Here is a 230,686-nt window from a genome sequence, read left to right as displayed (position 1 = left end):
TACCTACACACGCTTCTCCTCGGCCGCCGAGGTGTCCTTGTGTCAGGCCGGGATCAACGAGAACAAGGCCGTCACCCTTGGCACCCTCCACCTGTCCTTGGTTACGAAGGGACCGATCAGGCAGATCCTCACCGATCAGCTCAACTGGACCGGGAGCAAGCTGTATCAGACCCACACGCAATCCACTTTGGACTGGGAGTCCTACCAGCAGAAGAAGAGCTGGATTCAGAATGCCGTTGCCAAGTATCGGCACTGGGTGACTCCGCTGGAGACACGGGCCTGACACGTGGGTGCGCGGTTGGAGCGTCCAGCGGTACCAGGGATCGAACGCAGCCTTGGTGGGCGGCGAGCAAACGCAGTGCCACGGTGTCCACAGCCCGGTCCCGGGCAGCCTGTCCGTGGCGGGCGCCGGCCACGGACAGGGCTTCGTGGCGCCCACCCCGGTAATCCCACCTGGAACGCAGAAAGAGGCCCACCGGACGGTGGACCTCTCCATAACCTGCTTTTCCTCTGTCGGGACGGCGGGATTTGAACCCACGACCCCTTGACCCCCAGTCAAGTGCGCTACCAAACTGCGCTACGTCCCGGCCGCTGGGCGGTGCCGTCTCCGGCCCCGCCAACAGGTGAAACCCTACCGTATTCGCGGGGGCGCTCGAACCAGGCCGGCTCTCACCGGCCGGTCCCGCACGACCGCCTCCCACAGCGCTCCGCCAGGTCGCGGCGTCCCGCTGCCGGGCCTGGGCCGGCCTCCTCACCGTGTGAGGTCAGGGGCGCAGACCGCGCAGCAGCGGGGACCGCTCGTCCTCCGTGACGAGGACGACCGCCCCCGGAACCGCCACCACATCGGCGGCGCCGGGGTACTCGGCCCGGAGCACGATCCCGTCCTCCCACCGGGTGGTCTCCCCGAAGGGGGCGACCACCACCGCCGTGGCCACGCCTGCCACGTCCGTCTTCCGCGCGATGACCAGGGAGTCGTCGAGCACGGCGATCCGGGAGGACCCGACGGTGTGGACGAGGAAGGCCTCCTCGACCACGGCCGTCCCGGTGATCCGCCCGGAGGTGTCCACCCGGTGGAACGTCGTCTCCAGGTCACCACTGTCCACGGCGAGGACCGTCCCGTCCGCGTCGGCGTACGCAACCCCGATGAGGTCGTCGCCGGCGGCCAGGTCCTCGGGGAGTGCGGCGAGCTCCTCGCCTGCGCCCGGGTCCAGGACCACGGTCCGCTCCTCGGGCCCGTGCCGCACGACCACCGGTGCCCCGGCAGCTCCCGTCGGGGCTTCCTCCAGCCGGGGCTCCGGAACCTGAGGCAGCACTTCCCACAGCTCCGTGCGCCACAGTTCGACCTCCATCAGCGGGTCGACGGCCGCGACGGCGGCCCGCGTCCGAACACCCTCCCAGCGGAAGGGGTTCCCGGTCTCGACGGACCGCCGGACCGTCTCGGCGTCCGCGTCCTCCAGACAGCCGAACACACCCACCAGCCGGTGGCCGTAGTTCCCGGTGTGCGAGACCACGCAGTCCTCGGGCAGGTCCAGAGCCTCAGCCACCAGCTCACGGCCGTGCTCGTTCATCCAGCCGGTCGAGGGCACCTCGGCGTCCGCCCCCTCCTCGAGGATCCCGCCCGTCCCGGCGTCCAGCACCACCGTCTCGAAACGGTCCCCGCCGCCCCCGGTGTCCTCACCGACCCGGTGGCGCACGTGTACGCGCCCGTCCTGGACCCACACGTCCCGGACCTGGTCGTGGGGGCGCCGGTAGGACCAGAGCTCGGATCCGGTCGTACCGTCAAGGGCCACGGCACCGTCTCCGAGGAGGACCAGCGGCCCGTGGCTCCCCGCGTGCACCTCCTCGATCCCGGTATCCATCGGCGGCCGCCACTCCCAGCCCGCCTCCGAGACCTCCGCCGGGACCGGGGCGGGCTCGGCGAGTTCGTCGGCGACGTGGTGCGGCACCCAGGGGACGAGGAACCGGGCGGTCAGACCCGCGACCAGGGCCACGGCCAACACGCCCGCGCAGACGAGGGGAACGGTCCGGCGGAGCTGCCCCGGTCCGGGCCTTCGCCGGGCCATGAGCACGAGCCCGCAGCCCAGCGCGACGGCACAGGCCGCCAGCCACAGGTGCACGGCGGCCGGTGCGGGCTCGAAGGCCCGGGGGTCGCTGGTGGTGGCCTCGAAGGCGTGCTCCGGGAAGGCGAGCCAGGCCGCCGACAGCCCGAGCCCGGCCGCCACGCACAGCCAGAGCAGGTATCGCTCCGCAGCGCCGCTCCGCCGGCCCAGCACGAGCGTGAGGGCGAGGAGCCCGGCCAGGGCGGAGACGATCCACCACCCGCCCCTCCCGGACAGGCCACCGTCGTCCGCCAAGGCGACGGCGCCGATCCACAGCAAAGCGCCGACCAGCAGCCCCGCACCGGTCCAGGCCAGGGTGTCCCCCACCCGTCCGGGCTTCTTCTCCTCCGTCACGGGACCGCTCCCCACCGCGCGCTGTCCGACCTGCCGCCGGAGAACCTAGCAGGGCGTCCCGGGCCGGCTGTCGGTAGGGCCCGGGCGGCCCTGGCCCCGGCTCGGGGCGCCCGGGACGGGGCCAGGGCCGCCCGTTTGGCCGCATCCGGCCAAACATGAGAACCCCTCACCTTTATGACGGTTCATCGAGGCCGCGGCGAACTCCCCGGGACCCGAAGCCGACCCGCAGGTGGACGCCGGAACAGCGCCGCGGAACGTCCGGACCACGGGCCCGCGATCCCGGAAACAGGCGAACCGGTGATCGTACCCACCCCGTGCCCGGGCCCGCCCGATCCGGGTCCGGCCCGGGCGACGCACCCCCGTTGCCCCGCACCCTCCTCCCGGCCTTTAATGACGGCGCCCCCACCCCGCAGGCCGCCCCCGGCCGGGCCGAAAGGACTCCCCCCATGCCACCCCTCAACCGGCGCGGATTCATCACCGCCACCGCAGGCCTGGGCTTCGCCCTCGGCCTCCCCGCCCTCCCCGTCTCCGCCGCGACCCACGACAGACTCATCCGCCAGACCCTGGACCGGGTCGCCAACCCCGAAGGCACCACCTTCGCCGAGGTCGCCTCCCCCGTCGGCGACGGCTACCGGCTCCTCACCGCCGGGCCGGGCTGGCCGCTGGAAGTGCGTGAGGACCTGGTGTCCGCACAGGCGGGCCGCGACGAACGGCGCACCCCGCTCGCAGCGTTCGTCCAGTTCACCGACCTGCACATCCTGGACGTACAGAGCCCGGTGCGCTTCGAGTACACCCACCCGATCCTCGGTTCCAGCGCCCATCGGCCCCAGGAACCACTCGCCGCGATCGGCGCGTCCGCGCTGGTCCGCAGAGTCAACTCGCTCCGTGCGGGGCCGGTCACCGGACGCCCCTTCGACTTCATGATGACCACCGGCGACAACACCGACAACCACGAGCGGATCGAACTCGACTGGCTCATGGCGGTCCTCAACGGCGGCCCCCTCACCCCGGACACCGGCGATCCCTCCCGGTTCGAGGGGGTGCAGAACTGCGGGTCGGAGCTGTACTGGCAGCCCGAGAGCGAACTGCGGGACCGGTACAAGGCCCAGGGCGGGTTCCCCCACCTACCCGGGTTCCTGGACGCCGCCAGGGCCGAGTTCCACAGCCCCGGACTGGACGTTCCCTGGTACTGCACCGTGGGCAACCACGACAACACACCTGCGGGCACCCTGCCCGCGGGCACCATGGACGAGCTCTACGTCGGCGACCGCAAGCTCATGTTCGCCGACGAGGAGGTCACCGAGCGGACTGCCGAGGCCATGACCGAGGAGGACCGGCTCGGCGAGGTACCCGACGAGGTCGAGAGCCCCGCCGCGCCCGGCACCATGTCGACCTCCGCACTGACCTCCACCGTCACCCCCGACGAGCGACGCACCCCCTTCGACACCGCCGGCTTCGTCGCCGCCCACCTCGCGGAGGCCAACACCGGCCCCGGTCCGGTCGGCCACGGCTTCACCGAGGAGAACGCGGACGGGGTGGACTGCTTCTACACTTTCCCGATCGCCGAGGGCGTCACGGGGGTCAGCATGGACACGACCACCCTGGCGGGGCTGGCCAACGGTTCCATCGGCAGGACCCAGTACCGGTGGCTGGAGCGCACCCTGCGCGCGTCGAGCTCGGTCTACTACGACCTGTTCGGGCGGCGGCGCACCCAACAGGTGACCGACGAGCTGTTCGTACTGTTCAGCCACCACACCAGCGACACCATGAACAACCCGCTACCGGACCGGCGCCGCCCGGCGGAGATCCGCTACGTCGGCGAGATCCTGGTGGCCATGCTCAAGCGCTACCCCAACGTGCTGGCCTGGGTGAACGGCCACACCCACCACAACAAGGTGCGGGCACACACCTCCAACGTCCCGGAACGGGGTTTCTGGGAGATCAACACCGCCTCGCACATCGACCACCCGCAGATGGCCCGCAGCATCGAGATCGTGGACAATGCGGACGGCACCGTGTCGCTGTTCACCACCCTGTTGGAGGCCGACAGCCCTTACCAGGTCGACCACGGCGACTACTCCGCCGAGGGCCTGGCCTCGCTCTACCGGGAGCTGTCCGTCAACGACCTGTACGCCGACCCCGCCAACTACGGTCAGCCGGAGGACCGCAACGTGGAACTCCTCGTCGCCGCGCAGCACCCGGCACGGTAGGCGCGGACAGCAGGTCCGGCGCGGCCCCTGCGGGTGGCCCGGGGACGCGCCGGCCTCCCCGGGTCACCCGCAGGACTACCGGGAGGAGTGTCCGCCGGCCGGGACCGCCCCGTCCCCGGCGGCGGTTCCCTCCCCCACCGGTTTCCCGGCCCGACCGCCCAGGGCGGTCAGTGCCACACCGCCCACGAGGAGCACCGCCGCCGCCAGGCTCAGCACACTGATCCGCTCACCGAGGAACAGGAACGCCGAGGCCATGCCGAAGACCGGTACCAGCAGCGAGTAGGGCGCCACGGCGGAGGCCTCGTACCGGCGGAGCAGGTGGCCCCAGGCCCCGAAGCCGAACACCGTGGCGGCCCAGGCGACGAAGGCGATCGCACCCGCCCCGGCCAGGTCCAGCCCCCGTATCGCGGCCAGGCCCGCCTCGGGGCCCTCGACCAGCAGGGACAGGGCGAACAGCGGCAGCGGCGGCACCACACTGACCCAGACCATCCAGCTCAGGGCGTCCGGCGGGGCGGCTCTGCGGGTGAACACGTTGGACAGCCCCCAGAACGCGGCGGCCGCCACGACCAGCACGAACGCGGTCAACGGTCCCGATCCGCCGTGGTCGTGGGCGGCGACCGCGATCCCGCACAGGGCGACGGCCATCCCCAGGTAGCGGACCGGGCGCAGCCTCTCCCGCAGGAAGAGCACCGCGAAGAAGGCGGTGAACACCGCCTGCACCTGCAGGACCAGCGAAGTCAGCCCGGCCGGCATGCCCAGGTGCATGCCGGTGAAGACCAGGCCGAACTTGGCCACGCCCAGCACCAGCCCCACCAGGAGGATCCAACCGAACGCGACGCCGGGGCGGCGCACGAAGAAGACCGCGGGCAGGGCGGCCACCAGGAACCGCAGAGCGGAGAACAGCAGCGGTGGGAAGTGGTCGAGGCCGACCTCGATGACGACGAAGTTGACCCCCACACGGCCGCGACCAACACGGCGAGAAGGGAATGGGAGGGACGCATGGAACCGATCATGGCTCCACCCTGGATTTAGCACCAGCGAAACCTTCTACTAGGTTGGTTTCAGACCTGCTTAAAGATGGGCGGGCCTCCTCGGAAGGAGCCCCCGTGCTCGACCTCTCCCGGCTGCGGGCCCTGCACGCGGTACACGTCCACGGTTCGGTCAGTTCCGCGGCCAAGGCGCTCGGCTACACCCCCTCGGCCGTCTCCCAACAGGTCACCAAACTCGAACGCGAGACCGGGACCGCCCTCCTGGAGCGCCAGGGGCGCGGGGTCGTACTCACCGACGCAGCCGAGATGCTCGTGGGCACAGCGGCCCGGATGCTCACCATCATGGAGACGGCCGAGGTGGCGCTGGAGGAACGGCGCGGCAGACCCTCGGGGCGCCTGACCGTGGCCGCCTTCTCCACCGCGGCCCGCGGTCTGCTCCCCCTTCCCCTCGCCGAACTCACCCGGGAACATCCCGACCTGGACCTGCGGGTGGTCGAGGAGGACCCACACGCCACCCCGCACATGGTCGCCCAGGGAACGGTGGACCTCGCCGTCGTCCACGACTGGGACATCGCACCGATGACCGTCCCCGACGGGGTGGTGCGCACCGTGCTCGGCGAGGACCGCTGCGACGTCCTCCTCCCCCGAGCACACCCCCTCTCCGAACTCGCGGTGCTCAGCCGCCGGGACGTGGCCGCGGCCCGCTGGATCTGCCAACCGCCCGGCACGGTCTGCCACGACTGGCTGATGCGGACCCTGCGCCCGGTCCTGCCCGAACCGGACATCGCCCACTTCGTGGCCGAGTACCAGACCCAGATCGCCATGGTCGAGGTCGGCCTGGGCATCGCCCTGGTCCCCCGCCTGGGCCGGGGAAGCGTCCCCGACTCGGTGGTGGTCAAGCCCCTGGACCCCACCCCGGTACGCGGTGTTTCCGCGCTCTGGCGTGAGGGGACCTCACGCCGCCCCGCCGTCACCGAAGCGGTGCGCCTGCTACGCGAGCACGCCGCCCACCTCTGCCCTCCAACACCTGTGCCGGACCTGCCCGGTCACCGGTGAACCACCACCCGCTCCGACGGTCAGCCCTGCTCCGCCAGGGGCGGGACGCGCTCGCCCTCCGGGGCGGGCCCGGGCGGGCTGCCCTCCCCGAAGGGGCTGCCGCCGAGCGACTCGCGGCCGTGCTCGGTGAGCCAGCCGCGGGGGTCGGGGCCGACCGCGACCACCCCGGTCGGGTTGATCGCCGTATGCACCCGGTAGTAGTGCACTCTGATGTGCTCGAACTCGGTGGTGTCGCCGAAACCGGGTGTCTGGAAGAGGTCTCTCGCGTAGGCCCACAGCGCCGGGTACTCGACGAGCTTGCGGCGGTTGCACTTGAAGTGGCCGTGGTAGACCGCGTCGAACCGGACCAGGGTGGCCCAGAGCCGCAGGTCGGCCAGGGTGATGTGTTCCCCCACCAGGTAGCGGCGGTCGGTGAGGCGCTCCTCCAGTGCGTCCAGCCGGGCGAAGACGGCGGCGACCGCCCTGTCGTAGCGGTCCTGGTCGGGGGCGAAACCGGAACGGTAGACACCGTTGTTGAGGTCCTGGTACACCCGCGCGCTCACGGTGTCGATCTCCTCGCGCAGAGCCACCGGATACAGGTCCGGGGCGCCCTCCCGGACCAGCGGCCCCCACTCGGTGGCCATGTCCACGCTGAGCTGGTCGTAGTCGTTGGACACCAGGTGTCCGCTGGGGACGTCGACCAGGCCGGGCACGCTCACGCCGCCGTCGTACTCCGGATCGCGGGCCAGGTAGGCCTCGCGCAGGGCGTGGATGCCCAGTACCGGGTCCCTGCCGTCCGGGCTGCCGGTCCGCTCGGTGAACACCCAGTGCGGGTCATCCTCGATGATCTCCTGGACCGGGTCGGTGACGGCCAGCGAGACGGCCCCCTCCAGGCCCATGAGCCGCCGGGTCATCACCACCCGGTGCGCCCAGGGGCAGGCCCGGCTGATGACCAGCCGGTAGCGGCCCGGTTCGGCGGCGCGCCCGAACCGGCCGTCGGCGGTGATCCGGTCGGCGAAGGCCGCCGGCTCCCGCCTGATCTCCTCGGTGGGAAGCTTGTTGGCCCGCATACCGGCTACCTCCGACACTCTGGGAACTGGTTCCGCCCTCGATCCTAGGTCCCGGGAAAGCAGGGCAGCCGGTTGTCCACAGGCCTGTCCCGCACGGTTCTCCCGCCCGCTCGGGGACGGCCGCCGCTCGGCCCGGCGCGGGAACCGTACCCGCGCCCGGCCGGGTCAGGTCCTGGTACAGACGTAGTAGCTGTTGAACGGATCGGTGTCGATCTCCTTGACCTCCACCTCACCGAAACCGGCCTCGGCCAGCATGGCGCGGGCCTTCTGCTCACCCCACGCCGTTCCCAGACCGTCGCCGTCCAGAGCCAGGGAGACCGTCATGCAGTGCATCAGGGAGACCGTGTAGACGAAGGTCGCCCAGGGGAGGTCCAGGTTCTCCTGTAGACGGCTGGAGGCCTTGATGTCCACCATCAGGAACTTCCCGCCGGGCCGCAGGGCCCGGTGGATCCCGGCGAGCACCCGGGCGGGGCGGGCCTGGTCGTGGATGGAGTCGAAGGCCGTCATCAGGTCGAACTCCCCCTCGGCGGTCATCTCGGCGACGTCGCGCAGCTCGAACCGGACGTTGGAGAGCCCCATGGCTTCGGCCTCTCCCCGGGCGAACGCGAGGGCCTCCTCGGAGAAGTCGTAACCGACGAACCGGCTCCGCGGGTAGGTGCGCCCCATCACGTTGACGGCGTGGCCGCGCCCGCAGCCGACGTCTGCCACGTCGATGCCCAGGGCGAGCCGTTCGGGCACGCCCTCCACCAGGGGCAGGGTCGTGTCGATGAGGGAGGCGTCCACCACCTCGCCGCTCTCCTCGGCCATGACCTGGTGGAACCGCTCGTAGGCGCTGTAGGGCACCCCACCGCCGTGGCGGAAGGCGTCCTCCACCCGCTCGTCGACCTGGGCCAGCATGGGCAGCATCGCCGTCAGGCGAGCCATGTTGTCGGGCCCGGCCGCGCGGGTCAGGCAGGCCGCGTGCTCCGCGGGCAGGAAGTAGGTGTCGGCGTGCGGGTCGTACTCGACGAGTCGGGAGGTCGTCGCCCCGCCCAGCCACTCGCGCACGTAGCGCTCGTTCAGGCGGGCGGCGTCGCTGATCTCCCGGCTGGTCATCGGGCCGCGGCCGGCCATCGTGTCGAACAGGCCCAGCCGGTGGCCCAGACTGCAGATGAGGGCGGTGCTTCCGGATTCCAGGACACCGACCATCCGACCGGTGAACTCCTCCACCCTGCCCCGGTCCAGATCCTGTGTGGTGGTCCGGGTACTCATCACGGGCTCCTTCCCCGAAGGGTGCTTCTCCCGCACGACGGCGGGCCGTCGGACCGGCCGTGGCACCGGGGGTTCAGGGGGGTCCGTGTCCGGGCCCCGATGTTTTCGGGGCCGTTCCCGGCCAACGTGACTGAGCGGACATTCTACTCCTGGGCCCTCCGGGTCCCCAAGGGTCGGTCGGCCCCGGTCTGCGGAGCGGAACGCAGTTCGGCGACGGCCTGGCGGGCCACGGTACGGCCGGCCCGGTTGGCGCCGATGGTGCTGGCCTGCGGACCGAACCCGGCGAGGAACAGGCGCGGCTCGCGGGCCGAGCGTCCGTCCTCGACGCGGACGCCGCCGCCCGGTTCGCGCAGCCGCAGCGGCGCCAGGTGGGTGAGTTCGGCACGGAACCCGGTGGCCCAGATGATGGCGTCGACCGGCTCGAAGGAACCGTCGGCCCAGCGCACGCCGTCGGGTTCGATCGCGCTGAACACGGGTCGGGCCACCAGGAGCCCCCGGTCCCGTGCGGCGAGGTTCTCCGGTGTGGCGGGCAGCCCGGTGCCGCTGATGATGCTGGGCAGGGGACGCCCCGCCCTGGCCGCCTCGTCCGCCGCGCGTACCGCTCTGACTCCGCCCCGGGGATCGTCGACGAACTCGACCGGTCGGCGGGTGACCCAGACCGTACCCGCGGCCACACCCTCCAGTTCGCGCAGGAACCCGACCGCGGAGGTGCCTCCGCCCACCACCAGCACCCGCTTTCCGGCGAAGTCCTGGGCCGAACGGTACTCCGGGGTGGAGATCTGCACACCGCGAAAGTCCGCGGCCCCGGCGAAGTAGGGGCGGAAGGGCCGCGTCCAGGTGCCACTGGCGTTGACCACGACCCGCGCCGCGACGTCCCCCTTGTCGGTGGTGACGAGGAAACCGTCGTGCTCCCGGCGTACGGCGGTGACCTCTACCGGCCGCACCACGTTCAGCCCGAACCACCGCTCGTAGCGGTCGTAGTAGTCACGCACCACGTCCCGGGCGGCCCGCTCCGGGTCGGCGGTGGCGAAGCTCAACCCCAGCTCGCGCATCCCGGGCAGGTCGTGGACCCGGTGCGCGTCGTCCAAGCGCAGTGACTCCCAGCGGAACTGCCAGGCCCCACCGGTGTCGGGCCCCCGGTCCAGGACGAGGAAACCGGTACCGGGCCGGAGCCCCAGCCGCCGCAGGTGCCAGGCGACCGAGAGCCCGGCCTGCCCCGCGCCGACGACGACCACGCCGGTCTCTTCGACAAACCTCACGGTGTCCGACATCGCCTCTCCCGCCGTCGCCTTCCCCTGGTCGGAACACCGTCGCGGGACGGACGTCTTCCCAACGGCCGCACCCGATCCGGCAAGGCAGGTATTCGGTCAAGGACGGATCTGCTGACGCGCAGGTCACCGCCTCCTTCGTTAACATTCCCGCATGGCCGAGGGACACATGCTCGTCGACAACCTGCTCTCGATGTGGTGGATCGCCCTGGCCGCGGTTCTCGCTCCGGTACTGGCGCTGGTCACGCGCCGCAAGGTACCGGACGTGGTCTGGCTGCTGGTGTTCGGCACGATCATCGGCCCGCACGCCCTGGGCCTGGCCGACGAAACAGAATCGGTCCAGTTCCTGCGTGAACTCGGTCTGGGGTTCCTGTTCCTGTTGGCCGGTTTCGAGGTCAACACCACCGACATGCGCGGCAGGCAGGGCAGGCACGCCGCCCTGACCTGGGGATTGTGCGCCCTGCTCGGCTTCGGGGCCGGGATGCTCCTGCTGCAGGGGGACACGCACGTCGCGGTCGTGCTGGCGATCGCCTCGACGTCGACGGCTCTGGGCACCCTGTTGCCCATCCTCAAGGACTCCGGTGCGATGGAAACGCCACTGGGGCGGGCCGCCATGGTCCACGGCGCCTACGGCGAACTCCTGCCGATCGTGGCGATGTCGCTGCTGCTGTCCACCCGGGGCACCTGGCAGTCCGCGGCGATCCTGCTCCTGTTCTCCGCGGCCGCGGTGGCCGTCGTCGCGGTCCCGGGACGCTTCTTCAGCCGTCTCCCCCTGCTGAGGCGGGCCTTCGCGGACGCGTCCAACACGACCATGCAGACCACCCTGCGCGTCACCGTGCTGGTCCTGGTCACGCTGATGCTACTGACCGCCGCGCTCGAACTGGACGTCGCCCTGGGCGCTTTCGCGGCGGGCCTGTTGCTGAACGCCGCTCTCGGCGCCACGGCGCCCGAGCACGCGGCCGAGGTCATGCACAAGGTCGAGATCGTCGGGTTCAGCCTGCTGATCCCGGTGTTCTTCGTGACCAGCGGCATGGGCATCGACCTTTCCGCCGTCGCCGCCCGGTGGCCCCTGCTGTTCGGTTTCGTGGCCGTGGTCCTGCTGGTGCGCGGGCTGCCGGTGTTCGTCCGTGAACGCTGGACCGCGACGCATTCCGGGCTGACGAGGACGGGCGACCAGGTGGCACTCGGCCTGTACGCCGCGACGGGCCTGCCCATCATCGTGGCCGTGACCCAGGTCGCGGTGTCCTCGGGGGTCATCGAGGACACGATCGCCTCCGTCATGGTCACCGCCGGCGCCCTCACGGTCCTGCTCTTCCCGTTCGTGGCCTCCCGCGTCGTGCGCGGGGGACCGGACCGGAAACGGGCTCACCGGTAGGTGAGGGCCGACTCTGCGCGCGTGCTCAGGCCGCGCGAGGCCTGAGCACGCGCCCCTCGATGTGCCTGCGGCTGACTTGTCGGCCGCACCGTCCCACGCACAAGGTCGGGGCGAGACCACCGCGGCCCTCACCCGCCACACCGTCACCGGAGAGAGCCGGTCTCCTCCCGAGGCGGTGCGGCAAGGGATCCGGGCGAAGGCCTGCTGTACCCGAGGGCGTCAGACCATCCGACACAGCACCGCTCCCGGGGGTCGGAGAAGACACGTGACGGGAGTCGGTAGGCGGTTCCGGCGCCCGCCCCTCACCCATCCGGTCCTTCGGCCGGAGCAAACGCGCAGTGGTCGAGAGCTTTACCGTTGGCAGAGGCGACCCAGCGGATGGACGGTACCGATGCCCCGAGTCGACACATGCCTCCTACCCGTCCCCGCACACACCCTTCTATCCGGCCCGGGAAGAACCGGCCTCACACACCAGGTCCCGGTACGTCCGGGCCATGGTCTGAGCGGCACCGGCCACAGTCGCGAACGGTCGCGCCAGGGAGATTCGGATGAACCTCAGACCCTCCACCGGGTCGGCCCAGTGGAAGGGCGCGCACGGCAGAACGTGGACGCCGCGGACCAACATCTCCTTGTAAAGGACTTCCGAGTCGGGGCCGTCCTCGGGGAGTTCGATCCGGGCCACGCTGATCTGCGAGTCCGGGTCGGCGAGCCTGAGACCGACCTGGCCGATGGTCTCCTCGACCACGGCCCGGTTGCGCTCGACGAGCTCACCGGCACGCTCGTAGCCGCCGTCGGCCCAGTCCTCGGCCAACTCGGTGACCAGTTGGAGGACCACCGGGGAGGCGGCGAGCAACGACTCGGAGAAGGCACGCTCGATGGGCAGCTCGGTACGCGCGCTGTAGGCGAGCAGACCGATCTTGAGTTCGTGGGTCGGCCACAGCTTGCCGGTGTCCTCGATGGTGATCCAGTCGGCGCCCGCATCGTCGAGCACGGCGTAGGTGTCGTACTGGGCGTCCCGGGTCTGGCCCCGGAAACTGGCATCGATGATGACGGTCTGGCCGTGCCGCGCGGCGTGCTCGGCCAGCGACCTCAGGTGGCTCTCAGGGGTGATGAGTCCGGTCGGGTTGTTGGGGAGGGTCACCACGATCGCGCTGACCGGCGCGCCCGGCCACTCCTGGGCGAGGAGCTGTTCCTCCGACAGCGGCACGAGCTTCAGACCACGGGTCGTGAACAGGTCGGCGATGTTGTCGAACGTCGGGTGCAAAACGGCGACGTTCGCTCCTGCCGGCAACGCCCGGGCGACGATATCCGTCGCGAGAGTGGACGAATAGCAGCTAAGGATACGGCCGGAACCGACCGGAGCCCTGTGCTGTCCGATGACCCTGAAGAACGCCTTGTGCGCCTCGAGTTCGATTTCCGGGAAGGGCCGCCGTGTGGCCCGAAGGAACATCTCCGGGATACGGGCGACGATATTCGACTGCTGGGGTGTGAGGTCGAGGCGAGCGTGGCCGTCGGTGAGGTTGAGCCCTCCCTCGTCATCCGACAGTGCGTCGACTTCCATGGTCGTCAGGTTGACAACTCCGGTCATCCTCAGTCCTCCGATAGGTCCCCGGACACTCAGTGGCCACCGCGTCTGTGCGGATGACTGGGTCACCGGAAAAGCGCGGTCCGGCTTCGTGGAATCTGGCGCGTCGCAGAAAATATAGATAGCGGTGCGGGCCGTGCGCCTGTCCCCTCTAACGGGGACCACTTCACTTTTCCATCCGTGCCTAGACTCCGATCCGTGCTGGAACGGACCGGGAGCAAGGTCGCTGCCGGCAGAATCGGGGAGGAACGACACAATGCACCACCTGGTACTCACACCCGGAGAGAACGAGGCGCTCTCCCCGGTGCTGGCCGAACTCACCCGGTCCTACGACACGATCGAGGACCCTGAGCTGATCCGCCAGGCTTCCGTGCTCGCGAAGGCCCTGCCGGACCGTCTCCTGTCGTTCCTGGAGCAGTACCGCCTCGAGGAGCCTTCCGCGCTGTGCCTGGTCTCGGGCTTGGAGATCGACGAGGCGGCGCTCGGGCGGACGCCGCCGCACTGGCGCGACAGCCAATACGAATCCCCGTCCTACCGGCAGGAGATCTTCTTCCTGTTGTGTGCCGCAGCCCTCGGTGACGTCTTCGGCTGGGCGACGCAGCAGGACGGGCGGATCATGCACGACGTGCTGCCGATCAAGGGGCACGAGAACTACGAGATCGGTTCCAACAGTCTCCAGCACCTGTCATGGCACACCGAGGACGCGTTCCACCCGTGCCGGGGCGACTACGTGGCGCTGATGTGCCTGAAGAACCCCGACTCGGTGGAGACGGTCGTATCCACCGTGCCGGACATGGACTGGTCGGACATCGACGTGGAGACCCTGTTCGAGCCGGAATTCACCGTCATGCCCGACAACTCGCACCAGCCGCAGCAGGGCGTGCTCTCCGGTGACCCGAGCATCGACAAGCTGCGTGAGCGGAGCTTCAACCTCATCCAGGAGTGGAACGAGAGACCGCAGAAACGACCACTGCTTTACGGCGACCGCAGCGACCCGTACATGGCACTCGACCCCTACCACATGGACTCCTCCGAGTGGTCGGAACGCGCCCAGAATGCTTTCAAGCAGCTCTGTGACGAGATCGAGAAGAGGATGCGCGACGTGGTTCTGCGCCCCGGAGACCTCGTCTTCATCGACAACTTCCGCGCGGTGCACGGTCGCAAGTCGTTCAGGGCCCGCTATGACGGGACGGACCGCTGGTTGAAGCGGCTCAACATCACCCGCAACCTGCGGGGTTCCCGGGCATGGCGGCCCACGGCCGAGGACCGTGTCATCTACTGACTCCGGCCGCGCCGGCCGCCGCGAGGCGGTCGGCGAAGTCGGCCAGGGCGGACAGGTCAGCGTTGGCGACGCTGACCCGCAGCGTGCCGCGGTCCTCCGGGTGAAACGCCGTGCCCGGGATGACCAGGGTGTCGTGTCCCAGGACGAGTTCCCGCACCACGGCCTCAGTGGGCTCCTCAGGGAACGGATGGCGCAGCCAGCCGAAGAACCCGCCCGCGGAGAGCAGTTCGAACCCTCCGGGCCGTCCCGCCATCACCTGCGCGAACCGCTCCTGTTTCGCCTCGATCTCGGCCGCGCGTTCCCGACGCCACCGCCCTGCCCCCGTGAGTCCGGCCCAGGCGGCTTCCTGGCCGATGCGCGGCGGGCAGATCGCAACGCAGTCGAGCAGCTTCATGATTTCCCGGTTCAGCGCGGGTGAGGCCAGGACCGCGCCGACCCTGTATCCGGGGATCGCGAGGTCCTTGGAGAAGCTGTGCAGGCTCACCACGGTCTCCGTCCAGCCCGGGTCGGCGAACAGCGGGTGCGCTGGTTCCGACGTGCCACGGAACGAGCGATAGGTCTCGTCCAGGACGAGCGCGATCCCGTGCCGTTCGGCCACCCGCGCGAACCGGACGATCTCCTCCGGGGGAATAGTCACCCCGCTGGGGTTCCCGGGTGTGACCAGGACGATCGCCCGTGTGCGCGGGGTGATCAGCGCCTCGGCGGCGGAGGCTGTCGGTACCTGGTCGGTGTCGGGCTCCAGGTAGACGGGGGTGACGCCGTCGAGCCGGAGCCACATGTCGTGGTTGAAGTAGTAAGGCAGCGGCAGGACGACCTCGTCGCCCGGCTCGGTCAGGGCGGAGGCTACCAGGCAGAACGCCTGGTTGCAGCCTGCGGTGACAACGACGTTCTCCTCCCCCACGCGGCCCCGGTAGTCCTTCGACAACTCCTCGGCGAAGGCGGATCGCAGCTTCGGCAGCCCCGCCAGGTCGACGTAGTCCGCGCCGTGCGCGTCGCGGGCGACGGAGACCACGTGCTCCACCACCGAGGGAGCGGGCGGGTACGTCGGCGCTGCCTGGGCGAGGTCGAGTAGATCGCCGGATCGCCCCTCCCCTCGTTCGTCGAGAAGTGCGTACGTCGCACCGATCGGCGAGGCGGTCCCCCGCAGGGTTCTGTGGGTCAGTCGCACGCCGGCCTTCCTTCTGTCAGCTGGACGGGGCTCCCGGCCGCCGGACGCGGCCGACCTCCTCCGGGCGGCGGCACCCGGCGGCCGGGAAGGGGGTAGGGCAGTCGGTTCCCTCGGATCAGGACCCCAGCAGGCGCGAACGCCAGCTCTCAGGGAGCTTCTCCCCGTACTCGATACCGGTCGCCTCCCCGAAGGCGGCGATCTCCTCCAACTGCTCGACGACCGCTCGGCGCAGGCTCTCCGTCGGCTCGACGTCGGCCTCCAGGAAGATGCCCTCCACGACCAGTGTGCCGCGCTTGCGCTCGACGCGCGGGGAGATACGGCCCACGAGCCGGTCCTCGTGCAGGATCGGCAGGAGGTAGTAGCCGAAGTCCCGCTTGGCCCTGGGGATGTACATCTCGTTTCGGAAGTCGAATCCCCACAGGCGCTGGGTCAGCCGACGGTCACTGACCAGGTTGTCGAACGGGGAGAGCAGCGCCGTGCGCCCGTGCCACTCACCGGCGCGGATCGCCTCCAGATCCTCCCAGGCGTCCGCATGCACGTACCAGGTCTCGGCCCGGGCGGCGCCGTCGACTCGGACGGGGACCACCCGCCCCTGGTCGGCCAGGGAGCGGAGGACCTTCGGCAGTCCGGTGTACTGCCCGCGCAGGAAGTACTGCCTGATGTCCACCGGGCGGGCGATCCCCAGCGCGCGCAGGGTGTGTTCGGTGGCGAGCGAGACCATGTCCTCGGCCGGCATCGCGAGCCGTTCGGTGTCCGACGGCAGGCAGGCGTCCGGCAGGCCCCACAGGCGCTGGCCCGCTTTGCGGTCCTGCACCATGATTCTGCCCTGCCGCCACAGGAAGGTCAGCATCCGCTCGACGTTGCGGCCCGCGGTCCAGCCGGAGGACGGCCAGTCCATCTCGGCCCGGTCCTCGAAGGCCTCGGTAGGCAGCGGGGCGCCCTCGGCCAGGCGGGACATCACGTGTTCGAGGAGCGCCTGGTTGGCGTCCATCCAGACCTGGGTGAACGACCGGTTCGGTGGCGGATAGCCGTCCATCGCCACCCGGTGCAGCGGATAGTCCTCCGTCAGCACGATGGCCGCAGCGTGCGCCCAGTACTCGAAGAGCCATCTTTCCTGCCACCACAGCTCGTTCAGGTGGGGGCGCGCCGAGGCGCCGAGGCGGCTCCAGAGAACGAGTTCGTGGCTGGGTGCCACGACGCTCACCGGGTCGAGCTGCAGATAGCGCAGTGAGCGCAGGACGGTGCGCACACCGTCGACGGTCGCCGCCGGACGGGAGCCGGACAGGTGCTGTCGGGTGAGGGCCAAGCGACGCGCATGGGTCCGGCTGAGCGTCAGGGAGGGTTGGGCTGGAGACATCGTGCTGCTCCTTGCTGGATTCAACCTACGGCGGGCGTGAGCAGTTCGAGGACACGCTCGTCCTCGTGCGGCGGCCTGGAGTCCGTGAAGGACTCGGTACGGGTGCTCTGCCAGCCGAGCAGGGCCACGCGGGTGAGTTCGGCCTTGTTCCCCACACCGAGCTTGGTCCTGAGGCGCTTGACGTAGGTGTCGACCGTGTGCGGGCTTATGCCCAGCCGGGTGGCGATCTGCCCGTGGGTGAGGCCGCGGGAGATCAGCCGCAGGACCTGGGTCTCACGGTCGGAGAGGTTGTGGTCGATGGCGGCCGTCCGCTCGCCCGGTGACGTGCTCATGCACTCGCACGGTCTCGCCTCCACCCCGGCGGCGACCGCGCGGACGGCCCGCACGATGCATTCGGCGGAGTCGCTCCTGCCGATGACGGCCGAGGCACCCGCCAGGAGGTAGGCATCGGCGCCGTTCCCACGGTCGTGGTTGACGATGAGGATGGGTACGTAGGTGGCGAGTGAGGTGAGACGGCGTACCCTGTCCGCGGAGAGCGCTTCGGCGTCGGCCAGGAGGACGTCGGCACGCCCGACCGGGTCCTCCTCGGTGGAGCCGTTCACCACGACGGGGGATATTCTGGCGTTGTTCAGTATGTGCACGAGGCCAATTAAATATACCGGGGAATTCACCAAAACTTCAACGCGGATCACAACACCCTCGCTTCTCTGCTAATCTTCAACCAGTACCGCAAACCAGTGGTGCGACCTCCGCGAGATTGGCATAAAATACCCGAAAATCCACGATAGCCTCAACCCTGGATTGTGAGAAAGCCACCCTTCCCTCGCGCCTTGACCAGCACTGAAAACCGGCGATGTAACATCATGCAGGACACGTGGATCCATGCCACAACCGCAAATCCAAACACACCGCCGGCCAAGGCGACACAATCCATTGTGCGTCGATTACGAACATCCCCCAATCCGCTGATAATTGCGAATCAGGTCAGATGCTACCAGCGCACCGGAGTGCCCTATGTACCTATTTTGGGGGACATGTGAGCACAGGCCACGAGTGTGATGATTAAGCTCCAATTGTGAAGAATGAGCAGTCAGCTGCACATCTGTGCGATGACTCGGGATCGGGCCACCTCGTAAGCGGACTCGTCGAAGCCGGGCGCACCACGCTCGGCGAACCAGTGGCCCGAGCCCTCGTACTCGAAAGTCCGCAGCTCAACCCCGGCCGCCCGAAAACCCTCGTCCGTCTCCGTCAGCTCCTCTTCGGTGAAGAACTCGTCGTCCGGCACGATGTGCAGTTCCACTCGGAGCGTGCGCTTCACCTCCCCCTCCGGCGGCTGCCCACCATAGAAGAGGGTGAGTTCGTCCGGACCCGCCTGGCCAAGACCCACCAGGTGGGAAGCGTGGAAAGCACCCATCGAGAAGCCCATGGCCGCCCATGGCCGCCCCTGCGCCGAAAGCTCCTCGGCGATACCGCAGAGCCTCGCGAGAGCGGCCTTCTCATCCAGCTCCGCATGCAGGGCCTCCGCCTCCTCGACGGTCGCGGCGTTCCTCCCCCCGAAAAGGTCGGGGACGAGCACCCTGCGTCCAGCCCCCGCCAGAACCTCGGCCCACTCGTGGACGGCCGGCGTGACGCCCCACCACGGGTGCAACAGCAGCACGGCCCCACCGTCCTCCGGGCCGACACACGTCACTCCATAGTTCTCGTTCGCACCAGTCATACCCACCCCAAACCGAAACCTCGAGTAATCAGACGCCCACTTTACCCTCGGAGGTCAGTCGAGCGCGAACCATGGAACACGTTCGGGAAAGCGATCCAAGCCATCGGAATCGACCAAAATTCCTCAGCCCGTTCGACCCGGTTCACTGGAAAGACGTTCGCACCCCCAGAGGTCTCCGCCCAACAGATCCGCGGTACCTCATCGGCGGGGCGGTGCGTTTCCCGCACACCGGAGACGTGACCAAAAAGCGCCTCCGAGTTCTCGCAGACAGAATTCCCCCGTTCTTCCGCATCCGGATCCACCTCTGCGACCGGTGCCCGCCGTGCCCCGCGGCCCCCGGTTCGGGTGACACGACATCCCCGCGCACAGGCCGTACCTTCCTGGAGTCAGGGCACAGGGGCCCACTCGTTCCGGCACTGGAGTTGTATTGATGCACACCGACAGCCAGGCCCGACAGGGCGACGGGACGGACACGGCGACGCCCGTGTACGACCCCTTCTCCTACGAGCTCCATGAGAACCCGTACCCGGTGTACGCCTGGATGAGGGAGAACGCCCCGGTCTACCGCAACGAGGAGCGCGATTTCTGGGCGCTGTCCCGGCACGCCGACGTGCTCTACGCACTGCGCAGCCCGAAGCTGTTCTCCAACAAGAACGGCATCTCGCTGGAGACGGAGCTGTGGGGCCCCGAAGCCTACAAGACCAGTTTCTTCCTCGCCATGGATCCCCCGGAACACGGTCGGCTGCGTACTCTGGTGTCGAGCGGCTTCACAGCCCGGAACGTCGCCAGTCAGGAAGCACGAATCCGCCAGATGGCCCGGGACCGGCTGCTCCCCCTCCTGGAGCAGGGCGAGTTCGACTTCGCCGGGGACTACGCCGCCGCCCTGCCCAACGACATCGTGTGCGACATGGTGGGCATACCCGCCGCTGACTGGGACCTGATCCGCATCGACACCGACCAGCTGAACATGCGGGCCGACGGCGAGGAGGACCGCTCCCAGGAGAACGTGGCTGCCGCCCTCCGCCTGGCCTCCTACTTCGTCGCCCACGTGACCGAGCGGCGGCGGAGTCCCGGCGACGACCTCGTCTCGCACCTGCTGGACGTCCGGGTGAAGGGCGAACCGCTCAATGACTCGGAGATCGTCGCCTTCCTGTTCCTACTGATCACCGCCGGAAACGAGTCCACGGGCAAGCTCATCGGCAACGCCTGGTACCACGGTTGGCTGCATCCCGACGTCAAACGGGCCGGCCTCGACCACCGGCCCGACGACTGGGCCTCGGAGACCCTGCGCTACGACTCCTCCAGTCAGATGGTCGCCCGCACCCTCACCGAGGACGTCGTCCTCCATGACGTCCGGCTCCCCGCGGACTCCCGGATCGCTGTGCTACCCGCCTCGGCCAACCGCGACCACCGGGTCTTCCCCGACCCCGACCGCTACGACCTGGACCGTGACACCAGCCAGCTCATCAGCTTCGGGCGCGGCCCGCACTACTGCCTGGGAGCCGCCCTCGCCAAGCTGGAGATCAGGATCGCTCTGGAGGAGATCGGCGCCCTGGTCTGCGACTACGACATCGACATGACCTACGCGCGCCGGGTGCACTCCCCACACCAGCGCGGCTTCGCCGTCCTACCGACCGCCGTGACGATGCGTTCCATGCCCCGCGACCTGCCCGGGTAACCTGCGGTGCCCGGGATCAGCCTGGTCAGGCGCGTCCGTCGTAGACGGCACTCACCACCAACCCGCGACGCACCAGGAACCCGCCGTTGAGCGTGGACCAGCGGACACCGTCGACCACCGGTCCAGGAACCAGCAGCCGAGCGCTGAAGCTCGCGGTGTCCGGTTCGATCGTGATGTCGGCCTCCAGAAAGTCCAACCACTTCCCGGTGAGCGGGAACCACGCCTTGTAGACCGACTCCTTGGCGCTGAACAGCAGCCGGTCCCAGGCGACGCCGGGCCGGGTGGGCAACCTGTCGCGTTCCCAGGGCAGCGAAACCACGCGGAGGACGCCCTCGGGCAGCGGCTCGTTGGGTTCGCCGTCCACCCCGAGAGCGGCGACGTCGGCGCGGTGGGCGACGGCAGCGGCGCGAAAGCCCTCGCAGTGGGTAATACTGCCCACCACACCCGGCGGCCAGACCGGCTCACCGGACCCGCCTCGCCGGATCGGCACCGGTTCGACCCCGAGCTCGACCAGGGCGGCTCTGGCGCAGTGCCGACCAGTGGCGAACACGCGCCTGCGGGCCTCCACCGAACGGGCGACGCACGCGCTCTCCCCCGGGTGGAGCCGAACCCCCGGCGGGTCGTCGTAGACCTCCGCCGTCGCCACCGCACGCGGCAGGATGTCCGCCAGCACCCTCACTCCTCCCGCAGCGGCAGCACCTGGCACAGACCCGTGTCGTCCGCACGGTCGGCCCACTCGTGCGGGTAGCCCATCGAGACCTCCCTGAACGGCACCCTGTCGTGCCAGGTGGTCCGGCGAACGTGCAGGTGTCCGTAGACGACAGCGGCGGTGTTGAAGCGCACGTGCCAGTCCCGGGTCCGCTCCGTCCCACACCACAGGGCGAACTGCTGGTGGCGCAGGATCCGGGTCGGGTACCGGATCAGCGGGAAGTGGTTGACCAGCACCACCGGGCGGTCCGGATCGAGCGCGGCCAAGCGACGCTCGGTGAGTTCCAGACGGGAATGGCACCAGGCATCGGGGCCCGGGTGCGGGTCCGGGTGCAGGAGCGCCTCGTCGGCGCAGACCACGCCGGACTCCCACGCCGCCTCCAAGGCCTCGTCCTTGGTGGTCCCCTCCGGGCGGAAGCTGTAGTCGTACAACAGGAACAGCGGGGCGACGGTCACCGGGCCGCCCGCCCCCTCCCACACGGGGTACGGGTCCTCGGGGGTGTCCGCGCCCAGTTCCCGCACGACCCTGACCAGTTCCTTGTACCGGGTCTCGCCGCGAAGGGCGCCTCCGTCCGCTCCGACGGACCACAGCTCGTGGTTCCCCGGCGTCCAGATGACCCGCGCGAAACGGTCCCGGAGCAGGGCGATCGCCCAGGCCAGGTCATCGATCCGCTCGGCGACATCACCGGCGACGATCAGCCAGTCGTCAGAGCTTCCGGGCCGGAGGCCGACGACCAGGTCACGGTTTCTCCGGTGGGTGACGTGGAGATCACTGATAGCGAGGAGTCTGCCGTCCACTGCCCTCTCCCAGAAGTGCCGCCTCGATGATCCCGGTGAGTGCCTCCGGCTGCCGTTGGAGAAAGTAGTGTCCCCCGCCGGGCACCGTCGCCAGCTCAACCGAGGAGCCGAAGCGCTTCCACAGACGGTGCCTGTGCTGGTAGCGCGGTGTCTCCGGGTCGTCCGTACCGACAACCACGGTGATCGGCGCCGCGAGCGGCTCGGTGTTCCCCCGGCGCGGCCAGCTCTCGGTGAAGTAGCGCCGGGCGGCGGACGCGTCATGGCGGAACGCACGCATGACGAAGGCGAGCTCCTCCTCGTCGACCACCCCGTCGAACCCGCCGAGCGACTGGAGGTAACGCATCTCCGCCCGGTCCGCCTCGGGCCCCTCGCGTTGCCGCCGCGGGAACAGCCGACTCTCGTAGAAGGGGTACGAGGCACCGAGGAACAGCCGCTCGACGGGCCGCCCGGCTGCCTCCACGCGGCGTACCACCTCGACCGCCAAAGCGACCCCGACGCAGTGGCCGTAGACGGACACCGGACCGTCAACGGCCTTCAGCACCTCATCGGCGACGTCCCGCGCGACATCCTCGAACGGGGCCAGTTCCGGGTCTCCCCCGAGCTCGTGGCCCGGCAGCGACACCGCGAGCAGGGACAGATCGGGGGCGAGCTCAGCGGCGAGCGGCTGATAGCTGATCGCTCCGCCGCCCCCGAAGGGGACGCACACCAGGGTGTGCGCACCACCGCTGCCCGGGTTCAACCGGAGCAGCGGGCCGGCCCCCTCCTCCGCGTCCAGTACCGACGCCAGTTCACGCACGCTCGGCCGAGCCGCGAGCAGCCCGACCGTGGCCCCCTCGATCCGGCGTACGGCCCGCACGGCCGCGAAGGAATCGCCGCCCAAGTCGAAGAAGCTGGCACTGACGTCGACGGCGGGCACCCCCAGGACGTCCCGGAAGACCTCGGCGACGGCCTCCTCACGCGCGGAGGCCGGAACCGTGTCGGCCGTCGTCGCCGTCGGCAGGGGGTCGGGCAGGGCTCGCCGGTCCACCTTGCCGTTACGGTTCAGCGGCAACGCCGGCAGAACGGTGACCGTGGCGGGGACCATGTAACGGGGCAGCTCCGCCCGCAGGGTCTCGTGCAGGGTGTCCGTGTCAGGCGCATCACCGGTGATGTAGGCGGCCAAACGCGTCTCCGCACGGACGACCACCGCCGCCTCCCGAACCGAGGGCTGTCGGAGCAGGACCTGTTCCACCTCGCCCGGTTCGATCCGGTAGCCGTGGATCTTCACCTGGTGGTCGACCCGGCCGAGGAACTCCAGCGCACCGTCCCGCAGCCTGCGTACCCTGTCACCCGTCCGGTAGAGCCGCTGGCCGGGCCCGGCGAGCGGGTGGGCGACGAAGCGTTCAGCGGTCAGCGCGGGACGGTTCACGTATCCGCGCGCCAGTTGGACCCCGCCGAGGAAGAGTTCGCCCGGTACGCCGACGGGCGCGGGCGTCAGCCGGTCGTCGAGGACGTACGCCCCGGTGTTGGCGATCGCGTCACCGATCGGAACCACTCCGGGCGGTCCCGGTCGCGAGCAGTCCCACCAGGTGACGTCGACGGCGGCTTCGGTCGGCCCGTACAGGTTGTGTAGCTCGACCCGGGGCAGCGCGGACCGAAAGCGTTCGACCAGCCCGTGCGGGAGCACCTCGCCGCTGCAGATCACCCGGCGCAGGGAGCGAGGTTCGAACGTCTCGTCCAAGAAGAGCTGGAGCATCGACGGTACGAAGTGCGCGACGGTGACGTCCTGTTCGGCAAGTGTGCGGGCCAGATAGGCGCTGTCCTGGTGTCCACCGGGGCGGGCCAGCACCATGACGGCCCCGGTCATCAGCGGCCAGAACAACTCCCACACCGACACGTCGAAACCCAGCGGGGTCTTCTGCATCACCCGGTCCCCGGGGCCGAGCGGGAAGGTCTCCTGTGCCCACAGCAACCGGTTGACGATCGACCGGTGGGTGACGGTCACCCCCTTGGGCCGACCCGTGGAGCCGGAGGTGAAGAGCACGTACGCGGTGTCGGAAGGGTCGCCGGCGTACGCGTGCACGGGCACGGGCGCGAGGTCCGTGGGCATCAGGACGTGTCCCGCCCCGGCACGCACGGCCCGCTCCGCCTGGTCCTCCTGAGCGTAGACCACCTCGGCTCCGGCCTCGCCGATCATGAACTCCAGCCGCGCGTCCGGGAGGGAGGGCTCCAACGGCAGGTAGGCGGCACCCGCGAACAGCGCGCCCAGGACGCCGACGACCATGTCCGGGGAGCGTTCGGAGCAAATGCCCACGACCCGGCCAGGACCCGCTCCGGCAGCGGTCATCGCTGCGGCCGCCCGTCGGGAGCGAGTGATCAGCTCCGCATAGGTGAGGGTGTCCTCGTCGGTGCGGATCGCGACCGCGTCGGGGCTCGCGGCGGCCTGCCGCTCGATCAGCGCGGTCAGGGTCCGCTCGGAGTCCGGATAAGCCGCGCTCCGGACCGGAGGTACCGGAGAGCTGTCCGTGGCCGCAGTGGCCGCAGCGATCGCGTCGACGACGGTGTCGGTCTCGGCCAGTGCTGCCAGCGCGGCATGGAAGTAGTCCATCAGGTCCTCGACGGCGCCCGGTTCGAACCGATCGCGGTGGAAGACCAGCCGCACGACCGAGACCGGCGCGGGCGTGACGATCAGGGTCAACGGCTCGCTCGTCTTCTCGAAGTCGTTCAGCGACCGGATCGAGAGCTGTCCGGAGAGCTCGTCACCGCCGATGCCGAGGGGGTAGTTGTCCAGTACGACGATGCTCTCGAAGAGCGGTTGTCCACTGGGCAGCCCCGCCCACGAACGGATCTGCGCGAGCGGCGCGAACTCGTACCGTCGAGCCCTGGAGTGCGCGGACTGGATCTGCCGCAGCCAGGGCGCCGTCTCGCCGCCGTCGGGCACGGTGACCCGGATGGGCAAGGTGTTGATGAACGAGCCGACCATCTCCTCGACACCCGGCAGTTCGGCGGGGCGGCCCGAGCTCGTACAGCCGTAAGTGACGTCCGCGCTCCCGCTGAAGCGGGACAGTACCAGCGACCACGCCGCCTGGAGCATCGTGCCGAAGGTGACCCGATGGGCGGCCGCCGCCGCTCGCAGCCGGTCGGCGAGGTCCTGCGGCAGATCCCTTCGGCACTCCCGGACCTCTCCGGCTCCGCGTTGCGGGTCGGGCCGCCGCAGGGTGCCGAGGCGTCCGCTGTCGGCGGCACCGGACAGGAAACCCGTCCACCAGTCCTTCGCCGCCTCCATGTCCTGGCGCTGCAGCCAGGCGACGTAGTCGCGGTACGGGGCGGGCTGGGGCGGAGCCTCCTGGCCCCCGATGACGCGGAGATAGCGCCGCACGACGTCCGCCATCACGATCGGCACGGACCAACCGTCGATCGGAAGCATGTGGTGCGTCCAGACGAACCCGTGGCTCCGGTCTCCGAGACGGATCAGGTGCAGCCGCTGCAGCGGTGGCAGCTCCGGGTCGAAGCCCTTCTTCCGTTCCTCGGCCAGCAGCCGTTCGAACCTGTCCCCGCGCTCCGCCTCGTCCGCGTCGGACCAGTCGTGTCTGCGCATCGCCCCCGGCAGTTCCCGGTGGACCACCTGGAGGGGCTTGTCGAGCCCCTCCCAATGGAACGAGGTCCGCAGGGCGGGATGCGCGTCGACGACCTGGTGCCAGGCGCGCTCCAACGCGTCGGCGTCCAGCGGGCCCTCGATCTCGAAGCTGCGCTGGGCGACGTAGGTGTCGGCGTCGCCGCCGTACAGCGTGTGCAGCAGCATGCCCTGCTGGAGCGGTGACAGTTCGTAGACGTCTTCGACGTTGCGCCGGTTCACCGTCCGTCCCCGTCCGACGCGATCCGGTCGAGCAGTCCGTCGATCTGTGCCTGGTCGGCCCTGGCGAGCGGGAAGTCCGACGGGGTGTGCGCGGCGCGGCCACCGGCCACCAGAACGGACAGCTCCTCCAGGAGTTGTCCGGCCAGCCGCTCCACGGTTTCCTGAGAGTGCAGCAGGTTACTGTACTCCCAGGTGAAGGTGAGCACGCCGCGGGCGGCTGAGACGCGCACCTCGATCGCGTAGGGGCGCCGGGCCAGGGGGCTCGCCGCCGGACCGGCCGCACCAGCCATGGTGAACCCGTCCGTGGCGGGTGCGGGCTCGTCGAGTCCGCCGGTGTAGTCGAGAACCAGGTCGGCCGGGGAACTCGGCACCGGATCGTTGGACTGGCGCAGCAGCTGCCAGCCGAGCCCGTTCCCGGGGACGCCCCGCAGCGCTTCCTTCACCGACTTCAGGGTGGTCTCGGGCGTGCTTCCGGGTTCACTGGTGAGCGAGACCGGGTGGAGGGTGTCGAGCCAGCCGACGGTGCGGGTCAGGTTCATGTCGTCGAAGACCTGGTCCCGGCCGTGCCGCCACAGGTCGACGACGTGCCTCGGGCCACCGGTCCAGCCGCCGAGGGTCCGGGCCAGAGCAGCCAACAGGAGCTCCTCGACGCGGCAGTTGAGCGCGGCCGGTACACCGCGGAGCACCGCTTCGGTGGTCTCGGAGGAGGCTTCCCGCACGACCCGGCGGAGACTCCCGACCGTGTTGGCCTCCGGTCCCGCGGCGGTGTCGACGGGCAGGGCTCCGGGCGCGCCTCCGACGACGTCCTCCCAGTACCGCCGCTGCGACTGCACCGGCTGGGTTCCGGCGTGCGAAGCGAGGCGGCGGGTCCAGGACTGCCAGGACGTCGTTTTGGCCGACAGGGTGACCGGCTGGCCCGCTCCCAGTGAGAGCAGTGCGGTTCGCAGGTCCTCGACGAGGATCCGGATCGAGGTGGGGTCGGCGACCAGGTGGTGCGCGATCATCGCGAGCAGGTCCGGGCGCTCGGCGCCCAACTGGAAGAACGCGAACCGCGCCATCGGCCCGACCGCGGGTTTGAGCCCCGCTGCGGCCTCGGCGGTGAGCTCCGCGATGCGGCGGTCCTGCTCGTCGGAGCCCAGGGCGGACAGGTCGTGCGCCTCGAAGGGGGTACGGGAGTCGGGCAGGGCGATCCTGACACGTGTCCGGTCGCCGTTGAGCTGGAACCGTTGGCGGAGGCCGTCGTGGTGGAACAGCAGCTGCGCAACAGCGTCGCCCAGCGTGTCGGCTGTGTAGGTCTCACGGAGCTCGAGCAGCGTGGAGACGTTCCAGTGGTGCGGGTCGGTGAGCTCCTCCGCACAGAACCAGCGCTGCGGAGCCGCCAGCGCGACGGGCCCGCTGACCACGCCCTGCTCGGCGTCGATGACCGGAGCAGCGGCGGTCACCTCGGCGAGGAGCGCGACCGTGGGGTGTTCGAAGAGGTCGAGCGGGGAGAGGCGGATACCGAGGTCCTGTGCCTGGGCGACGACCTGGATGACCAGGATCGAGTCGCCGCCCAGCTCGAAGAAGTTGTCGTGGACACCGACGCTCTCGACCCCGATCACCCGGGAGATGATCTGCGCGAGCTGCTGCTCCATAGGCGTCAGCGGAGCGACGAACTCCTTTCCGCCGACCGGTCGGTCCCCACTGGGCGCCGGCAGCGCCGCGTGGTCGATCTTGCCGTTCGGATTGAGCGGCAGCGCGTCAAGCCCGACGAACACGGCGGGCACCATGTGGGACGGCAGCTCCCTCTCCAGGAACCGCCGCAGGTCACCGGTTTCGGGAACCCGATCGGCACGCGGGACGACATAGGCCACCAGCCGCTTGTCGCCGGGGGCGGGTTCGTGCACGACGACCACGGACTCGGTCAGCTCCGGGTGGCGGCTGAGTCTGGCCTCGATCTCCGCGGGCTCCACCCGGAACCCGCGGATCTTGATCTGGGCGTCCACCCGGGAGACGAACTCCAGGTTCCCATCGGGCCGTTGGCGTACGAGGTCACCCGTCCGGTAGAGGCGCTGGCCGGGGCGCGCGGGGTCGGGGTCAGCGACGAACCGGTCCGCGGTCAGCCCCGGGCGACGGTGGTAGCCGCGGGCCAGGCTGACACCGCCGATGTACAGGTCACCGAGGGCGCCCACCGGGACCGGCCGCAGCCAGTGGTCCAAGACGCGCAGGTCGGCCGAGGGCAGTGGCCTGCCGATGGGCAGGTTGGGCCAGTCCCGGCCCTGCTCGACGGGGTCCAGGCGGAAGAAGGTCGAGCTGACCGTGGTCTCCGTCAGACCGTAAACGTGCATCAGCGGTACGCCGAGTCGCCGCCACGCGGTGATCCGGTCGGGGAGAACCCGTTCCCCGCCGATGATCACCAGTCGGAGCGATTCCGGCAGCTCGCGTCCCTGTTGCTCCAACTCGCGCGCCCACTCGTGCCAGTACGCGGTCGGCAGCTCCATCACCGTCAGCCGCTCCCGCTCGACAAGGTCGGCGAGGTCGGCCCCGCCGCCGAGCAGCCGCTGGGTGGGGATCACCACCGCGCCACCGGCCAGCCAGGTCGGGAACAGCTCCTCCGCCAGTACGTCGAATCCGGGCGAGGCGAACTGGAGGAACCGGTCACCGCCGCCGAGCCCGAAGCGCTCCACCACGTCGCGGGCGAACACGACCAGCGAGTGGTGCTCGATCATGGCTCCCTTGGGGCGGCCGGTCGAACCCGAGGTGTACACGATGTACGCCAGGGAGTTCGGATCGGGCGGTTCGGGAAGGTCGTGGTCCGGCCCCTCGAACGGTTGGTCAGCGAAGACCGTCTCGTCCGGCAGTTCGATCCCCGCCCCGGCAAGGGCGTCGGCGGGTCCCTCCTCCGTGACGAGCACCCGGACGCCCGCGTCGGCGATCGTGGCCGCAAGATGGGCCGGCGGATAGGAGGGGTCCAGCGGGACGTAGGCGCCGCCCGCCTTGAGCACGGCGAGGATCGCGACGGCCATCCGCGGCGACCGGTCGACCAGGACACCGACCGGGACATCCCGGCCGACACCTCGTTCCCGCAGCCGGTGCGCGAGCGCGTTGGCTTCTTGGTTGAGGTCGCCGTAGCTGACACCGACCCCGTCGTGGACCACGGCGGTGGTGTGCGGGTCGAGAGCCGCCCGCCGCTGAAAGAGTTCGACGAATCCGGGGGCGTGAGCGCCCGACGGCGTGGGGGCGGGAAGGGATGCGGACGGCGTCTCGGTGACGATGAACTCCACGTCGCCGACCGCCGTGTCCGGCGCTGTCACCACCTGACGCAGGACGTTGACGAACTGCGAGGCCAGCATGACCACCGTCTCGGTGTCGAACAGCTCGGTACGGTACTGCCACTGGAGCGACACTGTGTCCCCGCGCGGAATCGCGAACAGTGTCAGGTCGATGGAGACCGGTCCGAGGTCCATCGGCTCCGGGGTGATCGTCAGCCCCTCCAGTTCCAAGGTGCTCTCAGGCGCGGTCAGGACGTTGACCATGACCTGGACCAGCGGGGTCTGGGAGGCCTCCCGCCCGATGCCCAACTCCTCCAGGAGCCTCTCGAAGGGCAGTTCCTGGTGGTCATAACCGGCGGCCGTCGTGTCCTTCGCCGCGTGCACGAGCTCGCGCAGGGTCTGGTCCTCGGCCAGCCGCATCCGCAGCGGCAGCAGATTGGCGAAACAGCCGATGACCCCCTCGCTCTCCACCCGGTTGCGGCCGGACACGGCCGATCCGATGACCATGTCGTCCTGTCCGGCGTACCGGTGGAGGAGCACGGAGAACGCGGCGAGCAGCACCATGAACAGCGACGCGTTCTCACGTTGGCTGAACGCCTTGAGTTCCGTGCTCAGCTCTGGTGAGAGGTCGATGTGGTGCTGCGCGCCGGCGAAGGTCGGCCGGGACGGGTAGGGCCGGTCGGCGGGCAGCGCCAGCCCGGTGGGCACGCCTTCCAGCGCCTGACGCCAGTAGGCGAGTTCGGTGGCGATCCGCTCCTCGCCGAACTCCCGCGCCTGCCACGCCGAGAAGTCGCCGAACTGGATCTCGGGCAGCGGCAGGCCGCCCTCTCCTCCCTCCCGGTAGATGCCGTACAGGGCCACGAACTCCCGGACGAGGATCGACATCGACCAGGCGTCCGACGCAGCGTGGTCGGTGGTGAACAATGCCACGTGGACGTCCGGTGCCAAGCGGAGCAACCGGATCCGCAACCGCTGCGGGTCCTCCGGTGCGAAGGGGCGCACCATCTCCGCGTCGGCCCGCAGGCGCACCTGCGCGAGCTGTTCGTCAGAGGGCAGGTGCGACAGGTCGACCACGGGGGTCGGGACCGGTGTGACCGGCCGGACCACCTGCACGGGAACGCGGTCGCGCAGTTCGACGACGGACCGCAGCGCCTCGTGCCTCTCGATGACCTCCGTCAGCACCCGACCGATCAGGCGCAGGTCGAGATCACCGACGATCCGCAGGGCACCGCTGATGTTGTTGGACTCCCTGATCCGGCTGGTGGCCCACTCGCGCTGCTGGGCGAACGACAACGGGACGGGCCCGTCCTGGTCGCGCGCCCGGATACGGTCGTGCTGAGTCGGCCCCCGCTCGGCCGCCATCTCGGCGAGCCGGGTCTCCAGGAGTTCACGCTTCCGCGGCGAGAGGCCCGCGATTCGGCTCCTCAGGTTGTCAGTCATCGGACCGTCACCGTTCCCGAGTCTTGGCGCAGTACTTCTGCGAGATGAGAGAGCCCAGCTGTGAGCTCGGCGGTGGTACCGCCGAAACCGAGCCGGGCGAACGAGCGGTAGTCGTCGCCGAAGCACTCACCGGGGACCAGCAGGACGCGGTGCTGCTCGGCAAGTCGGCGGCAGGAGCGCACCGGATCCGGCAGGCGTGGGAACTCGACGAAGGCCGTCACCCCGCCCGACGGCGGGGTGAGACGGACCAGGTCGGGCAAGCCTTCCGCCCACCGCCGCAGGAGTTCGAGGTTGGCACCCGCGTGCTCGCGTTGAAGCGCCACGATCCTGTCCGCGTTGCGGACGGCCTTCTCGGCGAAGAACTCCAGCACCGGGGACACGTACAGCGCGATGTAGTCGCGCAACACGGCCATCTCCTCCAGGAGTTCCCTCGGCGCCAGGCACCAGCCGACCCGCATGCCCGCCAGACCATAACTCTTGGAGAGGGTGCCGAAAGAGACGACCTTGTCGTAGCGGTCGTGCGGCAGCCTCAGCGGGGGCGCCGTGTACGTCATCTCACCGAACGCGTTGTCCCACACGAGCCAGGACCCCGCCTCGGCCGCGATAGCGATGAGTTCGTCCTGCTCCTCAGCGGTGATCGAGGCGCCGGTGGGGTTGTGCGGGAAATTCACGACGATCATCCGGGGACGGGACGCGGCGAGCTTGCGCAGCAGGTCGATGTCGGCGGAGAAACCCTGGTCGGCGCGGAGTGGCCACCGGGTGATCCGACAACCCCGGGACCGGGCTATGTCGTACAGCTGTTGGTAGGCCGGGTCGACGGCGATCACCTCGTCACCGGGGTCCAGCAGCGTCTGCATGACGATGTAGATCGCCTCACTGGAACCGTGGGTGACCATCACCTGGTCGACGTCACCGTCGGTCCAGCGGTCCGCGAGCGCGGCACGCAGCCCGGGCCCGCCGAAGGCCTCGCTGTCGTGCAGGACCATCGCGTCCAGTTCGGACAGCTCGAAACCGCAGACCTTACGCAGCTCGGCCACTGACAGGTCCCGTACACCACTGCTGCCGATGTCGTGGTCGACCGCGTGATAGTAGTCGCGCATCCAGGCTTCGAGCTTGGCAATGGCAAGTCCCATACGTAAATCCATCCCGTCCGCGACAACTCAGGTGGAGACGCTGAAGCCGAATTCTGAGAGCTCCGGGCGAATTCCCCACACGTTCGATCACTGTCACCCTGAGAGGCGACAACGGCCTTGAGGCGTGGGGCAACGGCCCGTTTCCGGGCTACCCCACCTTCCTTCAGAACCGGCCGCGTACGCATGTCGTCCTTTCAGGTGACACCGCGTTCCGGCACCCCGCAGGTAGCTTCGGTGCGACAACAGACCTTTCACTCGTTCTCGGTCTCGCGAGGAATGCAGAAGAGGAGCCCATCCGGTGGTTGACTTCGAGATCCGGACCTGTCGTCGGCCGGTACCGGAGGCGGAGCGCGAGGCGGTTCTGGCCGCCCCCGGGTTCGGCCGCGTCTTCACCGACCACATGGTCACCGTGCGCTGGAACGAGGGGAGGGGGTGGGAGGACGGACGGCTGGAGCCGTACGGGCCGATCAGCCTGGACCCCTCCGCCTCCGTGTTCCACTACGGCCAGGAGTGCTTTGAGGGCATGAAGGCCTACCGGCAGGAGAGCGGCGCCATCACCCTGTTCCGGCCCCGCGTCAACGCGGCCCGGTTCAACCTCTCCGCCCGGCGGCTGGCGATGCCGGACCTGCCGGAGGAGACCTTCCTGCGTTCCCTGGAACTCCTGGTCTCCCAGGACCGCGCCTGGGTGCCGGCGGGCCCGGGCAACAGCCTCTACCTGCGGCCCATGATGATCGCAACTCAGCAGGAACTCGGATTCACGCTCCCCTCGCACAGCTACCTGTTCGTGGTCTTCGCCTCCCCTGCCGCCGCTTACTTCGGCGCCGGGACCCGTCCCCGCCCCCTGACGGTGTGGCTGGCCGAGGAGCACACCCGTGCCGCGCCCGGCGGTACCGGCTCCGCCAAGGTCGGCGGCAACTACGCCGCGGCCTTCACCGCCCAGCGCCGGGGCGCGGCCGAGGGATGTGACCAGGTGGTGTGGCTGGACGCCGCCGAGCACGCCTGGGTGGAGGAGATGGGCGGGATGAACATCTTCTTCGTGCTCCGCCCCCGAGACGGCGGACGGCCGCAACTGGTCACTCCTCCGCTGTCGGACACCCTGCTACCCGGCGTCACCCGCGACTCCCTGCTGAGACTGGCGCCGGACCTCGGCCTGGATGCCGAGGAGCGGCCCGTGTCGGTGCGGCAGTGGCGGGGGCTCTGCGCGTCGGGAACGATGACGGAGGCCTTCGCCTGCGGCACCGCCGCCGTCATCGCCCCGATCGGCAGGGTCAGGGGGGCGGGCGGCAAGGACTGGACGGTCGGAGACGGCCAACCGGGCCCGGTCGCCCTGGGACTGCGCGAGAAACTGCTCGGTATCCAACAAGGGCGACTGCCCGACCCAGACGCGTGGATACACAAAGTCTGCTGAGGCCCGGCGGGACGTGGCGGAGCGGCGTCCGCACCGGCCCCGGAACGCCCGCACGCGGATGTCGTCCTTTCAGGTGACACCACGCCCCGGTACCGCGCCGGTAAATTCAGGCAGAAGTACTGCGGTACCGGGGAACAGATTTCGGAATCGCCGAAGTACGCGTTGGAAGCGGCTGAGGTGAACGCTCCACCAGAACTCGTGACCGGATTATCCGGCCTCTCCCACTCCATCCCCGACGGATTAGTCAAGGAGCCGACACAATGAATCCGTTCGACGATCCCAACGGAACCTTTCTCGTCCTCGTCAACGCTGAGGAACAGCACTCGCTCTGGCCGGCCAGGCTGGAGCCCCCGGCCGGTTGGACCGTAGTCCAGGAGGGCGCCAAACAGTCCTGCCTGGACTACATCGACGAGCACTGGACCGACCTGCGTCCGCTGAGCACGCGCCGGGACCCCGTAGCAGTCCCGGGCCCCGACGGTCCCGGGCACTGATGAAGCCGAGCAGAGAAGGTCCAGACGGGGAAGAGGTGGGGAACCGGTGACGGATGCTATTCAGCCGTCTCACGCACCGAGGTGCGTGCACGACATGGTCGCGGAACAGGCCGCGAGAACCCCTGAGGCGATCGCGGTCAGCCACGGCGAACGCAGCCTCAGCTACCGGCGGCTCGACGCCTCCGCAGACCTCCTGGCCCGACGGCTACGCGCGGCCGGGGTCGGCGGCGGCAGCGTCGTCGCGGTGGTGCTGGACCGTTCAATCGAACTCATGGTGGCGCTGACCGCGATCCTCAAAGCGGGCGGCGCCTACCTGTACCTGGATCCGGCCGAACCGGCCGAGCAGCGCACCCGTATCCTCGACGACGCGCGGGCGCGTTTCGCCGTGGTCGACGCCGGTACCGCGCCGCTGGTGCCGCAGGTGGGGCACCAGCTCCCGATCGACGCCCCCGACGAGCCCGCCGCCGGCCCGGGGCCCCTGCCTCCGGCCGAGGTCGGCCCGGACACTCCCGCCTACGTCTGCTACACCTCGGGTTCCACCGGCGTTCCCAAGGGCGTGGTGGTCTCCCACCGCGCGATCTTCCGGCTCATCGACACCCCGTCGTGGATCGACGTCCGTCCGGACGACGTCTTCCTCCAGATGACGCGGGTCGGCTTCGACGTTTCCACCTTCGAGATCTGGACACCCCTGGTCCGCGGCTGCCGTCTGGCCCTCGCCCCCTCGGGCCTGGCCGACCTGGATGAGATCGTCAGGACGATCCACGAGGAGGGCGTGAGCATCCTGTGGCTCACCTCGGGCCTGTTCCACAAACTGGTCGCCCGCCGTCCGGAGAGTCTGGGCACGATCCGTCACCTGCTGGCGGGCGGGGACGTGCTCTCCCCGGACAAAGTCCGCGCCGTCCTGAAGGAGCACCCGCACCTGACGTTCACCAACGGCTACGGTCCGACCGAGAACACCACCTTCACCACCTGCTGGACCACACGCACCAGCAGTGACAACGAGCGCGTCCCCATCGGCACGGCCATCGACGGCACCACCACCGCGATCCTGGACGAGGCTATGAGCCCCGTACAGCGAGGTGAGTGGGGGGAGCTGTGGGTGGGCGGGGAGGGGCTCGCCACCGGCTACCTGAACAAACCCGGCGCCACCGCGGAGAAGTTCGTCGCCAACATCTACGGCGGCGCGGCGGGCAGCCGCATGTACCGAACCGGCGACATAGTGCGCGAACTGCCCGACGGCACCCTGGACTTCCTCTGCCGCGCCGACCGCCAGGTCAAGATCCGCGGCTACCGGGTGGAGCCCGGCACCGTCGAAACCGAACTGCTCAAACACCCCCGGGTGGAGGAGGCCGCCGCGCTCACCCACACCGACGGAGCCGGTGACACCCGCCTGATCGCCTACGTCGCGGTGGGCCCCGTCCCGGAGGGCGAGGCGGCCGAACTCGGTGCGGCCCTGCGCGCGATGCTCACGGAGTCCCTGCCCGCGCACCTGGTGCCCTGGGCGATCCTCGCCATGCCGGAGATCCCCCTCAACGCCAACGGCAAGGTCGACCGCTCGTCCCTGCCCTCCGCCAAGATCCCCCGAAACGTGTGGAACGAGTACGTCGAGCCGGCAGACGACCTGGAACGCCGCCTCGCCGATATCTGGAGCGACGCCCTCGACGTCGAGCCGGTCGGGACGGGCGACAACTTCTTCGAGCTCGGCGGGCACTCGCTGATGGCCGCCGAACTGCTCGCCGTCCTCCAGCAGGAGTTCGACGTCAACATGTCGGCCCGAACGCTGTACCTGTACCCGACGATCGCGGACCTCGCCGAGGACCTGCGGCGGAGCACGGGCGGCGGTCAGCCGCAGCCAACCCAGGAGGCCGAGGATGCGACCGTTCGATGATCTCACCGGAGGCGGTGCCGCGGGTGCGCCCAAGGCGGTGGCCGACGAGTGCCCCATGCCGCCTGCCGAGGCCGCGCCCGGCTGTCCGGTCGGCAAGGCCGCCATGGGCCTGGACGACCCTCTGCTCTACGGCTACGGGGACTTCCACCCGCTCTGGGCTGACCTGCGCCGACGTGACCGCCTCGTCTGGCAGGAGGTCGAAGGGCGCAACGGCTTCTGGTCGGTGGCCAACTACCACGAGGCCGACCACGTGCTCCGCGATGCCCACACCTTCACCTCCGAGCGGGGCACCCTGCTGAACATCCTCGGTGTCGAGGACCCGGCGGGCGGTCGGCAGATCGCGGCCACCGACCCCCCGCGCCACACCGTGATGCGCGCCCGTCTGCAGAAGGCCATGGCCATCAAGGCCATCGAGCGCCAGCACGAGATGATCCGCGAGCTCGTCCTGGAGGTCCTGGAGCCTCTCGGGGACGGCGGCCCGTTCGACTTCGCCGAGGCCATGCTGGCCCTTCCCGTGGCCGTGGGCGGGGTCTCCATGGGCCTGCCGCGCGAGGACTGGCCGTGGCTGGCGGGTCTGCTCAACTCTTCCATCGCCGCAGAGGATCCCGAGTACCAGTTGCCCGGAGGCACCCAGCAGACCCTGGACCATGCGCACCGCCAGCTCTTCGCCTACTTCCAGGACATCTACCGTGAGCGCCGCCACAACCTGGGCGACGATCTCATCAGCGTTCTGATCACCACCGAGGTGGACGGCCGAACCATGACACCGGGCGAGGTCATGTCCAACTGCTACAGCGTGCTCCTCGGAGCCGTGGTCACCACACCGCACTCCCCGAACTACCTGATCGCCGAACACCTGGAGGACGGTCTCCTCGATGCCTGGGCCGCGGACCCCGGTGTCACGCCCACGGCCGTCGAGGAGGCCCTCCGGATGGCGTCCCCGGTCAGCCACTTCATGCGGTACGCCGTCAAGGACACCGTGGTCCGTGGCACCCGGATCAGAGCAGGGGACGCAGTGGTGGTCTGGCTGGGCTCCGCCAACCGGGACGAGGCGGTGTTCCCGGACGCGGACACGTTCGACCTGCGCCGCAAACCCAATAAGCACATCGCGTTCGGGATCGGGCCGCACTACTGCGTCGGCCACAGCGTCGCCCGCGTCACCCTCAGGATCCTCTTCACCGAACTCCTGAACCGCTTCACGGGCTTCGCCCACGCCGGTGAGAGCTCCCGGCTCCAGTCGAACTTCATCTCCGGATACAAACACCTACCGATCACCGCCCGGAACCGCTGAGCCTCCCCCGCCCCAGGCCCCGTCCCCGCGACCACTTGGAGCCCGCTGATGAACCACCGACCCTCCGACCGGAACCCGTGGCTGCCTCACAAGCCGTCGGCCACGGCACGAGCGCGCGTGTTCCTCATCCCCTACTCGGGGTGCGGCGTCAGCATGTACCGGCGCTGGCCCCGTCACCGTGACGGGGTGGATTTCGTCCCGGTGGAGCTCCCGGGCCACGAAACCCGCTTCGCCGAGCCCAACTTCACCACCTACCAGGAGCTCGCCGAGGCCATGGGCCCCGGCCTGGAGGACTACCTGGACGTACCGTTCGCCTTCTTCGGCCACTGCGGTTCAGCGCTGGCGGCCTACGAGGTGTCCGCCGAGCTGGTTCGCACCGGACGTCCCGCTCCGGCCCAGCTGTACGTTTCCTCCCAGGTCGCGCCCCAGGACGGGCCCGCCGGGCGGTTTCTGTCCATGGACGACACCGAACTGGGCGCCGAGCTGGAGAAGCTGATGCGGCGGCTCGGCGGTTCCCCCAACCCCGAACTGCTCTCCTTCTACCTGGAGATCCTGCGGGCCGATGTCGAGACCAACAAGCGGTACACCATGCCGGTCCCCTACCGGCTGCCCGGCGCGATCACCGCCATCGGCTGGACCGAGGACGACGAGATCCCCTACGCGGACATGGGCGGCTGGACGGAGTGCGGCGAGACCACGTCCGTACTACTCGAAGGCCACCACCACAGGTTCATGGAGGCTCCCGACAGCCTCCTGGAACTGATGACCGACACACTGTCGAAGGCGGAGACGCGATGAGCGCACCGGACAGACTCGCCCCGGACGCGGACCGCCGCTGGTTCAAGCGGTTCGGCCGCACCGGTCCCGCCGAGACACGGTTGCTGTGTTTCCACTACGCGGGCGGCAACGCCTCCATGTTCCGGCAGTGGCCGCAGCAGCTGCCCTGGTACGTCGAAGCAGTGGCGGTACAGCTCCCGGGCCGCACCGACCGGTTCCGCGAACCCCCGTACGAGCGGATGGGCCCGCTGGTGGACGACCTCGTCAAGGTGGTCCGGCCGCTGTTGGACACACCCTTCTCCTTCTACGGTGTGAGTATGGGGGCCAGGGTCGCCTGGGCCCTGGCCCACACCCTGCGCGACCGCGGTCTGCCGACCCCTCGTCGGCTGTTCACCGCCGCCAGCGTGGCACCCGTGCTGGACGACGGCAGGTGGGAGTGGGAGGGCGGCGAGGGAGGGCTGGAAGGGTACGTGCGCGACATGGGCGGGACCCCCGTCGAGGTCCTGGAACAGCCCGAGCTCCTGGCCGGACTGCTGCCGACCCTACGCGCGGACCTGACCGTGCTCAGCACGCACGGGTTCCGGCCAAAGACCCCGCTGAACGTCCCGATCCACGCCTTCGCGGGTACTGAGGACCCAGAGGCGCCTCCGAAACGGATGGCGGACTGGGCAGAGGAGACCCGTGCCGGGTTCAGCCTGACCGCGGTCCCCGGGGGGCACTTCTTCGATGCTGCGGGCCGGCGTCAGGTGATCCGGGCCATCGTCGACGACCTCGTCTGACCCGGGGCCCGGGACGGACCGGCAAGGGGTCCCGGGCCCCGGGTGGGCGGATCCCCCAACCGTCAGATCCTGAAGGTCCGCACGACGAAGGTCTGGCCGGCGACCGACGGCCAGCTCGCCCAGGTCTGGTCCGCCTCCAGGGCGGGCGCGCCGATCCCGTCCGGCAGTCCGGTCGCGGTGGAGACCACCCGCAGCGGCAGTGGCCCCTCGCCGCGGGCCCGGATGACGACGTCGAGCCCGCCGGCGGGCGGACCGGCGTAGTAGAAGCTCCACCCCCAGTGGTCTGCGGACCGCGCGGAACCACCGGTGATCTCCTCGCCCCCGACGGTGGCGCCGAGAATCCGGTGGTTTCCGGTGTCCGCGTAGACGGCGACGCTGTGAGCGTCGGCAGGGCCGTGAAGACGGACCCGAACCGTCCGTACGCCGTCGGCCTCGTCGAAATGCTCCTCCTCGATGTTCGGGAGGTCCAACGGAACGACCTGGGCCGTTCCGTTGGCGAGCGCAACCCCTCCCAACGGGGGGACGCGCTCGTCGTAGCGGTCGGGCTCGCCGGTGAGCAGCCGGCCGACCACGGGGTCGGAGCTGTCACCCAGGCTCACCCAGCTCGCCTTGTCCGTGTCTGCTTCCAGGACGTACCCGAGGCTGACCGGTCGGGGCTGGTCGGCGCTGTAGCCGTCGAGAGCCGTGCCCGCTCCCAGGGTGGTCATACCGGCCACCGCCGCCACGAGTGTCGCCGCCGTGAGGACCCGGGGCCGGGGAAGGGGCTCCAGTACACCCGTCAGCGCGACTCCCAGCAGCGCCGCCAACACCAGGGGGGCGGTGATGGCTGCCAGCCCCAGGTCGAACAACAGGAGCACGATCGGCAGGATGAGCGCGACGGCCGGTACGGCGACGACCGCTCCGGCCGCCGGTCGCCACGGTGAGTCCTCTGGTGTGAACCGCAGCGCCGCGGCGACGGCGACCAGCCCGACCAGCGCGGGCCAGGTGAAGAGGTAGGCACCGCCGGGCAACAGCACAGCGCAGAGCACGGCGAACAGCGCGGACCAGCCGAGGACGGCGACCGCTGTGTCCAGCGGTGAGGCCCTGCGGCGCGTCCACCGGTACCAGACGAGGACCGGAACTGTAAGAAGCAGCAGCGCACCGACCACATAACGGCCGGGGTTGTGCACGTGCCCCGCGTTGAGGGCGAACTCCGGGCGGACCAGCGCCAGCAGCCACCACCCGGCCAGGCCCGCTGCGGCCACGCCGACCAGCGTGAGCGGAAGGGTCGCGGCGGCCAGACCGACCCCAGCCGGGGACACCCCCCGGCGTCGTCCGGTCCAGAGAAGGAGCGGCACTCCCAGGACGGCCGCCGCGGCGAGCGGGAGGACCGCCCAGGACGGGTACGACACCACCGTGCCGAAGAGCGAGAAGTACGTGGTGTCCGAGCCGTCAACGGCGAGGTCCGCCCCGCCGAGGTGGCGGACCGTGCTGAGCGCCGCCTCCCCCATGTCCTGCACGCTGGAGCGGTCCAGCCGGGCGAGATCGTCGTACTCGGTGTGGTAGTGCGCGGAGTCACCCATGAAGGCGAAGTTGAGTCCCCGCATCCCCGCCTCGTCGAAGACCGTCAGGTCGGTCTCGTGGGGCAACAGCCCGAAAACCTCGTCCGCGACCGAGGTGGTAGCCGCACCGGAGGCCCGCAAGGCGGGGGTGAGACCGGTACCCGCCGTCTGGAACATCACCGCGGGACCGGAGGAACCCCGGCTCTCCAGGTTCACCACCACGGTCCGGGAGGCGGCCGGACCCTTCACGCCGTCCTCCGCGTTGACGAAGGCGCGCGCCCCGATCATGCCCGGCTCCTCCCCGTCCGTGAAGAGGACCTCGACGTCGTTGCGGAGCCGCGGTCCGGCTTCCAGGACGCGCACGATCTCGAGGATAGCGGCGACGTTGGAGCCGTTGTCGGCAGCTCCCGGACCGATCGGCACGGAGTCGTAGTGGGCGACGAGAAGGACACGGCCGGTGGGCTCCGTGCCGGGGATCATGGTGCGGATGTTGCTGACGGACCCGGCGACGGCGCGGCCCTCGCTGACCTCGCGAACGGCGGCTGACTCCTGAACCTGTGGCCGCAGCCCCAGTTCCCGAAGCTCCCTGACGAGGTACTCGCGTACGTCCCGCTGAGCGGCCGAACCTGTGGGGTGCGGCACCGCGGCGATCGAGTCGAGCCGGTCACCAGCACGGGCCGCCGAGAACTCGGTGGCAGGGACGGCGGCCGTACCGGGATCGGGGGTGCGCAACGGCAGCGCGGCTGCCACGCCGGTGAGGATCAGCAGCAGGAGGACGGTCAGGGCCGGCCCCCGTCTGCGCATGGTGGTCTGAGCCTGCACTGCTCTACCTCACAGTGGAATGGGGGTCGGGGGCTGCTGCCCGTCCGGCCGCCGCGTCGACTGCGATGAGTCGGAACTCGGCCGTGTAGCGTTCACCGGCATGGTCGCTCAGCCAGAGCCGGTCCGTGTCCGGAAGGATCTCCGAGAACGTGAAGCTGTCCTCGTCGGACTCGGCGGTCCTGCGAATCGACTTGGCCAGCAGGTTCACCAGGGGCAGACTACGAAAGTCCACCGCCAACGGCTTGCGTTCGACCGGCACCCGGTAGAAGCCCCGCTCAGGCAGACCGTGGCTGCTCCTCCAGTGGCGCGCGGCCGCGTACCGCCGTTTCTCGTCCTTGACGAATGCCCAGGAGGCCTCCTCGGTACGAAAGGTCCAGCTCTCCCGGGCGATGACGAGCCGGTCGATACTGACCCGGGGGCGGTGGTCCGCCCCTGCGACCGGGCTGAACGCGTTGGCCACCAACAGCGACAGCGGTTCACCGACGGCCTCCAGGAACCGGTACTCACGGCCGTCGGTCCTGTGGCGCACGACGACCCCCTCGTTGCCCTGCCGCTCCACCACCAGGTCCATGACCGAAAGCGTGGTCGCCCCCTGGGGCGCATCGAAGGAGTCGGCTCCGATGGACATGTACGTGTACGTCGGCAGCATCAACTCGAGTGCCCGGGCCATCCGGGAGATGGCGAGTCCGCTGTCCATTCGTGGGATGACCGAGATCCGCCGGTCCAGACGGGTCGCTTTCGCGGCGTCGCGCAGACGGTCGGGGTCGGGGTGCTGGGAGACGAAGAGCTGGCTCTCCAGGGTGTTGATACAGCAGTGCATCTCACCGAGGACGAAGTCCAGCTCACCCCGCTCGGCAGCCGAGGCGCTCTCGGCTGCGAGCATGACGTCCGGGGAGTACCAGCGGGCTCCGCTCCACAGCGGCGCTCCGGTGGCGAACTCTCGCCCGGCCCGGGCGGCTACGGCGTCGGCGGTGACATGGTGGCGGGCGGCAGCGAGGGCGTCGGGCGGCAGGTCGAGAACGCGACGCCACCGCTCCCGGAACTCGACGGCCACCTCCTTGATGAGGGCGGAGGCGGGGCTACCCGGCTGGGCGACCTCCGGCATGATGCCGGTGAGCATGCGCAGCAGCGGCATCGCTGTGCCACCGGTCCGCGCGAGCTCCTGGTCCAGGACGTTTCGGGCCTGCGCCAGGTAGCGCTCACCAACAGTGTTGGCCAGCCAGAGCGCGCTGTCGAGAACCAGGCCGAGGGGAGCGGCGAGTGAGTCGGTCACCATGCGGCCGAGGCGGACATCGGCGTCGCGGACCGTGTCCTCGTAGACCAGGGTGCGTCCGGCGTAGGTGCGGCCCGCGTGGCGGGTGGCCGCGTCGCCCGTGAGGCGTTCGAACCTGGCAGAGAGGTTCTGGGTGGCCCGCAGCAGCCGGTCCGGGTCCCCGGCCGAAGCCGCCACCTCGTCCCGAGCGACCATCAGTTCGGTGAGCGGTTCGAGGGCCCGTTCGCGTACGGCCGGATCACCGATCTCCGAGATGCGCTCCGCAAGGTCCCGTTCCGGGTGGGCGACCAGGGGCACAGCGAGGTCGAGGCGTACGATCCCCAGCTCGCGCAGGCGCATCAGAACGACCGTGGTCTCCAGATCGGCCGGGGTGCCCGCGATGTCACCAACCGTGTGGTGGCCGTCGCACTGGCCCAGGACCCTCACCTGGTGGGCGGTCAGGGTCAGGGGCTTGCGGAAGGGCAGGCGGACCGTCCACCCGGTGAGGGAGGCGGAGGGAACCACACGCGGGACCAACCACGGCAACACCTCACGGCGGGCGGCGATGCCCCGAGCCACCGCATCGATGGCCCAGCCCTCGAAATAGGTCGTGCGGCGGCGCAGGAGCCCGGCGCCGTGGGTCAGGGACAGGCCGGTGGAACCGGAGTCGAACCTGGCCCAGCCGACCGGGCCGAAGAAGCCGACCGTGTCGTTCTTCAGGCAGTACCGCTGGAGGTAGTTGACGATCGTGAGCTCGTGGTTGCGGCCGCGGACGTTGCGGGGCTCCCCGGCGGCAGCCTTGTCCACGCAGTTGGGGATCAGCGCAGGGTTCTGCCAGGTGACCGCCTCACGGAACCGGGGGTCGGCGGCGGTATGGCGAATGGTCGCGCTGAGCCGGTCGGCCGCCTCGTCGAACACCTTCGCGTAGTGCTCGCGGGAGGACTGGCGCGTGTCGTCCAGCTGGTCGGCCGCCGCTGCGAGTTCGTCGTCGCAGACCGTGTGGATCCGCTCGGCCGGGAAACCCGCGCTGCGCAGCGCGGTCTCACGCCACAGGCTCCAGCCCGAGCTGCCCAGGGGCGTCAGATGGGTGTTGTCGATGCCGTACCGGTCCGCGGGGGTCTCCCTGCGCATTCGCGACGTCCCTCTGTTCTCGTTGGTACCGGTCGTCTCCCGTTGGTGACGGTCATCGTTCGGCGACCTGCTGAGTCCCGGGGTCCGTCACGGCCTGCGGCTCCGCGTCCTGTTCCGCGTCCTGTTCCTCGGCCTCCACCGGATCCCGGCCGTTCTTCTCGGCGGCGGCCCTGGACGCCCTGTCCGAGAGACGGCGCAGACTCGGGTTGAAGTAGCCGACGATCGCCGTAGCCACCACGAGCATCCCCAGTAGCAGCAGAAGCAAGGCCATCCCACGACCGGCTCCGACTCCGAGGACCAGTCCCGCGCTCCCGGCGAGCGCGCCGTCCTCGGCGAGAAGCGGCTCGAAGAGGTTGTCGGCGACGGGGCCTGCCATCAGGTAACTCGTGCAGAGCACCGTGTTGGTGATCATGTTGAACATCGCGAACGCCCGCCCCTGGACGTCCGGTTCGACCTCCAGGGCGAGGATGCTGCGTGTCGTGCCATCGATGATCACGGAACAGAACATGAAGCCGAACGCGGCGACCGCGACCAGGGGGATGCTGGGTTGCAGTGCTCCGAGGCAGAGGAACAGCCCGAGTGGAAGTGCGAAGCCCGCGAGCCCGTGGATGCGGCGCCGGGGACCGCCCCAGGACGCCATCGTGACGCTGCCGAGGACCAGACCGATGCCCCCGATCGTCAGGACGACACCCAGTGCGGAGACCGACGCGAAGCTGACCACCAGCGGGGTGAACAGGACGTCCACGAAGCCGACGCTGAGGTCGAGCGCCGCGTAGAAGAGTGCGAGGGCGATCAGTCCGCGCCCGCCCGCGAGAACCCGCCAGCCCTGCCGGATCTCACGGAGCAGGGAGCCCCCGCCCTCGGTGCCGACATCCGAGCGCGAAGGAGTGGGGATGCGCACGATGAGGAGCACGACCAGGTTGACGAAGAAAGTCGCGCAGTCGAGGAACAACACTCCGTTGACGCCGATACCGAGCATCAGGGCGCCGCCGAGTATGGGGGCCACGGTCTGGCTGATCGCCAGGGAGACCCCCATCATCCCGGAGGCCCGACCGACCTGCTCCTTGGGTACGAGCAGGATGACGCTCGAGTTGAGTGCGGGGACCTGGACGGCCCGCAGCGCCGAGCGGATCGCGGTGGTGACGAAGACGTGCCACGGTTCGAGGAGCCCGGCTGTGAAGAGCAGCCCGAGAGTCAGGGTGGTAAAGATACCCGCTACGTCACTGAGGAGCAGGATGCTCCGGCGGTCCCAGCGGTCCACCAGCGCGCCGGCCAGTGGCGAGAGCAGAATGCTCGGCAGGAACGCGAGGACGAACGTCAACGCGAACTGGGTCGTCGACCCGGTCTCCAGGTAGATCCAGACCCCCAACGCGAAGCTGGTGAGCGCTGTCCCCGTCATGGTCACCAGGCTGCCCGCCCAGATCGCTGTGAACTTCCACATGAGTTCCCGCCTCATTCGCGTTGGATATCGGGCCGGGACCGCAAACAGCGTCGTCCCGAACGCGGTGCTCCCGATTTCTCCCGTCAGAGGAATACGGCGTCCAACGGGTCGTGCGCACCCCATGTTCACGGATCAGAGCCTGAGAGGCGCATCCCTCCTTTAGGGGACGCCCGGATCACCCCCGCGCCGATTAACTTCCTAGGCATGGTGTGGCCCGCCTTCCACAGACCCCTTCGGAACCGACCCGTGTATTCCGCACCGCTCCGACGCAGATGTTCACCAGGAATTCCCTGGCTCCGGGCATGAGGAAAGCGACGGCTCCGAAAGCCGTGTTACCGCACCGAATTTGCGCAGGGCCCACCCGGAGCCGTCGGCTGGGCCGCCAAAACCGAAAGCTCGGAAGGGCGCACTGATGATCGATCGCGCAGATCTCCTGGTCGACGTGCTCAGGTCCCGGGCCGACCGGGATCCGGACACGGTGGCCTACGAATTCGTCGGCGGGCAGGGGCGTGTCGCCCCGGTGAGCCACGCCCGGCTCGCGGGCCGGGCGTCAGCCCTCGCCCGGCAGTTGGCCCACTGCCCCGAGGGGCCGGTGCTGCTGCTCTACCCCAGCGGTGTGGAGTACGTGGTTGCCGTCTTCGCCGCGTTCCTGGCGGGGCGCCCGGTGGTGCCCGCCTACCCGCCGAGCGCGTCCTCGGTCCCGGATCGTGCGCGGCTGTCCGGCATCGTGGAGGACTCCCGGCCGACGGTCGTCGTCAGCCCGGAACGCCACCCCGCCATCCCGGTGGAGAACTCCCTGGCCGTTCCCGGCCCGGAGGCCGACGACACCGCCTGGTTCGCCCCGGAGACGGTGACCGGCCAGGACGTGGCGATCATCCAGTACACCTCGGGAAGCACGGGACGTCCACGCGGTGTCCTGGTCCGCCACGACAGCCTCGCCGCGAACACGGCAGCCATTGCGGAGGCGTTCGGTCTGGACGCGGACTCGCGCGGGCTGACCTGGCTCCCCCCTTACCACGACATGGGTCTGATCGGCGGACTGCTCGCTCCGCTGTCGGCGGGCATCCCGGTGCGGGTCATGCCGCCGGGGGACTTCGTCAAGGCACCGCTGTCGTGGCTGCACCAGATCAGCGAGAACGGGATCACCGTCAGCGGCGGCCCCAACTTCGCTTACGACCTATGTATGCGCCGTGCGCACAGCGACGCGGCCCTGGAGGGACTGGACCTGTCCGGGTGGAGCGTGGCTTTCAGCGGCGGGGAGACCGTCAAACAGCGCACCCTGGCCGCCTTCGCCGAGCGTTTCGCGCCCGTGGGCTTCGACCCGAAGGCGTTCCTCCCCTGTTACGGGCTAGCGGAGGCGACGCTGATCGTCAGCGCCGGCCACTGGTCCGGGCCCACCGGGAACGGAACGGTCAGCTGTGGGAGGCCCGTGACAGGCCAGAGGGTGGCCGTCGTGGACCCGGCAGACGGCGGCACGCGGGTCCCGGACGGCCAGGAGGGCGAGATCTGGGTCTCCGGGCCACACGTCACCCCCGGCTACTGGTCCGCCGAGGACCCCGAGCTGTTCGGTGAACTGGACGGCGAGAGATTCCTCCGGACCGGCGACCTCGGTCGGCTGAGCGGGGGTGAGCTGACCGTGACGGGACGGGCCAAGGACGTCATCGTGTTCCGCGGCGCCAACCACCACGCTTCGGATGTCGAGGCACCCGCACTCCAGCTCCTGGGCAAGAAGGGCGGCACCGCGGCCGCCTTCCTGGTCGACGACGACTCCGAGCCGTACACCGTGCTGGTCCTGGAGGTGCGCGGAACCCCGGACCCACAACTCGCTTCGAAGGTGCGCGCGACCGTGCTGGCCGAGACCCGGCTGCCCTTGGGGCTCGTCGTCCTGGTGCCGGTACGTGCGGTGCCGCGCACCTCCAGCGGGAAGGTCCGGCGCTCAGCCTGCCGGGAGGAGTTTCTGTCAGGTGCCTACGACGACGCCGTCACCGACGACCCGGCCCGGCTCGCGGGGCTCACTGCCGCGCGGCGCCCGTCGGCCGGCGTGGACGATCTGACCGCACTGGTCTGCGGTGTCGTCGCCGGGGTCCGGGAGATCCCGGCCTGCCTTCCGACGGACAGCCTGATGGACCTGGGCCTGGATTCGGTTCTGGCCGCCGAGGCGGCTGCGGTCCTGGAGGACGCGCTGGGACTGCCCGTGGAGCTGGAGACGGTCCTCACGGCGGTGACCCCGCAGGAGGTGGCGGACGGCCTGCTGAAGGGATGGCTGGGCGAGGGACGGCCAGCGGACGCGGTACTGGACCGTGTCCGTTCGACGATCGAGGGCGAGGCGGCGTGACGGATCTGACAGTTGGACGGAACCTGGTGAAGCGCTGGCGGACCGCGCGACGCCCAAGCACAACCGCGTCGCTCACCACCGCTCAACAGGGCCTCTGGGCTTTCGAGGAGCTCCACCCCAACACCCCGGTCTTCAACCTGGGGTTCGCGGCCCGCCACACCGGCCCGCTCGACCACGACCGGTTCGAGGCGGCGGTCGCTGCCCTGGTCAGCCGCCATCCTGCTCTGCGCAGCACCTTCCGGGAGGGCCCCGACGGCGACCCCCTCCGCGAGGTCAGCGTCGACGCCGTGCCCGTCACGCAGTGGACCGACCTGAGCGACACCCCCGACGCCGCACCCAAACTCGCGGAGGAGGCCGTCGCAGCACCCTTCGATCTCGGCCGCGCGCCACTCGTCCGGGTACACGGTTACCGCCTCAGCAACGAGGAGCACCTGCTGGTCTTCGTCACCCACCACCTGGTGTGTGACGGCGGCTCGCTGCGGGTCCTACTCGCAGAACTGGACACCGCCTACGCGGACGGCGGGCTGCCTGGCCCGGCCCCGGACGTGGCAGCCACCAGGACCAGCGACGACGACCTCGCGTACTGGAAGAAACAGCTCGCCGGGATACCCGTCCTGGACCTGCCGACGGACCGTCCGCGCACCGCCGTCCCCGGTTTCGGTGCCGGATCGGTCCCGGTGACCCTGCCCGCCGAGCTGGTCACCGCCGCCGAACGGCTCGCGAAGGAGGAGGGCACCACCCTCTTCACGGTGCTTCTCAGCGCCTACCAGCTGCTCCTCAGCCGCCACACCGGACAGAGCGACTTCGGGGTGGGCATACCCGAGGCGGGTCGTGCGCGACCGGGCGCCCACGGAGTGGTCGGGCTGCTCACCAACCCGCTCGTCCTACGCGCCGACCTGTCCGGACGTCCCAGTTTCCGCGAACTCGTACGCCGTACCAGGCAGACCGCCCTGGCCGCCCTGGCCCACCGCGATGCCCCCTTCGAGGAGGTCGTGGCCGCGCTGGCACCGAACCGCGGCGGAGACCGCTCCCCGCTCTTTCGCACGCACTTCGTCTTCCACGGGGACATCGGCGCCCCGCGCCTGGGCGGTGCACCGCTGAAGCCGGAGCACCTGCCGCGCCCGGCCGTCCAGCACGACGTCGAGCTCCACCTGTGGCGAGACGGCGACGGCCTGTGGGGCACCTGGGACTTCAACGCCGAGATCTTCGACGCGTCCACCGCCGAACGCACCGCTGAACGGCTGCGGGTGCTGCTCACCGACGCCCTCGCCGACCCGGACCGGCCCGGAGCCCGACTCAACGTACACACCGCCAGGGACCGCGCGTTCCTGGACCGCTGGGGCAACGGACCGCAACTGGACCCCGGATCGGTACGCCTCACCGACCTGTTCGCCGAACAGGTCGAACGGGTACCGGACCAGACCGCCGTCATCGGCGCCGGGCACCAGCTCACCTACCGCCAGCTCGACGAGCGCTCCAACCAGCTCGCCCACCTCCTGCGCGCCGAGGGCGCCGGCGAGGGCGACGTCGTCGGCGTCCAGATGCGGCGCACCGCCGACCTGGCCGTGGCCATGATCGGCATCCTCAAGGCCGGTGCGGCGTACCTTCCGCTCGACCCGGACTACCCGGCCGAGCGCCTCGCGTTCATGCGAGGGGACAGCGGCGCCCGCACCGTCCTCACCGGCTTCGACCACAGCGCGCTCGACCGGCTACCGACGACGCCCGTCGGCGAGGTCGGCGTGCGGCCGGACTCGCTCACCCACGTCCTCTACACCTCGGGCTCCACCGGTACCCCGAAGGCCGTCATGATCACTCATTCGGGCACCGTGGCGATGGTGCGCTGGGGCGCGAGCGAGTTCACCGCCCATCAGTTGTCCCGGGTCCTGGCGTCCACCTCGATCTGCTTCGACGTGTCGGTCTTCGAGTTCTTCGGCCCGCTCTGCTCGGGCGGCACGGTCATCGTCGTCGAGGACCCCCTCGCCCTGCTCGAACCCGACGCCCCCGAGGTCACCCTGGTCTGCACTGTGCCGTCCGCGGCCCGTGAGCTGGTCGCCGGAGGCGGTCTGCGCAGCGGCCCCATGGTGTTCGGCCTGGGCGGCGAGGCGCTTCCGGGAGCCCTGGCCGAGGACCTGTACGCGAGCGGGCACGTCGAGGCCGTCTACAACCTCTACGGCCCGAGCGAGGACACCACCTACTCCACGTACTCCCGGGTGGCCCCCGGTGACAAGAACCCACCGATCGGACTTCCGCTCCCGCATGAGCGCGCCTACGTCCTGGACGAGGAGCTGTGCCCGCTGCCGGTGGGAGCCGTCGGCGAACTGTACCTCGGCGGCGTGGGCCTGGCCCGCGGCTACCTCAACCTCCCCTCCCTCACTGCCTCCCATTTCGTCGCCGATCCCTTCGTTCCAGGTGAGCGGATGTATCGGACCGGCGACCTGGTCCGCTACCGGTCCGACGGCGAGCTGTCCTACCTCGGCCGCCGGGACTTTCAGGTCAAGGTGCGCGGACAGCGTGTCGAACTGGGCGAAATCGAAGCCGCTCTGCGCCGCTGCCACGGGGTGCGCGACGCGGTCGTCACGATGTCCGAAGGACGCCTCGTCGGCTACCTGACCGCAGAGCCGCCCGAGAACCCCGACCATGGTGACCTCCGTGAGCAGCTGCGGCGGACGCTGACCGACGCGATGGTGCCCTCCGCCTTCATGGTGCTCGACGCCCTCCCGCGCACACCCAACGGCAAGGTCGACACACGGGCCCTGCCGAGACCCGTCCGGAGGGCCGAACCTGCCGGTGGGGCACCGCGGGGAGAGGTCGAGGAGCTGGTCGCCGATGTCTGGCTGGAGGTGCTCGGTGTCGAGGGCGTGGGGCGCCAGGACGACTTCTTCGATCTGGGCGGGCACTCCCTGCTCGCCGGACGGGTCCGCAACCAGATACGCGAGCGCTCCGGAGCGGACGTGCCCGTGCGGCTGTTCTTCGAGCATCCGGTGCTGTCCGAGCTGGCGGCCGCGCTGCCGGCCCCCGGAGCCGGTCCCGCGCCAACCGCCGTTCCTCTCCACCCGCGCACCGCTGGAGACTGCACGGCCGTGGCGAGCACCATGCAACGGCAGCTCTGGCACCTCTGCCGGATGGAACCAGCCGCCCACCGCGCGTGGACGATGCAGGGGTCCCTGCGCCTGACCGGCGAGGTGCGCCCGGACCTGCTGGAGCAGGCGTTGAGGACCGTCGCGCTGCGGCACGAGGCCATGCGTACGACCTTCCGGGAGACGGAAGGGCTGCTGGAGCAGATCATCCACCCCGAACCGCTCGTCGGACTCGAACGGGTACGGCTGAGCGGGGAGTCGGAGCTGCGGGCCCTGGCGGAGGAGGCCGTCGGCCGCCTCGACATGGGGTCGGGACCGTTGATGGTGGTCCATCTCGCGGATCTGGGCGAGCGGGACCACGTGCTGCTGCTCACCGTGCACCACATCATCGCCGACGGATGGTCGCTGGCCGTCCTGGGAGAGGAACTCGGCCTGGCGTACACCGCGCTGTGCGAGGGCCGCGCCCCCGATCTACCCGAGCTGCCCGTCCAGTACGCCGACTACGCTGCCTGGCAGCGAGAGGCCCTGGACAGCGGCGCGCTGGAGCCCCACATCGCCTACTGGCGGCGGCAACTGGACGGCGTCGCCCCCCTGGAACTGCGCAAGGACCGGTTGCGCCCCGCCCAGCCCAGCTACGACGGTGCCCTGGTCCGCCGCCGGGTGCCCGCGGGCCTCGCGGAACGGGTGCGCGCACACGGAGCGCAGCAGGGGGCCAGCCCCTACATGGTGATGCTCTCGGTGTTCCTGGTGCTGCTGCACCGACACAGCGAGCAGGAGGACATCACGGTCGGCTCACCCGTGGCGGGCCGCGACCGCAGCGAGCTGGAACGGCTCATCGGGTACTTCCTGCAGACCCTCGTTCTCCGTGTCGGTGTCCATGACGACGATCCCTTCACCTCACTGCTCGATCAGGTCCGCCAGACCGTTCTCGACGCTCTGGACCACCAGGACGCGCCGTTCGAGGCGATCCTGGCCGCGGTGGACCTGCCCGCACACGGTCCGAGCCACACACCGCTGTTCGACGTGATGTTCAACTACCTCAACCAGCCCGGCGTCGAGTTCAGCGCCCCGGGTGTGCGGAACGAACAGGCACCGGTCGAGGAACTGCCTGCCAAGTACGACCTGGAGCTCTACGTCGAGGATCAGTACGACGGTGCCGTCGATCTGCTGCTCAGTTACAGCCAGGACCTCTTCGAGCCCGACACCGCGGAAGCAGTACTCGACGGCTACGTCACCCTGCTCGGACAGATCGCGGCCGATCCAGGGGTCCGTGTGGGCGACCTGCGCCTCACCGAGGGCGCGGGCATCCCGCTGACCCCCTCCCTCGGCCCGGAGGACGGCACCGTGGCCGCCGCCTTCCTGGAGCGCGTCGCGCTCCATCCGGACCGGCCCGCCGTGTGGACCCCGGACACCACTCTCAGCTACGCCGAACTCGACCGCCGCGCCCGGCTGCTGGGCGGCGCCCTCAGAGAACGGGTACCGGTGGCGAACGGGCGCGTGGGCGTGCTCTGCGGGCAGGGAGTCGAGGTGCCCGTCGCTCTGCTCGGGATCACGGCGGGCGGCCACGCCTACATGCCGCTCGACACCAGCGCGCCCACGGCCCGTCTCTCCCAACTCGTCGAACTCACCGGCGCCGACGCCATCGTCACCGACCGCACCAACCGGGCACTGGCCGAACAGGTAGCCGACGGCCGACCCGTAATCGACGTCGACGGCACAGACTCACCACCGCTGGACGCCTGGACGGCGCCCGACCCGGACGCCGTCGCGTACGTCCTCTTCACCTCGGGCTCTACCGGCGACCCCAAGGCCGTCGTGCAGTCCCACCGAAACGTGGCCCGCCACGTGTACGCCTACGCCTCCGTCCTCGGCGTACGCGAGACCGACCGGCTGAGCATGCTCTGCGCGTACACCGCCGACGGCGCCGGTCAGGACCTCTACTCGGCGCTCGTCCACGGGGCCACCGCATGCCCCATGGACCTGCGGCGGGACGGAGCGGATGCGGTCCGCGAGACCCTGTCCCGCGCCGGTGTGAGCGTCTATCACTCCACTCCGAGCGCCTTCCGGGCACTCGCGACCGCCCCTGGGGCCGTCGACTGGCCCGCCACACTGCGCACAGCCGCGTACGGCGGCGAGAAGCTCACCCGCGACGACGTCGCCTTCATCCAGCGCAAGCTGCCCGGTCGCTCGATCGTCAACGTCTACGGGCTCACCGAGTGCAGCGTCGCCCTCATGCACGTCATCGAGCCAGGTGAGGCTCCGCTCCGGAGCTCGGTTCCCGTCGGCCGCCCGGTCCCCGGTGTCGGCATCCACCTGAGGGACACGGCCGGGCGCCCCGCCGAACTCTTCGGGGAGATCGTCTGCTCCGGACCCTCCTTGGCCCTGGGCTACCTCGACCCCGACCAGACGGCCGACTCCTTCCACGAGGGGCCCGAAGGCCGCAGTTACCGCACCGGCGATCTCGCCTGGCTGCTCCCCGACGGCACCCTGGAGCTGGTCGGCCGCCGCGACGACCAGGTGAAGCTGTGGGGCCACCGAGTCGAGACCGGCGAGGTCGAGGCAAGGCTGCGCGCCCTGCCCAGTGTCACCGACGCCGCGATCGTCCCCGTCACCGACCCCGCCGGGCAAACGCAACTCGCCGGATACTTCACCGGCCCGGCCGAGCCCTCCGAGCTGCGCGCCCGGTTGTACGGAATCCTGCCGCACTACATGGTGCCCAGGGTTCTCGTGCCGTTGGCGGAACTCCCCTACACCCGAACCGCGAAGATCAGCCGCACCGAACTCCCAGCTCCCGACTGGCACGCGGCCACCACCGGCTCCGCTCCGCCCCGCACCGCTACCGAGCGGACCATCGCCGACGTCTTCGGCGAGGTCCTGGAGGTCGCTTCGGTCGGGCGGCAGGACAACTTCTTCGACCTGGGCGGTCAGTCGCTCCAGGCCGCGAGGGTGGTGAGCGGACTACGCGAGTCGCTCGGCGTGGAGGTCTCCGTCCGGCAGGTCTTCGAACTGGGCACGGTCGAGCGGATCGCCGCCGCGCTGGTGCCCAGCCGACCGGTTGTCCAGCCGGGCACGGGCGGCCCCGTTCTCTCCTACGACCAACAGCGGTTGTGGCTGGAGGATCAGCTCCGCTCCTCCGTCGCCTACAACGTCCACGGGCGCCAGCTCCTGCTCGGCAGTCTCGACGTGGGAGCCCTGGAACGCAGTATCCGGACGATCATCGCCCGCCACGAGACCCTGCGCACCACCTTCCCCGTGGTGGACGGCCAAACGGTCCAGGCGGTGGCGGACGCCAGCGACGCGTGGTGCCTCACCACAGAGGACCTGAGCGGTATGGACGGCGACCGTGAGGGCGCTGCCCGCGAGCTCGCGAACGCACAGGCAGGCACCGTCTTCGACCTGGCGAACGGCCCCCTCTTCCGTTGCCTGCTCATCAGGCTCGGTGAGGACGAGCACCTGATCAGCATCACGATCCACCACATCATCTCCGACGCCTGGTCCATCCGGCTCTTCTTCCGGGAACTGTCGCTGCTGTACGAGGCGGGCGGCGACCCGGACGCGGCGGACCTGGCCCCGCTTCCGGTCCAGTACCGCGACTACGCAGCGTGGCAGCGTGAGTGGTTGACCCCGGAGAACCTCGAGGCGCAGGTCGGCTACTGGCGGCAGCACCTCGAAGGCGCCCCGCCGGCTCTGCACCTGCCGGCAGCCCGACGGCGGACCCCGGCCCAAGGCACGGTCGGTGGAAGGGTGTGGGCCGAACTCTCCGCCGAGGAGACTGCGGCGCTCCGCGAGCGGTGCCGTGTCTCCGGAGTCACGCCGTACATGCTGTTGCTTGCCGCGCTGGCCACCGTGCTGCGCCGCTGGTCCGGCCAGGACGACCTCGTTGTCGGCGCACCCGTCACCACCCGGAACGACACCGGCACCACGGACCTCATCGGATTCTTCGTCAACACGCTGCCACTGCGCGTCGACCTCTCGGGAGACCCGGCCTTCGACACCCTGCTCGGCCGGGTGCGCAAGGTTGCGCTGGAAGGGTACACACACAACGAGGACGCGCCGTTCGACGTGCTGGTGAGCGAACTCCAGGTGCTGCGGGACCCCACGCGCACGCCCCTTTTCCAAGTCATCCTGAACATGGTGGAGAGCACCTTGGAGGACTGGGAACTCGCCGGTGTGACGGTACGGAACCTGGAGGCGCCCGCGCTGCCGAGCAAGTTCGACCTCACTCTGACGGCGCACGTGTCCGACACCACCTTCCGGCTCGAGCTCGTTTTCCACCATGACCGTTACGACGACGCCATGATGCGCGCCCTGCTCGAACAACTGAAAGTCCTGCTGACAGCTGTTTCGGCGGATCCGACCCGAGGAGTCCTCGACTACCCGCTCGGGGTCTGCCCGGAGACCGATCGGAGGGCTCGGACGGAGCCACCGCGCCCGGTGGCGGTACCCGCGTCCGAGGGGATCGCGGTGACCGACAACATCGGTTCATGGACCTACGGACAGCTGCACGAGGCAGCCGACCGGGTCGCACGGGCACTGGAGAAGCGCGGAGACGGGGACGTGGCTGTCATCAAGCGACGGGCAGCGGGCCACATCGTGGCGGTCCTCGGCTGTGCCAGGGCCGGGGTTCCCTTCACCGTCGCGAAGGCGGAGCCGGGCCTCGCCCAGCACCCCTTCATCAGCACGGTACTGGACCCCGCCCCGGCGGAGGACACCCCGGACGGGGCGATCGATGTACAGGAGCTGATCCGGGAGACCGCCGCGGACGTGTCCGTGACCCGGGACGCACCGCCGGAGAACTGGACCGCCGGACGCTATGACCTGGGCCCGGACGACCGATTCGCCGTGCTCTCCAACAGCTCCGGTCATCTCCTGTGTGCCTTCAACACCTCGCTCGGTGTCGGCGGCACACTGGCCCTGCCGGAAACGGAGACGGTCGCGTCCCCCGACGCCCTGCACGAGTGGCTGCTGAGCACGTCCGTGACCGTTCTCTATCTGACTCCGCCCCAGCTGCGCTCACTGGCAGCGCGCGATCAGCGGCTGCCCTCGCTCCGACACGTCTTCCTCACCAACGACGGGGACCTGCTCTCTCACGACGTCGACCTCGCACTCCGCATGGCACCCTCCTGCCGCGTCACCGGCCTCTACCGGGTCACCGCGACCGGTCACCCGTTGGCCGCGTACGACGTACCGCTCACCTGGTCGCCGGATGCCGCCCTACTGCGCGTTCCGGTGGGCACTGAGGCGGGCGGTCAACGAGCCGAACTCGTGAACTCCGCAGGACACCCCCTCACGGTGGGCGAGGTCGGTGAGATCCGTTTCGGCACACGACGAACCGGTGACCTGGGACGCCTACTGGCCGACGGAACACTGGAGTTCGTCGGTCCGGCGGGCGTCCGCGATGATTCGGTGGAGACGGTCGCGGCCCTGCGCGATCTTCCCGCAGTCCGGGACGCGCTGGTGACCGAGTACGCCGACCTCGACGGCAGGGCGGTCCTGGTCGCCTTCGTCGCGGCTGAGAGGCAGACGGTGAGCCTGCCCGAGCTCCGGCAGCACCTCACCCTCCAACTACCGGAGTACCTGCTCCCGCAACAACTCCTGATCCTCGACCGGCTCCCACTCACCTCCGACGGCGACTACGATCTCAACGCCCTGCCCGACCCGCTCAGGGACGAGGCACAGGACACCTATGTCGCGCCCCGAACACCGGTGGAACGCCAACTGGTCGAGATCTTCGAGGAGCTCCTCGGTGTCGAGAGGGTGAGTATCCACGACACCTTCTTCGAATTGAACGGATTCTCCCTGCTCGCGACCCAGTTGGTCTCCAGAATCAGGGAGGCGTTCCAGTTGGAATTGGCTCTGCGGGAGGTTTTCGAATCGCCGACGGTCGAAAGTCTGGCCCAGCTGATCGTGCGCACCCAGGCCGAGCAAGCCGACCAGGACACGCTGGCGGTGCTGCTCAACGAACTGGAGTGACCCGGGCAGCCCGAACGGCTCCGCTCCGTAGCAGGCCCTCAGGGATATCAAAGGTGCCCGGGGGCGACTGACGAAGTGAATGCCCGATGACCCGGCTGCGACCATCCAGGTCATCAAGGATGTCGTCGAAGTTCCGGGACGTTCCTCGGGAGAGTCCCCGTGAGCAGACCCATGCCCGCCCGCACAGCAACCGAAGATGCAGTCGTGCGCCCTGCTCGGCTTCGGGGCGGGGATGCTCCTGCTACGGGGACACACGTCGCGGTCGTGCCGGCGATCGCCTCGACGTCGACGGCTCTGGGCACCCTGCTGCCCATCCTCAAGGACTCCGGTGCGGAGGGGCACAACCTGGCCTGTCCACGGCCTTCCTTGGACACCGCGCGTCAGTGGATGTGCTCCCCCGGGCCGGGGTGGGCGACGTTGTGCTGGATCGGACGTACGGACATCCCCCCGTCCACCGGCAGCGTGACCCCGGTGATCCAGGACGCCTGGGGCGACAGGAGGAACGCCACCGCCTCGGCCACGTCCCGCGGTTCCCCCATCCTCTGCATGGGGTAGCTCTTCTCCACCTGCTCGACGGGGATGCGGATGATCGAGTCCGCGAACTCCGTCCTGATGAACCCCGGTGCGACCGTGTTCACGCGTATCCGGGGAGCGAGCTGCTCGGCCAGGTCCCCCGTCAACCGGTTGAGCGCGGCCTTGGTCGCGGAGTAGGCGGGGAGCCGGACTCCCCCGGACGCCGCCACACTGGAGACGACCACGGCGGATCCGCCGTTCTCCCCCATCCAGCGCTGCCGCGCCAGCTTCAGGTAGCCCAGGGCACCGAGGACGTTGGTCTCGAACATGTGGCCGACCACGTCCGGGTCCAGTTCCATCGCCGGGGTCTGGCCGGCCGGGTTGATGCCGGTGTTGTAGACCAGCATGTCCAGACGGGAGAAACGGTCCAGCGTCTCCTCCACCGCCGCCTCCCGGTCCTGCTCCTTGCGGCTGTGGGCCTGCAGCCCCACCACCCTGCCGCCCGTTTTCTCCCGGATCCGCTCGCACGCCTCCCGAAGAGAGTCCTCGTTCCTGCCGGTGATGGCCACGTCGGCTCCCCGAGCAGAGAGCGCGTGCGCCACCGAAAAGCCGATACCCCGACTGCCCGAGACCACCAGTGCGGCCCTGCCGGCCAGGCTCCCCCTCTCGTGCCGGAGAGCGTCCATGCTCGACTCATCCATTCCCGTCCACTCCTTTCCTCTGCTCACTGTTCACCGTGGGAGGACGGAATCCCTTCACGTACCCGACTCCCCCACAGGCACCGGAACAGCCACCGGTGAAATACAACGCCTTTTCACCCTTTTCTTGGTACACACACCGCATGACACAGGCGTCACCCCAGGCTGATATGGGGCTGATACACGCTCCGACCGATGCCTTCCACCACCTTTTCGGCAGAGGAAAACGATCATGGTGAAATTCCTGAGGGCCAGTTCCCCAGGTGACCGAATAAGGGATTCGGAGGTCCTGGCCTCGATGCTGGAGGGCACGTCGGTCGGATAGCCGTCCCCAGAGACCTGTTGCCGATCACCGACAGGGGTTCCGCTTACCAACCCTTCGCGCACTCACCGGCTTCGTCCCTCTGCCCGACTCTCTCCCACCAGGTCGACCGCGGCGTCAGTGAACCGTGGGTGTGATGAGAGGAGACCCTCGATCTCGTCCAGCTCCACGCGGTATCCACGGATCTTGACCCACCGGTCCCCGCCCCCCGGGAACTCCAGTACATCCTCTTCGGTCCGACGGGCCCGATCACCGGTGCGACGGATCCGCACACTCGATCGCGCAACGAAGGGGGCGGGCAGGAACCACGCTCGTGTGCGGTCCTCGTCGTGCCTGCCGCGCTTGCCCGGCCAGAAGATCGTCCTGGCCCTTCAGACGCCCTCTACTCGGTGCGTTCCAGGATCCTGCGCATCTCGCGTTCGAGCACTGGAGACGGGTCCATGCCCAATTCCGCGGCCATACGCTCCCGTATCCGCTGATAGGCGTCCAGGGCGTCCTGCGCTCTCCCCAATCGGTCCAGCGCGATCATGAGTTGCGTACAGAGCCGCTCGTCCAAGGGGCGTTCCTCGACGAGTTGCTCCAGCAGGGGGATGAGGTCCGCGTACCGTCCGCGTTCGAGGTCGATCTCGACCAGACGGGTCAACGCCAGCGTTCGCTCGTGCTCGAGGCGACGGGCTTCTGCGTCGCGGATCACCCCTGGGGGAACGTCCTGCAAGGCGCGCCCCCGCCAACACCGCAAGGCTTCCTGATAGCAGGTCGCGGCCTTGTCCAGATCTCGGTTCCGAGCCCGTTGGGCCTGGTTGCACAAAGAGCGGAAGCGGTCCGTGTCGACGGCCCCCTGCGGTGCTTCCAGCCGATATCCAGGATAGTGCGAGTCAACGCGCACCGATGGCCTACTGCCCGCGGAGAACAATCCTATGGTTCTCCTGAGGCGTGACACTTGCGCGTGCAGGGCATTCGGTCCGCTGGCTGGCGGTACATCCTGCCAGAGTTCCTGGAAGAGCACACTGCTGGGAACCGTCTGTCCTCGATTGACGAGGAGAGCGCAAAGAAGGCTCCGTTGGAGCGGACCGGCAAGCAGGGAGCTACGGTTCGGACCTTGTATAAGCATGTCACCGAGCACGGAAAACGTGACCAAAATTACTCCATCGAAGCAGGACCCCCAGCTAGAGGCTTGTTGGTCCTCCAGCTCCTTGCTCGGTCGCATGGGCGCAATCGGACATTCACGGTGCCTGTTACCGGCAGATGAGCCATACCCGTCAAAACGCGGGGTAATCACGCATGAACAATCTGCGCCGAGCTTTACACCGACGGATGCGTCGAGAAAGAGATGTACGTACACCGGCCTCCTCACGAACACCCATGTGTCCCACGAGGAGGAGGTGACGGAGCCGCACTACACAGGGCGCCGTCTTCACGCAGGTGATTACGCGCCTCCGCCACGGTGACACGAGACCGCGAGGCGGGTCCGGGGTTCCAACGAGAAATACTTTCCGCTCGTCCCTCCGCTCCGAGCAGGCCCGCCTCTCCCAGCACCCCTGCCTACCGGGCCCCTGCTCTCCGGCTTCAGGATCATCTCCCCGTCGGCACCGCACCATGGGAACAGTGCGGCGAAACCCAGGACCGGTGCACGCGGGGGTCGTCCCGATCAACCTCCTCTCCGAGTCCGCGAACGACGGCACCCCAGTGAGGTCTTCCGGGAATCTGTCCATCCCCACGGAAGTACTCCTTGATCAGGAAAAATTTTCCGGAGCAATCCGACCCTCGAACCAAAAAGCAACAGGCCCCCAGCACCCTCCTGCCGGCGACGCAAGGAATACATCAGGAGGACGTCAGCGCCATATAAGCCGAGTACGCGAAAGTAGCCTGAGAAAGCTCCCGACGAGAGGCATGGAGGTACTGTGTTCACTGATTTCTCACAGACTCCGCTGGTCGGTGAGGCGGTCGCCAAACTCCGGAAGCTTGCCAGGAGCGATCCCGTGGGCAACCGGCTCCTGGATTCGCTGAGGGAGAACCGCGCCACCACGGAGAACTTCCGCAGGCTGGTGGGCGTCACCCACAAGTGCCATCCCGCCGAGATCACCGGTTTCGCCACAGTGATGTCCCGGTTCCCCAGCGAGCAAAACGTCGCCTTCCTCTGTGACATGGTGCGTTTGATCAATCGTGCACGCCCCAAACTCCGCCGTGTGATCGAAGCGTTCGGAATGACTGAGGAGGATGTCCGGAACTGGCCCCCGGACCACCTCGCATACGAGGTTCCGGGGTTCTGGGAAAGAGCCGCACTGTTGGGAAACCAGTCGCAAACGGCACTGGCCCTGTACTGGGGCATGGTGAACTACTTCCCCGACAGCGACGAGATGCTCCGGTTGCTCGGGGAGTCACCCCTGGAGGTGATCGACGAGATCGCCTGGTACTACGGGGGAGGCCAGTCCGACGAGCTCGAACTCCAGGCCCTACTGGCCGCCGAGGAGGGCCTTGCGCGAGGTGAGTCCCTGGACGAGGCCGTGATCGCTGCGCGAAGGATGGAGGAGGCGATCGCCGCCTACTGGCACGCGGCGGCCCGCTCCGCTGATGACGCCGAGAGCGACTCCTGACCGACGAACCCGAGCCTGCAGATCCGGTGGCCGCCGGTTCTCGCCCCTGACGGCCCCGGCTCAGTTGCCCGCCTGGTTCTCCCGGATATCAGGGATCGAGCAGGCAACGCCCGAGAGCAGTGAGCACCGGCCCCTGGTCCCACCCGGACCACTCCAGGCGGAGGCCTACGCAGCTGCTCTCCACAAACAGGAACGGCCCTGGGAGAGCCCCCATGCCGCACAGCGGGCACTCGGATTCCGCAAGGCCCGGTGGGCGCTGCTGAACAGCGCTGACGGCCCGCCGCTCTGCTTCGTGCTGAGCGACCGCATCCTTCACATTCCCATGAGCATCCTCTGTGAAATGCGGTATCGCCACGACGGCATGACACCACACCGACCCACCACGACCAACCCGGTGTGCCACACCTGCCATCCGCCTCTCTGGAATGGGCAGGAAAACCCCGTTCATCAAGTTTCTTTTATGTTTTCTCATTAATAGAAAGGGCTATGTCATGGACATTTCCTCGCGAATCTGCGTCTCCCCTCCGTACCGAGCGCTGGATGGGATCTCCTCCCCGACACCTGGATGCGCCACGGCATCGTTCTCCCCGGAGTTCCCTTCCGCGGCCGAAGAGCCGGTCTCGATCATCGAGGCGGCTCGGCATCTACCCATCATGGGGCTGTGCGCGGCCGCCACGACGGCCGGCCCGGGCCGTCGTTACTACCTGGCGCGCAGGGCCAGGCTGCGTCGCCTGACCCCGCCAGCGCCGGGAGCGCCGCAGCGGGTTCTGCGCACGACGGCTCTGGGGGGTATCAACAGACCGGGTTCGGCCTCGGCCGCCGCCTTCCTCTACGACTCCGACCACACGACCCTGTTCGATCTGCACTGCGACTACGTAGTCCTCGATGAGAAGAGCTTCGCGCGCACCTTCGAGCACCTGGCCGACTCCTCCACCCAACAGATGGCCTCCTCTCCCTACCGTTCGCCTTTGCGGCTGGACGATGTGTCGGTGTCCGGAGCGCAGGCACAGGCGGAAGTGAACCTGCGGGCCGAACAGTGCGCGGGCCATTTCGCCGGGTTTCCCGCTGTTCCGCTCGCTTACCTGCTGACGGCTCTGGTCGATCTGGCCGGGCGCCTGTTGGAGGACCCCGAGAACACAGGCCCACCGTTCCGGGTCGAACTGCTCCAGGCCGACACACTGTTGGCCCCCGGGGTTCCGATCGTGCTGCGGGCCCACCGACAGGAGGACCATCGGGTGCTCCTGAGCGCGGGTCACGGTGGGGACGAAACGGTCATGGTCTCCATAGCCTTCAGCAAGACCAGCACGTGAGTGAGGTGATGGCCCCGCAGGGCTGTTTCATCCCCGATGAGCGGTGATATCCACGTCGGTCAGCGAAGAACGCTCACGTCGACCGGACGAACGAAAGCCTCCTCCGGCACCCGCCGGACGGCGCCGGGAAGCGCGCCGCCCCAGCCGCGCCAGCAGCACGGACGAAATCCTGTACGACGTAGGCTGATGGCCCGCGCGGCCCCGGTTCAACCCCACCTGCACCCCACCGCAGACGCAGAAAGGGGCCCGTCTGACGACGGGCCCCTCACTGAACTGCTATTCCTCTGTCGGGACGGCGGGATTTGAACCCACGACCCCTTGACCCCCAGTCAAGTGCGCTACCAAACTGCGCTACGTCCCGGCCGCTGAGCGGAAGCCGTCTCCGGCCCCGCCAACGGGGACGACTCTATCGCATCTGGCGGGCCCTTCGCACACGGTCCGCGGGCCCCTCGGGAACCGCCTGGCTCCGGCCCCGGCGGTGGTCGCGGAAGGGACTCCGGGGGCTCCCGGACCGACCACAGGGTTTTGTCTTGATCGGTACAGAACGTGCTACCGTCACCCCATGGGAAGACCGCGCCAGTTCGACGAGGAGCGTGTGGTCCGGGCCGCCTACGGCGAGTTCCGGAGCAAGGGCTTCGACGGAACGTCCACCGCCGACCTGTGCCGGGCGACCGGACTGACCCGGAGCAGCCTCTACAACACCTTCCACTCCAAGGAGCACCTGTTCCGACGGGCGCTCTCGTACTACGTCACCACCATGACCGCACGCCAGGCCACCCTCCTGGGCACCGCGGGGGCCACCGCACTGGAACGCGTCCGCGCACTCCTGGCCGCGATCACCGAGGACGAGACCGCCAACCGGGCGGACGGGCACGGAGCGGGCTGCTTCACCGTCAACACCATCACGGCGGTCGCCTCCCGCAACCCGGACATCGCCCGGCTGGTCGAGGCGGACCTGCAACGCCGCCTCTCCGGACTGCGACTGACCCTCATGGACGGCCAACTCGACGGGTCCGTCACCGCCGACCGCGACCCCGAGGACCTGGCCTGGTACGTGACCTCCCTGATCTACGGGATGCGGATCGCGGCCCAGTCCGGCGCCGGACCGAAGACGCTGGCGGGTATCGCCTCGACCGGCCTCGCCGCGCTCGCGCCCTGACCAACTGAGCCACCGCCCCTGCCCCGGGCCGCCCCCGACCGCCCGTGCGTTTTCGCGCCCAAGTTTTGAACTGATCGATTCAAAACCAAGGGGACAGACCCCCATGCCCAGATCCGTCCACCTCCTAGCACTCGGCATCTTCGCCATGGTCACCAGCGAACTACTCGTCAGCGGGCTCATGCCGCAGATGGCCGAGGACCTCAACACCACCATCCCGCGCATCGGCTACCTGATCACCGCGTTCGCCCTGGCCATGGCGCTCGGCGGACCCCTGGCCACCCTGGCGGTGCTACGGCTGGGCACCGACCGCGCGATCCTGGTCCTGTTCGCCGTCTTCCTCGCCGGCAACGCCCTGGCCGCCCTCGCCCCCTCCTACGGGGCGATGGTGCTCGCCCGGGTCGTCACCGGCACCGCCGCCGGAGCCTTCTTCGGCGTCGCCCTGTCCGCCGTCGCCCAGGTGAGCGCCCCGCACCTGCGCGGCCGGGCCACGGGGCTGGCCCTCCAGGGGCTCATGGTGGGCACCTTGCTCGGCCTCCCCCTGTCCGCCCTGGTCGGCAACCAGTTCGGCTGGCGGGCCTCGTTCGTCCTCGTCGGAGTGCTGACCGTGATCGTCGCGGTCGCCACCGTGCCGGCGCTGCCACGCCTGGACAGGACCGAGGACGTCAAGGACCTGCGCACCGAAACCGCGGTGTTCCGCCGACCGCGGCTGTGGCTGGTCATGGGCACCTCGACCCTGGTCATCGGCGCCACCTTCGCGGCCCTCTCCTACTTCACTCCCGTTCTGACCGAGGTCACCGGCTTCTCCCGCGACACCGTTCCGCTCCTGCTGCTCGCCTACGGCGGCGCGACCGTGGTCGGCAACATCGTCGTCGGCCGCCTGGCCATGTCCCACACCATCACCGTCATCATTACGGGCCTGGCCCTCAACACGGCCTTTCTCGCCGCCTTCGCCCTGTTCGCCCACGTCCCGGCGATCGCGCTGCTGTCGATGACGGGCATCGGCCTGGTCGGCATCACCCTGAACCCAGCGATGATCACCCGCGTCCAGCGGGCCGGAAACACGCGTTCCCTGGTCAACACCGTGCACTCCTCGTTCATCACCCTGGGGGTCGTGCTCGGTTCCTGGTTCGGCGGCATGGGGGTGGACGCCCTCGGGCTGCGCGGGCCGCTGTGGGTGGGGACGGCCTTGGCGCTGCTCGCACTGGCGGCGATGGTCCCGCCCGCGCTCAGGGCGGCCCGGGTCGGTCAGGAGGCCGCCGACACTGCGCAAGAACGGTCAAGCGGCGGCGAGGGGCCCGAGAACATACTGGTCCCATGACCGACTCCACCACCGAGCCCTCCTCCGGGCGTGACCGCCTGCGTGAACTGCTCGACGCGGTCCTGGACGAGGACAACGCCCGACTGAGCGAGATGGCGGGGCAGGCCCACGCCTCGCCCTTCCACTTCAGCCGCCTCTTCACCCGGGACACCGGCGAGTCCCCGGTGGCGCTGCGCCGCCGGGTCCTGCTGGAACGCGCGTCCTGGCAGATCGGCCAGGGCACCAGCGTCACCGACGCGGCGTTCGCGGCCGGCTACGGGTCGGTGGAAGGGTTCACGCGGGCCTTCGCGCGCGCCTTCGGTCACCCGCCCAGCGCCACCACGTCGGGCAGCGGCAGATGGCTGCCCGCACCCAACGGCGTCCACTTCCACCCGCCGATCCACCTGTGGGTGGAGGAGAACCCGAGGGGACGACCCGGCATGGACCTGACCGCACTCCAGACCCACCACGACGTCGACGACACGACCCGGCTCATCGCCCTGGCGGCGGACCTGCCGGAACAGGACTACCGGAGGGTCTGGGAGCCCGGCCGGACCGTTCTGGCCTGGGACGGCCCGGAGGGGTCGATCGCGGCCGCCCTGGACCGGCTGGTGCGGTCCAAGGAGGTCTGGCTGGCCTCCATCGGCGGCGAGGACTTCCCCGGGCAGGGGCCCGACGACCCGGCCTCGCTCCGAGCCAGGCACGAGGTGGCGGGGGCGCGCTGGATCGCCGCCGTCGACGACATCGGGCGCCGGAACGCCTGGGGCGACCGGCTCATCGACGCCCTGTGCGACCCACCGGAGAGCTTCCTGCTCGGCGGGGTGGTCGCGCACGTGCTCACCTACTCCGCGCACCGTAGGCAGAGCGTCCGCCACATGCTGCGCGCGGCGGGGGTCGAGGTGGGCCACGGCGACCCACTGGAGTGGTTGCAGGAACGGCACGGGGCACCGAACCGACACCGGACACCGAACGAACGGGGAGACACGACATGAGCAGGACCGTCTACGAGACCGCCACCAGCCTGGACGGCTTCATCGCCGACCAGGACAACTCACTGGAGTGGCTGTTCGCCGTGGAGAGCGGACCGGAGGACGAGGGACACGGCGAGGCGCTCGACAGGACCGAAGAGTTCATCAGGGGCGCGGGAGCGATCGTGATGGGGGCGACCACCTACGAGTGGATCCACAGGCACGAGGGCGGCAAGCCCTGGCCGTACCAGGTCCCCACCTGGGTACTCACCCACCGGGAGCTCCCCCGGGTCGAAGGCGACCTCCGCTTCACCAGCGCCGACACCGACCAGGAGCTGCGGGACCTGCACGCGAAGATGGTCGAGGCCGCCGACGGCCGCGACATCTGGGTGGTCGGCGGCGGACGGATCGCCGCCGAACTGGCCCGGCTGGGGCTGCTGGACGAGGTGTCGGTCTCCGTCGCACCGGTCAGCCTGGGCGGCGGCGCTCCCCTGCTCGACGGGCGGGTCCGGTTGAAGCCGCTGGAGGCCAAGCTCGCGGGTCCCTTCGCCTGCCTGCGCTACGCGGTCGTCAGGGACTGACGCCCCGCACCGCGCCCCGGGACACCGCTGCGGTGTCCCGGGGCGTGTCCTGCGCGCGGTTCAGCCCGCTTCCAGAACCCTCATCCGCTCTGCGGCCTGCGCGACCTCGTTCTCGTTGAACACGGCCACCCCGTGCTCACGGAGCAGGTGCGCGGTCACACCCTCCCCCGGCACCTTGCGCCCCTCGAAGGTCCCGTCGTACACCTCGTGCAGCCCGCAGGAGGGGCTGGACTCCTTGAGCAGCGCCATCACCACCCCCTGGGAGCGGGCGGTGGCCAGCGCCGAACGCGCACCGGACACGAAGGGGCCCGTCACGTCCGCGCCCTCGGGGGTGAGGATGCGAGCCCGCCCGGCGAGCACGTCGGCGGCGTCGGCGCCCGGTTCGATCTCCGCGGGCGGCCGGGGCACCGGCAGACCGCCGGCGATCTCGGGGCAGTGCACGACGAGGCGCCCCTCCTCCCGCCAGCGAGTGACCGTGTCGTCCCCCACAGGTTTCGCCTGGCCGTCGTAACGGACCCTGCGCCCCATCAGGCAGGCACTGACCAGCACTTTTCGCATACCGCCAGGCTACCGCCGGACACTGCGGCCACATCCCACGGATTCAGCACCCGGAGTGCTTACCTATGTGCACCAGGTGAGAGCACCGAGGGAGAGACGTGAGCGACAACCAACCAGAGGGCCGGCGGGTCCTGCGAACCGAGCACCGGGCCACCCGCAAGGCCGTCACGGCCGCCGCGATCGGCAACGCGACCGAGTGGTACGACTTCGGTGTCTACAGCTACCTCGCGGTCACGATCGGGCTGGTCTTCTACCCGTCCCAGACCGCGGGCGTCCAACTCATCGCCACGTTCACCACGTTCGCGGCGGCCTTCCTGGTCCGTCCGCTCGGCGGCATGTTCTTCGGCCCGCTCGGCGACCGGATCGGCCGCAAGCAGGTGCTGGCGTTCACGATGCTGCTCATGGCGGCGAGCACCTTCTCTATCGGGCTCATCCCCTCGGCCGCCACCATCGGCATCGCGGCGCCGGTCCTGCTGCTGGTCGCCCGGATGCTCCAGGGCTTCTCCACCGGCGGCGAGTACGGCGGGGCCACCACCTTCATCGCCGAGTACGCGCCGGACCGGCGCCGTGGTTTCCTCGCCTCCTGGCTGGAGTTCGGCACCGTCAGCGGCTACGTGGGCGGGGCCACCATCGTCACGGTCATGACCCTGCTGCTGGGTGGCGACGCGATGACCGCCTGGGGTTGGCGCGTTCCGTTCCTGCTGGCCCTGCCGCTCGGCGCCGTCGGCCTCTACCTCCGGCTGAAGCTGGAGGACACCCCGGTCTTCAACGAGAACACCGACGGCTTCGCCAAGGACTCCGCGGGGAAACGCCGCAGGGGACAGCTCAGGGAGACCGTCGTGGGCCAGTGGCGCACCCTCCTGCTGTGCATCGGCCTCGTCCTGGTCTTCAACGTCAACAACTACATGGTCACCGCCTACCTGCCCACCTACCTGGAGGCCGAACTGGGGTACTCGACCACCCTGGCCCTGGTGGTGACCCTGGGCGCCATGGCGTTCATGCTGGCGACGGTGACCCTGTTCGGCCGGCTGAGTGACAGGGTCGGCCGCCGACCGGTACTGCTCTCCGGCAGTCTCTGTGCGATCGTGCTGTCGCTGCCCGCCTTCTGGCTGGTCCAACAGGGCAGCCCGTGGGCCGCGTCCCTGGGTGTGGTGGTCCTGGCCCTGACCCTCGTGCACTTCTCCGGTGCCGCGCCCGCCTCGCTCCCGGCGTTCTTCCCCACCAAGGTCCGTTACGGTGCCCTGGCCATCAGCTTCAACATCTCGGTGGCCCTGTTCGGCGGTACCACCCCGCTGGTCGCCGAGTCGCTGGTGCAGTCCACCGGAAACCTGTACTCGCCCGCCTGGCTGGTGATGGCCGCCGGGGCTGTCGGTGTCCTGGTGGTCTGGCGGATGCGGGAGAGTGCCGGGAAACCGCTGCCGGGCGCACCGGCCATCCCGGTCCCCGAACGCGGCCCCGCGACCGTGGGAGGTCTGCCCCGCCCCCGCAGGGGCGACGGCTCGGGCTGGAGTATCCGCGGCAGCAACGTCCGCCGCCTGCCCTCCGACCCCTGACCGGGGCCGGGGCACGGACCGGAATCCGAGCACACGCCGAAGGGGCGCCCCGCCCGGGACGCCCCTTCGGTTCCGGAACCCGTGCCTACTTCCGGCGGCCACCGCCGCCGCGCGGCTTGCGGTCCGGACGCACACTGCCCTTCGAGGCGCGGCCCACGCCGGCGTTCTTCTTCTCCCGGATGCGCATGCTGATGTGCACCGGGGTCCCCTCGAAACCGAAGTCCTCGCGCAGGCGCCGCTCGATGAAGCGGCGGTAGTTCTCCTCGAGGAACCCGGTCGTGAACAGGATGAAGTGCGGCGGACGCGCACCGGCCTGGGTCGCGAACAGGATCTTGGGCTGCTTGCCGCCGCGCACCGGCGGCGGGGTGGCTGCCACCAGCTCCTTGAGCCAGTTGTTGAGCTGACCCGTCGAGATGCGCTGGTTCCAACCCGCCAGGCTGGTCTCGATCGCGGGGACGAGCCGCTCCATGTGGCGGCCGGTGGCCGCGGAGATGTTCACCCGCGGCGCCCAGGAGACCCGCGCCAGCTGGCGGTCGATCTCCTTCTCCAGGTAGATCCGGCGCTCGTCGTCGAGGATGTCCCACTTGTTGAACGCCAGGACCAGACCGCGGCCGGACTCGACGACCTGCTCCACGACCCGGATGTCCTGCTCGGCGAGCGGCTCGCTGACGTCCATCAGCACCACGGCCACCTCGGCCCGCTCCAGGGCGGTGCCGGTACGCATGGTCGCGTAGTAGTCGGCGCCCTGGAGCGCGCGGAACCGGCGGCGGATACCGGCGGTGTCGATGAACTTCCAGGTCTTGCCGCCCAGCTCGATGAGCTCGTCGACGGCGTCCCGGGTGGTGCCCGCGACCGAGTCCACGACCACCCGGTCCTCACCGGCGAGCCGGTTCAGCAGGCTGGACTTGCCCACGTTCGGACGGCCCAGCAGGGCGATCCGGGACGGGCCGTCCTCCTCGTCCTCCTCCGCGTCGCCCACGGGCGTCTCGGGGAAGGAGTCCACGATGGCGTCCAGCATGTCGCCGGTGCCGCGACCGTGCAGGGCGCTGATCGGGTAGGGCTGTCCCATGCCGAGGTTCCACAGGTCGAGCGCGTCGGCCTCCTGGCCCTCGCCGTCGACCTTGTTGGCCGCCAGCACCACGGGACGTTTGGTGGAGCGCAGCACTCGGGTGACGGCGGCGTCGGCGTCGGCGATGCCGACGGTCGCGTCGACCACGAACAGGATGACGTCGGCGGTCTGCGCGGCGTACTCGGCCTGCCGGGCGACCATCGCGGCCAGGCCGCTGACGCTGGTCTCCCAACCGCCGGTGTCCACCAGCGTGAAGCGGTGGTTCTGCCACTCGGCGTCGTAGGCCACCCGGTCACGGGTCACCCCCGGCACGTCCTCGACCACGGCCTCGCGGCGGCCGAGGATCCGGTTGACCAGACTGGACTTACCGACGTTGGGGCGACCGACGACGGCGACGACGGGCAACGCCGTCTCCTCGCCCTCGGGGCCCGTGTCGACCACGTCGAACTCACTCATGTACTCGTACTCCCGGTTCTGGGTCCCCACGCGCCCAGGATGCGTACCGCGGGGATGCGAAAGGATTCGACGCGATCGCCACGTGAATCACCACGGGCGCCGCTGAGGGCGCCCGCGTCCTGCCACGGAGGGCAACCCCCGTGGATGTTTCTGTGTTCCCCCGAAGGGGAAGGTGTGGCCGGTTCCTCCCTGCGGAGGACCTACCCGTTCCCGGCCTCGTCGGCCAGCTTGACGACCAGAGCGACGACCTCGTCCAGGTTCAGGCCCGTGGTGTCGAGCTCGGTGGCGTCGGCGGTCTGCGTCAGCGGCGAGTGGGACCGGCTGGAGTCCAGCATGTCGCGGCGGGCCAGGTCGGCCTGGGTCGCGGCGATGTCCCCGGTCCGGACCTCCTTGCTGCGGCGCTGGGCGCGCGCCTCGGCGCTGGCGGTCAGGAACAGCTTGACCGGTGCCTGGGGGGCGACCACGGTCGTGATGTCACGGCCTTCCACGACGATACCCGCGGACTCGTTCCGGGCGGCCTCGATGATCTCGCGCTGGGTCCGCACCAGCAGAGCGCGCACCTCGGGCACCGCCGAAACGGCGCTCACGTTGGTGGTGACCTCCTTGCCGCGGATCTCGGCGGCCACGTCACGGCCGTCCACCGCCACCGTGGGGGCGGAGGGGTCGGTGCCCATGGTGATCACGGGGCGCTCGACGTTGGCGGCCACCGCGGCGGCGTCGTCGACGTCCACACCGTTGTCCAGCATCCACCAGGTGAGGGCCCGGTACATGGCTCCGGTGTCGAGGTAGCGCAGTTCCCGCGCCTTGGCGACGCCCTTGGCCGTGCTCGACTTGCCCGACCCGGAGGGACCGTCGATGGCGATGACGATTCCCTTGCCCTGCGCGCTCACTACTGCTGACTCCCTCACTACGGACGGATGACACCGTCACTGCCGACGCCTCAGCCTACCTTCGCGCGCGGGGCCGTCGCGCCGCGCGCCCGTCCGCGCGAAGGGCCGCAACACACCAGGGGGCGTGCTCAGGCACCCGGGTGCACCGACCAGCCGTCGGCCGACAGGGCCGCGGCGAGGGTGTCCACGGCCTCCGGGAGCACGTACAGCTCGGCCACGCCCAACGGCAGACCCGGGGAGTGCTCGATCCGCACGTCCTCGATGTTGACGCCGGCCGTGGCGGCCGCGGCGAACAGGCGGCCCAGCGCCCCGGGCTCGTCCGGGATGACGACCGGGATCACCGTGTACACGGGGCGGCGGACCGCACCGTGCTTGCCGGGGATGCGGCCGTGTCCGGAACGCCCCCGGGCCAACAGGTCGCGGACCGGCTCCAGGCCGACGTCGTCCCCGCCCCCGGCTCCGTCCCGGGAGGAGGTTTCGGTCCCGGCCGGAGCCCGGCCGGGCGGATCGGCGGGGGTCCGGGCGGACCAGGTGCGCAGCGCCTCGGCGGTGGCCGCCAGGTCGGCGGCCGTCTCGCGCAACACCTCGGCCACCGGCCCCGCGTTGTGGGTGAGGATCTCCGTCCACATGGCCGGGTCCCCGCCGGCGATACGGGTGACGTCGCGCACCCCCTGACCGGCCAGGGTCAGTGCGGCCTCGTCCCCGGCCAGCAGCCGGGCGGCCACCGCGGAGGAGGCCACGTGCGGGGCGTGCGAGACCAGGGCCACCGCGCGGTCGTGCGCCCCCGCCTCCAGTACCAGCGGATCGGCCCCGCACAGGCGGGCCAGTTCGGTCACCGCGGCCACGGAACCGGCGTCGGCGTCGTCGGTGGGACACAGCGCCCAGGACCGGCCCAGGAACAGGTCCGCGCGGGCGGCACCCGGGCCGTGCTTCTCCCGGCCGCCCATCGGGTGCCCGGCCACGAAGGCCGTCATGTCACAGCCGAGCCGCTCTGCACCCGCCACCACGCTCGCCTTGACACTGGCCGCGTCGGTGTACACCTGGGCCAGCTTCCGGTCCTGGGCGTCGCACAGCACCGCCGGGACGACGGCGGGGGGCGCGGCGATCACCGCGATGTCCGCGGGAGAGCTCTCCGCGGCCCCGTCCAGGGGGCGCCCGGCACCGAGGTCGCAGGCCAACCGCAGGGAGGCCGGATCCGGGTCGGTGAGGGTGACATCGACACCACGGGCGCGCAGGGCCAGAGCGATCGACGTCCCGATCAGACCGCTGCCGAGCACCGTGACCCGACGCAGGTCCGTCCGCCTCGTTCCGGCGCCGTCCGCGCCACCGCTACCACTCACTGCTCCCCCGACCCTGCCGTGTGCCTGTCTTCCAGACTACGGCCCCGGCGGCCCGGACCCGGAGCCGCCACCTGCCGCAACGCCGCACCTACTGGGCGATGTCCAGGCGCAGCGCCTGCGCCCCACGCAGGTAGACGTGCTGGACGTCGGCGCGCGCACGGTCGGTGTCCACGTGCGCCATGAGCCGCACCACACGCGGCAGGGCGTGCGGGACGGCGATCTCGGTCGCGCACATCAGCGGAACGTCGACGAAACCGACCTTGCGCGCGGCCAGCGCGGGGAACTCACTGGTCAGGTCGGGGGTGGCGGTGAACACCACACTGATCACGTCGTCCGTGGTGAGTTCGTTGCGCCGCATCACCTCCCGGACCAGTTCGGCCGTGGCCTCCAGCACCTGCTCGCGTTCGTCCGCGTCGACCTGCACCGCACCGCGGATGGCCCGTACCGCCACGTTCGATCCCGCCTTGTCGTCGTCAACCCTGCCGCACCCGGAGAAGAGGAAACGGCGGCCGCTCCCCCGTTCGGGGTGCGACCGCCGTCAACTGTATCCACAGCCCTGCGTGGTTACAGGCCCGCCACCTTGTACAGCTCACCGATCTCACGCGAGCTGAGCGCGCGCATCGTGCCCAGCCGCAGGGTGTTGAGGTCGATCGGGCCGACCTGGGTGCGCGCCAGGTCCGTGACCGGGTGGCCCACCTCCTCCATGAGGCGGCGCACGATGTGCTTGCGCCCCTCGTGCAGGCGGATCTCCACCATGGCCTGGGCCTCGTCGTTGTCGACCACGCGGAAGGAGTCGACCTTCACCGGGCCGTCCTCCAGCTCCACGCCCTTCTGGATCCGGCGCACCACGCGGTGCGGAACCGGCCCCGGGACCTTCGCGACGTAGGTCTTGACGACCTTGTAGCGCGGGTGCGTGAGCCGGTTGGCGAGGTCCCCGTCGTTGGTCAGCAGGATGAGACCCTCGGTCTCGGTGTCCAGCCGACCCACGTGGAAGATGCGCTCCTCGGTCTGACCGGCGTAGTCGGCCAGGGTCGGACGGCCCTGCGGGTCCCACATGGTGCTGACCACACCGCGCGGCTTGTTCAGCGCGAAGTACAGCTTGTCCGGGGCGGTGACCACGCGCATGTCGTCGACACGGATCTCGGAGACCTCCGGGTCGACGCGGGCGCCGAAGCGCCGCACGACCTGGCCGTCCACGCTCACCCGGCCGGCCGCGATCATCTCCTCGCTGGCCCGGCGGCTGGCGACACCGGCCGCGGCCAGCGCCTTCTGGAGCCGGATGCCTCCCGGAACGTCGGTGTAGGTGTCACGGGGGTCACCGCTGTGGCGGTCCTCGTCGCGCGGGTTGTAGTCCGCCCGCAGGGCGTTGAGGCGCTCACGAGCCGCCTTGGAGAGCTGGCTCTCGCTCTTGGCGTCCCTGACCGGAGCGTGGTCGCGGCGCGCCGGGCGCTGGTCGGGGTCTCGGCCCTGGTCACGGCGCGGCCGGTCGTCCCGACCCTGCGGACGGCCACCGCGGTCGTCACGGCGCTGGTAGCCGCCACCGCGCTTGTCACCGCCCTGCATCCGACGGCCCTGGGCGTCCCGACGGGTACGGCCGTCCCCGCCCTGGTAGCCACCGCCGCGGTTGTCGTCACGGCCCTGCGGGCGGCGGTCGCGGTCGTCACGGCGAGGACGGTCGTCGCGGCGCTCGAAGGAACGGCCGCCACGGTCGTCCCGGCCCTGGGGACGCCGGTCACGGTCGAAACGGCCACCACCACGGCGGTCGTCACGCCCCTGACCCTGGTAACCACCACGGCCCCGGTCATCGCGGCCCTGATAGCCGCCACCACGCCGGTCGCGGTCGTCCCGGCCACCGCCACGGCGGTCGTCCCGGCCCTGGTAACCGCCACGGCCACGGTCGTCCCGGCCCTGGGGACGCCGGTCACGGTCGTCACGGTCGAAACGGCCACCACCACGGCGGTCGTCACGCCCCTGACCCTGGTAACCACCACGGCCCCGGTCATCGCGGCCCTGATAGCCGCCACCACGCCGGTCGCGGTCGTCCCGGCCACCGCCACGGCGGTCGTCCCGGCCCTGGTAACCGCCCCGGCTCCGGTCGTCACGGCGGGGACCGTCACCACGCCCCTGGGGGCGCCGGTCGTCCCTGCCTCGGTCGTCGCGGTGGCCTCGGCCTCCGCGGTTGTTGTAGTCGCCGCGCTCACCGCGCGGTGCGTCGTCCCGCTCACCACGGGAACGTTCGTTGTTAGGTGTGCTCACCGGTGTCGTCAAGACCTTCGATGTCGTCGGGGAGGAACGGCGCCAGATCAGGCAGCTCGTCAAGGCCGCGCAGGCCCAGCCGTTCCAGGAAATAGGAAGTGGTCCGATACAGCAGAGCACCGGACTCGGAGTCGTGTCCGGCCTCTTCGATCAGGCCCCTCAGTACGAGGGTACGCATAACCCCGTCGCAGTTGACCCCGCGTACGGCGGAAACCCTGCCACGTGAGACCGGTTGGCGGTAGGCGACCACGGCCATCGTCTCGAGTGCGGCCTGGGTGAGCCGCACCTCCTGCCCTTCCCGGAGGAAGTGCTCGACGATGTCGGCGCATTCGGGCCGCGTGTACACACGCCACCCGTCGGCCACCGCCCGTAGGTCGAAACCACGGCCCTGCTCGGTGTATTCCCGGGAGAGTTCCTCCAGGGTCCGGGTGACGGTTTCCACCGGTACGTCCATGGCGCGGGCCAGGTCGTACTCGGACACCGGCTGGTCGACCACCATCAGCACGGCCTCCAGGTCACGGCGCAGGGTCGGCGTGGCCTGGGCCCCGCCCGCGTCCGCGGTCTGCTCTGCGGTCATGGCTGCTCCCCCGGCGTCGTGTCGGCGGTCGGTGCCGCCTCGTCGTAGTCGGACTCCAGCTCGACGTCCCCGTCACCACCGGTCCAGGTGACGGTCAGTTCGCCCAGCGGTTCGGGCTGGTCGAAACCCACGTTCGAGGCCCGGTACAGCTCCAGCAGGGCCAGGAACCTGGCGACGACCTCGAAGGTACCGGTGCACTCGACCGTCAGCTGTGCGAACGTCAACCGGCCGTGTTCGCGCAACTCGGCCACCATCAGCTCACCCTGCTCCTTCACGGAGGTCTTGGTGAGGTGGATGTGGGTGACCGAGACGCTCGGCGGCTCCTTCGGGGTGAACACCATGCCGGCCAGGGCCGCGAACTCCTGGGGCCCGAGCTTGAACAGCACGTCCGGGCGCATCCCGGCGAACCGCTCCTCCAACGGCACCGCCCGCGCGTACCGGCGGCCCTGGGTGGCCAACCGCTCCCGCATGAAGGAGGCGACCTCCTTGTAGGCCCGGTACTGGAGCAGGCGGGCGAACAGCAGGTCCCGGGCCTCCAGCAGGGCCAGGTCGCCCTCGTCCTCGATCTCGCCCCGCGGCAGCAGACGGGCGGCCTTGAGGTCGAGCAGGGTGGCCGCGACCAGCAGGAAGTTACTGGCCTGGTCCAGGTCCCAGTCATCGCCGAACGCGCGGATGTGCGCGATGAACTCGTCGGTCACCTTCGACAGCGCCACCTCGGTGATGTCCAGCTTGTGCTTGGAGATCAGCCCGAGCAGCAGGTCGAACGGTCCCTCGAAGTTGTCCAGGTGCACCTGGAAGGCGTTCTCGTCGACCTCGTCGGCGCCCTCCTCCTGCGGGGGCGGCCCCTCCCGGTCAGTCATCATGACCGGCCCGCGTCTTCTTGCTCATGACACAAGGGTGTCACCGGCTCGGACCAGCCGGTGACACCCTCTGTCTCCCGCCCCGGTCCGTGTCCGCTCCCCCAGCGGTCGGACCGGGGTACTCATTCCTCACTCAGCCGACGTACCAGCATGCTGCTCGAACCGTGCTCCTCGAAGTCGGCCAGCAGCACGGCGACGGCCTCGCGTACGAGGCGGCCGCGGTCGGCAGACAGCCCGTGCTCCGCGCGGAGCGAGAGCCTGGTCTGTTCCAGGGCCAGCAGTTCGGGCCCCGAAACGTAGACGGTGATCTTCTCGTCGTGGCGCTGGCGCCCGCTCGGTTTCGGCGCACGGCGCACCTTGGTCCTGCCGCGGCTGTTCGGCTTGCGCGCGGGCCGCTCCGACGGAGTCTCGGCCGTCCCCTGTCGGTCCTGTTCCGGTACCTGGTACTGGCGTTCGGTCTCGCCCAACTCCTCCTCGGAGCCGGAGGGGCGGAAGAACAGTTCGTCCGCCCCGGGTAGCGTCACGCGCCGTGACCGCTGAGAGGCCACCTCGCCAGCACCTCCTTGGCCAGGGACCGGTAGGCGTTGGCCCCGGCCGAGGACGAGTCGAACCTGGTGATCGGTTCCCCCGCCACAGTGGCGTCCGGAAAACGCACGGTGCGGTTGATCACCGTGCCGTAGACCTTGTCCCCGAACCCGTCCACGATCGTGGACAACACCTCGCGGGCGTGCAGGGTGCGCGGGTCGTACATGGTGCCGAGGAAACCGTCGATCACCAGGTCCTCGTTGAGCCGCTCCTGCACCTTCTGGATCGTGTCCATCAGCAGGGCGACACCGCGCAGTGCGAAGAACTCGCACTCCAACGGCACGATGACCCCGTCCGCCGCGGTCAGCGCGTTGACGGTGAGCAGGCCCAGCGACGGCTGGCAGTCGATGAGGATGACGTCGTAGTCGTTGATGACCGGACGCAGCGCGCGCCCCAGCATCTGCTCACGTGCCACCTCCCCGACCAGCTGCACCTCGGCCGCGGACAGGTCGATGTTGCTCGGGATGAGGTCCAGTCCGTCGATGTCCGTCTTGAGCAGGACGTCCTCGACCGTCACGTCGCGCTGCATGAGCAGGTTGTAGACGGTCAGGTCCAACTCGCGCGGGTCCAGCCGCCCCAGACCCACCGACAGCGCGCCCTGCGGGTCGAAGTCGACCAGCAGCACCCGTCTGCCGTACTCGGCGATGGCCGCACCGAGGTTGATGGTGGTGGTGGTCTTACCGACCCCACCCTTCTGATTACAGAGTGCTACAATCCGTGCCGGGCCGTGTTCGTCGAGCGGTGCTGGCTCCGGATATGTCCGCTCGGGTCTCTTGGTGTGCAGATCCGCCCCCGTGTTGCGTGTCGTCCCCCAGGGGTTGCTCACCGGATCGGCGAGGTCCCCCTCACCGACGGGTGCGGTGTTCGCCGCCTCGTCGTACTCCGACCAGTTCACAACCCTTGACCTCCCCCACGGACCGGCCACGGCCCGATGGGACTGCTGACGCCTCCCACGACTGGCCGCCGTCGGAAACTCAATATGTCGACAGCAACGTACCTCTGTGCGGCGACTCTAGAACGACGACACGGCGCACTTCAACATGATCGGACGAGGATTCCCCCGCCTGCACAACCGGGAGGAACCGCTCGCACGTACCCCTCCTTCTCGTAGGAGAAGGGTACACACGGCGCACGTCGGACTCACCCCGAACGCTCCCCCGCTCCCCCTGTCACCAGGGCCCTGCCCTCACCCCGAGCCGCCGTCGGACCACCGTGCCCGGGGGTGGCTGGAGGCGTACACCTCGCGCAACCGCTCCACCGTCACCAGCGTGTAGACCTGGGTGGTGGTGACCGAACTGTGCCCCAGCAGCTCCTGCACGACCCGAATGTCGGCGCCGCCGTCCAACAGGTGGGTGGCGAAGGAGTGCCGCAGGGTGTGCGGGGAGACGCCCTCGACCCCCGCCCGTGCGGCCACCGCCGACAGCAGCGCCCACCCGCCCTGACGGGTCAATCGGCCACCGCGCGCGTTCACGAACAGGGCGGGACCGCCTCGGCCCGACGCGGCCAGGGCCGGGCGTACCAGGGTCAGGTACCCACCCAGAGCCCGCCGCGCGTAGGAGCCCAGCGGGACCAGGCGTTCCTTCCCGCCCTTGCCGCGGAACCGCACCAACCCGACCGCGCCGTCGGCGTCCACCGCCTCCGCGACGTCGTCCACGTCCAGCCCCACCGCCTCCGAGACACGCGCCCCGGTGCCGTAGAGCACCTCCAACAGGGCGCGGTCACGCTGGGCCAACAGATCGGCCCGCGCGGCCGAGGCAGGAGCGTCCGCCGGGCCCGCCGCCTCCAACAACCGCTCCACCGCCTCCAGGGGAGCCGCCTTGGGCAGCCGCATCGGCGGCACCGGGGGTGTCACGTCCACGGCCGGGTCGACGGCCGCCCACCCCTCCCGCACCGCGAACCGGTGCAGCCCGCGCACCGCCGCCAGGGCTCGTCCGGCCGAGGCCGCACCCAACGGGGCGTGCTCCTCGTCGCCCTCGCGCAGCGCACCCAGGTACGCCCCGACGTGCCCCGGACAGACCTGCGCCGGCTCGGTGAGCCCTTGGTCCTCCAGGTAGCCGACGTAACGGCAAAGGTCACGACGGTAGGCCAGCAGGGTGTTGTCGGCCAGAGCCCGCTCGGCACCCAGATGGTCCAGGAACGCGGCCCGTGCACGCCACAGCGGACCCGCCCCGGGTTCGGTCCGCGCCATCGGGTCAGGCATCCGCAGCCACGGGCAGGGAGGTGAACCCGTCCTGGGCCGCCGTGTGCGCGGCCAGGATCCCGATGATCGTCGCCCCGTTGTGCAGGCGTCCCTCCAGGACCGCGCGTACCGCCTCCGGCAGCGGCAGCCACTCGGCGGCGAGGTCGGTCTCCTCGTGTTCGCGCACGAAGCCGACCTCCTCCTCGGGTACCTCGGTCAGGTCCCGGGCGAGGAAGATGTGGATGCGCTCGTCGGAGAAACCGGGGCTGGGGAAGAAGTCGGGCAGTTCGTGCCAGGTCCCGGCGCGCAGCGCGGACTCCTCCAGCAGTTCCCGCCGGGCGGTGGCCAGGGGCCCCTCGCCCGCGCCGTCGATGAGCCCGGCGGGCAGCTCCCACAGGGTGTGCTGGGTGGGGTGCCGGTACTGGCGCTGCAGCAACACGCGTCCGGCCGAATCCAGGGCCACGACCGCCGCCGCCCCGGGATGGTCCATGTAGTCGCGGGCGGCCAGACTCCGGCCCTCACCGTTGGCCCCGGGCATCTGCACCCAGTCCGTGCGCATTCCGCACTTGGCGCCGGTGAACCGCTCCTCGGTGCGCTCCACCGGCCACGACGCGGGGGCGTCCGCGACCTTCGCGTACGCCCCCGTCGTTTCGGCGGTGACCGGGCGGGTGTGGTTGGCCATGCGGCCCCTCTCAGGCTCGGGCCCCGCCCGCCCGGTCCCATCCCCCGTCAGGAGAGCCGGTGCTCCAGCGAAGCGGAGATCAGACCGCGGAAGAGCGGGTTCGCGTTGGTCGGACGGGAGCGCAGCTCCGGGTGCGCCTGCGTCGCAACGAAGAACGGGTGCGTTTCCCGGGGCAGTTCCACGTATTCCACCAGCTTGCCATCCGGGGAGAGGCCGGAGAACACCAGACCCGCCTCCTCCAGCTTGGACCGGTAGGAGTTGTTGACCTCGAACCGGTGCCGGTGGCGCTCGGACACCTGCGCGGCACCGTCGTACAGGTCCCGCACCAGGGTGCCCTCGCCCAGGGACGCCGGGTACATGCCCAGCCGCATGGTGCCGCCCATGTCACGGTCACCGGAGACCACGTCGGCCTGGTCGGCCATGGTCGCGATGACCGGGTCGACGGCCTTGTCGTCGAACTCGGTGCTGTTGGCGCCCTCCAGCCCGAGCACGTTGCGCGCGTACTCGATGACCAGCCCCTGCAGGCCCAGGCAGATGCCCAGCAGCGGCACCCCGTTCTCACGGGCGTAGCGGATCGCGCCGAGCTTGCCCTCGATACCGCGTACGCCGAAGCCGCCCGGGATGAGGATGCCGTCGGCGCCGTCGAGCTCGGAGGCCGCACCCGAAGGGCTGGCGCAGTTGTCACTGGCCACCCAGCGGATGTTCACCCGGGTGTCGGTGGCGAAACCGCCCGCGCGCAGGGCCTCGCTGACCGACAGGTAGGCGTCGGGCAGGTCGATGTACTTACCGACCATGGCGATGGTGACCTCGTGGTCGGGCTGGTGCACGCGACGCAGCAGCTCGTCCCACTCGGTCCAGTCCACGTCCCGGAAGGGCATGCCCAGACGGCGGACGACGTAGGCGTCCAGGCCCTCGCGGTGCAGGACCTTGGGGATGTCGTAGATGGAGGGGGCGTCGGGGGTGGAGACCACGCCCGCCTCGTCGACATCGCACATGAGGCTGATCTTGGCCTTCAGGCTCTGCGTGATGGGGCGGTCCGAACGGCACACGATGGCGTCGGGCTGGATACCGATGCTGCGCAGGGCGGCGACCGAGTGCTGGGTCGGCTTGGTCTTCATCTCCCCGGCCGGGCCGAGGAACGGGATGAGGGAGACGTGCAGGAAGAAGCAGTTCTCCCGGCCGATCTCGTGCCGGATCTGGCGGACCGCCTCGAGGAAGGGCTGCGACTCGATGTCGCCGACCGTGCCGCCGATCTCGGTGATGACGATGTCGACGTCGGGGGAGTCCATCGCGTAGATACGCGACTTGATCTCGTTGGTGATGTGCGGGATGACCTGCACGGTGTCACCGAGGTAGGCGCCCTGGCGCTCCTTGGCGATCACACTGGAGTAGATCTGCCCGGTGGTGACGTTGGCCGAGGCGGACAGCTCGACGTCGAGGAAGCGCTCGTAGTGGCCCACGTCCAGGTCGGTCTCGGCACCGTCGTCGGTCACGAAGACCTCGCCGTGCTGGAAGGGGTTCATCGTCCCCGGGTCCACGTTGAGGTAGGGGTCCAGCTTCTGCATGGTGACCCGAAGGCCCCGCGACTTCAGGAGTCGGCCCAGGCTGGAGGCGGTCAGGCCCTTACCAAGACTGGAGGCGACGCCGCCAGTAACGAAAAGGTGCTTGGTACTCGCGGCGGATGCCAAAGTGTTGCTCCCGTGGTTTGAGTGGCTACGGCGGGCTCGGACGAGCTGAGCGGCCGTGCGGCGGTCCGGTTCCGGCCGGCGGCTGTGCCGTTCCGGTACGTCGGACTCCACGGGGCACCAGGATAACAGGCCCCCCGGTCGCCCACACCCGGGAACGCCTTTTCCCGGTCCGCTGTTCCCGGTCCCCACCTGCACGGTTGCCGCAAAGCCCTGCTACCGGGCCGGTCCGGTCCCCGCGGCACCGGTCCACGTGGCGAAGGCAACAGCACCGGCCGACGCCGCCGGACGCCGGCGACGAGGACGCGGGTGTGATGAACGGCCGCCCCTCCTCCCGCCGGAGACGCGCCCCGTCGTGGCCCGCCCGCGCTCAGGCGGGGAAGGCGCCCGCCCGGCCCAGGTAGGCGGGCGGCTGCTTGCCCAGGCGCTCGCCCATCCAGTCGCCCAGGGCGGCCGCACCGACCAGGCTCACCCCGGTACGCAGCCCACTGCGGTGCAGCATGTACAACAGGTCCTCGGTGGCGATGTTGCCGGTGGCGGCCGGGGCGAAGGGGCAGCCGCCGAAACCGCCCAGGCTGGAGTCCAGCACCCGGACCCCCTCCTCCACCGCGGCGAGCGCGTTCGCGTAACCGGTGTTACGGGTGTTGTGGAAGTGACAGCGCAGGGTCCGCCCGCCCGCCACCTCCGCCGTGCGGCGCAACAGGTCCCGCACCTGGGCGGGCACCCCGACCCCGATCGTGTCGGCCAGCGCGACCTCCACCGCGCCCGTGTCCGCGATCCGGCGCACGACCTCCACGACCCGCTCCGGCGCGACCTCACCGTCGAACGGGCACCCGAAGGCCGTGGAGACGGTGACGCTCAGCGGAACGCCCGTCCCGGCCATTTCCCGGTCCATCTCGGCCACCGAGTCCAGCATCTCGTCGACCGTGCAGCCCTGGTTGCGGGTACAGAACCCGTCGGTGGCCGGCACCGCCACGTTGACCTCGGACACCCCGGCTGCCAGCGCCCGGTCCAGGCCGCGCCGGTTGAGGGCCAACCCGATGAAGGACACCCCGGGCTCGCGCCCGACCTCGGCCATGACCTCCTCGGCCCCCGCCATCTGCGGCACCCGCCTGGGGTTGACGAAACTGACCGCCTCGATCCTGCGCACCCCGGCTGCCACCGCGCGCCCGATCAGCTCGACCCGCTCCCCGACCGACAGCACGGTGGCCTCGTTCTGGAGGCCGTCCCGCGGCCCCACCTCCACGATCTCCACCTGCTCGGCACCCTCGGGCCCACGGTCGTCCGCGGTCATCGGCTCCACCTCTCCACGCCCCGTCGCGTCTGCCCGCCCAGGCTAACGGAGCCCAAGGTGACCCCGGTCACCGGGTGAGCCGCCAGCAGTCGCCGCCGGACCCCGGCGGCCCGCGCACGAGGCCCCTCAGCGGGGCTCAGGCGAACGTCAGCGCAACGCCAGGGCGGGCCGGACCTCCCAGGTCGTCCAGACCGGCCGGTAGCCCATGCGGTGCCAGAACGGCCCGGAGAGCGGGTTCATCGCCGCATAGTTGAGCACGGACACCCCCACCCCGTGGCTGTCCAGGGCCTGGTGCGCCTGGCTGACCAGGGCGGTACCGATTCCGTGGCCGCGCTCGGCCGCCGACACCACGCCGTAACCGATGTGCGCGATCGGGCGCGCTCTGACCAGGGACTTCGCCCAGCGGGAGCGTTCGGGCGGCGACACCCACAGCAGGCCCACGGCCCGGCCCCGGCGCTCGGCCAGCCAGATCCACGAGCGCGAACGGTTGAGCGCCCGAGCGGCGACCTTGCGGGTCTGCTCGGCGGTGTCGGGCTGCAGGAACACACCGCCGAAGTGCTGTTCGTAGCGGTGCTCCTCCATCAGCAGCCCCACCACCTGGGTCAGGTCACCGATGTCGGCCAGCCGGATCGCCACGTCGCGCGGCGGCAGCGACGGCGGCACTCCGCGGCGGCGCTGCCGGGCGGCGAGCACGGTGTAGGGCTGCAGCCCGTGACGCTGCAACGGAATGATGCCCTCGACGTCCCGTGCGGGCCAGCTCACCAGTGCCGCCGACTCCGAACCGGTACCGGTGGGCAGGTCCTCCAGCTGGTCGCGCCAACTGGTCAGCAGTGAGTCCAGGGCGCGGGCGGGCTCGGGGCCGCCGACGATGGGGGTGAGCCAGTGCTGGTCGGGCACGCCCCAGATACGGCCGACCTCGCCCGGCTGGTACCAGGTGTAGTGCATACTGCCCGCCGCGACGGTACGTCCGTCCTCGTCGCTGACGGTCAGGAGCGGGTAGGAGTTGGGGGCGAACCCCACGGGTTCGGGCAGCAGGGGGTCCGACTCCGCCCAACGCTGGGCGGCGGAACGCACCAACGGGTCGAGTCCGACGTCGCCTCCGGGCGACTCGTCGTGTCGCACCCGCGCGACATAACCGCTCATCCACCCCTCCCCTAGCGGGTCCTTCGTCAAGCGCACGCCCTCGGTCCCACCCGGACCGGGCCGAGGGGCGGACGCGGTTGCGTCGCGGTGTGCCCCTCACGGTCTGGTGCCGTCTCCGAACGCACGGTGTGGCGGCGAAATCGACCGTACCGCCTCACAGCGGTACAGGTGAACGGAAGCGGCAAAAGGAGGACCCAGGCAACGTGGCCCGTCCCTTCCGCACAATCCGTGCGGAAGCGGATGGACGCGCACCACGGTAACGGATCGGAGGCCGCTCTCAGGTGGCGGGGCGGCAGATCCGCCGACGCGGACCGCAGCGCGGGCACCCGGCGCGCCGGTTCAGCGCAGGGCGGTGCCGCCCTCGCTGACGGTGGTGTTGCGGCCCTGGTTGACCACCTCGGGGTCGCCGGAGGCGAAGGAGACCTGGTTGTCCACGCCCACGAGGACGATCTTCTCCGCGGCGCCCACCTCGACGACGGAGCCCCGCCCGGTGGCGCGCACCAGCCCGCACTCCCCGTCCAGGACCACCGTGGCGTCGTCGGCGGAGACCACGACCTCCCGGTTCGCGCACTCGTCGTGGACGTCCGCGCCGTCCTCCACTATCACTATGACCTCGTCATTGGTGACGCTGACCTCGGGATCCCGCTCATCCCGCCCCTGATCCGGGCCAGGGGTGTGCACGACCTCCACCGGTTCGTCGCGGTCCGGGCCGAATCCGCACCCGGCCCCCAGGAACCCGACCAGCACCGCTCCCCCGGCAGCACCCAGCAGCCGACCGACCATGGACTCCCCCACACCTCAAAAAAGGCAAAAGCGACATACGTCTTACGCAGAGCACAAGAGTATGTCACGCGAAGGTAACTACGCGACACAAACGTTCTTTGATCGTTCCTGTTCCGATACCGTCCGAGGGTGGGCCACGAGGGCCTCCCACACCCGAAACCCCGCACCGACAGGCCCTGGCGTCACTTCACCCCGGCGGCATCCATCCCCCGCAGCTCCCGCTTCAACTCACCGATCTCGTCCCGCAACCGGGCCGCCAGCTCGAACTGCAGGTCGGTCGCGGCCTGGTGCATCTGCTCACTCAACTGCTCGATGAGTCCGGCCAGCTCCGCCCGCGGCATGCCCGACACGTCCGCGCGATCGCCCAGTGCGGGCACCGGCGCCTTCGCGGACCTACCGCCACCCTGGCGGTACCCCGTCGACATGAGCTCCTCGGTGTCCACGTCCTCCCGGTTCAGGGTGTCCAGGATGTCCGCGATCTGCTTGCGCAGCGGCGTCGGGTCGATCCCGTGCTCGGCGTTGTACGCCAACTGCTTGTCCCGGCGCCGGTTGGTCTCCTCGATCGCCGCGCTCATCGAGTCGGTGACGTTGTCCGCGTACATGTGCACCTGGCCGGCCACGTTGCGCGCCGCCCGGCCGATCGTCTGGATCAGCGAGGTCTCCGAACGCAGGAAACCCTCCTTGTCCGCGTCCAGGATCGCCACCAGCGACACCTCCGGCAGGTCCAGGCCCTCACGCAGCAGGTTGATGCCCACCAGCACGTCGAACTCACCCACGCGCAGCTCACGCAGCAACTCCACCCGGCGCAGGGTGTCCACCTCACTGTGCAGGTACCGCACCCGGATCCCCAGCTCGGCGAAGTAGTCGGTGAGGTCCTCCGCCATCTTCTTCGTCAGCGTGGTGACCAGGACCCGCTCCGAGCGCTCGGCCCGCTCCCGGATCTCGTGCACCAGGTCGTCGATCTGCCCCTCGGTCTGCTTGACCAGGACCTCCGGGTCGACCAGCCCGGTCGGCCGGATGACCTGCTCCACCACGTCCCCACCGCTCTGCCGGAGCTCGTACTTGCCCGGCGTCGCCGACAGGTAGACCGACTGCCCGATCCGCTCCGTGAACTCCTCCCACTTCAGCGGCCGGTTGTCCATCGCCGACGGCAGCCGGAAACCGTGGTCCACCAGGGTTCGCTTGCGCGCCGCGTCGCCCTCGTACATCGCACCGATCTGCGGCACCGTCACGTGCGACTCGTCCAGGACCAGCAGGAAGTCCTCGGGGAAGTAGTCCAGCAGGGTGTTGGGCGCACTGCCCGGGTCACGCCCGTCGAAGTGCCGCGAGTAGTTCTCGATCCCCGAACACGTCCCGAGCTGGCGCATCATCTCCAGGTCGTGGGTGGTGCGCATCCGCAGCCGCTGCGCCTCCAGCAGCTTGCCCTGGCCCTCCAGCTCGGTCAGGCGCTCCCCCAGCTCCGCCTCGATCGTGCCGATCGCCCGCTCGGTCCGCTCCTCGCCGGCCACGTAGTGCGAGGCGGGGAAGATGAACATCTCCTGGCTCTCCCCCAGCACCTCGCCGGTCAGCGGGTGCAGCGTCAACAACCGCTCGATCTCGTCACCGAACATCTCGATGCGGATCGCCAACTCCTCGTACACCGGGATGATCTCGACCGTGTCCCCGCGCACCCGGAACGTCCCCCGGGTGAACGCCATGTCGTTGCGCGTGTACTGCATCTCCACCAGGCGGCGCAGCAACTCGTCCCGGTCCACCTCCATGCCGACGGCCAACTGGGCCATCCGGTCCACGTACTCCTGCGGGGTGCCCAGGCCGTAGATGCACGACACGGACGCCACCACGATCGTGTCCCGCCGGGTCAGCAGCGAGTTGGTCGCCGAGTGCCGCAACCGCTCCACCTCGTCGTTGATCGACGAGTCCTTCTCGATGTAGGTGTCACTCTGCGGGACGTACGCCTCGGGCTGGTAGTAGTCGTAGTAGGAGACGAAGTACTCGACCGCGTTGTTCGGCAGCATCTGCCGCAGCTCGTTGGCGAACTGCGCGGCCAGGGTCTTGTTGGGCTGCATGACCAGGGTGGGCCGCTGCAACTGCTCCACCGTCCAGGCCACCGTCGCCGTCTTACCGGTACCGGTGGCGCCCAGCAGCACGGTGTGCTCGTCGCCCTCCCGCACCCGCCTGGAGATCTCCGCGATCGCCTTCGGCTGGTCCCCCGCCGGCGTCATCTCCGAGATGACCTCGAAGGGTGCCTCACTGCGTTTGATGTCGCTGACCGGTCGCACTTGCCCTCTTCTCCCATCGAACGTCGGGCCCGCCCCCACGTGTGCCCCTCCACCCAACGCTACAGACCGCCTACGACATCCCCGCCGGGGCGAAGTCCGTCGGGCCTCCGTCAGAAGGACCCCCTGCTCCCAACGCCGCGGAGAACGGGGACACGGCTAACCGGCGCGGTCCAGGAGCCGGCGCCACAGCTCGGCGACCCGTTCGGCGAGCTCCTCGCGGGTCCCGGAGTTGTCCACCACGAAGTCGGCGGCGGCCAACCGGGTCTCCCGGTCGGCCTGGGCCGCGATCCGGGACCGCACCTGATCGCGCGGCATCCCCCGGTCCCGGGAGACCCGCTCGATCCGTGTCAGGTCCGGGGTGTCCACCACGACCACCACGTCGTACAACGACTCCAGGCCGTTCTCCACCAACAGGGGCACGTCGTAGACCACGACCCTGGCATCGGAGGCCAACGCCTGCTCCATCAGCTGGCCGCTGCGCTCGGCCACCCGGGGGTGGACGATCTCGTTGAGCCTGGCCAGCCTGTTCTCGTCGGCGAAGACGACCTCACCCAGCTTGGGCCGGTCCAACCGCCCCTCGGGGGTGAGCACCCCCTCACCGAACTCGGCGACCACCTCCGCCAGCCCCGGGGTCCCCGGTTCGACGACCTCCCGAGCGATGGCGTCGGCGTCGATCACCACCGCGCCGTAGTCGGACAGCGCGGACGACACCGCGCTCTTACCCGAACCGATCCCACCGGTGAGTCCCACTTTCAGCATGGCCAAACCCTAGAGGTCGGACGAGCCCAGCGTCACGCCGACCCCACGCTCACCTCGTCCAACTCCTTACGCATGTGCACCAGCACCAGGTGGTCGGCCACCCGTTCCCGATGCGTCTCGGCGTAGCCCAGCGCCCGGTACAGGCGCTGGTTCTGCGCGCTCTGCGCCCCGGTGAACAGGGTCAGCGCCCTCAGGTCCGGCCTGCGCGCCCGCAGGTCCCCCTCCACCCGGTTCAGCAGCGCCCGCGCGATCCCGCGGCCGCGCAGGTCGGGGGCGACCACGAGACGACCCACCACCCCGGTGGTGTCGGTGGTCCCCGCCCGCACCGCCCCGACCAGGCGGTGCCCCGCCAGGGCCTTGAGCACCAGGGTGTCCTCGTCGGCCAGGAGCCTCTCGATCCGGGACAACCCCTCGGTGAGCGGGAGGATGAACGGGTCCCCGTACGCCTGGGCCTCGTCGACGTAGGCGGCGCGCTGCAGGGTGAGGATCTCACCGGCGTCGCCCGGAACAGCCGGGTGGATGTCGAACACTTCGCCTCCTGGACAGGCCCCCGCCCTCAGGGGGCTCAGCAGCACCCTAGGGCATGTCCGGCGGACACCCGGACACGGCGAGGGGCCGCCCCCACCAGTGGTGGGGACGGCCCCTCGAACAACCGTCACCCGGGCCGGAGCCCGGCGAGGAGGCTTTAGGCCTCGCCGCCCGCGAGCTTCTCGCGGAGAGCGGCCAGCGCCTCGTCAGAGGCGAGCGCGCCGCTGGTGGACTCGGAGCTGGCCGACGAACCGCCGGTGCTCTGGCCACCACCGGTGTGGTCGTCCTCTTCCTCCTCCGGAGCAGGCGCGTTGGCGGCGTCGGCCTCGGCCGCCAGCGCCTCCTCGACCTGCTTGCGGTGAGCCTCGAAACGAGCCTGCGCCTCGGCGTAGCTGCGCTCCCACTCGTCCCGCTGAGCCTCGAAGCCCTCGAGCCACTCGCCGCTCTCGGGGTCGAAGCCCTCGGGGTACTTGTAGTTGCCCTGCTCGTCGTAGTCCGCAGCCATGCCGTACAGGGTGGGGTCGAAGTCCACCTGGTCGGGCGAGACGCTCTCGTTGGCCTGCTTCAGCGAGAGGCTGATGCGACGGCGGTCGAGGTCGATGTCGATGATCTTGACGAAGATCTCGGTGCCGACCTGGACGACCTGCTCGGGCACCTCGACGTGGCGCTCGGCCAGCTCGGAGATGTGGACCAGGCCCTCGATGCCCTCCTCGACACGCACGAACGCACCGAACGGAACCAGCTTGGTGACCTTGCCGGGAACGACCTGGCCGATCTGGTGGGTCCGGGCGAACTGCTGCCACGGGTCTTCCTGGGTCGCCTTGAGCGACAGGGAGACGCGCTCGCGCTCCATGTCCACGTCGAGAACCTCGACGGTGACCTCCTGGCCGACCTCGACAACCTCGCTCGGGTGGTCGATGTGCTTCCAGGAGAGCTCGGAGACGTGCACCAGACCGTCGACGCCGCCCAGGTCCACGAAGGCACCGAAGTTGACGATCGAGGAGACGACGCCCTTGCGGATCTGACCCTTCTGGAGGGTGTTGAGGAACGTCTGGCGGACCTCGGACTGGGTCTGCTCCAGCCAGGCGCGACGGGACAGGACCACGTTGTTGCGGTTCTTGTCCAGCTCGATGATCTTCGCTTCGAGCTCGCGGCCGACGTAGGGCTGCAGGTCGCGCACACGGCGCATCTCGACCAGCGATGCGGGCAGGAAGCCACGCAGGCCGATGTCGAGGATGAGGCCGCCCTTGACGACCTCGATGACGGTGCCGGTGACGACGCCGTCCTCTTCCTTGATCTTCTCGATCGTGCCCCAGGCCCGCTCGTACTGAGCGCGCTTCTTGGACAGGATCAGACGGCCTTCCTTGTCCTCCTTCTGGAGAACGAGGGCTTCGACCTGGTCGCCGACAGCAACGACCTCACCGGGGTCGACGTCGTGCTTGATCGACAGTTCCCGGGAGGGGATCACACCCTCGGTCTTGTAGCCGATGTCGAGCAAGACCTCGTCTCGATCGACCTTCACGATGGTGCCCTCGACAATGTCACCGTCGTTGAAGTACTTGATGGTCTCGTCGATCGCCGCGAGGAAGGCTTCCTCGGACCCGATGTCGTTGACCGCTACCTGGGGTGTCGAGGTGGCCTCGGTGCTGCTCGTCATTTGTGGGTGGACTCCGGATACGGACAGGTTCAGGAAATGGGCACGCCGCAGGTTCGAGCCCGTCGATCCGCCGTCCAGAAGTAAGAAGCGAGAGTCACATAACGGAACGAGCCGTCCGTGACCGCCAGCCGCCGGGTCCAGAGTGGAGACCGAAGCGGTGCAACCCTCCTGCCCCCTACGGAGACAGCAGACGCCCGCACGAACCCACAACGCTAACGTCAGAATATGAGACAAGGGCGTCCTGGTCAATCGGAACCCAGGGCCGCCAACCCGACGAAGGCCGTAATGGCCGCAATTTACCCGAGCATGCCAGGGAAGATCAACTAGGTCCCCGCCCATGTCCGACAGGGCCTGACGCCCCGCACGTCCCTCTCCGGCGGGGCCGGCCGGAGAGGTCCGGAAAAAAGTCGGCGGGAGGCTGCCCGACCGTCACCCGACAGCCCCCGCAAGGCCCCGCGTCAGTCCATCGGAGGGCGCGCGCGGGTCTTCTTGACGTCACTCCGACGACGCTTGGCCTCCAACCGGCGCCGCTTCGCCGACCGGCTCGGCCTCGTCCTACGGCGCTCCGGCGGCGGGGGCTCGATCGCCTCCGCCAGCACCCGGGCCAGGCGCTCACGCGCCTCCACCCGGTTGCGGACCTGGGAACGGTGCGTCTGCACCGACACCGTCAACACCCCGTCCACCAGACGGCCCGCCAGGCGCTCCAGGGCGCGCGCACGCCGCGTCGCCCCCAAGGCCCTGCAGGAGGCCACGTCCAACGACAGCGACACCCGGGTGTCCGAGGTGTTGACGTGCTGCCCGCCCGGCCCCGAGGACCGTGAGAACCGCCACGTCAACGCGTCAGCGGGAACGGTCACGGGCCCCACGGCCAAACCACCCGCGGTCTCTTCCTGCCCCGTCACCGTTCCCACCTCCGTTTTCAGCGCCGGCACCTAGTGCGCGGCGTCGTGCCAGTTCTGTCCGCTGCCGACCGAGACGCCCAGCGGAACACGCAGAGCATAGGCCGAGCCCATCTCGTGCGTCACGAGGTTTTCCACCGCCTCGCGCTCACCCGGCGCGACCTCCACCACGAGCTCGTCGTGCACCTGCAGCAGCACCCGGGACCCGTACCCGCCCTCGGTGAGCGCCGCGTCCACCTGGAGCATCGCCACCTTGATGATGTCAGCCGCCGACCCCTGGATCGGAGCGTTGAGCGCCATCCGCTCCGCCATCTCCCGACGCTGCCGGTTGTCACTCGTCAGGTCCGGCAGGTACCGGCGCCGCCCCAGGATCGTCTCCGTGTACCCCACCTTCCGGGCCTCGTCCACGACCGCGTTCAGGTAGTCACGCACCCCGCCGAAACTCGCGAAGTAGTCCTCCATCAGCTTCTTCGCCTCGTCCGGAGCCACCCCCAGCTGCTGGGACAGCCCGTAGGCGCTCAACCCGTACGCCAACCCGTAGCTCATCGCCTTGATCCGGGAACGCGCCTCACCGTCGACCTCGTCCACCGCGACACCGAACACCTGGGCCGCCATCTGCGCGTGGAAGTCATACCCGCTGTTGAACGCGTCGATCAGCGCCTGCTCCCCCGACAGGTGGGCCATGATGCGCAGCTCGATCTGGCTGTAGTCCGCCGTCAACAGCTCCTCGAAGCCCTCGCCCACCACGAACGCCCGCCGGATCCGCCGCCCCACGTCCGTGCGCACCGGGATGTTCTGCAGGTTCGGCTCGGTGGAACTGAGCCGCCCCGTCGCCGCCACCGTCTGGTTGAACGTGGTGTGGATGCGTTCGTCGTCCGCGACCGTCTTGATCAGACCCTCGACCGTGGTGCGCAGCTTCGTCTGGTCCCGGTGGTGCAACAGCACACCCGGCAGCTCGTTGTCGGTCTGCGTCGCCAGCCACGCCAACGCGTCCGCGTCGGTCGTGTACCCCGTCTTGATCTTCTTCGTCCTCGGCAGCTGCAGATCCTCGAACAGCACCTGCTGCAACTGCTTGGGCGAGCCCAGGTTGAACTCCCGCCCCACGACCTCGTGCGCACGCTCCACCGCACCGCGCGCCGCAGCGGCGAACTCCCCCTGCAAACCCTCCAGGTACCCGCGATCCGCGGCGATCCCGGCCCGCTCCATCCTGGCCAGCACGTCCACCAGCGGCAGTTCCACCCCGTGCAGCAGATGGGTACCGCCCCGCTTGTCCAACTCGGCGGACAGCACCCCGGCCAGGTCCCGGGTGGCCGCGGCCCGCACCGCCAGCCCGCGGCCGCGCCCGGCCTCGCCCTCCCCGCCCAGGTCCAGGGCCATCTGGGCGCCGTCGGTGTCCTCCTCCAGCTCCCGCCCCAGGTACTTGCGGCACAGGTCCGCCAGGTCGAACCGGCGCTGCCCCGGCTGCACCAGGTACGCCGCCAGGGCGGTGTCGCTGACCACCCCGCCCAGCGTCCAACCGTGCGCGCCCAGAGCCAACAGCACACCCTTGTACTCGTGCACCGCCTTGGGCCTCTCCGGGTCGGCCAGGAAGGCCGCCAATGCCTCGGTGTCGTCCGCGTCCAACAGGACCGGGTCGACGAACAGGGCGTCCCCGCTCGGCACGGTGACCGCCAGCGCGTCCACCCGCCCGGTGCCCCGACCCCAGGTGCCGTCGACGGCCACCCCGGCCGGGGCCTCCTCCGTGAGCCCCTCGGCGGCGGCGTGTTCGGTGAGCCAGGCGGCCACCTGACCCGTTCGAGCGACCGTCACCTCCACCGCGAAGCCCTCGGCCGCCCCGCCCGCCGACTCGTCCGCCGCACCGCCCTCGCCCGCGCGGATCGCCGCGTACAGGCGCTCGCGCAGGTTGGAGGCGAACTCCAGGTTGTCGAAGAGCGCGTCGATACCCGCCCGGTCCGCCTCGCCCAACCCCAGCTCGGCCACGGCGGCGTCCAGTTCCACGTCGGTGGCCAACCGGTTCAGCCGCTGGTTGCGCAGCACGTCGTCCAGGTGGTCGCGGAAACTCTGCCCGGCTTTGCCCGGAACCTCGTCCGCCCGGGCCACCAGCTCGTCCAACGAACCGAACTTCGTGATCCACTTGGCCGCGGTCTTGGGTCCCACACCCGGCACCCCCGGAAGGTTGTCGGCCTTCTCCCCCACCAACGCCGCCAGATCCCGATACCGCTCCGGGGTGACGCCGTACTTGTCCTGGACCGCGGCCGGGTCCATCCGGCGCAGGTCCGACAGGCTCTTACCGGGGTAGAGCACCGTGCAGTCCTCGGTCACCAACTGGAAGGCGTCCCGGTCACCGGAGGCGATCAACACCTCCATACCCGCCTGACCGCCCTGGTGCGCGAGCGTGGCGATCACGTCGTCGGCCTCGAAACCCGGCGCCGACAGGTTCGTGACCCCGATCAACCGCATCAGGTCCTGGGTCAGCGGCACCTGCGAGGGGAACTCGGGCGGGGTCTCCGAACGGCCCCCCTTGTACTCGTCGTACTCCTCGTGCCGGAACGTGGGGCCCGACAGGTCCCACGCCACCGCCACATGCGTCGGCTCCTCCTCACGCAACAACTTCACCAGCATCGACGCGAAGCCGTAGACGGCGTTGGTGGACTGCCCGGTACTGGTACCGAACTTCTCCACCGGCAGCGCGAAGAACGCGCGGAAGGCCATCGAATGGCCGTCCAGGAGGAGTAGGCGGGGGCGCCCGCCGCCGGCCTGGGATGTCTGTTCGGGGGTCTCTCGCTTGGTCACCACACAACGAATCCTAGGATGCGCTACAGACAGCCCGCGGCCACCACCACGGGAACACCCACCCCGCCCCGGCCGGTTCGACCGGATACGGGCCCACCTGACCGGATCGGAAGGCACACCATGACCACAGACGCCGACACGCTGCGCGAACTCCTCGACTCCGGAGCACTCGTCGGCGGACTGGGCAAGCACATGGGCATCGAGATCACCGAAGCCTCCCCCGAACGCGTCGTGGGCCGCATGCCGGTCGAAGGCAACCGCCAACCCTTCGGGCTCCTCCACGGCGGCGCCTCCTGCGTCCTCGCCGAGTCCCTGGGTTCCATCGGCTCCACCATCCACGCCCAACAGTTCGGCCGCATCGCCGTGGGCATCGAGATCAACGCGACCCACCACCGGTCCGCCACCGAAGGCCACGTCACCGGGGTCGCCACCCCCGTCCACCTGGGCCGCACCCTCGCCACCTGGGACATCACCATCAGCGACGACAACGGCAGGAAGGTGTGCACCTCCAGGCTCACCTGCATGCTGCGCGACGCGCCCCAGGGCTGACCCCGGCCCGCGCCACGAAACACAAGCGCCACTACAACACCAAACACACCACAGCTACGCCCAGCCCGGCCGACCAGCACCGGAGCCCGCCAGCACACCCGGGAGCTCGACGGCCGGGCTCCGCTGTGCCCGACCCCCGCGACAGATTGCTGCCAACCGTGTACTAGCAGCACTCATTCGTCCAAACAACCGGCCAAAAAGCCCCGCCATGACCACAGCTTCATAACAGCACAGAGGCGAGTTGGCACCAACGCCCCTCTCCCACTTCCCGGAACGGAACTTCCGTGATTAAGCTCCGCTAACGCTCCTGATTAAGTCATGCCACACATCACGGGCATCAGGGAAGCACCAGCACCAACGACACGGCTGCACCACACAGCGTGCAACGCCGGTTGAACGGAGTGACCACGATCATGGCAAGCAAGAAGGTCCTAGGACTCACTGCCGCAACCGCGGCCCTCGTAATGGGACTGACCGCGTGTGGCAACGGCGGCGGCGACAACGGAGGCGACGGAAGCGGCGACAACGGAGCAGCCGAGGAGTTCAACTTCGGCATCCTCTACCCGCAGACCGGCGCCCTCGCCTTCCTCGGCCCGCCCCAGATCAGCGCGGCCAAATACGCCATCGACGAGATCAACGCCGCCGGCGGCATCCTCGGCACCGAGGTCCCCGCCATCACCGAAGGCGACGAGGCCGGCGACAGCGCCCAGGCCAACGAAGCCGCCAACAGCCTCGTCTCCTCCGGCGTCAACGCCGTCATCGGCGCCGCCGCCTCCGGCATGACCCAGGCGAGCTACGACACCATCACCTCCGCCGAGACCGTCCAGTGCTCCGGGTCCAACACCGCACCCGACCTGACCAACATCGACGACGGCGGCTACTACTTCCGCACCGCACCCAGCGACCTCCTCTCCGGCCCCGTCCTGGCCCGCCAGATGGTCGAGGAGGACGGCCACGTCGACATCGCCATCATCGCCCGAGCCGACGACTACGGCGACGGCTACCTCGGCGCCGTCGAGGCCGAGGTCGAAGCCCTCGGTGCCAGCGTCACCACCACCGAGACCTACGACCCCGACGCCACCAACTTCGACTCGGTCGTCAACTCCGTCACCAGCGAGGACCCCGACGCGATCGCCCTCATCTCCTTCCAGGAGGGCGCCCAGGTCATCGCCGAACTCATCGAAGCCGGTGTCGAGGGCGACCAGCTCTACATCACCGACGGCCTCAACGACCCCGAACTCGGCAAGACCGTCAACGAGGACGACCCCGACGTCATCAACGGCGTCACCGGAGTCGCCCCCGGCGCGGACAACCCCGAGTTCAACGAGGGCCTGCGCGAGTTCGACCCCGAGCTCGAGGTCTTCCAGTTCTCCCCGCAGGTCTTCGACTGCGTCACCGCCATCGCCCTGGCCGCCGAGTCCGCCGGCTCCGTCGAAGCCTCCGACTACGTCGAGCACCTGCCCGAGATCAGCCGCCCCGACGGCACCGAGTGCTCCAGCTTCGAGGAGTGCCGCGACCTCCTGGAGCAGGACGAGGCCATCGACTTCCAGGGCACCAGCGGCAACATCGACTTCGACGACAACGGCGACCCCACCTCCGCCACCTTCCAGGTCTTCCACTTCGGCGAGGAGGGCCACGAAACCCTCGGCTTCGAGGAGTACTCCGTCAACGAGTAACACCGTCACCACCAGAGAACACCACGTTCCCCGGTAGGAGACACCGTCAGCGGCACACACCGCACACACCGTCCGGGGGTGCGGGGCACACGCCCCGCACCCCCGGCTCTGTGCGCACCACACCACGGCGGACCCACCGCCCCGGCACGGCCGCACCCCGCGCGCCGTGCCTCGTCGTATACACACCGCACAACACACCACGGCCCCGAACCGGCCCCGGCCGCCACCCGCGCGCCCCCTCCCCCGACACCCGTCCACCGCCCCCTGCACCGGGCACCTCCCGAACGGACCCGACACCACCATGCCAACCCACAAGGCCCTGGCCCTGACCGCGGCCGCCCTCACACTCACCCTCGCCCTCACCGCCTGCGGAGAGAACAACGACACCGACCCCGGCGACAGCACCTTCACCTACGGCCTTCTCTACCCCCAGAGCGGCTCCCTCGCCTTCCTCGCCCCACCCCAGATAGCAGCGGTCGAATACGCGATATCCGAGATCAACGCCGCCGGCGGCATCCTCGGCACCGAGGTCCCCCCGCCCCGCGAAGCCGACGAGGCCGGCGACAGCGCCCGGGCCAACGAAGCCGCCAACACCCTCGTCTCCTCCGGCGTCAACGCCGTCATCGGCGCCGCCGCCTCCGCCATGACCCAGGCCAGCTACGACACCATCACCAGCAGCCGAACCGTCCAGTGCTCCGGGACCAACACCTCACCCGAACTGAGCAACATCGACGACGGCGGCTACTACTTCCGCACCGCCCCCAGCGACCTGCTCGCCGGCCCCGTCCTCGCCCAACAGATCATCGACGACGGCCACAACGACATCGCCGTCATCGCCCGCGCCGACGACTACGGAACCGGCTACCTCAACGCCGTCCAGGCCGAACTCGCCGCCATGGGCGCCAACGTCACCATCACCGAGACCTACGACCCCGACGCCACCAACTTCGGCGCCGTCATCAGCTCCGTCGCCGCCGTCAACCCCGACGCCGTCACCCTCATCTCCTTCCAGGAGGGCACCCAGCTCATGGCCGCCCTCCTCGAAAGCGGAATCGAAAGCCAGTTCTACCTCACCGACGGCCTCAACGACCCCGAACTCGGCACCACCCTCGGCGCCGCCTCCTCCGACGCCATCAACGGCACCACCGGAGTCGCCCCCAGCGCCGACAACCCCGGCTTCAACGACGGCCTGCGCCAGTTCGACCCCGAACTCGAGGTCTTCCAGTTCGCCCCGCAGGTCTTCGACTGCGTCACCGCCATCGCCCTCGCCGCGGAATCCGCCGGATCCACCGCCCCCGCCGACTACGTCGAACACCTGCCCGAGATCAGCCGCCCCGACGGCACCGAGTGCTCCGCCTTCGAGGAGTGCCGCGACCTCCTCGACCAGAACCAGAGCATCGACTACCAGGGCAGCAGCGGCAACATCGACTTCGACGACAACGGCGACCCCACCTCCGCCACCTTCGAGATCTTCCACTTCGGCCCCGACGGCTACGAGATCCTCGACTACGTCGAGTACACCACCGGCTAACCCGGCCCGGGACCAGAACACGACGAAGGGGGCGAGGCCCCCACGGGCCCCGCCCCCGACACACACCCGGATCAACCCTTCGCGAGCGTCCCCAGGTACAACTCGATCACGTTCGGATCGTTCAGCAGGTCCGCACCCGTACCCGTGTACGCGTTCCGGCCCTGGTCCAACACGTAACCGCGATCACAGATCTGCAGACAACGACGCGCGTTCTGCTCCACCATGACCACCGAAACACCCGTGGAGTTGACCTCCTTCACCCGCTGGAAGACCTCCTCCTGGTAGATCGGCGACAACCCCGCCGTGGGCTCGTCCAGAAGCAGCACCGACGGATCCATCATCAGAGCCCGGCCCATGGCCACCATCTGACGCTCACCGCCCGACAGCGAACCGGCCTTCGCCCTACGGCGCTTGCCCAACAACGGGAACAGGTCCGAGACCACGGCGAACCGGTCGGCGAACGTCCGCGGCCGCAGGAAAGCCCCCATCTGGAGGTTCTCCTCGATCGTCAACGACGGGAACACGTTCCGCGTCTGCGGAACGTAACCCACGCCCCGCTCCACCAACGAGTGCGCCGCCAAACCCGCGATACTCGAACCCCGCAGCGTCAGACCGCCCCCGCGCACCGGAATCAACCCGAAGATCGTCTTGATCAGAGTCGACTTCCCCGCACCGTTCGGACCGATGATCGCCACGACCTCGCCCTCGGTGAGCGTCAGGGTGCACCCGTTAAGGATGTTCACCCCCGGCACGTAACCGGCCACGATGTCCTTGGCCAACAGCAGGTAGTCCTGAGGACCCCCCACCTCGGCGGTCTCGGCCACCGCGTGCTCCAGGAACTCCTCACGGTGCTCCTGGAAGACCTCGGCCTCCGGCACCTCCTCCGGGCCCGGACGCGGCCCCCCGCTCTCCTCACTCATCGCCACTCCCCCGGACCTCGTCCTCGACCTCCTGGACACCCAGGTAGGCATCGATCACCTGCTGGTTGGACCGGATGTCCGAAGGAGAACCCTCCGCGATCACCTGACCCTGCGCCAACACCACGATCCAGTCGCTGATCCCCATGATCACGTCCATGTCGTGCTCGACGAACAGCACCGTCTTGCCCTCGTCACGCAACGACGTGATGTGGTGCAGCAACGACTGCACCAACGCCGGGTTCACACCCGCCATCGGCTCGTCCAACATGATCATGCTCGGATCGGTCATCAGCGCACGAGCCATCTCCAACAGCTTGCGCTGACCACCCGACAACGAACCCGCCATGTCCTGACGCTTGTCGACCAGCTTGAACCGCTCCAGCAGCTCCATCGCCCGGACCGTGTTCGCCTTCTCCTGACGACCCCACACCGGACGGAGGAACGCCCCGGCCATCCGCTCGCCCACCTGGCCCTGAGCACCCAACAACATGTTGTCGAGCACCGTCATCCGGGTCAGCGCCTTGGTCAACTGGAAGGTCCGCACCATCCCGGCACGAGCCACCCGGTGACCCGGACGGCCGTTGACCGACCGCCCCTCGAACGACCACCGGCCACCGTCCACCCGGTCGAAACCGGTCAACAGGTTGAACAGCGTCGACTTACCCGCACCGTTCGGACCGATCAGCGCCGTGATCGTCCCCCGCTGCACCTCCAGGTGCCCCACGTCCACGGCGGTCAGACCACCGAACGAACGCCGCACACCATCAGCCACCAGGATCGGATCCGACTTCGCCGAACCCGGCTCCGGAACCGCCCCGGCCATCCGATCGACCACGGCACCCGCCCCGGAGGCGTCCATCTCGTCACTTGACATTGACCAACATCTCCTTGCGGTCACCGATCAGACCCTGCGGCCGGAAGACGATCAACAGCACCAGCATCAGACCGACGAACGCCAACTGGATCGCACCGTAGTCCGGACCCGACAGGAACGGCAGATACCCCTCACGGCCCAGCCCCCGCAGGAAACCGTCCGTGAAGCTCATCAGGAACCAGAACGCCATCGAACCCACGATCGGCCCGAGCACGCGCCCGGCCCCGCCCAACAACAGGATCACCCACAGGAAGAACGTCACCTGCGGCTTGAACTGGTCCGGCTGGATCGCACCCTGGTGCACCGCCATCATGGAACCCGCCAGCGCACCGATCAGACCACCCAGGACCAGGGCCTGCATCTTGTAGGCGAACGCGTTCTTACCGAGGCTGCGCACAGCCTCCTCGTCCTCCCGGATACCCCGGACGACACGCCCCCACGGACTGTGGATCAGCAACCAGGTCAGCAACGCCGTCAGCGCCACCAGACCCCACGTCACCGACATCAACCACATGTGGTTGCCGCTGAACGAGAACGCACCGAACCCGTACCGCTCACCCGGATCGAAGAACACGTTCCAGGTACGGAACTCACCGGACAGGTTCTGCAGGCCGTACACACCCTTGGTCAACGGCTCCGCGAACCCCGCCCGGTACACCAGACGCAGCACCTCGGCCGCCGCGATCGTCGTGATCGCCAGATAGTCCGCCCGCAACCGCAGCGTCGGAATACCCAACAGCAGCGCCAACACCACGGCACAGGCCAGACCCACCAGGAACCCGACCAGCAACGGCAACTCGAACACCGCGACGCTGATACCCACGCCGTAGGCGCCCACCAGCATGAACCCGACCTGGCCGAAGTTCAGCAACCCCGTGTAACCGAAGTGCATGTTCAGACCGATCGCGGCCAACGCGTAGATCGCGGCCACCGGACCCACCGCGGATCGGGCGGACTCGGCGAGGATCAAGAAAATATCCATTGTCTACCTCTCCTAGCCGACCCGCTCGCGCCGACCGAGCAGACCCTGGGGCCTGATCAGCAGCATGAGGATCATCAGGGCCAGAGCCCACGCCTGCATGAGCTGTGTGGGGAACCACAGGGTGGACAGCATCGCCACCAGACCGACGGTGATACCGCCGACCATCGCGCCGTAGGCCGTTCCCAGACCGCCCAGGATCACCGCGGCGAACATGAGCAGCAACAGACGGAAGCCCATCTCGTAGTCCACGACCTGGTTCAGACCGAAGAGCACACCGCCCAGCGACGCCAGGCCGCCGCCCAGGAACCACACGTACAGCGTCACCCGGTCCACGTCGATACCCGAGGACTCCGCCAGGTCCCGGTTGTCCGAGACCGCACGCATCGCCTTGCCGATCCGGGTGAACTGCAGCAGACACGCCACCAGCACCAGGACCACGACCGAGATGGCCATGATCACCAGGTCGCGCGGCGGCATCGAGATCGGACCGAAGCTCACCAGCTCCTGCACCTGGTAACCGGCGTAACGCTCCCGGTTCGCCCCGAAGAGCACCAGCAGCACGTGCCGCACCACCAGGGCCAGACCGATCGAGACGATGAACATCTGGATCAGCGCGACGTTGCGCCTGCGAAGCGGACGCCACAGGTAACGCTCCATCGAACCGCCCAGGACGGCACCCATGACCACCGCGATGCCGGCAGCCGCCCACAGCGGCACCTGCCAGCCCAGGTCGTCACCGAGCACGCCCACCAGCGTCGCCAGCGCGATACCGCCGAAGACCGACGACCACTGGAGGACGACCAGCGTGGTCCGGTTGAGCCTGTCCTCGGCGAACGCCCCCAACAGGACCGCGACACCCAGACCGGCGAAGATCGCCAGCAGGGAATTGCCCAGCCCCGCGGCGCCGGTACTGAACAACAGGGCCATCATCGCGCCGAAGGTGACCATGTCACCGTGCGAGAAGTTGATGACCTGCGTCGTACCGAAGATCAGTGAGAGGCCGATCGCGGAGATCGCGATGACCAGGCCGAACAGGAGACCGGCCGCGGTGAGCTGCACGAAGCGCTCCCCGAATCCGCCGCTGACGCCCTCGACCGCGACGGACTCGTCGTCGGCGGGCACCTCCTCGTCCTCGGCCGCGTCCTCTTCCGGTGAGGGGGCCGCCTCGTCCTGCTCGGCGGATTCACCCGGGTGTTCCAGCACGATGAGGACGAGCCGGTCCTTGTTGGCCTCGACCTCGACCTCGGCCTCTCCGTCGACGACAAGCGCCGTCTCACGTACGGCGAACTCGCTGGGGACGGACTCCTGGTCCACCACTAGGCGGTAGTCGCCCGGTCCGGGCAACCCCACTTCCCAATTTCCATCAGGGCCGGTCTCCACCGCATCGATCTCGTCGTCACCCTGGAAGACCGTGATCAGGATGCCTTCGACACCCTGGTCCCGGTCGTCCGGCTGACCGATCTGACCGTGCAGCGACTCACCGCCCTGTTCGTCTGCCGTCGCCACTGCCCCGGGGATCACCAGGAATGCGGTGATCAGGGCGAGCAACACGGTCACGAGGCGTGTGCGCACGCGCGCTCCTTGCGCATCTGAGGTTGGCGGACTCCGAATGCGAGCATTCGGGTACCGCTGTCCTTTAGCTGTTCGGTGCGGTGAGTTTAGCCCGATTTAGGCTGGTCATTCAGCATCACTTAAGCCACGTGATCCAACCGTCACCCCATTGTGTGCAACCGAGATCAAACTGGTACGAGATCCGCGTTGACCCTGGACGTTCGTCTAGCTTTCGCCGCTGCAAGCAGCCAATCTGTAGGTTTGTGCCGAGTCTCGCCCCGAGGCCGCACGAAGGGGCCGCACCCGGTCGGGTACGGCCCCTGTTCAGTACTGCGGGGGTCGGCTGGTTAGGCCTGCTGTCCCCCGAGCGTCTCGACGACTGTCTCGGCGACCTTGCGCATGGTCAGCCGACGGTCCATGGAGTTCTTCTGGATCCACCTGAACGCCTCGGGTTCACTCATCCCGTGGCGGCTCTGCAGCAGCCCCTTGGCCTGCTCGACGAGCTTGCGCGTCTCGAGCCGGTCCTGGAGGCTGCTGACCTCCGCCTCCAGCGCAGCCAGTTCGGCGTAGCGGGAGGTGGCCATCTCGATCGCCGGAACCAGGTCCGACTTACTGAAGGGCTTGACCAGGTAGGCCATCGCCCCCGCCTCGCGAGCCCGTTCGACCAGCTCCCGCTGGGAGAAGGCAGTCAGGATCACGACCGGGGCGATGCGGTCCCCGGCGATGCGTTCGGCGGCGGAAAGGCCGTCGAGCACCGGCATCTTGATGTCGGTGATCACCAGGTCCGGCCTCAGCTCCTGGGCAAGCCGGATAGCGGCCTCCCCGTCGCCGGCCTCCCCGACGACGGCGTAGCCGTCCTCCTCGAGCATCTCCTTGAGATCCAGGCGGATCAGGGCCTCGTCTTCCGCGATCACCACACGGCTCTGCGTCCTCGTCACGTATACGAGGTTACCGAGATCCGCTAGTATGCTGTGCGTCGGCCCCGGCAATGCCGGTCAATCGTGACTGCACTGTTGGCGGACCGCCGCCCACCGGAAGCCGAGCAGGCAAACCGGACAAACCAGCCGGAATGATGGAATGGTAGACATAGGGGACTCAAAATCCCCCGCCCGCAAGGGTGTGTGGGTTCGAATCCCACTTCCGGCACCCACAACAGAGCCGCCTCCGGGTGGCTTTTTTGCTGTTCAGTGGCATCCCGCCAGAGAATGTCCGAAGCGTGAGCAACCATGCACTGTATGTACTCACGCAAGATCGTTGACGAGACCTTTCGCCTCAAAACCCAAGGGCTGACCGATAAGGCCATAGCAGCTCAGTGCGGTGTATCCATCCAAGCAATCCGGCACTGGCGCTACGGGAACCGACGAAGCCCTGGTACCGAAGCACGCCGTGCGGAGCGCACCCTGTACTGCCCCAGGTGTGCGAACGGAGAAATCAACCAAGAAGCCTACGCCTACGTGCTAGGCGCCTACCTCGGCGACGGCCACATCACGCAGGGCAGGCGTGGAGTGTACGCGTTGTCAATTTTCTACGACAACAGCTATCCCCAACTCATCAGTTACTGCAAGGTTGCGATCGAGGCCGTCTTCCCCGTCGGGGTGTTCATGGTCAAACGGGCTGGCTGTACCGAGATCAAGGCGACGTCCAAGCACTGGCCCTGCATCTTTCCCCAGCACGGCAAGGGTCACAAGCACTCACGCCCGATCGTCCTGGAGCCCTGGCAGCAGGACATCGTTGGTGAGCAACCCAAAGCCCTCATACGTGGGTTCATGCACTCGGACGGGTGCCGCGTCATCAATCGAATACGCAAGAAGCGGCCGGATGGTAGCGCGGAGTACTACGAATACCCGCGCTACCACTTCACCAACACGTCGAAGGACATCATCGGCGTCCTTACCTGTGCCCTGGACCGGCTGGACATCCCCTGGAAGGTCCACACCAGCAAGGGGAAGGGAACCCATCAGGACAAGCACGTCGTGTCCGTCTCCAAGCGGGACGCGGTGGCCCGGATGGACCAGTTCGTCGGGCCGAAGTACTGAGGAGTCGGGTTCGGGGACTCGGAGGCCGACGAGGACGGCTCCCACCCGGTGTTCGCGTTCGGTGGATGAGAACCGCCCCCTCCGTCAGGTGGACCCGGGTTTCGACGGCGGGTCGGCCGGGTGCTTCGCGGGAGAGAACTGTCCGGTGGCGATGAGGACCGCGACGAGGACGAGCGGCACGATCCACCCGCTCCAGCCGAGGACCGTCGCCTGCGTGGTGTCGATGTGCTCCCCTGCCCGTGCGAAGAGGAGGTAGGTCCCGGCCGCCCCGTTGAACGCGGCGTGGGCGAGGGCGGCGGGCCACACGGATCCCGACCGGAGCCGCAGCCAGCCGAAGAGCGCGCCGACCAGGGTGCACATGAGGACCATCGCGGTCAGGCCGAGCCAGCTGGGCGCGTCGGCGTAGTTGTACCCGAGGAGGATGAGTGGGGCGTGCCAGAGGCCCCAGATCACGCCCATGGCCAGGAGGGCCGGGAGTGTGCCGAGGGGCATCAGCTTGGGGAGCAGCCATCCCCGCCATCCCAGCTCCTCTCCCAGGGCCGGGATGAGGTTGATGAACGCGGCCAGGGGCAGGATGGCGAGCTGGAGGGTGATCAGTGCGCCGGTCGGTATCGGGATCTCGCCCAGTCCCGCGGCGCCCGCCTGTTCGTCGAGGGCCTGTTGGAAGGCGGAGAAGTTCGTGAAGTCGGCCGGGTAGACGCTGAGCAGCGCGCCGATCGGGAGGGCTGCCAGGACGAGGGCGATGGACCCGAAGATTCCCAGCGCCGCGTAGCCGATCAGTCTTCGGGCCGGTTTGAGCGGCCACAGTCCGAGCGTCCATGCCTTCTGTCGGGGTTTGTCCATGAGGAACACGACGACGAGTGCCGCGATAGCGGGGGTCGTCATCATGGCGACGGACACGAGGGGGAAGAGGGGGCTGGTGAGTCCGTCGCCGAGCCAGAGTGGGAGGGCGACGAGCCAGGCGAGGGCGAACGCGAGGGCGGTGAACACGCCGATGGATCGTAGGTCGTGTCCGCTCATGCGGGGGTGGGTCGTGGTGGTGGTGCGGGTTTGGGGGGTCACGGCGTCTGCCTTTCGAGGATGTGCAGGCCGGCGATGGTGCGGTCGTCTCGGAAGGTGATGCGTGCGGTGTAGTCGCCCGCTTCGAAGGAGAGCGGTGTGTTGGTGACGGTCATGTCGCCGGCCCGGGCGGCCTCTGGTTCGCCGTGTCCTTCGTAGGCTCCGGCAAGGCCGATGATCTGGGCCCATGCGGCGGCGAGTGCGTCTTCGGGCAGGCCGTCGCGCATGGTCGGGTCGAACTGTTCGGTGACGCGCGTCCATTGCCCGGAGGCGAGGTCGTCGACGGTCGAGGCGGCCAGTTCGGTGGCGCCGGGGAGCGGGGTGGTGTTCATGGGTTGTCCTGTTCGGGGGTCGACCGGTTTGCCGTAGCGCTGGAACGCCGCCTGTCGGCTGACGCCGAGTGCGTCGCCGACGGTCTGCCAGGTGGCGCCGTTGCGGCGTGCTTGTTGGACGACTGCGCGTACGACGTCGTCGGCTGCCGTCTGGATGCTGACGGCGTGTCCGATGGAGTGGGTCCAGTCGTGGTCCGTGGTGAGGACGCGTGAGGCGAGGAGGGCGTCGGTGTGGGTTTTCAACGCCCGCAGCGCATCCGTCAATTTTTCTTGCACTTGTCAAGAATAGATTTACATGTGGCGTTCGCGCCAGTCCTGTTCCTGAACCCCAGGGGGATCGTGGACCGTCGGGGGCTGCGGGGACGCGGTGTTCGCGGGTGTGTGGCGGGTCAGTTGGCTCGGAGGTGGTCCCTGAGGGTGCGGGCGGCTCGGCCGATGAGGGCTTCGGTGGCGGGTTGTTGGCGGGCGGGGACGTGGGATGCGGTGAGGGCGGCGATGGCGTAGGCCTCGCCGTTCCTGTGTTCGACGACGCCGATCTCGTGGCGGTGGTTGAGGACGCTTCCGGTTTTGGAGGACCAGGTGCTGGCGTCGGTGCTGAACTCGGGGGCGAGGCGGTGGCGGACGACGTTGTCGGCCATGAGGGCTCGTAGGCGGGCGGCGACGTCGGGGTGGACGGTGGTGGGCTTCCAGAGGGCCTGGAGGAGGTCGACGTGGGCTCGGGCGGAGCCCGAGTTGGCGAGGGTGACGTCGAGTTGGGGGATGCGGTGGCCGCGTCCGGCGGTTTGGGCCTGGATCGCGAGGGTGTGGGCGAGGTGGGTCTCGTCGGGGGCGAGGCGTTCGGCGGGGGTTTCGTTGAGGTCGCGGACGCGGTGTCGGACGGTGATGCCGTGGATGTGGTGTTCGTGGAGGGTGCGGGTGACGTGGGTGGGCGGGGTGAGGTCGAAGAGGGTGTCGGCGGCGACGTTGTCGCTGACGCACATGGCGAGGTAGAGGAGGTCGTCGATGGCGACGGTGGTGGGGTGGCGGAATCGGCTGAGGCCGAGGGGGCCGGTGGTGGGGCCGCCGGGTTCGATGCGGATGGGGGTGGCGCCGTCGAGTTCGCCGTGGTGGAGGCGTTGGAGGGTGGCGAGGGCGAGGGGGACTTTGACGAGGGAGGAGGTGGCGTACTCGGTGTCGGGGTGGATGCCGATCTCGTGTCCGGTGTTGAGGTCGCGGACGAGCAGGGAGGCGTGGAGTTTGGCCTGGTCGAGTTCGGTCTGGAGGCGTTGGGTGATCACGGGGTGGGTGCTCCGAGGCAGTGGGCGATGTGGGCGTGGAGGCGGGTGCGGAGGGTTTCGGCTTTTTCTCCGGTGGCGGTGTAGGTGCGGGTGGGTTGGGTTTCGCCGAGGGGTCGCCAGTGGAGGTTGAGGTCTTCTGCTTGGCGGGGTGAGCAGAGGAGGAGGTCGTGGGTGGTGAGGACTTCGGCGGTGGCGTTGGTGAGGGTGGTGGCGTGGGTGATCTGGGTGGGGTGGAGGCCGACGGTGTCGCCGGTGTGGGTGAGGGGGTCGCGGATGTGGGGTGTGTCGTCTTCGGGTTGGATCCAGACGCGGCGGGGCGGGGTGGTCTCGCCTCGGTGGGGGCGGAGGGTTTCGAGGTAGTGGGTGTTGAGGTGGGGTGGTCGGTGGGTGGCGAGGCCGAGGGGGACGGTCCAGTGGGCCTGGTCGGGTGGGACCGCGGTGATGGCGGTGCGGACCTGGTTGGTGTGGAGGAGTTCGGTGCGTTGGGCGGGGTGTGCGGGGTGGGGGTCGAGGTGGAGGTCGTGTTGGCGGGCCTGTGCGGTGAGGTGGGCGAGGTCGTGGGTGGTGCAGGTGGTGGGGACGGCGATGCGGAGGGGGGTGAGGCGGGCGGTGGCGGCGTCGTGTTCGAGGGTGTGGGCGAGGTGGACGAGGCGTCGTGCGGTGGGCAGGACGGTGTGGCCGAACTGGGTGAGGGTGGGGCGTCGGGTGGTGCGGTCGAAGAGGGGTGCGCCGAGGTGTTTTTCGAGGGCGGCGATGCGGCGGCTGGCGACGGGTTGGGGGATGCGGGCGGCTGCGGCTCCGTGGGTGAAGCTGCCTCTGTCGCTGACGTGGACGAAGGCTGTGCAGGCTCCTAGGAGGTCCATGGCCTGATGTTATGCCGAAAGTGCATGGGTGTGGCTGTTTCTGTCTTGGACAGTATGGGTGGTGGGTGGTGAGACTGCGGGGGCGGGCCGGTTGTGGTTCGTTCTCTCTTTGTTCCGTGGGGGTTGTTGTGCGTATTTCGGTATGGCGCGGGTTCGTGGCGTCGGTGGCGTTGGTGCCGTTGGTGGGTTGTGGTGCGGCGGAGGCCGGTGGGGGTGCGTCTTCTGCGGGTGTGCCGTCGGAGTCGCCCGCCGAGGCGGATTTCGCGGCGGAGTTCGGGGCTTTGGAGGAGGAGTTCGACGCCCGGTTGGGGGTCTACGCGTTGGACACGGGTTCGGGGGAGGAGGTCGCGTTCAGGGCGGACGAGCGGTTCGCGTACATGTCGACGTTCAAGGCCCTGCTGGCGGGGGTGGTGCTGTCGGAGAACTCGTTGGCGGAGATGGAGCGGGTGGTGACGTACGGGGAGGAGGATCTGCTGGAGTACGCCCCGGTGGCGGAGGAGAACGTGGATTCGGGGATGTCGTTGTTGGAGCTGAGTGATGCGGCGGTGCGGTACAGCGACAACACCGCGGCGAACCTGTTGTTGGCGGAGGTCGGGGGCCCGGAGGGTTTCGGGGAGGCCTTGACGGAGCTGACGGGCGACGAGGTGACCAATCCGGTGCGGTCGGAGCCCGAGTTGAACGAGGTGGGTCCGGGCGACGAGAGGGACACGAGTACCCCGGAGGCTCTGGTGGGGAGTCTGGAGGCGTTCACGTTGGGGGACGTGTTGCCGGAGGAGCGTCGTGAGGTTTTGGTGGACCTGATGGTGCGGAACGTGACGGGGGACACTCTGATCCGGGCGGGTGTGCCCGAGGGCTGGGTCGTGGGTGACAAGACCGGTGGCGGGTACGGGATGCGGAACGACATCGCCGTGGTGTGGCCGGAGGAGGGCGAGCCGATCGTCATGGCCGTGCTGTCGGGTCGTAACGAGGAGGGGGCCGAGTACGACGACGCGTTGATCGCGGAGGCCACCGAGGTGGTGGTGGAGGCCCTGGACTAGGGCTGGTGGCGGGGTTCTGGCCGGTCTGGTGCAGGCTGGCCAGAACCTTTGTAACTACCCGACCTTTTCGACCCCAAATGGGTCTTTTGTCACTTTATGTAGACGCAAGCGGGCTGAACCGGTCACATCACGGCCACAACCTGAGTACAACCCGTGAGTTCGGTCGCCCGGGAGGCTCCGCGTCCCTGATCCTTGATGGCACAAAGCCCTGACGGAACGGGCTCGGCGAGGAGAGGGGCGAGGGTTGTTGACCGCGGTGGCCGGGGTGATCGGCGCGCTGGTGATCGGGGCCTGGGTCGTGGTGGCCTGGGGTTCCCGTCGTCGTCAGCCGTGGCTGTTGACCCCGTTGGCCCTTCTCGCGGTCATGCTCGTCGCGTTGGATCTTCCCGGGTGGTCGTTCCTACCGTTGTTGGCCCTGGCCACGGGGTCCTTCGCCGAGTTGGTGGTGGGATCGCGTGAGGCGCCCACGATCAGGACCAAGGACCCCGAGGCCCCGTTGAGCACCGAGCGGTGGGCCGCCGCGGTGGCGGCACCGTTCCGGGTGGCGTTGGCCGAGCCGTGGGACGTGGTGGCCCGTCCGAGCCTGCGGCGCCGGTACCGGCGGATGTTGGAGCACCAGTGGTCCGTGGTGGACCGGGAGTCCTTGCTGACGGCGGTGGACAGCCTGCTGGAGGGGTTGCACAGCGGACCGAGCCTGGATCTGGCGGTGGACCTGCGGGCGGGGACGGCCCGTTCGCGGTTGCCTTCGGAGCAGGGCGGCAAGGACACCGGTGAGACGGTGGAGCTGTCGGCGGAGCAGGTGGCCCGGTTGCGGGCGGTGACGGGTGTGTCCGAGGGCGACGAGACCGTGATCATCGGTGCGTACCAGTGGTGGAAGTCCGTGCACGCCATCCGGTTGGTGTGCGGTGGGGCGACCCTGGACTGGCTGAGCCCGGTGGAGACGCAGACGCTGCTCAGGCGGGTGGCCTCGGATCTACAGCGCCGTTACTCGTCCTGGGGGCAGTTGTCGACGGCCTTCCACGCCGGTTACCTGCTGTGGCCGGACAAGGGTGTGGAGGGCGACCAGGTGGTGGGCGAGGGCCCCGACACGGACCGGGTGTGGGTGGCCCTGGGGTTGCTGGACGAGGACCAGAGGAGCCCGTGGAACCTGTTGCCGTGGGACATGCCGTTGGAGCGGGTGACCTTCGAGGGCGGGGTCTCCTCCCACCAGGAGTGAGACCGCGGGTGCCGGTCCTGTCGCGGGCCCGGGTTCTGTGCCCCGAACGACTTCGGCCGCACCGGTCGGCCCGGAGAGGTCGGCGCGGCTCATACGCCTTCCCCCGGGCCGGACCTGATGCGGCCCGTCAGCGGCGCCGGTCAGGGCGCCGGATCACGCGTCAATTGGTGCCGAGCGCGACAGCGTCGCCGAGTCGGTGGACGCGCAGGGAGTTGGTGGAACCGGTGGTTCCGGGCGGGCTTCCCGCGACGATGACGACCTTGTCGCCCTTGTGGTAGTCGCCGAGTCGGAGGAGTTCGCTCTCCACCTGGCGGACCATGTCGTCGGTGTTGTCGACCCACGGGACCAGGTTGCTCTCGGTTCCCCAGGTCAGGGAGAGCCTGCCCCGGGTGATGTCCTCGGTGGTGAAGGCCAGGAGCGGGATGGGTGAGCGGTAGCGGGCCAGGCGCCGGGCGGTCTCACCGGACATGGTGAAGGCGACCAGTGCCTTGGCGCCGACGGTGGCTCCGATCTCGGCGGCGGCGCGGGCGATGGCTCCGCCGGTGGTCTCGGGTACCCGGTTGAGGATGTGCGAGGCGCGCAGGGACTCCTGCTCGGCGGCGCTGACGATGCGCGCCATGGTCTCGACGGTCTCGATGGGGTACTGGCCGACGCTGGTCTCGCCGGAGAGCATGACGGCGTCGGCGCCGTCGAGGACGGCGTTGGCGACGTCGGAGGCTTCGGCGCGGGTGGGTCGGGGTGCGCTGATCATGGATTCGAGCATCTGCGTGGCGACGATGACCGGTTTGGCCTTGTCGCGGCAGCGTTCGACGGCGCGCTTTTGCACCATGGGGACGTTTTCGAGGGGGAGTTCGACGCCGAGGTCGCCGCGGGCGACCATGACTCCGTCGAAGACCTCGATGATGTCCTGGAGGCGTTCCACGGCCTGGGGTTTCTCGATCTTGGCGATGAGGGGGACGGTGATGCCCTCCTCGTCCATGATGCGGTGGCATTCCTCCGCGTCGGCCGGGCTGCGGACGAAGGAGAGGGCGACCATGTCGACGCGGTGTCGCAGGGCCCAGCGCAGGTCGTCCTCGTCCTTTTCGGTGAGGGCGGGGACGCTGACGGAGACGCCGGGGAGGTTGAGTCCCTTGTGGTTGGAGACGGTGCCGCCGAAGATGGCGCGGGTGTGTACCTCGGTGCTGGTGGTCTTGGTGCATTCCAGCACGACGCGACCGTCGTCGATGAGGACGCGGTCGCCGGGGCGGACGTCTCCGGGGAGTCCCTTGTAGGTGGTGGAGACGCGGGTGCTGTCTCCGGGGACGTCTTCGGTGGTGATGGTGAACTCGTCGCCTGCGGCGAGTTCGACGGGGCCGTCGGGGAAGGTCCCGACGCGGATCTTGGGTCCTTGGAGGTCGGCGAGGACGCCGACCGCCCGGTTGGTGTCCTCCGTGGCCTTCCTGAGGTTGGTCAGGCTGGCGCTGTGGTCGTCGTGGGTTCCGTGGCTGAGGTTGAGTCGGGCGACGTCAAGGCCTGCCTCGACGAGGCGCCGGAGTGTTTCCGGACTCGAGGTGGCTGGTCCGAGGGTCGCTACGATTTTTGCTCGACGTGTCACGAGTATCACTTTAGAGCGTCTGGGGGATGGAGTGGTCTAAACCAGGTTGCGATTGGACGTATGCGAGGTGGAGCGGGAGCGAAACCGGTCACCGCGGGTGACGGTTCGGGCGTGGTTTCGGGGCGGCGGGCGATGCGGGGCCGGGCCGGGGCTCCGGTGTGGTGGGGCGGTCGTTAGCCTGTGGGCGTTCTTCGGGTGGAGGGTGTGTCCTGTGTTCGAGCGCGGTGTCGTGGTGTCGGCCCTGGCGGACGAGGTGGCGGCGTTGGAGGGGGTTCTGGCGGGGTTGTCGGAGGCGCAGGCCGTCCTGCCGACCCGGTGTGAGCCCTGGGACGTGGCGGCGTTGGCGGTGCACACGGTGGGTGCGTTGCACCAGGTGACGGTGGCGTTGGAGAGGGAGGCTCCGGGCGTGTCGCGCGGGTTGGTGTCGGCCGCGGGGTACTACGCGCCGGACGTGCGGTTCTCGCCGGAGGTGAACGCGGCCCGGGTGGGTGATGCGTTGGCGGGCGCGGCGCGGCGCGCGGACGCCGCTGAGCCGGGGAGGGTGCTACGGGGGCTGTGGGGGGCGCTGGAGTCGCGTGTGGGCCGCGAGCCGGTGGAACGGGTGGTGGTGACTCGGCACGGTGATCCGATGCTGTTGACGGACTACCTGGTGACCCGGGTGGTGGAGGTGGTCGTGCACGGGTTGGACCTGGCGGACGCGCTGGGGCGGGAGCCGTGGACCTCGTCGGCGGGGTCGGGCCTGGTGCACGAGGTGTTGTTCGGCGGGGTGGACCCGGCGGTGCTCGCGCGGGTGCTGCCTGCGGCGGGGGCCGGTGGTGCCTCGTTGGCGGCGGTGCGCGCGGTGACGGGCCGCTCGGCCTGCGCGGCGGACCGGGGCGCGTTGGAGGCTGCCGGGGTGCGGTTCCTGGCGTTGGGTTAGGGCCGCGTCGGGTCGGTGGCGGTCGGGCCGGCGGGCGGTTACACGGAGCGGCGGGGCCGGGGCAGGTCGGGTTGGAGCCGACCGTAGGCGCGGAGGATGCGTAGGCGCTGGATGGTGCGCATGCCTTCGCGTTCGATGGTGGCAGCGGTGTCCCAGTGGTCCCAGGTGGCGTCCCAGCCCCCGTCGGGGCGTTGTTGTTCCTCGAAGGCGTCGAGGTTGCGTTCGATCTCGTTGTCGGTGAAGAGCGGTCGGGCGATGTGGTGGGGGTGGCAGGCGAGGTCGAGTGGTGTGTGGACGTGGCCAGTGGCGCGGGGGTGTACGTCGATGACCGCGCGGATCCTGTGGGCCAGGTGGTTCATTGCGGAGACGGCGCGGGCGCGGTCGGGGACGTGTTGGAGGAAGCTGCAGATGCTGACGGCTTCGTGTGCGTTGGTCCAGTGGAGCGCGTCGATCTGTTTCCAGCAGTAGGCGGTGGCGTGGTCGCGCCAGGGGTGGGTGATGTTCCTCTTGTGGAGGAGCCCGGTGATCATGGCGGTGGTGTCGAGTCGGCTGCTGAAGTCGTTGGTGTGCTGGTACCAGGGTGCGGCCTGGGTGTAGCGGACGTTGGGCAGTACGGCGGGGAGTCCGCCGTCGTCGTTGCTGGCGGTGGTGAGGTACCGGCAGATGCCGTTGCCCAGGTGCGCGGGGATGGCGCCGAGTTCGTCGAGGTAGCGCAGAGCGATCTCGGTGGAGGCGGGTTGGCTGGCGTGGCCGCGGAGGTCGGGGTCGATCCCGTTGCCGTATCCGCCGTCGAGGTTGCGGTAGGCGGCGAGTGTGGTGTGGACGGGTTGGGCCGGTCCGCTCTGGAAGAGGTAGGCGAAGCGGTGCCGGTCGAGGAGCCGGGCGCTGCGCATGGTGAAGTGTTCGGCTGCGCGGTAGGAGTCCCAGGTCACAACGGTCATGCTTCGACGGTACGGGTGCGGGTGGGCGGGGTGAACAGTGCGGCCGTGATCCATTCGCGATCTTTACGCGCGGTTCTCGGGGCAGTTGCGTTGGTGCCTGCGTCGGCGGTGCGGGAGGAGGGCTCCGGCCCAGGAGAGGACGACGACCGCGCCGACGCCGAGCTGGACCGTCACGAGGTGGTCGGCCGGATAGATGACGCCGGTGAGGTAGTGCTCGATGAAGCCCCCGTGGGGGAGCCCGGCCTGTCCGGCGCGTTGCCTCCCCCAGTTCTCCAGGTGGGTGAGGGGGCACTGCCAGCCGATGAGGGTGATGCCGAGGGCGTAGAGGGCGGTGGCGGCGTGGGGCCACAGGGCTCGGGGCCATTTCCAGGCGAGGAAGCCGCCGAGTGTGACATAGAGGAGGAACGCGAAGTGCAGCAGCATCGCGGTCTCCCCGAGCACCTGGTAGCCCATACCCCCAGGGTAGGTCGCGCGGGGCGGCGACGCCGGGCCCGGGGAGGCCCCGGCCGTGCCTGGTGTGCGGTGTCTCAGGCGGGGTCGGGGTGCTTGGTGCGGCGTCGGCGGAGGGTGAGCAGGGCCAGTCCTGCCCAGGAGAGGACGACGACCGCGCCGACGCCGAGCTGGACCGTCACGAGGTGGTCGGCCGGGTAGATGACGCCGGTGAGGTAGTGGTCGATGAAGCCCTCGTTGGAGAGCCCGGCCTGTCCGGCGCGTTGCCTCCCCCAGTTCTCGACGTGGGTGAGGGGGCAGGTCCAGCCGACGACGCTGATGCTGAGGCCGTAGAGCGCGCAGCCGAGGTGGATCCAGAAGGTGCGTGGCCATTTCCAGGCGAGAAGGCCGCCGATGGCCATATAGAGGATGAAGGCCGCGTGGATGATCATGGCGGTGTCGCCGATGATGCGGTAGATCATTCGCCTGTCCCGGGTGGGGGGTGGGAGGGCCCAGGGGCGGGGGGTGGTCGGTGTGGGCCGCTGCCGTTCCACGGCCCGTGGTTGGTCTCGATCCTGCCGGTTGGAGGTCGGTCCGCCGACACGGCGGGGTCACGGGTGGGCAACGTCGCGTCGGGCGCGGGTCCCATTGTGGTGGGGGTGGGGAGGGTCACCCGGAACGCGTGTCGGGCGCGGGGTGATCCCCCGCGCCCGACAGTGTTTGCCTTGGGCCTGCGCTGACGCCTTGGCCCGCGTCCCGCCTACACGAGCGGGCGCTCGGTGGGCGGGATGGCGACCGGCAGGGTGGTGTCGGCACCGAGGTAGCGGTCGACGCCGGCGGCCGCGGAACGGCCCTCGGCGATGGCCCAGACAATGAGTGACTGGCCGCGGCCCATGTCGCCGGCGCAGAAGACGCCGTCGACGGTGGTGCGGTAGTCGTTGTCGCGGACGACGTTGCCGCGGCCGTCGAGTTCGACGCCGAGCTGGTCGATCATGCCCGCCTTCTCGGGGCCGACGAAGCCCATGGCGAGGGTGACGAGGTCGGCGGGGATCTCGCGTTCGGTGCCCTCGACGGGTTCGAAGCCGTTCTGGCCGCGCTTGACCTCGACGAGCTTGAGGGCGCGGACGTTGCCCTGGTCGTCGCCCAGGAACTCGACGGTGTTGACGGAGTAGATCCGCTTGCCGCCCTCCTCGTGGGCGCTGGTGACCTTGTACAGCATCGGCATGGTGGGCCAGGGCTGGTGGTCGGGGCGCGTGGTGGGGGGCTTGGGCATGATCTCGAGCTGGGTGACCGAGGCGGCACCCTGTCGGTGGGCGGTGCCGACGCAGTCGGCGCCGGTGTCGCCGCCGCCGATGACGACGACGTGCTTGCCCTCGGCGTGGATGGGTGCGCGGTCCAGGTCGCCCTCCTGGACCCTGTTGGCCAGGGGCAGGTACTCCATGGCCTGGTAGATGCCCTTGAGTTCGCGGCCCTTGGCGGGCAGGTCGCGCCACTGGGTGGCGCCGCCGGTGAGGACGACGGCGTCGTTGTCGGCCTTGAGCTGGTCGACGGTGATGTCGACGCCGACGTTGACGCCGGTGCGGAAGGTGGTGCCTTCGGCGGTCATCTGGGCGAGGCGGCGGTCGATGTGCCGCTTCTCCATCTTGAACTCGGGGATGCCGTAGCGGAGGAGGCCTCCGATGCGGTCGGCGCGCTCGAAAACGGTGACGTCGTGCCCGGCGCGGGTGAGCTGCTGTGCGGCGGCCAGCCCCGCGGGGCCGGAGCCGACGACGGCGACCTTCTTACCGGTGCGGTGGGTGGGGGGCAGGGGCTTGACCCAGCCTTCCTCCCACGCGCGGTCGATGATGGAGACCTCGACGTTCTTGATGGTGACGGCGGGCTGGTTGATGCCCAGGACACACGCCGACTCGCACGGGGCGGGGCAGAGGCGTCCGGTGAACTCGGGGAAGTTGTTGGTGGCGTGCAGCCGTTCGATCGCCTCGGCCCAGTCGTGGGTGTGGACGAGGTTGTTCCACTCGGGGATGAGGTTGCCGAGGGGGCAGCCGTTGTGGCAGAAGGGGATGCCGCAGTCCATGCAGCGTGAGGCCTGCTTGGTGACGGTTCCTCGGTCGAAGTCCTCGTGGACCTCGCGCCAGTCCTGGATGCGTACGTCGACGGGGCGGTGCTTGGGGAGCTCGCGCTCGGTGATCTTCAGGAAACCCTTGGGGTCAGCCATGGTTCTTCCTCCTCTCGTGTACTGACTTCAGGACTGCGCGGAGGCCATCACGGCCTCGTCGACGTCGCGGCCCTCGCGTTCGGCCTCGGCCTGGGCGAGGAGGACGCGCTTGAAGTCGCGCGGCATGACCTTGGCGATGCGGTCGAGCCCCTTGTCGCCCTCGGCCAGGAGGCGTTCGGCGACGGTGGAGCCGGTTTCGGCGTGGTGGCGGGTGAGGACGCCGGTGAGGAACTCGCGGTCCTCGTCGGTGAGTGCCTCGATCTCGACCATCTCGCCGTTGACGCGTTCGCTGTCCAGGTCGAGGACGTAGGCGATACCGCCGGACATACCCGCCGCGAAGTTGCGTCCGGTGCGGCCGAGGATGACGGCGCGGCCACCGGTCATGTACTCGCAGCCGTGGTCGCCGATGCCCTCGACGACGGCGAGTGCGCCGGAGTTGCGGACGCAGAAGCGTTCGCCGACGATGCCGCGGAGGAAGATCTCGCCGGAGGTGGCACCGTAGCCGATGACGTTGCCGGCGATGATGTGGTCCTCGGCGACCAGTGTGGAACTGGTGGCGGGGTGGACGATGACGCGGCCGCCGGACAGGCCCTTGCCGACGTAGTCGTTGGCGTCGCCGGACAAGCGCAGGGTGATGCCCCTGGGCACGAAGGCGCCGAAGGACTGTCCCGCGGATCCGGTGAAGGACACGTCGATGGTGTTGTCGGGGAGGCCGGTGGCGCCGTAGCGCTTGGTGACCTCGTGGCCGAGCATGGTGCCGACGGTGCGGTTGACGTTGCGGACGGGGAGTTCGAGCTTGACCGGCTGGCCGAAGTCGAGGGCGCCCTCGCTGAGCTGGATGAGGGTGTTGTCCAGGGCCTTTTCGAGGCCGTGCTCCTGTCCGCGCTGCTGGGAGCGGTGGTCGCCGGCGATGGGCTCGACCTCGTGCAGGATCGGCGACAGGTCCAGGCCCTGGGCCTTCCAGTGGTCGACGGCGTCGGTGGTGTCGAGCAGGTCGACGGCGCCGATGGCCTCGTCGAGGCTGCGGAAGCCGAGCTGGGCGAGGTACTCGCGGACCTCCTGGGCGATGAACTCGAAGAAGTTCACCACGTACTCGGCCTTGCCGGAGAACCGCTCGCGCAGTTCGGGGTTCTGGGTGGCCACGCCCACGGGGCAGGTGTCGAGGTGGCAGACGCGCATCATGACGCAGCCGGAGACGACGAGGGGTGCGGTGGCGAAGCCGTACTCCTCGGCGCCGAGCAGTGCGGCGACGACGACGTCGCGGCCGGTCTTCATCTGGCCGTCGGCCTGGACGACGATGCGGTCGCGCAGGCCGTTGAGCAGCAGGGTCTGCTGGGTTTCGGCGAGGCCGAGTTCCCAGGGGGTGCCCGCGTGCTTGAGGGAGTTGAGCGGTGAGGCGCCGGTGCCTCCGTCGTGGCCGGAGATGAGGACGACGTCGGCGTGTGCCTTGGACACACCGGTGGCGACGGTGCCCACGCCCGCCTCGGAGACCAGCTTGACGTGGACCCGTGCGGACGGGTTCGCGTTCTTGAGGTCGTGGATGAGCTGGGCGAGGTCCTCGATGGAGTAGATGTCGTGGTGGGGCGGCGGCGAGATGAGGCCGACGCCGGGGGTGGAGTGGCGGGTGCTGGCCACCCACGGGTAGACCTTGTGGCCGGGCAGCTGGCCGCCTTCGCCGGGCTTGGCGCCCTGGGCCATCTTGATCTGGATGTCGTCGGCGTTGCTGAGGTAGTGCGAGGTGACGCCGAATCGGCCGGAGGCGACCTGCTTGATGGCGCTGCGGCGCAGGTCGCCGTTGGCGTCGGGGGTGAAGCGGGCGGGGTCCTCGCCGCCCTCTCCGGTGTTGGACTTACCGCCGAGGCGGTTCATCGCGATGGCGAGGGTCTCGTGGGCCTCGGCGGAGATGGAGCCGTAGGACATGGCGCCGGTGGAGAAGCGCTTGACGATCTCGGAGACGGGCTCGACCTCGTCGATCGGGACCGGCTCGCGCACGCCCTCCTTGAGCTGGAAGAGACCGCGCAGGGTCATGAGCTTCTCGGCCTGATCGTCGACCTTGTGCGTGTACTCCTTGAAGATCTCGTACTTGCGGCTCCGGGTGGAGTGCTGGAGCTTGAAGACCGTCTCGGGGTTGAACAGGTGCGGTTCACCCTCGCGGCGCCACTGGTATTCGCCGCCGACTTCCAGGCGCCGGTGGGCGCTGGGGTTGGCGGTGTGGGCGCGGCGGTGGCGGATGGCCACCTCCTCGGCGAGGACGTCGAAGCCGACGCCGCCCAGGCGGGAGGTGGTGCCGGTGAAGCAGCGGTCGATGACGTCCTGGCCCAGGCCCAGGGCTTCGAAGATCTGGGCGCCGGTGTAGGAGCTGACCGTGGACACGCCGATCTTGGACATGATCTTCAGGACGCTCTTGCCGAACGCCTTGACGATGTTGGCGACGGCCTGGTCGGCTTCGACGCCGCCGATGACACCGCGCTCGACGAGGTCGCGGACGGTTTCCAGGGCCAGGTACGGGTTGACCGCGGAGGCGCCGTAGCCGATGAGGAGGGCCACGTGGTGGGCTTCGCGTACGTCGCCGGCCTCGACGAGGAGGCCGACCTCGGTGCGGGTCTTCTCGCGTACGAGGTGGTGGTGGACGGACCCGGTGAGCAACAGCGACGGGACGGGGGCGCGGTCGGCGTCGGTGCGGCGGTCGCTGAGGACGAGGATGTGGGCGCCGTCGGCGATGGCCCGGGTGACCTCGGTGTTGATCTCGTCCAGGCGGGTGGACAGGGCGTCGCCGCCGCCGTTGACGGGGTAGGTGCCGTCGACGGTGTAGGTCTTGAGCGCCGGGTTGGTCCGTCCCGCGGCGACGATGGCGGCGAGTTGGGCCTGGTCGACGACCGGGGTGGGCAGGACGAGGCGCTGGGTGTCCCCGGGGGCGGCGTCGAGGATGTTGTGTTCGGCGCCCAGGAGGGTGGACAGGCTGGTGACCATCTCCTCGCGGATGGCGTCCAGCGGCGGGTTGGTGACCTGCGCGAAGTTCTGCGAGAAGTAGTCGAAGAGCTGGCGTGAGCGGTCCGAGAGCGCCGCGACCGGGGTGTCGGTTCCCATGGAACCGATGGGTTCGGCGCCGGTGCGTGCCATCGGGGTGAGGATGACGCGGAGTTCCTCCTCGGTGTAACCGAAGGCCTGCTGGGCGAGGTTGAGTTCGGTGACCGGGGTGGGTTCGGCGTCGGGGAGGTCGTTCAGGCGCAGGACGCCGGAGTCGATCCACTCCTGGTAGGGGTGTTCGGCGGCGAGGTCGGCCTTGAGTTCCTCGTCCTCGATGATCCGCCCCTGGGCGGTGTCGACGACGAAGATGCGGCCGGGCTGGAGGCGTCCCTTGCGCACGACGGTGGCGGGGTCGATGTCGAGGACGCCGGCCTCGGAGGCGAGGACGACGAGGCCGTCCTCGGTGACCCAGTAGCGCCCGGGGCGCAGGCCGTTGCGGTCCAGGACGGAGCCGACGAGGGTGCCGTCGGTGAAGGACACCGAGGCGGGGCCGTCCCAGGGCTCCATGAGGGTGGAGTGGTACTCGTAGAAGGCCCGGACGGCCGGGTCCATCTCGGTGTGGTTCTCCCAGGGCTCCGGGATCATCATCAGGACCGCGTGCGGCAGGGAGCGGCCGCCCAGGTGCAGGAGCTCCAGGGCGTCGTCGAAGGACGCGGTGTCGGAGTCGTCGGGGTCGACGATGGGGAAGATGCGGTCGAGGTCGCCGGGGATGAGGTCGGTGGCGAGTTTGGCCTCGCGGGACCGCATCATGTTCCGGTTGCCCTTGACCGTGTTGATCTCGCCGTTGTGCGCCACGAAGCGGAACGGGTGGGCCAGGGGCCAGGAAGGGAAGGTGTTGGTGGAGAACCGGGAGTGGACCAGGGCCAGGCCGGAGGCGTAGCGGCGGTCGGACAGGTCCGGGAAGAACGGTTCGAGCTGCGGGGTGGTGAGCATGCCCTTGTAGGCGATGGTGCGCGGGGACAGGCTCGGGAAGTAGACGTCGGTCTCGTGCTCGGCGCGCTTGCGGACGCAGTAGGCGTGGCGCTCGAGGTCGATTCCGGTGAGGCCTTCGGTGGCGGTGCCCTGGCGGCCGGTGATGAAGAGCTGCCCGAAGTAGGGCATGACCTCGCGGGCGGCGGGGCCGCTGTACTGGGGCTCGAAGGGGACCTCGCGCCAGCCGAGGAGGGTCAGGCCCTCGTCCTCGACGATGGCGTTGATCTTCTCGACCGCGGCGGTGCGCTCGGCGGCGTCGGAGGGCAGGAAGCCGATGCCGGTGGCGTAGGCGCCGGCGTCGGGGAGCGGGAAGTCGCAGACCTCGGTGTAGAGCTCGTGCGGGACCTGGGTGAGGATGCCCGCACCGTCACCGTCGTCGGGGTCGGCGCCGGAGGCACCGCGGTGGTCCAGGTTGCGCAGTACGGTCAGCGCCTTCTGCACGATGTCGTGACTACGACGTCCAGTGAGGTCGGCGACGAAGCCCACACCGCAGGCGTCGTGCTCGAAAGTGGGGTCGTACAGGCCCTGGGGCGTGGCTTCTGCGTTCGTTCGGACGGACGAACGCCGCACCTGTCCAGCAGGCATCTACCCTCCTGTCGTCTTTGGTCGGCTTCGTGAAAAGCGCATCCGGGACGACATTGGCCCTGCTGCGTGCGTGATGTGGTTGTGTCCGCCCTGGGGGCGGGGTTCCCGGCTGTGCGGGTGCCCGTCCGGTCACCGTGTCGCGTTCACGTCTTCGTGTCGCCGGTGGTGGTCGGGCTGCCCGCTGCGGGCAGGTTCTCTTATACATGCTGGTCCAGCCTCGATGCGAATCGTAGGTCTAGACCAGGTGGCGCCGCGGTGCGCCTTCGGTCGCTGTGCCCGTTCCGTGGAAGGTGACACGTGTCCCTCTCGGATTCATGTATCCGATGAGGGCTGGCCTAGCCGGTTTTTCCACGGAGAAACCTAGCTAAACCTCCCAAAGTGGATAAAAGACCAACCGATGGCCGGTTCTTCATCACAGGCACAGGGATTCGGCGCGCCGAGATCCCACATTACCCCGGCGTTAACGCCGCACCCAAGGGGGGAGGAAGGGACACCGGGCGTGATATCCCCCTCATCCCGGATCAACCGCCCTGACCTGCGGCACCGGCATCGATCCACAGCGTGGGAGGATCGCGGAATGGCAGGACACCCGACTTCCCACGGCCCGGACGACACCGGAGCCCCCACCCCCGACGAAGCATCCCGCGCCCCCGGCGCCCCGGCTCTGGACACCCCCGCGGCACCCCGCCCCGACGGACACCCGCCCCTCCCCGGCGCCGCGGAGGACTTCCTCCGCGAGTACGGGGCCGACGCACCGCGGCCCAGGTTCGTCCTGGCGCTGCTCTCCGACGGCCGCTGGTGGAGCGCCAACGACCTGGTGCGGGCCGGCGGTGTCGCCTACGCCGTGGTCTCGTCACTGCTCAAGGCGCTGGAGTCCGACGGGGAGCTGCTACGCGAACCCGGGGGCGAGCGGTACCGCCTGGTCCGCCCCGACCACTACACCGGCGCGCACACCCCGGTGCTCGCCGACCCGGTGGCCCACCTGCTCTCCGAGCACCCGCGGGCCGCCGCGGAGCTGGCGCGCGCGGTCGCCGAGGGACCCGCCTCGGACCTGGACCTGGACCACGTGTCCGCGACCGCCGAGACCGCCCTGCGCCGGGCCCTGTTCCTGGCCACCCGGTTCGACCTGCATCGGCGCACGCTGCTGTGTGTGGGCGACCACGACCTGACGTCCCTGGCACTGGCCCTGGTGCAGCCGGAGGCGCAGGTGGAGGTGGTGGACCTGGACGAGCGGGTGCTGGCCCACATCGACGCGGTGGCCCAGAGGCTGGGGCTGCCGGTGCGCACGCACAGCGCCGATCTCCGGCTCGGGCTGCCCGCGACGCTGCGCGGGAGCGCAGACCTGGTGTTCACGGACCCGCCCTACACCCCGGACGGGGTGGAGCTGTTCGTGCGGCGCGGTGTGGAGGGGTTGACCGACCCCAGACGGGGGCGGGTGCTGGTGGCCTACGGGGCCAGCGAGACCACCCCGAAGCTGGCGGCCGCGACCCAGAGCCGGCTGGTCCGGTCGGGGCTGCTCATCGAGGCGGTATGGCCGGACTTCAACCGGTACCTGGGGGCGGAGTCGATCGGCGCCGCCAGTGACCTGTACGTGCTGCGACCGCTCGCCAGGACCCTGCCCTCCCCCGGCAGCGACGCCGCCCGGGTGTACAGCCAGGGGGTGAACGCCAAGGAGGCGCGGGGCGGCCTGGACGCGGAGCGGGCCGCCGCGGTACTGGATCGGATCGCCGAGGACCGGGGCTCCGGTGCGGACGGAGCCCCCGCCCTGGTCGGCGAGTGGCCGCGGGAGGTCTCGAAGGAAGTCCGGGTACGCCTGTCGACGTGGATGGACTCCCCCACGGCCGTCGGAACCTGCTCCGTGGTCAACCTCACCGGCGGGTGGGAGCGGTTGGCGGCCCGAGCGGCGTTGGCGTCGACCACCGACGACACCTACGTGCTGGTGCCCTCCTCCTCGCGGTGGGTGCGGGACGAGACGGGCCAGCGGGAGCTGCGCGCCATGGTGGAGCCGGGGACGCGGGTGCGCTTCCTGCGGGGCCTGGGAGCCCCGGACCTGACCGCGATCCGGTTGACGCGCAACCCGGATCCGGGCGGGAGCACCGGCCGGTTGCTGGCCCACGTGCAGGGGCGCGCGCACGGAATGCTGACGACGACGCTGCGGACGGGACTGGTGGAGGCGGCGGCCTGGCGTGGGCGGCCGACGAACAAGCGCACGGCGCGGCACGCGGTGGCTTCGGCACCGGCCTGGTTGGCCGGACACAGTCTGCTGGACCTGCCCGAGCACCGGTTCTTAGAGCTCCGGGCTCTGGCCTCGGAGCTGATGGCGCGGGTGGAGGAGTTCCAGGAGCGCCGCTGAGGCCGTGGGGCCGGGGAGCGGGGACAGGCGCGGGGCCGGGGGAGACTCGCTCTCCCCCGGCCCCGGGTGCGTACCTGTGGCTGTGCCGTCCGGCCCGTGTGCGGTGCCCTACTCTCCGGGGACGCTCTGTTCGCCTTCCGTCCCGGGCGCCTCGACCGGCGGGTCTGCGGCCGTTCCCTCCCCGGTCCCCTCGGTGCCGGTCCCTTCGGTGCCTTCGTCGGTCTGTGAACCGCCGCCGAGCTCCCCGATCCGGCGGAAGAAGGGGTCGCGGAAGTTCGCCAGGGTCACCAGGGGGGTGGCCAGACTGACACGCTCCTCGACCGACTCCGAGTCGGTGGGCTGGACCCAGACCACGACGAGGTAGTGGCCGGTGACGATCGCGTCGGCGGAGCTGTAACCCGCGCCGAGGCGGTCGAGGGGGGACTGGCCGGAAGGCGGCAGGACGAATCCGGGGTCCTCGACCGGCTCCGCGGCTTCCTCCTCCTCGGCGCCCTCCTCGGCCTCGGGCAGGTTCAGGGCGTCGGCCACGGCCCGGCTGCCCTCGATGTCGGCCAGGTTGAACACACCCACCACACCGAAGTAGCCGTCCGAGAGGTAGGTGGCGCGGCCCGCCTGACTGCAGTCCGCGTCGGCCAGGGCCTGCTGGGCCCCAGCACCCCAGACCGCGGCGGAGCAGTCCTCGGTCAAGTCCGAGTCGCGCAGGGTGAAGTCGATGCTCTGGCCGGAGATCTCGGCGTTGTGGCGCTCGAACAGCTCGCCCTCGTTCAGGGGGCGGCTGTCGACCTCGCGGGAGGCGAGGACCTCGTTCACGTTGCTGGTGTCCCCGGAGTCCTGGACCCGGTACAGGGCCGGCCTGGTCTCCTGGGCCACCTGTTCCTCGGCGTCCTCTCCGGAGAGTTGGAAGTACAGGACCGTGCCAAGGGCGATCAGCGCCACGACGAGGGCGCCGACCAGGAGGGGCAGCATCCGGCCGAAGCGCTTGGGCTCCTTCTTGCGCCGACCTCCGCCCCGGCGGCGACCACCGGCCCGGCCCTCACCGGGCTGGGACACAAGCTCGTCGGACTCACTGCTTTTCCTCCGGCGGCCCGGCCTGCCAGGCGTCGACGGTTCAGAAGGGGACACCCAAAGGACCTTTCCGTGGATTCGGGCCGGTCACACGAGGTGACCGGCCCGGTTGCGCTCGGGAATCGAGGGGGACCTCGCCCGCCTCTCACGACCCTGGCGGGCGGGCCGATCTGTCCGAGATCCTATCGGGGCGTCCGACAGGGGTGGACAGCCCCGTTACTCCTCTTCCTCCGCGGGCTTGTGCGCGACCACCTCGTCGTAGACGAAGCCGAACGCGCTCTGGGACACCACGCTCGCGGTGGCGATACCGCTGTCGTCCCCGGGTGGGGAACCATCGGTGCTCGCGACCCAGTAAACCGCCAGGTAGTGACCCATGACCTGGGTGGTGGCCTGGCTGTAGCCCTCCTGCAGTCCCTCGACGCCCTCCATCTCCCGGGCCAGCAGGAAGCCGGGCCCGGACTCGGCGTTGGTCGGGTCCAGGGAGGCCGCCACGTCGGTGGCGCCCTCGCTGTCGGAGAGGTCGAACAGGGTCACCTGGGCGATGTAGTCCTCGTCGGCGTCGGTGTAGACACCGGAGGCCGCGTTGAGGCAGTTGGCGTCCAGGAGGCTCTGCCCGAGTTCCTCGCCCCACACCAGGGAGGTGCAGGAGTCGTTGACCTCGGATTCCCGCAGTTCGAGTTGCATACCCGCCATGTCGAGTTCCTCGACCGACCCGAAGACGGACTCCTCCGTCATGGGTTCGACGTCCTCGGGGCGTTCGGCGATCGGACCGAAAACCTCGGGGTCGTCGGGCTCGAACAGGTACAGCTCGGGTGTGATGGTGCTATGACCCTCGGGCGGGGCCGTGATGGTCTCCTCGCCCCCGGCGTCGCTGTTACCGGACCCGGTGAGGAGCTGGTAGATCAGCAGCCCCAGGAGGGCGACCAGGGCGATGCTGAAGGCACCCAGCAGCACGGCGAGCACGGCGGTGCCGCGCTTGCGCTTGCTCTGCTCGGCCAGGGTGTAGACGATCTGGTTGGGCCGGTCCCCCAGGACCGACACCCTCTTGATCGCGGACGCGGAGAAGGCGGAGACACGTCCCACGCCCTTTCTGTCCCTGCGCCGCCCCTGACGGCCCGCGGTACGACCGGCCTCCTGGGCCCTACCCTCCTCCTCGCCCCGGGCCTCTTCGTACCCGGCGTCGGAGGTGTCGTCGTAGTCGTCGTGACCGTCCCCGGTCCGGGTGTGGGTGTGACCGTAGTCGGCGGAGAAGTCCTCCTCCGGGTCGTACTGGTCTCCGTACCCGTCCTCGGGGCCGCGGTCGTCTACGTGCTCCTCGGTGTGGACGCTCTCGGCGCGGCGGGATCCGCCGCGCCGGCGTCTGCGGCCGTAACCGGACTCGGCTCTGCTCACGGTCTTTCTCAATCGTCAACCCGTGGTCTGCTCGACAGATGCGGGGAACGCCGTACGGCGCCGTCGGCCACGGGCCGGTGCGCCACGGTTCGGTGTCCCCGCGCTACTCGGGCTTCGACCGGGAGTCGTCCCCGGTACCGTCGGCACCGTCCTCCGTCGAGCCCTCGCTACTAGATCGCTCAGGGCTCGGGTGGTATTCCGTGCCGACTTCCTCGGAGGAGCCTGTGGCCTGGTCGAACACCGAGTCGTCGGTGTCGACCGCGCTGTAGACGGTGCCTTCGTCGCTGCCACCGCCGTCAGTTGTGTCTCCGAACACCTGGGTTCCGGCGTCGTGTCCGTGGGGGACGACGGCGGTGGAGAAGGAGTCGAGTCGGCGGCCGGCCCAGACGAAGTAGGCGAGGGCGCCGAGGAAGACCGCGATGGAAGTCCAGTTGTTCAGGCGCAGGCCGAAGAAGTCGTTGGCCGGGTCGACGCGCAGGTACTCGATCCAGAACCGGCCGACGCAGTAGCCCATGACGTAGAGGGCGAAGAGGCGGCCGCCCTGCAGGGAGTTCTCGAAGCGGCGCCCGAGGTAGGCCAGGAGGACGGCCAGGCCCAGGCACCACAGGGACTCGTACAGGAAGGTCGGGTGGTAGGTGGTGACACCGACCTCCATGCCCGCGCGCATGTGGCCCTCGGGGGTGGGGGTGATCTCCACGGCCCACGGCAGGTCGGTGGGGCGGCCGAACAGTTCCTGGTTGAAGTAGTTGCCCCAGCGGCCGATGGCCTGAGCGAGGGGGATGGTGGGCGCAATCGCGAAGGAGAGCTTGGACATCGACAGTCCGCGCTTGCGGGCGACCAGCCACACGCCGACGGCGCCCAGGGGGACGGCACCCCAGATGCCCAGGCCGCCGTTCCAGATGTAGAGGGCCTGGATGGGCTCCTTGCCCTCGCCGAAGTACAGTTGCGCGTCACTGATGACGTGGTAGAGGCGGCCGCCGACCAGACCCAGGATCACGGCCCACACGGCCATGTCCATGATGGTTCCGGGCTCGCCCCCCATCGCCTTCCATCGGCGCTCGCTCCAGAAGACCGCGACGACGACCCCGGCGAGGATGCACAGGGCGTAGAAGTGGATCTCCAGCGGTCCGATGGGGATCGAGTTGACCTGGGGGCTGGGAATGGCCGCGAGGGCGCGGCCGAGCCCGGCCGCGCCCTCGGAAGCTGTCGACGACAATGTCACTGCTCTGCTCTCGGGTTCGCCCCGCGTGCGGGGGGTCTGTTCAGGGGATCTACTCGGGGTCACCCCCGTCGCCGTCGCCCATGGGCTGGGTGTCGACCTCGCCCTCGTCCGCGGAGGCGATGGCCTCGGTCAGGCCCCTGGCGGTCATGGCGCTGTTGTTGTCGAGCAACTCGCCATTGATGTAGACGGAAGGGGTACCGCGGAACATGTTGTCTCCGCTGTAGCGAGTGTAGGCGTTTCCGGTGGCGTCGATGATCTCGCCCGTGTAGGTCCCGTCCAGGAACTCGGGGTCGTGCCCGTTGCCTTCCCCCCAGTTGATGAGGTCGGTCAGGACCATGGTGCCGAGGGTCTCCTCGCCGATCTGTTCGGTGGCGTCGGCGGTGAGTTCGGGCAGGAACTCCTCGACGAACCGGGTGACGACGGCGGCCTCGGCCTCGACGCGCGCGTCGAACTCGGCGGCCTGTTCCTCGTCGGCTCCGGTCTCGCGGAACCACTCCTTGAGTTCGTCGACCGTGAAGCCCTCGTTGCCCTCGGTGGGCTGGTGCTCGAAGAGCTTGTCGTTGTACTCGACGAAGACGCCGTGGTCGGCCGCGGCGCGGGCGGCGGCACCCCCGCGGAGCGAGTTGGAGCTGATCGGGGCGGGCCGCTGGGCGAAGATGCTGACCGGCCGGTAGTGGACGATGGCGTTGCCCTCGGCGGCCTGTTCCTTGAGCACGTCGCCGTTGAGGAGTTCGAACTGGCGGCAGGCGGGGCACTGGTAGTCGGCGTAGACCTCGACCACGGGCGCGGAGACGCCCTCGTCGGCCATCACGACGCTGCCGTCCTCCTGCAGGGTCCGGTCGGCGAGCGGACCGTCGTAGCCGTCGCTCCGGTCGGCGTTGAGGATCGCGTAGCCGATACCGACGATGAGCAGGACCACGGCCGCTGCGGCGCCGACGACGATGAGGGTCCGATTGCGTTTGGCGGCCTGCTTCTCCTTCTCCCGCTGCTGCCTGAGTTTCTCGCGGGAGCGCTTGCGCGCTTCACTCCCCATGGTTTTCCTCTGTTCCTGACTTCTGGAGGTGGTCGGCCGTCGTCCTGGTCGGTGTCACCGGAAGAGCCCGAGGACGCGGTCGAGGGCGAAGGGGGACCGGGGCCACAGAGCGATGAAGGCGCCCATGGCTCCGAAGGCGATGTCCCGTGCGATGGAGAGCCCGTAGCTGGTCTCCCCCGGGTCGACCTGGCCTCCGCCGCCGAAGCAGCCGCAGTCGATGTTCAGGCCGCGGGCCATCGCGGAGACGATCCCGGCGATGAAGACGATCATGAGGAGGGTGCTGACGGCGCCGACGTACCGGGTGGCCAGTCCGACGAGGAGGAGCAGGGCCAGGGCGAGCTCGAAGAGGGGGAGGGTGTACCCGATGAGTTGGGCGAGGTCCTCGGGGAAGAGGTCGTAGGCCTCGACCGCCTGGACGGAGAGGGCGGGCGGGAACTTGGTGACGGCGGCGGTGACGAGAACGGCGGCGAGTCCGACCCTGCAGGCGAGGGTGAGCCAGGGTTGGACCCTTTCCCATCGGGAGGGCGGCTGGGAGGCGGGGGTGGCGCCGGTGGGTGTGTCGTCGGGGGTGTCCGTCATCTGGGAGCCTTCGGAAGAGGGGATCGGTCGCCCGGGGACATGGCTTCGGGTGCACGCGCCGTCGCCCTGGGTGTCGAAACAAAGCCTACTGTGTGTAGTGCATCTGTGACACTGGGCCCGGGTTCTCGGGACGGGCCGGGCAGCGCCCCGACTGGTCGAGGCCTTGCCATCACACCACCGAATCGCCTCCCCCGCAGCAGGTTCGACCGTTTTCGGGGGTGGATCTCACCCGATTCTCACGCTCTTAACCTTGTGCTTGACCGGTCCCTCTGCGGTTGTCCGCGAACACACGAGCGGTGGGCCGCCCTGGAAGGGCGACCCACCACCGGACCCGGGAATCGGGGTGTCGAAGATCCCGGAGGCCACGGGCCCCGGCCCCCGTTTCCGGGGACCGGGGCCCGTGGCCGGTTCGCGTTACCGGGAACGGACCCCCGCGGCCAGTTCCTCGGCGAAGGAGCGGACCGCGATGAGCCCGGTCTCCAGATCCGGGGCGTCCAGGATCCGTTGGCAGAACCCGGCGCCCACGATGACACCGTCGGCATAGGCGGCGACCTCGGCCGCCTGTGCGGCGGTCGAGATCCCCAGGCCCACGCAGATCGGCAGCCCCGAGTCGCGGGTGACCTCGCGGGTGCGGCGCACCAGGGTCTCCGCGGTGTCGGCGACCTGGGCCCGGGTACCGGTGACGCCCATGAGCGAGGCCGCGTACACGAACCCGCTGCACACACCGGTGGTGAGCTCCAGCCGCCGGTCCGTGGAGGAGGGCGCGACGAGGAAGATCCGGTCCAGGCCGGCCCGGTCGGAGGCGGCGTACCAGTCCTGGGCCTCCTCCGGGATGAGGTCCGGGGTGATGACCCCGGCGCCGCCGGCCTTGGCCAGCTCGGTGGCGAAGCGCTCGACGCCGTACCGCTCGATCGGGTTCCAGTAGGACATGACGAGGGCGGCCGCTCCGGTGGCGGCGGTGGCCTCCACGACCCGGAAGACGTCCTCGGTGGTGGTGCCCGAGGCCAGCGCCCGGTCCGCGGCGCGCTGGATGGTGGGGCCGTCCATCATGGGGTCGGAGTAGGGCAGCCCGACCTCGATGACGTCGCAGCCGCCCTCGACCATGGCCTCGATGACCCTGATCGAGGATTCCACGTCGGGGAACCCCGCGGGCAGGTAGCCGACGAGTGCGGCGCGGTCGGCCTCACGGGCCTGGGCCAGCTTGGTCTGCAGTGTGGTCGCGGCCATCACGCCTGTCCCTCCGAGTCGATGAGGCCGAAGTAGGCGGCCGCGGTGTTGACGTCCTTGTCGCCGCGCCCGGAGAGGTTCACCAGGATGACGGCCCCGGGCCCGAGCCGCTTGCCGAGCCTGAGGGCTCCGGCCAGCGCATGGGCGCTCTCGATGGCGGGGATGATGCCCTCGGTGCGGCAGAGCAGCCGGAAGGCGTCCATGGCCTCGGCGTCGGTGACGGGCTCGTAGGTCGCCCGGCCGGTGTCGGCGAGGTGGGCGTGCTCGGGGCCCACCGCGGGGTAGTCGAGTCCGGCGGAGATGGAGTGGCTGGGCAGGGTCTGGCCGTACTCGTCCTGGAGGACGAAGGTGCGGGCCCCGTGGAAGACGCCGTGGCTGCCGGCGGTGATGGAGGCGGCGGTGCGGCCGGTGTCGGCGCCCTCTCCCCCGGCCTCGAAGCCGTAGAGGGCGACACTCTCGTCGGGGATGAAGGCGGCGAAGATCGCGATGGCGTTGGAGCCGCCGCCGACGCAGGCCGTGACCGCGTCGGGGAGCTTCCCGGTGAGTTCGAGGACCTGTTCGCGGGCCTCCGCTCCCACGGTGAAGTGCAGGTCGCGTACGAGCTTGGGGAAGGGGTGCGGTCCGGCCGCGGTCCCGAACAGGTAGTGGGTGTGGTCGACGTTGGCCACCCAGTCGCGGAAGGTCTCGTTGATGGCGTCCTTGAGGGTCCGGCTGCCGATGGTGACCGGGACGACCTCGGCGCCGAGCATCTGCATCCGGGCGACGTTGAGCGCCTGGCGCCGGGTGTCCTCCTCACCCATGTAGATGACGCAGTCCAGGCCCATCAGGGCGCAGGCGGTGGCGGTGGCCACACCGTGCTGCCCGGCCCCGGTCTCGGCGATGACACGGGTCTTGCCCATGCGCTTGGTGAGCAGCGCCTGGCCCAGGACGTTGTTGATCTTGTGCGAACCGGTGTGGTTGAGGTCCTCGCGCTTGAGGAGGATGCGCGCGCCGCCCGCGTGCTCGGAGAGGTTGTGGGCCTCGGTCAGGAGGCTGGGGCGGCCGGCGTAGCCCTTGAGGAGCTTGTCGAACTCGGCACGGAAGTCGGGGTCGTCCTTGGCCTTGTCCCACTCGGCCTCGACCTCGTCGAGAGCGGCGATGAGGGCCTCGGGTGCGAACCGGCCGCCGAAGCGGCCGTAGTGCCCGTGGGCGTCGGGCACCGGTTGGGCGTGGCTCATGGGAAGTTCTCCTGGGAAAGAGGAGGTCGACCGCGAGGTCCCCGGGGCGTCGCGCCGTGGGGCCGCGCGCCGACCGGATGTGCGCCGCCTGGCTCCGGCGGCGCGGTTGGTTCGGGTGAACGCGGCGAGGGGAACCCGCGGGCTGTACGCCTACGGGCTCCCTAGAGCCATCGGTCGCGGAGCGTGTGCGTGCCGCGGGGCTCCATGGGTGCCATCGTCGTTCCCATCGTGGTTCCCCGTCAGTTCCGGTCGCGCAGTGCGGGGTGTGCACCGGCGGTCACCAGGTCGGCGACGGCCTCACGCGGGTTGCGTCCGCGGACGAGGCTCTCACCGACCAGGACGGCTCCGGCTCCGGCTCCGGCATAGGCCAGCAGGTCGTGCGGGCCGCGGATACCGGACTCCGCGATTCTGACACGGTCCGCCGGGATGAGGGGTGCGAGCCGGGCGAAGGTGTCCCGGTCGACTTCGAGGGTCTTGAGGTTGCGCGCGTTGACACCGATGACGGTGGCCCCGGCGTCGAGGGCGCGGGCGACCTCCTCCTCGTCGTGTACCTCGACCAGCGGGGTCAGGTCCAGCGAGCGGGCCCGTTCGACCAGGGAGACCAGGGCCTCCTGGGACAGGGCCGCGACGATGAGCAGGATCGCGGAGGCGCCGAAGACGCGGGCCTCCCACAGCTGGTAGGAGCTGACGACGAAGTCCTTGCGCAGCAACGGGGTGTCGACGGCCTCGTGGACCGTGCGCAGGTCCTCGAGGCTGCCGTTGAACCGGCGCTGCTCGGTGAGCACGCTGATCAGGGTGGCTCCGCCGGCCTCGTAGTCGCGGGCCAGGGCCGCGGGGTCGGTGATGGAGGCGAGCGGCCCCTTGGAGGGGCTGGCCCGCTTGACCTCGGCGATCACGTGGACGCCGGGACGGCGCAGGGCGGCTTCGGCGTCCTTGGGGACGGGCACCGACTCGGCTTGGGCCTTGAGACGGTCCAGCGGGAGGGCCGCCTGCCGCTGCGCCAGGTCAGCGCGTACTCCGTCGAGGATCTCGTCGAGCACGCTCACCAGTTCTAGCTCCCTCGTCCATGGGTTCGGTTGACGGTGGATCGGTCCGGGTTCGGACGCAGTGGGCTGAGCGGACTCGGGTCGCTCGGCTGTCACACCGTGTGCTGGTCATCGTATCCACCCTCGGGCACCGGGGGGCCGCCGCCCCCGTGTCACCACGCCGGTGGAGCCGTCACCACTGCGGAAGGAGCGGGGTGCCGGGGGCGAGGAAGGCGAACCAGGGCAGGTTACGGGCGATCCAGAAGACGACGAAGGCGCCCAGGACCGACCAGAGGAACCAGGTGGGGGTGGGGTTGCGCGGCCGTGTGCGCGGGCGCAGGGTCCCGATCAGCCAGGTGAGGTAGGAGTAGGCCAGGTAGGGCAGCAGCAGGAGCAGCAGCGGGTTCATGCCGAGGGCCCCGGGGACGTCCAGGTGGGTGAGGAGGGCGACGGCCCGCATGGTGCCGCAGCCGGGGCAGAAGGTGCCGGTGAGCAGCAGCCAGGGGCAGGTGGGGTAGTTGCCCGGCTCGCCCGGGTCCACGAGGTGGAGGAGGGCCGCCCCGGCCAGCCCCAGGGCCCCGAGGGAGAGCGGCCAGGTGACCGGGTGCATCCGCGCACCGACCGCAGCGATCCGATCGGCCAGGGTGGGTGCCGCGGGCGTGCCCGTCTCTGCGGGGGTGGGGGTCTTGTCGTGCTGCACGGACCCGAGCCTACCTTCGGGGGTGGCGGCGTAGGCGAGGCCCCGGAAACGGATCCGGCTCCGCGCAATGCGGAGGCGGAGCCGGAAGGCCCTGCCCACTGGTACGGCGGATCTGCGGGACGGTGGCGCAACCGTGCGCCGGTCCGGTGTCCGAGGTCCTACGCGGTGAACATCATGACGCCCATGCCGAGGAACATGAGCAGGTAGAAGACGCAGATCGCAGCGACGATCGCGAAGCCGACCAGGCCGATGACGCCGAGGATCTTGGCGGTGCCGGCCGCGGACTCGGCACCCGCGTAGTCGCCCATCTGCCACCTGTTGTTGACCTGCAGGGAGAAGATCAGACCGATAATGCCGACGACGCTCACGCAGCCGAAGATCCCCAGGATGTTGAACACCAGGTAGTTCTTGGGGGGCTCGCCCATGGGCGGCTGCATGCCGAAGGTACCGGGCGGCCCGTACGGACCGGCGGGCCGGCCGTAGTACGGGGCCTGCTGGCCGTATCCCCCCGTGGGAGGGCCGTAGCCGCCGGTGGGAGGGCCATAGCCACCGGTGGACTGACCGTGGCCGTCGGCGGGCGCACCCTGGGGAGCGTCGGGCCGGCCGTGGCCCCCATCGGGTAGCGGGCCTCCGGGGTTGCCTGGGGGCGGGGGACCGTAACTCATGAGTGCGTGTCTTTCCGGAGGAGAACGGGGGCGGCGCGACCGGTCCCGGCCGCGCACGGGAGCGACAGGGGCAGGCACGGAACACCGGTTTCCGACGGACCGTGGCCACCGCGTGGTGGACGGCTCGCTGAGGCGAACGTACCTGCCCTGCGGGATTCTCGTCTGTTCCGCGCCACCCGCCCGTGATGAGCCACGGATGCTCGGGGCGACGCGGCCGGCTACTGACCGCCCGCGGTCGTGGCCTTGCGGCCCGCCTCCCACTCCTCGCGGGTGGGGGGCACCGGGCGCGGCTCCTTGCGGCCCAGACCGGCCTTCTTCATCACACCGGCGACAACGGCGAGCGCAACGCTGGCGACCAGACCGATGACGGTCCACGTCACGAGGTTTCCACCGGTCATGATGGCAACGGCCGCCACGGTCCACGCCACGATCCAGCTGACGGTGAGGAACCAGGCGGAGACGGTGTTGCCGTGGTCGTCGTGTTCTTCGTGGTGCTCGTCGGCCATCAGTGGTTCTCCTTCGGTTCGGCCCGCCGGTCGGCCGGCGGTGCGGGTTCGGTGTCGTCACCGGGTTCGGCACGGACCGCCGGTTCGGTTCCGGCGGGCGTCCCGCCGCCCGGGGCGGCAAGTGTGGGGTCGTCACCGGCATCCAGCGATTTCCACAGGTCGGCAGGTGTCTGCGCCTGGTACGGACGCGGTGCGGCGTCCCGATCGTACCGGTTTCCCATGCCGGGCCAGGCAGGGGCACGTATGACCGCGGCCATGCCGCTCAGGACCAGCAGAACGGCACCGACCGCGCCCATGGCCGGGCCCAGGGGGAGGATCTCGGGGGCACCCGCCATCTCCCCGGTTCCGGCCGTGTCGGTGGCGAATTCGGTGACGGCGCCGGCCAGGGTGTCCGGGCGGGTGGCCGACCACAGGGCGGTGAACGCGAACACACCGCAGGCCACCACGAGCGCGCCCACGAGGCGGCGCGCCCAGGAGCGGGCGGCGTACAGGCCCACGATCCCCGCGAGTCCGGCCCAGCCGAGGCCGCTGAGGGCCCCGGTGAGGTCCCCGCCGGTGAGTTCGACCGGGACCGGTGCGACCGGTCCGGGTGAGGTGAGCGTCCCGGTCACCCACACCCGACCGGACGAGGCCAGCATGAGTCCGGCACCCGCAGCCATGGCGAGCATGCTGAGGCCGTACTCACGGCGCGGCCCGGAGGGTCGGGCGGAGGTCACAGCAGCCGTCCGGCGTCGAAGCACGTGTGGTCGCCGGTGTGACAGGCAGCACCGGTCTGGTCGACGCCGACCAGGAGGGTGTCGCCGTCGCAGTCCAGTGCGACGGACACCACACGCTGGGTGTGCCCGGAGGTGGCGCCCTTGACCCAGTACTCGCCCCGGCTGCGGGACCAGTAGGTGGCGTCACGCGTGGTGAGGGTGCGGTGCAGTGCCTCGTCGTCCATCCAGGCCAGCATGAGGACCTGGCCGGTGTCGTGCTGCTGTACGACGGCGGGGACGAGGCCGTCCGCGTTGCGCTTCAGACGTGCGGCGATGTCCGGGTCGAGGTTGGTGACGCTCATGCACCCAGGTTATGGCCGCCGCCCGAGCGGTGTTCACCGGGTACTGGTTGCCGTCGGCGCCCGTCGGGGCGGACTAGAGTTCGTGCGTCCTTGACATCGCCGTTCCAACGGTTCTGCCAGCCCGGGAGCTTGAATTGACCGCCGAGTACCTGGCCGCCGACCTGGCGGGGAAACCCGCCGCGTTGACCGAGCTCGCCCAGCGCTTTCCGCGCTGGGACCCCTACGCCGCACTGCCGGCGCTGCTGGAGGACGAACCCGCCTCGGTGCGTTTCCTCGGTCTGGGTGCGGCACGGCATGCCTGCGGTGTGGCGGCGGCCCGGCTACGGCGCGGGGGGATCGCGGCCCACGCCGACTTCTCCACCTCCACCGAGGAGCCGCCGGCGGGGCCGGAAACGCTCGTGGTGGCGGTGAGTCTGGGCGAGGGCCAGCGGGAACTGCACGCGGTCCTGGACCACTACGTGGGGCGCTGCCCGGTGATCGTGCTCGCCCCCGACCAGGACGCGGTGGTGGCACGGTACGCGGATCTGCTGGTGCCCCTTCGGACGGGGGCGGAGCGCGGCGGCCTGGGGTGCCGCGCCTACCAGCACGCCCTGGCGCTGCTGCTGTTGCTGGGGCACCGGTTGGGGGCGCCCTCGGTGGGGGGCAGTGCCAACTTCCCCGGGCTGCTCCGGCGGGCCGCCAACGCCTCCCGGGTGCTGTTGGAGAGCGCACCCGAGTGGGTTCCCGAGGCCGCGGAGGTGCTGGACTCCCCGGACGGGGTGCACCTGGTTGCGCCGGCCGAACGCACCGCCTCGGCCGAGCAGGGGGTCCAGGTGCTGCGCCGGGGGCCGATCCGGTCCGCGCACGCCGCCGAGACCGGCGAATGGTCGCACACGGGTCGGCACCTGGCCGCGGTGACGGACTACCGGGCGCTGCTGTTCGCCGGCTCCTCCTACGACCAACGCTTCGCCGAGCACCTGGTCCAACTCAGCGGCGCGTTCGTGGCGGTGGGCCCCACCCCGGGCCGGGAACGGGTGCCGGGGGCGGCGCTGACGGTGCGTTACCCGGGCGACGGTGACCCCGACGTGAGCCTGCTGACCGAACCGCTGGTGGCGGAGTTGCTCGCGGCCCACTGGTGGTCCCGTTCGGGGCGGTAGGGGGTACGGGTGGGCAGGCAGGGGCGCCCCCTGCGGCTGAGGTGCGGGGACGCCCCGGAATCGGCCGGGCTGCGGATCAGGCGGAGGAGCGCACCCAGGAGGCGTACAGGTTCGCGTACACACCGGGCCGGGCCACGAGTTCGCTGTGCGAACCGCTCTGCACGATCCTGCCGTCGTCGAAGACCAGGACCCGGTCGGCGGCTTCGGCGGTGGACAGGCGGTGCGCGATCGCGACCGAGGTGCGGCCGTGGGTCAGCCGGTCCAGGGCGCGCTGGATGCGGACCTCGGTGTGCGGGTCGACGGCCGATGTGGCCTCGTCCAGGACGAGCAGGTCCGGGTCGGCGATGTAGGCGCGGACGAGGGCGACGAGCTGCCGCTCCCCCGCGGAGAGGGACTCTCCCCGCTGGCCGACCGGGGTGTCCAGGCCGTGGGCCAGGCTGCCCAACCAGTCGGACAGGCCGAGCTCGGTGACGGCCGCCTCCAGTTCGGCGTCGGTGCTCTCCGGGCGGGCGAAGCGGATGTTGTCGCCCAGGGAGCTGTCGAAGAGGAACCCCTCCTGGGGGACCATGACGACGCGGCTGCGCAGCGAGGAGAAGGCGACCTCCCGGAGGTCGACCCCGTCCAGGCGAACGGTTCCGGACGCGGGGTCCATCAGCCGGGTGAGGAGCTTGACGAAGGTGGTCTTGCCCGACCCGGTCTCGCCGACGACGGCGACCCTGGTACCCGGGGTGATCTCGACGTCCACGCGGTCCAGGACCACGGGGCCCTCCGGGTAGGAGTAGGTGACGTCGTCGAACCCGACCCGGACCGGGCCACGCGGCAGTACCCGCCCGGCCTCTCCGGGGTCGGCGATGTCGGGGACGGTGTCCAGGACGCCGAGGACCCGGCGCCAGCCCGCGATGGCGTTCTGTGCCTCGTTGAAGATCTCGGTGGCCATCATCATCGGTTGGATGAAGAGGGTCATCAGGAACAGGAAGGCGATGAGCTGACCCGCTGTGAGGTCGCCGCCGATACCCAACCACACGCCGACCAGGACGACCGCGGTGTTGCCGGCCGCGGCGACGATCTCGGCGAAGGGCGAGACCGCCATGGACAGGCGCTGGGCGCGGACCTGGGCCCCGCGGGTGGCCAGGACGGTGGTGTCGATCCGGTCGGCGGTCCGCTCCTCGGTTCCGTGGGCGCGGATGACGGCGGCGCCCATGACGGTCTCGCCGATGGCGCCGAGCATCTCACCGGTGCGCTCACGGACCTTCAGGTAGGCCCTGGAGAGGAGCTTCTGCAACCAGCGGACGCCGAAGAGCAGCGGCAGGAAGCAGAGCCAGACCACGAGGGTGAGCTGCCAGGAGTAGACCGCCATGAGGATGGTGGCGACCAGGAGCTGGCCGGTGCTGACGATCAGGAGCAGGCCGCCCCACTGCATGAAGGTGCTGATCTGGTCGACGTCGCCGGTGACGCGGGAGACCAGGGCGCCCTTGCGCTCGCTGTTCTGGGTGAGCACGGACAGGTCGTGCACGTGCCGGAAGGCCTTGCGGCGCAGGGTCGCCAGCCCGGACTCGGTGGCCCGGTAGAGCCGCAGGTTCATCAGGTACGAGCAGACCATGGTGACCACCAGGAGGCCGGCGCAGACCGTCACCATGCGGGTGACGAAGCCCAGGTCGGGGCCGCTGCTCCCGGTGAGTCCGTTGTCGATGATCTGTTGGACCGCGATGGGGACGATGACCTTGCCCGCGGTGGCGACGGCGGCGAAGGCCAGGGTGAGCCAGAGGCCCCTGGCGAACTCGGGGGACAGTTGGAGGCCGCGCTTGATCGTGTCGAGCGCGGTGTCCTCGTTACGGTGCAGGGAGAGCAGGGGATCCCGTTCGGGGCTCCGACCGGCCGCCCGATCCGACCTGTCGTCGGTGCGGGCCTGAGTTGGTGCGCTCATCGGCTGGTCTCCTCGGTGGCGTCGGTGTCGTGTCCTCCGGCGGGGCGGTGCGGTTCCGTGGGTCCCGGCTCCTCGGGGATCGGGGTGCGCTCGGCCTCGCTCTCGGCCGAGGCGCGTTCGTAGGCGGTGACGAGCTTGGTGTAGCCGGGCGAGGAGGCCAGGAGTTCGGTGTGGGTACCGCGGGCCAGGACGCGCCCGCCCTCCATGTAGAGGACCTCGTCCGCCAGTTCGATGGTGGCGCGGCGGTAGGCGACCACGACCACGGTGGCGGCCTCGTCGCGCTCGCTGAGCCCGGCGAGGATCTGGGCTTCGATCTGCGGGTCGACGGCCGAGGTGGCGTCGTCCATGATCAGGAGCCTGGGGCGGCGGACGATGGCGCGGGCCAGGGCCAGGCGCTGGCGCTGGCCACCGGAGAGGGTGGTGCCCTTCTCGCCCAGCCGGGCGTCGAGTCCGCCGTCGAGTTCGGCGATGAAGCCGTCGGCCCGGGCCAGGCGCAGGGCGGCCCAGACCTGGTCGTCGTCGGTCCCGGCCCTGCCGAGGGTGATGTTGTCGCGGACGGTGTCCTCGAAGACGAAGGTCGTCTGGGGTACGAGCGCCGCGTGCTCGGGTACCTGGTCGCGGGCGAGGTCGCGCAGGTCCACGCCGTCGTAGGAGACGGTGCCGGTGTCGGGGTCGACCAGCCGCATCAGGACGGTGGTGAGTGTGGACTTGCCCGCTCCGGTGGGGCCGACGAGGGCGACGGTGCGCCCGGGGGCGATGTCGAGGTCAACTCCGTTGAGGACGGTGGTGCGGGCCCCGGTGGTGGTCTCGTCCATCAGGTCACGGCCGCCGCCGTCGGCGTCGTAGGCGTCGGCGTAGGAGAAGGTGACGTCGTGCGCGCTGAGGGCGAGGCCGCGGGGGGAGGGCTCCAGGGTCCGGTCGCCGTATTCCATGGTTCCGCCGGAGCGGAGGACGGACTGGACGCGGTCCCAGCCGACGACGCTGCGGGGCAGGTCGCCCAGGAGCCATCCGAAGGAGCGGATGGGCATGGTCAGGAGGGTGAACAGGAAGGCGATCTGGACGAGTTCGCCGGGTTCGACGGCTCCGGTGGACAGGCGCCACATGCCCAGGAGGAGGACGGCGAGGACGCCGAGGTTGGGCAGGGCCTCCATGAAGGGGTCGAACAGGGAGCGCATGCGGCCGACCTGGATGAGGGCGTCGCGCAGGCGGTGGGCGGCATGGGTGAAGCGTTCGGTCTCGGTGTCCTCGCGGCCCAGGGTCTTGACGACGAGGGCGCCGTCGAAGGATTCGTGGGCCACCCCGCTGACCTCGGCCCGCAGGGCCTGGGCGCGGGAGGCCATCGGGGAGACCCGGCGTTGGAAGGAGACGTTGGCGGCGGCCAGGACGGGGAAGACGACGAAGGCGACCAGGGAGAGGACCGGGTCGGTGACGATCATGGCGACGGAGGCGATGATCAGCATGAACACGCTGCCGACGACCATGGGCAGCGGGGCGAGGGGCTGCCAGGCGGCTTCGACGTCGGCGTTGGCGTTGGAGAGCAGTTGGCCGGTGGGGTGCCTGTGGTGCCAGGACAGGGGCAGTTCGAGGTACTTGCGGGCGACGGAGCGTCGGTAGCGGGCCTGCATGCGGAACTGCATGAGTCCGGCGAGGAGGCGTCTGGCGGCCAGGCCCACGGCCTTGCCGAGGCCGACCGCCATCAGCAGGGCGGCCGCGGCGAGCAGGGCGGCCGCGGTGGTCTCGCCGGAGGCGAAGGCCGGAAGGATGGTGTGGTCGGTGAGGTAGCCGAGCACGGAGGCGGAGCCGACGGTGACGGCGGCGTGCAACATGGCTCCGGCGACGGCAGCGAGGAAGATCCACGGTTCGGTGCGGGCGGCGACCACCAGGACGCGCACGCCCCTGGTGAAGACGCCCCTGTGCTGGGGGGTCGCGGGTCGGTCGGCGGTGTCCTCGGTTCCGTTCTCGGGGGGCGGGGCCTCCCCTCGGGTTCCCTGGTTCGCCGTCGTGGTGCCCTGCGCCATACGCCCCCGCTTCCGTTCCTCGGCCGGTCGCTCCGGCCCGGTCAAGCCGCGCTCCGGCCGACTCCGGGCATACCGAAGGACACGGAGCGCGCGTCGGCCAACCTATCCAGCGGCACCGACAGCTTCCACCGGATTGTTTCAGCGCGGGGCGCATCCGTGCTATTCCGTACAACCCGAACTTCGTCGGGGAGCCGGGGTGTGCACGCGCACGGGCCCGGGGCGCCGCGGTCGGCGCCCCGGGCCCCCGGGGTCGGAGTGGTGCGCCGCTAGTAGCCGCGGACCGCTTCCGGCTCCCCGGTGTCCTGCGTGTTCTCGGCCGGGACCTGCTCCGCGGGAGCCCGGGCGGCACCGGAGCGCGCCTCACCGGCCTCGTAGGTGATGGACCCCTTGTAGGTCAGGCGGCCGAACGCGCCGTCCACCCCGATCCCGAGCTCCTTCTGGGCCATCTTCACCGCGTCGACCGTGGCCTGGTCGTACAGCGCGCTGCCCGTGTCGAGGTCGGCGTTGAACTTCTCGTTGAGCACCGCCTTGATGCCGAGGACCGCGTGACCGCGGTCGCCGAGCCGGTAGGCGTCACTCCGCGTCGGGAAGTGCATGTTCCGGATCTTGATCCAGGTCTGCGACTCCAGGACGCCGTTGACCTCGATGGTCTCCACGCCCTCCTCGAACTCGCGAACCTTCGCCTCCACGTCCTCGGTGAACTCGCGTCCGGGGTTCGGGGTGATGTATCCGAGGTGGCTCATGAAGTGCTGCGCGAACTCGACATCGACGCTCGGGCCGGGATTGTCGACCGAGTAGACCGGCCAGGTCCGTGCCTCGATCCGCTCGATGGTCGCCGTCGGGGTGCGTTCGAAGTCGTCCGCGGAGGCGGCCGGGGCGGTGAGGGCCACACCGCACAGGGCGATGGCTCCGGCCGTGGCCAGGGAGGCGACCCGTCGGGCGAATCCGCTGGTGAGATGGCATGCAGGCATGATGGCTACTGGCTCCCCTGTAGGGCTTGCAAGACGGCATCATGCTCACACGGATCACGATTGGGTTAACGTAACGCCACGCCATGGCAACGCTCTGTATTTTTTGGGCAAGGGTCGGCCCCGGACCGGGACCGGTCCGGGGCCGACTCGTCGGGAGACGGGTGCCGCTAGCGCACCGGGTACCCCGCCTGCCTGAGACTCCTCTTCACGTCGGCGATGGTGAACTCGCCGAAGTGGAAGACCGTCGCGGCCAGCACCGCGTCGGCGCCCGCCTCGACCGCGGGGACGAAGTGCTCCACCGCGCCCGCGCCGCCCGAGGCGATCAGCGGGACGTCGACCCGCGACCGCACGGCCCGGATGAGCTCCAGGTCGAACCCGGCCTTGGTGCCGTCGGCGTCCATGGAGTTGAGCAGGATCTCCCCGGCGCCCAGCTCCGCGGCGCGGGCGCACCACTCCAGCGCGTCGATACCGGTGCCCCGGCGCCCGCCGTGCGTGGTCACCTCGAAGCCGCTCGGAGTGGGCTCGCCGTCCTCCCGCACGCGGCGCACGTCGGCGGAGAGCACCAGGACCTGGCGGCCGAACCGCTCGGCGATCTCACCGATCAGTTCGGGGCGGGCGATCGCAGCGGTGTTCACCCCGACCTTGTCGGCGCCCGCGCGCAGAAGCCGGTCCACGTCGTCGGTGGTGCGGACCCCTCCCCCGACGGTCAGCGGGATGAACACCTGGTCGGCGGTGCGGCGCACCACGTCGTAGGTGGTCTCGCGGTTGCCGCTGGAAGCGGTGACGTCGAGGAAGGTGAGCTCGTCGGCTCCGCCGCCGTCGTAGGTGCCCGCCAGCTCGACGGGGTCGCCCGCATCGCGCAGGTTCTCGAAGTTGACGCCCTTGACGACGCGTCCGGCGTCGACGTCCAGGCAGGGGATGACGCGGATGGACAGGCTCACCGGGCCGCTCCCCCCACCGTGGCGAGGGCGTCCTCCAGGGTGAAGGCGCCCTCGTACAGGGCGGTGCCCATGATGGCCCCCTCCACGCCCAGCGGGACGAGCCCCGCGATGGCCTCCAGGTCGGCGAGGCTGGACACGCCGCCGCTGGCGACCACCGGCTTGTCGGTGCGCTCGCACACGGTGCGCAGCAGGTCCAGGTTGGGGCCCTTGAGGGTGCCGTCCTTGTTGACGTCGGTGACCACGTAGCGGGCGCAGCCCTCGGCCTCCAGGCGGGCGAGGGTCTGGAGGAGGTCGCCGCCGTCCCGGGTCCAGCCGCGGGCTGCCAGGGTGGTGCCCCGCACGTCGAGGCCGATCGCGATCCGGTCGCCGTGCTCGGCGATGATCTTCGCGCACCACTCCGGGTTCTCCAGGGCGGCGGTGCCGATGTTGACGCGTGTGCATCCGGTGGACAGGGCCGCGGCCAGCGACTCGTCGTCGCGGATGCCGCCGGACATCTCGACCCTCACGTCGAGGCGGCCGACGATGTCGCGCAGCAGGTCGCGGTTGTGGCCCCGGCCGAAGGCAGCGTCCAGGTCCACCAGGTGGATCCACTCGGCCCCGGCGCTCTGCCAGGCCGCGGCTGCCTCGTAGGGGTCGCCGTACTGTCCACCGGACCCGGCCTTGCCCTGGACGAGCTGGACGGCCTGCCCGCCCGCCACGTCCACGGCGGGCAGCAGTTCGAGTGCGGGGGTCGACGGGGTGGGCTCGCCGGTCATAAAGCCTTCTCGTGCTCGGTTCGGTACAGGATGGGTGCGGCTACAGGGTGGAGACCCAGTTGGCCAGGACGCGCGCCCCGGCGTCCCCGGACTTCTCCGGGTGGAACTGGGTGGCGCTGAGCGGCCCGTTCTCCACGGCGGCCACGAACGGCTCACCGTGCTCGGACCAGGTCACCTGGGGTGAGCGGATGCGGTCACTGCCGGCGGTGAACCCCCAGTGGCGGACCGCGTAGGAGTGCACGAAGTAGAAGCGTTCCTCGGAGTCGACGCCCGAGAACAGGCGCGAGCCCTCGGGCGGGGCCACGGTGTTCCAGCCCATGTGCGGCACGACCGGCGCGTGCAGGCGCTCGACCGTGCCGGGCCACTCGCCGCAGCCCTCGGTGGCGCGGTCCTCGGCCTGCACGTCGGCCTGCTCGATCCCGCGTTCGAAGAGGACCTGCATACCCACGCAGATCCCCAGGACGGGGCGCCCCCCGGCCACGCGGCGGCCGATGATCCGGTCGCCGCCCGCGGCCCTGAGGCTGGCCATGCAGGCGCTGAAGGCACCCACGCCCGGGACGACGAGCCCGTCGGCGTCCAGTGCGGCGTGCGGGTCCGAGGTGACGGTGACGTCGGCGCCGGTGCGTTCCATGGCGCGTTGGGCCGAGCGGAGGTTGCCCGACCCGTAGTCGAAGACGACCACTCGTGACGGCATCAGGTCCGTCCCTTCCGTTAGAGGTAGCCGAGCCGGAGGACCCCGGAGGCGGCGGCGAGCGCCACACAGCCGGCCAGGGCGAGAGCGAGGACACGGTTGACGCCCCACATCGCGTACACGCCCCCGGCGAGGAACCCCGCGAGCACGAGCAGGGCCAGCCCCCAGATGTCGGTGTCCATCTACAGGACGCCCTTGGTGGACGGGACACCGGTGACCCGCGGGTCGTCCTCGGTGGCCAGGCGCAGGGCGCGGGCGAAGGCCTTGAACTGTGCCTCGACGATGTGGTGGGCGTTGCGGCCGTAGGGCACGCGGACGTGCAGGGCCACGCGGGCCTGGGCCACGAAGGACTCGAAGATGTGCCGGGTCATGGTGGTGTCGTAGTCGCGGCCGATGACCGGGGCCATGCCCTCGGGTTCGGTGTGCACCAGGTAGGGGCGGCCGGAGACGTCGACGGTGACCTCGGCGAGGGCTTCGTCCAGGGGCACCTTGGCGTCGGCGAAGCGGCGGATGCCGGCCCGGTCACCGAGCGCCTCGCGGAAGGCGGCGCCCAGGGCGAGGGCGGTGTCCTCCATGGTGTGGTGCGAGTCGATGTGCAGGTCGCCCTCGGTGCGCACGGTCAGGTCGAACAAGCCGTGCTTGGCGAGCTGGTCGAGCATGTGGTCGAAGAAGCCGACGCCGGTGGAGACGTCGGCGACCCCGGTGCCGTCCAGGTCGACCTCGACCAGGACCTTGGTTTCCTTGGTTGCGCGTTCGACGCGCCCGGTGCGGCTCATGGTGCCAGATCCTCGGTAGTGCGGTTGTGGGCTGTGGTGGTTACCGGCCGGTGGCCGTCAGCAGGGCCGTACGGAAGGCGGCCATCTCGTCGGGGGTGCCGACGGTGACGCGCAGCCAACCGGGGGGGCCGACCTCGCGGATGAGGACCTGCTGGTCCAGCATGTTCTGCCAGACCCGGGTGCGGTCCTCGAACTCACCGAACATGACGAAGTTGGCGTCGGAGTCGGCGACGGAGAAATCCTGTGCGCGCAGCCATTCGACGAGGGAGTCGCGTTCGGCGCGCAGGTCGGCGACGGCTCCGAGGAGTTCGTCGGCGTGGTCCAGGGCCGTGGTGGCGACCGCCTGGGTGACGGCGGACAGGTGGTAGGGCAGCCGGACCAGCTGGAGGGCGTCGACCACGGCGGGGTGTGCGGCCAGGTAGCCCACCCGAGCGCCGGCCATGGCGAAGGCCTTCGACATGGTGCGCGAGACGATGGTCCGCGGGTGGTCGGCGAGCACGGTCAGGGCGCTGGGGGTGCCCTCGCGGCGGAACTCGGCGTAGGCCTCGTCGACCACCACCACACCGGGGGCCGCCCGGGCGATGCGCTCGATGTCAGCGATCTCCAGGGCGGTACCGGTCGGGTTGTTGGGCGAGGTCAGGAAGATGACGCTGGGCCGGTGCTCGGCGACGGCCCTGAGCGCGGCCTCCACGTCGATGCGGAAATCGGCGTCCCGGGGCACCGACACCCAGCCCGTCCCGGTGCCCCGGGCGATGATCGGGTGCATGGAGTAGGAGGGTTCGAAACCCATCGCGGTGCGGCCCGGGCCGCCGAAGGCCTGGAGGAGTTGCTGGAGGATCTCATTGGATCCGTTGGCCGCCCAGATGTTGGCCGCGGTCAGGTCGTGGCCGAGGTAGGCGGCCAGGCCCTCACGCAGTCGGACCGCGTCGCGGTCCGGGTAGCGGTTGAGCCCCAGGGCGGTGTCGGCGACGGCCTCGGCCAGGGCCTTGGCCAGCCGCGGGGAGGGCGCGTGCGGGTTCTCGTTGGTGTTGAGGACCACCGGCACGTCCAGCTGGGGTGCGCCGTAGGGCTCGCGCCCGCGCAGGTCGTCGCGCAGGGGCAGGTCGTTCAGGGTGAAGCTCACTGGTTTCACACTCATGGTCGGTTATGGCGGCGCGGACGCACGGGCCCCGTGACCGCCGTGGTCACGGTGTGCCCCGTGGCCGGTCCGCTTCGCCGGGCGGCCTTCGGCTGTGTTGATCTGTGGCCTCCGCTTCGCTTCGGCCGGTGTCCGGGTGTCTGGAGGGGCGGAGCCCTCGGCCCCCGGACGGCACCCCCTGGCTAAGGTGTGGCCCCTCCCCCGGCATGGCCGGTGCGGGCGGCGACGGCCTCGCCGTGTGCGGGCAGGTCCTCGGCCTCGGCCAGGGTGATGACGTGGTGGGCGACGTCGGCCAGCGCGTCACGGTCGTACTCGACGATGTGCACCCCGCGCAGGAAGGTCTGCACGCTCAGGCCGCCGGTGTGGCAGGCGCAGCCGCCGGTGGGCAGCACGTGGTTGGAGCCCGCGGCGTAGTCGCCGAGGGAGACCGGCGAGTGGTCGCCGACGAAGACCGCTCCGGCGTTGCGCACGCGCGCGGCCCACGCCGGGGCGTCGGCGGTCATGATCTCCAGGTGTTCGGCCGCGTAGGCGTCGACCACGGCCAGGCCCTGTTCGAGGTCGTCGACCAGGACGATGCCGGACTGCGGGCCGGCCAGGGCCTCACGGACGCGGTCGCTGTGCTTGGTGGCGGCGACGCGCGCGGCGAGCCGTTCGGTGACCGCTTCTGCGAGTGCCTCGTCCGGGGTGACCAGGACCGAGGCCGCGACGACGTCGTGTTCGGCCTGGCTGATGAGGTCGGCCGCGACGTAGTCGGGGTTGGCGGTGGAGTCGGCGAGGATCGCGATCTCGGTGGGGCCGGCCTCCGCGTCGATGCCGATGACGCCCTTGAGCAGTCGTTTGGCGGCGGCGACCCAGATGTTGCCGGGGCCGGTGACCATGTCCACGCGTGCGCAGTCAGCCGTGCCGTGGGCGAACATCGCCACGGCCTGGGCGCCGCCGACCGCGTACACCTCGTCGACGCCGAGCAGTGCGCAGGCGGCGAGGATCGTCGGGTGGGGCAGTCCGCCGAACTCCTTCTGGGGCGGCGAGGTGACCGCCAGGGAGGACACGCCCGCCTCCTGGGCGGGGACGACGTTCATGATGACGCTGGACGGGTAGACGGCGCGGCCGCCCGGCACGTAGAGGCCGACGCGGTTGACCGGGATCCACTTCTCGGTGACGGTGCCGCCGGGCACGACCTGGGTGGTGTGGGTCCGGCGCCGCTGTTCGTGGTGGACCTTGCGGGCGCGGTGGATGGACTCCTCCAGCGCCGCGCGCACGGCGGGGTCCAGTTCGGCGAGTGCGGTCTCGAGGGCGGCGCCGGGGACGCGGATGTCGGTGAGCCGCACGCCGTCGAAGCGCTCGGTGAGTTCGATCAGGGCCTCGGTTCCGCGATGGCGCACGTCCTCGCAGAGGGGTCGGACGCGTTCGGTGGCGTCCGCCACATCGATTTCGGCGCGCGGAAGCGCTTCGCGCGGGTCGCCCTGGGAGCCTCGAAGGTCGATTCGACTGATCACGTCCCCAGTCTAGGGGGCTTCGCCCGACCCGTGGGTGGCGGCGTCCGGATGATGGACACCACACCCGCACGACCGGCGCGAATCCCTGCTTCAACAGACATCCGCGCGCACTCCCCCGCAAACAAATCAAATAAGCTCGCCCTAAGTTTGGAACACCTAACCTAATCAAGCACAAGAAAGGCTTGCCTAATCATTCTCAGTCCCTTTTCAGGCGTTTCGCAAAATGCCTTTGAATGAGTTATCGTAGCGGCATGACTTCGAACAAGACCAGCGATAGCAGCCTTTCCAAGTTCCACCGCCTCCTGGTTGACCAGGTGCGGCACGAGTTCACTGCCTCACACCAGTACGTGGCGATCGCGACCTGGTTCGACGACCAGGACCTGCCCCAGTTGGCCAGGGTCTTCTACGAGCAGTCCCTCGAGGAGCGGGACCACGCGATGATGATCGTGCGGTACCTCCTCGACAGCGACGTGACGTTCGCCCTTCCCGGCGTGGACGAGATCGAGACCGATTTCGCCGTCGCTCGGGACCTGGTCGCCCTGGCCCTGCGACAGGAGCGCGAGGTGAGCGACCAGTTCCAGCGCCTGGCCAGGGTCGCCCGTGACGAGGACGACTACACCGGCGAACAGTTCCTCCAGTGGTTCATCCAGGAGCAGGTCGAGGAGGTCGCCAAGATGTCGACCCTCCTCAACGTGGTCGACCGGGCCAACGGCAACCTGTTCGACGTGGAGACCTTCGTCGCCCGCGACATGCCCAGCGAGGATCACGGCAGCCAGGGCGCGCCCGGGACTGCCGGCCCCACGGTCTCCTGACCCGCCGGTCGCCGGTGCCACAGCGTTCGCGGGCGGCCCGGCCCGGTCCCGAGGACCCGGCCGGGCCGCCCGTCGGTGTATGCCCGCCCGGGCTCGAGGCCCCGGACTCGCCGCACCGCGCGCCCGGATCCGCGCACTCCCGGCCTGAGGGGCCATACTGGGACCATGCCAGAGGCAATGCCGATCTTCCCGCTGAACACCGTGTTGTTCCCCGGTATGACGATCCCTCTCCACGTCTTCGAGCAGAGGTACCGTCGGCTGGTCTCGGAACTGCTCGGACCCACCCTGGCCGGAGGCGAGCCGGGCGGCCGTGAGCGCGGCCCGGCCCGGTTCGGCGTCGTGTGGATCGAGCTGGGGCACGAGGTCGCCAGCGAGTCCGGTCAGGGTGCGGGCGGCGCGGACACCGGGGTGCCCAGCACCGCCGGTTCCAGCACTCATCCCACGCTCCCGCTGGTCAGCGCGACCGGCTGCACGGCCGTGGTGCGGGACGTGCGCACCTACGAGGACGGCCGCTACGACCTGGTGATCGAGGGCGGAACCCGGTTCACCGTCACCGACCTGTCCGAGGTCGACGCCTCCTCCCCCGACGACTACTCCACCGCCTCGGTGGCTCTGCTGCCCGAACTGCTGGGTCCCGACGCCGAGGAACACGCGGAGCAGGTGCGGGACATGTACGAGGTGTACTGCCAGCGGCTGTCCTCCATCGGGATGGCCCCCGAGACCTCACGTGAACTGCCCCGTGACGCGATCGCCCTGTCCCACGCGGTGTCGGCCTCGATCGTGCTGGACCAGGCGGAGAAACAGCGTCTGCTGGAAGCCGAGGACGCGGCGACCCGACTGGCCGTGGCCGCTCGATTCCTGCGCAGGGAGAACCGCATCGTGGCCACCCCCACCCTCCCCAATCTCCCCGCGGGTCCCTTCCTCAACAACGGCGTCTCCTTCAACTAGGGCGGTAACCTGCCCGGAGGTTTCGACGTACCGAGAAGTGGAAGGCCCAGGTACCCCATGAGTGGAAAAGCCACGCCCGCGACCGTGGCCGCCGGTAGGACCAAGACCACCTACACCCTGCACCCCTACGAGGTGGCGGGCGGTGACGGCCACTCCTACGGAGCCGACGCCGCCGACGCGATCGGTGTGCCCCGCGAGCAGGTGTTCAAGACCCTGGTCGCCGAGGTGGACGGCGTGTTCACGGTGGGTGTCGTCCCGGTCAGCACCTCGCTCGACCTCAAGGCCCTGGCCGCGGCGGTCGGGGGCAGGCGGGCAGTCATGGCCGAACCGGCCCGGGCCGAGAAGATCACCGGGTACGTACGCGGTGGGATCAGCCCGCTGGGGCAGCGCAAGCGGCTGCGGACGGTGATCGACTCCTCCGTCACCGGGCTGCGCGCGGTCTACGTCTCCGCCGGACGCCGGGGGCTGCAGATGGAGCTGACCCCCAAGGACCTGATCGCGCTGACCGAGGCGGTCACCGCCCCGATCGGCGCGGCCTGACCGGCGCACCGGGCCGGTCCTGACGCCTGGCGGTGTCTCCGCCCCCGTGACGGAATCCCCTGGGGCACAGGGGCGGCGGACCTCCGCGGACGCGGCCACCGAGTATTGCCGCCCTTCCTACCCAGGGGTAGTTTTGTGACATGGACAACACCCCATCCCCCTTTCGGTCCGTCCCCGACATGTTCGTTTCCCGCGTCGCCGAATCCGGCGACCGGGAGGCGTTCAGCTATCCGGTCCCCTCGTCCACCGGTTCCGGCGAGAGGTGGGAGACCCTCACCTGGACCCAGACCCGTGACCGTGTGCGCGACATGGCGCTGGGCCTGCACTCGCTGGGTGTGACCTCACAGGCCCGCTGCGCGATCGCCGCCAACACGCGTGTCGAGTGGATCCTGGCCGACCTGGCGATCCTGTGCGCGGGAGGGGCGTCCACCACCATCTACCCCTCCTCGCCCCCGCCCGACTGCGCCTACATCGTCTCCGACTCCGGCAGCATGGTGGCCTTCGCCGAGAACGACGAGCAGGTCGCCAAACTGAGGGGGCAGCGCGGTGCCATGCCCGGACTCTCCAGGGTCATCGCCTTCGAGGGCGACGCCGGGGGTGACGACGACTGGGTCATGAGCCTGGCCGAACTGGAGACCAGGGGCGCCGAGCTGCACGCGGAGAAGCCGGAGCTGTTCGGCGAGCTGGTCGCCTCGGTCAAACCGGACCACCTGGCCACACTGATCTACACCTCCGGGACCACCGGCCGCCCCAAGGGGGTACGTCTGGACCACGCCAACTGGCTGTACGAGGCCGAGGCGCTCAGGATCATGGACGAGGAGACACGCGCCCGGGGCTGGGAGATGCTGACCCCGGACGACGTGCAGTACCTGTGGCTGCCCCTGGCCCACAGCTTCGGCAAGGTCATGCAGGTCAGCCAGTTGCGCATCGGCTACAAGACCGCCGTGGACGGCCGGGTCGACAGGATCGTGGACAACCTGGCCGTCGTACGGCCGACCTTCATGGCGGCTGCCCCGCGCATCTTCGAGAAGGTGTTCAACAGGGTGGTCATGCAGGCCAAGGAGGGCGGCCTGACCAAGTACCGGATCTTCCGGTGGGCCGTAGGCGTGGGCGACCGCGTGGCCCGGGTGAAGGAGGACGGCAAGGAGCCCACCGGGCTGCTGGCCGCCCAGCACCGGATCGCCGACCGGTTGGTGTTCGCCAAGCTGCGCGCCCGCTTCGGAGAACGCCTGAAGTTCTTCGTGTCCGGCAGTGCGCCCCTGGCCCCGGAGATCGGCCGGTTCTTCTACGGTGCGGGGATCACCATCCTGGAGGGCTACGGGCTGACCGAGACCTCCGCAGGCGCCTTCCTCAACCGGCCCGGCCAGGTGCGCTTCGGCACCGTGGGCATGCCCCTGCCGGGGACCGAGGTCAGGGTCGCCGAGGACGGCGAGGTCCTGCTGCGCGGCGGCAGCGTCATGCGCGGCTACCACAACCTGTCCGGGGCCACCGAGGCCGTGCTCGACGAGGAGGGCTGGTTCGCCACCGGCGACATCGGTGTGCTGGAGAACGGCCGGCTGCGGATCACCGACCGGAAGAAGGAACTGATCAAGACCGCCGGTGGCAAGTACGTGGCGCCCCAGAGCATCGAGAGCCGGTTCAAGTCGCTGTGCCCCTACGTCGGCAACCTGGTCGTGCACGGCGACCGCCGCCCCTACTGCGTGGCCCTGGTCACCCTGGATCCCGAGGCGATCGGGGCCTGGGCCGAGGCCAACGGCCTGGGCACGCTGAAGTACCCGGGCCTGACCAGGGACCCCAAGGTCCGGGCGATGGTGCAGGAGGCCATCGACGAACTCAACGAGGATCTGCCCCGGCACGAGACCATCAAGGACTTCGCCATCCTGCCGAGTGAGCTGACGGTGGAGCAGGGGGAGATCACGCCGAGCCTGAAGATGCGCCGGAGAGCGGTGGAGGAGAGGTACCGCGACCTGCTCGACGGGATGTACGAGGGCTCCGTCCAGTCCCTGTGAGGGCCGGGCTCAGCCCCGCCGCCCCTCCGGTCCGGGGTGGTCCCCCTCCGCTGCGACCGGCGGCTCCTCGGCCTCGGCGGAGGGGGTCGCCGGCGTCCCGGGCGGACTCTGGGGGCGCGAGTCCTGCGGGTGCGGGTCCTGGGTGCGCGGGCCGGAGGCGTCGTCGCCGGCCCGGCCCGCGGCCCCACAGGTCCCGTCCTCGCCCTGGGAGCGGACGGGTTCGGGGACGCCGGGCTGGTCGCCGCGCAGCAGACTGAGGGCGTCCAGGAGGCCGTACTGGAGGACGTACACGAAGGGCCACACCACCAGGAAGGCCGTGGCCTGTAGTTGGAGGGCCGCGGTGACCGTGTCCCCGGGGTCGGCCGCCAGGACCGCCTCGCGGGCGGGGGCGTCCAGGGCGGTCCCGATCCGCCAGACCAGCAGGGACGCCACGGCGGAGCCGAGGAAACCCGTGATCAGACCGGTCAGGCGCAGGTCCTGGAAGCGCTTGCGGGCCAGGGAGAACTGGACCATGTAGGCGCCGTAGCCAGTGACGAGCCCGGCCGCCGCGGTGATCAGGACGAAGTAGCCCTCACCGGCGAAGACGTCCTCGGAAGCACCGGTGAAGACACCGCCCCCGTCCAGGACCACCACCTCGGGGCGAGGCGCGAGCCACCACCACAGCGGTCCCAGGAGTGCTCCCAGAAGGACCGAGACCCCGAGGAAAGCCGCTCCCACAGCCAGTCCGCGCCCGGGCCCCGCCGCTCCCGTACCGCTCTGTTCCGCCATCACCCGCTCCTCGCCGTCGCCGCCCGGACCTGCCGAAAAACAGTGGATACCGGGCATGACCCGAAGGACAATACCGCCATGAGCGACAAGAGCAGTCCCCTGACCCTGTCCGAGCGTGTCGATCCTCCCATGGCAGCCGACGAGCGCACGATGCTCCTCGCCTGGCTGGACTGGCACCGGGCCACGGTACACAGCAAATGCGCCGGCCTGGCCGAGGGGCTCTCCGCCTCTGCCCCGCTGCCGGCGTCACCGATGTCCACCATCGGCGGGATCGTGTCCCATCTGCGCTGGGTGGAGGCGTTCTGGTTCGAGGTGGTAATGCTCAACCAACCCGACACGGCGCCCTATTCGGCCCAGGACCCCGACGGGGAGTTCAGGGCCGGGGCGCAGCGCCCCCTGGACGAGCTCCTCGCCGAATACGCCGCTCAATGCGAGCGCTCCCGGGAGGTCACCTCCCACCTGGAGCTGGGCAACTCCTCCCGCCGGATCCCGGACCGCAGGGGGCGGACGACCCTGCGCTGGGTGCTCATGCACATGATCGAGGAGACCGCCCGCCACAACGGTCACCTGGACGTCCTACGGGAGCTCGCCGACGGCGTCACCGGGGAGTAGGGGCGCACGGCACCGGGGCCGGAGACGGTGTGCGCGCCACCCCGGACCCCGGTGCCGTTGTGTACCTCAGCCCCGTCGGGTGCCCCCGGCCGTGTCGGGACGCCCTCCACCGGGCTCCCCGGCGTCCTCGGTGTCCGCCGGGTCGGCGGAGACGTCCTCCTCGGCCAGGATCAGGTAGAGGCCGCGCCGGGTCTCGGACAGGAGCCGTTTGGCGCGTTCGAGCTGATCGGCGGTGCCGGTCTGGGCGACCTGGGAGGCCGCGGCCGCGAGCTGGTAGGCGAGGTTGCCGACCTCCTCGTAGTGGGAGCGGGTGTCCGCGTAGGCGTCGGCGCCCGCCTCCCAGGGCGGGGTGAGTTCGGCACCCTGCTCTTCGAGGTAGGCCACGCCCTCCTCGGTGAGCTTGTAGGGGCGTCGGCGGCCCTGCCCCTCGACCTGCTCGACCAGGCCCTCGTCCTCCAGCTGCTGGAGCATGGGGTAGACGGAGCCGGGGCTGGGGCGCCAGCTCCCTCCGCTGCGTTCGCGGCCCTCACGGATGATCTCGTAGCCGCTGCGTTCCTCCTCCGCCAGGAGCATGAGGATTCCGGTGCGCACGTCGCCGCGTTTGGCCCTGGGGCCGCCCCGGCGCCGCCCGCCCCGGCCGGCGGGGCCGCCCGCGTAACCGAACGGGCCGCCGGGTCCGAAAGGGCCACCGGGGCCCATCGGCCCACCGGGGCCGAAGGGGCCGACGGGGCCCTCCCACGGCGGCCCCGGCGGGGGCGGAGGCGGCGGGTGTCCGAACCCGTCCCGCCGGGAGCCGTGGTGATCGTCGTGCCCGGGTTGGGCCCGAGGGGCGCCGGCGGGCCGCCAGGCCCAGGGCAGCCGGGGGCGCCCGGTGCGCCGCCCGCCCCAGGACCAGGGCCCGGGAAGTGCCATGGCAGTCATGTCGTTCTCTTCTCTGTAGACGTTCCGCGACAGTCCCTAACTGTCTCGATAGATCAAAGATATATCTTTAACTATCGTCTGACAAGAGTTCGGGCACAGAAAAGGCCCCCGTGTGCATCACCGCACACGGGGGCCGGGACGGGCCGACGACGGCCCCACGGGGTCAGTAGTCGACCGCGTACGCCCCCAACAGGCTCTTCATCTCACCGTTGAACTCCGGGGAGATCCGCACCGAGTAGCGGTCCACCGCGTAGATCCGGGAGCGCACCGGGTTGTCCACCCGGATGCGCACGGGGGTCTCGCCCTTGTGGGTGTCCAGCACCTGGCGCAGGTCGTCGATGAACTCCGGGTTCAGGCGATCCTCCGCGACCGTCAGCAGCACCGGCGGCTCCCCCTCGGTGACGTGTGAGATGTCCAGGATCGACATCTCCGAGGCGAACATCGACCAGGTGCCGTCCCGGTCGTTGAGCCGCCCCTTGACCGTGACCGCCGTGTCCTCCAGCAGGGCTTCCACGTACAGCGGGTAGGTCTTGGGGAAGAACAGGACCTCCATGCTGGCGTCCAGGTCCTCGACCGTGGCGATCGCCCACTGGTTGCCCGCCTTGTTGGTGCGCTTGTCGACCTTGGAGATCAGCCCGGCGATCCGCACCTCACCGCGTTCACGGGCCATCTCACCAGCGACGATCTGCGCGATCGAGGTGTCCCGGGACCGGGCCAGGACCCGCTCGGCACCCGCGAGCGGGTGGCTGGACACGTACAACCCCAGCATCTCCCGTTCGAAGGCCAGCTTGGTCTTGCGGTCCCACTCCTCCTCACCCCACTGGATGTTGAGGCCGATGGGGGTGGAGTCGCCGTCGTCGTCCCCGCCGCCGAACAGGTCGAACTGGCCGTGGGCCTCCTGTTTCTTGGAGCTGATCATGCCCTCGACCGCGGTCTCGTGGTGGCGGTAGAGCTCGCGGCGGGGGTGGCCGAGCGAGTCGAACCCGCCCGCCTTGATCAGCGACTCGACCACGCGCTTGTTGCAGGCGGCGAGTTCGATCTTGGCGAGGAAATCGGTGAAGGAGGAGTACTTGCCCTTCTCCGTACGGGTCTTGACGATCGAGTTCACGACGTTGGCGCCCACGTTGCGCACCGCGCCCATCCCGAAACGGATGTCCCTGCCCACCGGGGTGAAGCGCAGACCCGACTCGTTGACGTCCGGTGGCAGCACCTTGATGCCCTGGGTTCGGCACTCGGCCAGGTAGACCGCCATCTTGTCCTTGTCGTCGCTGACCGAGGTCAGCAGCGCGGCCATGTACGCGGCCGGGTAGTTGGCCTTGAGGTAGGCGGTCCAGTAGGAGACCAGGGCGTACCCGGCGGCGTGCGACTTGTTGAACGCGTAGCCCGCGAACGGGAGCATGACGTCCCACAGGGCCTGGACGGCCTCCCGGGAGAAACCGCGCTCCATCGCCCCCGGGAAGAACTTGGCCTCCTCCTCCTCAAGGGCCTCCTTCTTCTTCTTGCCCATGGCGCGCCGCATCAGGTCGGCGCCGCCCAGCGTGTAACCGGCCAGCTGCTGGGCGATGGCCATGATCTGCTCCTGGTACACGAGCAGGTGGAAGGTCTCCCCCAGGATCGGTTCCAGAGCGTCCTTGAGCTCGGGGTGGATCGGAGTGATCTCCTGGCGGCCATTCGAACGGTCGGCGTAGTCGTTGTGCGCGTTGGCCGCCATCGGACCGGGCCGGTACAGCGACAGGACGGCCGCGATGTCACCGAACTTCTTCGGCTCCATCCGCTTGAGCAGGTTGCGCATCGCGCCGCCGTCCAGCTGGAACACGCCCAGGGTGTCACCGCGGGAGAGAAGCTGGTAGGTCTTCCTGTCGTCCAGCGGAAGTTTGATGAGGTCGATGTCGACCCCCTCGGACTCCTTGATGCTCTTGACCGCGTCGTCCATGATCGTCAGGTTGCGCAGGCCCAGGAAGTCCATCTTGAGCAGACCCATGTCCTCGCACTGAGGGTAGGGAAAGCCGGTGATGATGGCACCGTCGGTGTCTCGCTTGTGCAGCGGGATGACGTCGAGCAGGGGCTCCTTGGACAGGATGACACCGGCCGCGTGCACACCGGTGCCACGGGTCAGGCCCTCGATACCGCGAGCGGTCTCCATGACCTTGGAGACCTGGGGGTCGTTGTCGACCAGGTTGCGCAGCTCCGCGGTCTCCGTGTACCGCTCGTTCTCGGTGTTGAACACCGCGTCGAGCGGGATCTCCTTACCGCCGACCGCAGCGGGGAAGGCCTTGGTGATCTGGTCGCCCACCGAGTAGGGCATGCCCAGGATGCGGGTGGAGTCCTTCACGGCGGCCTTGGCCTTGATGGTGCCGAAGGTGAGGATCTGCGCCACCCGCTCCTCGCCGTACAGGCGGGTGACGTAGTCGATCATCTCGCCGCGCCTACGCTCGTCGAAGTCGAGGTCGACATCGGGCATGGTCACACGTTCGGGGTTGAGGAACCGCTCGAAGAGCAGACCGTGCTCCAGCGGGTCCAGGTCGGTGATGCCCAGGACGTAGGCGATCATCGAGCCCGCCGCCGAGCCCCGCCCCGGGCCCAGCGCGATGCCCGCCTTGCGCGCGTACTGGCAGATGTCGGAGACCACGAGGAAGTAGGCGGGAAAGCCCATCTCGTTGATGATGCCGAGCTCGAACTCCACCCTCCGGCGGACGTCGTCGCCCACACCGTTCGGGTAGCGCGTCGGAAGGAGACGCTCGACCTCCTTGGCCAACCAGGAGGCCTGGGTCTCCCCCTCCGGGATGGGGAACTCCGGCATCAGGTCACGGTGGGCGAAGACGTTGTCGTAGGCGTTGGCGTCGATCCGCTCCGCGATGAGCAGGGTGTTCTTACAGCCCTGGGCCCACTCGTCGAAGTTGAGCAGCCCGCGCATCTCGTCCGCGGTCTTGAGGTAGTAGCCCGAGCCGTTGAACCGGAACCGGGTGGGGTCGTCCAGGTTCTTGCCCACGCCCACAGCCAGCAGGGCGTCGTGCGCCGAGGCCTGGGACTCGTAGACGTAGTGGGAGTCGTTGGTGACCAACGGCGGGATGTTCAGCTCACGGCCCACCCTGAGCAGGCCGTCGCGGACCTCTTTCTCGATGGGCACGCCGTGGTCCATCAGCTCCAGGAAGACGTTCTCCTTGCCGAAGATGTCCTGAAGCCCGGCGGCGTACTCGATCGCCTCCTTCTCCTGTCCCAGCCGCAGGCGGGTCTGCACACCGCCGGAGGGGCAGCCGGTGGAGACGATGATGCCCTCGTTGTACTGGGCCATCAGCTCCAGGTCCATCCGGGGCTTCATGTAGTAGCCCTCGACGGAGGCCAGGGAGGACATCCGGAACAGGTTGCGCAGCCCCTGCTCGTTCTGGGCGAGCATCGTCATGTGCAGGTAGCGGCCACCGCCCGAGATGTCCTTGCCGCCCTCGGCGGAGGCGTCGTCGGAGGTGTTGGAACGGCCCCAGAAGACCCGCTTCTTGTGGAAGCGCGACTCGGGTGCGACATAGGCCTCGATGCCGATGATGGGCTTGACGCCCGATCCCTTGGACTGCTGGTAGAACTCGTAGGCCCCGAACATGTTGCCGTGGTCGGTCATCGCCACGGCCGGCATCTCCAGCCGTGCGGCCTCCTTGAAGAGGGGCTTCAGCTTCGCCGCCCCGTCGAGCATCGAGTACTCGGTGTGGACGTGCAGATGTGCGAAGGAGTCGGCCATGACGCGGGTGCCCCCAGGCGGGTAGACGGACGGGTGTTGACTCCTGAGACTACGACTTTCCACTGACTCTCGGGGACGCCTGTGGACAACCGGCCGACCCCCGCAACGGCGCTTCGGGGTCCGGTCGTGGCAGGGACGGCCCGGATCACGGCGCCGGACTCGCGGGAGGAAGGGCGGGTCGTGGCTGGGGAGCGGCACGCCCCTGCGCCACAACGGGTGTTCGGACGACCGGGGTACACCGTTCGGCCACACCCGCCTGTTAGCCTCCGGCCGGTCGGTGTGCCACGACCGCCCTGCCCACCCCTGCTGAGAGGATCGCCTCCGTGACCGCAGCGCCCCGCAGAGTCGCTTCCACCGCCACCCTCGTCCTGGCAGCATCCGCCCTGGTGGCGATGCCTGCTTCCGGGGCCGTGTCCGCTTCGGTCCCCGAACCCCCGGGGGCGCACGAGGTGCGTTTCGCGACCTTCAACACCGCACTGGAACGCCCGGAGCGGGGCGCCCTGGCCGAGGAGCTCGCCACCCCCGACAGCGAGCAGGCCCGCAACGTCGCCGAGATCATCCAGCACGTGCGCCCCGACGTGCTGCTGGTCAACGAGTTCGATTACGACGAGGAGGGCGCGGGTCCCCGGCGGTTCCAGGACAACTACCTGTCCGTGGGGCAGAACGGCGCGGAGCCGATCGAGTACCCGTACGTGTACACCGCGCCGGTCAACACGGGTGTGGCCTCGGGGGCGGACCTGGACGGCAACGGGGAGTCGGTGACCGAGCCGGGCGCTCCGGGGTACGCCGAGGACGCCTTCGGTTACGGCCTCTTCCCCGGCCAGTACGGGATGGTCGTGTACTCGCAGTACCCGATCCTCACCGACCAGGTGCGCACCTTCCAGAACTTCCGCTGGGCGGACATGCCGGGCGCGATGCTGCCCACCGACCCCGGGACCGGTGAGCCGTACTACTCGGAGGAGGCCCTGGAGGTGCTGCGGCTGTCCTCCAAGAGCCACTGGGACCTGCCGATCGACACTGGTCGCGGCCGTCCGGTACACCTGCTGGCCAGCCACCCCACGCCGCCGGCCTTCGACGGTCCCGAGAAGCGCAACGTGGCCCGCAACCACGACGAGATCCGCTTCTGGGCCGACTACGTGAGGCCGCGCGCGGGTTCGTACGTCTACGACGACGCGGGCGTCCAAGGAGGACTGGCACCGGGGTCGCGTTTCGTGATCGCGGGTGATCTGAACGCCGACCCGAACGACGGGGACGGGCACCCGGAGGCCGTGACCCAGTTGTTGGAGCACCGGGACGTCGTGGACGTGCGCCCCTCCAGCCAGGGCGGGCGCGGCGCCGCCGAGCGTCAGGGCGGCGCCAACGGGGGGCACGGGGGCGCTCCGGAACTGGACAGCGCCGACTTCGCCGACGAGCCCGGGCCGGGCAACCTGCGGGTGGACTACGTGCTGCCGTCGCGTTCGCTGCCCGCGCGGGGTTCGGGTGTGTTCTGGCCGACGGTGGACGACCCGCTGTTCCGGTTGACCGGGGACTACCCCTTCCCCAGCTCGGACCACCGCCTGGTCTGGGTGGACGTCGTCCGGTAGGCGCCACCCGTGGAGAACGTCGCGGACCGGCGCCGGACCGGTCCGCGACGGCCGGGTTGCCGCGCCCGTGGCCCCCGGTCAGGGCGTGGGCGCTTCCTCCTGTTGGGCGGCGTCGAGTCCGGCGCTGATCACCCGGTCCATGATGGCGGCGAGCCGGTCCGGTCCCAGGCGGGGCGCGTACTCGGCCATCCGCTGGACCAGTCGGCGTTCGCGTTCCATGTCCCGTCCGGCGAAGTAGCCGACCGGCTTGAGCCGCTGCACCTCGGCGGCGACCAGGGCGCGGCGTTCGAGGAGCCCGGCGAGTTCGGCGTCCAGTGCGTCGATCCGGCCGCGCAGGTGGGCGATGTGTTCGTCGGTCTGCCGCGGGATGTGGCGTTCGTGCACGGTGGGTCCCTTCCTCGGTGCGTACGGGTGCGCGGTGCGGCCGTACGTCCCCGAGGTACGGGGGTGTGGGGCGTCGGCCGCCCGGAAAAGCGAAAGAGCACCGGGCGCTGCCCGAGTGCTCTGTTGCCGACGTTCCCCTGATTCCGCCTACGTGGAAGCGGCCGACGGGTCCGTCGGCTTGCTAAACACGAAATAGCGGTGGGTCATGGGGAGGATGGTACTACAACGGCGGGGGCCGCGCCGAGCGGGCGCGTCCCCGGGTGCCGGGTCACTCGTCCGCCTCGACCCGGATCATCAGGGCCGTGGCCTCGGCGGTGACCTGGCCGTGGGCGCGGATCCGACCGGCGACGAAGACCTTGCGCCCCTCGACCCGCTCCACCCAGGATGTGATCTCCAGCGGAGTGAACAGCGGGGTGGGGCGGCGGTAGTTGATCTCCAACTTCGCGGTCAGGCCGGGGCTGGTCTCGACGGCGGAGACGCTGCCGACGGCCTGGTCGAGCATGGCGGCGATCCAGCCGCCGTGCACGAGGCCGGGAGGGCCCTGGTAGATGGTGTTGAGGGTGACCTCGGCGCGCAGGCCCTCGTCGGTGCGGTCGAGGAAGAGCTGCGGGGCGGCGGGGTTGGTCTCGCCCTCGACGATGTTGGTGATGGTGCCGACCATGGTGGTGCCGTCGCCGAGCTCGCGACGGACCATGGTGCCGATCTGGCGGCGGGCGACGTTGAGGCGGTCGGTCAGGCCCTCGACGGTGGCGGCGGTCTCGGCGAGGGTGTCGGTGTCGACCTCGGTGTTGGCGACAGCGTCCACCAGGTCGTGGACCCGGGAGACCAACGTGCGCAGTTCGGCGGGGAGCGAGTGGGCGTCGACGAGGGGGAGCCCGAAGGCTCGGGGGTCGTCAGGGCTCTCGGTGACCGGCTGCGTGTTGACCGTCATCTGTTCCTCGTCGGGTCGGTGTTCGTTCTCGGCTGGCTGGGGCGTGCGGGGGCACGCCGGGGAAGCCACCGTCAAAACCGAATCCTACTCGGTAGTATTCCAGGAAGAGGAAGGGGTCGGTGCGCTCCCCGTCACACCCGCGGGGGACAGGGAGGGCACCGGGGCCGCCGCGGAGGCCGCCCGGGTCAGCCGAGTTTGTGCTCCATGTGCAGGTGGGGGATGCCCGCGTCCATGAACTCCGCACCGTGGGCGGTGTACCCCAGCCGCTCGTAGAAGCCGAGGGCGTGGGTCTGCGCGTGCAGCTCCACGCGGTCGAGCCCGGACTCGCGCGCCAGGTCCTCTGCCGCACGGACCAACGCGGCACCCGTACCCTTCCCCCTCCCCGAGGGCAGGACGGCCATCCGGCCCAGGAGCCCGGAACCGTCACCCTGGTCCACCAGACGGACCGTGCCCACCGGCACCCCGTCCGCCAGGGCGAGGAGGAAGTCGGCGGTGACGTCCCGCTCGTCCCACTCCTCCTCGATGGGCACCTGCTGCTCGGCGACGAACACGGCTCCCCTGATCACGAAGACGGCCGCGCGGTCCCGCTCGTCCAGGACCCGGCGAATCTGTGGCTTGCTCATCCGCGCAGGATATCCGCGCGGGCCGACGGGTACCGCACCCGGTCCCGGCCAGGTGCCCCTCTCCCCCACCGTCCCGCTCCGCCCGCCCTAACCTGGACGTATGGAACTGCCCAGCGAAGTCCACCCCACCGTCGAGGACCCGCGTGTGGAGCGCGCGCGGTACTGGCGCTTCTCCGGGCTGCCAGACACCGAACTGCTCACCGCCCGTTTCGTCACCACGTCCTTCACCAGGCACACGCACCCCACATACACCATCGGCATGATCACCGGCGGCATCGAGGAGTACTCCCACGCGGGCGGGCGCTCACGGGTGGGGCCGGGCGGGCTGGCCGTGGTCGGGCCGGACGAGGTGCACACCGGGCACGCGGGGGTTCCCGAGGGGTGGGGGTACCGGGTCTTCTACCCCGCCCCCGAGGTGGTCGAGGGGATCGGCCGTGAGCTGGGGATACGGGGCACCCCCGGGTTCACCGCCTCCGGAATCCACGCACCCGAGGTCTCGCGGGTACTGGTGGGGGCGCACCTGGCCGCCGAGCGGGGAGAACGCCTGACCGCGTCCTCCCTGGCCAGGCAGGGCATCGCGATGCTGCTGCGGTCGCACGGGCGCGAGCGGGGCACGGAGGACGGCGCGCACACGGCACGGCCCGAGGTGGCCCGGGTCCGGGAACTGCTGGCCGAGCGCCTCGTGGACCCGCCGACCCTGGAGGAGCTGGCGGCGCGCGCGGGGATGGGCCCCTTCGCGCTGTCGCGGGCCTTCCGGACCGCCTACGGGCTGCCCCCGCACGCCTACCTGAACCAGATGCGCGTGAACCGGGCCAGGGCGCTCCTGCTTCAGGGGCGCCGGGCGAGCGAGGTGGCCGCGGAGGTGGGGTTCGCCGACCAGCCGCACCTGACCCGGCACTTCCGGCGCCATCTGGGCGTACCGCCCGGCGCCTACCAGCGCGCCCTGCACCGGACCTGAACCGGCCGGGCCCCGGCCCGGGTCGGCGGGCACCGCGGTGCAAGAACGTTCAAGACGGGCGGCTCGTGCCCGCCTAACGTGGGCGAACGTGAAGATCCTGTCGCAACTACGTTCCCCGGCCGTCCGGGACAGCTTGGGCATCGGCGTCGCCGTGGGCGCTGCCGGCCTGGCCTTCGGCACCGCGGCCGTGGCCGCGGGACTGTCCCCCGCGCAGGCCCTGTTCCTCAGCCTGTTCATGTTCACCGGCGCCTCCCAGTTCGCCCTGGTCGGGGTGATCGCGGGGGGCGGAAGCCTCGTCGCCGGGGCACTGGGCGCCCTGCTCCTGGGTGCCCGCAACACCCTGTACGGGCTGCGGTTGGCCGATGTGCTGGGGTACCGGGGCGCGCGCCGTGCGCTGGCCGCGCACGGGGTGATCGACGAGACGACCGCGGTGACGCTGGTCCAGCCGGACCGGGAGTCCGCCCGTACCGCGTTCATGACGACCTACGTGGTCCTGGGCGGCTTCTGGGTGGCCACGACCCTGGTGGGTGCGCTGGCCACGGAGCGGGTGAGCGACATCGACGCGTTCGGGCTGGACGCGGTGGGGCCGGCGATCTTCCTGGGACTGCTGTGGCCCCGACTGCGCGAGGGCGGCCCGCGCACCTGGCTGATCGCGGCTCTGGGCGCGGGATTGGCCCTGGCCGCGACCCCGTTCCTGCCGCCGGGGGTGCCGGTGCTGCTGGCCGCCTCCGCCGCGCTGCTGTCGTTCGTCGGGGTCGGCGGCCGACCGCCCGAGGGGGGCCGCGCCTGCGAGGGGACCAACGGCCCCCGAGGGTCCGAAGCCTCCGAGGGGGCGCGGCCATGACGCTGTGGATCGCGCTGATCGCCACCGCCATCGGGTGCTACCTGCTCAAGTACGCGGGTCTGGCGGCCCCCCGCCGCCTGCTGGACGATCCGTGGCTGCGAAGGTTCGCCACGGCCGTCCCCCTGGCCCTGCTGGCCGCGCTGATCGCCGTCCAAGCGCTGGGCGACGGCCAGGCCCTGGCCTGGGACACCGCCCGTATGGCCGGGGTGGGGGCCGCCCTGCTCGCCCTGGTGCTGCGCGCCCCGTTCCTGGTGGTGGTCATCGCGGCAGCCGGTACGGCCGCGGCCGTGCGCGCGCTGGGAGTCGGTTAGGTACGGGCTGGGCGGAGTTGTCCACAGGCGGTTCCGGCCACTCTTGACCGGCCATGGGCCGCCTGCCAGAGTCAGCCGCATGTGTTCCGGGGCACACCCTGGCTCCGGGGCGCACCGAGTGGACCTTGCGACGATGGAAGGACCCGCCTCCATGGCCCCTGCCGCACAACGGCCCCAGCCCCCCACCGACACCGCCGCCCAAGCGGCGGTGGAGGTCCTGGCAGCCGCCGGGATCAGACGGTGCTACACCGTCCCCGGCGAGAGCTTCCTCGAACTCGCCGACGCCATCGACCAACACCCGGAGATGGCGCTGGTCTCCACCCGGCACGAGGGCGGCGCGGCCTTCATGGCCGAGGCCGAGGCCAAGCTGACCGGTGTCCCCGCCATCGCCGCGGCCACCCGTGGCCCGGGCGCGGCCAACCTGGCGGTGGGTGTGCACACCGCCATGCAGGACTCCACACCCATGATCGTGTTCCTCGGCCAGGCCGAGACCGAACGGCTGGGACGTGAGGCCTTCCAGGAGGTGGACCTGACCGCCTTCTACGCACCGATCACCAAATGGTCCACCACCGTGCACCGGGCCGACCGGCTGGCGGAGACCACCGCGCGGGCGATCCGGATCGCCACCACCGGCCGACCGGGCCCGGTGTCCATCGCGGTGCCGGGCGACCTGTTCGGCCGGCGGGTCGACCGCCGACCGGTACCGCGTCCCCCTGCGGCGCCCCGGCCCCCGTTGGGCGAGGACGACCGCGACCGGCTGGCCGACTGGCTTGCCCGGGCGGTGCGCCCGGTGATCATCGCGGGTGGCGGTGCCCGGTCCGCCCGCGAGGACCTGGTCCGCGTGGCCGAGCAGTACAGCGCGGGCGTGTACGCCGCCTGGCGCCGACAGGACGTGTTCCCCAACGACCACCCCCTCTACCTCGGGCACCTCGGGCTCGGAGCGCCGAACGCGGTGCTGGGTGCCCTGGCCGACGCGGACGCGGTCCTGGTGGTCGGGTGCCGGATGAGCGAGACCACCACCCAGGGGTACCGGCTGCCCGAGTCCGACGGGCGCACCCGGGTGGCGCAGATCGACATCGACCCCGGGCAGATCGGTGCCGGCCGGGACGTGTGGTTCGGGGCGGTCGCCGATGCCGGGAAGGCACTGCGCGCGTTGTCCGAGGCTCCGGTCAGAGTGTCCTACCGGGACTGGAGCAGAGCCCGACGGATGTGGGTGGAGAGCACCGCGGTCCCGCCGGGGACGGCCGAGCAGCGGAGCGGCCGTATGCACCCGTGGTCGGTGGTCGCCGGTATGTGCGAGGCCCTGCCCGAGGACACCCTGATCACCAACGACGCGGGCAACTTCGCCTCCTTCCTGCACCGGGGCTGGTGGTTCCGGCACCCGGACACCCAGCTGGCACCGACCAGCGGGGCCATGGGCTACGCCGTCCCCGCCGCGGTGGCCGCGAAGATCGCCGCACCCGGGCGGACGGTCGTGGCGGTGGCGGGCGACGGCGGCGCGCTGATGACCGGGCAGGAACTGGAGACCGCGGTGCGCAACGGCGCGGCGATCACCGTCGTGGTGTTCCAGAACGGGCTCTACGGCACGATCGCCATGCATCAGGCCCGCGAGCTGGGCAGGATCGCCGGTACCGAGATCAGCGGCCCCCTGGATCTGGCGGGTTACGCACGGGCGTTGGGGGCGCGCGGAGCCACCGTGCACACTCGCGAGGAGCTGGTGAAGGCGTTGGCCGAGGCGGTGGCTTCGGACCTGCCGACCCTGGTGGACGTACGCACCGACCCCGAGGTGATCAGCCCGACCGCGACCATGTCCGACCTGTTGGGCGAGCAGGGGTGAGCCGGGTCCGGGGCGGGGCCGCGCGCCCCGCCCCGGACCCTCCGCCGGGGTCAGCCGGGTCCGGGCCCGTCGGTGTAGGTCCCCGCGGCTTCGCGCAGGGCGCGCACGACGGCACGGATCGCGGGTCTACGGGACGCCTCGCTGCGCCAGAACACGTAGACCTGGCGGACCAGCGCGGGTTGGACCGGGACCGCCCGCACCCCCTCCGGCAGGGGGCCGCGCCCCAGCCTGGGCATGACGGCCGCGCCGATCCCGGCGGCGACGAGGGCCAACTTGGTCTGGTGTTCCTCGACGTTGTGCACGACGGTGGGCTCGGCTCCCCGGCCCCGGATGATGCCGTGCAGCCAGTCGTCGCAGATCGACCCCTTGGTCCAACTGATCCAGGGGAGGTCGAGGATCTCGTCGAGTTCCAGGAGTTCGCGGTGGGCCAGGGGGTGCTCCGCGGGCAGGGCGATGTCGCCCACGTCCTCCATGACCGAGGCCCTGGTCATCCCCTGGGGCAGGGTCAGCGGGGATCCCATCCAGTCCACGACCATGGCCAGGTCGGCGTCTCCGTTGACCATGGCGGGGATGCTCTCGTGGGGTTCCTCCTCCTGGAGTTCGACGCGCAGACCCGGGTGGGCCTCACGTAGGGCGGGGAGCGCCGCGGGCAGGAGTCCGCGTACCGCCGTGGGGGTGGCGGACAGGCGGAGGTGACCGGTGACGTCGCCCCGGTGGGCCTCCAGGTCGGCCTCCGCACGGTGGACCAGGGACAGGATCCGCGAGGTGTGTTCGACGAGGAGTTCGGCGGCGTCGGTGAGGCGTACGCCGCGCCCGTTGCGTTCGACCAGGGGTTGACCCACCTCGCGTTCGAGCTTGGCGAGCTGCTGGGAGACGGCGGAGTTGGTGACGTGCAGGGCCTGGGAGGCGGCGCTGAGGGAGCCGTGGGCGGCGATGGCGTGCAGGACGCGGAGCCGGTCGACACTGAGCATGTAAGGAACTCTAATATCTGCCTTAAGAAATACGAAGTAGACCTAAGGCATCGGGCAAGGATAGAAACATCCCATGTCCACTCTTCCCGGCGCCGCGGAACCCTCCGTCCCAGCCCCAGCTCCGCCCCCGAACCGCGTTCCGTTCCCGGGCTGGCGCGCCAAGTTCGTACTCCTCGCGCTCATCTGGGGGATGAGTTTCGTCCTGATCAGGACCGGCGCCGAGGTCCTCGCCCCGGTCCAGCTCTCCCTGGGCCGCATGGCCACCGGTGCCCTGCCCCTGCTCGCGGTCCTGTTCCTGCGCGGCGGACGCCTACCGTCCTCGCCCCGGCTGTGGGGGCACGTGTTCGTGGCCGCCCTGCTGCTGAACACCGTCCCCTTCACCCTGTTCGGGTACGCCGGCCAGCTCATCCCGTCCGCGCTGATGGGGATCGTCAACGCCTCCACCCCGCTGTTCGGGGTGGTGTTCGCGATGCTGATCCTGTCCGACGAGCGCCCCGACCGCGGCCGCGTCCTCGGGCTCGGCATCGGCTTCCTCGGTGTCCTCACCGTCTTCGGGGTGTGGAACTCCCTGGCCGAGGTGAACGTGGCCGACGACGACGCCGTGCTGGGAATGCTGCTGGTGGTGGCCGCCACCGTCTGCTACGGGATCGGCACCCCCTACCTGCGCCGATTCGTCGCGGGCAGCCCGCACACCGCGCTGGAGCTGAGCGCCCTGCAGATGCTGCTCGGCACCCTCCCCCTGCTCGTGATCGCCCCGCTGACCACCGACCTGCCCACCGAGCTGACCTGGCGGGCGGCCCTGGCGGTGACCGCACTGGGGGTGTTCGGCACCGGGTTCGCCTACATCCTGAACTACGCGGTCGTCCGCGCGGCCGGGGCTACCGTGGCCACCACCGTCACCTATGTGGTCCCGGTGGTGGCGGTCGCCGCGGGGGTCCTCCTGCTCGGCGAGACCCTGAGCTGGAACCAGCCGCTGGGCGCGGCCGTCATCATCCTGGGTGCGGCCCTGTGCCAGGGGGTCCTACGCGTCCGCCGCCCGGCCCCGGTCGGGGGCGGACGGCGGAAGGATGGTGCCCGGGAGGGGGTCTAGTCCTCGCGGAGCTTGTCCACGGCGGCTTCCAGGTCCTCGGGGTAAGGGCTGGAGAACTCCACCGGGCGGTGCTCGGTGGGGTGGTCGAAGCCCAGGCGTACCGCGTGCAGCCACTGGCGGCGCACACCCAGCCGTTCGGCGAGAGTGGGATCGGCGCCGTAGAGGTGGTCACCCACACAGGGGTGGCGCAGCGCGGCCATGTGCACCCGGATCTGGTGGGTCCGCCCCGTCTCCAGCTTGATCTCCAACAGGCTGGCGGCCCGGAAGGCCTCCTGGGTGTCGTAGTGCGTCACCGAGGGGCGGCCGCCCGCGACCACGGCCCAGCGCCCGTCCCCCGCGGGGTGACGGTCGATGGGGGCGTCGACGGTGCCCCGGAGCGGGTCCGGGTGGCCCTGGACCAGCGTGTGGTAACGCTTGTCGACGGTGCGCTCCTTGAACGCCCGTTTGAGCACGCTGTAGGCGGTCTCGCTCTTGGCCACCACCATCAAGCCGGTGGTGTTGGCGTCCAGACGGTGCACGATGCCCTGGCGTTCGGCGGCCCCGCTGGTGGCCAACTGCACGCCGGAGGCCAACAGACCCTCCAGCACACTGGGCCCGGTCCAGCCGACCGTCGGGTGCGCGACCACGCCGACCGGCTTGTCCACCACGATGATGTCGGTGTCCTCGTGCACGATCCGCATGCCGGGGACGGCCTCGGCGCGGGGCACCGGGGCGGTGGGCGGCGGCGGGAGGGTGACCTCCAGCCAGGCCCCGGCCTGTACGCGGTCGGACTTGCCCGCCTCGGCGCCGTCGAGGAGGACTCCGCCGTCCCCGATCAGCTCCGCGGCCCGGGTCCGGGAGAGCCCGAACATCCGTGCGATCGCGGCGTCGAGCCGGTCGCCCTCCAGACCGTCGGGGACGGGGAGGCTCCTTGTGTCACTCATGCGCCCTGTCCCTGTTCGTCGTTGCCACCGGTGTCGGCGTCCTTCTTCCGGGCGGGCGCCTCGTCCGCGACCATCGTCCCGTCCAGGTTGAGACCCCTGAAGGTCAGCAGCACCACCAGGCAGGCTCCGACCACCACGCAGGAGTCGGCGATGTTGAAGACCGGGAAGTCTCCGACGCTGATGAAGTCGACGACCGCTCCGGTGCCGGGCGTCTCGCCACGGAAGTAGCGGTCGACGAGGTTGCCCGCGGCCCCGCCCATCATCAGCCCGAGCGTGACGCCCCACCACGGGCTGCGCACACGCCAGCCGAGGTAGGCGATCACGAGGACCACGAGGGTGGCGATCGCGGTGAACACCCAGGTGTACCCGGTACCGAGCGAGAACGCCGCCCCGGTGTTGTACACCAGTGTGAACTGGACGAAGCTGCCGATGATGTCGAGGCGCTCGCCCTGGGAGAAGGCGGCCAGCACCCACTCCTTGGTGAGGAGGTCGGCGACGATCGCGGTGAGCGCGACCAGCAGCAGGATCAAGTACCTGCGCGGCCGGGCGGCGGTGTTGTCGGTCGTGGTCATGTTGCTGTCCCCGGAGGGCTCTACCTCAGTCAGCGACGCTCCTCGCGCTGTTTGCAGGTGACGCACAGGGTGGCGCGCGGAAAGGCCTGCAGCCGTGCCTTTCCGATGGCCTGACCGCACGAGTCACAGACCCCGTAGGTCCCCGCGTCCATCTGTTCGATCGCCCGCTCGCTCTTGGCGAGCAGGTCACGAGTATTGTAGGCCAACGCCAGATCGTGTTCGCGTTGGAAGGTCTTCGCACCGACGTCCGCGGGGTCGTCCCCCGCGCCCTCGACCGGGTCGGTGAGCCGGTCCGCGAGTTCGTCCTCGATCTCGCGGAGCTCCTCCCGCTGCGCCGCGATCTCGCCCTGCAACTGGTTCCGGACCTGCGCAAGCTCCTCCGGTGTCCAGGGCTCCTCCCCCGGCCGGACAGGCAGCGCCGCCGCCTCGGTGGCCTTCATCGCACTCCCCCTCCACGCGTCCCACAGCCCCCCGCGTCCGTTCTGATCTGCGGGATCTCCCCCTTGGCAAGGCCGTGAGTAGTGCCGCGAAGCCTAGGCAATCCACCGCTCCGAGGCAATGATCCCGGCGGTGCGTCCGCCGAGGCGAAGGGGGCGCCCCGGCGGACGGGATCCCTCACAGGGAGCGTCGGTACAGGGCCGTGGGCAACACGAGGGTTCCGCGCAGGAGCGTCTCGTCGGTGACGGTGCCGGTGTCCCACCAGCCCTGGTGCTCGTAGAAGCGCCGGGCACGGGCGTTGGCGACCAGGACCCGCAGGACGGCCTGGTCGGCCGTTCCCTCGGCCATCGTCTCGTGCAGGGCGCGGGCCAGCTTCCGGTTGGTCCCCGAGCCCCACACCTCGGGGACGGAGTAGAAGGTCTCCAGATCCACCACCGAGCGGTTCTCGTCCTCGGGGTCGGGGCCCGGCACGAAACCGGCGAAGGCCACCACGGCGCGGTCCTCCTCCGCGACCAGCACGCCGGCCCCGGGGGCGGTGAAGTCGCCGGTGAGCCGTCTCGACCAGACCCCGGCCAGGCGCTCGGGGTCCAGGTTCTCCAGCGCGTAGTCGGGGATCATCCCGCGGTAGGCGGCCTGCCAGGAGCGGACGTGCACCCCGGCGATGGCCGGGGCGTCGTCGGGGTGTGCCTCACGAATCGTCATGAAGACCCATCCTGACCGTCGGGGCCGCCCGGTGCCAGGGCCGCACGGCTTCGCCCCGGGCGGCCACGCCCGCACGCACGGGCACGCGGTCACTCGGCGACGGCGAAGCCGCCGTAGTCCTCGGCGAGCAGAAGCAGGTGGGGCTCGTCGAAGACCGCCGGGCCGCCGTGCGGCCCCGTCAGCACCTCGATCACCCAGTCCACGTCCTCGGCGTCATCCTCACCCGCGAGCATGTCCCGGTGCACCCGGCAGGGCTCGTACCCCTGTTCCAGAAGCTGCTCGGCCAACTCCTCCGCGTCCTCGCGTTCGGGCAGGGTCACCAGGACCGCGCCCCGCGTGTGCTCCGCCACGGCCGCTCCCTCAACTGATCCGCGGCGCACCTGGCCGCACTGCGTTATCCTGACGGTGTGTCGATGGGGACGAGTAACGCTGGCCCCGACCGGACGGACACAGCCTAGAGGCGGCTGTGCCGGCCAAGCGACCCGGGGACGGTGTGAGCCCGGGGGCAACGACCAGCGCGAAGATCACCCCGGAGCAGCCGGAGGAACAGGTGCCCGCGTGCGTCACGGCGCACCCCAGTAGAACCGGCACGGACCCAACGAAGTGGGATCCGCAGCCGATCCGCCCAGCGGATCCGGCCGCGGTTCCAAGGAGGGTGGTACCGCGGGGCTCCGCCTCGTCCCTCCGTCAGGAACACCCCTGATGGAGAAAGGTACGACGGTGACCGACGACCCCCGGCCCGAATCCCGCGCGCTGCCCCAACTGCCCGCCCAGATCGACCTGCCCGCGACGGAGCGCGAGATCCTCGGCCGCTGGTCGAAGGAGAACGTCTTCCAGCGGTCGCTCGACCAGACCCGTGGCAACGAGAACTGGGTCTTCTACGAGGGCCCGCCCACCGCGAACGGCCAGCCCGGTGTCCACCACGTCGAGGCCCGAGCCTTCAAGGACGTCTTCCCGCGTTTTCGCACCATGCGCGGCTACCACGTCGACCGCAAGGCCGGCTGGGACTGCCATGGCCTGCCCGTCGAGGTCGCCGTGGAGAAGGAACTGGGCCTGAGCGGCAAGAAGGACATCGAGGCCTTCGGCATCGCCGAGTTCAACGACCGCTGCCGCGAGTCCGTCCTGCGCAACGTGGACGCGTTCACCGCCATGACCGAGCGCATGGGTTATTGGGTGAACATGGACGACGCCTACCGCACCATGGACCCGCAGTACGTGGAGTCCGTCTGGTGGGCGCTCAAGCAGATCTGGGACAAGGGCCTGCTCGTCCGCGACTACCGGATCAGCCCCTACTGCCCGCGCTGCGGCACCACGCTCTCCGACCACGAGCTGGCCCAGGGCTACGAGACCGTCACCGACCCGTCGGTGTACGTGCGCTTCCCGGTGACCTCGGGTCCGCTGGCCTCACCCGAGCACCCCACCTCGATGCTGGTGTGGACCACGACCCCGTGGACGCTGGTGTCCAACACGGCCGTGGCCGTGCACCCGGACGTGGAGTACGTGGTGGCCACGGACGGCAACGAGCGGCTGCTGGTCGCCCGTCCGCTGTTCGAGAAGGTCCTCGGCGAGGGCTGGGAGCTCACCGGTGAGAGCTACGAGGGCGACGAGATGGAGCGCTGGACCTACCAGCGCCCCTTCGACCTGGTGCCCTTCGACGAGCCCGCGCACTACGTGGTGCTCGCGGACTACGTGACGGTCGAGGACGGTACCGGTCTGGTCCACCAGTCCCCCGCCTTCGGTGCCGACGACATGACGGTCTGCCGCTCCTACGGTCTGCCCGTGGTCAACCCGGTCCGCCCCGACGGCACCTTCGAGGCCGAGCTCCCGCTGGTGGGCGGGGCGTTCTTCAAGGAGGCCGACAAGACGCTGGTCCGCGACCTCAGGGACCGCGGCCTGCTCTTCCGCCACCTGGACTACGAGCACTCCTACCCGCACTGCTGGCGCTGCCACACCGCGCTGCTCTACTACGCGGTGCCCTCCTGGTACATCCGCACCACCGCGATCAAGGACGAGCTGCTCGCGCAGAACGACGTCACCAACTGGGTGCCGGAGAACGTCAAGGAGGGCCGCTTCGGCGAGTGGCTGCGCGGCAACGTCGACTGGGCGCTGTCCCGCAACCGCTACTGGGGCACCCCGCTGCCGATCTGGGAGTTCCCCGACGGCCGCCAGATCTGCGTGGGCTCCCTGGAGGAGCTGAGCGAGCTCAGCGGCCAGGATCTGTCCAACCTGGACCCGCACCGCCCCTACGTCGACGACGTCGTCATCCCCGACCCCGACGCCGACCCCTCGCTTCCCGAGGAGGAGCGGGTCGCCCGCCGCGTGCCCGAGGTCATCGACGCCTGGTTCGACTCCGGTTCCATGCCGTTCGCCCAGTGGGGCGCCCCGCACCGGGACGAGGAGACCTTCGAGGCCAACTTCCCCGCGCAGTACATCTCCGAGGCGATCGACCAGACCCGCGGCTGGTTCTACTCGCTGCTCGCGGTGAGCACCCTGGTGTTCGGCCGCAACTCGTTCGAGAACGTGGTGGTGCTCGGCCACATCCTCGCCGAGGACGGCCGCAAGATGAGCAAGCACCTGGGCAACGTCATGGAGCCCATCCCGGTGATGGACCAGCACGGCGCCGACGCCCTGCGCTGGTTCATGTTGGCCAGCGGCTCGCCGTGGACGGCCCGACGGGTCGGCCACTCCGCCCTGGAGGAGATCGTCCGCAAGGTGCTGCTGACCTACTACAGCACCACGTCGTTCTTCACCCTGTACGCCAACGCCGGGAGCGGCTGGGACCACTCGAAGCTGGCCGACGCCCCCGCCCCGCAGGACCGCCCGCTGCTGGACCGGTGGCTGCTGTCCGAGCTCAACGAGGTCGTCCGCGACGTCACCGAGGCCATGGAGGCCTTCGACACGACCGGGGCCGGGCGCCGTCTGACCGCGTTCGTGGACGACGTGTCCAACTGGTACGTGCGCCGCTCCCGGCGCCGGTTCTGGGGCGGTGCCGACACCCCGGAGGGCGCTGCGGCCTTCGCGACCCTGTTCGAGGCACTGGAGACCGTCACCCTGCTGATGGCCCCCATCGTGCCGTTCCTGACCGAGCACGTGTGGTCGGCGCTGCGCCGCCCGCAGGGCGCGGACTCGGTGCACCTGGCGTCCTGGCCGGAGGTCCACGAGGAGCTGATCGACCCCGACCTGTCGAAGAACATGGCGCTGACCCGTCGTCTGGTGGAGCTGGGCCGGTCCGCCCGCGTGGACTCGGCCATGCGTACTCGGCAGCCGCTGGCCCGCGCCCTGGTGGGCGCCCCGGGCTTCACCGAACTGCCGGAGCAGCTGCGCGCCCAGGTGGCCGACGAGCTCAACGTGGCCCGGCTGGACGCGCTGTCCACCGTCGGCGGCGACCTCGTGGACTACGTGGTCAAGCCGAACTTCCGTGCTCTGGGCAAGCGGTTCGCCAAGCGCACGCCGCTGGTGGCCAAGGCCATCCAGGCCGCCGACCCGGCTGTCCTGGTCGAGCAGGTGCGCGGGACCGGCTGGGCCCAGGTGCGGGTCGAGGACGAGCCGGTCGAGGTGAGCGCCGACGAGGTCCTGGTGACCGAGCAGCCCCGTGAGGGTTGGGCGGTGGCCTCCGAGTCCGGGGAGACGGTGGCCCTGGACCTGGAGCTGACCCCGGAGCTGCGCCGGGCCGGTCTGGCCCGCGAGATGGTCCGGATGCTCCAGGAGGCCCGTAAGAACAGCGGCCTGGACGTGTCCGACCGGATCCGCGTGTGGTGGGCCGCCGAGGACGAGGTCGTCAGGCAGACCCTGTCCGAGCACGGCCGGATGATCGCCGGTGAGGTCCTGGCCGACACCTTCGTGGCCGGGGCGGGCGAGGACGCCCCGCACTCCGCGGAGTCGGAGGAGTTCGGGGTGGCCTTCACCTTCCGCCGCGCCTGAGCGGGCACGCACGCCTGAGAGGCGACGAGGGGCCCCGCTCGGCAGAGCGGGGCCCCTCGGGCTGTCCGGGGGAGGTCAGCCGGTGAAGGAGGAGTCCGGCTGCTTCCTGGGGTCGTCACCGACCTCGTCGGGCGGCTCCTCGCCGGTGGTGCCGGTGCCCTCTTCGGTTCCGTCCCCGGTCCGGTCGGGCCGGGACCGCTCCGGGGCCGTGTCCTCCTCGGTCTCCCCGGGATCGGAGTCCGGGGCCTCCGTGTCCGGGGCCTCCGTGTCCGGGGCGGTGTCGCCCTCGTTGTCGAGGATGGCGGCGTAGGCCAGGACCGAGTCACCGTCCCCGGCCACCGCCCCGTCATCGGCGGGGGCCTCGTCGGTGGTTCGGTCCTCCTCAGGGGCTCCCTCGGGTTCCTCGGAGACTTCGTCGGCCCCCTTTTCCGCGTCCTGCGGCCCCTGGTCCACGTCCTCTGAGGTCCGGACCAGGTCATCGGTGATGGTGTCCGCCGGTCTCGCGGGACCGGTCCCAGCCGTTTCCCCGTCCCCTGCGGGTCGCTCCTCGTCGCCGGAGGCCTGCGCGGGGGTCTCCCGGGGTTCGTCGGCGACCCCGTCCAGCTCGGGCTCGGGTTCCAGCTCGGGCTCGGCCCCGGGCCGCTCAACGCTCTGCGCCGGTCCGGTGTCCGCCACCGGCTCGGAGTACTCGTGGGGAGTCTCGGCCTCTTCGGGGGCCGTGTCCCGGGAAGCTGCTGTCTGTCGCTCGGCGAGCGCTTCGATGTCCCGGGCCGTGTCCGCGGTGGCGGGAGGTCCGTCCTCGCCAGGGGTCGGCCGGTGGTCCCGGCCGGCCTCGCCGGTAACGGCCGCGGGGATGCGGTAGGCGAACGCCCTGCCCGGATCGTCGGGCTCGGAGGCGGTCCCGGTCTCTTCGGCGCCGCGTGCGGCGGGCTCTGCCCCGGGATCCTCTTCCGGGTCCTCCTCCGCGGAGGTCTCTCCGGGCGCGGGAGCCTCCTCGACAGGGGTGTGCTCGGCGGTGGTCACGCCGTGCTCGGGTTCGTTCTCGACCCTCTGCGGCCCCGCATCGGCCGGGGTGTCGGCCCCGACCGGCGCCTCGTCCCGGAGGGCCGGTTCCGGCCAGCTTCCGACAGTGGGGGTCTGCCAGCGGGGGATCTCGAACTCCGCTTCCTCTTCGGTCTCGTCGGCGGCCGTCCGGTTCCGGTCGCTGACGGGCTGCTCCGAAACGGCGGATTCCCGCACCGGCCGGCCGGCCGGTGCGGGTGCGCGCCGAGACTCCTCCGGTTCCCACGGTCGGGCCGGGGCCGTGTCGGCCGCTGTGGCGGCCTCCACGGGGACGGACGCCTTCCCCAAACCGTCCGTCCGTTCCGTGTCCGTTCTCGTCCCGCCGAACCTCCCCTGGATGATCGCGCCCAACAGTAGGAGCACGCTCAGCCCGCCGAGTCCCAGGGCGATGTACACCAGGGTGGTCTCGGCGAGGACCAGGGCAGCTGCGATGACGGCGATGGCCGCCAACACCGCCACGGTGGCGAGGAGGCTAAGGATCACGGGTCGACCAGGGCCTTTACACGTGTGGAGCCGGAGTCTTCAGTTGTTCGGAGCCGCATGGCCGCTGACGGGTCAGCGACGCTCGTGCGGAGCCTCACCCGGGTGGAAGCCACCGTGCTGGGCGGGCTCGGGCTGACCGAACGGGTTGCCGCCGGGGCCGTGCTGCTGGAGCGCGGGTGCCCCGCCGGTCTGGGGAGCCATCGTCTGGAAGCCGCCCGTGGTGTTGGGGTTGGGCTCGACCGGCTTGCCCTCCTCGTTGAGCTCGCGCAGCTGGCGCTCGAAGTAGTCCTTCAGGCGGCTGCGGTACTCGCGCTCGAAGTCCTTGAGCACGTTGACCTTGTGCTCGAGCTCCTCGCGCTGCTGAACCAGGCTGCCCATGACCTGACGGTGGCGCTCCTGGGCGTCCCGGTCGAGGTTCTCCGAGCGGGCGCGGGCCTCACCGATGATCTGGTCCGCCTGCCGGCGGGCCTTGCCGAGGATGTCCTCGGACTCGTGGCGGGCGCGGCCGAGGGTCTCGTCCGCCTCACGGCGGGCGTCGGAGATCGCCTGGTCGGCGGTCTGCTGGGCGAGCGCCAGGACACGGGCTGCCGTGTCCATGTTCTCCTCGCCGCCCATGGCCAGGTTCGCACCGGTCATCGCCATCTGCTGCTGCGGCGCGGGCGGCTGGGGCTCGACGGGCTGCTGCGCCTGGACGGGCTCCGGGCGCATCTGCTCCATCTGCTGCGGCGCCTCGGGGGCCTGCTGCTCCTGGGGCTGCTGGAAGTCCTGCATGCCGGCGTTGGGGACCTTGCCCCGCAGGCACTCGGCGAGCTTGCCGCGCAGTTCCTCGTTCTCCTGGATCAGCCGGTCCAGCTCGGACTCGACCTCGTCGAGAAAGGCGTCGACCTCTTCTTCGTCATACCCGGGTCGGAGCCGGGTGGTACTGAACTGCTTGTTCCGCACATCGGCGGGTGTCAGCGGCATGTTCGTCTCCTTGGCGCGCTTGGAGTCTGTCCGTAGGGACGCTACCTGATCGTGACCTTACGGCAATCCAGATCATGACCAAGACCACATATCGGAATCAGGGGCTGTCTTTTCCGCCCCCGCCCTCCTACCCCACGCTGAGCATCAGGCTCCCCAGAATGCTCTGGAGGATGATCACGGCGAAGAAGAGGACCAGCACACTCAGGTCGAGTGCGATACTCCCCAGCCGGATCGGCTTGATGAACCTGCGCAGGAACCTCAGTGGCGGATCGGTGATCGTGTACACGATCTCAGCGAGCACAAGTACGAACCCGGTGGGCCGCCACGTCCGGGAGAAGGACTGCACCATCTCCAGGACCACCCTCGCTATCAGCACGAAGACAAACAGCTGCAGCAGGAAGGACAGCACGGACAGGACGATACTCACGGTCGTTCCCCGACCCAATCTCTGGACAAATGTGATGATCTAGCTCTGATTGAAGAACCCTCGCTCGGCGATCCGCGCCTTGTCTTCGGCGGTCACCTCGACGTTGGCCGGGGACAGCAGGAACACCTTGTTGGTCACGCGTTCGATACTGCCATGGAGACCGAAGATCAGACCAGCCGCGAAGTCGACGAGACGCTTGGCGTCGCTGTCGACCATCTCGGTCAGGTTCATGATCACCGGTGTACCTTCCCGGAAGTGCTCTCCGATCGTACGCGCCTCGTTGTAGGTACGTGGATGGAGCGTGGTGATCCGAGCCAGGTCGGCGGTTGAGGCAGTCATGGCCGTACCACTGCGTCGCTCACCCGTTCCCAGGTAGTCGCCGGTGTCCGGCACGTCCTCGCCTCGTACTTCCTCGCCTCGCGGAGTGTCAGCGCCGCGGTCACGCTGCTCCTCCACGCCCTCGTCGAAATCGTCGAACTCATCATATTCGTCCGCATAGCGGTGGTCGTAACGGTCGTCCTCCACGAGGCCGAGGTAGACCGCCATCTTGCGCATCGCGCCGGCCATCTCATGTCCTCCGTCGTCCCCGCGGCCTTCACCGCAGCCGACTCCTCCGTCTTCGGCCCCTGTGCCCCGCGTACACGGGGTGTTCGTCCATTCGGGCGAACGCCACAGACAGGCCCCAAGGTCTATGTGGGGACATTACCCCACGATCGGTCCCCGGGAGCCGAGCAACGCCGTACCGAGTCGCAGGTGTGTCGCGCCCCGGCCGATCGCTGCCTCCAGGTCCCCGCTCATCCCCGCGGAGATCACCGTTGCCCGAGGGTAGTGATCCCGGATCACCCCCGCCACCTCCTGGAGGCGGGCGAAGGCCGCGTCCGGGTCTGTGCCGCGGGGGGCGACCGCCATCACACCGCCGAGGGTGAGCGCCTCGTGCTCGGCGATCCGCTCCGCGAGCCCGATCGCGTCCGCCGGATCCACGCCTCCACGCGGGCCGATGACCCCGGCCTCGGAATCGGTGTCCAGGTTGACCTGTACCAGACAGGTCAGACTCCGACCCGCCGCAGCGGCCCGGTCGCCCAACGCCCTGGCGAGTTTGGCCCGGTCGACCGAGTGCACCACATCCGCGTAGGAGGCCACCGAGCGCGCCTTGTTGGTCTGCAACTGGCCGACGAAGTGCCAGGTCAGACCGAGGTCCGCAGTCTCCGCGGCCTTCGGGGCCGCTTCCTGGTCACGGTTCTCACCGACGTCGGTGACCCCCAGAGAGGCGAGAATGCGCACATCGCCGGCCGGGTAGGTCTTCGTCACCCCGATCAGCGACACCTCCGAGGGGTCGCGGCCGGCCTTCTCGCAGGCCTCCTCGATCCTGGCCCGCGCGGCCCGGAGGTTGGCGCGGATCTGCTCGGTGCGCGCGGGATCGGTGTGTGACACGGGCGTACCTTCTCTTTACTGCTATGGCCGGATGTGGCTGGGGTGTGGCCGGTTGCGGCCCCGCCGGAGGACCGCGCGGCTCAGGCCCTCGGAACTCCTCCGCGGGCCGGGGTGGCGAAGACCTCAGTCGCGCCAGAGGAAGGAGGCGAACCGGCCGGTCGGCGCGCCCCCGCGGTGGGAGAACAGTTCCGGGCTCTCCAGGGTGCAGCGGCCGTCAGCGAGGACGTCCCCGACCCCGGCCCGGCCCAGTTGGGCAGTGACGGCGGCGGTCATGTCCACACCCGTGCTGCCCTGCCTGGTGGTCGAGGCCGCCTCCGGGGTCCGTGCGGCGGTCTCGGCCTGGAGGTCGGGCGGAACCTCGTAGCACCGGCCGCAGATGGCCGGCCCGAGGAAGACGGTGATCCGGTCACGTCGGGCGCCCTGGGCGACCATGGTGTCCACCAGGTTGACGGCCACGCCGTGCGCGGTGCCCAGCCGTCCCGAGTGGGCCGCGCCCAGCACCCCCGCCTCGCCGTCGGCGGCCAGAACGGGCAGACAGTCCGCCGCCATCGAGGCGAGCACCAGGTCCGGGCGGGTGGTCACCACACCGTCGCAGGTACCGACCCCGCCGGGCTCGGTGGCCACGAGCACGTCGGCACTGTGGACCTGGGTCATCCACACGACCCGCTCGACACCGAACCCGAGATCCTCGGCCGCCCGGGCCCGGTTGGCGGTGACCGCCTCCCGGGTGTCACCGGTACCCAGTCCGAGGTTGAGCGAGTCGAACGGCGGCCGGCTCACCCCGCCCTTGCGTTCGGTGACGGCGGCACGGACACCGTGTCCCAGGTCGATGATGTTCCCCATCGGATCGACGCGGTCCTTCCCTCGGCCCCGCGGGGAACCGGACGGTTCCGCCTCCGGGGGCGGCGACGGCCCCGCCACGAGGGTCGGGGCCGCTGACACGTCGATGGTACCGGGGTGGTGGCGGACTACTTCAGGAACTCCGGCACGTCCAGGTCGTCGGGGTCGTCGAAGATGACTCGGCGCCGGGGCGTGGGAACCTCGCCGCGGCGTTCGGAGGCGTCCGAGACCGCGTGGATGTGGCTCGACTGGGTCTCCTGCTCGGCCTCGGGCTCCGGTGCCGGTTCCGGTGCGGGCCGTTCCTCGGCGGGGGCGGCCTGCGGCTCCGGAGCAGCCGGCTCGGACTCGGGCTCGGGGTAGGAGACCTGGTGACCGTTGCCCTGGGGCTGCTCGGGCTGGGCCGGGGCCTGGGCACGCTGGGGCTCCTGCTGGGGCTCCTGACGGGCCGGCTCCGGAGCGACCGGCGGCTGGACCGGCGGCATGGCGGGCCGTGAGGCCTCCTGCGCGGGCTGGGCCGGGCGGGAGGGGGTGATCCACGGCATGCTGGTGGCCGGCGCCCCGCTCGCGTCCGCGGTGGACGGCGCCGTCCTGGCCGACGGCTCCTCCCCACCGGACGTGATGCCTGCCGTGGGGGCGACGGCCTCAGGAGGGTCCACCGGCTGGCGCTCCCGCACCACGGCGCCGGTGACCTCGGGTTCGTCGAAGCCCGCCGCGATGACGGTGACCCGCACCTCGTCGCCCAGGGCGTCGTCGATGACGGCGCCGAAGATGATGTTGGCATCGGGTGCGGCCGAGTTGGCGACCAGCTGCGCGGCCTCGTTGATCTCGAAGAGGCCCAGATCGGAGCCGCCCTGGATGGACAGGAGTACACCGTGTGCGCCGTCGATACTGGCTTCGAGGAGCGGTGAGGAGATCGCCAGTTCGGCCGCCGCGACGGCCCTGTCGTCTCCTCGTGCCGATCCGATCCCCATCAGCGCCGATCCCGCCCCCGACATGACCGACTTGACGTCGGCGAAGTCCAGGTTGATCAGGCCCGGCGTGGTGATCAGGTCGGTGATGCCCTGGACACCGGAGAGCAGGACCTGGTCGGCCGCCTTGAAGGCGTCCAACACGCTGACCTGTCGATCCGAGATGGACAGCAGGCGGTCGTTGGGGATGACGATGAGGGTGTCGACCTCCTCGCGGAGCATCGCTATCCCCGACTCGGCCTGGGTCGCCCGGCGCTTGCCCTCGAAACCGAAGGGCCGGGTGACCACTCCGATGGTGAGCGCGCCGAGGGAACGGGCGATGTTGGCGACGACGGGGGCTCCGCCGGTGCCGGTTCCACCACCCTCTCCGGCCGTGACGAAGACCATGTCGGCCCCCTTGAGGACCTCCTCGATCTCCTCACGGTGATCCTCCGCGGCCTTGCGACCGACATCGGGGTTGGCGCCTGCGCCCAGGCCACGGGTGAGCTCACGGCCGACGTCGAGCTTGACGTCCGCGTCACTCATCAGCAGCGCTTGCGCGTCGGTGTTGATCGCGATGAACTCGACGCCCTTGAGCCCCTCTTCGATCATTCGGTTGACGGCGTTGACACCGCCGCCGCCGATGCCGACGACTTTGATGACCGCGAGGTAGTTCTGCGGTGCTGCCACGACGAGGGGCCTTTCCGCTCGCATACGCCGTTCCGTCTCCGCGTCCGCTGGCCGGTGGCCAACGGGTGCGCCGGCGGTTCGGCATCCGGTTCTACAGTGTGCGTTTCGGGTGCCCCCGCCCGACGGCCGCGTGAGCGGCTGCCTGTGGAGGACCCGGGGTCACCGGTACCGTCCTGCGTCTGCCGTCCGACCCTGACGGTCTGGATCGGCCCGCTCCGCGAAGCGGGGGCGAAACGGTTCCTGAGTACCCCGAAAAGCGTGTTTTACTGCGTGGTTGACAGTGGTTGTGCTTCCCGACAGTAAGCGGACTGTCGAGTACGGGCAACCGAAGACAGCTTCAGCCTAACGTCGTATAACGCGAGGAAGCGAAGTGCGCACTCGGCGCGTCGCGTCTGGAATGTCCTCGGCGCGTGTCGGTCGGCGGGTCCGCGACCGTACTCGTGGCCCCAACAGCCCCTTGCCCCGGGCTCTCCCCCGCGCTCCCCTCCCTTGGGAAACGTTTCACCGGACGATGGCCAAGTCCGGGGTTCCGACATCGTAGACACGCCCCTCCTGCGGCGGATGTTCGCGCATCAGCACCCGCAGGACCTCGCTCTTGTCCTCGGCGCCCTGTGCCCGGCCCCATGCCACGAGGGCTCCGTTGCCGAGTTCGACGGTGATCTGTTCCGTGTCGGTGGCGTCGATGAGTTGTATCTGGGCGATGAGGGAGTCCGGGGCGCCCTCGACGATGTCCGCCGCCGCCCGGACCGCGTCGTTCCCCTCGATCTCCCCGGTGACCCGGACCAGCGGGTGGGTGCCGGGGCGGGTCGGGGAGTCCTCGATACGCACCCCGTCACCGTCGACGAGCCGGTATTCCTCCCCCACCCGGACGGCGAGCAGGGGTCTGCGCTCGACGACCTCCACCTCGAGGGTCGCGGGCCAACCGCGGGTCACCCTCGCGGACTCGACCAGGTCCAGGCTCTCGGCGCGCTCGCGGCCGCGGTCCAGGTCCACCCGTATCAACGGGGTCCCCGTGTCCACGGCCACGGCCGCGACGACCTCCTCCCTCGACACCCGGTCCAGGCCGGTGACGGCGACGTCACGCACGACCAGCAGCCGGGAGCCGAGCAGCACCCACGTGACCACGCAGATCAGGGAGACGACGAGCAGTACCGCGAAGGCGACCTTCCAGGGGTCCGATCTCCGGCGCGGCGCGGCCCCGTTCTTCGCCCTGGTCCGGTCAGCGCCCACGTGTGCTCCTCTAGCTGGTTTCCGTGCCTTCTGCCACCTCCGCGAGCGCCTCCACGATCCGCGGCCCCAGTTCGGTGACATCGCCCGCGCCCATGGTGAGGACGATGTCACCGGGGCGGGCCAGTTCGGCGGCCCGGCGCACGGCCTCGTCCCGGCCCGGCACGTACCGGACCCGGTCGTGGGACACACGGGAGGTGATGAGCTCGCCGGTGACCCCGGGTTCGGGGTCCTCGCGGGCCGCGTAGACCTCCATCACCACGACCTCGTCGGCCAGGCTCAGGGCCTGCGCGAACTCCTCGGCAAAGATACGGGTCCGGCTGTACAGATGCGGCTGGAACACGGCGACGACCCGGCCTTCCGGGATCTGTTCCTCCGCGTCCTCGGCGAACGAGCGCAACGCGGCGCGCGTGGCACGCAGGTCGGCGTCGATCTCGGTGGGGTGGTGGGCGTAGCTGTCGTAGACACCCACACCGTTGCCCTCGCCCTTGAGCTCGAAGCGGCGGGCGGCCCCGGCGAAGTCCGCGATGCCCTCCACCGCGATCTCCAGGTCGTGGCCGAGTTCGTCGGCGACGGCGACCGCGGCGGCGGCGTTCAGGACGTTGTGGAGCCCGGGGACGGCCAGGGTGCCGTCGATCGGGTCACCGGTGGCGGTCCGGAGGGTGAACTCGGTGGTGAAACCGCGGGCGCGGATCCGGGTGATCCGGTAGTCCGCGTCCTCGGCCTCGCCGTAGGTGAGCACCCTCCTGCCGCGTTCACGGGCGAGTTCGGCGACGGTGCGGGCGCCCGGGTCGTCGATCCCGACGATCAGGGTGCGCTCGACCCGGTCGACGAACGACGCGAAGTTGGCGTGGATCTCGTCGATGCCGCTGTAGTTGTCCAGGTGGTCGGCCTCGACGTTGGTGACCACGGCGATCTTGGGCGAGAGCATCAGGAAGGATCCGTCGCTCTCGTCCGCCTCCACCGCGATGGCCTCACCGATCCCGGCGTCGGCGCCCAGGCCGGTGGTGACCAGTTTGCCGCCGATCACGTAACCGGGGTCCGCACCCAGGTGCTGGAGGACCACGGTGACCATGGAGGTCGTGGTGGTCTTGCCGTGGGTGCCGGAGATCGCGATGCCCTCGCGGTTCAGCAGGAGGGCGCCCAGGGCCGCGGCACGGGGCAGGATGCGGATGCCGCGGCTGCGCGCCTCGGCGAGTTCGGGGTTGTCCTCGCGGATGGCGGAGGAGACCACGAGCGTTTCGGCCTTGCCCAGGTTCTCGGCGGCGTGGCCCACATGGACTTCGGCGCCCATCTGTTCGAGTTCGCGCAGGGTCTCGCTGTCGCGGGCGTCACTGCCCGAGACCTCGACCCCCGACTGCAGCAGCACGCGGGCGATACCGGACATGCCGGCGCCGCCCAGGCCGATGAAGTGGGTGCGGCCGAGCTCGTCGACGGGGACCGGGTCGGTCGGCTGGACCAGGCTCATCTTGCGTCCTTACCGTCGTCGTAGAAAACGTCGTCGCCCTCGTCCTCGGGCAACGGGAGTTCGGGGGTGGGCTTGTCGCCCCGGGCGATCGCCATGACCTCCCGGGCCAGTTCCGTGTCGGCGTCGCGGCGACCCATCCGAGCGGCCGCCTCCGACATGGCCACGACCCGGTCGGTGTCGGTGAGCAGCGGGATGAGCTGGCCGGTGATCCACTCGACCGAGACGTCGGCGTTGCCGATCGACAGGCCGCCGCCCGCCTGGACGATCGGCTCGGCGTTCAGTGCCTGTTCCCCGTTGCCGATGGCCAGGGGCACGAAGGCACCGGGCAGACCCACCGCGGTGAGCTCGGCACAGGTCATCGCACCGGAACGGCACATGGCCACGTCGGCTGCGGCGTAGGCCATGTCCATGCGGTCCACGTAGGGGACGGCGACATAGGGGACGCCGTCCTGGGTGAGGTCCTGGGGCTCGTCGGCGTTCTTCGGGCCGACGACGTGCAGGACCTGGACACCCGCGTCGCGGAAGGCCGCGGCTGCGTTGAAGGCGGTCTCGTTGAGGCGCTGGGCGCCCTGGGAACCGCCGAAGATCAGGAGGGTGGGCAGATCCGGGCGCAGACCGAAGTAGGCGCGGGCCTTGTCGCCCATGGCCAGCCGGTCCAGCGAGGTGATCTGCTGGCGCAGCGGGATGCCGATGAAGCGCCCGTTACGGATCTGGGTGTGGGGGTGCCCGGTGAACACATGGGGGGTGAGCCGCGCGCCGAGCCGGTTGGCCAGGCCCGGGAGGGGGTTGGCCTCGTGCACCACGATGGGGATCTTCCGGCGCCGGGCCGCCAGGTAGCCGGGGGTGGCGACGTAGCCGCCGAAACCGACGATGACGTCGGCCTGGAGCTTGTCCAGGTGCTCACCCGCGGCGCTCAGCGCACCCGCGAGCTTGCCGGGGACCGTGAGCAGCTGCGGGGTGAGTCGACGCGGCAGGGGGACCGCCGGAATCAGGCCCAGTTCGTAGCCGCGCATGGGGACCAGCCGGGTCTCCAGCCCGCGCTCCGTTCCCAGGCAGAGGATCTCCGTGTCGGGGTCGATGCGCCGCAGCGCGTCCGCAAGGGAGAGTGCGGGCTCGATATGCCCGGCCGTGCCGCCTCCGGCTAGGGCTACCCTCATCGTCGCCGATTCCTCCTTGGCCGGTCACCCGCCGGGACCGGTCCGCTCTTGTTCTTGGCCGTTGTCTTGGTGCCGCGGGCCTCCGGCTTGCCCGGGGCACGAGGCGTGGTGGTGCGCCTGGGGACCGTCGAACCGCTCCTCTTGTGGACGGAGGCGACGATGTTGTCCAGGCCAAGCCAGCTTAGAGCCCTTTGGACCCAACTGGGACCCCGGGCCGCCAGGGCTTTCTGCGCCTGGGGCTCGTTGCGGGCGATGGCGAGCAGCACCCCGAGTGCGATCATCGTCGGGATCAGCGAGGAGCCTCCGTAGGAGACCAGCGGAAGCGGGATACCGGTGACGGGGACCAGGCCGATGACGGCGGCGATGTTGATCATCGCCTGGCCGAGGATCCAGGTCACGATGGCGAAGGCTGCCAGCCGGGAGAACGGGTCCTTGACCCGGAAGGCCACGCGCAGCCCGGCGTAGCCGAGCATGCCGAACAGGCCCAGCACCAGCAGGGTGCCGAGGAGTCCGAACTCCTCGCCGATGATGGCGAAGATGAAGTCGGTCTCGGCGAAGGGCAGGAAGCCCCACTTCTCCCGGCTGGCGCCGATACCGACACCGAAGACCCCGCCGGTGCCCAGGGCGTAGAGGCCGTGCAGGGACTGGAAGCCGGCGCCCTCGGGGTCCGCCCCGGGGTCCAGGAAGGCCGTGATGCGGGTGATCCGGAAGGGCTCGATGGCGATGACGATCCCGGCCAGCCCCAGGACCAGGAAGAACATGCCCACGAAGAGCTTTCCCGGAGCGCCCACCACCCAGAGCAGACCCAGGAAGGTGAGCAGGAGGACCAGGGTGGTGGACAGATCCGACCCCAGGAGCACGAGCAGGGTGAGCAGCCCGCAACCGGGCAGCAGCGGGATGAGCAGGTGCCGCCACTCGGTGAGCTCCTTGAGTTCCTCCTTGCGGGCGAGGATGTTGGCCCCCCACAGGGCGAAGGCGAGTTTGGCGGGTTCGGAGGGCTGCACGAGGACGCCGCCGACCTCCAGCCAGCGGATCGCGCCGTTGACCTCGGTGCCCTGGAAGGCGGTCAGCAGCAGCAGCGCAACGGACACGATCATCGCCGGGTAGCCGACGATCCGGAAGATCCACAGGGGCAGCTGGGAGGCGATCACCATGAGCGGCAGGCCGATCATCGCCGACACCAGCTGGCGCTGGAACACGGAGAACGCCGACCCGGTCTCGGTGATGGAGTTGACCATCGTCGAGGACAGCACCATCACCAGCCCCAGGGCGATGAGCATCACCCCGGTACTGAGAATCAGGTAGTAGGAGGTGAGGGGACGGTCCAGGGACCGGGCCCACTCACGCCAGAGCACCCGGTCGCGCCCACCGACCGCTGTCGTCGCCGCCATCCACACCCTCCGCACGATTCGCGCCTCAATACTTGCGTACCGGCGGGTCGGGAACCGTGGACATTTCCCGCGTGTTGGCCATCTTTGGCCGTGGCGAGGGGCACAGTGGGCGGACAGGGGGAAGCCCGCGCGTCTTTGGTGACGCACGGGCTCCATCCGGTTACACGTTGTTCACACTGGATGCCGGTGAACCCCCGCCGGTGTCCGAACCACAACAACCTCCGTGGTCGCTCAGCCGAGCCGGTGCACGGCCTCGGCGAAGAAGCGTCCGCGCTCCGGGTAGTTGGTGAACATGTCCATGGAGGCGGCGGCCGGGGCCAGCAGCACCGTGTCGCCCTCCTCCGCCAGGGCGACGGCCTCGGCGACCACCGCGTCCATGACCGTGTGCTCCGGAGGCGCGTCGGCGGCAGGTCCTTCGACCTCCACCACCGGCACGTCCGGGGCGTGTTCGGCCAGGGCCTCACGGATCCGTTCCCGGTCGGCGCCGATCAGCACCGCTCCGCGCAGGCGGCCCGCCGCCCCGGCCACGAGGTCGTCGACCTCGGCTCCCTTGAGGAGGCCGCCCGCGATCCACACCACGCGGGCGTAGGAGTTGAGGGAGGCCGCCGCGGCGTGCGGGTTGGTGGCCTTGGAGTCGTCCACGTAGTCGACACCGCCGACCGAGGCCACGTGCGCGATGCGGTGGGGTTCGGGGACGAAGGCGACCAGTCCGGCCCGCACCGAAGCAGGTGCGACCCCCACCGAGCGGGCCAGGGCGGCGGCGGCCAGGGCGTTGGCGACGTTGTGCGGAGCGGCCGGACGCACATCGCCCAGGGTGGCGAGCTCCTCGGCGCTGCTGTGCGGCTGCTCCACGAAGGCGCGGTCCACGAGCAGGTCCTCGACCACACCGAGCTCACCGGCCCTGGGGGTGTCCAGACGCAGGCCCACCAGGGGGGTGTGCGGGTCGCCCTCCTCCTCGGCCAGGCGTACCGACCAGTCGTCGGCGGTGTTGACCACGCGGATGGTCCCGCGCGCGAAGACCCTCCCCTTGGCCCGGGCGTAGGGCTCGAGCCCGCCGTGCCAGTCCAGGTGGTCGGAGGCGATGTTGAGAACGGTGGCCGCGTGCGGACGGACGCTGTTGGACCAGTGCAGCTGGAAACTGGACAGTTCCACCGCGAGGATGTCGTGGACACGGCCGTCGGCGTCGGGCAGCACCGCCTCGACGATGGGGGTCCCGACGTTGCCGACCGCGAGCGCGTCCCGCCCGTCCGCGCGCAGGATGGACTCCAGCATGCGCACGGTGGTGGTTTTGCCGTTGGTCCCGGTGATGGCGAGCCACACCTGGTCGGCGGGCTTGAGCCGCCAGGCCAGCTCCACGTCCCCGATGATCTCGATACCGGCCTCGGCGGCCCTCGCGAGCAGCGGGGAGTCGGGGCGCCAGCCGGGCGAGGTGACGACGAGGTCGCAGTCCTCGGGCAGCGGGGTGTCGCCCAGGACGACCTCGGCTCCGGCCTCGGTCAGCGCGGCGGCCGCGCGACGGGTGGTCTCGTCGTCGCGTCCGTCCACGACGACCACCCGGGCGCCCCGGGCCAGGAGCGCCCTGGCGACGGGGGGACCGGAGACGCCGAGACCGGCGACGCAGACCCGTGCGCCCGCGAAGGGGTCCTGGCCCCCGGCGGGTTCGGCGGAGTGGGGTGTGGCGGAAGGGTCGTGGTGCGGCATGCCTCTACCTTGGCATCCATTCCAGATAGAACAGTCCGATGGCGATCGCCATGAACAGGCCCTGGATGATCCAGAAACGGATCACGATGGTGGTCTCGGCCCAGCCCTTGAGCTCGAAGTGGTGCTGGAGCGGGGCCATCCGGAACACCCGTTTGCCGGTGAGGCGGAACGAGGTGATCTGGACCATCACGGACATGGTGATGATGACGAACAGGCCGCCGATGAGCAGCAGCAGGAGCTGGGTGCGGGTGGTGATGGCCAGACCCACGATGAGTCCGCCCAGCGCCAGCGAGCCGGTGTCACCCATGAAGATCTTGGCGGGCGGTGCGTTGAACCACAGGAAGCCGATGCAGGCGCCGAGCACGGCGGAGGCCACCACGGCGAGGTCCAGGGGGTCGCGGACCGTGTAGCAGCTGGAGGTGAGGGCCTCCACACAGGACTGGCGCAGCTGCCAGTTGCCGATGATGACGTAGGCGCACAGCGACAGGATGGTCGCGCCGGTGGCCAGGCCGTCCAGGCCGTCGGTGAGGTTGACCGCGTTGGAGAAACCGACGATGAGGAACAGCGCCCAGATGACGAACACGCCGATCATCAGCGGCGGTCCGAAGTCGCGGAGGAAGGACAGCTGGGGGGCTGCCGGGGTGTAGCCGTACCCGTTGGGGAACTGGGTGACGCCGTAGGCGAAGCCCACGCCGACGACGGCCTGGCCCACCATCTTCGCGCCGCTGCGCAGGCCCAGGCTGCGACGCTTGTAGATCTTGATGAAGTCGTCCAGGAAACCGACACAGCCCATGCCGACGAACAGGAACATCACCAGCAGGCCGGAGGCCGTGGGGGTGCTCCACAGCGCCAGGTGCGAGCCGAAGTAGCCGATGACGGCGCCGAGGATGATGACGATGCCGCCCATGGTGGGCGTGCCCTGCTTGGTCTTGTGGCCCTCGGGGCCGTCGTCGCGGACCTCCTGCCCGAACTTGAACCGGTACAGCAGCTTGATCAGCGGCGGCATGAGCAGCATGGAGACGATCAGCGAAAGCCCCGCCGCTACGGTGATGCCGATCACTGGACATCACCCTTGGTGATGAGGTCGATAACCCTTTCGAGCGCAGCCACGCGCGATCCCTTCACAATGACGACGTCTCCTGTGCGCATCCGTTCGCGCACCGCGTCGGCTGCCGCCTCCGCGTCGGGAACCCGGATGCTCTCACCGCGCCACCGCCCCTGCTGGGCGGCGCGTTCAGCGCCGACGGCGATCCCCTCGGCCTGCGCACCCACCACGACCAGGTGGGCCACACCGGTCTCTGCGGCCAGTTCACCCACCCTCTCGTGTTCGGCGTGGCCGTCATCGCCCAGCTCCGCCATGTGGGCGAGCACGGCGATGGACCGGCGGCCCCGGGCGAGCGCGCCCAGGGTGGTCAGCGCCGCACGCATCGACTCGGGGTTGGCGTTGTAGGCGTCGTTGACGAGAGTGGCACCGCGGTGTTCGGTGACCTCCATCCGCCAACGGCTGACCGGGGTCGCCGCACCGAGGGCGGCGGCGATGTCTTCGATGTCCATGCCCAGCTCGTCGGCGACGGCCGCGGCAGCCAGCGCGTTGCTGACCTGGTGGGCGCCGACCAGGCCCAACCGGACCCGGGCCGTGCGGCCGCGCAGGTTCAGGGTGAAGGACGGGGCGCCGTCAGCTTCCAGGGCGACGTCGGTGGCGCGCACCTGTGCGTCCTCGGCGGTTCCGTAGAGCACCGTGCGGGCGGTGGTGCGCGAGGACATGGCGCGCACCCGGGGGTCGTCGGCGTTGAGGACGGCCACGCCGCCCTCGCCGCGCCGGTCGGTACCGGGCGGCAGGGACTCGACGAGCTCGCCCTTGGCCCTGGCGATGGCGTCACGGTCGCCGAACTCGCCCATGTGGGCGCTGCCGACGTTGAGGACGATACCGATCCGGGGCGGGGCGACACGGCACAGGTGGGCGATGTGCCCGATCCCGCGGGCCGCGACCTCCAGCACCAGGTGCTTCGTTCCGGTGTCGGCGCGGAGCACCGTGAGCGGGTGGCCGATCTCGTTGTTGAACGAGCCGGCGGGGGCCACGGTGGGGCCCATCCGCTCGACGACCTGGGCGACCAGGTCCTTGGTGGTGGTCTTCCCGGAGGAGCCGGTGATCCCCACGACCTCCGTCCTGGCCGTTCCGCGCGCGGGGTCGCTGAGTTCGGTGGCCACGTGCCGGGCCAGCCGGGCCAGGGCCGCCACCACCTCGTCGTCGCCGCCGTCCACCAGCAGGTGGGGGGCGTCGACCGGGCGCGAGGCCAGAACCGCCACCGCACCGGCGGCGACGGCGGACTCGGCGAAGTCGTGTCCGTCGACCCGTTCACCGTTCAGGGCGACGAAGAGCGCTCCTGGCTCCACCTGTCGCGAGTCGATGACGACGGGGCCGTGGACGACGGCGTCGGGGCGCGCTGATCCGCCGATGGCGGTTTGGGTGATCTCAGCGATCCGATCGAGCGTGAGCGCGATCAAATCCACTCCTCATGTCAGGCCCGGCCCACGGCGCCCCAGGGGCGTTGGCCACCCGGCCTCGGGTTCGGGTCAGGGGATGGCACCGCGGATACCGTGCGCGCGGTGCCGCGCCGGGCGACGGTTGCCGGCTTCGTACCGGGCCGTGGGCGCCACTGTGGGCGGCACGTGTCGGGCTGCGATTGCCGGACCTACCTTAGAACATGTTGAGGTGTCGGGGGTCCCGACGGGGCCCTGTGTGAAGCAATATGCTCCACTTCGTGATCGTCGGTGGTCCGGCCGCCCATGATCCGTACACGTGCGGGCACAGGCACCACCGGGACACGGCTCACGGCCGTGCCCCGGAAATCGGACCGCGCCGTGTGTGGCGCGTCCCCGCGTGTCGTGGGATCAGAGCTGTTCAGGCGTCTTGTGCACGTCCTGGAGCGCGTTGCCGAGCCGCTCGCTCGCACGGGCGCGCAGAGCGTCCTCGATGGCCCCTCGCAGGACCTCGCGGTCGTCGAAGGGCAGGACCTCACCCTTGACGTACTGGCCGGTCTCGTGGCCCTTGCCCGCGACCACGACCACGTCACCGGGGCCGGTGCGGTGCACACCCAGGCCGATGGCCTCCGCACGGTCGAACTCGACGGTGACACGCGCCCGCTGGTCCTCGGGGACCTTGGCCACGCCCTCCAGCATCGCGGTGGCGATGGAGACGGGGTCCTCGGTACGCGGGTTGTCGTTGGTGATGATCAGCTGGTCGGCCAGGCGTGCGGCGGCCTCGCCCATCAGCGGGCGTTTGGCCCGGTCACGGTCACCGCCGCAGCCGACCACCATGGTGACCCGGCCCTCGGTGGTGGCCCTGAGGGCGCCCAGCACGGCCTCGATGGCGCCGGGCTTGTGTGAATAGTCCACCAGCGCGGCGAAGTCCTGGCCGCCCGCGGGATCGCGGACCTCCACCGACTCCATGCGGCCCGGCACGCCCGGCGCCGCGGCCACACCGGCGATGGCGGTCTCCAGGGGCAGACCGGCCTCGACCAGGCCGACGATGGCCGCCATGGCGTTGGAAACGTTGAACGGCCCGGGCAGCGCCACGGACGCCCGGGCCTCCATCCCGCCCGGACCGACGATGCGGAAGGTGCTACCGGTAGCGCCCAGGTCGACGTCCACCGCGTTCCAGTCGGCTTCCATGCCGTTCTCGGGGCCCGCGTCCGAGCAGCCCTGCACGGCGAAAGTGGTCACCGGGACGTCACCTCGGCCCTGGACCATGTCCACGAGCGCGCGGCCGAAGCGGTCGTCGGTGTTGACCACCGCGATGTCGCAGTACTCGGGGGTGAACAGGCGCGCCTTGGTCTCGAAGTAGTCGCGCAGGTCCGGGTGGAAGTCGAGGTGGTCCTGGGACAGGTTGGTGAAGACGGCGACGTCGTAGTGGGTACCGCCGACACGCCCCAGGGCCAGGGCGTGGCTGGAGACCTCCATGGCGGCGGCGGTGACGCCGCGCTCACGCATGACCGAGAAGAGGCCGTGCAGGTCGGTGGCCTCGGGGGTGGTCAGGGAGGAGGCGACGCGCTCGTCTCCCACCCTCATCTCCACGGTGCCGACCAGACCGGTGCTCATCCCGGCCTGGCGCATACCGGATTCGATCAGGTAGGTGATCGTGGTCTTTCCGCTGGTGCCGGTCGTGCCGACCAGGAGGAGGTCCTTGGCGGGGTCGTCGTAGACCCAGGCCGCCGCCGTGCCGAGCGCGGCGCGCGCGTCCGGCACGACCACCACGGGCAGGCCGGTCTCGGCGGCGCGGTCGGCCCCCGCGGCGTCGGTGAGGATGGCCGCGGCCGCGGCCTCGGCGGCCTGCTGCGAGAAGTCGGCGCCGTGCGCGCGGCTTCCGGGCAGGGCGGCGTACAGGTCGCCTTGGCGCACCTTGCGCGAGTCGTGGGTGATGCCGCGGACGTGCACCTCCCGGCCGGGCATCTCGGCTGGACGGTCCGCGCTCAGGTCCGGGCGCAGAAGTGTGGTGTCCGGCCCGAGCAGCGCTGCGAGGGCGGACAGTGGACGGAGTTTGGTGTGTTCAGGTCGCATTACCGGTGGCACGTGTGGAGGTTAACGGCTGCGGGGGGCCTGCTGGTAATTTCCACGCTGCGTTCTTCGGTGATTCCCTGGCCCGGGGCGCCCCGGAACCGGGCGCCCCGGTGAGCGACGGTCTGGGGAGGGGTTCTCGGTGGGTGGATTTCCGCTGGTGCTCGACGGCGGGTTGGCGACGCGTTTGGAGGCACACGGACGCGATCTCGGTGGCGGGCTGTGGTCGGCACGGCTGCTCGCCGAGGAGCCGGAACTGATCGCGCGGGTGCACCGGGACTACTTCGAGGCGGGCGCGGATGTGGCGATCGCCGCCGGGTACCAGGCCGGCGTGGAGGCGTTCACCGCGCGGGGGTACTCCCGGAGTGAGGCACTGGGCCTGTTGGCCCGCTCGGTGGAGCTGGCGCTCACGGAGCGGGACGCGTTCGGCTCGGGGCTGGTGGCGGCCGGGGTGGGCCCCTACGGCGCCGCGCTCGCGGACGGTTCGGAGTACACCGGTGCCTATGACCTGGACGAGGAGGGCCTGTACTCCTGGCACCGGGAGCGGTGGCGGGTGCTGACCGGGGCCGGGGCGGACCTGGTGGCGTGTGAGACCCTGCCTTCCCTGGCCGAGGCCCGGGCCCTGGCGCGGCTGCTGTCCCGGACCCCGGGTGCGCGGGCGTGGTTCAGCTTCTCCTGCGCGGACGGCACCCGGATCAGCGACGGCACCCCGCTGCGGGAGGTGGCGGCCGAGCTGGCCCCGCTGTACCGGCGGGGGCTGCTGGTCGCGGTGGGGGTGAACTGCGTACCGCCCCGGAACGTGCCGTCACTGCTGGCCGAGGTCGCGGCGGCGGGACTGCCCTCGGTGGCCTACCCCAACTCGGGTGAGGTCTGGGACGCCCGGGAGAGACGCTGGACGGGCAGCAGCGACGCGGAGGGGTTCGGGGAGGCCGCCGCCGGATGGTGCGAGGACGGCGCCGTCCTCGTGGGCGGCTGCTGCCGTACCGGCCCCGAACACGTGCGTTCCGTCCGCGCCCGGGTGGACGCGCTCCCCCGGTGACCCCCTCTGGTCCCCTCCTTGGTGCGGGTCTCGGGCGCCGTGGGCCCGGATCAGCCCGCGTCCTCCTCGAACAGGCGGATCGCCGGCGGCTCGGTCTCCGTCGGCGGGACCTTCATGGTTTTGAGCGCGAAGGACATGATGTCGTTGAACACCGGCCCCGCGGCCTCGCCGCCGTAGTAGGTGTCCTCCGGGTCGTGCAGCACCACCTGGACGATCAGCTCGGGGTCGTCGGCGGGGGCGAATCCAGCGAAGGTCGCGGTGTAGTCGCCCTCGCTGTAGGCACCGGTCTCGGGGTCGAGCCGGTTGGCGGTACCGGTCTTGCCCGCCACCCGGTAACCGTCGATCCGGGCCTGCGGCGCGGTGCCCTCGTCACTGGTGACCGCCTCCAGCATCAGGGCGAGCTGGTCGGCGGTCTCCTCGCTGATCACCCGGGTCCGCTCGGGTTCGTCGGCGGGCGTGAACTCCCCCTCGGGGTCGACCGTGCCGGCGACGAGCCGGGGTTCGACGCGGACCCCGCCGTTGGCGACGGTGGCGTAGACCAACGCCATCTGGGTGGCGTTCACCGTCAGGCCGTGCCCGATGGACACCGACGGCAGCTGGGTGCCCCACCAGTCGTCGGGGTCGGTGAGCACACCCGCCTCCTCGCCCGGTAGTTCGAGGCCGGTCGGCTGCCCCAGCCCGAAGTCCGTGAGGTAGGAGTGCAGGACCCCGCGGCCCACCTGGTCGGCGATCTTGATCGTGCCGACGTTGCTGGACTGGGCCATGATGCCGTTGACGGTCAGGCGCTGGGTGCCGTGATTGGTGGAGTTGCGGAAGGTCCGGTCGTAGTACCGGAGGGCGTAGGGCACGGTGTAGACCGTCTCCGGGGTGGTCAGGCCCTCCTCCAGGGCGGCCGCCGCGGTGATCACCTTGTTCGTGCTGCCCGGCTCGAAGGTCGTGGCCACCGCCCCGTTGGACCAGTCCTCGGGCCCGCTGCCGGAGATGTCGCCCTGCACGTAGGTCGGGTAGTCCGCCATCGCGAGGATCTCGTGGTCGGTGTTGGTGACGACGACGCTGCCGCCCGCGGCGTCCAGTTCCTCGACCCGTTCGGCCAGCGCCCGCTGGGCGTACCACTGCAGGTCGCCGTTGAGGGTCAGGCGCACGTCCTGGCCCGGCTCGGGTTCGCTGACCAGGCCGCCGGCCATCGGGATCTGGGTGCCGTCGCGACCCACCTCGACCTGGCGTTTTCCCGCCTCCCCCGCGAGGGTGCTGTCGAGGTAGCCCTCGAGGCCCTCCAGGCCGTACCCCTCCGAGCCGACGAAGCCGACCAGGTCGGCGGCACCGGTCTCGTCCGGGTAGACACGCTTGTAGTCGACCTCGGCGCCCACCCCGGAAAGGCCGAGTTCGCGCAACTCCTGCCAGTCCGCGGGGGCGATCTCGGTGGCCACCACCTGGTAGCGGCTGGGGGTGGCGTCGACCTTGGCCCCCACCTCCCCCTCTTCCAGGCCGAAGCGGGTGACCAGCTCGTCCACGAGTTCGTCGCGCTCGTCCTCCTCGACCTCCTGGGGGTCGACGAAGACGTTGCGGACCTCCACCGACAGGGCGAAGGGCTTGCCGTCGGCGTCGGTGATCTGGCCGCGCAGGGTCGGGATGTCGATGGTCTGCAGGCGCAGGTTGGCGGCGGCCTCCGCGTAGGTCTCGGCCTCGAACCCCTGGATCTGGGTGAGCCGCCCGGCGAAGAGCATGATGATGACGACGATGATGGCCCCGGCGGCCTTGATCCGCTTGGCCGGTTCGCCCGGGCGGAAGGTACGGCGCAGCAACGGCGGAGGCGGGGGCGGAGGTGCCGGGTTCCTGCGCCTGGGCCGCTCGCCGCCCCTCCTCACCTGGCGTGCCGAGCTCCCCCGGGCGCCGGTACCGGCTCCGCCGCGCGCACGGGCGGCACCGGCCGGACGCCGGGGTTCACGCTGGGGACGCTTGCTGGGCCGGGCACCGGAGCGACCTGCCGCTCCGGGCCTGCGGGGGTCGCGGGGGCCTCGGTCCCGGGGGTTGCTCACTCATCGCTCCCAGGGTTCCCGGTGATCCCACCGTTGTCCAGGTCGAGGAAGAGCGGGGCCTCGCCCTGCTCCATACCCATCTCCTCGGCCTCCCTCGAGATGCGCTCGGAGGCCTCCAGGTGCGCCACGGTGTCCTCCATCTGCTGCTCCAGGTAGGAGAGTTCGCGGTTCTCCGACTGAAGACTGGTGATGGCGTACGCCTCCTGGGCGACGACGCTGCGCAGCACCAGGAGGGCCACCAGCGAGCCGCCGAGCAGGCACAGGATCAGCAGGACGAAGGGGATCCTCGGTGCGGTCCCCGCACCGCCGGAGCGGGTGCTCCGTGCCGCCGCGGGACGCGGGGGACGCCGGGTCGCCGCGGGGCTCCCCGTGGCCCCGGTACGCCTCGATCCCGTTCCCCGCCCCTTCGTGGTGCGGCGCGTGTCCGTCTTCGTGCCCATCTGCTCTCCCTACTGCCGCGACGGCCGGCGCACCCGTTCGGCTGCCCGCAGGCGTGCCGACTGTGCGCGCGGGTTGCGTTCGTTCTCTTCGTCCGTGGGAGACTCCGAGCCCCTGGTGAGGAGCCGGAGTTCCGGTTGGCGGTCCGGGAGGGGGACCGGAAGGTCGGCGGGTGTGGTGTCGGTGGCCAGGGCCGCGAGGGCCTTCTTGGTCATCCGGTCCTCGAGGGAGTGGTAGGACAGCACCGCGATGCGGCCGCCGAGCCCGAGGCGGGAGATCGCGGCGGGCAGGGTCTCCCGGAGGATCGAGAGTTCGGCGTTGACCTCGATGCGCAGTCCCTGGAAGGTGCGCTTGGCGGGGTGGCCGCCGGTGCGCCGGGTGGCCGCGGGGATCGCCTCCCGGACCAGCTCGGCCAGCTCACGGGTGGAGTCGATGCGGCCCTGCGCGCGGCGGCGCTCGATCGCCCTCGCCACACGGGAGGCGAAGCGCTCCTCGCCGTAGGTGCGCAGGACCCGGGTGAGTTCGGCGACGGGGTAGTCGTTGACGACCTCGGCCGCGCTGAGCTCCTGGGTGCGGTCCATGCGCATGTCCAGGGGCGCGTCCTGGGCGTAGGCGAAGCCCCGGTCCGTCTCGTCCAGCTGCGGTGAGGAGACGCCGAGGTCCAGCAGGACCGCGTCGGCCGCCTCCACTCCGGCCTCGTCGAGGGCGTGCGGAATGTCGGAGTAGACGGCGTGCACGAAGTGGGTCCGGTCGGCGTAGGGCGCCAGGCGCCTGGCGCTGCGCTCCAGAGCCGTGGTGTCCCGGTCGACACCGACAAGTCGCATGGTCGGGCAGGCCTCGAGCAGGGCCTCGGAGTGCCCTCCCAGGCCAAGGGTTCCGTCGACGAGCACCGCCCCGGGGCGGCTGAGCGCCGGGGCGAGCAGCTCCACGATCCGATCGAGCATGACCGGGACGTGTGCAGCGGCCCCGGCGGGCGCCTGCGGCGCGGATTCGTCCGCCTGCGGTGTGTCGTCGTGGTTCCTGTGCGGTGAGCCGTGCCCGTCGGGTCGCTCGTGCTGCCGGTGGTCCCCCATGCGGTGCTGTTCCTCCACGCTGTCGCGGTCTCCCCCTGAGTCCGTGTGGCGCACTGGGCGCGCTCCACGGTGTCCTGTCGCGTGGCCCCGTCCGGAGTTCCGGCGGGCCTCCGGACACGGCCGCTATTGTCCACCTTCTCGGTGGGCGCTCGCTCACGGTCTGGCACCGGGGAAGTCGCGCCAGATCGTGTGACCGTCTCCGGAGACCTCTGCCGGTCCCGGCCTTGCATGGATTCTGTGCCGGTTCGCGGGGGCGGAAGACACCGCCCCGCTCTCACAGCACCCCGGGCAGCACCTCCTCCGAGAGTTGCGAGAACGCCTGCTCCTGGTCCGTCTCGTACTCCGACCACGCGGCGGCGTCCCAGATCTCCAGACGCGTGTTGGCACCGATGACGACGCAGTCGCGGTCCAGGCCCGCGTACTCGCGCAGCTTCGGAGGGACCGTGACCCTGCCCTGTTTGTCACAGGACTCGTCCGACGCGCTGGCGAAGAGGACGCGGCTGTAGTCGCGGACCGCCTTGGCAGTGACCGGGGCGGAGCTCAGGGCGTCGGTGATGCGGCTGAACTCGGCCACCGGAAAGACGTAGAGGCAGCGCTCCTGGCCTTTCGTGATCACCAACCCCCCCGACAGTTCGTCGCGGTACTTCGCAGGAAGGAACAGCCGTCCCTTCTGGTCGAGGCGAGGTGTGTGGGTGCCGAGAAACACACGCTCACCTCCCTCACTCCCGAGTGGAGAATTCGCCCTCTCCACGATGCTCCACCCTACTCCACTCCTCCCCACCGTCAACAGCTTCAATCGGGCCCCACCAACCCAAGAAACGACAAATGCGCAGGTCATAACGTCGAGGTGCGAATGGGGTCAGCCCGGGCCCCCGTGCGTCGCACCGGAGCCTCCCGTTGCTCGGGCCCGACCTGCCCGTCCGCCCGGAACAGCCCGCGTCGCCCCGGCGCGGGTCAGGACCCGGAACCGCGGCGTTCGGAGGGCGACATTCGGGGGTTTTCCGCATCCGTCCCGTTATCGTGAACGGCTCTCCCGCCAGTGATCAGGGGAACGGTTCCGAAGCTTTGACCACATCGATGCCCAGGGGAATCATCCGGAGACCGATTCCGGCACTTTGGTTTGCAATCGGTCTGATTGGCCCTAGCCTCGGATCGATACACCGGGACATAGTGAGTGAGAGGGGTCTCGTGTCACTCGGCACACAGCACGACGGTCACGGGGGCGGCGTCCTGGGGGACGTCGGTGACGTCGTCACCGTCGCCGACCGCGTCCGCGGCGCGATCGAGACGGTCATCGAGGGCAAACCCGAGGTGCTGCGCATCGCGCTCACCGTCCTTCTAGCCGAGGGCCACCTCCTCATCGAGGACGTCCCCGGTGTGGGAAAGACCATGTTGGCCAAGGCGCTGGGCCGTGCCGTGGACTGCTCCGTGCAGCGCGTCCAGTTCACCCCGGACCTGCTGCCCAGCGACATCACCGGGGTCAGCGTCTACCACCAGGACCGCAACGAGTTCGAGTTCAACCCCGGACCGGTGTTCGCCAACATCGTGCTCGGCGACGAGATCAACCGCGCCTCGCCCAAGACCCAGTCGGCCCTCCTGGAGTGCATGGAGGAACGGCAGGTCAGCGTCGACGGGCAGACCCGGGAGCTGGAACGGCCGTTCATGGTGGTCGCGACACAGAACCCGGCCGACATGGAGGGCACCTACGCCCTGCCCGAGGCACAGCGGGACCGGTTCATGGCGCGTGTCTCCGTGGGCTACCCCTCGCCCCAGGCCGAGCTGGACATGATCGACACCCACGGCTCCCGGTCGCCCCTGGAACAGTTGACCCCCGTCACCGACACGGCCGAGATCCGCTCCCTGGTGGACCGGATCCAAGGCGTCCACGTGGCGCCGGGTATGCGCCGCTACGTCGTCGACCTGGTCAACTCCACCCGGACCGCCCCCGAGCTCAACCTGGGTGCCTCGCCCCGCGCCACCCTGCACCTGGTACGCGCCGCACGGGCCCACGCGGCCCTGGAGGGGCGCCACTACGTCGTCCCCGACGACGTGCAGGCCTTGGCCGTGCCCGTCCTGGCCCACCGGCTGCTCCCCGGCCCCGAGGCCCAGATGGAGCGGCTCAGCGCCGAGCAGATCGTCGCCAAGCTGGTCGCCCGCCTCCCCGTGCCCGGGCCCCGCTGACCCCACCCCTCCCCCCGGCGTCCACCCGCCGCCCCGAAGAGTCCCCCGACCCCGAGAGACGGTCATGCGCCCGCACCGAACCCTCACCGCCCGCGGCGGCCTGATGCTGTTCTTCGGCGTGGTGGCGCTCGTGTGCGGTTTCGTCATCGGCCAACGGGAACTGGTGGGTGTGGGCCTCTTCCTGGCCCTGGTACCGCCGGTCTCCGCCCTGACCGTGCTGGGCGCGACCGGCCGCGTGGTGCACAGCCGGGCCCTGCGCCCGCAGCGCGTCCCGGCCGGAACCGACACCCGGGTCCTCGTCCGGATCGGCAACTCCTCCCCGAGCTGGCCGGTCAGCTGGGTGCGGATCGAGGACACCCTCCCGGTCCGGCTCGGCTACGAACCGCGCTACACGGTGGGACACCTGCCCCCGCGCGCCGTCCGCGACGTCACCTACCTGGTACGCCCCGCGGTCCGCGGCCGCTACCCGGTGGGGCCCCTGCGGGTGAGCGTGCTGGACCCCCTGGGCTGTGTCCGGGTGACCCGCATGGTCGGAGCACCCACACCCCTGTTGGTGACCCCGCCGGTGGTCGCGCTCGCCCCGCTCAGCGCGTCGGACGGCTCCCTGGGGGAGAACACACCGCGTCGGTCGGTGACCGGGGTCGGCGAGCAGGACCCCATCCCCCGTGAATACCGCCACGGCGATGAACTGCGCCGGGTGCACTGGCGCTCCACGGCCAAGCACGGCGAACTGATGGTGCGCAGGGACGAACAGCACTGGCGGGAGCACAGCACCCTGCTGCTGGACACCCGGTACGGAGCGCACTCCGGCGATGGGCCCTGGAGCTCGCTGGAGACCGCGGTCAGCGTGGCCGCCTCGGTCGCGGTGAACCTCCTCGACACCGGGCACGAGCTGCGCCTGCACACCGAACGGGGCCGTCTGCACACCGAGAACACCTCCGGGGTGCTGGACGGGCTCGCGACCGTGGAGTCCTCCGAGACCGCCGGTCTGCAGGGCGGTATCAGCGCCCTGGAGGGGGCCCGGGGTGTCTCGGCCCGGCTGGTGGTCGCTGTCCTGGGCGCCCTCTCCGCGGAGGACGCCCTGGCCCTGTCCCGGGTCAACGGGTCCGGGCTGCACGTGGCGGTGCTGTGCGCCCGGGCCGCCTGGTCCTCGGCCGAGGACCTCCGGCGCACCGCCGAGCTGCTGACGGCCAACGGTTGGCGCGTGGTGCCCGTTTCCGACCCCACCGAACTGCCCCCGCTGTGGCACCGTGCGACCTCCCCCACCGGTGGGGGCCGCCCGGCTCGCGCAGGGGCTCGCGCCCCCTGGGAGGGGTCCCGTTGAGAGCACTGATGCCCCTGGCCACCCTGGTCTCGATGCTGGCCGCGCTGCCCCTGCTGGGCGGGCTGGTGCGCGGCGGAGACTGGTGGGTTCCGGCCGCCCTTCTCATGGCCGCCACGACCGCCGTGTCCGCCCTGTACCGGCTGAGCGGCCGCAACTCCCTACCGGTGCCCTTCCTCCAGGTGTTCGCGGCGGCCCTGCTGTTCACCCCGCTGTTCGCGCCGGGGACGGGTTTCCTCGGTGTCGTGCCCACCCCGGCCACCTTCGGGCACGCCTGGGCCCTGTTCGAGCAGGGCGTGCACAACATCAACGTCAGCGCAGCCCCGGTCGTGCCCTCCGAGGGCCTGCGAATGATCATCGCGCTGACCTTCCTGGTGTTCGCGGTGACCTCGGACTTCCTGGCCGTGACAGCGCGCTGCCCGGGGATGGTCGGCGGTCTGCTGCTGGCGCTGCTCCTGGTTCCACTCACCGTGGACGACACGGGCCTGACCTGGGTGCAGGCCGGGGTGTGCGCCGCCGGCTTCCTCGCCCTGCTCGCCGCGGACATGTGGGTCCGGAGCCGCTCGTGGGGGGTGATGGTCCCGGACGGGCCCGACCCCGCGAGCCGGTTCAACGCTCGGGCCGTCCGGCTGGCCACCGTGGGCGCCGCCGCGTCCACAGCGATCGTTGTGGCCCTGGTCCTGCCCCTGGCGGTGCCCTCCCTGAGGACCGACGCTTTCTACACGATGGCCGACGACACCCAGTTCGGGTCGGGCGACAACGTGACCACCACGCACCCGCTGGTCTCACTCCGCCGCGACCTGGCCTCCTCCTCCGACCGGACCGTGCTGACCTACCGTTCGGACTCCGACTCCCCCGAGTACCTGCGCACCTACGTCCTGGACGAGTTCGACGGCGAGAACTGGACGATGTCCCCGGTCTACGCAGGCCGTGACTCCGGCCTCGACGACGTCCTCCCCCTCCCCGAGGGCTGGGACCAGGACACCGGAACCCCGGTCACCACCCAGGTGTCCCTGGAGTCCGACGCCCCCCGGATGGAGTTCCTGCCCCTGCCCTATCCCACACGCTCGGTCGAGGTGTCCGGTGACTGGTACGTGGACTCCGACACCCTGATGGTCTTCACCACCGACACACCCCCGACGGGGTTCAGCTTCACCGCCGAGTCGGCCCAGGCCGAGCCCGACGCCGAGGCCCTGGCCGAGGCCGGAGTGCCCCGCTCCCTTTCCCGCGACTACCTGGACCTCCCCCGGGACCTGGACGAGAGCGTCCGGGAACTCACCGACTCCCTGACCGAGAACGCCGACTCCGCCTACCAGCGCGCCACCGCTCTCCAGGACTTCTTCACCGGCGGTTCCTTCACCTACGACCTGAGCCCGCCCTCGGTCCCCAGCGACGCCGACCCCCTGGTCCACTTCCTGATGGAGGACCGGATCGGCTACTGCGAGCAATTCGCCGGAGCGATGGCGATCATGGCCCGTCAGGCCGACATCCCGGCCCGGGTCGCGGTGGGTTACACCGCGGGTGAGCAGATGGGCGACGGCCGCTGGTCCGTGTCCGTCGGCGACGCGCACGCCTGGCCCGAGCTGTACTTCGAGGGGACGGGCTGGGTGCGTTTCGAGCCCACCCCCTCCTCCTCCCGCGGGCAGGGTTCGGCCTCGGTTCCCGAGTACACCTCCGGCGCCGATGTCGACCCCGCACCGATTCCCGACACCGAACCCTCGGAGCGCGATGCGCCCGAGCCGAGCGAGACGGACGAGGAGGAGCCCCGGCCCTCTCCCGAGGAGAGCGGATCCGCCGAGGAGGAACCCACCGAGGCGGCCGGCGGCACGGCGGACGACGCCGGAAACACCACCGGGATGCCGTGGCAGCCGGTGGTCGGGGGCCTGCTCGGCGGTCTGCTGTTGTTGGCCGCCCCGGCTCTGGCCCGGGGTTTGGTTCGCTGGTCGCGCAGGTCCGCGCTGGCCTCGCCCGGAGCCTCCGGCGCACACACGGCGTGGCGGGAGCTACGCGACACCTGTATCGACCTGGGGGTGGGCTGGTCGCTCACGGAAAGCCCGCGGGCGACCGTCCTGCGCCTGAGCGCCCTCGGGCGGGACGGGGCCCCGCTTCCGACCGACGTCCGGGACGCTCTGTGGCGCCTGGCCCTGGCGGAGGAGTCGGCTCGGTACGCTCCCGACCCCGTGGGCGACGGTCGACTGGCCGAGGACCTGGGTACGGCCCGGTCCGGGCTGGCCGCCGCCGCGGCCGGAGGTGACCGGTGGTGCGCCGTCCTCCTCCCGCGTTCCCTGGCACCGTGGCGCCGTCCCCGGATCGGGGCCGCGGCCGCTCCCGTCGTCCCCTGATCGGGCCCGCCCGGGCTGTGGTGGTGCCGGCGGTGCGCTCGCGAGCCGCCCACCTGAGCTCCGGCCGGGGGCCGACCCGGAGACCGGTGGAACGCACGAGCCCGGAAGGCACCGGAAACGGGGCCCGGTCAGGTCAGGAGCGCGAGACGCGTGGGTGCGACGGGAGAGGGCACCGGAGAAGAGGACGCGAAAGAACGGTGGGGCCCGCACACGGTTACCGTGTGCGGGCCCCACCGTCACGGAACACACGAGTGTTCACAGTGCCCGTCCGGCTACAGGGGCCGGAGCCCGACAGAGGCGAGTTCCTACTCCTCGCCCTCCTGGCGGCGACGCCACCGCTCCTCGAAGCGATTCATCATGCCCGGGCGCTTGCCGCCCCTGCGCTTGTGTCTGGGCTCGGCCTCGGCCTCGGCCATCATCGCCTCCGCACCGCCGCCGGCGGACTTGCGCCAGGCGTTGGCGCCCAGCAGGAAGGAGGCCAGCATGAAGATGAACCCGAGGACACTGATGGTGACCGGAATCGCCAGCGACGAGTCCGGGTTGCTCAACAGCAGGCCCAGGAGCAGCAGTCCCATGCCGAGTACGAAGCCGATTCCGGCCTTGATGATCCAGCGCTTGTAATGGACTCCCGGGTTCGTCTGCCGAACAGTGTTCGCGAACTTCGGGTCCTCGGCATACAGCGCCTGCTCGATCTGGTCGAGCATGCGCTGCTCGTGTTCAGAGAGCGGCACGGCGCCTCCCTACTGCAGTCCCCGGTTGGGGTGACGGGTACTGATGAACAGTCTCTTGGTCAGTGGTATGCCCAGAATACGGTGCACTAGCGCCTGGTGGAAAGAAAAGCTGCGTGTGTACCTGACCCACTACGGCCACGATACCCTCGCCCTGTATCGGAAACACCGGCTTCCATGCCTCTCTTCTTACCCTGACTCCGGTTCTACTCCGATAACGCTCGGAGGCCCCCGGAAGTTGCCGCATCATACGTCGTTTTCGTCACGCTTGGCCAATACGGCCGACTGTATCGCGCCTGGACCGAAACGTGCCTTCACCCGGTCCATAACCCGTTCAACGTCACGCCAACCGGTGTCCTCCTCCCCCAGGGCCAACTGCCGGTGCGCGTGCTCCACCGGGGCGACCCCCTCCATCCGGACTCCCACCAGGCGCAACGGCGACCCCTTCAACCCCGACGCCGCGTAGAGCGCACGCGCCACCGTGCTGATCTCCCGAGCCACATCGGTGCTCTCGGAGAGGGTCCTCGCTCTGGTGATCGTGGAGAAGTCGGCCCTGCGCAGTTTCACGCTCACCGTCCGCCCCACCTGGCCGGAGACGCGCAGGCGGTGCGCGACCTTCTCAGACAGGCGCAGCAGCTCCCGGTCGATCAGCCCCGGGTCGACGACGTCCTCCGCGAAGGTCTCCTCCGCGCCGACGCTCTTGTCCTGGGTCTCCGACAGGACCGGGCTGGGGTCTTCGCCCCGGGCGAGCTCGGCCAGGCGGGTACCGGCCCTCTCACCGAGCTCCATGCGCAGCAGCTGGGTGTCGGCCCGGGCCAGGGCGCCGACCGTGCGCAGCCCCAGCCGGGCGAGTGTGCGTTCGGTCTTGTCCCCGACCCCGGGCAGCGCCCCGACGGGCAGGGGGTCCAGAAAGCCGTGCACCGCGGCTGTGGGAACCAGCAGCAATCCGTCGGGTTTGCAGTGGGTGGAGCCGAGCTTGGCGACGAAACGGGTGGCGGCGACCCCGACCGAGCAGGTGAGGCGCTGCTCCCGCCGGACCCGTTCACGGATCATCGCCGCGATACGCACGGGACCGCCGAGACGGCGGCGGGAACCGGAGACGTCCAGGAAGGCCTCGTCCAGCGACAGCGGCTGCACGAGGGGCGTCACCGAGCGCAGGATGTCCATGACCGCCTCGGAGGCCTGCCGGTAGGCGGCTCCGTCCGGCGGGTAGACCAGGGCGTCCGGGCACAGCCGCATCGCCTGGGCCATGGGCATCGCCGAGTGCACGCCGTGGCGGCGGGCAATGTAGTCGGCGGAGGAGACCACGCTGCGCGGGCCGGTGCCGCCCACGATCACGGGGCGGCCGCGCGCCTCGGGGTGGCGCAGCTGTTCCACGCTCGCGAAGAACGCGTCCATGTCCAGGTGCAGGACGTGGCAGTCCTCATCCGGGCCGGAACCGTCCACCGGAAAGTCCGCGCCCAACGGCGCGATGCCGTCCGGGGAGACCATGCCGCGCAGGGCGGCACCGCGTTCCAGTTGACGTCGGCTCATGAGCCCAGGTTATGTCCTGCCCGGAGCCGCTGCCCCCCCAAAACGGGTCCGGGACCGGTCACCCCGGCCCCGGGTCCGCGGGAGCTAGGACTTGAACGCGACGGCGTGCAACTGGGTGGCGATGCCGATCAGCTCGGGGTGGTCGGCGGCGGCCTTCTCCAGCTCCACCAGGCGCTGCCCGGCCTGGGCGTCGCCCTCCCATGCGTGCCCGGGCAGAACGTCGGCGAACACGCGCACCCCGCGGACGCTCTCCCCGGTCAGACCGGAGTGGTTGATCAGTTCCAGGAGCTGCCGGCGGGTGAGCCGCCGGGGCATGGGGTCGGCCTCGCCCCAGCGCCCGTCGGGGTCCGAGAGCAGGTGCTGCGCCTCGGTGACGTGCCCGGCCAGGGCACGGTGCAGGGCGCCGGCGACGGCGTTGGTCACCAGAAGGCTGACCGCACCGCCGGGGCGCGTGATACCGGCGACGTCAGCCAGCGCGGCAGCGGGCTCGTCAACGTACTCGAGCACGTTGTGCACCAGCACGAGATCGGCGCTGTCGGCCGGGAACAGCGAGGCCAGGTCCTGGGTCTCCCCCTGGACGCCGCGCACCGCGACACCGCTTTCGGCGGCGCGGCGCTCCAGGGCGGCCAGGGAGTCCGGGCTGGGCTCGACGACGGTCACGCGGTGACCGAGCTCGGCGAGCGGGACGGCGGCGCCGCCGGTGCCGCCGCCCGCGTCGACGATCTCCAGGGGCTCGCCGTCGGAGAGGCGGGCCAGCAGCTGCGAGAGCGCGTCCCACACCACGGCGGTCCGAGCGGCGTTGGCCACCCGCGCGGGACCGGTCACACCGCTCGTACCGAAACCGCCTGCCGCGGTCGCGGACGTGCCGCTCCTGTCAGTCACCTGCGTTCCCTCAATCAGCTAGTGCCCGGCCCCGAAGGGGGCTGGTCCGCCCGCCCCGGCCTCGGCGAGGCCTCAGAGCGAGAGCGTCGACTTGTTCTCCATCAGCCTAGACAGAAGTCCGCTGATGAAGTTGGGCGACTCGTCGGTGGAGAGCTCCTTGGCCACGCCGACGGCCTCGGCGATCGCCACACCGTCGGGGATGTCCTCGGCCCACAGTAGTTCGTAGGCGCCCATCCGTAGGATGTTGCGGTCGACGACCGGCATCCGCTCCAGGGTCCATCCGATGGCGTAGCTGTCCAGGAGCTCGTCGATCCGCTCACGCCGCTCGTCGACGGAGCGGGCGAGTCGCTCGGTGAACTCGTTGATCGGCGGCTCGGGTTGGGCCCGGCGCCGCTTGATGACGTCTTCCACCGAGGTGCCGCGCACCTCGGCCTCGTAGAGGACCTCCACCGCGCGCCGACGGGCCTTACGCCGTGCACCACTCATCAGTTGACACGCCCGAGGTAGTCGCCCGTGCGGGTGTCGACCTTGACGCGCTCGCCGGTGGTGACGAACAGGGGCACCTGGATGGTGGCGCCGGTCTGGAGGGTGGCGGGCTTGGTGCCGCCGGTGGAGCGGTCGCCCTGGACGCCCGGGTCGGTCTGGGTGATCTCCAGCTCGACGGCGGCGGGCATTTCGATGTAGAGCGGGTTGCCCTCGTTGATGGCCACCGTGACCTTGGTGTTCTCCAGGAGGAAGCCCTTGGCGTCGCCGACCACGGCCTCGGAGACCGGGATCTGGTCGAAGGTCTGGGTGTCCATGAAGACGAAGGAGTCACCGTCGTGGTACAGGTACTCCATGTCACGGCGGTCGACGCTGGCGAACTCGACCTTGGCACCGGCGTTGAAGGTCTTGTCGACGATCTTGCCCGTGAGGACGTTCTTCAGCTTGGTACGGACGAACGCGCCGCCCTTGCCCGGCTTGACGTGCTGGAACTCAAGGACGTTCCAGAGAACGCCGCCGTCGAGCCGCAGGGTCGTGCCGTTCTTGATGTCGTTCGTCGAGGCCACTTCGGTCGTCTCTCCAAGGGGTGTGACACGTCGGAGACCGGACTCGCTGGTCCGGTCGGTGGTCAGTGGGGCGAGGCGCGGTTCCCGTGGCGGTCGGTTGTGCTGAAAACGGCCCCGGACACTCCTCGCCTCCGGTCAGTCTAGTGGGTCCCGGGGACTCAGGAACCGTTCACGACCGCCTGGTAGGCCTCGTTCAGCAGCTCAGGTGCGGGTCCGCTGAGGATCGCGGGCACGGCCAGGCCGTCCAGGACGACGAAGCGCAGGGTGGCTCCGCGGGCCTTCTTGTCCACGGCCATGGTGGCACGCAGCTCGGGCCAGGACTCGGCGGCGTAGCTGACGGGCAGACCCACCGAGGTGAGCAACGACCGGTGCCGTTGGACCAGGGCGTCGTCGATCCGGCCGTCCAGGCGGGCGAGTTCGGCGGCGAAGACCATGCCGATGGAGACCGCGTAGCCGTGCCGGAAGGTGTAGTTCTCGGCACGTTCGATGGCGTGCCCGAGGGTGTGGCCGTAGTTGAGGATCTCACGGCGGCCGCTCTCCCGGAGGTCGCCGGAGACCACGTCGGCCTTGACCCGGATGGCGCGTTCGATGAGTTCGCGTGTGTGCCTGCCCTCGGGGATGGTGGCGCCCTCGGGGTCGTCCTCGACCAGATCGCAGATGGCGGGGTCGTCGATGAACCCGGCCTTGATGATCTCGGCCAGTCCGCCGATGTAGTCGGCTCCGGGCAGGCTCGGCAGGGTGGCGAGGTCGCAGAGCACCCCGGCCGGGGGATGGAAGGCGCCCACGAGGTTCTTGCCCTCGGGGGTGTTGATACCGGTCTTGCCGCCGACCGCGGCGTCGACCATGCCCAACAGGGTGGTGGGCACCAGCACCGAACGGACCCCGCGCAGCCAGGTCGCGGCGACGAACCCGGCCAGGTCGGTGGCGGCCCCGCCGCCCACACCGACCACGGCGTCGCTGCGGGTGAAGTTGGCCCCGCCCAGACGCGACCACAGGTCGACGGCGACGGCGGCGGTCTTGGCGGCCTCGCCGTCGGGTACCGGCATGGGCAGCACCCGGTAACCGGCCTCCTCCAGAGCGCCGACCACGGGGCGGGCGATCTCGCCCAGTCCTTCGGGGTGGATGACCGCCACCTGCGCGGCGTCGCCGACCAGGGAGGGCAACTCGGAGAGGACCCCGCTGCCGACCACCACGTCGTAGCGTCCGGTGGGCTCTCCCACACCGATCCGGGTCGCGGTCACTTCTCGGCCTTTCCACTGGTCCGGGGCCCCTCGGGGAGGGAGGGCACGATGCTGTCGACGATCTCCTCGGGGTGGTACTCCGTCGTGGGCACGGTCACCGTGGCGAGGCCCTCGTAGACGGGCAGCCGCTCGTTGAGGAGTTTGCGCAGCTGGGTGCGCGGGTTCCCGGACAGCAGGGGGCGGGCCACGTCCATCCCGACGCGCTTGGCCGCCTCACCGAACTCCACCTGGAGGTAGACCACGTGGTGGTCGGCGAGGTCCCTGCGGGTGTCCTCGTTCAGCACCGCGCCGCCGCCGACCGCGATGACGCCCTCCCAGGCGCGCAGCCCCTCGGCGACCACCTCGCGTTCCAGGGCCCGGAAGTGTTCCTCGCCGTCCTGGATGAAGATGTCGCTGATGGGCTTGCCCGCCCGTTTCTCGATCTCGGTGTCGGTGCACAACAGGTCCGCGCCGAGGCGGCGGGCCAGCGCCTCACCGACGGTGGACTTGCCCGAACCGGGCGAACCGATGAGCACCGCGATCGCTCTTGCCACGCTCTGCCTACCTCTGGGGGTGTCGCTCCCCACGGGGGCGGGGAGGAAATCTCTACCGTGTGTCCCCTGTCTAGCAGAAACACCGGCACCGCCGACCCGGAGTCGACCGGGCAGTGGACGGCGGCGGGGCGGGGGCCCGGGGGACCGGGAGGAGGGCGGCCCGTCCTCCGGTGGGGACGGGCCGGTCGTTCTAGCGGATCTCCAGTGAGTCCAGGTAGCCCCGGAGGTTGCGGGCGGTCTCGGAGAGCGAGTCACCGCCGAACTTCTCGATGGCGGCCTCGGCGATGACCAGGGCGACCATGGCCTCGGCGACCACACCGGCGGCGGGGACCGCGGTGACGTCGCTGCGCTGATGGTTGGCCTTGGTGGATTCGCCGGTCTCGATGTCGACGGTGTCCAGCGCCTTGGGCACGGTGGCGATGGGCTTCATCGCGGCACGCACGCGCAGCGGGTCGCCGGTGGACATGCCGCCTTCGACACCGCCCGCGCGGTTGGTGCGGCGGCGCACGCCGTCGGGACCCGGTTCGATCTCGTCGTGGGCCTCGGAGCCGCGGCGGGCCGCGGTGCGGAAGCCGTCACCGACCTCCACGCCCTTGATGGCCTGGATGCCCATGAGAGCCCCGGCCAGGCGGGAGTCCAGACGGCGGTCCCAGTGGACGTGGCTGCCCAGCCCGGGCGGCAGGTTGTAGGCGAGTACCTCGACGACTCCGCCCAGGGTGTCCCCGGACTTCTTGGTGTCGTCGACCTCCTCGACCATGCGGGCGCTGGTCCGGGCGTCGAAGCAGCGCAGCGGGTCCTCGTCGATCGCGGCGAGGTCCTGCGGCTGCGGCTCGGGAGCGTTCTCCGGAACGGCGACGGGTCCCATGGAGACCACGTGGCTGAGGATCTCGACGCCGAGCGCCTGGCGGCAGAACTGCCGTGCGACCTCGCCGACCGCGACCCGGGCCGCGGTCTCGCGGGCGCTGGCGCGCTCCAGGATCGGTCGGGACTCGGTGTGCCCGTACTTCTGCATGCCGACGAGGTCGGCGTGGCCGGGACGGGGGCGGGTGAGCGGCGCGTTGCGCGCCACGCCGTCCAGTTCCTCGGCGGGGACCGGGTCCGGCGACATCACCTTCTCCCATTTGGGCCACTCGGTGTTTCCGACCTCGATCGCGACCGGCCCACCCTGGGTGATGCCGTGCCGGATGCCTCCGATGACGGAGACCTGGTCCTTCTCGAACTTCATCCGGGCGCCCCGACCGTACCCGGCGCGGCGGCGGAGCAGTGCGGCGGCGATGTCGTCAGAGGTGACGGACACACCGGCCGGAAGGCCCTCCAGAATCGCGACGAGTGCAGGTCCGTGGGACTCCCCCGCGGTCAGCCAACGCAACATGTGCACGATCCTCCCACGGATCACACCCCGGGGTCGCCACCGGGATCACGGTTAGGACGTGTTCGGAAGCAGCGGTTGCCCTGCCAGAACGGTGATGAGTGCGGCGCAGAGCATGAACGGGCCCAGCGGCAGGGGTTCGGCCCGGGTGATCCGTCGCAGAACCAGCAGGGCCAGGCCGAGCAGGGAGAAGGCGGTGAAGGCCCAGAAGGCGGCGACCAGCGCGCCCACAGGGCCGGCGGCCCAGCCCGCGTAGAGACCGGTGAGCCCGGACAGTTTGACGTCGCCGAAACCGAGCCCACCCGGTCTGATCCGCCACATCAGCCAGTACAGGACCGTGATGAGGGCCATGCCGACGAGGGCCTGGGCACCGCGTTCGGTGTCGGGGCCGGCGGGCGGGAGGAGCACCGCAGCGGCCAGGAGGAGGGCCGCGGCGGGGTAGGCGGGGGCCACGAGGGCATCGGGCAGGCGCATGACCCGCAGGTCGATGACGGCCAGGGGGACTCCGAGCGCGACGAGCCAGAGCACCGCCAGCAGGCCGAAGGGCGACCAGGTCCAGAGGTGCCACGGGGTGAGGGCTCCGACCAGCGCGAAGAGCAGGGCGGTGGTGAGGACGACCGCCGTGTGCGGGCGGACGCGCTGTTCACAGTGGGGGCAGGCGCCGCGTTGGCGGAAGGGGCGGGCCGCGACGAGCGGGAGTCCGCGGACGAAGCGGAGTTCGACTCGGCAGTGCGGGCAACAGGGCGGCGGCGGCCCGTCCTCGTCCTCCTCCGGATCAGGGGGGAGAGCGGTGTCGGAGGGTAGGGGCTCAGAGACGGCGGACGGGACGTCAGGCGCGCCTTCCCGGTCCGCGTGCGTGCCTGTGGCACTCTCCGAAGCGGGACGGGGCCGACTCGGGGGCGCCTGGCCCGGGAGGGTCTGCGCCGGGGGGTCGCCACCTGTCGGAACCCGGTCCCGCCCTGCCGTCCGCGAGGTGGACGGGGCACCCGGCCCGGTCTCGGGCCCGGAACCGGGTGGCCCTGCGGCGGGTGACCCCGGTTCCACCGTGCTCGCGGGCCCGGGCGGGCGGGCCGGACCGAAGAGGTGGACGAGGCGGCCGAAGGTACGGCCGACCACGATGCCGAGCGCACCGAGGACGGCGGCCGCCAGGACCGCCCACAACAGCGGGGACAGCGTGAAGGCCAAGGGGGTGGGCATGTTCGGAAGTTACCCGTTGGGGTCGCTCCGCGACAGTGCTTACGGCGGTCTGTGGACAACCCGGCGGGAGGGGCCCCGCACCCCTGCTCCGGCGCCCGCCCCCGCGGCCCCCTCCTGGCGGGACGGGGCCGACGGGGGATCATTCCCCATCGCGTCGGGCGCGCACCACCGCGCTGAGTTCGACCCCTCCGGGCAGGACGTGCTGGAGTTCGGTGCTCAGTCGTTCGGCGACGCGGCGCAGCGACTCGTCGTCCCGTTCGTCCAGTTCCAGGCGGATGCCGATCTCCCCGCGCTCGGAGGGGTGGATGCGTACGCGCTCGATCCCGAACTCGGCGTGGGTCACCCGGTAGATGAGCGCCAGGACCTGCGGGTCGTCCTTGGGCTCGGGCACGGCGCCCTCTTCGGCGAGCAGGGTGAGGAAGCGTCCCTGAACGGTGTACGGAACCGGCCCGGACACGTCGAGGACCAGGGCGTCGGCGTTCTCCTCCAGGGTGGCCCGGCAGGCGTCCTGGGTGGTGAAGGGCACCGGGCGGGCGTCCGCGCGCCAGCGCCGGACGGCGTCCACGGAGGTGAAGGCCAGCACCCCCCGCCGACCGTCCTTGCCGGTCATGACGGGGATGGCCACCTCGCTGTTCTTGTCCTTGGTGAGCCCGCCCGCGCCCTCCTCGGTCTCGGTGGCCACGGCGACCACCGGCACGAGCACGCGGGACCCGCTCAGGGCGGTCAGGACCTGGCGGTCGCCGATCCTGCCCGCCGCGTGGTCGCGCAGGCGGGCCTCGACTTCCGGGTCGGCACTGCCGTCGTCGTCGCGGAAGTTCTGGGCGCCGGTGATCGATGGTCTGCTCACGGGGTCCGAGCCTACCCGGGGCGGGCGGCCGCCGTGCGACCGCTTCTCGGACAGGAAGGTGTGCCCGCTCCTGCCCCGCGGAGGCGCCCGGTCACCGGCCCGCCCGGACTACTCGGGTTCCCCGACCTGCTCCGGATACCCGCCGCCGAGGGTGTCGACGATCCCCCTGAGCTGGTCGACCTGGCTGTCGGAGAGCCGGTCGAACATCAGGGACCGCACCCGGGCCGCGTGGCCCGGCGCCGCCCGGTCGAGGGCGGTCGCGCCCCGCTCGGTGAGGACCGCCCACAGTCCGCGCCGGTCGTCCTCGCAGTGCTCCCGCCGCACGTGGCCCTCGCGTTCGAGCCGGGCGATCTGGTGGGACAGGCGGCTTCTGGAAACGATGACGGTCTCGGCGAGGACCCGCATGCGCATGCGCTGCCGCGGTGCCTCGGAGAGGTGGGCGAGGATGCCGTACTCGATGAGCGAGAAACCGTCACGGGTTCGCAGGTCGCGTTCGAGTTCGTCGTAGATCCAGGCGTTCATGCGCAGGAACCCACGCCAGACGTCCTGTTCGTCGGGCTCGAGCCAGGCCTTGTCCATGGCCTGATTCTAACGAGGGGGTCTTGCGTCCTGGAACCCGAAGACCTAAACTCCTTCCCAGGAAGATACTTCTAAGGCACTTTGTTCTCAGGTAGAGAGTTGGCCCGCAGCCCGGGCCGTCCACACACAGGGAGAGACACCATGGCCGTTCAGGAACTCAAGCCCGGCACCTGGAAGATCGACGCCGCCCACAGCGTGGTCGGCTTCTCCGTCCGCCACATGATGGTGAGCAAGGTCCGCGGCCGCTTCGAGAAGTTCGACGCCACGCTGATCGTGCCCGAGGACCCCACCAAGGCCTCCGTCGAAGCCACCATCGACGCCGGTTCGATCAACACCGACAACGGCGACCGGGACAACCACATCCGGTCCGCGGACTTCTTCGAGACCGACAACCACCCGGAGTTCACCTTCCGCTCCACCGGTCTGGAGGCCAAGGGCGAGGACTTCGTCCTCAAGGGGGACCTGACCATCAAGAAGAACACCCACCCGGTCGAACTGGCCCTGGAGTTCAACGGCTCCACCGTGGACCCCCACGGCCTGGACCGCGCGGGGTTCTCCGCCACCACCACCATCAGCCGTAAGGAGTTCGGCGTCGACATCGAGATGCCGATGGACGGCGGCGGCGTGGTCGTCGGCGACAGGATCAACATCGAGATCGACGCCGAGTTCACCCGACAGGACTAGGCAGCACATCGTCCCGGCACGGCTCCACCACCGCCCGGCCGGGACACCTCCGAGGACCTGGGGAGGACCTCGGAGGGAGACGGTGTCCGAGCGTGGCCGCCCGAGGGAGCGGCCACCGCCCCGATTTTTGACGACACCCCGTCATGAAATCTGTGAGGCCTCGGATATCGTCAGCGGGGGAGGGTCCACACGACCCTCCCCCGCTTCACGTTTGCGAACCGTGCGTCCCCGCACTCACATGTCACAACCCCGTGCGCCGAGAACCGCAGGAGAGCCCCACCGTGCCGTCCACCCCCTTCTCCCCCGAGGTCGTCACCGCCGTCACCGCCCACATGAACGGTGACCACCCCGAGGACACGCTGCTCATCTGCCGCGCGCTGGGCGGCCGGCCCGAGGCCACCGCCGCCCGGATGACCGGCCTGGACGGCGAGGGCGGCGACTACGCGGTCACCGTCGAGGGCACCGAACACCATGTGCGCATCCCCTGGGCCGAACCGCTCACCGAACGCGCCCAGATCCGCGCCGAGGTCGTCCGCATGTACCAGGAAGCCTGCGCCGAACTCGGAACCGCCCCGCGCGGACAGCACTGAGACGCCCCGGGAGGGTACCGGCCCCGCCGACGCCACCGGGCGGACGCCGGTGACACCGGGTGACGGAAACCGGAACCAGAGCGGCACCGGAGGAGTCCAACGCGGTTGAAGGGGCTACCAGGGGAATCGGCCGACGCCCCGGGACAGGAGTGGCTCCATCACTCCGATCCGGCACGCGCACGACCTAACCTGGAAGGGTCCGCCCCTCCCCCAGCCCCCCGGACGTCCGCAACCGACCGCCTATCCGAAGGATGGCCCCGGACCCGATGGTCACGCCCGACCCCGGTGACGAGAACGCACCGACCCAACGGATCGACCCCGCCCAACCCGCCGCCCGGGCCAACCCGGCGGCAGGGGCCACGCGTTGGGTCACCCGCGTGCTCCGGCCGGGGGCCTCCCCACCGGAACCACAGCCCGGCGCGCAGCCCGACGAGGCGCCCACCCGCGTCGTCCCCCCGGGTACCGACCGCACCACCGTCCTCCCCGGGGACACCGCCGACGGCACCCGGGCCCGTCCGCCTGCCCCGCCCACCACACCGCTGGGCGGAGGCCGCCCCTCGTCACGTCCCACCGCCGGCCATGGCGCGCCCGAGGCCCGCAGCCCGTGGTGGCGGGTGCTGTTCGGCCCCCTCCTGGACTGGATGGCCCGCCTGGTCTCACGCGTGGTCGTGGGGCCCGCGGGCGACCTCGACTACGCGGTTCCCGCCGAACTCCGCCGCCGGTACCAGGTCCTGGACCACGTCGGCGCGGGCGGCGAGGCCGTCGTCTACCTCGCGGAACCCGCCGACTCCCCCGGGCGCAGACTCGCGCTGAAGGTGTACCGCCCCGGCCACGACATCAACCGCGAACTCCTGGACCGCCTGCGCGCGCGGGGCACCGCCTCCCCGTACACCCCGGCGATCCACGGGTACGGGACCGCGGCCAGTTCCTGGGGCGAGGACCTGGCCTGGGAGGCCCAGGAGTACTTCTCCCTGGGCACCCTGCGCGAGGTCATCAACCAGGCGCCCATGGACGACGCGCGGGCCGAGGCCGTGGTCCGTGCCGTCGCCGACTGCCTGCACCACTGGCAGGGCGAACTCCAGCACAACCACACCGACGTCAAACCCGAGAACCTCCTGGTCCGCTCCCTGGACCCGCCGGTGGTCGCCCTCACCGACTTCGGCGGTGCCGTGCGCGCCACCATGAGCCGGGTCTACGGCGGCCAGGCCGTCACCGAGGACTACGCCGCCCCCGAGGTGATCGAGGGCCGCCGCGAGGCTCCGGCCGCCTGGTGGTCCCTGGGCGTGATGGTGCACGAACTCGTCACCGGTCGCCGCCCCGAACGCGGCGGGAACTGGCTGACCGCCCGCAACACCGAGGTGGACATCTCGGCGATCACCGACGAGCGCTGGCGCCTGCTCGCCCGCGGACTGCTCACCCTCGCACCCTCCGCCCGATGGGGCCACGAGGAGGTCGCCGCCTGGTTGGCCGGGGAACGCCCGCAGATCCGTACCGCGCACCGGATGCGTCCCATCAACTTCGCCGGGGCCCTCCACGGGGACCCGCCCAGCCTCGCCTTCGACCTGATCGACCGTTCCGACACCGGCGCGATGTGGCTGCGCAGCCACTGGCCCGAGCTACGGACCTGGCTGGACCGCGAAGTCAACGACTACACCTTCGACCGGGCCTACCTCACCGGTCTGGACGCCCGGCCCGACCTCGCACACGTCGCGATCAGCGCCCTGGCCGCCCGCTACGTACCGGGCATGCCGCCGCGTTTCCGCGGCCACGAGATCAGTGCCGACGGCCTGCTGGCCCTGGCCACCGGCGAGGCCAGCCGCCACGCGGTGGTGCGCGAGGCGGTGGAGTCCGGTGTGGTGGGCCTGGCCTCCCAGCACTGGTGTCCGCACCCCGGCTGCCGCTCCGGCGGTTCGGGGCGGTGCGCACTGCTGGAACGGGTCCAGCACGAGGTCCCGCTCCTGATGGCACGGGTGCACGAGACCCTGGAGCGCGTCGCGGGTTCGGGCCCGGACGCGCCCCGGCGCCCCGCCGCCCACGAACTCGACTCCACCTGGGCACGGGCCGTGGAGCTGGTACTGGTCCCCGAGACCGCCTCCCGGCACCGGTCGCTGCTGCGCCGCCAGTCCTGGCACCCCAGCCAGCGCAGTGCCGCGCCGAACGCGCCCTGGTGGCTGGAGCAGCGCAAGACCGCCCTACGCGACGGCGGCGACCAGCTGGCCAGCCGGGGCGCGATGCTCACCGCGCTTCTGCTGCTGCCCGAGGCCGCCCGGATCGGCGGCACGATCGCCGAACGCGAGCGCGCCGACGGCAGGGCGCGCCGACAGGACCGGTGGGCCGCCCTCGCCGGTTCGGCCCGGGAACGCTGGGGAAGCGCCCGGGAGAAGGTCACCAACGCCAGACAGCAGCGGGCGGGGGCCGCGGCCACACGGCCCGACGACCCGGCGCGGTCCGGGGACCCCACCCGACCGCAGGAGCCCGTCGCCGCCGGGGAACGGCGTCGGCAGGACCGGGCCGCCCGCCGGGTCGAGAAGACCATGGGCCAGATCCAGCGCGCGATGAGGGCGGGCAGGTGCCGCCGCTTCGCCTACCCGGCCGCCCTGCTGGGGCTGGTCGACGGTCTGGGCCGGGCGCTGCGGCCCGAGGCCGGTTTCTTCCCCGAGAGCGAGTTCGTCACCGACGCCTACACCGGGCTCCTGGAGTTCAGCGACAACCCGGTGGCCGACGGGGCCGCTGTGCTGACCGGGCTGCTGCCCGGCGGGATCGATGCGCTCTGGTGGTTCCCGGTGCTGCTGGCGGTCCTGCTCCTGGTACTGGGCCGCACCGCTGCCAGGTCCACGGTCAAGGCGCGGCGCCGCCTGGGCGCCTTCCGCCTGGCGGTCGCGGGTTCACTGCTGATGCTCGTGGTGGTGTTCTCGACGGGGCTGCTGGCCCTGGGTTCCGGTGTGCTCATCCCGTTGGACGGTCTGCTCGGTTGATCTGCCCCGGCCGGGCGCGGGCACGCTAAGATCACCCGGTCCAGCGACGAGCGGAGGAGTGACAGGTGGGCGAAGTGTTCGAACTGCGCGCCGGAGAGTACCGGGCGCGCATCGACCGGATCGGGGCCGGACTACAGGAGCTCACCTGGCGTGAACGCGACCTGGTCTGGCCCTATACCCGCGGGGAGGGACCCCTGGCCTTCCAGGGCCAGCTGCTGGCCCCCTGGCCCAACCGGGTCGGCTCGGGCCGCTACACCTTCCAGGGCACCGGGTACCGGCTGGACGTCAACGAAGAAGCCACCGGATCGGCAATCCACGGCCTGGTCAACGACCTGGAGTGGGTTCCGCTGGAAGAGTCCGAAGAGGCGGTGGCCCTGCGGCTGGACTTCCCCGGGACCTCCGGCTACCCGTTCCCGCTGGAACTGACCGTCACCTACCGGCTGGGCGCCGAGGGGCTGTCCGTCGCCACCGTGGCGCGCAACACCGGCGCCACCGAGGCCCCGTTCGGCCTGGGCTTCCACCCGTACCTCACCCTGGGCACCCCGCTGCACGAGCTCGCCGAGCGGGGCGAGGTCACCGTGGAGGCCACCGTCGGCAGCTACCAGCCCACCGACGCCCGGCTGCTGCCCGCGGGCGACCCGCTGCCGGTCGCCGGGAGCGGTTTCGACCTGCGCCCGCCCGCCCGGGAGCTGGGGAGCACGGTACTGGACACCGCCTTCACCGACCTCGAACGGGACGCCGACGGGTGCGCCTGGGTGCGCCTCAGCGGGCCCGAGCACCGGGTGTCCCTGTGGTGCGGACCGGGTTTCGGGTGGCTCCAGCTGTTCACCTCGGACACCCTGGGCGGCGGACTCCACCGCGCCCACCTGGCCGCCGAACCCATGACCTGTCCGCCCGACGCCCTGAACAGCGGCCGCGACCTGTTCGTCCTGGACCCTGGGGAGAGCGTCGAACGGACCTTCGGGATCCTCGCCGACCAGCTCTGAAAGGTCGGGGAGGGTGCCGTGCCCGTGCCCGGGAGGACACCGGGATCCGGCGGTTCGTCACTGTTGGATGCCACAGTGGGACGATGACGACCCTTTCCCAGCTTCGGCGGACGGCCCTGTCCCATCCGGGGGCCGCCGAACGCTCCGTCCGTCCCGGGGTGATCGCCTTCACCGTGAACGGGACCGCCTTCGCGACGAAGGACGAGGGCGACGGCGTGCTGCTTCGCCTGCCCGAGGCGGAGGCCGCCGAGGTCCTCTCCGCCCACCCCGGGGCGCAGGCCTCGGGAGCCGAGGTGCGGGTGCCGCTGGCCGACATCGACGGTCAACAACTGAACCACTGGGTACGGCGTGCCTGGATGGCACACGCCCCCGCGTCGCCGGCCGAGAGGGCGCTCGCCGCTCAGAAGGCGGTCCCCGGCGAGGTCGGGGACCTGCCCCGGGGCATCGGCGGACCCGCCACCCGGGCGCTCGTCGACGCGGGGATCACCAGCCTCGACCAGGTGGCGGCCCTGACCGAGGCCGAACTGAAGGCGATGCACGGGGTCGGACCCAAGGCCGTCCGAGTACTGGGCGAGGCACTCGACGCCTCCGGGAGCGGTTTCAGACGCCCTTGAGCACCTCGCTCAACCTGGCGAGGTCCTCCTCGGTGTCGATGTCCTCGGGACTGGCGACGTCGTCGCAGGCCACCGTGGTGACCAGGTGGGAGTAGGCGCGCAGGAACGGGCGGGCGCCCACGTCCTGTTCGGCCATCGAGTAGACCGTGGACCAGTGCTCACGACCCAGCATCACCGGGTTGCGGGGGTTGCCGTTGTAGGTGGCCACGGCGACGCGGGCGCCCTGCTCGTAGGCCTCCACCAGGCGTCGGACGGCTTCGGCGGTGACCAGCGGCTGGTCCGCGAGGGCGACGAGGAAGGCGTCGACGGTGTCGGGCATGGCGTCGATCCCGGCACGGACCGAGGAGCCCATACCGGTGGACCAGTCGGGGTTGTTCACCGTGAGGGCGCCGGCCACGGTGGTGTCCGCGGCACCCAGCACGACCATGACCGGGGCGCAGCCGCCCTGGCCCAGGATGCGTGCGCCCCGGTCGACGAGGCGTTCACCACCGAGTTCCACCAGGGCCTTGGGACGGCCGAGTCTGCTCCCAGAACCGGCCGCCAACAGCAGACCCGCAACCAGGCCCGTACGATCAGCTCCCCTGTTCTCCGGCTCCCCAGTACCCATGACGCGATGATGCCACGGACCGGTCTCCCGGGTGGCCCGCCTGGTTCAGCCCGCACACAAGAATCGGGGCGTGCTGCCACGACCAAGGCTCTGAACTGGCGCTTTCTTGAAGGCCCGGTTTCGGTTCACCTTTGACGCTGACCGAATCCGGCCGGAATCAAAGGGCTGTCGGACGTGTCACGGTGGATCCTGCCCCGGGTCTCGCGCAGGGCCCGACCGCTGCCGCCCCACCGGCTCTGCACCAACTCGGCGGCGATGGACACGGCCGTCTCCTCCGGGGTGCGGGCCCCCAGGTCGAGGCCGATCGGCGAGTGCAGCCGGTCCAGGGCCGCCTCGTCCACCCCCGCCTCCCGGAGCCGTTCCAGACGGTCCTGGTGGGTACGCCGGGAACCCATCGCGCCGATGTACCCGGCACTGGTGGCCAGCGCCCGTTTGAGGACGGGGACGTCGAACTTGGGGTCGTGGGTGAGCACGCAGACCGCGGTGCGCTCGTCGATCTCCTCGGCGATCTCGTCCAGGAAGACGTGCGGCCACTTGACCACCACCTCCTCGGCGGTGGGGAACCGCTTCGCGGTGGCGAACACCGGCCGGGCGTCGCACACCGTCACCCGGTAGCCCAGGTAGGAGCCGAGGTCGGCCACCGCGGCCGCGAAGTCGATGGCGCCGAACACCAGCATGCGGGGGGCCGGGGCGAACGACTGGACGAACACCTCCAGCTCGTCACCGCGCCGCTGCCCGTCCACCCCGTAGTGCAGCAGCCCGGTACTGCCCTGGGCGAGCATGCCGCGCACGTCGTCGTCCAGGGCCGCGGCCAGGCGCTCGCCGCCCTCCCCCAGGTCTCCTTCGGCGTCGCCGGGCCACACCACACGGCGACGGCCCACCCGGCCCGAGTCCGAGGGGTCGGAGACGATCGTGGCCACCGCCACGGGCTGGTGTTCGTCGATGGCTCCGATCACCGCGCCCAGCTGGGCGTGGGTCTCCCGGTTGATCGGCTCGACGAACATGTGCAGGGTTCCGCCACAGGTCAGTCCGACGCTGAAGGCGTCCTCGTCGCTGACGCCGTAGGTGCGGCGCACCGGCACGCCGGTGCGGATGGCCTCCAGTGCCTCCTCGTAGACGGCGCCCTCCACACAACCGCCCGACACGCTGCCGGTGACCTCCCCGGAGGCGGTCACCAGCATGGCCGCTCCCGCGTCACGGGGGGCACTCCTGTAGGTGTCGACGACCGTGGCCACCGCGAACGTCTCCCCCGAGGCGTACAGTTCGGACACGGTCGCTCGGATATCACGCACTCGGCACCTCTTCCTGAGTTCCCTACGGCGGGGCCGCCCCGGCTCTGTGGTCCCCGGTACAACCTATGTGCCCCGGACAACACAGAAGAGCCCCCGTTCCTCCAGGAAACGAGGGCCCGATTCGGTTTCGCCTACGAACGGGAGCGCTGCCGGGCGCCGCCCCGGGACCGGGGCGGTAGGTTCCGTCCCAGCGGTGTCCGGTGTCCGCTCACGGGTGTTCGGGCTCCTCGCCCTCACCGCGGTCCAGCATCGAACGGAACTCCGCCAGGTTGCGCCGGGCCAGATCACCGTCGGTGCTCTGGATACCCATCACCGGCAGCGAGGTGCCGTCCGACAGGTCCAGCGAGGGCCACGGTTCCCCGACCGGCATCCGGATGTCCAGGACCTCCGGCCACGCCAGGTGGTGGGTGCGGATCCCGTTGATCACGATCACCTTCCGCCCGGTGGCGATCAGCCGGGGACGGGCGAGCATGTGCAGCCCCGCGGCCACCACCAGGCCCAGGCCGACCACCAGCGCCCGGTCCATCAACCGCCAGTCGGCGGGCAAGGTCACGGCGAGCGCGACCATGGTCGCCACGATCAGCACCCCCAGGCCGTAGGCGACCAGCCGTACCGCACGGGGCCGCCAGGTCCTCGGCAGAACCGGCTTCCTCGACGCCTCGTCCACAGGTTGTTCCCTCGTCCGCACCAACTGCTCCATCCGTGTTCGCGCGCTCGGGCACGTCCCCCGGTTCCTCGTCCTGCTCCAGCGGGCGTGCAACAGGAGGGTGGGGTCAGCGGCGCAGCCCGCGCAGGGCCGCCGCCGTGTCCAGGGCGGCCAGCGCAGCCTCGGCGCCCTTGTCCTCGACGCTTCCCGGCAGGCCGGCGCGGTCACGCGCCTGTTCCAGGGTGTCACACGTGAGTACACCGTTACCCACGGGGGTGGATTCACGCAGGGCGACCTCGGTCAGCCCGTGCGTGACCGACTGGCACACGTAGTCGAAGTGCGGTGTACCGCCGCGGATGACCGCGCCCAGGGCGATCACCGCGTCGTGCTTGCGTGCCAGCTCCTGGGCGACCACCGGAATCTCCACGGCCCCGGCGACCTTCACCACGACGGGCTCGCCGGCCCCAGAGGCCTTCACCACGTCGAGCGCGTTGGCGAGCATCGGCTCCACGATCGGCTCGTTCCACCGGGTGACGACGATGCCCACCGACAGCCCCGAAGCGTCGACCTGGTGTTCGTCCGGACGTCCTGTGCCGCTCATGACCGGCCTTTCTGGGGTTCTCGGGAACGGATTGAGTGGGGAGCGCGGGTCGGAGCCCGACTACTTGGTGACACCGGCCAGGTCGTGGCCCATCCGGTCGCGCTTGGTCAGCAGGTAGGAGAGGTTGTCGTCGGTGACGAAGGTCGGCATCGCCACCCGCTCGGTCACCCGGACCCCGTGGCGCTCCAGCCCCTCGGCCTTGGCCGGGTTGTTGGAGAGCAACCGCACCGAGGACACCCCCAGGTCGGTGAGGATCTGCGCGCCCGCACCGAACTCACGCGCGTCGGCGGGCAGGCCCAGACGCAGGTTCGCGTCGACGGTGTCCGCGCCCTGGTCCTGCAGGCTGTAGGCACGCAGCTTGTGCAACAGGCCGATCCCCCGGCCCTCGTGACCGCCCATGTACACGATGACCCCGCGCCCCTCCTTGGCGATGTCGGCCATGGCGGCCTCCAGCTGGGCGCCGCAGTCGCAGCGGTAGGAACCGAACGCGTCTCCGGTCAGGCACTCCGAGTGCAGACGGGCCAGGACGTCGGTGCCGTCGGTCAGGTCGCCGTGGACCAGGGCGACGTGCTCGGCGCCGTCCGTGGTGCCCTTGAAACCGACCGCGCGCCACTCCCCGTGCTGGTTGGGCATACGGGTCTCGACCATGCGGGTGACCAGCGCGGGGTTGGCCTCCTCCTCGGTGAGGGTCTGACCGAGGGCGGCGCGGTACGCGGCCAGTTGTTCGACGGACACCAGCTTCAGGCCGTGCTCGTCGGCGAACTCGCGCAGTCGGGGCAGGCGGGCCATGGTGCCGTCGTCGTTGACCACCTCGGCCAGCACGCCGGCGGGGCGCAGACCGGCCAGGCGGGCGAAGTCGACCGAGGCCTCGGTGTGGCCGCGGCGGGCCAGGACACCGCCCGGGCGGGCGCGCAGCGGCAGGATGTGTCCGGGGCGTACGAAGTCGACGGGGCGGCTCTCGGCGGCGGAGAGCAGGCGGATGGTGCGCGCCCGGTCGGCGGCCGAGATGCCGGTGCTGACGCCCTCACGGGCGTCGACGGTGACCGTGTAGGCGGTGCGCAGGCTCTCCTCGTTGCGCGCGGTCATCAGCGGCAGGTCGAGACGGTCCAGGTCCTCGCCCTCCATCGGCACGCACACCACGCCGGAGGTGTAGCGGATCATGAACGCCAGCAGTTCGGGGGTGGCGAGCTCGGCGGCGAAGATGATGTCGCCCTCGTTCTCACGGTCCTCGTCGTCCACGACCACGATGGCCTTGCCGGCGGCGAACTCGGCGATGGCGTCCTCGATGCGGTCGAGGGCGACGGTCTGCCCGTTCTGCTCGGGGGCGGCGGCCGGGGTGGTGTCGGTGACGGTCATTCCCGCTCCTGAAGGTGCGTGGTGGGTGGTTCGATGGGTGGTGGCGTCGGCGGGGCGCCGCGCTAGGCGCGGGTGCGGTCCGGGGCGCTGTCGCTGCTGCGGGCCCGGGCGACCGCGGTGATGCGTTCCACGTACTTGGCGATCACGTCCACCTCGATGTTGACGGTGGCGCCGACCGCCAGGCCGCCCAGAGTGGTGGCCTCCAGGGTGGCGGGAATGAGGCTGACCTCGAAGTACTCGTCCTTGGCGCCGGGGGCGCTCACGGCGGAGACGGTGAGACTGGTGCCGTCCACGGTGATGGAACCCTTCTCCACCACGTACGGGGAGAGCTCCGGGGACATGCCGAAACGTAGAACGTCCCAGTTGTCGCCGGGATTCCGGGAGAGGAGGGTGGCGGTGCCGTCGACGTGGCCCTGGACGACGTGGCCGCCCAGGCGCGAGTCGGTGCGGGCGGCGCGCTCCAGGTTCACGGGGGCGTCGGGGGCGAGGTCGCCGAGGGTGGAGCGGTCCAGGGACTCCTTCATCACGTCGGCGGTGAAGGTGTCCTCACCCTGGCCGACGACGGTCAGGCACACGCCGTTGACCGAGATGGAGTCGCCGTGTCTTGCGTCGGAGCTGACCAGGGGGCCGTGCACGGTGAGCAGAGCCGCCTCACCGTTGGTCCCGGCCGGCTCGAGGGAGATGACCCTGCCGAGTTCTTCCACGATTCCGGTGAACACGCCCTACGTCCCTTCGCCTGGCACGGCTCCGGGGAAAAGGTGCGCGGAAAACGGGTCCACGGCAAGGACGAAAACGGGCACCGTCGCCAAGGATCGGCACGGCTCGGATCCGCCCCAACGCGTACTGCCTCCCATCCGGACTTTAACCGTCGGTACCGGAATTCCACCGGTTCAACCGGCCGATGGACTCGGCCGGGTCGCGGACTGTCACCGCCGGTTCGGACTTTCACCGACCCCGGAGCACGCGTTTGACTATTGTCTAAACGAGCACGATCCTAACCCCTCGGACGGCCGAGCGCATAGCCGGTGTGACCTGATTCATGCCCGACCGGTGTCCCCGGGCCCCTCCACGGGGGTCTGCTCGGGTGTGTCCTTCGGCCGCTCGGCCAGACCGGAGCGCACGAACATCTCCGGCGCCCCGTAGCAGGCCCAGAAGGCCATCACCCCGTAGACCGCGAAGGCCACGAGCGCGGCGGGGAATCCGGTCAGGCCCCGGAAGAGGACCTGGTCCAGGACCAGGATGAGCACCACCACCGAGATACCGAGGACGAAGCGGGCGGTCCTCGCGGTGACCGCGCCCGCCGCGCTGTACCAGCCGCGGCGGTGGAGCAGAGTGAGGCCACCGGCCCCGCCCAGGAGGGCGCCGCCGGCCGTATAGAGCCCGGCCAGGGTGTGCCCGGCGGGGTCGGTGGGGGTGGCTCCGATCCATTCGGCGGCCGGGACCGTCCAGTCACCGCGCACGCCGAACTGCCAGGCGGTGGCCACCGCACACGGCACCAGGGTGAGGGCCAGCAGGTAGGACACCCAGCGCACCGTGTCCAGCGAGCGCCACCAGGCCAGCACGCGGTCCTCCCAGCTCAGGACGGCCCAGAGGAGGGCCCCGCCGACCAGCAGGCCGACCAGGACGTCGCTGGGGAAGTGCACACCCAGGTAGATCCGGGAGAGGGCCACGAGTGCGATCACTGCGGCGGCCGCTCCCAGCAGGGCTCTGCGGCCGGACTTCGCCGCGAGGTAGCCGTAGGTCACCGTCGCGGCCTGGGTGTGCCCGGAGGGCATCCCGAAGCTGCCGTGGTGGCTGTGCCCGGTGACCAGCGCGTCGAACCAGTAGGGCCGGGGAGTGTAGAACACCGCCTTGAGCAGGTTGTTGACCAGACCGGAGGCGACGACCGCGACGAACAGGCGGGCACCCAGACCCGCGTGGACGCTCCAGAAGACGGCGGCCAGCAGGACGACGATCAGGCCCTGGGACCCCAGGAAGGTGAGGACGCCCATCGGATGGGCGAGCCAGTCACCCCATCCCTGCAACCAGCGGACGGCGGCGCTCTCCGTCTCCCGGAAGGCATCCATGGCCAGGTGCTCGGTGTTCCAAGCGTTCACGCGTACTCCACGGGTCCGCGCCTGGCAACGCGCTCACGCCGCGCCGCTCCCCCGGACACGGGCACTTGCGGCGCGCGCAGGGGAAGACGGAGCCGCGACCAAGCGAAAATCAACGACTACAGCGGGCAGCATAGGGCGCACGGGGCCGTTGTGACCAGGCCCACAGGGATGCCGCACCGCGATCGTTATCCGCCGGGACCGTGGCGGCCCGGATCAGGCCGGCTTGCTGACCCGCTGGGCCTGGGCACGCAGGGAATCGATTGCCTTGGCCGGGTCCTGGGCGCCGTAGACGGCGGAACCGGCGACGAAGACGTCCGCCCCGGCCTCGGCCGCGCGCTCGATGGTCTCGTCACTCACCCCGCCGTCGACCTGGAGCCAGACCGCGGCGCCGCGCTCGTCCATGAGTTCCCGGGCCCGGCGGATCTTGGGCAGCACCAGATCCAGGAACTTCTGGCCGCCGAAACCGGGCTCGACGGTCATCAGCAGCAGCATGTCCATCTCGCCGAGCAGGTCCGTGTAGGGGTCGACCGGTTCGGCGGGGTTGAGTGCCAGTCCGGCGCGGGCGCCCTGCTTGCGGATCTCGCGCAGGGTGCGCACGGGGGCGCCGGCTGCCTTGGCGTGGATGGTGACGCTGCCCGCGCCCGCCTCGGCGTAGGCCGGCGCCCAGCGGTCGGGGTCCTCGATCATCAGGTGGCAGTCCAGCGGGGTGGCGGCCGCCCTGACCAGGGACTCCACCACGGGCAGACCCAGGGTGAGGTTGGGGACGAAGTGTCCGTCCATGACGTCGACGTGCAGCCAGTCCGCGTTGGGGACGGCCGCCGCCTCGTCGGCGAGGTGCGCGAAGTCGGCGCTGAGGATGCTGGGAGAGATCTGAATTGCCACGTCAGCAGTGTAGCCAGGGCGAGCCCGGGGCAGGTGGGAGGGGGAAGATGACACGGGGAGGCGCCATGCTCGACCAGGAGGGACTGCAGGACTTTCTGGAGGCCTACGGCCGGGAACTCGTGGCCGGGGACCTCGACGGGATCGCCGCCCGGCACAGCTACCCCGCCTATGTCGCGGGGGACACACAGAGCATCCCGGTGACCTCCCCCGCGGACGTCAAGGGGGCTTTCACGGGGGCGGCCGAGCGGTACCGGGAGCACGGGGTGGTCGGCGCGGTGCCCGAGATCCGCCGAATGGAGGAGCTCACGTCGAGACTGGTGTGGGCGGATGTGCGCTGGTCCTACCTCGACGGGACGGGCGCCGAGCTCCGGGCCGAGTCCTACCGTTACCTGCTGAGGGAGGCGGGGAACTCCTGCATGATCTGCGTGGTGGTCGCACTCGGGGCCGAATAACCAGCACCTTTACGACGTAGATTCCTTTTTGTCCAAATCTTCCCCTCTGGGCGTGACGCGGTCGGGGCGGCCAACCTGACGCCGTCACGTCCGGGAGCGGAGGGGGTTCGGGTGGGCTCGGGGAATCCGGTCATGCTGTCCCGGGGAGAGATGAACACCGTACTGGACGAGGCCGGGATCAGCCCGGACCGGTTGGAGGGGTACGAGGAGCTCGCCGAGGGAACCTTCAACAGCACCCACCGGCTACGGATGGCCGACGGACGTGACCTGGTCCTGAAGATCGCACCCGACCCCGCAGCCCCGGTGATGGGCTACGAGCGCGGGATGATGCGCACCGAGGAGTCCTTCTGGGGCGACCCGCTGGCCGAGACGGTCTCGCTCGCTCTGTTCGGCGACATCCAGGACGACCCGGCCCTCCTGGACGGCTACCGCGCCGCGGGCGGAACCCTCACCCTGGACGCCGACACCCGCCCGCGCCAGGCGCTGTACCGGAGCTACCTGTACCTGATCATGCTGGTCGAGGCGGTTCCCAGAGGCGCCGGAGGCCCCGCGCACGAACGCACGGCACAGCACGTCGGCCGGGAACTGACCGCAGCCCTGAGAGAACTCTCGGTCTGAGGGCGTGCGTGCCGCCGGGGCGTGTCCGGCGGGAACGTACCTAGTCCGACTTCTTCCGGAACAGGGCGAGGAACATCGCGTCGGTGCCGTGCACGTGCGGCCAGAACTGGACGTACCTGCCCTCCGGCCCCGCGGCGAGGTCGGGGACCTCGTCGAGGTAATCGGGAGCGCGCAGGAGTTCGAGGTCACCGCGTTCGTCCAGGACCCTCCGGACGACCACGTCGGTCTCGTCCAGGTGCGGCGAGCACGTCACGTAGGCGACCACGCCGCCGGGGCGTGCCGCCTCGACCGCGTTGGTGAGCAGTTCGTGCTGGAGCGGGGCGAGCCGGGCGACGTCCTCGGGGCCGCGCCGCCAACGGGACTCGGGGCGCCGGCGCAGGGCGCCCAGGCCGGTGCACGGCACGTCGGCCAGGACCCGGTCGAACGAACCCGGCTTCCAGGCGGGCCTGGTGCCGTCGGCGGCGATGACGCGGCCGGCGTCGCGGGGGGCGCGGCGTACGGCGTTCGCCACCAGGCCCGCGCGGGCGGGCTGGAGTTCGGAGGCGACCAGGCGGGCCGCACCCTGACCGGCGATGGAGGCCAACAGACCGGCCTTGCCGCCGGGGCCCGCGCACATGTCCAGCCAGAGGCCGTCGGAGCCGTGCGCGTCCACCCGGGACAGCGCCAGGGCGACGAGCTGGCTGGCCTCGTCCTGGACGGCGGCCCGGTTCTGCCGGACCTCACGGATCGCACCCGGGTCGCCCTCGGTCAGGTAGGCGGCGAAGGGCGAGTACCGGGCCGGGACGGCACCGGACTCCTCCAGGTCCGCGACCTTGGCCCGGCCCGGTTTGGCGACGAGGGTGACCTTGGGGCGCTCGTTGTGCGCGATCAACAGCTCCTCGGTCCGGACCAGGCCGTCCTTGGCCCGCTCCCCCAGGGCGCGGGCCAACTCCTTGACCACCCAGCGCGGGTGGCTCCGCACCACGGACAGGTAACCGCTGGGGTCGCGCTCACGGTCGGGGGCGATGACCTCGGTCCACGCCTCCAGGTCCCGGGCGCTGACCTTGCGCAGGATCGCGTTCACGAACCGGCCGCGGTGGTGGCCCACCACACGGCGGGCCAGGTCCACGGTCTCGCTGACCGCCGCGTGCGGCGGAATATTCGTGGACAGCAGCTGGTGGGAGCCGAGCCGCAGCAGGGGCAGCACCTCCTCGTCCACCGAGGAGAGCGAGCGGTCGACGCAGGTCTCCAGGATCGCGTCGTAGGTGCCCTGGCCGCGCAGGGTCCCGTAGGTGAGCTCGGTGGCCAACGCCGCGTCCCGGCCGTGGATACCGCGCTCGTTGAGCAGGGAGGGCAGCAGCAGGTTCGCATAGGCGTCACGCTGCTCGACCGCGCGCAACACGTCGTAGGCGACCCGGCGTGCCGGGTCGCGGGGCTGGGGCGGGCCGGACCGCCGGCCACCGCCCTGCCTGGGCTTCCCGCCCTTTCGCGGACGCTGCTGCCGGGACCGGGACTGCTCGCTCAACGTGTGCTCTGCCTCAACAAACCGGGGACATGTACCGGCGCGCGCTCACGCCCGCCAGTTCCGAGAGTACGGCAGCTCAACGGCCCAGTCGGTCGTCTTCGGTGGGGCGCACCCCGCGCGCCCAGTCCGCGGCGGCCATGGCCTTCTTGCCCTGCGGCTGGACCCGGTCGAGCTCGACCGGGTGGGTGCTGGTCCCCACGAGGACGCGTTTGTTGTCCGCGTGCAGCTGGCCGGGTTCCAGGTCGGGGCGGTCGGCGTCGGTCACCGGCCGGACCGGGCCGACCTTCAGGCGCATACCGCGGAAGGTGGTCCAGGCGCCGGGCGCGGGCGTGCAGGCCCGGGCAACCCGGTCCACGCGCTGGGCGGGCGCGGTGAAGTCGAGTTCGGCGTCCAGGGTGGTGAGCTTGCCCGCGTAGGACACGTCGGCGTTGGGCTGCGGGACCGGGCTGAGCTCGCCGGAGGCGATGCCGTCGATCGTGCGGGCCAGGAGCCCGGCCCCGGACACGGAGAGGCGTTCGAGGAGCTCACCGCTGGTGTCGGTGGGCCGGACCGTCTCGGCGAGGGTGCCGTAGACCGGCCCGGCGTCGAGCTCCTTGACGATCCGGAAGGTGGAGGCGCCGGTGACGTCGTCCCCGTGCAGGATGGCGTGCTGGACGGGGGCCGCGCCCCGCCAGGCGGGCAGCAGCGAGAAGTGCAGGTTGACCCAGCCGTGCTCGGGGATGTCCAGCGCGGACTGGGGCAGCAGGGCACCGTAGGCGACCACCGGACAGCAGTCGGGGGCGATCTCGGCGAGGCGCTCCAGGAACTCGGGGTCCCCCGCCTTGGCGGGCTTGAGGACCTCGATCCCCTCGCTCTCGGCGAGTTCGCCGACGGGGCCGGCGGAGACCCTGCGCCCGCGCCCGGAGCGGGCGTCGGGCCGGGTGATCACGGCCGCGACCTCGTGTTCGGAGTCGATCAGCGCCCGGAGTGAGGGCACCGCCACCTCAGGTGTTCCGGCAAAGACAAGCTTCATGTTTCGGGTCCCCCTCCGCTGCGCCTACGGGTCACTGTTCTACCAGTCCCGGCCGGGGCTCCCCGCCGGAAAGAGCGGGGTTGTCGGAAGGTTCTGATAAACCAGGAGTGATGACAGCGCAGCCCGGCCAGCCCGACGAGGTCCTCTTCGACCTGCCCGGACAGGAGAAGAAGGAACAGGCCAGGGGAAAGGCCGACACAGCGAAGAGCCGTCGCCCGGCCAAGCGTCGGCCCGCCGACCGGCTCCCCGTGGCACGCGTGATCGTCGACACCCCGCTGCCGCACCTGGACCGCTACTTCGACTACCGGGTACCGGCCGACATGGACGAGGCCGCCGTGCCCGGGTGCCGGGTCAAGGTGCGTTTCAACGGACGCCTGCTCGCGGGGTTCCTCGCCGAGCGGGTGGAGAGTTCGGACTTCGCCGGGCAGCTGGCCTATCTGGAGACGGTGGTCTCCCCCGAACCCGTGCTCACCCCGGAGATCCTGTCGTTGTCCAGAGCCGTCGCCGACCGGTACGCGGGCACCCTGAGCGATGTCCTGCGGTTGGCGGTACCGCCCCGACACGCGCGGGTGGAGAAGGAGACCGCGCGCGAGGAGCAGGCCCGGGAGGAGGACGTCGAGGGTGTGGAGCCCACCGACGAGGATCCTCCCGAGGTCCCCGAACACCCCGAGAGCGCGCTCCCGCCCGACGACGGCGCCCCCGTCCAGGAGACGGTGGAGGCGGCCGTACCGGAGGTGGACCCCGGCCCCTGGGACGCCTATCCGGAGGGCCCCGCCTTCATCAAGGCGTTGCACGCGGGACGTCCGGCCCGCGCGGTGTGGAACGCCCTGCCCGGCGGCGACTGGACCGACGCGATCGCGGTGGCGGCCGAGGCCGCCCTGGGCGCGGGGCGCGGCACCGTGGTGGTGCTGCCCGACGGCCGCGACGTGGCCGCGGTGGACGCGGCGCTCACCCGCAACCTGGGCGAGGGCCGCCACGCGGCGCTCACCGCCGACCTGGGCCCCGCGAAACGGTACCGGAGTTGGTTGTCCGTGCTACGCGGCCAGGTACGGGTCGTGGTGGGCACCCGGGCCGCCGTCTTCGCACCCGTCCGCGACCTGGGGCTGGTGGTCCTGTGGGACGACGGCGACGACGTGCACGTGGATCCGCACGCCCCCTACCTGCACGCACGCACGGTTCTGGCGATGCGGGCGCACCGGGCCGGCGCCGCGGCGCTGATCGGCGGACACACCCGTACCACCGACGCCCAGTTGCTGGTGGAGTCCGGGTGGGCGCGTCCGCTGGTAGCCGACCGGGCGACGCTGCGCAGCCGCGCCCCGCTGGTCAAACCCGCCGGTGACGACCGCGAACTCGCCCGGGACGGGGCCGCCCGGTCCGCGCGAATGCCGAGCGTGGCGCTGCGTTCGGCACGCGAGGCGGCCAGGAGCGGTCCGGTGCTGTTCCAGGTTCCGCGCCGGGGTTACCTGAACACCCTGGCTTGCTCGGGCTGCCGTGAACCCGCGCGCTGCGACGCCTGCAACGGGCCGTTGGCCGTGCGCGGATCACACGCCATGCCCTCGTGCGGCTGGTGCGGCCGGGTGGCCGGGCAGTGGGTGTGCCCCGGGTGCGGGGCGAGTCGGATGCGCGCGGTGGTGGTGGGCGCCCGCCGGACCGCGGAAGAGCTGGGCCGGGCCTTCCCGTCGCTGACCGTTCGTACCTCCGGCCGTGAGGAAGTGCTCTCCGAGGTCCCGGACAAACCGTCGCTGGTGGTGGCCACCCCCGGAGCCGAACCGGCGGTCACCGGCGGCGGGTACGCGGCGGCGGTGCTGTTGGACGGGTGGGCGCTGCTCAACCGGGCCGATCTGCGTGCCTCGGAGGAGACTCTGCGGCGCTGGCTGAACGCCTCCGCTCTGGTACGACCGGGCGGCGCGGTGGTGGTGTCCGCGGACGTCTCACTGCCCGTGGTGCAGTCGCTGGTGCGCTGGGATCCGGGTGGGTTCGCCGAACGGGAGCTGGCCGAGCGCAGGGAGCTCGGGTTCCCCCCGGCGGTGTCGATGGCCTCGGTCACCGGTGCCCCCGAACACGTGCGCGAGCTGCTGGACCAGATCGAGCTCCCGGAACGGGCCGAGCTGCTGGGGCCGGTGCCGGTGGGTCCGGAACGCACCGACAGCAGCGCCGACCAGACCGAACGGGCCCTGTTGCGGGTGCCACGCGGGTCGGTCGGGGAGCTCACCCGGGCATTGAAGACGGCGGCCTCGGCGCGCAGCGCACGCCGGGACGAACACCTGGCCCAGGTCCGGGTGGACCCGCTGCACGTGCTCTAGTGCGTGGGTTCCGCACCGAAGCGGGCCCGGTGGAGGTCCCGTAGGAGGGCGATCTCGGCGCCGTGGTGGATGAACTCGCGGTTCAGGTGCAGGATGAGCACGACCAGGGGGAAGTCGGACCACTGGGGCGCCTCGGCGTCGCCCACGGGGACGGCCAGGGCGTCGTCGTCCAGTTCCTGGACGTGGTCGGACCAGGTGAGGTAGGCGTTGCGCAGGCGCTGCCTGGCCTCGGCGGCGCTGCTGGGCCAGTCGATGGTGTCGCGGTTGGCGGTGCGGTCGCCGAAGTGCCAGTTGATGCGGGTCTCGAACAGGTCCACCACGATGTGGCCGAGGCGCCAGGCGATAGTGGTGACCGGCGGGGGTTCGGGTGCGGGGTAGGCGCCGTCGGGCGCGTGGCGGCCGTCCGGCAGTCGGCGCACGGTCCAGCTGTCCGGGACCGGCTCCCAGTAGTACTCCGCGTCGGTGAGCCCCTCCAACCGGGGCCACAGCGAGAAGTCCCAGTAGAACCGCATCTGGGCCAGGATCTCGCCGTTCCAGTTCAGTGCCATCGGCGCACTCCCCTTCCTCGCTCGGGCGCACGGCCCAGTCCGCCCAGGGTTCCACATCCCGGGGCGGGTACGTCGTCATCCGGGTAGGGCCACCAGGTGAGATCGGCGACCATCGGTTCGACGGGGAGGAAGGGGTCGAAGGCCCGTTCGACCACGGTTCGGGGCGCCGTGGAGGTGAGGGCGAGGTAACCTCCACCGCGCATCACCGAGTGGAGGGCGGCGAGCCCGGTGGGCGGGGCCTCCTCGGTGAAGGGGCGGGTCATCAGTACGGCGACGGGCTCGTCGAAGTCGACGAGCCCGCTGGTGTGGAGGCGGCGGAGCAGGGCCCCGTCCCCGGTGCCGGAAGCCTCACCGGACAGGACGGCCGCGTCGTCCGCGGCGGCGAGTATCCCGGCGGTCCCGTGCGGTGCGACGTGCACTACCGCGGCTTCGGCGTCGGCCCGGTGCACGCGCTCGGCGGTCCCGGGCACGGAACACCCCCAGTCCACGAACTGGCGGATGCCGGCGTCGGCGCACAGGTAGTCGATGACCCGGCCGAGGAAGGCCTGGTGGAGGCGGGTCTGCTCGGCTCGGGCCGGGTCCGGCGGCGGGCAGGGGCTCCCGCCGAGGTTGACGACCCGGGGTTCGCGTCCCGGGACGTGTGGGGTTTTCTGTTCTCGGAACACGGCCGTGAGGGGACCTGCCTTGGGTCCTCGGACGTCCGTCACGATCACGCTCCCCCAGCCGGTTCGCTCGTGGGAGGCAGGACGCTCCGTCGGGGCGGACCGGTCGGATCCGGCGACGACGCGCCTTGCCGTCAGGGCCTGATAGTACAGCTTGTGAACGTGATCCCCAGCACATACCTGGGTGAAATGTGCCTTATTGCGTCTTATGTAGGGTCGTGCGTCGCAAGCTTTTGTAAGCCCGAGGTCCCGAACCTCCGCCCGAACACCGCGCGGCACCCCCGGGCTCTCCCCGAAACGGGCACACCAATACTGGGGAGGAGAGAACCGACCCGCGGCAGCAGCCACCGACTGTTCAGGAGTCGTACCGGTGCCCTCACCCCCTTCTGCGCCCGAACCCGCGTTCGGCCCGGCCTCAACCGTGGCACGCCTCAGCGGAGCCGGAGCGGCGCACGTCGCGGTGCTCCTCCTGGTCTTCCCCATCGCGGACAGCGCGCTGGACGGAACCGGAGGACTCCCCCACCCCCTCGCGGTCTTCTACGGTCTGGTGCTGGTG

189 protein-coding genes, 3 tRNA genes and 1 riboswitch (1 of these 193 only partly in view) are annotated in these 230,686 nt (G+C 70.4%); of the genes, 56 read left to right on the top strand and 136 right to left on the bottom strand.

Translation table 11 applies throughout. The features are described from left to right. Positions 1–283 carry the end of a hypothetical protein gene (locus ACUKCB_RS03335; RefSeq protein WP_473038967.1) on the top strand. 569 nt of this gene lie to the left of the window's left edge, so the window shows 283 of its 852 coding nt (coding positions 570–852); its start codon lies beyond the left edge, outside the window; it ends in the stop codon at positions 281–283. Between the two features lie 230 nt (positions 284–513). Here the strand turns inward: ACUKCB_RS03335 and ACUKCB_RS03330 are convergent. After that, a tRNA-Pro gene (locus tag ACUKCB_RS03330) sits at positions 514–587 on the bottom strand. A 177-nt stretch (positions 588–764) separates the two neighbouring features. Next, positions 765–2,453, bottom strand: coding sequence for a hypothetical protein (locus tag ACUKCB_RS03325; protein WP_473038966.1), 1,689 nt, complete (start codon positions 2,451–2,453; stop codon positions 765–767). A 446-nt stretch (positions 2,454–2,899) separates the two neighbouring features. Here ACUKCB_RS03325 and ACUKCB_RS03320 point away from each other — a divergent pair, with 446 nt between their 5' ends. Beyond that, positions 2,900–4,663, top strand: coding sequence for a TIGR03767 family metallophosphoesterase (locus ACUKCB_RS03320; protein WP_473038965.1), 1,764 nt, complete (start codon positions 2,900–2,902; stop codon positions 4,661–4,663). Positions 4,664–4,738: 75 nt separating this feature from the next. On the opposite strand, the gene ACUKCB_RS03315 is transcribed toward ACUKCB_RS03320, so the two are convergent. Further along, positions 4,739–5,620: an EamA family transporter gene (locus ACUKCB_RS03315; protein WP_473038964.1), complete on the bottom strand. Its 882-nt coding sequence runs from the start codon at positions 5,618–5,620 to the stop codon at positions 4,739–4,741. 149 nt (positions 5,621–5,769) lie between these two features. Between ACUKCB_RS03315 and ACUKCB_RS03310 the strand changes: the two genes are divergently transcribed. Further along, positions 5,770–6,708 (top strand): LysR family transcriptional regulator, encoded by a 939-nt coding sequence (locus tag ACUKCB_RS03310; RefSeq protein WP_473038963.1) that lies wholly within the window; start codon positions 5,770–5,772, stop codon positions 6,706–6,708. Between the two features lie 20 nt (positions 6,709–6,728). Here the strand turns inward: ACUKCB_RS03310 and ACUKCB_RS03305 are convergent, their stop codons facing one another. From ACUKCB_RS03305 to ACUKCB_RS03295, 3 genes are all read right to left on the bottom strand, one after another. After that, positions 6,729–7,757 (bottom strand): glutathione S-transferase family protein, encoded by a 1,029-nt coding sequence (locus tag ACUKCB_RS03305; RefSeq protein WP_473038962.1) that lies wholly within the window; start codon positions 7,755–7,757, stop codon positions 6,729–6,731. Positions 7,758–7,922: 165 nt separating this feature from the next. Beyond that, positions 7,923–9,008, bottom strand: coding sequence for a class I SAM-dependent methyltransferase (locus tag ACUKCB_RS03300; protein WP_473038961.1), 1,086 nt, complete (start codon positions 9,006–9,008; stop codon positions 7,923–7,925). 143 nt (positions 9,009–9,151) lie between these two features. After that, a complete protein-coding gene (locus ACUKCB_RS03295) occupies positions 9,152–10,279 on the bottom strand; it encodes an NAD(P)-binding domain-containing protein (protein WP_473038960.1) in 1,128 nt (375 codons plus the stop codon). Positions 10,280–10,430: 151 nt separating this feature from the next. On the opposite strand from ACUKCB_RS03295, the gene ACUKCB_RS03290 reads away from it, so the two are divergent. Further along, positions 10,431–11,651 carry a cation:proton antiporter gene (locus ACUKCB_RS03290; RefSeq protein WP_473038959.1) on the top strand — a complete coding sequence of 407 codons (1,221 nt, stop codon included), beginning with the start codon at positions 10,431–10,433 and terminating at the stop codon, positions 11,649–11,651. A gap of 439 nt (positions 11,652–12,090) precedes the next feature. On the opposite strand, the gene ACUKCB_RS03285 is transcribed toward ACUKCB_RS03290, so the two are convergent. Then, positions 12,091–13,212 (bottom strand): aminotransferase class I/II-fold pyridoxal phosphate-dependent enzyme, encoded by a 1,122-nt coding sequence (locus ACUKCB_RS03285; protein WP_473038958.1) that lies wholly within the window; start codon positions 13,210–13,212, stop codon positions 12,091–12,093. Between the two features lie 280 nt (positions 13,213–13,492). Between ACUKCB_RS03285 and vioC the strand changes: the two genes are divergently transcribed. Further along, on the top strand, positions 13,493–14,518 hold the full coding sequence (gene vioC / locus ACUKCB_RS03280) for an arginine beta-hydroxylase, Fe(II)/alpha-ketoglutarate-dependent (RefSeq protein WP_473038957.1): 1,026 nt from the start codon (positions 13,493–13,495) through the stop codon (positions 14,516–14,518). Here the strand turns inward: vioC and ACUKCB_RS03275 are convergent. The 4 genes from ACUKCB_RS03275 to ACUKCB_RS03260 all read right to left on the bottom strand — a co-directional run bounded on the left by ACUKCB_RS03275 (position 14,508) and on the right by ACUKCB_RS03260 (position 18,700). Then, positions 14,508–15,686: an aminotransferase gene (locus ACUKCB_RS03275; protein ID WP_473038956.1), complete on the bottom strand. Its 1,179-nt coding sequence runs from the start codon at positions 15,684–15,686 to the stop codon at positions 14,508–14,510. The genes vioC and ACUKCB_RS03275 overlap by 11 nt on opposite strands. A 115-nt stretch (positions 15,687–15,801) precedes the next feature. Then, positions 15,802–17,043 (bottom strand): winged helix-turn-helix domain-containing protein, encoded by a 1,242-nt coding sequence (locus tag ACUKCB_RS03270; RefSeq protein WP_473038955.1) that lies wholly within the window; start codon positions 17,041–17,043, stop codon positions 15,802–15,804. Between the two features lie 20 nt (positions 17,044–17,063). After that, entirely contained in the window at positions 17,064–17,684 is a 621-nt protein-coding gene (locus tag ACUKCB_RS03265; RefSeq protein ID WP_473038954.1) for a helix-turn-helix transcriptional regulator, read from the bottom strand. A gap of 449 nt (positions 17,685–18,133) precedes the next feature. Continuing rightward, a complete protein-coding gene (locus ACUKCB_RS03260; RefSeq protein ID WP_473038953.1) occupies positions 18,134–18,700 on the bottom strand; it encodes a dienelactone hydrolase family protein in 567 nt (188 codons plus the stop codon). Positions 18,701–19,190: 490 nt separating this feature from the next. Between ACUKCB_RS03260 and ACUKCB_RS03255 the strand changes: the two genes are divergently transcribed. Then, on the top strand, positions 19,191–20,438 hold the full coding sequence (locus ACUKCB_RS03255; protein WP_473038952.1) for a cytochrome P450: 1,248 nt from the start codon (positions 19,191–19,193) through the stop codon (positions 20,436–20,438). A 25-nt stretch (positions 20,439–20,463) separates the two neighbouring features. On the opposite strand, the gene ACUKCB_RS03250 is transcribed toward ACUKCB_RS03255, so the two are convergent. Genes ACUKCB_RS03250 through vioD form a run of 5 tightly spaced genes read right to left on the bottom strand, consistent with a single transcriptional unit; the run spans position 20,464 to position 31,603 of the window. Beyond that, on the bottom strand, positions 20,464–21,111 hold the full coding sequence (locus ACUKCB_RS03250; protein WP_473038951.1) for a 4'-phosphopantetheinyl transferase family protein: 648 nt from the start codon (positions 21,109–21,111) through the stop codon (positions 20,464–20,466). Between the two features lie 2 nt (positions 21,112–21,113). Beyond that, positions 21,114–21,944, bottom strand: coding sequence for a metallophosphoesterase family protein (locus ACUKCB_RS03245; RefSeq protein ID WP_473038950.1), 831 nt, complete (start codon positions 21,942–21,944; stop codon positions 21,114–21,116). After that, positions 21,916–25,779, bottom strand: a complete 3,864-nt coding sequence (locus ACUKCB_RS03240; protein ID WP_473038949.1) for an amino acid adenylation domain-containing protein — start codon at positions 25,777–25,779, stop codon at positions 21,916–21,918. Before ACUKCB_RS03240 ends, ACUKCB_RS03245 begins: the two co-directional genes overlap by 29 nt. After that, positions 25,776–30,470 carry an amino acid adenylation domain-containing protein gene (locus tag ACUKCB_RS03235; RefSeq protein ID WP_473038948.1) on the bottom strand — a complete coding sequence of 1,565 codons (4,695 nt, stop codon included), beginning with the start codon at positions 30,468–30,470 and terminating at the stop codon, positions 25,776–25,778. The genes ACUKCB_RS03240 and ACUKCB_RS03235 overlap by 4 nt, the downstream gene beginning before the upstream one ends. Further along, a complete protein-coding gene (gene vioD, locus ACUKCB_RS03230) occupies positions 30,467–31,603 on the bottom strand; it encodes a capreomycidine synthase (RefSeq protein ID WP_473038947.1) in 1,137 nt (378 codons plus the stop codon). The genes ACUKCB_RS03235 and vioD overlap by 4 nt, the downstream gene beginning before the upstream one ends. Before the next feature lie 298 nt (positions 31,604–31,901). Between vioD and ACUKCB_RS03225 the strand changes: the two genes are divergently transcribed. The 6 genes from ACUKCB_RS03225 (at position 31,902) to ACUKCB_RS03200 (ending at position 38,237) form a co-directional block, all read left to right on the top strand. Continuing rightward, positions 31,902–33,011: a branched-chain amino acid aminotransferase gene (locus tag ACUKCB_RS03225; RefSeq protein WP_473038946.1), complete on the top strand. Its 1,110-nt coding sequence runs from the start codon at positions 31,902–31,904 to the stop codon at positions 33,009–33,011. Between the two features lie 260 nt (positions 33,012–33,271). Next, the gene (locus tag ACUKCB_RS03220; RefSeq protein ID WP_473038945.1) at positions 33,272–33,502 is read left to right on the top strand and encodes an MbtH family protein; all 231 of its coding nucleotides are present in this window, start codon (positions 33,272–33,274) and stop codon (positions 33,500–33,502) included. 94 nt (positions 33,503–33,596) lie between these two features. Beyond that, positions 33,597–35,390 carry an amino acid adenylation domain-containing protein gene (locus tag ACUKCB_RS03215; RefSeq protein WP_473038944.1) on the top strand — a complete coding sequence of 598 codons (1,794 nt, stop codon included), beginning with the start codon at positions 33,597–33,599 and terminating at the stop codon, positions 35,388–35,390. Then, complete coding sequence (locus ACUKCB_RS03210) at positions 35,374–36,681, top strand: cytochrome P450 (protein WP_473038942.1); 1,308 nt, start codon at positions 35,374–35,376, stop codon at positions 36,679–36,681. The genes ACUKCB_RS03215 and ACUKCB_RS03210 overlap by 17 nt, the downstream gene beginning before the upstream one ends. A gap of 48 nt (positions 36,682–36,729) precedes the next feature. Beyond that, positions 36,730–37,479, top strand: a complete 750-nt coding sequence (locus ACUKCB_RS03205; RefSeq protein WP_473038941.1) for a thioesterase II family protein — start codon at positions 36,730–36,732, stop codon at positions 37,477–37,479. Next, complete coding sequence (locus ACUKCB_RS03200; RefSeq protein WP_473038940.1) at positions 37,476–38,237, top strand: thioesterase II family protein; 762 nt, start codon at positions 37,476–37,478, stop codon at positions 38,235–38,237. Before ACUKCB_RS03205 ends, ACUKCB_RS03200 begins: the two co-directional genes overlap by 4 nt. 62 nt (positions 38,238–38,299) lie before the next feature. On the opposite strand, the gene ACUKCB_RS03195 is transcribed toward ACUKCB_RS03200, so the two are convergent. Genes ACUKCB_RS03195 through ACUKCB_RS03185 form a run of 3 tightly spaced genes read right to left on the bottom strand, consistent with a single transcriptional unit; the run spans position 38,300 to position 44,424 of the window. After that, positions 38,300–40,600 (bottom strand): M20/M25/M40 family metallo-hydrolase, encoded by a 2,301-nt coding sequence (locus ACUKCB_RS03195; protein ID WP_473038939.1) that lies wholly within the window; start codon positions 40,598–40,600, stop codon positions 38,300–38,302. 4 nt (positions 40,601–40,604) lie between these two features. Next, positions 40,605–42,983, bottom strand: coding sequence for a lantibiotic dehydratase (locus tag ACUKCB_RS03190; RefSeq protein ID WP_473038938.1), 2,379 nt, complete (start codon positions 42,981–42,983; stop codon positions 40,605–40,607). Positions 42,984–43,035: 52 nt separating this feature from the next. Next, positions 43,036–44,424 carry an MFS transporter gene (locus ACUKCB_RS03185; protein WP_473038937.1) on the bottom strand — a complete coding sequence of 463 codons (1,389 nt, stop codon included), beginning with the start codon at positions 44,422–44,424 and terminating at the stop codon, positions 43,036–43,038. A gap of 412 nt (positions 44,425–44,836) precedes the next feature. On the opposite strand from ACUKCB_RS03185, the gene ACUKCB_RS03180 reads away from it, so the two are divergent. Together ACUKCB_RS03180 and ACUKCB_RS03175 are read left to right on the top strand one after the other, a co-directional pair. Beyond that, positions 44,837–46,759, top strand: a complete 1,923-nt coding sequence (locus tag ACUKCB_RS03180; RefSeq protein ID WP_473038936.1) for a fatty acyl-AMP ligase — start codon at positions 44,837–44,839, stop codon at positions 46,757–46,759. Continuing rightward, complete coding sequence (locus ACUKCB_RS03175; protein WP_473038935.1) at positions 46,756–55,809, top strand: amino acid adenylation domain-containing protein; 9,054 nt, start codon at positions 46,756–46,758, stop codon at positions 55,807–55,809. Before ACUKCB_RS03180 ends, ACUKCB_RS03175 begins: the two co-directional genes overlap by 4 nt. 380 nt (positions 55,810–56,189) lie before the next feature. Here ACUKCB_RS03175 and ACUKCB_RS03170 read toward each other — a convergent pair whose 3' ends face one another. Then, complete coding sequence (locus ACUKCB_RS03170; protein WP_473038934.1) at positions 56,190–57,023, bottom strand: SDR family oxidoreductase; 834 nt, start codon at positions 57,021–57,023, stop codon at positions 56,190–56,192. Positions 57,024–57,724: 701 nt separating this feature from the next. Then, positions 57,725–58,453 (bottom strand): AfsR/SARP family transcriptional regulator, encoded by a 729-nt coding sequence (locus ACUKCB_RS03165; protein WP_473040908.1) that lies wholly within the window; start codon positions 58,451–58,453, stop codon positions 57,725–57,727. A 790-nt stretch (positions 58,454–59,243) separates the two neighbouring features. On the opposite strand from ACUKCB_RS03165, the gene ACUKCB_RS03160 reads away from it, so the two are divergent. Genes ACUKCB_RS03160 through ACUKCB_RS03150 form a run of 3 tightly spaced genes read left to right on the top strand, consistent with a single transcriptional unit; the run spans position 59,244 to position 61,246 of the window. Continuing rightward, positions 59,244–59,936 carry a hypothetical protein gene (locus ACUKCB_RS03160; protein ID WP_473038933.1) on the top strand — a complete coding sequence of 231 codons (693 nt, stop codon included), beginning with the start codon at positions 59,244–59,246 and terminating at the stop codon, positions 59,934–59,936. Next, positions 59,914–60,411 carry a Scr1 family TA system antitoxin-like transcriptional regulator gene (locus ACUKCB_RS03155; RefSeq protein ID WP_473038932.1) on the top strand — a complete coding sequence of 166 codons (498 nt, stop codon included), beginning with the start codon at positions 59,914–59,916 and terminating at the stop codon, positions 60,409–60,411. The genes ACUKCB_RS03160 and ACUKCB_RS03155 overlap by 23 nt, the downstream gene beginning before the upstream one ends. Positions 60,412–60,427: 16 nt before the next feature. After that, positions 60,428–61,246: a hypothetical protein gene (locus tag ACUKCB_RS03150; protein WP_473038930.1), complete on the top strand. Its 819-nt coding sequence runs from the start codon at positions 60,428–60,430 to the stop codon at positions 61,244–61,246. A 287-nt stretch (positions 61,247–61,533) separates the two neighbouring features. On the opposite strand, the gene ACUKCB_RS03145 is transcribed toward ACUKCB_RS03150, so the two are convergent. Beyond that, positions 61,534–61,607: transfer RNA gene (locus ACUKCB_RS03145), tRNA-Pro, on the bottom strand. Between the two features lie 201 nt (positions 61,608–61,808). Between ACUKCB_RS03145 and ACUKCB_RS03140 the strand changes: the two genes are divergently transcribed. From ACUKCB_RS03140 to ACUKCB_RS03125, 4 genes are all read left to right on the top strand, one after another. Beyond that, the gene (locus ACUKCB_RS03140; protein ID WP_473038929.1) at positions 61,809–62,405 is read left to right on the top strand and encodes a TetR/AcrR family transcriptional regulator; all 597 of its coding nucleotides are present in this window, start codon (positions 61,809–61,811) and stop codon (positions 62,403–62,405) included. 103 nt (positions 62,406–62,508) lie between these two features. Beyond that, a complete protein-coding gene (locus ACUKCB_RS03135) occupies positions 62,509–63,723 on the top strand; it encodes an MFS transporter (protein ID WP_473038928.1) in 1,215 nt (404 codons plus the stop codon). Next, positions 63,720–64,694, top strand: coding sequence for a helix-turn-helix domain-containing protein (locus ACUKCB_RS03130; RefSeq protein WP_473038927.1), 975 nt, complete (start codon positions 63,720–63,722; stop codon positions 64,692–64,694). The genes ACUKCB_RS03135 and ACUKCB_RS03130 overlap by 4 nt, the downstream gene beginning before the upstream one ends. Next, positions 64,691–65,251 (top strand): dihydrofolate reductase family protein, encoded by a 561-nt coding sequence (locus tag ACUKCB_RS03125; protein WP_473038925.1) that lies wholly within the window; start codon positions 64,691–64,693, stop codon positions 65,249–65,251. Before ACUKCB_RS03130 ends, ACUKCB_RS03125 begins: the two co-directional genes overlap by 4 nt. A 60-nt stretch (positions 65,252–65,311) precedes the next feature. Here the strand turns inward: ACUKCB_RS03125 and ACUKCB_RS03120 are convergent, their stop codons facing one another. Further along, entirely contained in the window at positions 65,312–65,809 is a 498-nt protein-coding gene (locus ACUKCB_RS03120) for a 2-thiouracil desulfurase family protein (protein ID WP_191272138.1), read from the bottom strand. 98 nt (positions 65,810–65,907) lie between these two features. On the opposite strand from ACUKCB_RS03120, the gene ACUKCB_RS03115 reads away from it, so the two are divergent. Further along, positions 65,908–67,362, top strand: coding sequence for an MFS transporter (locus ACUKCB_RS03115; RefSeq protein WP_473038923.1), 1,455 nt, complete (start codon positions 65,908–65,910; stop codon positions 67,360–67,362). An 85-nt stretch (positions 67,363–67,447) separates the two neighbouring features. Here the strand turns inward: ACUKCB_RS03115 and der are convergent, their stop codons facing one another. The 21 genes from der to polA form a co-directional block, all read right to left on the bottom strand. Then, entirely contained in the window at positions 67,448–68,887 is a 1,440-nt protein-coding gene (der, locus tag ACUKCB_RS03110; protein WP_473040907.1) for a ribosome biogenesis GTPase Der, read from the bottom strand. 200 nt (positions 68,888–69,087) lie between these two features. Continuing rightward, entirely contained in the window at positions 69,088–69,777 is a 690-nt protein-coding gene (gene cmk / locus ACUKCB_RS03105) for a (d)CMP kinase (protein WP_473038922.1), read from the bottom strand. A 128-nt stretch (positions 69,778–69,905) separates the two neighbouring features. Then, positions 69,906–71,117, bottom strand: a complete 1,212-nt coding sequence (locus tag ACUKCB_RS03100) for a prephenate dehydrogenase (RefSeq protein ID WP_473038921.1) — start codon at positions 71,115–71,117, stop codon at positions 69,906–69,908. An 88-nt stretch (positions 71,118–71,205) separates the two neighbouring features. Beyond that, positions 71,206–71,568: a chorismate mutase gene (aroH, locus tag ACUKCB_RS03095; RefSeq protein ID WP_473038920.1), complete on the bottom strand. Its 363-nt coding sequence runs from the start codon at positions 71,566–71,568 to the stop codon at positions 71,206–71,208. Between the two features lie 113 nt (positions 71,569–71,681). Further along, positions 71,682–73,373, bottom strand: a complete 1,692-nt coding sequence (locus tag ACUKCB_RS03090) for a pseudouridine synthase (RefSeq protein WP_473038919.1) — start codon at positions 73,371–73,373, stop codon at positions 71,682–71,684. Continuing rightward, on the bottom strand, positions 73,360–73,950 hold the full coding sequence (gene scpB / locus ACUKCB_RS03085; RefSeq protein WP_473038918.1) for an SMC-Scp complex subunit ScpB: 591 nt from the start codon (positions 73,948–73,950) through the stop codon (positions 73,360–73,362). Before scpB ends, ACUKCB_RS03090 begins: the two co-directional genes overlap by 14 nt. Next, positions 73,947–74,813: a segregation and condensation protein A gene (locus ACUKCB_RS03080; RefSeq protein ID WP_473038917.1), complete on the bottom strand. Its 867-nt coding sequence runs from the start codon at positions 74,811–74,813 to the stop codon at positions 73,947–73,949. Before ACUKCB_RS03080 ends, scpB begins: the two co-directional genes overlap by 4 nt. A 119-nt stretch (positions 74,814–74,932) precedes the next feature. Next, positions 74,933–75,334: a hypothetical protein gene (locus tag ACUKCB_RS03075; protein WP_473038916.1), complete on the bottom strand. Its 402-nt coding sequence runs from the start codon at positions 75,332–75,334 to the stop codon at positions 74,933–74,935. Beyond that, entirely contained in the window at positions 75,331–76,290 is a 960-nt protein-coding gene (locus ACUKCB_RS03070) for a ParA family protein (RefSeq protein ID WP_191272154.1), read from the bottom strand. Before ACUKCB_RS03070 ends, ACUKCB_RS03075 begins: the two co-directional genes overlap by 4 nt. A 291-nt stretch (positions 76,291–76,581) precedes the next feature. Then, positions 76,582–77,595 carry a site-specific tyrosine recombinase XerD gene (locus ACUKCB_RS03065; RefSeq protein WP_473038915.1) on the bottom strand — a complete coding sequence of 338 codons (1,014 nt, stop codon included), beginning with the start codon at positions 77,593–77,595 and terminating at the stop codon, positions 76,582–76,584. After that, positions 77,588–78,256 carry an NUDIX domain-containing protein gene (locus tag ACUKCB_RS03060; RefSeq protein ID WP_473038914.1) on the bottom strand — a complete coding sequence of 223 codons (669 nt, stop codon included), beginning with the start codon at positions 78,254–78,256 and terminating at the stop codon, positions 77,588–77,590. The genes ACUKCB_RS03065 and ACUKCB_RS03060 overlap by 8 nt, the downstream gene beginning before the upstream one ends. Before the next feature lie 47 nt (positions 78,257–78,303). Then, the gene (locus tag ACUKCB_RS03055) at positions 78,304–79,944 is read right to left on the bottom strand and encodes a CTP synthase (protein WP_473038913.1); all 1,641 of its coding nucleotides are present in this window, start codon (positions 79,942–79,944) and stop codon (positions 78,304–78,306) included. 367 nt (positions 79,945–80,311) lie between these two features. Beyond that, positions 80,312–81,235, bottom strand: a complete 924-nt coding sequence (locus ACUKCB_RS03050; RefSeq protein ID WP_473038912.1) for a hydroxymethylglutaryl-CoA lyase — start codon at positions 81,233–81,235, stop codon at positions 80,312–80,314. Between the two features lie 147 nt (positions 81,236–81,382). Further along, a complete protein-coding gene (locus tag ACUKCB_RS03045; protein ID WP_191272163.1) occupies positions 81,383–82,378 on the bottom strand; it encodes a GNAT family N-acetyltransferase in 996 nt (331 codons plus the stop codon). Positions 82,379–82,717: 339 nt separating this feature from the next. Continuing rightward, positions 82,718–83,161 carry a DUF3060 domain-containing protein gene (locus ACUKCB_RS03040; RefSeq protein ID WP_191272165.1) on the bottom strand — a complete coding sequence of 148 codons (444 nt, stop codon included), beginning with the start codon at positions 83,159–83,161 and terminating at the stop codon, positions 82,718–82,720. 182 nt (positions 83,162–83,343) lie between these two features. Continuing rightward, entirely contained in the window at positions 83,344–85,440 is a 2,097-nt protein-coding gene (gene uvrB / locus ACUKCB_RS03035; protein WP_473038911.1) for an excinuclease ABC subunit UvrB, read from the bottom strand. A gap of 156 nt (positions 85,441–85,596) precedes the next feature. Beyond that, complete coding sequence (gene coaE / locus ACUKCB_RS03030; RefSeq protein ID WP_473038910.1) at positions 85,597–86,199, bottom strand: dephospho-CoA kinase; 603 nt, start codon at positions 86,197–86,199, stop codon at positions 85,597–85,599. Positions 86,200–86,231: 32 nt separating this feature from the next. Next, positions 86,232–86,729: a GNAT family N-acetyltransferase gene (locus ACUKCB_RS03025; protein WP_473038909.1), complete on the bottom strand. Its 498-nt coding sequence runs from the start codon at positions 86,727–86,729 to the stop codon at positions 86,232–86,234. 155 nt (positions 86,730–86,884) lie between these two features. Further along, entirely contained in the window at positions 86,885–88,384 is a 1,500-nt protein-coding gene (rpsA, locus tag ACUKCB_RS03020) for a 30S ribosomal protein S1 (protein WP_473038907.1), read from the bottom strand. A 458-nt stretch (positions 88,385–88,842) separates the two neighbouring features. Then, the gene (arfB, locus tag ACUKCB_RS03015; RefSeq protein WP_473038906.1) at positions 88,843–89,286 is read right to left on the bottom strand and encodes an alternative ribosome rescue aminoacyl-tRNA hydrolase ArfB; all 444 of its coding nucleotides are present in this window, start codon (positions 89,284–89,286) and stop codon (positions 88,843–88,845) included. Positions 89,287–89,316: 30 nt separating this feature from the next. Further along, entirely contained in the window at positions 89,317–92,079 is a 2,763-nt protein-coding gene (gene polA, locus ACUKCB_RS03010; RefSeq protein ID WP_473038905.1) for a DNA polymerase I, read from the bottom strand. Positions 92,080–92,196: 117 nt separating this feature from the next. Here polA and ACUKCB_RS03005 point away from each other — a divergent pair, with 117 nt between their 5' ends. The 3 genes from ACUKCB_RS03005 to ACUKCB_RS02995 all read left to right on the top strand — a co-directional run bounded on the left by ACUKCB_RS03005 (position 92,197) and on the right by ACUKCB_RS02995 (position 95,832). Next, a complete protein-coding gene (locus ACUKCB_RS03005) occupies positions 92,197–92,625 on the top strand; it encodes a PaaI family thioesterase (RefSeq protein ID WP_473038903.1) in 429 nt (142 codons plus the stop codon). Positions 92,626–93,038: 413 nt separating this feature from the next. Then, entirely contained in the window at positions 93,039–94,301 is a 1,263-nt protein-coding gene (locus ACUKCB_RS03000) for an ABC transporter substrate-binding protein (RefSeq protein WP_473038902.1), read from the top strand. Between the two features lie 301 nt (positions 94,302–94,602). Beyond that, positions 94,603–95,832 carry an ABC transporter substrate-binding protein gene (locus ACUKCB_RS02995; RefSeq protein ID WP_473038901.1) on the top strand — a complete coding sequence of 410 codons (1,230 nt, stop codon included), beginning with the start codon at positions 94,603–94,605 and terminating at the stop codon, positions 95,830–95,832. A 71-nt stretch (positions 95,833–95,903) separates the two neighbouring features. On the opposite strand, the gene ACUKCB_RS02990 is transcribed toward ACUKCB_RS02995, so the two are convergent. The 5 genes from ACUKCB_RS02990 to ACUKCB_RS02970 form a co-directional block, all read right to left on the bottom strand. Further along, positions 95,904–96,752, bottom strand: a complete 849-nt coding sequence (locus tag ACUKCB_RS02990; protein ID WP_473038900.1) for an ABC transporter ATP-binding protein — start codon at positions 96,750–96,752, stop codon at positions 95,904–95,906. Beyond that, positions 96,745–97,626: an ABC transporter ATP-binding protein gene (locus ACUKCB_RS02985; protein ID WP_473038899.1), complete on the bottom strand. Its 882-nt coding sequence runs from the start codon at positions 97,624–97,626 to the stop codon at positions 96,745–96,747. Before ACUKCB_RS02985 ends, ACUKCB_RS02990 begins: the two co-directional genes overlap by 8 nt. Further along, positions 97,616–98,608: a branched-chain amino acid ABC transporter permease gene (locus ACUKCB_RS02980; RefSeq protein WP_473038898.1), complete on the bottom strand. Its 993-nt coding sequence runs from the start codon at positions 98,606–98,608 to the stop codon at positions 97,616–97,618. Before ACUKCB_RS02980 ends, ACUKCB_RS02985 begins: the two co-directional genes overlap by 11 nt. A 12-nt stretch (positions 98,609–98,620) precedes the next feature. Next, a complete protein-coding gene (locus ACUKCB_RS02975) occupies positions 98,621–100,180 on the bottom strand; it encodes a branched-chain amino acid ABC transporter permease (RefSeq protein ID WP_473038896.1) in 1,560 nt (519 codons plus the stop codon). Positions 100,181–100,506: 326 nt separating this feature from the next. Beyond that, positions 100,507–101,076, bottom strand: coding sequence for an ANTAR domain-containing response regulator (locus tag ACUKCB_RS02970; protein WP_191272679.1), 570 nt, complete (start codon positions 101,074–101,076; stop codon positions 100,507–100,509). Between the two features lie 146 nt (positions 101,077–101,222). On the opposite strand from ACUKCB_RS02970, the gene ACUKCB_RS02965 reads away from it, so the two are divergent. Then, positions 101,223–101,305, top strand: a tRNA-Leu gene (locus tag ACUKCB_RS02965). 89 nt (positions 101,306–101,394) lie between these two features. After that, positions 101,395–102,195, top strand: coding sequence for a transcriptional regulator (locus tag ACUKCB_RS02960; RefSeq protein WP_473038895.1), 801 nt, complete (start codon positions 101,395–101,397; stop codon positions 102,193–102,195). Positions 102,196–102,279: 84 nt separating this feature from the next. Here the strand turns inward: ACUKCB_RS02960 and ACUKCB_RS02955 are convergent, their stop codons facing one another. From ACUKCB_RS02955 to ACUKCB_RS02940, 4 genes are all read right to left on the bottom strand, one after another. After that, the gene (locus tag ACUKCB_RS02955) at positions 102,280–103,215 is read right to left on the bottom strand and encodes a lysostaphin resistance A-like protein (RefSeq protein ID WP_473038894.1); all 936 of its coding nucleotides are present in this window, start codon (positions 103,213–103,215) and stop codon (positions 102,280–102,282) included. Positions 103,216–103,253: 38 nt separating this feature from the next. Beyond that, positions 103,254–103,862 (bottom strand): DUF3887 domain-containing protein, encoded by a 609-nt coding sequence (locus tag ACUKCB_RS02950; RefSeq protein ID WP_473038893.1) that lies wholly within the window; start codon positions 103,860–103,862, stop codon positions 103,254–103,256. A gap of 113 nt (positions 103,863–103,975) precedes the next feature. Continuing rightward, the gene (locus tag ACUKCB_RS02945) at positions 103,976–104,863 is read right to left on the bottom strand and encodes a serine hydrolase (protein ID WP_473038892.1); all 888 of its coding nucleotides are present in this window, start codon (positions 104,861–104,863) and stop codon (positions 103,976–103,978) included. Continuing rightward, on the bottom strand, positions 104,860–105,726 hold the full coding sequence (locus tag ACUKCB_RS02940) for a LysR family transcriptional regulator (protein WP_473038891.1): 867 nt from the start codon (positions 105,724–105,726) through the stop codon (positions 104,860–104,862). The genes ACUKCB_RS02945 and ACUKCB_RS02940 overlap by 4 nt, the downstream gene beginning before the upstream one ends. A gap of 128 nt (positions 105,727–105,854) precedes the next feature. On the opposite strand from ACUKCB_RS02940, the gene bla reads away from it, so the two are divergent. Beyond that, the gene (bla, locus tag ACUKCB_RS02935; RefSeq protein ID WP_473038890.1) at positions 105,855–106,763 is read left to right on the top strand and encodes a class A beta-lactamase; all 909 of its coding nucleotides are present in this window, start codon (positions 105,855–105,857) and stop codon (positions 106,761–106,763) included. A 244-nt stretch (positions 106,764–107,007) separates the two neighbouring features. Then, positions 107,008–107,979 carry a DUF1266 domain-containing protein gene (locus ACUKCB_RS02930; RefSeq protein ID WP_473038889.1) on the top strand — a complete coding sequence of 324 codons (972 nt, stop codon included), beginning with the start codon at positions 107,008–107,010 and terminating at the stop codon, positions 107,977–107,979. Positions 107,980–108,139: 160 nt separating this feature from the next. On the opposite strand, the gene pyk is transcribed toward ACUKCB_RS02930, so the two are convergent. Beyond that, positions 108,140–109,573 carry a pyruvate kinase gene (gene pyk / locus ACUKCB_RS02925; RefSeq protein ID WP_452541824.1) on the bottom strand — a complete coding sequence of 478 codons (1,434 nt, stop codon included), beginning with the start codon at positions 109,571–109,573 and terminating at the stop codon, positions 108,140–108,142. Positions 109,574–109,784: 211 nt separating this feature from the next. On the opposite strand from pyk, the gene ACUKCB_RS02920 reads away from it, so the two are divergent. Next, a complete protein-coding gene (locus ACUKCB_RS02920) occupies positions 109,785–110,492 on the top strand; it encodes a maleylpyruvate isomerase N-terminal domain-containing protein (RefSeq protein WP_473038888.1) in 708 nt (235 codons plus the stop codon). A gap of 38 nt (positions 110,493–110,530) precedes the next feature. Here ACUKCB_RS02920 and ACUKCB_RS02915 read toward each other — a convergent pair whose 3' ends face one another. From ACUKCB_RS02915 to gltB, 5 genes are all read right to left on the bottom strand, one after another. Then, positions 110,531–111,424, bottom strand: coding sequence for a prenyltransferase (locus ACUKCB_RS02915; protein ID WP_473040906.1), 894 nt, complete (start codon positions 111,422–111,424; stop codon positions 110,531–110,533). Positions 111,425–111,496: 72 nt separating this feature from the next. After that, a complete protein-coding gene (locus ACUKCB_RS02910; protein ID WP_473038887.1) occupies positions 111,497–111,886 on the bottom strand; it encodes a DUF2784 domain-containing protein in 390 nt (129 codons plus the stop codon). Between the two features lie 74 nt (positions 111,887–111,960). Continuing rightward, positions 111,961–112,344, bottom strand: coding sequence for a DUF2784 domain-containing protein (locus ACUKCB_RS02905; RefSeq protein ID WP_473038886.1), 384 nt, complete (start codon positions 112,342–112,344; stop codon positions 111,961–111,963). Between the two features lie 278 nt (positions 112,345–112,622). Next, complete coding sequence (locus ACUKCB_RS02900; protein WP_473038885.1) at positions 112,623–114,077, bottom strand: glutamate synthase subunit beta; 1,455 nt, start codon at positions 114,075–114,077, stop codon at positions 112,623–112,625. A gap of 27 nt (positions 114,078–114,104) precedes the next feature. Continuing rightward, the gene (gene gltB / locus ACUKCB_RS02895) at positions 114,105–118,661 is read right to left on the bottom strand and encodes a glutamate synthase large subunit (protein ID WP_473038884.1); all 4,557 of its coding nucleotides are present in this window, start codon (positions 118,659–118,661) and stop codon (positions 114,105–114,107) included. Positions 118,662–119,238: 577 nt separating this feature from the next. Here gltB and ACUKCB_RS02890 point away from each other — a divergent pair. Then, positions 119,239–121,014 carry a bis-aminopropyl spermidine synthase family protein gene (locus ACUKCB_RS02890; protein ID WP_473038883.1) on the top strand — a complete coding sequence of 592 codons (1,776 nt, stop codon included), beginning with the start codon at positions 119,239–119,241 and terminating at the stop codon, positions 121,012–121,014. Between the two features lie 108 nt (positions 121,015–121,122). On the opposite strand, the gene ACUKCB_RS02885 is transcribed toward ACUKCB_RS02890, so the two are convergent. From ACUKCB_RS02885 to hisI, 13 genes are all read right to left on the bottom strand, one after another. Then, complete coding sequence (locus ACUKCB_RS02885; RefSeq protein ID WP_473040905.1) at positions 121,123–121,980, bottom strand: hypothetical protein; 858 nt, start codon at positions 121,978–121,980, stop codon at positions 121,123–121,125. A gap of 315 nt (positions 121,981–122,295) precedes the next feature. Further along, positions 122,296–123,471: a hypothetical protein gene (locus ACUKCB_RS02880; protein WP_473038882.1), complete on the bottom strand. Its 1,176-nt coding sequence runs from the start codon at positions 123,469–123,471 to the stop codon at positions 122,296–122,298. A 103-nt stretch (positions 123,472–123,574) separates the two neighbouring features. Beyond that, the gene (lgt, locus tag ACUKCB_RS02875) at positions 123,575–124,687 is read right to left on the bottom strand and encodes a prolipoprotein diacylglyceryl transferase (RefSeq protein WP_473038881.1); all 1,113 of its coding nucleotides are present in this window, start codon (positions 124,685–124,687) and stop codon (positions 123,575–123,577) included. Between the two features lie 55 nt (positions 124,688–124,742). Then, positions 124,743–125,726: a DsbA family protein gene (locus ACUKCB_RS02870; protein ID WP_473038880.1), complete on the bottom strand. Its 984-nt coding sequence runs from the start codon at positions 125,724–125,726 to the stop codon at positions 124,743–124,745. 54 nt (positions 125,727–125,780) lie between these two features. Further along, entirely contained in the window at positions 125,781–126,305 is a 525-nt protein-coding gene (locus ACUKCB_RS02865) for a MauE/DoxX family redox-associated membrane protein (RefSeq protein ID WP_473038879.1), read from the bottom strand. Positions 126,306–126,719: 414 nt separating this feature from the next. Continuing rightward, positions 126,720–127,532, bottom strand: a complete 813-nt coding sequence (gene trpA, locus ACUKCB_RS02860; protein WP_473038877.1) for a tryptophan synthase subunit alpha — start codon at positions 127,530–127,532, stop codon at positions 126,720–126,722. After that, positions 127,532–128,749, bottom strand: a complete 1,218-nt coding sequence (gene trpB / locus ACUKCB_RS02855) for a tryptophan synthase subunit beta (RefSeq protein WP_473038876.1) — start codon at positions 128,747–128,749, stop codon at positions 127,532–127,534. The genes trpA and trpB overlap by 1 nt, the downstream gene beginning before the upstream one ends. A gap of 239 nt (positions 128,750–128,988) precedes the next feature. After that, positions 128,989–129,795, bottom strand: a complete 807-nt coding sequence (gene trpC, locus ACUKCB_RS02850) for an indole-3-glycerol phosphate synthase TrpC (protein WP_191272235.1) — start codon at positions 129,793–129,795, stop codon at positions 128,989–128,991. A gap of 172 nt (positions 129,796–129,967) precedes the next feature. Beyond that, positions 129,968–130,474: a DUF2752 domain-containing protein gene (locus ACUKCB_RS02845; protein WP_473038875.1), complete on the bottom strand. Its 507-nt coding sequence runs from the start codon at positions 130,472–130,474 to the stop codon at positions 129,968–129,970. Positions 130,475–130,632: 158 nt separating this feature from the next. Continuing rightward, the gene (locus ACUKCB_RS02840; protein ID WP_473038873.1) at positions 130,633–130,899 is read right to left on the bottom strand and encodes a CD225/dispanin family protein; all 267 of its coding nucleotides are present in this window, start codon (positions 130,897–130,899) and stop codon (positions 130,633–130,635) included. Between the two features lie 458 nt (positions 130,900–131,357). Next, positions 131,358–131,645, bottom strand: a complete 288-nt coding sequence (locus ACUKCB_RS02835) for an HGxxPAAW family protein (protein WP_473038872.1) — start codon at positions 131,643–131,645, stop codon at positions 131,358–131,360. Beyond that, positions 131,645–132,313, bottom strand: a complete 669-nt coding sequence (locus tag ACUKCB_RS02830; protein ID WP_473040904.1) for a Trp biosynthesis-associated membrane protein — start codon at positions 132,311–132,313, stop codon at positions 131,645–131,647. The genes ACUKCB_RS02835 and ACUKCB_RS02830 overlap by 1 nt, the downstream gene beginning before the upstream one ends. A 44-nt stretch (positions 132,314–132,357) precedes the next feature. Further along, positions 132,358–132,702 (bottom strand): phosphoribosyl-AMP cyclohydrolase, encoded by a 345-nt coding sequence (hisI, locus tag ACUKCB_RS02825; protein WP_191272241.1) that lies wholly within the window; start codon positions 132,700–132,702, stop codon positions 132,358–132,360. A gap of 134 nt (positions 132,703–132,836) precedes the next feature. On the opposite strand from hisI, the gene ACUKCB_RS02820 reads away from it, so the two are divergent. Further along, on the top strand, positions 132,837–133,838 hold the full coding sequence (locus ACUKCB_RS02820) for a sugar isomerase (RefSeq protein ID WP_473038870.1): 1,002 nt from the start codon (positions 132,837–132,839) through the stop codon (positions 133,836–133,838). A gap of 76 nt (positions 133,839–133,914) precedes the next feature. Here the strand turns inward: ACUKCB_RS02820 and ACUKCB_RS02815 are convergent, their stop codons facing one another. The 10 genes from ACUKCB_RS02815 to hisD all read right to left on the bottom strand — a co-directional run bounded on the left by ACUKCB_RS02815 (position 133,915) and on the right by hisD (position 144,548). Continuing rightward, positions 133,915–135,762, bottom strand: a complete 1,848-nt coding sequence (locus ACUKCB_RS02815) for an ABC transporter ATP-binding protein (RefSeq protein ID WP_473038869.1) — start codon at positions 135,760–135,762, stop codon at positions 133,915–133,917. Then, positions 135,759–137,780, bottom strand: coding sequence for an ABC transporter ATP-binding protein (locus tag ACUKCB_RS02810; protein ID WP_473038868.1), 2,022 nt, complete (start codon positions 137,778–137,780; stop codon positions 135,759–135,761). Before ACUKCB_RS02810 ends, ACUKCB_RS02815 begins: the two co-directional genes overlap by 4 nt. A gap of 266 nt (positions 137,781–138,046) precedes the next feature. After that, a complete protein-coding gene (locus ACUKCB_RS02805) occupies positions 138,047–138,751 on the bottom strand; it encodes a peptidoglycan-binding domain-containing protein (RefSeq protein WP_473038867.1) in 705 nt (234 codons plus the stop codon). 167 nt (positions 138,752–138,918) lie between these two features. Further along, the gene (gene hisF / locus ACUKCB_RS02800) at positions 138,919–139,692 is read right to left on the bottom strand and encodes an imidazole glycerol phosphate synthase subunit HisF (protein ID WP_473038866.1); all 774 of its coding nucleotides are present in this window, start codon (positions 139,690–139,692) and stop codon (positions 138,919–138,921) included. Beyond that, the gene (gene priA, locus ACUKCB_RS02795; RefSeq protein WP_191272278.1) at positions 139,689–140,447 is read right to left on the bottom strand and encodes a bifunctional 1-(5-phosphoribosyl)-5-((5-phosphoribosylamino)methylideneamino)imidazole-4-carboxamide isomerase/phosphoribosylanthranilate isomerase PriA; all 759 of its coding nucleotides are present in this window, start codon (positions 140,445–140,447) and stop codon (positions 139,689–139,691) included. The genes hisF and priA overlap by 4 nt, the downstream gene beginning before the upstream one ends. Positions 140,448–140,487: 40 nt before the next feature. After that, on the bottom strand, positions 140,488–141,141 hold the full coding sequence (hisH, locus tag ACUKCB_RS02790; protein ID WP_473038865.1) for an imidazole glycerol phosphate synthase subunit HisH: 654 nt from the start codon (positions 141,139–141,141) through the stop codon (positions 140,488–140,490). A 17-nt stretch (positions 141,142–141,158) separates the two neighbouring features. Then, positions 141,159–141,320, bottom strand: a complete 162-nt coding sequence (locus ACUKCB_RS02785) for a hypothetical protein (RefSeq protein ID WP_473038864.1) — start codon at positions 141,318–141,320, stop codon at positions 141,159–141,161. After that, positions 141,321–141,914: an imidazoleglycerol-phosphate dehydratase HisB gene (gene hisB / locus ACUKCB_RS02780; RefSeq protein ID WP_452541780.1), complete on the bottom strand. Its 594-nt coding sequence runs from the start codon at positions 141,912–141,914 to the stop codon at positions 141,321–141,323. A 40-nt stretch (positions 141,915–141,954) separates the two neighbouring features. Further along, entirely contained in the window at positions 141,955–143,052 is a 1,098-nt protein-coding gene (locus ACUKCB_RS02775) for a histidinol-phosphate transaminase (protein ID WP_473038863.1), read from the bottom strand. A gap of 182 nt (positions 143,053–143,234) precedes the next feature. After that, on the bottom strand, positions 143,235–144,548 hold the full coding sequence (hisD, locus tag ACUKCB_RS02770; RefSeq protein WP_473038862.1) for a histidinol dehydrogenase: 1,314 nt from the start codon (positions 144,546–144,548) through the stop codon (positions 143,235–143,237). A 251-nt stretch (positions 144,549–144,799) separates the two neighbouring features. Here hisD and ACUKCB_RS02765 point away from each other — a divergent pair, with 251 nt between their 5' ends. From ACUKCB_RS02765 to ACUKCB_RS02750, 4 genes are all read left to right on the top strand, one after another. Next, positions 144,800–145,360, top strand: coding sequence for a ferritin (locus ACUKCB_RS02765; protein ID WP_473038861.1), 561 nt, complete (start codon positions 144,800–144,802; stop codon positions 145,358–145,360). 165 nt (positions 145,361–145,525) lie between these two features. Beyond that, on the top strand, positions 145,526–146,308 hold the full coding sequence (locus ACUKCB_RS02760; protein WP_473038860.1) for an LON peptidase substrate-binding domain-containing protein: 783 nt from the start codon (positions 145,526–145,528) through the stop codon (positions 146,306–146,308). Between the two features lie 57 nt (positions 146,309–146,365). After that, positions 146,366–146,848 (top strand): Cys-tRNA(Pro) deacylase, encoded by a 483-nt coding sequence (ybaK, locus tag ACUKCB_RS02755; RefSeq protein ID WP_473038859.1) that lies wholly within the window; start codon positions 146,366–146,368, stop codon positions 146,846–146,848. A 140-nt stretch (positions 146,849–146,988) separates the two neighbouring features. Then, entirely contained in the window at positions 146,989–148,857 is a 1,869-nt protein-coding gene (locus ACUKCB_RS02750) for an AMP-dependent synthetase/ligase (protein WP_473038858.1), read from the top strand. Between the two features lie 9 nt (positions 148,858–148,866). Here ACUKCB_RS02750 and ACUKCB_RS02745 read toward each other — a convergent pair whose 3' ends face one another. After that, positions 148,867–149,625 (bottom strand): hypothetical protein, encoded by a 759-nt coding sequence (locus ACUKCB_RS02745; RefSeq protein WP_473038857.1) that lies wholly within the window; start codon positions 149,623–149,625, stop codon positions 148,867–148,869. Positions 149,626–149,703: 78 nt separating this feature from the next. Here ACUKCB_RS02745 and ACUKCB_RS02740 point away from each other — a divergent pair, with 78 nt between their 5' ends. Continuing rightward, positions 149,704–150,237, top strand: a complete 534-nt coding sequence (locus ACUKCB_RS02740) for a DinB family protein (RefSeq protein ID WP_473038856.1) — start codon at positions 149,704–149,706, stop codon at positions 150,235–150,237. 66 nt (positions 150,238–150,303) lie between these two features. On the opposite strand, the gene ACUKCB_RS02735 is transcribed toward ACUKCB_RS02740, so the two are convergent. Beyond that, positions 150,304–151,158, bottom strand: coding sequence for a PadR family transcriptional regulator (locus ACUKCB_RS02735; RefSeq protein ID WP_473038855.1), 855 nt, complete (start codon positions 151,156–151,158; stop codon positions 150,304–150,306). Between the two features lie 163 nt (positions 151,159–151,321). Beyond that, on the bottom strand, positions 151,322–154,885 hold the full coding sequence (gene dnaE, locus ACUKCB_RS02730) for a DNA polymerase III subunit alpha (protein WP_473038854.1): 3,564 nt from the start codon (positions 154,883–154,885) through the stop codon (positions 151,322–151,324). 392 nt (positions 154,886–155,277) lie between these two features. On the opposite strand from dnaE, the gene ACUKCB_RS02725 reads away from it, so the two are divergent. Beyond that, positions 155,278–156,468: an endonuclease/exonuclease/phosphatase family protein gene (locus ACUKCB_RS02725; RefSeq protein WP_473040903.1), complete on the top strand. Its 1,191-nt coding sequence runs from the start codon at positions 155,278–155,280 to the stop codon at positions 156,466–156,468. A 78-nt stretch (positions 156,469–156,546) separates the two neighbouring features. Here ACUKCB_RS02725 and ACUKCB_RS02720 read toward each other — a convergent pair whose 3' ends face one another. The 3 genes from ACUKCB_RS02720 to ACUKCB_RS02710 form a co-directional block, all read right to left on the bottom strand. After that, positions 156,547–156,852, bottom strand: a complete 306-nt coding sequence (locus tag ACUKCB_RS02720; RefSeq protein ID WP_473038853.1) for a chorismate mutase — start codon at positions 156,850–156,852, stop codon at positions 156,547–156,549. Between the two features lie 268 nt (positions 156,853–157,120). Next, positions 157,121–157,783, bottom strand: a complete 663-nt coding sequence (locus ACUKCB_RS02715; RefSeq protein ID WP_473038852.1) for a PaaI family thioesterase — start codon at positions 157,781–157,783, stop codon at positions 157,121–157,123. A 185-nt stretch (positions 157,784–157,968) separates the two neighbouring features. Then, positions 157,969–158,406, bottom strand: a complete 438-nt coding sequence (locus ACUKCB_RS02710) for a GNAT family N-acetyltransferase (protein ID WP_473038851.1) — start codon at positions 158,404–158,406, stop codon at positions 157,969–157,971. Between the two features lie 100 nt (positions 158,407–158,506). On the opposite strand from ACUKCB_RS02710, the gene ACUKCB_RS02705 reads away from it, so the two are divergent. From ACUKCB_RS02705 to ACUKCB_RS02690, 4 genes are all read left to right on the top strand, one after another. Further along, entirely contained in the window at positions 158,507–159,364 is an 858-nt protein-coding gene (locus ACUKCB_RS02705) for a helix-turn-helix domain-containing protein (protein WP_473038850.1), read from the top strand. An 88-nt stretch (positions 159,365–159,452) separates the two neighbouring features. Next, entirely contained in the window at positions 159,453–160,208 is a 756-nt protein-coding gene (locus ACUKCB_RS02700) for an AzlC family ABC transporter permease (RefSeq protein WP_473038849.1), read from the top strand. After that, on the top strand, positions 160,205–160,519 hold the full coding sequence (locus tag ACUKCB_RS02695) for an AzlD domain-containing protein (protein WP_473038848.1): 315 nt from the start codon (positions 160,205–160,207) through the stop codon (positions 160,517–160,519). Before ACUKCB_RS02700 ends, ACUKCB_RS02695 begins: the two co-directional genes overlap by 4 nt. Positions 160,520–160,670: 151 nt before the next feature. Continuing rightward, positions 160,671–162,356, top strand: coding sequence for a thiamine pyrophosphate-dependent enzyme (locus ACUKCB_RS02690; RefSeq protein WP_473038847.1), 1,686 nt, complete (start codon positions 160,671–160,673; stop codon positions 162,354–162,356). 50 nt (positions 162,357–162,406) lie between these two features. Here the strand turns inward: ACUKCB_RS02690 and ACUKCB_RS02685 are convergent, their stop codons facing one another. Continuing rightward, positions 162,407–163,327, bottom strand: a complete 921-nt coding sequence (locus tag ACUKCB_RS02685; RefSeq protein ID WP_473038846.1) for a LysR family transcriptional regulator — start codon at positions 163,325–163,327, stop codon at positions 162,407–162,409. 73 nt (positions 163,328–163,400) lie between these two features. On the opposite strand from ACUKCB_RS02685, the gene ACUKCB_RS02680 reads away from it, so the two are divergent. Next, positions 163,401–164,417, top strand: coding sequence for a DMT family transporter (locus ACUKCB_RS02680; protein ID WP_473038845.1), 1,017 nt, complete (start codon positions 163,401–163,403; stop codon positions 164,415–164,417). Here ACUKCB_RS02680 and ACUKCB_RS02675 read toward each other — a convergent pair. The 5 genes from ACUKCB_RS02675 to ACUKCB_RS02655 all read right to left on the bottom strand — a co-directional run bounded on the left by ACUKCB_RS02675 (position 164,414) and on the right by ACUKCB_RS02655 (position 167,402). Continuing rightward, the gene (locus ACUKCB_RS02675; protein WP_473038844.1) at positions 164,414–165,340 is read right to left on the bottom strand and encodes an RluA family pseudouridine synthase; all 927 of its coding nucleotides are present in this window, start codon (positions 165,338–165,340) and stop codon (positions 164,414–164,416) included. The genes ACUKCB_RS02680 and ACUKCB_RS02675 overlap by 4 nt on opposite strands. Continuing rightward, a complete protein-coding gene (lspA, locus tag ACUKCB_RS02670) occupies positions 165,337–165,912 on the bottom strand; it encodes a signal peptidase II (protein ID WP_473038843.1) in 576 nt (191 codons plus the stop codon). Before lspA ends, ACUKCB_RS02675 begins: the two co-directional genes overlap by 4 nt. 29 nt (positions 165,913–165,941) lie before the next feature. Beyond that, positions 165,942–166,352 carry a TraR/DksA family transcriptional regulator gene (locus ACUKCB_RS02665; protein ID WP_473038842.1) on the bottom strand — a complete coding sequence of 137 codons (411 nt, stop codon included), beginning with the start codon at positions 166,350–166,352 and terminating at the stop codon, positions 165,942–165,944. A gap of 175 nt (positions 166,353–166,527) precedes the next feature. Continuing rightward, a complete protein-coding gene (locus ACUKCB_RS02660; protein WP_473038841.1) occupies positions 166,528–167,052 on the bottom strand; it encodes a GNAT family N-acetyltransferase in 525 nt (174 codons plus the stop codon). 89 nt (positions 167,053–167,141) lie between these two features. Continuing rightward, entirely contained in the window at positions 167,142–167,402 is a 261-nt protein-coding gene (locus tag ACUKCB_RS02655) for a hypothetical protein (RefSeq protein ID WP_191272315.1), read from the bottom strand. A 370-nt stretch (positions 167,403–167,772) separates the two neighbouring features. Here ACUKCB_RS02655 and ileS point away from each other — a divergent pair, with 370 nt between their 5' ends. Continuing rightward, the gene (gene ileS, locus ACUKCB_RS02650; RefSeq protein ID WP_473040902.1) at positions 167,773–170,973 is read left to right on the top strand and encodes an isoleucine--tRNA ligase; all 3,201 of its coding nucleotides are present in this window, start codon (positions 167,773–167,775) and stop codon (positions 170,971–170,973) included. A 75-nt stretch (positions 170,974–171,048) separates the two neighbouring features. On the opposite strand, the gene ACUKCB_RS02645 is transcribed toward ileS, so the two are convergent. The 15 genes from ACUKCB_RS02645 to ACUKCB_RS02575 form a co-directional block, all read right to left on the bottom strand. Then, the gene (locus ACUKCB_RS02645) at positions 171,049–172,518 is read right to left on the bottom strand and encodes a hypothetical protein (RefSeq protein ID WP_473038840.1); all 1,470 of its coding nucleotides are present in this window, start codon (positions 172,516–172,518) and stop codon (positions 171,049–171,051) included. A gap of 72 nt (positions 172,519–172,590) precedes the next feature. Further along, positions 172,591–173,481 carry a DivIVA domain-containing protein gene (locus ACUKCB_RS02640; RefSeq protein ID WP_473038839.1) on the bottom strand — a complete coding sequence of 297 codons (891 nt, stop codon included), beginning with the start codon at positions 173,479–173,481 and terminating at the stop codon, positions 172,591–172,593. A 127-nt stretch (positions 173,482–173,608) separates the two neighbouring features. Beyond that, positions 173,609–173,908: a YggT family protein gene (locus ACUKCB_RS02635; protein ID WP_191272320.1), complete on the bottom strand. Its 300-nt coding sequence runs from the start codon at positions 173,906–173,908 to the stop codon at positions 173,609–173,611. A 39-nt stretch (positions 173,909–173,947) separates the two neighbouring features. Beyond that, positions 173,948–174,475, bottom strand: coding sequence for a cell division protein SepF (locus ACUKCB_RS02630; protein WP_473038838.1), 528 nt, complete (start codon positions 174,473–174,475; stop codon positions 173,948–173,950). Positions 174,476–174,610: 135 nt separating this feature from the next. Continuing rightward, a complete protein-coding gene (locus tag ACUKCB_RS02625; RefSeq protein WP_473038837.1) occupies positions 174,611–175,339 on the bottom strand; it encodes a YggS family pyridoxal phosphate-dependent enzyme in 729 nt (242 codons plus the stop codon). A 123-nt stretch (positions 175,340–175,462) separates the two neighbouring features. Then, complete coding sequence (gene pgeF, locus ACUKCB_RS02620) at positions 175,463–176,182, bottom strand: peptidoglycan editing factor PgeF (RefSeq protein WP_473038836.1); 720 nt, start codon at positions 176,180–176,182, stop codon at positions 175,463–175,465. 125 nt (positions 176,183–176,307) lie between these two features. Continuing rightward, on the bottom strand, positions 176,308–177,816 hold the full coding sequence (ftsZ, locus tag ACUKCB_RS02615; RefSeq protein WP_473040901.1) for a cell division protein FtsZ: 1,509 nt from the start codon (positions 177,814–177,816) through the stop codon (positions 176,308–176,310). A 501-nt stretch (positions 177,817–178,317) separates the two neighbouring features. Next, positions 178,318–179,046: a cell division protein FtsQ/DivIB gene (locus tag ACUKCB_RS02610; RefSeq protein WP_473038835.1), complete on the bottom strand. Its 729-nt coding sequence runs from the start codon at positions 179,044–179,046 to the stop codon at positions 178,318–178,320. Between the two features lie 10 nt (positions 179,047–179,056). Further along, complete coding sequence (murC, locus tag ACUKCB_RS02605) at positions 179,057–180,511, bottom strand: UDP-N-acetylmuramate--L-alanine ligase (protein WP_473038834.1); 1,455 nt, start codon at positions 180,509–180,511, stop codon at positions 179,057–179,059. Next, complete coding sequence (gene murG, locus ACUKCB_RS02600; RefSeq protein WP_191272333.1) at positions 180,508–181,668, bottom strand: undecaprenyldiphospho-muramoylpentapeptide beta-N-acetylglucosaminyltransferase; 1,161 nt, start codon at positions 181,666–181,668, stop codon at positions 180,508–180,510. Before murG ends, murC begins: the two co-directional genes overlap by 4 nt. Beyond that, positions 181,665–183,059, bottom strand: a complete 1,395-nt coding sequence (gene ftsW / locus ACUKCB_RS02595) for a putative lipid II flippase FtsW (RefSeq protein WP_473038833.1) — start codon at positions 183,057–183,059, stop codon at positions 181,665–181,667. The genes murG and ftsW overlap by 4 nt, the downstream gene beginning before the upstream one ends. A gap of 231 nt (positions 183,060–183,290) precedes the next feature. Beyond that, positions 183,291–184,760 carry a UDP-N-acetylmuramoyl-L-alanine--D-glutamate ligase gene (murD, locus tag ACUKCB_RS02590; RefSeq protein ID WP_473038832.1) on the bottom strand — a complete coding sequence of 490 codons (1,470 nt, stop codon included), beginning with the start codon at positions 184,758–184,760 and terminating at the stop codon, positions 183,291–183,293. Between the two features lie 4 nt (positions 184,761–184,764). After that, positions 184,765–185,820 carry a phospho-N-acetylmuramoyl-pentapeptide-transferase gene (gene mraY, locus ACUKCB_RS02585; protein ID WP_473038831.1) on the bottom strand — a complete coding sequence of 352 codons (1,056 nt, stop codon included), beginning with the start codon at positions 185,818–185,820 and terminating at the stop codon, positions 184,765–184,767. Further along, positions 185,817–187,265 (bottom strand): UDP-N-acetylmuramoyl-tripeptide--D-alanyl-D-alanine ligase, encoded by a 1,449-nt coding sequence (locus ACUKCB_RS02580; protein ID WP_473038830.1) that lies wholly within the window; start codon positions 187,263–187,265, stop codon positions 185,817–185,819. The genes mraY and ACUKCB_RS02580 overlap by 4 nt, the downstream gene beginning before the upstream one ends. A gap of 387 nt (positions 187,266–187,652) precedes the next feature. Further along, on the bottom strand, positions 187,653–189,317 hold the full coding sequence (locus ACUKCB_RS02575) for a UDP-N-acetylmuramoyl-L-alanyl-D-glutamate--2,6-diaminopimelate ligase (protein WP_473038829.1): 1,665 nt from the start codon (positions 189,315–189,317) through the stop codon (positions 187,653–187,655). Between the two features lie 139 nt (positions 189,318–189,456). Here ACUKCB_RS02575 and mmuM point away from each other — a divergent pair, with 139 nt between their 5' ends. Next, positions 189,457–190,353, top strand: a complete 897-nt coding sequence (gene mmuM / locus ACUKCB_RS02570) for a homocysteine S-methyltransferase (RefSeq protein ID WP_473038828.1) — start codon at positions 189,457–189,459, stop codon at positions 190,351–190,353. Positions 190,354–190,403: 50 nt separating this feature from the next. On the opposite strand, the gene ACUKCB_RS02565 is transcribed toward mmuM, so the two are convergent. The 4 genes from ACUKCB_RS02565 to mraZ all read right to left on the bottom strand — a co-directional run bounded on the left by ACUKCB_RS02565 (position 190,404) and on the right by mraZ (position 194,606). Beyond that, the gene (locus tag ACUKCB_RS02565) at positions 190,404–192,389 is read right to left on the bottom strand and encodes a peptidoglycan D,D-transpeptidase FtsI family protein (protein WP_473038827.1); all 1,986 of its coding nucleotides are present in this window, start codon (positions 192,387–192,389) and stop codon (positions 190,404–190,406) included. Beyond that, positions 192,386–192,829: a cell division protein FtsL gene (gene ftsL, locus ACUKCB_RS02560; RefSeq protein ID WP_473038826.1), complete on the bottom strand. Its 444-nt coding sequence runs from the start codon at positions 192,827–192,829 to the stop codon at positions 192,386–192,388. Before ftsL ends, ACUKCB_RS02565 begins: the two co-directional genes overlap by 4 nt. 9 nt (positions 192,830–192,838) lie before the next feature. Further along, positions 192,839–193,900, bottom strand: a complete 1,062-nt coding sequence (rsmH, locus tag ACUKCB_RS02555) for a 16S rRNA (cytosine(1402)-N(4))-methyltransferase RsmH (RefSeq protein ID WP_473040900.1) — start codon at positions 193,898–193,900, stop codon at positions 192,839–192,841. 274 nt (positions 193,901–194,174) lie between these two features. Further along, the gene (gene mraZ / locus ACUKCB_RS02550) at positions 194,175–194,606 is read right to left on the bottom strand and encodes a division/cell wall cluster transcriptional repressor MraZ (protein ID WP_191272349.1); all 432 of its coding nucleotides are present in this window, start codon (positions 194,604–194,606) and stop codon (positions 194,175–194,177) included. A 482-nt stretch (positions 194,607–195,088) separates the two neighbouring features. On the opposite strand from mraZ, the gene ACUKCB_RS02545 reads away from it, so the two are divergent. From ACUKCB_RS02545 to ACUKCB_RS02535, 3 genes are all read left to right on the top strand, one after another. Next, positions 195,089–196,081: an AAA family ATPase gene (locus ACUKCB_RS02545; protein ID WP_473038825.1), complete on the top strand. Its 993-nt coding sequence runs from the start codon at positions 195,089–195,091 to the stop codon at positions 196,079–196,081. 64 nt (positions 196,082–196,145) lie between these two features. Further along, the gene (locus ACUKCB_RS02540; protein ID WP_473038824.1) at positions 196,146–197,405 is read left to right on the top strand and encodes a DUF58 domain-containing protein; all 1,260 of its coding nucleotides are present in this window, start codon (positions 196,146–196,148) and stop codon (positions 197,403–197,405) included. Between the two features lie 8 nt (positions 197,406–197,413). Then, a complete protein-coding gene (locus tag ACUKCB_RS02535; protein WP_473040899.1) occupies positions 197,414–199,744 on the top strand; it encodes a transglutaminase TgpA family protein in 2,331 nt (776 codons plus the stop codon). Positions 199,745–200,049: 305 nt separating this feature from the next. Here the strand turns inward: ACUKCB_RS02535 and ACUKCB_RS02530 are convergent, their stop codons facing one another. From ACUKCB_RS02530 to ACUKCB_RS02480, 11 genes are all read right to left on the bottom strand, one after another. Next, positions 200,050–200,475 carry a DUF3040 domain-containing protein gene (locus ACUKCB_RS02530; protein ID WP_473038823.1) on the bottom strand — a complete coding sequence of 142 codons (426 nt, stop codon included), beginning with the start codon at positions 200,473–200,475 and terminating at the stop codon, positions 200,050–200,052. A gap of 243 nt (positions 200,476–200,718) precedes the next feature. Further along, positions 200,719–202,005 (bottom strand): DNA polymerase IV, encoded by a 1,287-nt coding sequence (dinB, locus tag ACUKCB_RS02525; protein ID WP_473038822.1) that lies wholly within the window; start codon positions 202,003–202,005, stop codon positions 200,719–200,721. A gap of 84 nt (positions 202,006–202,089) precedes the next feature. After that, positions 202,090–202,887, bottom strand: a complete 798-nt coding sequence (locus ACUKCB_RS02520; protein ID WP_473038821.1) for a methyltransferase domain-containing protein — start codon at positions 202,885–202,887, stop codon at positions 202,090–202,092. 72 nt (positions 202,888–202,959) lie between these two features. Next, positions 202,960–203,373 (bottom strand): transcription antitermination factor NusB, encoded by a 414-nt coding sequence (gene nusB, locus ACUKCB_RS02515; RefSeq protein ID WP_191272362.1) that lies wholly within the window; start codon positions 203,371–203,373, stop codon positions 202,960–202,962. After that, positions 203,373–203,936 (bottom strand): elongation factor P, encoded by a 564-nt coding sequence (gene efp, locus ACUKCB_RS02510; protein ID WP_191272365.1) that lies wholly within the window; start codon positions 203,934–203,936, stop codon positions 203,373–203,375. Before efp ends, nusB begins: the two co-directional genes overlap by 1 nt. A gap of 158 nt (positions 203,937–204,094) precedes the next feature. After that, positions 204,095–205,177 (bottom strand): 3-dehydroquinate synthase, encoded by a 1,083-nt coding sequence (gene aroB, locus ACUKCB_RS02505; RefSeq protein ID WP_473038820.1) that lies wholly within the window; start codon positions 205,175–205,177, stop codon positions 204,095–204,097. Beyond that, positions 205,174–205,692, bottom strand: coding sequence for a shikimate kinase (locus tag ACUKCB_RS02500; protein ID WP_473040898.1), 519 nt, complete (start codon positions 205,690–205,692; stop codon positions 205,174–205,176). Before ACUKCB_RS02500 ends, aroB begins: the two co-directional genes overlap by 4 nt. A 208-nt stretch (positions 205,693–205,900) precedes the next feature. After that, positions 205,901–207,082 carry a chorismate synthase gene (aroC, locus tag ACUKCB_RS02495; RefSeq protein WP_473038819.1) on the bottom strand — a complete coding sequence of 394 codons (1,182 nt, stop codon included), beginning with the start codon at positions 207,080–207,082 and terminating at the stop codon, positions 205,901–205,903. A gap of 51 nt (positions 207,083–207,133) precedes the next feature. Then, positions 207,134–208,276: a prepilin peptidase gene (locus tag ACUKCB_RS02490; RefSeq protein ID WP_473038818.1), complete on the bottom strand. Its 1,143-nt coding sequence runs from the start codon at positions 208,274–208,276 to the stop codon at positions 207,134–207,136. Positions 208,277–208,415: 139 nt separating this feature from the next. Beyond that, on the bottom strand, positions 208,416–209,123 hold the full coding sequence (locus tag ACUKCB_RS02485; RefSeq protein WP_473038817.1) for an SseB family protein: 708 nt from the start codon (positions 209,121–209,123) through the stop codon (positions 208,416–208,418). A 108-nt stretch (positions 209,124–209,231) separates the two neighbouring features. Further along, positions 209,232–209,702 carry a MarR family winged helix-turn-helix transcriptional regulator gene (locus ACUKCB_RS02480; RefSeq protein ID WP_473038816.1) on the bottom strand — a complete coding sequence of 157 codons (471 nt, stop codon included), beginning with the start codon at positions 209,700–209,702 and terminating at the stop codon, positions 209,232–209,234. Positions 209,703–209,843: 141 nt separating this feature from the next. Between ACUKCB_RS02480 and ACUKCB_RS02475 the strand changes: the two genes are divergently transcribed. The 5 genes from ACUKCB_RS02475 (at position 209,844) to ACUKCB_RS02455 (ending at position 215,551) form a co-directional block, all read left to right on the top strand. Next, entirely contained in the window at positions 209,844–210,386 is a 543-nt protein-coding gene (locus ACUKCB_RS02475) for a YceI family protein (protein WP_473038815.1), read from the top strand. 281 nt (positions 210,387–210,667) lie between these two features. Then, on the top strand, positions 210,668–210,976 hold the full coding sequence (locus tag ACUKCB_RS02470) for a DUF2470 domain-containing protein (RefSeq protein WP_473038814.1): 309 nt from the start codon (positions 210,668–210,670) through the stop codon (positions 210,974–210,976). 266 nt (positions 210,977–211,242) lie between these two features. After that, on the top strand, positions 211,243–213,951 hold the full coding sequence (locus ACUKCB_RS02465; protein WP_473038813.1) for a serine/threonine-protein kinase: 2,709 nt from the start codon (positions 211,243–211,245) through the stop codon (positions 213,949–213,951). A gap of 65 nt (positions 213,952–214,016) precedes the next feature. Continuing rightward, positions 214,017–214,937, top strand: coding sequence for an aldose 1-epimerase family protein (locus tag ACUKCB_RS02460; protein WP_473038812.1), 921 nt, complete (start codon positions 214,017–214,019; stop codon positions 214,935–214,937). Between the two features lie 83 nt (positions 214,938–215,020). After that, the gene (locus ACUKCB_RS02455) at positions 215,021–215,551 is read left to right on the top strand and encodes a hypothetical protein (RefSeq protein WP_473038811.1); all 531 of its coding nucleotides are present in this window, start codon (positions 215,021–215,023) and stop codon (positions 215,549–215,551) included. On the opposite strand, the gene ACUKCB_RS02450 is transcribed toward ACUKCB_RS02455, so the two are convergent. The 8 genes from ACUKCB_RS02450 to rpe form a co-directional block, all read right to left on the bottom strand. Further along, the gene (locus ACUKCB_RS02450) at positions 215,538–216,158 is read right to left on the bottom strand and encodes a nucleotidyltransferase family protein (RefSeq protein WP_473038810.1); all 621 of its coding nucleotides are present in this window, start codon (positions 216,156–216,158) and stop codon (positions 215,538–215,540) included. The genes ACUKCB_RS02455 and ACUKCB_RS02450 overlap by 14 nt on opposite strands. Positions 216,159–216,283: 125 nt before the next feature. Next, a complete protein-coding gene (locus ACUKCB_RS02445; protein WP_473038809.1) occupies positions 216,284–217,450 on the bottom strand; it encodes an XdhC family protein in 1,167 nt (388 codons plus the stop codon). Positions 217,451–217,658: 208 nt separating this feature from the next. Then, positions 217,659–218,117, bottom strand: a complete 459-nt coding sequence (locus ACUKCB_RS02440) for a PH domain-containing protein (RefSeq protein ID WP_473038808.1) — start codon at positions 218,115–218,117, stop codon at positions 217,659–217,661. 106 nt (positions 218,118–218,223) lie between these two features. Next, complete coding sequence (gene ribH, locus ACUKCB_RS02435; protein WP_473038807.1) at positions 218,224–218,697, bottom strand: 6,7-dimethyl-8-ribityllumazine synthase; 474 nt, start codon at positions 218,695–218,697, stop codon at positions 218,224–218,226. 60 nt (positions 218,698–218,757) lie between these two features. Continuing rightward, the gene (locus ACUKCB_RS02430) at positions 218,758–220,053 is read right to left on the bottom strand and encodes a bifunctional 3,4-dihydroxy-2-butanone-4-phosphate synthase/GTP cyclohydrolase II (RefSeq protein WP_473038806.1); all 1,296 of its coding nucleotides are present in this window, start codon (positions 220,051–220,053) and stop codon (positions 218,758–218,760) included. Positions 220,054–220,115: 62 nt separating this feature from the next. Beyond that, positions 220,116–220,772 (bottom strand): riboflavin synthase, encoded by a 657-nt coding sequence (locus tag ACUKCB_RS02425; protein WP_473038805.1) that lies wholly within the window; start codon positions 220,770–220,772, stop codon positions 220,116–220,118. A 117-nt stretch (positions 220,773–220,889) separates the two neighbouring features. Further along, positions 220,890–221,020: riboswitch (FMN riboswitch) on the bottom strand. Positions 221,021–221,090: 70 nt separating this feature from the next. Then, positions 221,091–222,119 (bottom strand): phosphatase PAP2 family protein, encoded by a 1,029-nt coding sequence (locus ACUKCB_RS02420; protein WP_473040897.1) that lies wholly within the window; start codon positions 222,117–222,119, stop codon positions 221,091–221,093. A 243-nt stretch (positions 222,120–222,362) separates the two neighbouring features. Continuing rightward, positions 222,363–223,031, bottom strand: a complete 669-nt coding sequence (gene rpe, locus ACUKCB_RS02415; RefSeq protein WP_473038804.1) for a ribulose-phosphate 3-epimerase — start codon at positions 223,029–223,031, stop codon at positions 222,363–222,365. A 65-nt stretch (positions 223,032–223,096) separates the two neighbouring features. Between rpe and ACUKCB_RS02410 the strand changes: the two genes are divergently transcribed. Together ACUKCB_RS02410 and ACUKCB_RS02405 are read left to right on the top strand one after the other, a co-directional pair. Further along, positions 223,097–223,483, top strand: coding sequence for a hypothetical protein (locus tag ACUKCB_RS02410; RefSeq protein WP_473038803.1), 387 nt, complete (start codon positions 223,097–223,099; stop codon positions 223,481–223,483). 150 nt (positions 223,484–223,633) lie between these two features. Continuing rightward, complete coding sequence (locus ACUKCB_RS02405) at positions 223,634–224,101, top strand: hypothetical protein (protein WP_473038802.1); 468 nt, start codon at positions 223,634–223,636, stop codon at positions 224,099–224,101. 40 nt (positions 224,102–224,141) lie between these two features. On the opposite strand, the gene ACUKCB_RS02400 is transcribed toward ACUKCB_RS02405, so the two are convergent. Next, complete coding sequence (locus ACUKCB_RS02400) at positions 224,142–225,605, bottom strand: RsmB/NOP family class I SAM-dependent RNA methyltransferase (protein ID WP_473038801.1); 1,464 nt, start codon at positions 225,603–225,605, stop codon at positions 224,142–224,144. Between the two features lie 76 nt (positions 225,606–225,681). Next, a complete protein-coding gene (fmt, locus tag ACUKCB_RS02395) occupies positions 225,682–226,617 on the bottom strand; it encodes a methionyl-tRNA formyltransferase (RefSeq protein ID WP_473038800.1) in 936 nt (311 codons plus the stop codon). Between the two features lie 110 nt (positions 226,618–226,727). Here fmt and ACUKCB_RS02390 point away from each other — a divergent pair, with 110 nt between their 5' ends. Continuing rightward, the gene (locus tag ACUKCB_RS02390; RefSeq protein ID WP_473038798.1) at positions 226,728–228,920 is read left to right on the top strand and encodes a primosomal protein N'; all 2,193 of its coding nucleotides are present in this window, start codon (positions 226,728–226,730) and stop codon (positions 228,918–228,920) included. Here ACUKCB_RS02390 and ACUKCB_RS02385 read toward each other — a convergent pair. Together ACUKCB_RS02385 and ACUKCB_RS02380 are read right to left on the bottom strand one after the other, a co-directional pair. Continuing rightward, positions 228,917–229,468 (bottom strand): DinB family protein, encoded by a 552-nt coding sequence (locus ACUKCB_RS02385; protein ID WP_473038797.1) that lies wholly within the window; start codon positions 229,466–229,468, stop codon positions 228,917–228,919. The two genes, ACUKCB_RS02390 and ACUKCB_RS02385, sit on opposite strands and share 4 nt — an antisense overlap. After that, on the bottom strand, positions 229,459–230,175 hold the full coding sequence (locus ACUKCB_RS02380; protein ID WP_473038796.1) for an SAM-dependent methyltransferase: 717 nt from the start codon (positions 230,173–230,175) through the stop codon (positions 229,459–229,461). The genes ACUKCB_RS02385 and ACUKCB_RS02380 overlap by 10 nt, the downstream gene beginning before the upstream one ends. Between the last annotated feature and the right edge of the window lie 511 nt (positions 230,176–230,686).

Source organism: Nocardiopsis moroccensis, assembly GCF_055763695.1.
The sequence above is the reverse complement of the archived record's forward strand: the minus strand, read 5'-3'. Positions and strand labels throughout refer to the sequence as shown.

Coding starts and splice junctions, on each gene's coding strand:
- ACUKCB_RS03320 (WP_473038965.1), top strand. CDS start 2,900: ATGCCACCCCTCAACCGGCGCGGATTCATCACCGCCACCGCAGGCCTG.
- ACUKCB_RS03305 (WP_473038962.1), bottom strand. CDS start 7,757: ATGCGGGCCAACAAGCTTCCCACCGAGGAGATCAGGCGGGAGCCGGCG.
- ACUKCB_RS03300 (WP_473038961.1), bottom strand. CDS start 9,008: ATGAGTACCCGGACCACCACACAGGATCTGGACCGGGGCAGGGTGGAG.
- ACUKCB_RS03295 (WP_473038960.1), bottom strand. CDS start 10,279: ATGTCGGACACCGTGAGGTTTGTCGAAGAGACCGGCGTGGTCGTCGTC.
- ACUKCB_RS03290 (WP_473038959.1), top strand. CDS start 10,431: ATGGCCGAGGGACACATGCTCGTCGACAACCTGCTCTCGATGTGGTGG.
- ACUKCB_RS03285 (WP_473038958.1), bottom strand. CDS start 13,212: ATGGAAGTCGACGCACTGTCGGATGACGAGGGAGGGCTCAACCTCACC.
- vioC (WP_473038957.1), top strand. CDS start 13,493: ATGCACCACCTGGTACTCACACCCGGAGAGAACGAGGCGCTCTCCCCG.
- ACUKCB_RS03270 (WP_473038955.1), bottom strand. CDS start 17,043: ATGTCTCCAGCCCAACCCTCCCTGACGCTCAGCCGGACCCATGCGCGT.
- ACUKCB_RS03255 (WP_473038952.1), top strand. CDS start 19,191: ATGCACACCGACAGCCAGGCCCGACAGGGCGACGGGACGGACACGGCG.
- ACUKCB_RS03235 (WP_473038948.1), bottom strand. CDS start 30,470: ATGACTGACAACCTGAGGAGCCGAATCGCGGGCCTCTCGCCGCGGAAG.
- vioD (WP_473038947.1), bottom strand. CDS start 31,603: ATGGGACTTGCCATTGCCAAGCTCGAAGCCTGGATGCGCGACTACTAT.
- ACUKCB_RS03220 (WP_473038945.1), top strand. CDS start 33,272: ATGAATCCGTTCGACGATCCCAACGGAACCTTTCTCGTCCTCGTCAAC.
- ACUKCB_RS03215 (WP_473038944.1), top strand. CDS start 33,597: ATGGTCGCGGAACAGGCCGCGAGAACCCCTGAGGCGATCGCGGTCAGC.
- ACUKCB_RS03210 (WP_473038942.1), top strand. CDS start 35,374: ATGCGACCGTTCGATGATCTCACCGGAGGCGGTGCCGCGGGTGCGCCC.
- ACUKCB_RS03205 (WP_473038941.1), top strand. CDS start 36,730: ATGAACCACCGACCCTCCGACCGGAACCCGTGGCTGCCTCACAAGCCG.
- ACUKCB_RS03200 (WP_473038940.1), top strand. CDS start 37,476: ATGAGCGCACCGGACAGACTCGCCCCGGACGCGGACCGCCGCTGGTTC.
- ACUKCB_RS03190 (WP_473038938.1), bottom strand. CDS start 42,983: ATGCGCAGGGAGACCCCCGCGGACCGGTACGGCATCGACAACACCCAT.
- ACUKCB_RS03185 (WP_473038937.1), bottom strand. CDS start 44,424: ATGTGGAAGTTCACAGCGATCTGGGCGGGCAGCCTGGTGACCATGACG.
- ACUKCB_RS03180 (WP_473038936.1), top strand. CDS start 44,837: ATGATCGATCGCGCAGATCTCCTGGTCGACGTGCTCAGGTCCCGGGCC.
- ACUKCB_RS03170 (WP_473038934.1), bottom strand. CDS start 57,023: ATGGATGAGTCGAGCATGGACGCTCTCCGGCACGAGAGGGGGAGCCTG.
- ACUKCB_RS03165 (WP_473040908.1), bottom strand. CDS start 58,453: ATGCTTATACAAGGTCCGAACCGTAGCTCCCTGCTTGCCGGTCCGCTC.
- ACUKCB_RS03155 (WP_473038932.1), top strand. CDS start 59,914: ATGACGCCGAGAGCGACTCCTGACCGACGAACCCGAGCCTGCAGATCC.
- ACUKCB_RS03150 (WP_473038930.1), top strand. CDS start 60,428: ATGGACATTTCCTCGCGAATCTGCGTCTCCCCTCCGTACCGAGCGCTG.
- ACUKCB_RS03140 (WP_473038929.1), top strand. CDS start 61,809: ATGGGAAGACCGCGCCAGTTCGACGAGGAGCGTGTGGTCCGGGCCGCC.
- ACUKCB_RS03135 (WP_473038928.1), top strand. CDS start 62,509: ATGCCCAGATCCGTCCACCTCCTAGCACTCGGCATCTTCGCCATGGTC.
- ACUKCB_RS03130 (WP_473038927.1), top strand. CDS start 63,720: ATGACCGACTCCACCACCGAGCCCTCCTCCGGGCGTGACCGCCTGCGT.
- ACUKCB_RS03125 (WP_473038925.1), top strand. CDS start 64,691: ATGAGCAGGACCGTCTACGAGACCGCCACCAGCCTGGACGGCTTCATC.
- ACUKCB_RS03120 (WP_191272138.1), bottom strand. CDS start 65,809: ATGCGAAAAGTGCTGGTCAGTGCCTGCCTGATGGGGCGCAGGGTCCGT.
- der (WP_473040907.1), bottom strand. CDS start 68,887: ATGAGTGAGTTCGACGTGGTCGACACGGGCCCCGAGGGCGAGGAGACG.
- scpB (WP_473038918.1), bottom strand. CDS start 73,950: ATGACCGCAGAGCAGACCGCGGACGCGGGCGGGGCCCAGGCCACGCCG.
- ACUKCB_RS03080 (WP_473038917.1), bottom strand. CDS start 74,813: ATGATGACTGACCGGGAGGGGCCGCCCCCGCAGGAGGAGGGCGCCGAC.
- ACUKCB_RS03065 (WP_473038915.1), bottom strand. CDS start 77,595: ATGCCTGACCCGATGGCGCGGACCGAACCCGGGGCGGGTCCGCTGTGG.
- ACUKCB_RS03060 (WP_473038914.1), bottom strand. CDS start 78,256: ATGGCCAACCACACCCGCCCGGTCACCGCCGAAACGACGGGGGCGTAC.
- ACUKCB_RS03050 (WP_473038912.1), bottom strand. CDS start 81,235: ATGACCGCGGACGACCGTGGGCCCGAGGGTGCCGAGCAGGTGGAGATC.
- ACUKCB_RS03045 (WP_191272163.1), bottom strand. CDS start 82,378: ATGAGCGGTTATGTCGCGCGGGTGCGACACGACGAGTCGCCCGGAGGC.
- ACUKCB_RS03040 (WP_191272165.1), bottom strand. CDS start 83,161: ATGGTCGGTCGGCTGCTGGGTGCTGCCGGGGGAGCGGTGCTGGTCGGG.
- coaE (WP_473038910.1), bottom strand. CDS start 86,199: ATGCTGAAAGTGGGACTCACCGGTGGGATCGGTTCGGGTAAGAGCGCG.
- rpsA (WP_473038907.1), bottom strand. CDS start 88,384: ATGACGAGCAGCACCGAGGCCACCTCGACACCCCAGGTAGCGGTCAAC.
- ACUKCB_RS03005 (WP_473038903.1), top strand. CDS start 92,197: ATGACCACAGACGCCGACACGCTGCGCGAACTCCTCGACTCCGGAGCA.
- ACUKCB_RS03000 (WP_473038902.1), top strand. CDS start 93,039: ATGGCAAGCAAGAAGGTCCTAGGACTCACTGCCGCAACCGCGGCCCTC.
- ACUKCB_RS02995 (WP_473038901.1), top strand. CDS start 94,603: ATGCCAACCCACAAGGCCCTGGCCCTGACCGCGGCCGCCCTCACACTC.
- ACUKCB_RS02990 (WP_473038900.1), bottom strand. CDS start 96,752: ATGAGTGAGGAGAGCGGGGGGCCGCGTCCGGGCCCGGAGGAGGTGCCG.
- ACUKCB_RS02985 (WP_473038899.1), bottom strand. CDS start 97,626: ATGTCAAGTGACGAGATGGACGCCTCCGGGGCGGGTGCCGTGGTCGAT.
- ACUKCB_RS02980 (WP_473038898.1), bottom strand. CDS start 98,608: ATGGATATTTTCTTGATCCTCGCCGAGTCCGCCCGATCCGCGGTGGGT.
- ACUKCB_RS02960 (WP_473038895.1), top strand. CDS start 101,395: ATGTACTCACGCAAGATCGTTGACGAGACCTTTCGCCTCAAAACCCAA.
- ACUKCB_RS02955 (WP_473038894.1), bottom strand. CDS start 103,215: ATGAGCGGACACGACCTACGATCCATCGGCGTGTTCACCGCCCTCGCG.
- ACUKCB_RS02940 (WP_473038891.1), bottom strand. CDS start 105,726: ATGGACCTCCTAGGAGCCTGCACAGCCTTCGTCCACGTCAGCGACAGA.
- ACUKCB_RS02910 (WP_473038887.1), bottom strand. CDS start 111,886: ATGGGCTACCAGGTGCTCGGGGAGACCGCGATGCTGCTGCACTTCGCG.
- ACUKCB_RS02905 (WP_473038886.1), bottom strand. CDS start 112,344: ATGATCTACCGCATCATCGGCGACACCGCCATGATCATCCACGCGGCC.
- ACUKCB_RS02900 (WP_473038885.1), bottom strand. CDS start 114,077: ATGGCTGACCCCAAGGGTTTCCTGAAGATCACCGAGCGCGAGCTCCCC.
- gltB (WP_473038884.1), bottom strand. CDS start 118,661: ATGCCTGCTGGACAGGTGCGGCGTTCGTCCGTCCGAACGAACGCAGAA.
- ACUKCB_RS02890 (WP_473038883.1), top strand. CDS start 119,239: ATGGCAGGACACCCGACTTCCCACGGCCCGGACGACACCGGAGCCCCC.
- ACUKCB_RS02885 (WP_473040905.1), bottom strand. CDS start 121,980: ATGCTGCCCCTCCTGGTCGGCGCCCTCGTCGTGGCGCTGATCGCCCTT.
- ACUKCB_RS02870 (WP_473038880.1), bottom strand. CDS start 125,726: ATGGGGAGTGAAGCGCGCAAGCGCTCCCGCGAGAAACTCAGGCAGCAG.
- ACUKCB_RS02865 (WP_473038879.1), bottom strand. CDS start 126,305: ATGACGGACACCCCCGACGACACACCCACCGGCGCCACCCCCGCCTCC.
- trpA (WP_473038877.1), bottom strand. CDS start 127,532: ATGGCCGCGACCACACTGCAGACCAAGCTGGCCCAGGCCCGTGAGGCC.
- trpB (WP_473038876.1), bottom strand. CDS start 128,749: ATGAGCCACGCCCAACCGGTGCCCGACGCCCACGGGCACTACGGCCGC.
- ACUKCB_RS02840 (WP_473038873.1), bottom strand. CDS start 130,899: ATGGGCGAGCCCCCCAAGAACTACCTGGTGTTCAACATCCTGGGGATC.
- ACUKCB_RS02835 (WP_473038872.1), bottom strand. CDS start 131,645: ATGGCCGACGAGCACCACGAAGAACACGACGACCACGGCAACACCGTC.
- ACUKCB_RS02830 (WP_473040904.1), bottom strand. CDS start 132,313: ATGCTCGCCATGGCTGCGGGTGCCGGACTCATGCTGGCCTCGTCCGGT.
- hisI (WP_191272241.1), bottom strand. CDS start 132,702: ATGAGCGTCACCAACCTCGACCCGGACATCGCCGCACGTCTGAAGCGC.
- ACUKCB_RS02815 (WP_473038869.1), bottom strand. CDS start 135,762: ATGAGCGCACCAACTCAGGCCCGCACCGACGACAGGTCGGATCGGGCG.
- ACUKCB_RS02810 (WP_473038868.1), bottom strand. CDS start 137,780: ATGGCGCAGGGCACCACGACGGCGAACCAGGGAACCCGAGGGGAGGCC.
- ACUKCB_RS02805 (WP_473038867.1), bottom strand. CDS start 138,751: ATGCCTGCATGCCATCTCACCAGCGGATTCGCCCGACGGGTCGCCTCC.
- priA (WP_191272278.1), bottom strand. CDS start 140,447: ATGACCGGCGAGCCCACCCCGTCGACCCCCGCACTCGAACTGCTGCCC.
- hisH (WP_473038865.1), bottom strand. CDS start 141,141: ATGCCGTCACGAGTGGTCGTCTTCGACTACGGGTCGGGCAACCTCCGC.
- ACUKCB_RS02785 (WP_473038864.1), bottom strand. CDS start 141,320: ATGGACACCGACATCTGGGGGCTGGCCCTGCTCGTGCTCGCGGGGTTC.
- hisB (WP_452541780.1), bottom strand. CDS start 141,914: ATGAGCCGCACCGGGCGCGTCGAACGCGCAACCAAGGAAACCAAGGTC.
- ACUKCB_RS02775 (WP_473038863.1), bottom strand. CDS start 143,052: ATGAGTGTGAAACCAGTGAGCTTCACCCTGAACGACCTGCCCCTGCGC.
- ACUKCB_RS02765 (WP_473038861.1), top strand. CDS start 144,800: ATGACTTCGAACAAGACCAGCGATAGCAGCCTTTCCAAGTTCCACCGC.
- ACUKCB_RS02760 (WP_473038860.1), top strand. CDS start 145,526: ATGCCAGAGGCAATGCCGATCTTCCCGCTGAACACCGTGTTGTTCCCC.
- ybaK (WP_473038859.1), top strand. CDS start 146,366: ATGAGTGGAAAAGCCACGCCCGCGACCGTGGCCGCCGGTAGGACCAAG.
- ACUKCB_RS02750 (WP_473038858.1), top strand. CDS start 146,989: ATGGACAACACCCCATCCCCCTTTCGGTCCGTCCCCGACATGTTCGTT.
- ACUKCB_RS02745 (WP_473038857.1), bottom strand. CDS start 149,625: ATGGCGGAACAGAGCGGTACGGGAGCGGCGGGGCCCGGGCGCGGACTG.
- ACUKCB_RS02740 (WP_473038856.1), top strand. CDS start 149,704: ATGAGCGACAAGAGCAGTCCCCTGACCCTGTCCGAGCGTGTCGATCCT.
- ACUKCB_RS02735 (WP_473038855.1), bottom strand. CDS start 151,158: ATGACTGCCATGGCACTTCCCGGGCCCTGGTCCTGGGGCGGGCGGCGC.
- dnaE (WP_473038854.1), bottom strand. CDS start 154,885: ATGGCCGACTCCTTCGCACATCTGCACGTCCACACCGAGTACTCGATG.
- ACUKCB_RS02725 (WP_473040903.1), top strand. CDS start 155,278: ATGCCTGCTTCCGGGGCCGTGTCCGCTTCGGTCCCCGAACCCCCGGGG.
- ACUKCB_RS02715 (WP_473038852.1), bottom strand. CDS start 157,783: ATGACGGTCAACACGCAGCCGGTCACCGAGAGCCCTGACGACCCCCGA.
- ACUKCB_RS02710 (WP_473038851.1), bottom strand. CDS start 158,406: ATGAGCAAGCCACAGATTCGCCGGGTCCTGGACGAGCGGGACCGCGCG.
- ACUKCB_RS02705 (WP_473038850.1), top strand. CDS start 158,507: ATGGAACTGCCCAGCGAAGTCCACCCCACCGTCGAGGACCCGCGTGTG.
- ACUKCB_RS02695 (WP_473038848.1), top strand. CDS start 160,205: ATGACGCTGTGGATCGCGCTGATCGCCACCGCCATCGGGTGCTACCTG.
- ACUKCB_RS02690 (WP_473038847.1), top strand. CDS start 160,671: ATGGCCCCTGCCGCACAACGGCCCCAGCCCCCCACCGACACCGCCGCC.
- ACUKCB_RS02685 (WP_473038846.1), bottom strand. CDS start 163,327: ATGCTCAGTGTCGACCGGCTCCGCGTCCTGCACGCCATCGCCGCCCAC.
- ACUKCB_RS02680 (WP_473038845.1), top strand. CDS start 163,401: ATGTCCACTCTTCCCGGCGCCGCGGAACCCTCCGTCCCAGCCCCAGCT.
- ACUKCB_RS02675 (WP_473038844.1), bottom strand. CDS start 165,340: ATGAGTGACACAAGGAGCCTCCCCGTCCCCGACGGTCTGGAGGGCGAC.
- lspA (WP_473038843.1), bottom strand. CDS start 165,912: ATGACCACGACCGACAACACCGCCGCCCGGCCGCGCAGGTACTTGATC.
- ACUKCB_RS02665 (WP_473038842.1), bottom strand. CDS start 166,352: ATGAAGGCCACCGAGGCGGCGGCGCTGCCTGTCCGGCCGGGGGAGGAG.
- ACUKCB_RS02660 (WP_473038841.1), bottom strand. CDS start 167,052: ATGACGATTCGTGAGGCACACCCCGACGACGCCCCGGCCATCGCCGGG.
- ACUKCB_RS02640 (WP_473038839.1), bottom strand. CDS start 173,481: ATGCCGCTGACACCCGCCGATGTGCGGAACAAGCAGTTCAGTACCACC.
- ACUKCB_RS02630 (WP_473038838.1), bottom strand. CDS start 174,475: ATGGCCGGCGCGATGCGCAAGATGGCGGTCTACCTCGGCCTCGTGGAG.
- pgeF (WP_473038836.1), bottom strand. CDS start 176,182: ATGGGGAACATCATCGACCTGGGACACGGTGTCCGTGCCGCCGTCACC.
- murC (WP_473038834.1), bottom strand. CDS start 180,511: ATGAGCCTGGTCCAGCCGACCGACCCGGTCCCCGTCGACGAGCTCGGC.
- murG (WP_191272333.1), bottom strand. CDS start 181,668: ATGAGGGTAGCCCTAGCCGGAGGCGGCACGGCCGGGCATATCGAGCCC.
- ftsW (WP_473038833.1), bottom strand. CDS start 183,059: ATGGCGGCGACGACAGCGGTCGGTGGGCGCGACCGGGTGCTCTGGCGT.
- murD (WP_473038832.1), bottom strand. CDS start 184,760: ATGCCGCACCACGACCCTTCCGCCACACCCCACTCCGCCGAACCCGCC.
- ACUKCB_RS02575 (WP_473038829.1), bottom strand. CDS start 189,317: ATGCGACCTGAACACACCAAACTCCGTCCACTGTCCGCCCTCGCAGCG.
- ftsL (WP_473038826.1), bottom strand. CDS start 192,829: ATGGGCACGAAGACGGACACGCGCCGCACCACGAAGGGGCGGGGAACG.
- rsmH (WP_473040900.1), bottom strand. CDS start 193,900: ATGGGGGACCACCGGCAGCACGAGCGACCCGACGGGCACGGCTCACCG.
- ACUKCB_RS02540 (WP_473038824.1), top strand. CDS start 196,146: ATGCGCCCGCACCGAACCCTCACCGCCCGCGGCGGCCTGATGCTGTTC.
- ACUKCB_RS02535 (WP_473040899.1), top strand. CDS start 197,414: ATGCCCCTGGCCACCCTGGTCTCGATGCTGGCCGCGCTGCCCCTGCTG.
- dinB (WP_473038822.1), bottom strand. CDS start 202,005: ATGAGCCGACGTCAACTGGAACGCGGTGCCGCCCTGCGCGGCATGGTC.
- nusB (WP_191272362.1), bottom strand. CDS start 203,373: ATGAGTGGTGCACGGCGTAAGGCCCGTCGGCGCGCGGTGGAGGTCCTC.
- aroC (WP_473038819.1), bottom strand. CDS start 207,082: ATGTTGCGTTGGCTGACCGCGGGGGAGTCCCACGGACCTGCACTCGTC.
- ACUKCB_RS02490 (WP_473038818.1), bottom strand. CDS start 208,276: ATGCCCACCCCCTTGGCCTTCACGCTGTCCCCGCTGTTGTGGGCGGTC.
- ACUKCB_RS02480 (WP_473038816.1), bottom strand. CDS start 209,702: ATGGACAAGGCCTGGCTCGAGCCCGACGAACAGGACGTCTGGCGTGGG.
- ACUKCB_RS02475 (WP_473038815.1), top strand. CDS start 209,844: ATGGCCGTTCAGGAACTCAAGCCCGGCACCTGGAAGATCGACGCCGCC.
- ACUKCB_RS02465 (WP_473038813.1), top strand. CDS start 211,243: ATGGTCACGCCCGACCCCGGTGACGAGAACGCACCGACCCAACGGATC.
- ACUKCB_RS02455 (WP_473038811.1), top strand. CDS start 215,021: ATGACGACCCTTTCCCAGCTTCGGCGGACGGCCCTGTCCCATCCGGGG.
- ACUKCB_RS02450 (WP_473038810.1), bottom strand. CDS start 216,158: ATGGGTACTGGGGAGCCGGAGAACAGGGGAGCTGATCGTACGGGCCTG.
- ribH (WP_473038807.1), bottom strand. CDS start 218,697: ATGAGCGGCACAGGACGTCCGGACGAACACCAGGTCGACGCTTCGGGG.
- ACUKCB_RS02430 (WP_473038806.1), bottom strand. CDS start 220,053: ATGACCGTCACCGACACCACCCCGGCCGCCGCCCCCGAGCAGAACGGG.
- ACUKCB_RS02420 (WP_473040897.1), bottom strand. CDS start 222,119: ATGGATGCCTTCCGGGAGACGGAGAGCGCCGCCGTCCGCTGGTTGCAG.
- ACUKCB_RS02410 (WP_473038803.1), top strand. CDS start 223,097: ATGCTCGACCAGGAGGGACTGCAGGACTTTCTGGAGGCCTACGGCCGG.
- ACUKCB_RS02405 (WP_473038802.1), top strand. CDS start 223,634: ATGAACACCGTACTGGACGAGGCCGGGATCAGCCCGGACCGGTTGGAG.
- fmt (WP_473038800.1), bottom strand. CDS start 226,617: ATGAAGCTTGTCTTTGCCGGAACACCTGAGGTGGCGGTGCCCTCACTC.
- ACUKCB_RS02390 (WP_473038798.1), top strand. CDS start 226,728: ATGACAGCGCAGCCCGGCCAGCCCGACGAGGTCCTCTTCGACCTGCCC.
- ACUKCB_RS02385 (WP_473038797.1), bottom strand. CDS start 229,468: ATGGCACTGAACTGGAACGGCGAGATCCTGGCCCAGATGCGGTTCTAC.